This window comes from Nocardia tengchongensis (genome assembly GCF_054781395.1).
Genome location: NZ_BAAGUM010000017.1, coordinates 1 through 230,686, shown reverse-complemented (window position 1 = coordinate 230,686; position 230,686 = coordinate 1). Strand labels below are relative to the sequence as shown.

Annotated in this window: 195 protein-coding genes and 1 pseudogene (1 of these 196 cut by a window edge); 87 read left to right on the top strand and 109 right to left on the bottom strand. The window is 68.6% G+C overall.

Features of this window, described 5'->3' with window-relative positions:
• Together xdhB and ACYVKL_RS32090 are read right to left on the bottom strand one after the other, a co-directional pair.
• Positions 1-415: the start of a xanthine dehydrogenase molybdopterin binding subunit gene (gene xdhB / locus ACYVKL_RS32095; protein WP_379167579.1), read on the bottom strand. The gene continues 1,967 nt to the left of window position 1, outside the view; 415 of the gene's 2,382 nt are visible here — the first part of the coding sequence; it begins with the start codon at positions 413-415; its stop codon lies off the left edge, out of view.
• Positions 412-1,845 (bottom strand): xanthine dehydrogenase small subunit, encoded by a 1,434-nt coding sequence (locus tag ACYVKL_RS32090; protein ID WP_379167582.1) that lies wholly within the window; start codon positions 1,843-1,845, stop codon positions 412-414. Before ACYVKL_RS32090 ends, xdhB begins: the two co-directional genes overlap by 4 nt.
• Before the next feature lie 396 nt (positions 1,846-2,241).
• Here ACYVKL_RS32090 and ACYVKL_RS32085 point away from each other — a divergent pair, with 396 nt between their 5' ends.
• Positions 2,242-3,696: a nucleobase:cation symporter-2 family protein gene (locus ACYVKL_RS32085; protein WP_379167585.1), complete on the top strand. Its 1,455-nt coding sequence runs from the start codon at positions 2,242-2,244 to the stop codon at positions 3,694-3,696.
• Here the strand turns inward: ACYVKL_RS32085 and ACYVKL_RS32080 are convergent.
• Positions 3,623-4,615 carry a bile acid:sodium symporter family protein gene (locus ACYVKL_RS32080; protein WP_379167588.1) on the bottom strand — a complete coding sequence of 331 codons (993 nt, stop codon included), beginning with the start codon at positions 4,613-4,615 and terminating at the stop codon, positions 3,623-3,625. The two genes, ACYVKL_RS32085 and ACYVKL_RS32080, sit on opposite strands and share 74 nt — an antisense overlap.
• Positions 4,616-4,697: 82 nt before the next feature.
• Between ACYVKL_RS32080 and ACYVKL_RS32075 the strand changes: the two genes are divergently transcribed.
• The 3 genes from ACYVKL_RS32075 (at position 4,698) to ACYVKL_RS32065 (ending at position 7,187) form a co-directional block, all read left to right on the top strand.
• Entirely contained in the window at positions 4,698-5,567 is an 870-nt protein-coding gene (locus tag ACYVKL_RS32075; RefSeq protein WP_379167590.1) for a LysR family transcriptional regulator, read from the top strand.
• A 127-nt stretch (positions 5,568-5,694) separates the two neighbouring features.
• Entirely contained in the window at positions 5,695-6,882 is a 1,188-nt protein-coding gene (locus tag ACYVKL_RS32070; RefSeq protein WP_379167592.1) for a glycosyltransferase 87 family protein, read from the top strand.
• Positions 6,883-7,010: 128 nt separating this feature from the next.
• Positions 7,011-7,187 (top strand): hypothetical protein, encoded by a 177-nt coding sequence (locus ACYVKL_RS32065; protein ID WP_379167594.1) that lies wholly within the window; start codon positions 7,011-7,013, stop codon positions 7,185-7,187.
• Between the two features lie 6 nt (positions 7,188-7,193).
• Here ACYVKL_RS32065 and ACYVKL_RS32060 read toward each other — a convergent pair whose 3' ends face one another.
• Entirely contained in the window at positions 7,194-7,532 is a 339-nt protein-coding gene (locus ACYVKL_RS32060) for a winged helix-turn-helix transcriptional regulator (RefSeq protein ID WP_213557581.1), read from the bottom strand.
• A 69-nt stretch (positions 7,533-7,601) separates the two neighbouring features.
• Here ACYVKL_RS32060 and ACYVKL_RS32055 point away from each other — a divergent pair, with 69 nt between their 5' ends.
• The 6 genes from ACYVKL_RS32055 to ACYVKL_RS32030 all read left to right on the top strand — a co-directional run bounded on the left by ACYVKL_RS32055 (position 7,602) and on the right by ACYVKL_RS32030 (position 13,849).
• Positions 7,602-7,928 carry a YciI family protein gene (locus ACYVKL_RS32055; RefSeq protein WP_379167596.1) on the top strand — a complete coding sequence of 109 codons (327 nt, stop codon included), beginning with the start codon at positions 7,602-7,604 and terminating at the stop codon, positions 7,926-7,928.
• Positions 7,929-7,935: 7 nt separating this feature from the next.
• Positions 7,936-8,577 carry a cysteine hydrolase family protein gene (locus tag ACYVKL_RS32050; RefSeq protein WP_379167598.1) on the top strand — a complete coding sequence of 214 codons (642 nt, stop codon included), beginning with the start codon at positions 7,936-7,938 and terminating at the stop codon, positions 8,575-8,577.
• 140 nt (positions 8,578-8,717) lie between these two features.
• Entirely contained in the window at positions 8,718-9,962 is a 1,245-nt protein-coding gene (locus ACYVKL_RS32045; RefSeq protein WP_379167600.1) for a GH25 family lysozyme, read from the top strand.
• Between the two features lie 187 nt (positions 9,963-10,149).
• Positions 10,150-11,682, top strand: a complete 1,533-nt coding sequence (locus ACYVKL_RS32040; RefSeq protein ID WP_379167945.1) for an AIM24 family protein — start codon at positions 10,150-10,152, stop codon at positions 11,680-11,682.
• 32 nt (positions 11,683-11,714) lie between these two features.
• Complete coding sequence (locus ACYVKL_RS32035; RefSeq protein ID WP_379167602.1) at positions 11,715-12,521, top strand: DUF1460 domain-containing protein; 807 nt, start codon at positions 11,715-11,717, stop codon at positions 12,519-12,521.
• 170 nt (positions 12,522-12,691) lie between these two features.
• Positions 12,692-13,849 carry an N-acetylglucosamine-6-phosphate deacetylase gene (locus tag ACYVKL_RS32030; RefSeq protein WP_379167604.1) on the top strand — a complete coding sequence of 386 codons (1,158 nt, stop codon included), beginning with the start codon at positions 12,692-12,694 and terminating at the stop codon, positions 13,847-13,849.
• Between the two features lie 51 nt (positions 13,850-13,900).
• Here ACYVKL_RS32030 and ACYVKL_RS32025 read toward each other — a convergent pair whose 3' ends face one another.
• The 5 genes from ACYVKL_RS32025 to ACYVKL_RS32005 all read right to left on the bottom strand — a co-directional run bounded on the left by ACYVKL_RS32025 (position 13,901) and on the right by ACYVKL_RS32005 (position 18,746).
• Positions 13,901-14,749: an NAD(P)H-binding protein gene (locus ACYVKL_RS32025; RefSeq protein ID WP_379167607.1), complete on the bottom strand. Its 849-nt coding sequence runs from the start codon at positions 14,747-14,749 to the stop codon at positions 13,901-13,903.
• An 11-nt stretch (positions 14,750-14,760) separates the two neighbouring features.
• Positions 14,761-15,765, bottom strand: a complete 1,005-nt coding sequence (locus tag ACYVKL_RS32020; protein ID WP_379167609.1) for a saccharopine dehydrogenase NADP-binding domain-containing protein — start codon at positions 15,763-15,765, stop codon at positions 14,761-14,763.
• Between the two features lie 64 nt (positions 15,766-15,829).
• Complete coding sequence (locus tag ACYVKL_RS32015) at positions 15,830-17,023, bottom strand: cytochrome P450 family protein (RefSeq protein WP_379167611.1); 1,194 nt, start codon at positions 17,021-17,023, stop codon at positions 15,830-15,832.
• A gap of 20 nt (positions 17,024-17,043) precedes the next feature.
• Positions 17,044-17,775, bottom strand: a complete 732-nt coding sequence (locus ACYVKL_RS32010; protein ID WP_379167613.1) for a DJ-1/PfpI family protein — start codon at positions 17,773-17,775, stop codon at positions 17,044-17,046.
• On the bottom strand, positions 17,772-18,746 hold the full coding sequence (locus tag ACYVKL_RS32005; protein ID WP_379167615.1) for a GlxA family transcriptional regulator: 975 nt from the start codon (positions 18,744-18,746) through the stop codon (positions 17,772-17,774). The genes ACYVKL_RS32010 and ACYVKL_RS32005 overlap by 4 nt, the downstream gene beginning before the upstream one ends.
• Before the next feature lie 114 nt (positions 18,747-18,860).
• On the opposite strand from ACYVKL_RS32005, the gene ACYVKL_RS32000 reads away from it, so the two are divergent.
• Genes ACYVKL_RS32000 through rplL form a run of 3 tightly spaced genes read left to right on the top strand, consistent with a single transcriptional unit; the run spans position 18,861 to position 20,059 of the window.
• On the top strand, positions 18,861-19,244 hold the full coding sequence (locus tag ACYVKL_RS32000; protein WP_213557588.1) for an acyl-CoA thioesterase: 384 nt from the start codon (positions 18,861-18,863) through the stop codon (positions 19,242-19,244).
• Positions 19,244-19,633: an acyl-CoA thioesterase gene (locus tag ACYVKL_RS31995; protein ID WP_379167617.1), complete on the top strand. Its 390-nt coding sequence runs from the start codon at positions 19,244-19,246 to the stop codon at positions 19,631-19,633. Before ACYVKL_RS32000 ends, ACYVKL_RS31995 begins: the two co-directional genes overlap by 1 nt.
• A 42-nt stretch (positions 19,634-19,675) precedes the next feature.
• On the top strand, positions 19,676-20,059 hold the full coding sequence (rplL, locus tag ACYVKL_RS31990; RefSeq protein ID WP_213557590.1) for a 50S ribosomal protein L7/L12: 384 nt from the start codon (positions 19,676-19,678) through the stop codon (positions 20,057-20,059).
• Between the two features lie 7 nt (positions 20,060-20,066).
• Here the strand turns inward: rplL and ACYVKL_RS31985 are convergent, their stop codons facing one another.
• The 7 genes from ACYVKL_RS31985 to ACYVKL_RS31955 form a co-directional block, all read right to left on the bottom strand.
• Positions 20,067-20,831 (bottom strand): MerR family transcriptional regulator, encoded by a 765-nt coding sequence (locus ACYVKL_RS31985; protein ID WP_379167619.1) that lies wholly within the window; start codon positions 20,829-20,831, stop codon positions 20,067-20,069.
• 71 nt (positions 20,832-20,902) lie between these two features.
• Positions 20,903-22,369, bottom strand: coding sequence for a flavin-containing monooxygenase (locus ACYVKL_RS31980; protein ID WP_379167621.1), 1,467 nt, complete (start codon positions 22,367-22,369; stop codon positions 20,903-20,905).
• A complete protein-coding gene (locus ACYVKL_RS31975) occupies positions 22,366-23,301 on the bottom strand; it encodes a ferritin-like domain-containing protein (protein ID WP_379167624.1) in 936 nt (311 codons plus the stop codon). The genes ACYVKL_RS31980 and ACYVKL_RS31975 overlap by 4 nt, the downstream gene beginning before the upstream one ends.
• 1 nt (position 23,302) lies before the next feature.
• Positions 23,303-24,202 carry an SDR family NAD(P)-dependent oxidoreductase gene (locus ACYVKL_RS31970; RefSeq protein ID WP_379167626.1) on the bottom strand — a complete coding sequence of 300 codons (900 nt, stop codon included), beginning with the start codon at positions 24,200-24,202 and terminating at the stop codon, positions 23,303-23,305.
• Between the two features lies 1 nt (position 24,203).
• Positions 24,204-25,202, bottom strand: a complete 999-nt coding sequence (locus ACYVKL_RS31965; protein WP_379167627.1) for an alpha/beta hydrolase — start codon at positions 25,200-25,202, stop codon at positions 24,204-24,206.
• 214 nt (positions 25,203-25,416) lie between these two features.
• Complete coding sequence (locus ACYVKL_RS31960; protein WP_379167629.1) at positions 25,417-31,218, bottom strand: non-ribosomal peptide synthetase; 5,802 nt, start codon at positions 31,216-31,218, stop codon at positions 25,417-25,419.
• Between the two features lie 145 nt (positions 31,219-31,363).
• Positions 31,364-32,236 (bottom strand): class I SAM-dependent methyltransferase, encoded by an 873-nt coding sequence (locus tag ACYVKL_RS31955; protein WP_379167631.1) that lies wholly within the window; start codon positions 32,234-32,236, stop codon positions 31,364-31,366.
• Positions 32,237-32,273: 37 nt separating this feature from the next.
• Between ACYVKL_RS31955 and ACYVKL_RS31950 the strand changes: the two genes are divergently transcribed.
• Positions 32,274-32,981 carry a haloacid dehalogenase type II gene (locus ACYVKL_RS31950; protein ID WP_379167633.1) on the top strand — a complete coding sequence of 236 codons (708 nt, stop codon included), beginning with the start codon at positions 32,274-32,276 and terminating at the stop codon, positions 32,979-32,981.
• 56 nt (positions 32,982-33,037) lie between these two features.
• A complete protein-coding gene (locus tag ACYVKL_RS31945; RefSeq protein ID WP_379167635.1) occupies positions 33,038-34,348 on the top strand; it encodes a TerD family protein in 1,311 nt (436 codons plus the stop codon).
• Between the two features lie 6 nt (positions 34,349-34,354).
• Here the strand turns inward: ACYVKL_RS31945 and ACYVKL_RS31940 are convergent, their stop codons facing one another.
• A complete protein-coding gene (locus ACYVKL_RS31940; RefSeq protein WP_379167638.1) occupies positions 34,355-35,449 on the bottom strand; it encodes a TerD family protein in 1,095 nt (364 codons plus the stop codon).
• A 259-nt stretch (positions 35,450-35,708) separates the two neighbouring features.
• Between ACYVKL_RS31940 and ACYVKL_RS31935 the strand changes: the two genes are divergently transcribed.
• From ACYVKL_RS31935 to ACYVKL_RS31925, 3 genes are all read left to right on the top strand, one after another.
• Positions 35,709-36,341 (top strand): GNAT family N-acetyltransferase, encoded by a 633-nt coding sequence (locus tag ACYVKL_RS31935; RefSeq protein ID WP_379167640.1) that lies wholly within the window; start codon positions 35,709-35,711, stop codon positions 36,339-36,341.
• A 105-nt stretch (positions 36,342-36,446) separates the two neighbouring features.
• On the top strand, positions 36,447-42,773 hold the full coding sequence (locus ACYVKL_RS31930; RefSeq protein WP_379167642.1) for a type I polyketide synthase: 6,327 nt from the start codon (positions 36,447-36,449) through the stop codon (positions 42,771-42,773).
• Positions 42,770-44,164, top strand: coding sequence for an aminotransferase class I/II-fold pyridoxal phosphate-dependent enzyme (locus tag ACYVKL_RS31925; protein ID WP_379167644.1), 1,395 nt, complete (start codon positions 42,770-42,772; stop codon positions 44,162-44,164). The genes ACYVKL_RS31930 and ACYVKL_RS31925 overlap by 4 nt, the downstream gene beginning before the upstream one ends.
• On the opposite strand, the gene ACYVKL_RS31920 is transcribed toward ACYVKL_RS31925, so the two are convergent.
• Positions 44,137-45,396, bottom strand: coding sequence for an MFS transporter (locus ACYVKL_RS31920; RefSeq protein ID WP_379167947.1), 1,260 nt, complete (start codon positions 45,394-45,396; stop codon positions 44,137-44,139). The two genes, ACYVKL_RS31925 and ACYVKL_RS31920, sit on opposite strands and share 28 nt — an antisense overlap.
• A 94-nt stretch (positions 45,397-45,490) precedes the next feature.
• Here ACYVKL_RS31920 and ACYVKL_RS31915 point away from each other — a divergent pair, with 94 nt between their 5' ends.
• Positions 45,491-46,357 carry a LysR family transcriptional regulator gene (locus ACYVKL_RS31915; RefSeq protein ID WP_379167646.1) on the top strand — a complete coding sequence of 289 codons (867 nt, stop codon included), beginning with the start codon at positions 45,491-45,493 and terminating at the stop codon, positions 46,355-46,357.
• Between the two features lie 141 nt (positions 46,358-46,498).
• On the opposite strand, the gene ACYVKL_RS31910 is transcribed toward ACYVKL_RS31915, so the two are convergent.
• A complete protein-coding gene (locus ACYVKL_RS31910) occupies positions 46,499-48,787 on the bottom strand; it encodes a molybdopterin guanine dinucleotide-containing S/N-oxide reductase (RefSeq protein ID WP_379167648.1) in 2,289 nt (762 codons plus the stop codon).
• A 110-nt stretch (positions 48,788-48,897) separates the two neighbouring features.
• Between ACYVKL_RS31910 and ACYVKL_RS31905 the strand changes: the two genes are divergently transcribed.
• From ACYVKL_RS31905 to ACYVKL_RS31880, 6 genes are all read left to right on the top strand, one after another.
• Positions 48,898-49,545, top strand: coding sequence for a TetR/AcrR family transcriptional regulator (locus ACYVKL_RS31905; RefSeq protein WP_357192580.1), 648 nt, complete (start codon positions 48,898-48,900; stop codon positions 49,543-49,545).
• A gap of 2 nt (positions 49,546-49,547) precedes the next feature.
• Positions 49,548-50,408 carry a 3-hydroxyacyl-CoA dehydrogenase gene (locus ACYVKL_RS31900; RefSeq protein WP_379167650.1) on the top strand — a complete coding sequence of 287 codons (861 nt, stop codon included), beginning with the start codon at positions 49,548-49,550 and terminating at the stop codon, positions 50,406-50,408.
• A 44-nt stretch (positions 50,409-50,452) separates the two neighbouring features.
• Positions 50,453-52,216 carry an oleate hydratase gene (locus tag ACYVKL_RS31895; RefSeq protein ID WP_379167652.1) on the top strand — a complete coding sequence of 588 codons (1,764 nt, stop codon included), beginning with the start codon at positions 50,453-50,455 and terminating at the stop codon, positions 52,214-52,216.
• A 162-nt stretch (positions 52,217-52,378) separates the two neighbouring features.
• Complete coding sequence (locus ACYVKL_RS31890; protein WP_379167950.1) at positions 52,379-52,801, top strand: nuclear transport factor 2 family protein; 423 nt, start codon at positions 52,379-52,381, stop codon at positions 52,799-52,801.
• 91 nt (positions 52,802-52,892) lie between these two features.
• Positions 52,893-53,687, top strand: coding sequence for an SGNH/GDSL hydrolase family protein (locus ACYVKL_RS31885; RefSeq protein WP_379167654.1), 795 nt, complete (start codon positions 52,893-52,895; stop codon positions 53,685-53,687).
• 84 nt (positions 53,688-53,771) lie between these two features.
• Positions 53,772-54,707 carry a PLP-dependent cysteine synthase family protein gene (locus tag ACYVKL_RS31880; protein WP_379167656.1) on the top strand — a complete coding sequence of 312 codons (936 nt, stop codon included), beginning with the start codon at positions 53,772-53,774 and terminating at the stop codon, positions 54,705-54,707.
• Here ACYVKL_RS31880 and ACYVKL_RS31875 read toward each other — a convergent pair.
• Complete coding sequence (locus ACYVKL_RS31875; RefSeq protein ID WP_213561455.1) at positions 54,697-55,272, bottom strand: TerD family protein; 576 nt, start codon at positions 55,270-55,272, stop codon at positions 54,697-54,699. The two genes, ACYVKL_RS31880 and ACYVKL_RS31875, sit on opposite strands and share 11 nt — an antisense overlap.
• Positions 55,273-55,619: 347 nt before the next feature.
• Here ACYVKL_RS31875 and ACYVKL_RS31870 point away from each other — a divergent pair, with 347 nt between their 5' ends.
• Together ACYVKL_RS31870 and ACYVKL_RS31865 are read left to right on the top strand one after the other, a co-directional pair.
• Positions 55,620-55,865 carry a hypothetical protein gene (locus tag ACYVKL_RS31870; RefSeq protein WP_379167658.1) on the top strand — a complete coding sequence of 82 codons (246 nt, stop codon included), beginning with the start codon at positions 55,620-55,622 and terminating at the stop codon, positions 55,863-55,865.
• The gene (locus ACYVKL_RS31865) at positions 55,862-56,341 is read left to right on the top strand and encodes a DUF6228 family protein (protein ID WP_379167660.1); all 480 of its coding nucleotides are present in this window, start codon (positions 55,862-55,864) and stop codon (positions 56,339-56,341) included. Before ACYVKL_RS31870 ends, ACYVKL_RS31865 begins: the two co-directional genes overlap by 4 nt.
• On the opposite strand, the gene ACYVKL_RS31860 is transcribed toward ACYVKL_RS31865, so the two are convergent.
• Positions 56,338-56,523, bottom strand: coding sequence for a hypothetical protein (locus ACYVKL_RS31860; protein WP_379167662.1), 186 nt, complete (start codon positions 56,521-56,523; stop codon positions 56,338-56,340). The two genes, ACYVKL_RS31865 and ACYVKL_RS31860, sit on opposite strands and share 4 nt — an antisense overlap.
• A 176-nt stretch (positions 56,524-56,699) precedes the next feature.
• On the opposite strand from ACYVKL_RS31860, the gene ACYVKL_RS31855 reads away from it, so the two are divergent.
• Entirely contained in the window at positions 56,700-57,170 is a 471-nt protein-coding gene (locus tag ACYVKL_RS31855; RefSeq protein ID WP_379167664.1) for an Ig-like domain-containing protein, read from the top strand.
• Positions 57,171-57,258: 88 nt separating this feature from the next.
• Here ACYVKL_RS31855 and ACYVKL_RS31850 read toward each other — a convergent pair whose 3' ends face one another.
• Positions 57,259-57,912 (bottom strand): hypothetical protein, encoded by a 654-nt coding sequence (locus ACYVKL_RS31850; protein WP_460773653.1) that lies wholly within the window; start codon positions 57,910-57,912, stop codon positions 57,259-57,261.
• A gap of 248 nt (positions 57,913-58,160) precedes the next feature.
• On the opposite strand from ACYVKL_RS31850, the gene ACYVKL_RS31845 reads away from it, so the two are divergent.
• Complete coding sequence (locus ACYVKL_RS31845; RefSeq protein ID WP_379167668.1) at positions 58,161-58,538, top strand: nitroreductase family deazaflavin-dependent oxidoreductase; 378 nt, start codon at positions 58,161-58,163, stop codon at positions 58,536-58,538.
• 208 nt (positions 58,539-58,746) lie between these two features.
• Here the strand turns inward: ACYVKL_RS31845 and ACYVKL_RS31840 are convergent, their stop codons facing one another.
• The gene (locus ACYVKL_RS31840) at positions 58,747-59,118 is read right to left on the bottom strand and encodes a winged helix-turn-helix transcriptional regulator (protein WP_246598087.1); all 372 of its coding nucleotides are present in this window, start codon (positions 59,116-59,118) and stop codon (positions 58,747-58,749) included.
• 49 nt (positions 59,119-59,167) lie between these two features.
• On the opposite strand from ACYVKL_RS31840, the gene ACYVKL_RS31835 reads away from it, so the two are divergent.
• Both ACYVKL_RS31835 and ACYVKL_RS31830 read left to right on the top strand, forming a co-directional pair.
• Entirely contained in the window at positions 59,168-59,524 is a 357-nt protein-coding gene (locus ACYVKL_RS31835; RefSeq protein WP_379167670.1) for a DoxX family protein, read from the top strand.
• Positions 59,525-59,745: 221 nt separating this feature from the next.
• The gene (locus ACYVKL_RS31830) at positions 59,746-61,665 is read left to right on the top strand and encodes a hypothetical protein (protein ID WP_379167673.1); all 1,920 of its coding nucleotides are present in this window, start codon (positions 59,746-59,748) and stop codon (positions 61,663-61,665) included.
• Between the two features lie 17 nt (positions 61,666-61,682).
• Here ACYVKL_RS31830 and ACYVKL_RS31825 read toward each other — a convergent pair.
• A pseudogene (locus tag ACYVKL_RS31825) lies at positions 61,683-61,922 on the bottom strand (hypothetical protein); the annotation flags it as partial.
• Between the two features lie 374 nt (positions 61,923-62,296).
• Positions 62,297-64,261 carry a glycoside hydrolase family 5 protein gene (locus ACYVKL_RS31820; RefSeq protein ID WP_379167675.1) on the bottom strand — a complete coding sequence of 655 codons (1,965 nt, stop codon included), beginning with the start codon at positions 64,259-64,261 and terminating at the stop codon, positions 62,297-62,299.
• A 245-nt stretch (positions 64,262-64,506) separates the two neighbouring features.
• On the opposite strand from ACYVKL_RS31820, the gene ACYVKL_RS31815 reads away from it, so the two are divergent.
• On the top strand, positions 64,507-65,718 hold the full coding sequence (locus ACYVKL_RS31815; RefSeq protein ID WP_379167677.1) for an alpha/beta hydrolase family protein: 1,212 nt from the start codon (positions 64,507-64,509) through the stop codon (positions 65,716-65,718).
• A gap of 3 nt (positions 65,719-65,721) precedes the next feature.
• Here ACYVKL_RS31815 and ACYVKL_RS31810 read toward each other — a convergent pair whose 3' ends face one another.
• Together ACYVKL_RS31810 and ACYVKL_RS31805 are read right to left on the bottom strand one after the other, a co-directional pair.
• Positions 65,722-65,913, bottom strand: a complete 192-nt coding sequence (locus ACYVKL_RS31810; RefSeq protein WP_379167680.1) for a DUF397 domain-containing protein — start codon at positions 65,911-65,913, stop codon at positions 65,722-65,724.
• Positions 65,910-66,710: a DUF5753 domain-containing protein gene (locus ACYVKL_RS31805; protein WP_379167682.1), complete on the bottom strand. Its 801-nt coding sequence runs from the start codon at positions 66,708-66,710 to the stop codon at positions 65,910-65,912. Before ACYVKL_RS31805 ends, ACYVKL_RS31810 begins: the two co-directional genes overlap by 4 nt.
• Positions 66,711-67,230: 520 nt before the next feature.
• Between ACYVKL_RS31805 and ACYVKL_RS31800 the strand changes: the two genes are divergently transcribed.
• Positions 67,231-67,479, top strand: coding sequence for a helix-turn-helix domain-containing protein (locus ACYVKL_RS31800; protein ID WP_379167684.1), 249 nt, complete (start codon positions 67,231-67,233; stop codon positions 67,477-67,479).
• 22 nt (positions 67,480-67,501) lie between these two features.
• Here ACYVKL_RS31800 and ACYVKL_RS31795 read toward each other — a convergent pair whose 3' ends face one another.
• Positions 67,502-69,097: a carboxylesterase/lipase family protein gene (locus ACYVKL_RS31795; protein WP_379167686.1), complete on the bottom strand. Its 1,596-nt coding sequence runs from the start codon at positions 69,095-69,097 to the stop codon at positions 67,502-67,504.
• Between the two features lie 185 nt (positions 69,098-69,282).
• Between ACYVKL_RS31795 and ACYVKL_RS31790 the strand changes: the two genes are divergently transcribed.
• Complete coding sequence (locus ACYVKL_RS31790; RefSeq protein ID WP_379167687.1) at positions 69,283-70,515, top strand: cytochrome P450; 1,233 nt, start codon at positions 69,283-69,285, stop codon at positions 70,513-70,515.
• A 137-nt stretch (positions 70,516-70,652) separates the two neighbouring features.
• Positions 70,653-71,048 carry a hypothetical protein gene (locus tag ACYVKL_RS31785; protein ID WP_379167688.1) on the top strand — a complete coding sequence of 132 codons (396 nt, stop codon included), beginning with the start codon at positions 70,653-70,655 and terminating at the stop codon, positions 71,046-71,048.
• Between the two features lie 59 nt (positions 71,049-71,107).
• Here ACYVKL_RS31785 and ACYVKL_RS31780 read toward each other — a convergent pair whose 3' ends face one another.
• A complete protein-coding gene (locus ACYVKL_RS31780) occupies positions 71,108-71,569 on the bottom strand; it encodes a PaaI family thioesterase (RefSeq protein ID WP_379167689.1) in 462 nt (153 codons plus the stop codon).
• A 148-nt stretch (positions 71,570-71,717) separates the two neighbouring features.
• Between ACYVKL_RS31780 and ACYVKL_RS31775 the strand changes: the two genes are divergently transcribed.
• Together ACYVKL_RS31775 and ACYVKL_RS31770 are read left to right on the top strand one after the other, a co-directional pair.
• Entirely contained in the window at positions 71,718-72,368 is a 651-nt protein-coding gene (locus ACYVKL_RS31775; RefSeq protein ID WP_379167690.1) for a GntR family transcriptional regulator, read from the top strand.
• Positions 72,368-73,594, top strand: a complete 1,227-nt coding sequence (locus tag ACYVKL_RS31770; protein ID WP_379167691.1) for an MFS transporter — start codon at positions 72,368-72,370, stop codon at positions 73,592-73,594. Before ACYVKL_RS31775 ends, ACYVKL_RS31770 begins: the two co-directional genes overlap by 1 nt.
• A 49-nt stretch (positions 73,595-73,643) precedes the next feature.
• Here ACYVKL_RS31770 and ACYVKL_RS31765 read toward each other — a convergent pair whose 3' ends face one another.
• A complete protein-coding gene (locus ACYVKL_RS31765) occupies positions 73,644-74,804 on the bottom strand; it encodes an acyl-CoA dehydrogenase family protein (protein WP_213557624.1) in 1,161 nt (386 codons plus the stop codon).
• Between the two features lie 193 nt (positions 74,805-74,997).
• Here ACYVKL_RS31765 and ACYVKL_RS31760 point away from each other — a divergent pair, with 193 nt between their 5' ends.
• Positions 74,998-75,582, top strand: a complete 585-nt coding sequence (locus ACYVKL_RS31760; RefSeq protein WP_357192549.1) for a TetR/AcrR family transcriptional regulator — start codon at positions 74,998-75,000, stop codon at positions 75,580-75,582.
• A 19-nt stretch (positions 75,583-75,601) separates the two neighbouring features.
• Here the strand turns inward: ACYVKL_RS31760 and ACYVKL_RS31755 are convergent, their stop codons facing one another.
• Positions 75,602-75,925: a rhodanese-like domain-containing protein gene (locus ACYVKL_RS31755; protein ID WP_379167692.1), complete on the bottom strand. Its 324-nt coding sequence runs from the start codon at positions 75,923-75,925 to the stop codon at positions 75,602-75,604.
• Between the two features lie 82 nt (positions 75,926-76,007).
• Between ACYVKL_RS31755 and ACYVKL_RS31750 the strand changes: the two genes are divergently transcribed.
• The gene (locus ACYVKL_RS31750) at positions 76,008-76,475 is read left to right on the top strand and encodes a MarR family winged helix-turn-helix transcriptional regulator (protein ID WP_379167693.1); all 468 of its coding nucleotides are present in this window, start codon (positions 76,008-76,010) and stop codon (positions 76,473-76,475) included.
• A gap of 114 nt (positions 76,476-76,589) precedes the next feature.
• Complete coding sequence (locus ACYVKL_RS31745; RefSeq protein WP_357192547.1) at positions 76,590-77,582, top strand: LLM class F420-dependent oxidoreductase; 993 nt, start codon at positions 76,590-76,592, stop codon at positions 77,580-77,582.
• A gap of 99 nt (positions 77,583-77,681) precedes the next feature.
• Here the strand turns inward: ACYVKL_RS31745 and ACYVKL_RS31740 are convergent, their stop codons facing one another.
• Positions 77,682-78,998 (bottom strand): family 1 glycosylhydrolase, encoded by a 1,317-nt coding sequence (locus tag ACYVKL_RS31740; RefSeq protein ID WP_379167697.1) that lies wholly within the window; start codon positions 78,996-78,998, stop codon positions 77,682-77,684.
• Positions 78,999-79,064: 66 nt separating this feature from the next.
• Between ACYVKL_RS31740 and ACYVKL_RS31735 the strand changes: the two genes are divergently transcribed.
• Positions 79,065-79,646 carry a TetR/AcrR family transcriptional regulator gene (locus ACYVKL_RS31735; protein ID WP_379167699.1) on the top strand — a complete coding sequence of 194 codons (582 nt, stop codon included), beginning with the start codon at positions 79,065-79,067 and terminating at the stop codon, positions 79,644-79,646.
• Here ACYVKL_RS31735 and ACYVKL_RS31730 read toward each other — a convergent pair.
• The 3 genes from ACYVKL_RS31730 to ACYVKL_RS31720 form a co-directional block, all read right to left on the bottom strand.
• Complete coding sequence (locus tag ACYVKL_RS31730) at positions 79,643-81,166, bottom strand: YfcC family protein (protein ID WP_379167701.1); 1,524 nt, start codon at positions 81,164-81,166, stop codon at positions 79,643-79,645. The genes ACYVKL_RS31735 and ACYVKL_RS31730 overlap by 4 nt on opposite strands.
• Positions 81,163-82,512, bottom strand: a complete 1,350-nt coding sequence (locus ACYVKL_RS31725) for a M20/M25/M40 family metallo-hydrolase (protein WP_379167703.1) — start codon at positions 82,510-82,512, stop codon at positions 81,163-81,165. The genes ACYVKL_RS31730 and ACYVKL_RS31725 overlap by 4 nt, the downstream gene beginning before the upstream one ends.
• A gap of 78 nt (positions 82,513-82,590) precedes the next feature.
• The gene (locus ACYVKL_RS31720) at positions 82,591-83,880 is read right to left on the bottom strand and encodes an ROK family transcriptional regulator (protein WP_379167705.1); all 1,290 of its coding nucleotides are present in this window, start codon (positions 83,878-83,880) and stop codon (positions 82,591-82,593) included.
• A 67-nt stretch (positions 83,881-83,947) separates the two neighbouring features.
• Here ACYVKL_RS31720 and ACYVKL_RS31715 point away from each other — a divergent pair, with 67 nt between their 5' ends.
• Positions 83,948-85,507: a carboxylesterase/lipase family protein gene (locus ACYVKL_RS31715; RefSeq protein ID WP_379167707.1), complete on the top strand. Its 1,560-nt coding sequence runs from the start codon at positions 83,948-83,950 to the stop codon at positions 85,505-85,507.
• A gap of 51 nt (positions 85,508-85,558) precedes the next feature.
• Positions 85,559-86,251 (top strand): chymotrypsin family serine protease, encoded by a 693-nt coding sequence (locus ACYVKL_RS31710; protein WP_379167708.1) that lies wholly within the window; start codon positions 85,559-85,561, stop codon positions 86,249-86,251.
• Positions 86,252-86,315: 64 nt separating this feature from the next.
• Here ACYVKL_RS31710 and ACYVKL_RS31705 read toward each other — a convergent pair whose 3' ends face one another.
• The 8 genes from ACYVKL_RS31705 to ACYVKL_RS31670 all read right to left on the bottom strand — a co-directional run bounded on the left by ACYVKL_RS31705 (position 86,316) and on the right by ACYVKL_RS31670 (position 95,830).
• Positions 86,316-87,818, bottom strand: a complete 1,503-nt coding sequence (locus tag ACYVKL_RS31705; RefSeq protein WP_379167710.1) for a flavin-containing monooxygenase — start codon at positions 87,816-87,818, stop codon at positions 86,316-86,318.
• A gap of 150 nt (positions 87,819-87,968) precedes the next feature.
• On the bottom strand, positions 87,969-88,976 hold the full coding sequence (locus ACYVKL_RS31700) for an AurF N-oxygenase family protein (RefSeq protein ID WP_379167712.1): 1,008 nt from the start codon (positions 88,974-88,976) through the stop codon (positions 87,969-87,971).
• Between the two features lie 93 nt (positions 88,977-89,069).
• Positions 89,070-90,422, bottom strand: coding sequence for a hypothetical protein (locus ACYVKL_RS31695; protein ID WP_379167714.1), 1,353 nt, complete (start codon positions 90,420-90,422; stop codon positions 89,070-89,072).
• 13 nt (positions 90,423-90,435) lie between these two features.
• The gene (locus tag ACYVKL_RS31690) at positions 90,436-91,269 is read right to left on the bottom strand and encodes an ABC transporter permease (protein WP_379167716.1); all 834 of its coding nucleotides are present in this window, start codon (positions 91,267-91,269) and stop codon (positions 90,436-90,438) included.
• The gene (locus ACYVKL_RS31685) at positions 91,266-92,240 is read right to left on the bottom strand and encodes an ATP-binding cassette domain-containing protein (protein WP_379167718.1); all 975 of its coding nucleotides are present in this window, start codon (positions 92,238-92,240) and stop codon (positions 91,266-91,268) included. The genes ACYVKL_RS31690 and ACYVKL_RS31685 overlap by 4 nt, the downstream gene beginning before the upstream one ends.
• Positions 92,240-93,637, bottom strand: a complete 1,398-nt coding sequence (locus tag ACYVKL_RS31680) for a glycosyltransferase (protein WP_379167720.1) — start codon at positions 93,635-93,637, stop codon at positions 92,240-92,242. Before ACYVKL_RS31680 ends, ACYVKL_RS31685 begins: the two co-directional genes overlap by 1 nt.
• Before the next feature lie 145 nt (positions 93,638-93,782).
• Entirely contained in the window at positions 93,783-95,237 is a 1,455-nt protein-coding gene (locus ACYVKL_RS31675; protein WP_379167722.1) for a condensation domain-containing protein, read from the bottom strand.
• Positions 95,238-95,431: 194 nt separating this feature from the next.
• Positions 95,432-95,830 (bottom strand): hypothetical protein, encoded by a 399-nt coding sequence (locus tag ACYVKL_RS31670; RefSeq protein ID WP_379167724.1) that lies wholly within the window; start codon positions 95,828-95,830, stop codon positions 95,432-95,434.
• A 332-nt stretch (positions 95,831-96,162) separates the two neighbouring features.
• Here ACYVKL_RS31670 and ACYVKL_RS31665 point away from each other — a divergent pair, with 332 nt between their 5' ends.
• Positions 96,163-96,873: a Mut7-C RNAse domain-containing protein gene (locus tag ACYVKL_RS31665; protein WP_379167726.1), complete on the top strand. Its 711-nt coding sequence runs from the start codon at positions 96,163-96,165 to the stop codon at positions 96,871-96,873.
• A gap of 25 nt (positions 96,874-96,898) precedes the next feature.
• Here ACYVKL_RS31665 and ACYVKL_RS31660 read toward each other — a convergent pair whose 3' ends face one another.
• The 6 genes from ACYVKL_RS31660 to ACYVKL_RS31635 all read right to left on the bottom strand — a co-directional run bounded on the left by ACYVKL_RS31660 (position 96,899) and on the right by ACYVKL_RS31635 (position 103,270).
• Entirely contained in the window at positions 96,899-97,405 is a 507-nt protein-coding gene (locus ACYVKL_RS31660; protein WP_357192528.1) for a MarR family winged helix-turn-helix transcriptional regulator, read from the bottom strand.
• Complete coding sequence (locus ACYVKL_RS31655) at positions 97,405-98,409, bottom strand: pyridoxal phosphate-dependent aminotransferase (RefSeq protein WP_379167728.1); 1,005 nt, start codon at positions 98,407-98,409, stop codon at positions 97,405-97,407. Before ACYVKL_RS31655 ends, ACYVKL_RS31660 begins: the two co-directional genes overlap by 1 nt.
• A gap of 13 nt (positions 98,410-98,422) precedes the next feature.
• A complete protein-coding gene (locus tag ACYVKL_RS31650) occupies positions 98,423-99,439 on the bottom strand; it encodes a 3-oxoacyl-ACP synthase III family protein (RefSeq protein ID WP_379167729.1) in 1,017 nt (338 codons plus the stop codon).
• A gap of 2 nt (positions 99,440-99,441) precedes the next feature.
• A complete protein-coding gene (locus ACYVKL_RS31645) occupies positions 99,442-100,101 on the bottom strand; it encodes an SRPBCC family protein (protein ID WP_379167731.1) in 660 nt (219 codons plus the stop codon).
• A complete protein-coding gene (locus ACYVKL_RS31640; protein ID WP_379167732.1) occupies positions 100,098-101,816 on the bottom strand; it encodes a thiamine pyrophosphate-binding protein in 1,719 nt (572 codons plus the stop codon). The genes ACYVKL_RS31645 and ACYVKL_RS31640 overlap by 4 nt, the downstream gene beginning before the upstream one ends.
• 233 nt (positions 101,817-102,049) lie before the next feature.
• Positions 102,050-103,270, bottom strand: a complete 1,221-nt coding sequence (locus ACYVKL_RS31635; RefSeq protein ID WP_379167734.1) for a serine hydrolase domain-containing protein — start codon at positions 103,268-103,270, stop codon at positions 102,050-102,052.
• 140 nt (positions 103,271-103,410) lie between these two features.
• Between ACYVKL_RS31635 and ACYVKL_RS31630 the strand changes: the two genes are divergently transcribed.
• Positions 103,411-104,649, top strand: coding sequence for an MFS transporter (locus tag ACYVKL_RS31630; protein WP_379167736.1), 1,239 nt, complete (start codon positions 103,411-103,413; stop codon positions 104,647-104,649).
• A complete protein-coding gene (locus ACYVKL_RS31625) occupies positions 104,646-105,848 on the top strand; it encodes an amidohydrolase (RefSeq protein WP_379167738.1) in 1,203 nt (400 codons plus the stop codon). The genes ACYVKL_RS31630 and ACYVKL_RS31625 overlap by 4 nt, the downstream gene beginning before the upstream one ends.
• Positions 105,849-105,851: 3 nt before the next feature.
• Here the strand turns inward: ACYVKL_RS31625 and ACYVKL_RS31620 are convergent, their stop codons facing one another.
• From ACYVKL_RS31620 to ACYVKL_RS31595, 6 genes are all read right to left on the bottom strand, one after another.
• A complete protein-coding gene (locus ACYVKL_RS31620; protein ID WP_379167739.1) occupies positions 105,852-106,895 on the bottom strand; it encodes a 2Fe-2S iron-sulfur cluster-binding protein in 1,044 nt (347 codons plus the stop codon).
• A complete protein-coding gene (locus ACYVKL_RS31615; RefSeq protein ID WP_379167741.1) occupies positions 106,892-107,782 on the bottom strand; it encodes an SDR family NAD(P)-dependent oxidoreductase in 891 nt (296 codons plus the stop codon). The genes ACYVKL_RS31620 and ACYVKL_RS31615 overlap by 4 nt, the downstream gene beginning before the upstream one ends.
• Positions 107,779-109,350 (bottom strand): flavin-containing monooxygenase, encoded by a 1,572-nt coding sequence (locus tag ACYVKL_RS31610; RefSeq protein ID WP_379167743.1) that lies wholly within the window; start codon positions 109,348-109,350, stop codon positions 107,779-107,781. Before ACYVKL_RS31610 ends, ACYVKL_RS31615 begins: the two co-directional genes overlap by 4 nt.
• A 16-nt stretch (positions 109,351-109,366) precedes the next feature.
• On the bottom strand, positions 109,367-110,248 hold the full coding sequence (locus ACYVKL_RS31605; protein WP_379167745.1) for a metal-dependent hydrolase: 882 nt from the start codon (positions 110,246-110,248) through the stop codon (positions 109,367-109,369).
• A gap of 31 nt (positions 110,249-110,279) precedes the next feature.
• On the bottom strand, positions 110,280-111,137 hold the full coding sequence (locus tag ACYVKL_RS31600; RefSeq protein ID WP_379167747.1) for a metal-dependent hydrolase: 858 nt from the start codon (positions 111,135-111,137) through the stop codon (positions 110,280-110,282).
• A 100-nt stretch (positions 111,138-111,237) separates the two neighbouring features.
• Positions 111,238-111,777: a TetR/AcrR family transcriptional regulator gene (locus tag ACYVKL_RS31595; RefSeq protein ID WP_357192515.1), complete on the bottom strand. Its 540-nt coding sequence runs from the start codon at positions 111,775-111,777 to the stop codon at positions 111,238-111,240.
• A gap of 209 nt (positions 111,778-111,986) precedes the next feature.
• On the opposite strand from ACYVKL_RS31595, the gene ACYVKL_RS31590 reads away from it, so the two are divergent.
• The 3 genes from ACYVKL_RS31590 to ACYVKL_RS31580 all read left to right on the top strand — a co-directional run bounded on the left by ACYVKL_RS31590 (position 111,987) and on the right by ACYVKL_RS31580 (position 116,258).
• A complete protein-coding gene (locus ACYVKL_RS31590) occupies positions 111,987-113,675 on the top strand; it encodes a SulP family inorganic anion transporter (RefSeq protein ID WP_379167749.1) in 1,689 nt (562 codons plus the stop codon).
• Between the two features lie 8 nt (positions 113,676-113,683).
• A complete protein-coding gene (locus ACYVKL_RS31585; protein WP_379167752.1) occupies positions 113,684-115,480 on the top strand; it encodes an alkyl/aryl-sulfatase in 1,797 nt (598 codons plus the stop codon).
• A 142-nt stretch (positions 115,481-115,622) separates the two neighbouring features.
• Entirely contained in the window at positions 115,623-116,258 is a 636-nt protein-coding gene (locus ACYVKL_RS31580; RefSeq protein ID WP_379167754.1) for a hypothetical protein, read from the top strand.
• Positions 116,259-116,265: 7 nt separating this feature from the next.
• Here the strand turns inward: ACYVKL_RS31580 and ACYVKL_RS31575 are convergent, their stop codons facing one another.
• A complete protein-coding gene (locus ACYVKL_RS31575; RefSeq protein WP_379167756.1) occupies positions 116,266-117,561 on the bottom strand; it encodes a cytochrome P450 in 1,296 nt (431 codons plus the stop codon).
• 62 nt (positions 117,562-117,623) lie between these two features.
• Between ACYVKL_RS31575 and ACYVKL_RS31570 the strand changes: the two genes are divergently transcribed.
• From ACYVKL_RS31570 to ACYVKL_RS31555, 4 genes are all read left to right on the top strand, one after another.
• The gene (locus tag ACYVKL_RS31570) at positions 117,624-119,288 is read left to right on the top strand and encodes a GMC oxidoreductase (protein WP_460773627.1); all 1,665 of its coding nucleotides are present in this window, start codon (positions 117,624-117,626) and stop codon (positions 119,286-119,288) included.
• Between the two features lie 23 nt (positions 119,289-119,311).
• Positions 119,312-120,181, top strand: coding sequence for an SDR family NAD(P)-dependent oxidoreductase (locus ACYVKL_RS31565; protein ID WP_379167758.1), 870 nt, complete (start codon positions 119,312-119,314; stop codon positions 120,179-120,181).
• A 208-nt stretch (positions 120,182-120,389) separates the two neighbouring features.
• The gene (locus ACYVKL_RS31560; RefSeq protein WP_379167761.1) at positions 120,390-137,441 is read left to right on the top strand and encodes an amino acid adenylation domain-containing protein; all 17,052 of its coding nucleotides are present in this window, start codon (positions 120,390-120,392) and stop codon (positions 137,439-137,441) included.
• Positions 137,438-138,106, top strand: a complete 669-nt coding sequence (locus ACYVKL_RS31555) for a DUF6875 domain-containing protein (RefSeq protein WP_379167763.1) — start codon at positions 137,438-137,440, stop codon at positions 138,104-138,106. Before ACYVKL_RS31560 ends, ACYVKL_RS31555 begins: the two co-directional genes overlap by 4 nt.
• A 3-nt stretch (positions 138,107-138,109) precedes the next feature.
• On the opposite strand, the gene ACYVKL_RS31550 is transcribed toward ACYVKL_RS31555, so the two are convergent.
• On the bottom strand, positions 138,110-139,015 hold the full coding sequence (locus ACYVKL_RS31550; protein ID WP_379167765.1) for a helix-turn-helix domain-containing protein: 906 nt from the start codon (positions 139,013-139,015) through the stop codon (positions 138,110-138,112).
• A gap of 266 nt (positions 139,016-139,281) precedes the next feature.
• On the opposite strand from ACYVKL_RS31550, the gene ACYVKL_RS31545 reads away from it, so the two are divergent.
• Positions 139,282-140,247 (top strand): helix-turn-helix transcriptional regulator, encoded by a 966-nt coding sequence (locus ACYVKL_RS31545; RefSeq protein WP_379167767.1) that lies wholly within the window; start codon positions 139,282-139,284, stop codon positions 140,245-140,247.
• A gap of 65 nt (positions 140,248-140,312) precedes the next feature.
• On the opposite strand, the gene ACYVKL_RS31540 is transcribed toward ACYVKL_RS31545, so the two are convergent.
• The 3 genes from ACYVKL_RS31540 to ACYVKL_RS31530 all read right to left on the bottom strand — a co-directional run bounded on the left by ACYVKL_RS31540 (position 140,313) and on the right by ACYVKL_RS31530 (position 144,621).
• On the bottom strand, positions 140,313-142,076 hold the full coding sequence (locus ACYVKL_RS31540; protein WP_379167769.1) for an acyl-CoA dehydrogenase family protein: 1,764 nt from the start codon (positions 142,074-142,076) through the stop codon (positions 140,313-140,315).
• Positions 142,077-142,569: 493 nt separating this feature from the next.
• Entirely contained in the window at positions 142,570-143,760 is a 1,191-nt protein-coding gene (locus tag ACYVKL_RS31535; RefSeq protein ID WP_379167771.1) for a cytochrome P450 family protein, read from the bottom strand.
• Between the two features lie 213 nt (positions 143,761-143,973).
• On the bottom strand, positions 143,974-144,621 hold the full coding sequence (locus ACYVKL_RS31530) for a TetR/AcrR family transcriptional regulator (protein ID WP_379167772.1): 648 nt from the start codon (positions 144,619-144,621) through the stop codon (positions 143,974-143,976).
• Between the two features lie 101 nt (positions 144,622-144,722).
• Here ACYVKL_RS31530 and ACYVKL_RS31525 point away from each other — a divergent pair, with 101 nt between their 5' ends.
• Together ACYVKL_RS31525 and ACYVKL_RS31520 are read left to right on the top strand one after the other, a co-directional pair.
• Positions 144,723-145,976, top strand: a complete 1,254-nt coding sequence (locus ACYVKL_RS31525; protein ID WP_379167774.1) for an oxygenase MpaB family protein — start codon at positions 144,723-144,725, stop codon at positions 145,974-145,976.
• A 57-nt stretch (positions 145,977-146,033) separates the two neighbouring features.
• A complete protein-coding gene (locus ACYVKL_RS31520) occupies positions 146,034-147,011 on the top strand; it encodes an NAD(P)H-dependent flavin oxidoreductase (protein WP_379167775.1) in 978 nt (325 codons plus the stop codon).
• Between the two features lie 81 nt (positions 147,012-147,092).
• Here ACYVKL_RS31520 and ACYVKL_RS31515 read toward each other — a convergent pair whose 3' ends face one another.
• Positions 147,093-148,820, bottom strand: coding sequence for a GMC oxidoreductase (locus ACYVKL_RS31515; RefSeq protein WP_379167777.1), 1,728 nt, complete (start codon positions 148,818-148,820; stop codon positions 147,093-147,095).
• A 150-nt stretch (positions 148,821-148,970) separates the two neighbouring features.
• On the opposite strand from ACYVKL_RS31515, the gene ACYVKL_RS31510 reads away from it, so the two are divergent.
• Both ACYVKL_RS31510 and ACYVKL_RS31505 read left to right on the top strand, forming a co-directional pair.
• A complete protein-coding gene (locus tag ACYVKL_RS31510) occupies positions 148,971-149,144 on the top strand; it encodes a hypothetical protein (RefSeq protein WP_379167779.1) in 174 nt (57 codons plus the stop codon).
• A gap of 4 nt (positions 149,145-149,148) precedes the next feature.
• Entirely contained in the window at positions 149,149-150,300 is a 1,152-nt protein-coding gene (locus ACYVKL_RS31505; protein WP_379167781.1) for a YeiH family protein, read from the top strand.
• Between the two features lie 59 nt (positions 150,301-150,359).
• Here ACYVKL_RS31505 and ACYVKL_RS31500 read toward each other — a convergent pair whose 3' ends face one another.
• A complete protein-coding gene (locus tag ACYVKL_RS31500) occupies positions 150,360-151,502 on the bottom strand; it encodes a lipase family protein (protein WP_379167783.1) in 1,143 nt (380 codons plus the stop codon).
• Between the two features lie 223 nt (positions 151,503-151,725).
• Here ACYVKL_RS31500 and ACYVKL_RS31495 point away from each other — a divergent pair, with 223 nt between their 5' ends.
• A complete protein-coding gene (locus tag ACYVKL_RS31495) occupies positions 151,726-152,295 on the top strand; it encodes an NADPH-dependent FMN reductase (RefSeq protein ID WP_379167785.1) in 570 nt (189 codons plus the stop codon).
• Between the two features lie 97 nt (positions 152,296-152,392).
• Here ACYVKL_RS31495 and fadD32 read toward each other — a convergent pair whose 3' ends face one another.
• On the bottom strand, positions 152,393-154,273 hold the full coding sequence (fadD32, locus tag ACYVKL_RS31490; RefSeq protein WP_379167787.1) for a long-chain-fatty-acid--AMP ligase FadD32: 1,881 nt from the start codon (positions 154,271-154,273) through the stop codon (positions 152,393-152,395).
• A 109-nt stretch (positions 154,274-154,382) separates the two neighbouring features.
• Entirely contained in the window at positions 154,383-155,627 is a 1,245-nt protein-coding gene (locus ACYVKL_RS31485; RefSeq protein ID WP_213557671.1) for a KasA/KasB family beta-ketoacyl-ACP synthase, read from the bottom strand.
• A 292-nt stretch (positions 155,628-155,919) separates the two neighbouring features.
• Here ACYVKL_RS31485 and ACYVKL_RS31480 point away from each other — a divergent pair, with 292 nt between their 5' ends.
• Positions 155,920-156,918 carry an acyl-ACP desaturase gene (locus ACYVKL_RS31480; RefSeq protein ID WP_379167789.1) on the top strand — a complete coding sequence of 333 codons (999 nt, stop codon included), beginning with the start codon at positions 155,920-155,922 and terminating at the stop codon, positions 156,916-156,918.
• A 58-nt stretch (positions 156,919-156,976) separates the two neighbouring features.
• Here ACYVKL_RS31480 and ACYVKL_RS31475 read toward each other — a convergent pair whose 3' ends face one another.
• Genes ACYVKL_RS31475 through ACYVKL_RS31465 form a run of 3 tightly spaced genes read right to left on the bottom strand, consistent with a single transcriptional unit; the run spans position 156,977 to position 160,125 of the window.
• Entirely contained in the window at positions 156,977-157,810 is an 834-nt protein-coding gene (locus ACYVKL_RS31475) for a DUF72 domain-containing protein (protein WP_213557673.1), read from the bottom strand.
• 10 nt (positions 157,811-157,820) lie between these two features.
• Complete coding sequence (glpK, locus tag ACYVKL_RS31470; protein ID WP_379167791.1) at positions 157,821-159,335, bottom strand: glycerol kinase GlpK; 1,515 nt, start codon at positions 159,333-159,335, stop codon at positions 157,821-157,823.
• Positions 159,336-159,360: 25 nt separating this feature from the next.
• Positions 159,361-160,125, bottom strand: coding sequence for an IclR family transcriptional regulator (locus ACYVKL_RS31465; RefSeq protein WP_379167793.1), 765 nt, complete (start codon positions 160,123-160,125; stop codon positions 159,361-159,363).
• Positions 160,126-160,284: 159 nt separating this feature from the next.
• Between ACYVKL_RS31465 and glpK (ACYVKL_RS31460) the strand changes: the two genes are divergently transcribed.
• From glpK (ACYVKL_RS31460) to ACYVKL_RS31445, 4 genes are all read left to right on the top strand, one after another.
• A complete protein-coding gene (glpK, locus tag ACYVKL_RS31460) occupies positions 160,285-161,814 on the top strand; it encodes a glycerol kinase GlpK (protein WP_379167795.1) in 1,530 nt (509 codons plus the stop codon).
• Positions 161,815-161,868: 54 nt separating this feature from the next.
• Entirely contained in the window at positions 161,869-163,545 is a 1,677-nt protein-coding gene (gene glpD / locus ACYVKL_RS31455) for a glycerol-3-phosphate dehydrogenase (protein ID WP_379167797.1), read from the top strand.
• Positions 163,546-163,635: 90 nt separating this feature from the next.
• Positions 163,636-164,469 (top strand): MIP/aquaporin family protein, encoded by an 834-nt coding sequence (locus tag ACYVKL_RS31450; RefSeq protein ID WP_379167799.1) that lies wholly within the window; start codon positions 163,636-163,638, stop codon positions 164,467-164,469.
• A gap of 106 nt (positions 164,470-164,575) precedes the next feature.
• The gene (locus tag ACYVKL_RS31445; RefSeq protein ID WP_379167801.1) at positions 164,576-166,000 is read left to right on the top strand and encodes a WGR domain-containing protein; all 1,425 of its coding nucleotides are present in this window, start codon (positions 164,576-164,578) and stop codon (positions 165,998-166,000) included.
• Position 166,001: 1 nt separating this feature from the next.
• Here the strand turns inward: ACYVKL_RS31445 and ACYVKL_RS31440 are convergent, their stop codons facing one another.
• The 6 genes from ACYVKL_RS31440 to ACYVKL_RS31415 all read right to left on the bottom strand — a co-directional run bounded on the left by ACYVKL_RS31440 (position 166,002) and on the right by ACYVKL_RS31415 (position 172,508).
• Positions 166,002-166,505: a PaaI family thioesterase gene (locus ACYVKL_RS31440; RefSeq protein WP_379167802.1), complete on the bottom strand. Its 504-nt coding sequence runs from the start codon at positions 166,503-166,505 to the stop codon at positions 166,002-166,004.
• A gap of 45 nt (positions 166,506-166,550) precedes the next feature.
• Positions 166,551-169,130, bottom strand: a complete 2,580-nt coding sequence (locus ACYVKL_RS31435) for an ATP-dependent Clp protease ATP-binding subunit (protein WP_379167805.1) — start codon at positions 169,128-169,130, stop codon at positions 166,551-166,553.
• Positions 169,131-169,283: 153 nt separating this feature from the next.
• Complete coding sequence (locus tag ACYVKL_RS31430; RefSeq protein WP_213557680.1) at positions 169,284-169,481, bottom strand: hypothetical protein; 198 nt, start codon at positions 169,479-169,481, stop codon at positions 169,284-169,286.
• Between the two features lie 428 nt (positions 169,482-169,909).
• Positions 169,910-170,251, bottom strand: coding sequence for a histone-like nucleoid-structuring protein Lsr2 (locus tag ACYVKL_RS31425; RefSeq protein ID WP_213561466.1), 342 nt, complete (start codon positions 170,249-170,251; stop codon positions 169,910-169,912).
• Positions 170,252-170,385: 134 nt separating this feature from the next.
• Positions 170,386-170,904, bottom strand: a complete 519-nt coding sequence (locus tag ACYVKL_RS31420; RefSeq protein WP_379167807.1) for an Rv3235 family protein — start codon at positions 170,902-170,904, stop codon at positions 170,386-170,388.
• 110 nt (positions 170,905-171,014) lie between these two features.
• The gene (locus ACYVKL_RS31415; protein ID WP_379167809.1) at positions 171,015-172,508 is read right to left on the bottom strand and encodes a flavin-containing monooxygenase; all 1,494 of its coding nucleotides are present in this window, start codon (positions 172,506-172,508) and stop codon (positions 171,015-171,017) included.
• A gap of 34 nt (positions 172,509-172,542) precedes the next feature.
• Here ACYVKL_RS31415 and ACYVKL_RS31410 point away from each other — a divergent pair, with 34 nt between their 5' ends.
• Positions 172,543-173,589: an AraC family transcriptional regulator gene (locus ACYVKL_RS31410; RefSeq protein ID WP_379167811.1), complete on the top strand. Its 1,047-nt coding sequence runs from the start codon at positions 172,543-172,545 to the stop codon at positions 173,587-173,589.
• A gap of 104 nt (positions 173,590-173,693) precedes the next feature.
• Positions 173,694-173,930 (top strand): hypothetical protein, encoded by a 237-nt coding sequence (locus ACYVKL_RS31405; RefSeq protein ID WP_379167813.1) that lies wholly within the window; start codon positions 173,694-173,696, stop codon positions 173,928-173,930.
• 21 nt (positions 173,931-173,951) lie between these two features.
• On the opposite strand, the gene ACYVKL_RS31400 is transcribed toward ACYVKL_RS31405, so the two are convergent.
• On the bottom strand, positions 173,952-174,758 hold the full coding sequence (locus tag ACYVKL_RS31400; protein ID WP_379167815.1) for a nuclear transport factor 2 family protein: 807 nt from the start codon (positions 174,756-174,758) through the stop codon (positions 173,952-173,954).
• A 56-nt stretch (positions 174,759-174,814) separates the two neighbouring features.
• Between ACYVKL_RS31400 and ACYVKL_RS31395 the strand changes: the two genes are divergently transcribed.
• Entirely contained in the window at positions 174,815-175,396 is a 582-nt protein-coding gene (locus tag ACYVKL_RS31395; RefSeq protein ID WP_379167954.1) for a YdcF family protein, read from the top strand.
• A gap of 99 nt (positions 175,397-175,495) precedes the next feature.
• Positions 175,496-177,091, top strand: coding sequence for an FAD-dependent oxidoreductase (locus ACYVKL_RS31390; protein ID WP_379167817.1), 1,596 nt, complete (start codon positions 175,496-175,498; stop codon positions 177,089-177,091).
• A gap of 6 nt (positions 177,092-177,097) precedes the next feature.
• Here the strand turns inward: ACYVKL_RS31390 and ACYVKL_RS31385 are convergent, their stop codons facing one another.
• From ACYVKL_RS31385 to ACYVKL_RS31345, 9 genes are read right to left on the bottom strand one after another with little or no spacing between them, the layout of a single operon-like run.
• The gene (locus ACYVKL_RS31385) at positions 177,098-177,700 is read right to left on the bottom strand and encodes a hypothetical protein (RefSeq protein ID WP_379167819.1); all 603 of its coding nucleotides are present in this window, start codon (positions 177,698-177,700) and stop codon (positions 177,098-177,100) included.
• 23 nt (positions 177,701-177,723) lie between these two features.
• On the bottom strand, positions 177,724-178,680 hold the full coding sequence (locus ACYVKL_RS31380; protein WP_379167821.1) for an MlaD family protein: 957 nt from the start codon (positions 178,678-178,680) through the stop codon (positions 177,724-177,726).
• Positions 178,677-179,810, bottom strand: coding sequence for an MlaD family protein (locus tag ACYVKL_RS31375; protein ID WP_379167823.1), 1,134 nt, complete (start codon positions 179,808-179,810; stop codon positions 178,677-178,679). The genes ACYVKL_RS31380 and ACYVKL_RS31375 overlap by 4 nt, the downstream gene beginning before the upstream one ends.
• Positions 179,807-180,889, bottom strand: a complete 1,083-nt coding sequence (locus ACYVKL_RS31370; protein ID WP_379167825.1) for an MlaD family protein — start codon at positions 180,887-180,889, stop codon at positions 179,807-179,809. Before ACYVKL_RS31370 ends, ACYVKL_RS31375 begins: the two co-directional genes overlap by 4 nt.
• Positions 180,889-181,923, bottom strand: a complete 1,035-nt coding sequence (locus ACYVKL_RS31365) for an MlaD family protein (RefSeq protein WP_379167827.1) — start codon at positions 181,921-181,923, stop codon at positions 180,889-180,891. Before ACYVKL_RS31365 ends, ACYVKL_RS31370 begins: the two co-directional genes overlap by 1 nt.
• On the bottom strand, positions 181,920-182,918 hold the full coding sequence (locus ACYVKL_RS31360) for an MlaD family protein (RefSeq protein ID WP_379167829.1): 999 nt from the start codon (positions 182,916-182,918) through the stop codon (positions 181,920-181,922). Before ACYVKL_RS31360 ends, ACYVKL_RS31365 begins: the two co-directional genes overlap by 4 nt.
• On the bottom strand, positions 182,915-183,943 hold the full coding sequence (locus ACYVKL_RS31355; protein WP_379167831.1) for an MlaD family protein: 1,029 nt from the start codon (positions 183,941-183,943) through the stop codon (positions 182,915-182,917). Before ACYVKL_RS31355 ends, ACYVKL_RS31360 begins: the two co-directional genes overlap by 4 nt.
• 3 nt (positions 183,944-183,946) lie before the next feature.
• On the bottom strand, positions 183,947-184,810 hold the full coding sequence (locus tag ACYVKL_RS31350; protein ID WP_379167832.1) for an ABC transporter permease: 864 nt from the start codon (positions 184,808-184,810) through the stop codon (positions 183,947-183,949).
• Positions 184,810-185,646 carry an ABC transporter permease gene (locus ACYVKL_RS31345; RefSeq protein WP_379167834.1) on the bottom strand — a complete coding sequence of 279 codons (837 nt, stop codon included), beginning with the start codon at positions 185,644-185,646 and terminating at the stop codon, positions 184,810-184,812. The genes ACYVKL_RS31350 and ACYVKL_RS31345 overlap by 1 nt, the downstream gene beginning before the upstream one ends.
• 441 nt (positions 185,647-186,087) lie before the next feature.
• Between ACYVKL_RS31345 and ACYVKL_RS31340 the strand changes: the two genes are divergently transcribed.
• On the top strand, positions 186,088-186,282 hold the full coding sequence (locus ACYVKL_RS31340; RefSeq protein WP_213557694.1) for a nuclear transport factor 2 family protein: 195 nt from the start codon (positions 186,088-186,090) through the stop codon (positions 186,280-186,282).
• A 6-nt stretch (positions 186,283-186,288) separates the two neighbouring features.
• Here the strand turns inward: ACYVKL_RS31340 and ACYVKL_RS31335 are convergent, their stop codons facing one another.
• Positions 186,289-187,377 (bottom strand): calcium:cation antiporter, encoded by a 1,089-nt coding sequence (locus ACYVKL_RS31335; RefSeq protein WP_379167836.1) that lies wholly within the window; start codon positions 187,375-187,377, stop codon positions 186,289-186,291.
• A 139-nt stretch (positions 187,378-187,516) separates the two neighbouring features.
• On the opposite strand from ACYVKL_RS31335, the gene ACYVKL_RS31330 reads away from it, so the two are divergent.
• Complete coding sequence (locus ACYVKL_RS31330; protein WP_379167956.1) at positions 187,517-188,224, top strand: VIT1/CCC1 transporter family protein; 708 nt, start codon at positions 187,517-187,519, stop codon at positions 188,222-188,224.
• 7 nt (positions 188,225-188,231) lie between these two features.
• Here the strand turns inward: ACYVKL_RS31330 and ACYVKL_RS31325 are convergent, their stop codons facing one another.
• The 3 genes from ACYVKL_RS31325 to ACYVKL_RS31315 all read right to left on the bottom strand — a co-directional run bounded on the left by ACYVKL_RS31325 (position 188,232) and on the right by ACYVKL_RS31315 (position 190,467).
• On the bottom strand, positions 188,232-188,669 hold the full coding sequence (locus ACYVKL_RS31325) for a hypothetical protein (RefSeq protein ID WP_379167838.1): 438 nt from the start codon (positions 188,667-188,669) through the stop codon (positions 188,232-188,234).
• Between the two features lie 33 nt (positions 188,670-188,702).
• Entirely contained in the window at positions 188,703-189,269 is a 567-nt protein-coding gene (locus ACYVKL_RS31320) for a hypothetical protein (protein ID WP_460773603.1), read from the bottom strand.
• Positions 189,270-189,423: 154 nt separating this feature from the next.
• The gene (locus ACYVKL_RS31315) at positions 189,424-190,467 is read right to left on the bottom strand and encodes a zinc-dependent alcohol dehydrogenase family protein (protein ID WP_379167842.1); all 1,044 of its coding nucleotides are present in this window, start codon (positions 190,465-190,467) and stop codon (positions 189,424-189,426) included.
• A gap of 85 nt (positions 190,468-190,552) precedes the next feature.
• On the opposite strand from ACYVKL_RS31315, the gene ACYVKL_RS31310 reads away from it, so the two are divergent.
• From ACYVKL_RS31310 to ACYVKL_RS31300, 3 genes are all read left to right on the top strand, one after another.
• A complete protein-coding gene (locus tag ACYVKL_RS31310) occupies positions 190,553-191,347 on the top strand; it encodes a helix-turn-helix domain-containing protein (protein WP_379167844.1) in 795 nt (264 codons plus the stop codon).
• A 60-nt stretch (positions 191,348-191,407) separates the two neighbouring features.
• Positions 191,408-192,073, top strand: coding sequence for a PadR family transcriptional regulator (locus ACYVKL_RS31305; RefSeq protein WP_379167846.1), 666 nt, complete (start codon positions 191,408-191,410; stop codon positions 192,071-192,073).
• Between the two features lie 187 nt (positions 192,074-192,260).
• Complete coding sequence (locus ACYVKL_RS31300) at positions 192,261-193,466, top strand: FAD-dependent oxidoreductase (RefSeq protein ID WP_379167847.1); 1,206 nt, start codon at positions 192,261-192,263, stop codon at positions 193,464-193,466.
• Positions 193,467-193,522: 56 nt separating this feature from the next.
• On the opposite strand, the gene ACYVKL_RS31295 is transcribed toward ACYVKL_RS31300, so the two are convergent.
• Positions 193,523-195,562 carry an MDR family MFS transporter gene (locus tag ACYVKL_RS31295; RefSeq protein ID WP_379167849.1) on the bottom strand — a complete coding sequence of 680 codons (2,040 nt, stop codon included), beginning with the start codon at positions 195,560-195,562 and terminating at the stop codon, positions 193,523-193,525.
• A 167-nt stretch (positions 195,563-195,729) separates the two neighbouring features.
• Here ACYVKL_RS31295 and ACYVKL_RS31290 point away from each other — a divergent pair, with 167 nt between their 5' ends.
• From ACYVKL_RS31290 to ACYVKL_RS31280, 3 genes are read left to right on the top strand one after another with little or no spacing between them, the layout of a single operon-like run.
• The gene (locus ACYVKL_RS31290) at positions 195,730-196,605 is read left to right on the top strand and encodes an oxidoreductase (RefSeq protein WP_379167851.1); all 876 of its coding nucleotides are present in this window, start codon (positions 195,730-195,732) and stop codon (positions 196,603-196,605) included.
• A 43-nt stretch (positions 196,606-196,648) separates the two neighbouring features.
• A complete protein-coding gene (locus tag ACYVKL_RS31285) occupies positions 196,649-197,110 on the top strand; it encodes a transcriptional regulator (protein ID WP_379167853.1) in 462 nt (153 codons plus the stop codon).
• Entirely contained in the window at positions 197,107-197,526 is a 420-nt protein-coding gene (locus ACYVKL_RS31280; RefSeq protein WP_379167854.1) for a DUF3817 domain-containing protein, read from the top strand. The genes ACYVKL_RS31285 and ACYVKL_RS31280 overlap by 4 nt, the downstream gene beginning before the upstream one ends.
• Before the next feature lie 190 nt (positions 197,527-197,716).
• Here the strand turns inward: ACYVKL_RS31280 and ACYVKL_RS31275 are convergent, their stop codons facing one another.
• The 10 genes from ACYVKL_RS31275 to clpS form a co-directional block, all read right to left on the bottom strand.
• Positions 197,717-198,325, bottom strand: coding sequence for a non-canonical purine NTP pyrophosphatase (locus ACYVKL_RS31275; RefSeq protein WP_379167857.1), 609 nt, complete (start codon positions 198,323-198,325; stop codon positions 197,717-197,719).
• Complete coding sequence (gene rph / locus ACYVKL_RS31270; protein WP_213557706.1) at positions 198,322-199,092, bottom strand: ribonuclease PH; 771 nt, start codon at positions 199,090-199,092, stop codon at positions 198,322-198,324. The genes ACYVKL_RS31275 and rph overlap by 4 nt, the downstream gene beginning before the upstream one ends.
• 204 nt (positions 199,093-199,296) lie before the next feature.
• Positions 199,297-200,061 (bottom strand): cyclic nucleotide-degrading phosphodiesterase, encoded by a 765-nt coding sequence (locus ACYVKL_RS31265; RefSeq protein ID WP_213557707.1) that lies wholly within the window; start codon positions 200,059-200,061, stop codon positions 199,297-199,299.
• Positions 200,062-200,136: 75 nt separating this feature from the next.
• On the bottom strand, positions 200,137-200,799 hold the full coding sequence (locus tag ACYVKL_RS31260) for a rhomboid family intramembrane serine protease (protein ID WP_379167957.1): 663 nt from the start codon (positions 200,797-200,799) through the stop codon (positions 200,137-200,139).
• A 99-nt stretch (positions 200,800-200,898) separates the two neighbouring features.
• A complete protein-coding gene (locus ACYVKL_RS31255) occupies positions 200,899-201,861 on the bottom strand; it encodes a PLP-dependent cysteine synthase family protein (protein WP_357192462.1) in 963 nt (320 codons plus the stop codon).
• Between the two features lie 2 nt (positions 201,862-201,863).
• Positions 201,864-202,142 (bottom strand): MoaD/ThiS family protein, encoded by a 279-nt coding sequence (locus tag ACYVKL_RS31250; protein ID WP_379167859.1) that lies wholly within the window; start codon positions 202,140-202,142, stop codon positions 201,864-201,866.
• Between the two features lie 30 nt (positions 202,143-202,172).
• On the bottom strand, positions 202,173-202,592 hold the full coding sequence (locus tag ACYVKL_RS31245) for a M67 family metallopeptidase (RefSeq protein WP_213557711.1): 420 nt from the start codon (positions 202,590-202,592) through the stop codon (positions 202,173-202,175).
• A 107-nt stretch (positions 202,593-202,699) separates the two neighbouring features.
• Positions 202,700-203,761, bottom strand: a complete 1,062-nt coding sequence (locus ACYVKL_RS31240; protein WP_379167861.1) for a P1 family peptidase — start codon at positions 203,759-203,761, stop codon at positions 202,700-202,702.
• 181 nt (positions 203,762-203,942) lie between these two features.
• Positions 203,943-204,512 carry an oxidative stress transcriptional regulator AosR gene (gene aosR, locus ACYVKL_RS31235; RefSeq protein ID WP_357195725.1) on the bottom strand — a complete coding sequence of 190 codons (570 nt, stop codon included), beginning with the start codon at positions 204,510-204,512 and terminating at the stop codon, positions 203,943-203,945.
• Between the two features lie 22 nt (positions 204,513-204,534).
• Entirely contained in the window at positions 204,535-204,861 is a 327-nt protein-coding gene (clpS, locus tag ACYVKL_RS31230) for an ATP-dependent Clp protease adapter ClpS (protein WP_213557713.1), read from the bottom strand.
• A gap of 268 nt (positions 204,862-205,129) precedes the next feature.
• Here clpS and ACYVKL_RS31225 point away from each other — a divergent pair, with 268 nt between their 5' ends.
• The 4 genes from ACYVKL_RS31225 to ACYVKL_RS31210 all read left to right on the top strand — a co-directional run bounded on the left by ACYVKL_RS31225 (position 205,130) and on the right by ACYVKL_RS31210 (position 209,561).
• Complete coding sequence (locus ACYVKL_RS31225) at positions 205,130-206,440, top strand: nicotinate phosphoribosyltransferase (protein ID WP_379167959.1); 1,311 nt, start codon at positions 205,130-205,132, stop codon at positions 206,438-206,440.
• 17 nt (positions 206,441-206,457) lie between these two features.
• The gene (locus tag ACYVKL_RS31220; protein WP_379167863.1) at positions 206,458-206,592 is read left to right on the top strand and encodes a hypothetical protein; all 135 of its coding nucleotides are present in this window, start codon (positions 206,458-206,460) and stop codon (positions 206,590-206,592) included.
• 147 nt (positions 206,593-206,739) lie between these two features.
• The gene (locus tag ACYVKL_RS31215) at positions 206,740-207,309 is read left to right on the top strand and encodes an isochorismatase family protein (RefSeq protein ID WP_379167865.1); all 570 of its coding nucleotides are present in this window, start codon (positions 206,740-206,742) and stop codon (positions 207,307-207,309) included.
• Between the two features lie 206 nt (positions 207,310-207,515).
• Entirely contained in the window at positions 207,516-209,561 is a 2,046-nt protein-coding gene (locus ACYVKL_RS31210) for an ATP-dependent DNA helicase (RefSeq protein ID WP_379167867.1), read from the top strand.
• 158 nt (positions 209,562-209,719) lie between these two features.
• Here ACYVKL_RS31210 and ACYVKL_RS31205 read toward each other — a convergent pair whose 3' ends face one another.
• Together ACYVKL_RS31205 and ACYVKL_RS31200 are read right to left on the bottom strand one after the other, a co-directional pair.
• A complete protein-coding gene (locus ACYVKL_RS31205) occupies positions 209,720-210,226 on the bottom strand; it encodes a DoxX family protein (protein ID WP_213557716.1) in 507 nt (168 codons plus the stop codon).
• 140 nt (positions 210,227-210,366) lie between these two features.
• On the bottom strand, positions 210,367-211,734 hold the full coding sequence (locus ACYVKL_RS31200; RefSeq protein ID WP_379167869.1) for an NCS2 family permease: 1,368 nt from the start codon (positions 211,732-211,734) through the stop codon (positions 210,367-210,369).
• A gap of 269 nt (positions 211,735-212,003) precedes the next feature.
• Between ACYVKL_RS31200 and ACYVKL_RS31195 the strand changes: the two genes are divergently transcribed.
• The gene (locus ACYVKL_RS31195; RefSeq protein WP_379167872.1) at positions 212,004-214,058 is read left to right on the top strand and encodes an AMP-binding protein; all 2,055 of its coding nucleotides are present in this window, start codon (positions 212,004-212,006) and stop codon (positions 214,056-214,058) included.
• A gap of 9 nt (positions 214,059-214,067) precedes the next feature.
• Here the strand turns inward: ACYVKL_RS31195 and glgP are convergent, their stop codons facing one another.
• Positions 214,068-216,641 carry an alpha-glucan family phosphorylase gene (gene glgP / locus ACYVKL_RS31190; protein WP_379167875.1) on the bottom strand — a complete coding sequence of 858 codons (2,574 nt, stop codon included), beginning with the start codon at positions 216,639-216,641 and terminating at the stop codon, positions 214,068-214,070.
• 135 nt (positions 216,642-216,776) lie between these two features.
• On the opposite strand from glgP, the gene ACYVKL_RS31185 reads away from it, so the two are divergent.
• From ACYVKL_RS31185 to glgB, 3 genes are read left to right on the top strand one after another with little or no spacing between them, the layout of a single operon-like run.
• Complete coding sequence (locus ACYVKL_RS31185; RefSeq protein WP_213557719.1) at positions 216,777-217,427, top strand: PaaI family thioesterase; 651 nt, start codon at positions 216,777-216,779, stop codon at positions 217,425-217,427.
• A gap of 22 nt (positions 217,428-217,449) precedes the next feature.
• A complete protein-coding gene (locus tag ACYVKL_RS31180; protein ID WP_379167877.1) occupies positions 217,450-219,453 on the top strand; it encodes an alpha-1,4-glucan--maltose-1-phosphate maltosyltransferase in 2,004 nt (667 codons plus the stop codon).
• Entirely contained in the window at positions 219,450-221,612 is a 2,163-nt protein-coding gene (gene glgB / locus ACYVKL_RS31175) for a 1,4-alpha-glucan branching protein GlgB (RefSeq protein ID WP_379167879.1), read from the top strand. The genes ACYVKL_RS31180 and glgB overlap by 4 nt, the downstream gene beginning before the upstream one ends.
• Positions 221,613-221,617: 5 nt before the next feature.
• On the opposite strand, the gene ACYVKL_RS31170 is transcribed toward glgB, so the two are convergent.
• Positions 221,618-222,238 carry a TIGR03086 family metal-binding protein gene (locus ACYVKL_RS31170; protein WP_379167880.1) on the bottom strand — a complete coding sequence of 207 codons (621 nt, stop codon included), beginning with the start codon at positions 222,236-222,238 and terminating at the stop codon, positions 221,618-221,620.
• Between the two features lie 120 nt (positions 222,239-222,358).
• Here ACYVKL_RS31170 and ACYVKL_RS31165 point away from each other — a divergent pair, with 120 nt between their 5' ends.
• Positions 222,359-223,720 (top strand): TrpB-like pyridoxal phosphate-dependent enzyme, encoded by a 1,362-nt coding sequence (locus ACYVKL_RS31165; protein ID WP_379167882.1) that lies wholly within the window; start codon positions 222,359-222,361, stop codon positions 223,718-223,720.
• 2 nt (positions 223,721-223,722) lie between these two features.
• On the opposite strand, the gene ACYVKL_RS31160 is transcribed toward ACYVKL_RS31165, so the two are convergent.
• From ACYVKL_RS31160 to ACYVKL_RS31150, 3 genes are all read right to left on the bottom strand, one after another.
• The gene (locus tag ACYVKL_RS31160; RefSeq protein ID WP_213561474.1) at positions 223,723-224,580 is read right to left on the bottom strand and encodes a tetratricopeptide repeat protein; all 858 of its coding nucleotides are present in this window, start codon (positions 224,578-224,580) and stop codon (positions 223,723-223,725) included.
• 58 nt (positions 224,581-224,638) lie between these two features.
• Positions 224,639-225,010: a DUF3817 domain-containing protein gene (locus tag ACYVKL_RS31155; RefSeq protein WP_213557724.1), complete on the bottom strand. Its 372-nt coding sequence runs from the start codon at positions 225,008-225,010 to the stop codon at positions 224,639-224,641.
• Between the two features lie 146 nt (positions 225,011-225,156).
• On the bottom strand, positions 225,157-226,338 hold the full coding sequence (locus tag ACYVKL_RS31150; protein WP_379167884.1) for an acetyl-CoA C-acetyltransferase: 1,182 nt from the start codon (positions 226,336-226,338) through the stop codon (positions 225,157-225,159).
• A gap of 116 nt (positions 226,339-226,454) precedes the next feature.
• Here ACYVKL_RS31150 and mce point away from each other — a divergent pair, with 116 nt between their 5' ends.
• Together mce and ACYVKL_RS31140 are read left to right on the top strand one after the other, a co-directional pair.
• A complete protein-coding gene (gene mce / locus ACYVKL_RS31145; protein WP_379345507.1) occupies positions 226,455-226,925 on the top strand; it encodes a methylmalonyl-CoA epimerase in 471 nt (156 codons plus the stop codon).
• A gap of 86 nt (positions 226,926-227,011) precedes the next feature.
• Positions 227,012-227,980: a coiled-coil domain-containing protein gene (locus tag ACYVKL_RS31140; protein WP_213557726.1), complete on the top strand. Its 969-nt coding sequence runs from the start codon at positions 227,012-227,014 to the stop codon at positions 227,978-227,980.
• 105 nt (positions 227,981-228,085) lie between these two features.
• On the opposite strand, the gene ACYVKL_RS31135 is transcribed toward ACYVKL_RS31140, so the two are convergent.
• From ACYVKL_RS31135 to ACYVKL_RS31120, 4 genes are all read right to left on the bottom strand, one after another.
• A complete protein-coding gene (locus ACYVKL_RS31135; protein WP_379167886.1) occupies positions 228,086-228,577 on the bottom strand; it encodes a hypothetical protein in 492 nt (163 codons plus the stop codon).
• Positions 228,578-228,763: 186 nt separating this feature from the next.
• A complete protein-coding gene (locus ACYVKL_RS31130; protein WP_213557728.1) occupies positions 228,764-229,069 on the bottom strand; it encodes an ATP/GTP-binding protein in 306 nt (101 codons plus the stop codon).
• A gap of 4 nt (positions 229,070-229,073) precedes the next feature.
• A complete protein-coding gene (gene nucS / locus ACYVKL_RS31125; protein ID WP_213557729.1) occupies positions 229,074-229,751 on the bottom strand; it encodes an endonuclease NucS in 678 nt (225 codons plus the stop codon).
• Positions 229,752-229,794: 43 nt separating this feature from the next.
• The gene (locus tag ACYVKL_RS31120; protein WP_379167888.1) at positions 229,795-230,526 is read right to left on the bottom strand and encodes a rhomboid-like protein; all 732 of its coding nucleotides are present in this window, start codon (positions 230,524-230,526) and stop codon (positions 229,795-229,797) included.
• Between the last annotated feature and the right edge of the window lie 160 nt (positions 230,527-230,686).

Below are 230,686 nucleotides of genomic sequence, written 5' to 3'. Positions count from 1 at the left end.
CGAGGGTGATGATCGACGGCAGCGGATCGACCTCCACTTCCACCGCCGCCGCGCCCAGCCGGGCGGCCTCGAGCGACTCGGCGAGCACCCAGCAGACGGCGTGCCCGTGGAAGCAGACCTCCGTGGGGAACAGCGGTTCGTCGTGTTTGACGCCCGCGTCGTTGATGCCGGAGACGTCCGCGGCGGTCAGCACCCGCACCACCCCGGGCACCCGCAGCGCGGGTTCGGTTCGCAGGGCGGTGATCCGGGCGTGCGCGTGCGGTACCTGCACCGGGTAGGCGTGCAGCACGTCCTTGGTGCGGTACACCAGGTCGTCGGTGTACAGCGCGGTGCCGGTGACATGCAGTGCGGCGCTCTCGTGCGGCAGCGCGAGCCCGACGACGGCGTGTTCGGGTCGTTGCGACAGGTGGCTCATCTCGGCGCCCCCGCGGTCTCGGTGGTCTCGGCGAACAGTTTCCGCAGGCTCTCCCCCAACATGGCGCTGCGATATCGGGCGCTGGCGCGATGATCGTCGAGCGGCGTGCCCTCACCCGACAGCACCCGCGCAGCTTCGGCCACGGTGGATTCGGTCCACGGCCGCTCCTCCAGGACGGCCTCGGTCGCATAGGCACGAACCGGGGTGGCGGCCACGCCGCCCACTCCGATGCGCGCCTTGCGCACCATCCCGCCCTCGATCTCGATAGCGAAAGCCACTGCCACACTGGAGATATCGTCGAAGCGCCGCTTGGCGATCTTGTGGAAGGCGGTGACCGGCGCGAGCGGCAACGGGATGCGTACGGACCGGATGAGCTCCCCCGGCCGCCGCACCGAACTCCGGTAACCGGTGAAGTAGTCGGCGAGCTCGACCTCCCGCGCGCCGTCGGCGGCGGCGAGCACCACCGACGCCTCCAGCGCCAGCAGCACCGGCGGCGCGTCACCGATGGGTGACCCGGTGCCGAGATTGCCGCCGAGGGTGGCGGCATTGCGAATGAGCCGGGATGCGAACTGCGGGAACAACTCCGACAGCAGCGGCACCCGCCCGGCGAGCCGGCGCTCGAGCTCGGTGAGGGTCAACGCCGCGCCGAGTTCGATCCCGTCCGCGTCGATGGTCAGTTCGCGCAGTTCTGGGAGCCGGTCCACGGCCAGGGTGCACTCGGCCCGCTGCCCCCGGAGGTTCGCCTCGACCCCCAGGTCGGTGCTGCCCGCGAGCACCGTGGCGTCGGGGTGGTCGCGCAGCAGCCGCAGCGCCTCGGCCAGCGTCGCGGGTCGCACGAAACGCCGCCCGCCGGAACTGAAGTCGGTCGCCGCCGGTTCCGGCGCGTCGGAGGCCAGCCGGCGGGCCAGCACGTCGTCGGCCGCCGGTTCGCCGACCGCGAAGGCGGCGTCGCGGATCGGCCGGTAGCCGGTGCAGCGGCACAGGTTCCCGCTCAGGGCGTGCAGATCGAAGCCATTGGGTCCGGTTTCCCCGTGCGCACAGGTCTCGTGGCGATCCGGCCGGTAGTACTCCGCCGCCATGCTGCACACGAATCCCGGTGTGCAATAACCGCACTGCGATCCCCCGCGCACCGCCATCTCACGCTGCACCGGATGCGGGGCGGCGGCCGTGCCCAGCCCCTCCGCGGTGACGACTTCCTGTCCGTCGAGCGCGAGGGCGGGCGTCAGGCAGGCGTTGATCGCCACCCATTCGGTGGGTTCGACCGTCCCGGGCCGCGCGACCAGAACCGAGCACGCGCCGCATTCGCCTTCCGCGCACCCTTCCTTGGCTCCGGTGAGTCCGTGTTCCCGGAGAAAATCCAGCAGGGTGGTGTGCGTCGCCGTGGGAGAAATCGGCGTCGCTTTCCCGTTCACCGTCATGAAAATTGCCATTGCCGGCTGCTTTCGTCGTCGAGTGCACTGTCCAGTGTCGGCGGATTAATTCCGCTCGTCGAGAAAGAGTGCTCAGCAGCCGTGCGCCACGCGCCCGGGCACCCACACCGTGCGGTGGGCGAGACGACGCAGGTCGGAGTTGTCGGCCATCCGGTCGCCTCCTGTCCGTGACCACGAAATATGTCGCCCGAACCTACGTCCGGGCGGGATATTCGGCAACACGGGATGCCGCCGACCGTGTGATTCTGTAGGAAAATACGAAGGCGGCCGGAAGCCACGCCGAACCGGCTGGACAATCGAACAATCCGCTGCGGAGCGGGCATTTCCTGCGCCATCATTCGGTTCGTGGTCGCGGCCTCTTCCGGCCCGCGGTCCACGCGTTCCAGGAGGCTTCTCATGCAAATGCGCTTTCTGCCGAAAGGCCCAGCGCGTCCCTCCCGTAAATCCGAAATCGATGCCGCCACCGACGGCGTAGTGGACAAGCCCCCCATTCCCCCGCATCCGGTCGACGAGATACCCAGGCCACCCCGCTTGCTGCTGCTGGGCCTGCAGCACCTGGCCATCATGTACGCGGGCGCGGTCGCGGTGCCGCTGCTGGTCGGCGGGGCGCTGAAACTGCCCGCGCACACCATCGGCCTGCTGGTGAACGCCGACCTGTTGGTCTCGGGCATCGTCACCATCATTCAGTCCGTCGGCGTCGGCCGCATTCTGGGTGTGCGGCTGCCGGTGGTCGCGGGCGCGACGTTCACGGTGGTCTCGCCGATGATCCTCATCGCGCAGCAGTTCGGCGGCGGCGAGGCCGGGCTCCCGACCGTGTACGGCGCGATCCTGGTGTCGGGCGTGTTCGGTTTGATCATCGCCCGCTTCTTCGCCATGGTGGTGCGCTTCTTCCCGCCGCTGGTGTCGGGGTGCGTGATCTGTGTGATCGGACTGTCGCTGATCGGTGCGGACGCCGGGCTGATCGCCGGCGACGACCCGAAAGCCGCCGACTACGGCCAGGTTTCGCACGTCGCGCTGGCCGGTCTGGTGATCGCGCTGATCGTGGTGATCCACCGCTTCGGGCGCGGGCTGGTGAGTCAGCTGGCGGTGCTGCTCAGCGTCGCGATCGGCACGCTGGTCGCGGTGCCCATGCATCTGGTCGACATGTCCGCCGTCGGTTCATCGGGCTGGTTCGCGGTGTCGAAGCCGTTCATCTTCGGTGCGCCCGAGTTCCATCTGGGCGCGATCATCTCCATGTGCGTGGTCATGTTAGTGACCTTCACGGAATCGACAGCCGACATAGTCGCCGTGGCCGAGATGGTCGATAAGGACCTCGAACCCGGCGATCTCGGTCGCGGTCTGGCCGCCGACGGCTTCTCCGCGGTGCTGGCCGGCTTCATGAACTCCTTCCCCGACACGGCCTTCGCCGAGAATGTCGGTCTGGTGGGCTTGACGGGGGTGCGCAGCCGCTGGGTGGTCGCGGCCTGCGGCGGCATGCTGGTGGCCCTGGGGCTGGTCCCCAAGGTGGGCAGTGTGGTGGCGGCGCTGCCGGGTCCGGTGGTCGGCGGCGCGGCGACGGTCATGTTCGCCATGGTGACCGCGGTCGGGCTGCGGGTATTGCACAAGGTTCAGTTCGAGGGCACCAGCAATATGCTGATCATCGCGGTCACCCTGTCGGTGGCACTGCTGCCGGCGGTCGCGCCGAACATCTACACCAAGTTCCCCACCGACTTCCAGATGATCGCGGGCAGCCCGATCACCTCCGCGGTGATCGTGGTCTTCGTGCTGAATCTGGTCTTCAACCACTGGGGAGCAGGTCGGCGACCGGCTCCGGAGACCGCGCATAGTGCTGAGCCAGCGCCGCGCACGTGAAGAGCTGGATCTGGTGGAAGAGCATGAGCGGCAGCACGATCAGGCCGACCGGGTGCCCGGCGAACAGCACCGACGCCATCGGCAGGCCCGTCGCCAGGCTCTTCTTGGATCCGCAGAAGGTCACCACGATGCGATCGTCGCGGGAGAACCCGAGCAACCGGCTGCTCACCGACGTGACGGTCAGCACCACCGCCAGTAGTCCCGCGCAGACCAGCCCCGTCGAGAGGAGCACTCCCGCGGACAGTCCGCGCCAGATGCCTTCTGTCACACCGGCACTGAACGCCGCGTAGACGACCAGGTACACCGAGCCGCGATCCACCGCCCTGGTGGCGGCTGGGTGGCCGAGCACCCAGCGCAAGCGGGGTCGCAACAGCTGCCCGGCCAGGAACGGCACCAGCAGCTGCACCACGATGGCGAGCACCGCCGAGGGCGAGACCCGCACGCCCGCAGTGGTGTTCAGCAATGTCACGACCAGCAGCGGGGTCACGAACACGCCGATCAGGTTGGACAGTGACGCGCTCACCACCGCGCCCGCCACATTGCCGCGCGCCATGGCGGTGAAGGCGATGGAGGACTGCACCGTCGAGGGCACCAGGCACAGGAACAGCACGCCGGTGTAGAGGTCGGGGGTGAGCACGCCCGGCACCAGCACCCGAAGACCCAGCCCGAGCAATGGGAACAGCACGAAGGTGGCGGCCAGCACGCAGGCGTGCAGTCGCCAGTGCCGCAGACCGTCGAGCGCCTCACGGGGTTCCAGGCGCGCGCCGTAGAGCAGGAACAGCACCGCGATCGCGACCTTGGTGGCCCAGCCCAGCAGCTCGGCGGCCTCGCCGCGGGCGGGCAGCAGGGCCGCGAGCGCCACGGTGGCGAGAATGCCGACCATGAAGGAGTCGATCCGGAGTTTGGCGAGGAGCTGCACGTTTCCGACGTTAGGAGTCGAGCACTGATCGCGAAAGTCGTTCGTTCCGATATCTATCATCGCGATCCGCGATAATTGACCGATGTTCGATCCCGAGCTCCTGCACACCTTCCTGGCCGTCGAGCGGACCGGCGGCTTCACCGCCGCGGGCCGCGAACTGGGCCTGCGGCAATCCACCGTGAGCGGCCACATCGCCCGGCTGGAACAGGCCGCCGGGCGTGAGTTGTTCCGCCGCGACACCCGCAATCTGGCCCTCACCGCCGACGGCGCCGCCATGATCGGCTTCGCCCGCGCCATCCTCGACGCGCAGGCCCAGGCGGCGGCCTACTTCTCCGAGTCCACCCTCACCGGCCTGGTCCGGCTCGGCGCGTCCGACGACGTGATGGCCCGCGCGCTGCCCGACATCCTGGTGGAGTTCCAGCGCACCCATCCGGGCGTGGATCTCGAGCTCACCGTCGGGTTGAGCGAGTCGCTCAAATCCCGGATGGCCGCGGGCGAACTCGACCTGGTCTTCGGCAAGCGGCTGCCGGGCGAGAAGCACGGCACGCTGCTGTGGCGGGATCGGCTGGTCTGGGCGGGCCCCTCGGCCGCAAGGGAATTCGACGATCCTGTGCCCTTCGTCACGTATCCGGAGCCGAGCCTGACCCGGCAACGCGCCCTGCGCGCACTGAAACACGCGGGCCGCGCCTGCCGGGTCACCTGTGTCAGCGACAGCCTGCTGGGCCTGCGGGCCGCGGCGCTGGCCGGACTCGGGATCATCGTGCACGCGGCGGGTGTGCTGCCCGATGGCCTGGTGCCGCTCACCGATCCCCGGCTCCCCGAATTGGGGGAGCTGGACTTCGTGCTCATGCAGCGCCGCACCCGGCTGCCGGACCCGGCGCAGGCCCTCGCGGACGCGATCGCCGCCGATGCCCGCCGCCTATCACTCCAGACCACGCGGGCCGTGCTGTGAGTACGCTGCACGGCGATAGCGGTATGGTCTGAAACACCGGGGGTATCGCACATCTGAGGTGGGTTGGGTGTTGATCGGTGCTAGGACGAATGACGGTGCGGCCATTGGTGATTCCGATGCGCCGCCAGTGGTGTGGAACCGGACCACGTGCTGGGTGCTGGCCTGCGGCGCGGTGTTGTCGCTGGTCCTGATCTTCACGACGGTGGATCCGTGGCTGGATCAGGTGGGTTTTCTGGCCGGCGGCTTCGATGTGCACGTCTACCGCGACGGCGCGTGGAAGATCTACAACCACCATCCGCTCTACACCGAGACCACGCACCGCGGCCTGTCCTACACCTATACGCCGTTCTCCACCCTGATCTTCCTGCCGATCCTGGGGATCCCCTGGGCCAATGTCACCAATACCTGGCTGGCCCTGAACATTTGCGTGCTCTACGTCTGTGTCCTGTTGTGCTGGAAGGTGCTCGGCTACCAGCTCACCTGGTCGCTGGTGGGGGTGAGCGCCCTGCTCACGGCCACCTGCATGTTCGTGGAACCGATCCGCACCACGCTCTACTACGGCCAGATCAATCTGGTGCTGATGGCCTTGATCCTGTGGGACTTCTCGCGGCCGGAGCACAGCCGGTTGCGCGGGATCGGGGTCGGCCTGGCCGCGGGGATCAAACTGGTGCCGCTGTATTTCGTGGCGCAGTTCCTGGTGCTGCGGCGGTGGCGGGCGGCGCTGACGGCCGCGGCGGCCTTCGTGGTGACCATCGCGCTGGCCGCCGCCGTGCTGCCGTCCGATTCCCGGGAGTACTGGACCCGGACGTTCTTCCAGTCCGATCGGATCGCCCCGGATACCCAGCCTGCCAATCAGTCCCTGCGTGGCGCGATCGCGCACCTCACGGATGCTCCGGTGCCGCAATGGCTGTGGCTGCTGGTCGCGGTTCCGGTGGCGATCGGCGGGCTGGTGCTCGCGGCGGTGCTCTACAACCGGGGCGAGCGGCTGCTCACCGCGACGGTCGCGGGCCTGACTTCTTGTGTGGTGTCCCCGTTCTCCTGGAATCACCACTGGGTGTGGTTCCTGCCGCTGTTCGTCTACCTGGTGCATCGGGCGCTGACCGACGTGCGCTGGTGGGCTGCGGCGGGATTGCTCTACGTGGCGACGGGCGCGTGGGCCTACCACTGGACTGACCGCTGGGTGGTGGTGGGCTGGTTCCTGTTTCCCCCGTCGTGGCCGGCCTACCAGGTGCTTTTGAACTGTTACGTGCTCGTCTACGCAGTCATCACAGCCTGTTTGATCATGTCGCTCCGACGCGGCCGCCGCACGGCCTAAGCAACCGACCGGTCGGCAAACCGGCCGCATCCGTTATGGAAGAGTGCCCGGACCTATATCCGAAACAGGCCGTGGATGGGAATCCCTCTCCCACAAACCCTTCGCGAGCGAGGACAGAGGAGGACGCCATGACTGACCTGGTGTGCATCGATTGCTGGCGGCGTGACAACCTCACCTTCACCCAGCGGCTGGACCCGGCCTACGTCAAGCCGGGCCCGAAATTCCGGTGCGCCCTGCACCGGGCCCAGTACGAGGCGGACATCCCGCACCCGGACCACACCGAGCGCACCGACCGCGCCGCCTGACCGCCACTACGGAGCCTCGATCACCAGACCCGCCCGTGCGCCGCGCTTCTCACCCCATTCGTAGAGCGCGGTCAGCACGGGAACCAGGCTCCAGCCCTCGTCGGTGAGGTCGTACTCCACCCGCGGCGGCACCGAGGGAAACACGGTGCGTCGCACCAGACCGTCCGACTCCAGTTCGCGCAACTGCTGGACCAGCATCTTCTCACTGGTATCCGGCATCAGCCGGCGCAGTTCGCCGTACCGGCGCACCCCTTCCTTGAGGTGGGCGAGGATCACCGGTTTCCACTTGCCGCCGATCAGGTCGACGGTCACCTCGACCGGGCAGTAGTAGCGCTTCACCGACACCTCGCCTCCGGTACTTACCGAAAAGTGCGTTCTTGTAACACTGTAATCATGCGACTTTCATGAATTCCCATGAAGGTCATCACATTCGATCGATTCAAACCCGGCGTCACCCTGGAGACCATCACCCCCTACCTGCCCGAGGAGGTCGCCAATGTGTGGCGGCTGTGGAAGGCGGGCATCGTGCGCGAGAACTACGCCCGCGCCGACGAACCCGGGGTGGTGATCGTGTTCGAGGTCGACAGCGTCGAGGAGGCGCGGCGGTACGTGAACGACTTCCCGCTGACCAAGAAGGGCTTCCTGGAGTGGACCTACGTGCCGGTCACCGCCCCGCTGCCGATCGAGGCGCTGATGGACGCCTCGGTGGATGTCGCCGAACCCTACGACCGCACCCGCTGAGGCAGCCATGCGACAAGCCTACGGCCTCACCATTCCGCAAACCGTCGCGGACGCCTGCCATCCGGACCGGATGGCGCTGCTGATCTACGACATGCAGGTCGGCATCGCCGGGCAGATTCCGGACGGCGACGCGATCGTGAAGTCCTGCGTGCAGTTGCGGGATGCGGCCCGCGCAAACGGTTTCCGCGTGTTCTATACCCGGCACATGTCCATTCCCCCTGCGGCCGCGGGGGTCTCGCAATTGCGCACGGCCATGGAATGGCAGCGCGTGGACGATCCGGCGGAGGTGCGCGCGGCCTTCCCCCAGGGTTCGCCGCAGTACCACCTGGTACCCGAGTTGACCCCCGGCCCGGACGAGGTGGTCTTCGACAAGATCACCATGTCGGCCTTCGCCGCGACGCCCCTGGATATCGCGCTGCGGGACTTGGGCATCGGCGCGTTCGCCGTGGCGGGCATCGCCCTGGAGGTCGGCATCGAACCCACCGTGCGCCACGCCACCGATCTCGGCTACCTGCCCATCGTAATCACCGATGCCTGCGGCGCGGGCCATCCCGGGGCGGCCGAACGCTCGCTGGCCGCACTGGCCTTCGCGGGCGGTTCCCGTACCACCGACGTGGCCGATCTGACCGCGCTCATGAATAGCCGCTAGTTAATCGGTCGACCGATAAAGAAAACCGGTCGACCGATTATTAGATTGGGGCAAATCAGGTTATTCCGTCATTTTCCAACTGGGCCTGCCGAGGCTGCGGATCGCCTACAATTGATCCACAGTCCCGAAGGAGGCTACGCATGACTATTGCGCGATGGCCGAACGTCGTCACCGGACCAGTGGGAAACCGGATGGCACAGTTTCTGGAGACCTACCCCAACGCCGACGATATCTATATAACCAGCGGAATGGACGGTGACCATGGAGCGGTTTCGCATCACTACGGTTTGACCTATGCCGAGTCACCGACCGCCGCATTGGATATCGGCGCGGGCGGAATGACACCGGAGGGCAATGTGAAGATGCGCGACTTCGCAAAATGGCTCTACGACAATTACGCCGATTTCACCGTCGAATTGATTCACTCCACACCGTTCGATGACGATGACGGCTTCTACGTCAAGAACCAGATCCGGAACCCGGGCGGCAGTGTCTACGGCGGTCCACAGACCATCGGACACTACGACCACATCCACTGGGCGACGTCCGCGGACCTGATGACCCGCATCGAACAGCGGGCCGGCGAATCCGCGCCCGACCGCGTCCACCCGTCGACCGCGGGAACGTCGACGCCGACCAGTGTTGCGAACACCTCCCCGGTCTGGGGATTCGATGCGTCCGACTACGACTGGGACCGCGGGCCCATGAATCTGCTCGCCGCTCAGCGCGACGGCATCTCGTTCTTCACCCATAAATCGACGGAAGGCAGCGATTGGCGGGCAGCGCACTTCCAGGAGGCGCTGGAAAGAGCACGCGGCGCCGAAATTCCGGTCCTCGGCGCGTATCACTTCCTGTGGCCCGACAATATCGAGCAGCAGGTGAATTTCTGGATGGACACCGTCGATCAGCAGGTCCCGTGGTGGAAAGACGTGCCGTGGATCTGGCAGATCGACGCCGAGGAATCCAATTCGATGCCGCGCCCGCCGAATCCTGACGAAATCTCCCTGGCGGTGGATCTGTTGTGCCAGCGAATGACGGAACAGAGCGCCTGCGGTTATGTGATCGCCTATGCGCCGAAGTGGCTCTACGGGGATACGCTCGACGGCAGTTACGACATCTGGAACAGCAATTACCAGGGTTCCGGAGCACCACGCGCCTTCAAGGAGCAATACCAGGGCGTGACCGATTTCCAGTCGGGCTGGAATCCCGTGTCGGGCCGCAAGCCGCGGATCTTGCAGTTCGCATCGGACGCGGTCATCGGCACGCAGAACACCTGCTGCGTCGACAAGTTCGATGGTGATCTGTACGAGCTCATTCGGCTGTGCGGGCGGGAACCCGCGCTCGTCAACGGCACGGTCTCGGCCACGGACATCGCTGCTGCGTAACGCGTCCCGGGTCGCGGGCGGCTGAGCCGGCGACAGCTGGGGGAAACCCCGGATGGCCATCGCCCGCGACTTTCGACAAACTAGGAGCTGTGAATCGTCTATCGCCCGAACGGGTAAGCGCCGATCGAGGGGGGCCGAGGTGACGGCGCTCGCCCGCGGCGAGAATCGGCCCGCGCCCGCCGACCGGATGACGGTCACCGTGACCTGTTCCGCCGCAGTGGATGTGTCCGCGCTGCTGCTCGGGGCGGACGGGCGGGTGCGGTCGGACGGTGACTTCATCTTCTTCAACCAACCGGTCGGCCCCGGCGTGGTGTATCGGCACGGCCGCGGGTCCGGCGACATGGTGGATGTCGCGACCGCCGCCCTGCCCGCCGACGTGGACAAGATCGCCATCACCGCCAGCCTCGACGGCAGCGGGCCCGCCACCTTCGCCGGGGCCGGCTCGCTGACCGCCACCATCGGATCCGACGCGGGCACACTGACATTCCCGATGAACGGCCTGACCAGCGAAGCCGCCGTGGTGTGCGTCGAGATCTACCGCCGCGGCGACGGCTGGAAGGTGCGCGCGGTCGGCCAGGGCTACGACGACGGACTGGCCGGGCTCGCCGCGGCTTTCGGCGTCAACATCGACGACGACCCCGAGCCGCCCGTCCAGACTCCGCCGCCTCCGGCGCGGGCGACGCCGCCGCAACCCACCGCACCGGCGCAGCCCTTCCCCATGCCGACCGCCCCACCGGCGCAGCCGTTTCCGCCGCAGCCGTCGCAGTACCTGCCGACGCTGCCCAACCCCGCGCCGCCGCAGCCCGCCATGCCCGCCCAGCCGCCGATGCCCGCGCAGCACATGCCGGCGCAACCCGGCTTTCCGGCGCCCACCATGCCCGCACAGGCCTTCCCGGCACCCGTGGCCCCGCAGTCTTTCCCGCCGCCGTATCCGCCCGCGGCCCCGCTACCGAATCACCCCGCATCACAAGGAGTTCCGCCCGTGCAGAGCGAGCTGTTCAATCCGCAACACGCCGAGGTCAGCGGTGCCGGCATTCAAAAGCAGGGCAGCAAGATGATTCGGGTCGCGGTCGACGGGGAGACCCTGGCCCGGGCCGGATCGATGGTGGCCTATCAGGGTGATCTGCGGTTCAAGGCGCTCGGGTCCGGTGGGATCGGGCGGGCCATCCAGCAGCGACTGACCGGCGAGGGCGTGCCGCTCATGCAGGTGACGGGCCGCGGGGATCTGTTCCTGGCCAATGCCGCCTCCGATGTGCACATCGTGGATCTGGACGGCACCGACGGGCTGACCATCAACGGCGCGAACGTACTGGCCTTCGATTCCTCGCTCTCCTACAACATCCAGCGGGTGCAGGGCGCGGCCGGTTACGCGAGCAACGCCGGCTTCTTCAACTGTGTGTTCACCGGTCGCGGCCGGATCGCCATCACCACGCACGGCCAGCCGGTGGTGCTGAACGTCGATCAGCCGACCTACGCGGATCCGCAGGCCGCGGTGGCGTGGTCGTCGAGTCTGCAGACCGGGATCAAGCGCAACGACTCCATGGGTTTCGCGCGTCTGATCGGCCGCAGTACCGGTGAGGGGCTGACGCTGTCGTTCTCCGGCCGCGGTTTCGTGATCGTGCAGCCCTCGGAGCTACCGCCGGGCGGATTCATCGGCGGCACCGGCGGCGGGCAGGAAGCCGGGCAGTCGGGCGGCCTGCTGGGCGGCTTGCTGGGGTAGCGTCGGGGCAGTCTCATTCCGATGGAGGGGTCTTGCGCGCACTCACCCGAGTACTGCTGATGCTGGTCACGCTCGTCTCGGCGCTGGTAGCGCTGCCTTCGCAGGCCATGGCGGCGCCCGCCGAGCCGGCGCTGGACGAGGCCACCTCGAGGCAGCTGGACGAGCTGCTCGCGCTGCGCAACTCGATCCCCGGCGACCGAACCGCGGCGATCGCGCAACTCTCCAGCCGCTTCCTCGGGACCCCCTACGGGGCGAACATGCTCATCGGCTCGGCCGCGCAGCCCGAGCAGCTGGTGGTCGACTTCCGCGCCGTCGACTGCTTCACCTATCTCGACTACGTGGACGCGCTGAGCCGCTCGGCCGACCGCGCGCAGTTCGTGCAGAACCTGGTCGCCACCCGCTACGCCGATTCCCGGGTCGAATTCACCAGCCGCAAGCACTTCTTCACCGATTGGGCGACGGTGAACCGCACCGCGGCCGCCGACATCACCCGCTCCCTCTCCCCCGGCGCGGTCACCGTCACCAAGCATCTCAACGCGAAAGCCGATGGCGGCAACTACCTTCCGGGTCTGCCGGTGGTCGATCGCGACATCACCTATGTGCCGGCCGCGGCCTTCGACAACGGCGTCATCGGGAATCTGCACACCGGTGACTTCCTGGGCGCGTACACCGACACGGCGGGCCTGGACGTCACCCACGTGGGCATCTTCGTCAGCACCCCGAACGGGCCGATGTTCCGCAACGCGTCCTCGCTGACCGCCGACGAGCAGGTGGTGGACACCCCGCTGACCCAGTACCTGACCACGGTCCCCGGCCTGGTGGTGCTGCGCCCCAACTGATCGACCCGGTATCGGCGAATCCGACGTGGCGGCCGCCCGAATGTGATTCGTTTGAGCAGGAAATCGACAGGACCGAACACCCGCGCTCCCGCTCGCGATCGGTCATGCTGAGCTGATGGGTTGGGCGTGATGGCTGACGCGGCAATGGATCCGGCCCGCGGGGCCCCGCGGTGAACGGGCGGCGGGGGCTGGAACTGCGCGGGCGGGTGGTGACCCGCGCGGGCGTACTGGAGGACGGCGTGATCACCGTCCAGGGTGAGCGGGTGGCCGCGGTCCGGCCCGCGACCGAATGGGCGACCACGCATCGGGAACTGCCGCCGGCGTACGCGGGCACCGTGGTGCCCGGCCTGGTGGACATCCACACCCACGGCGGCTTCGGGCACCGTTTCGACACCGAGGACGTGGCCGAAGCGCGCGACGCCGCGGCCTTCCACCATCGACGTGGTTCGACCAGCGTGCTCGCCAGCATCGTGACCGCCGCCCCGGACACCATGGTGGCGCAGGCGAGCATGCTGCGCGGTCTCGCCGACGACGGCGTGATCGCCGGAGTCCATGTCGAGGGCCCCTTCCTGTCCACGACCCGCTGCGGCGCACATGATCTCGGCTACCTGTCCGATCCCGACCCGGAGCTGATCGACCGCCTCCTGCAGGCCGCCGACGGACAGCTGCGGGTGATGACCCTCGCCCCCGAACGCGCCGGATTCGACACCGCCGCCAAGCAATTGGCCGACAGCGGTGTGGTGGTGGCTGTCGGGCACAGCGATTCGAGTTTCGACCGCTTCCGCTCCGCGCTGAGCCCGCAGGGCTGCGGCACCCTGGTCACCCATCTCGCCAACGGCATGCCGCCGCTGCACCATCGCGCGCCCGGACCGGTGGCGGCGGGACTGGTCGCGGCGGCCCAGCGGCAGGCTTTCGTGGAGGTGATCGGCGACGGGGTGCACGTCGACTCCGGTTTCGGCGCACTGGTTTTCGCCACCGCGCCCGACCGCGTGGTGCTGGTCACCGATGCCACCCAGGCGGCGGGCATGCCGGACGGGCAGTACCGGCTGGGCCCCTGCCCGGTGACCGTGACCGACGGTGTGGCCCGGGTGCCGGGCGGTTCGCTGGCGGGCGGCACCGCGACGCTGCTGCACTGCCTGCGCTGGGCGGTGCGCGAATGCCATGTCCCGCTCTACGACGCGGTCGCGGCCGTCACCTCGACGCCCGCGGACGCGGCGGGCCTGGACGAGGTCGGCGACCTGCGGCCCGGCATGTACGCCGACGCGGTGGTCCTCGACGACCAGCTGGGCCTGCGGCGGGTGCTGCGGCGCGGACGCTGGCTGGCGTGATCGGCAGCGCCGCACCCGGATCCGCGCCGCATCGAGCGGACCGTCCCGCCGTCACGCCCCGTCGACGAACTCCCGCAGGGTGATCGGCGGCCGGCCGGTGAACCGCTCGATGGATTCGGTGACCCGGAACAGTTCGTGCCCGGATCCGATGGCGGCGAACATGGTCCACAGGTGGGTCAGGTGTTCCACGGCCACCTCGTCGCGGTAGACCGTCATCGCCCACTCCGACCACTCGGCGGGATCGACGTTCCGGTAAGGGACGCCGAGTATTTCGGCGGCCTCGCCGACCGTCATGATCTCGCCGGCCAGCCACTGCACCGGATCCACCGGGCCCTCGGTGCGCAGCACCCCGGCCCCGACCCCGGCCACGTCCTCGCCCGCGATGAGCGGCAGCACGGTGTCGGGTGAGCCGAGCGGCAGCGCCAGTTCGCCCCGGTCCCCGATGGCGACGCGCAGGTTCTCGAAGAACACGGCGGCGCGCAGGTGGACCGCGCCGATCCCGGCGGTGTCGAGCACCTGCTCGGCGACCCAGTGCCGCCGCATGTGCGGGGTGCCGGCCTGCGGATCGGAGCCGAGCTGCGAGGTCGCGACCACCCGTTCGAGACCGGCCTGCCGGCCCACGGCGGCCAGAACCGCTGTGGCGTCGATCATTCCGGCGGTCACCGGGTATGTGAAGTACGCGCGGCGCACCCCGTGCAGCGCGGGCGTCACCGCCGTGATCTCCCGCAGGTCACCGGCCACCACCTCGGCGCCCAGGTCCTTCAGTTCGGCCGCGCGGCCGTCGTCGCGATGTACGAAGGCGCGCACCGGCAGGCCCGCGCGCAGCAGTGTCTCGGCGACCCGGCGGCCGGTGCCGCCCTGGCTGCCCCCGGCCGCGCCGGTGACGAGAATCGGTTCCATGGTCGTGCTCCTCACGCCTGTTCCGGCAACCGGAGTTCGAAGGCCCCGCGGGCGGCGAGGCTGTGCAGGAAGTCCACGGCGTCGAAAGCCTCGGCGGGGCTGGCGACTCCGCTCTTGGCCGTGCCCTCGGTGAGCCGCACCGCCGCTTCGACCGAGGCCAGCGCGGCGGTCGACCACAGATCCCGCCCGGTCAGCGTCCCGGACGCCGAACCGGTGGCGGCGAGCGCCTGGGCGGCGATCATGAATCGGCTGTCGGCGCGCGCGGCGGGCTCGACCTGTTCGCTGGCGAACGCCTGCTCCTCGGCGAAGGTGTGCGCGGTCAGCTGCGCCTCCACCGCGCGCGTGCGGGTGTGCCGGGGCACGGTGACCGCCTCGGGGAACGGCACCGGCGCGATCATGGGCCGCGGCCCGACCGGCGGCGGGAAGGCGAAGATGGCCTGCCGCGGTTCCACGAATCCGTATCGGGGCTGCCCGTCCTCGTAGCCGATGCGGTCGGTGTCGGCGAACAGCAGCCGTGCGGTCTCCACCGCGCCGTGGGTCATCATCCAGTTGGTGACGTGGTAGGCGACGGTGATCCGCTCGATGCCGGGAACCACACGCCCGACCGCACCGGCCAGCAGATCGCCCAGTCCCCCATAGAAACTCACGCTGGGCAGCATGGTGATTCCGGCTCGCTGGGCGGGTTCGGCGAAGTCGTCGAACAACCGCTTCACGTGGTGCACTTCCACCGCGTGATCGATGTAGTGGCAGCCGCCTTCGACGGCGGCGGTGGCCAGGGGTAGTCCGGTGGTGGCGAAGGGGCCCGCGCAGTGGATGATCACGTCGGCGGCCTCGGCCAGCGCCCGCAGGGCGGCGGGATCGTCCAGCGCCGCGGGCACGACCCGCGAGTATCCCAGGGCGGCGAGGGCATCCGGATCGCGGCCGGACACCACCACGTCCTTCCCCCGCGCGGTGAGATCGGCGGCGACGAGGCGGCCGGTGTGACCGGTGGCCCCGTAGATGGCGAAAACAGTCATGAGATATAGACCGCGCCGCCGGCGGAAATTCATCGCCGCGAGCCGAAAGATCGTGTACCGCGCGCTATTTCCGTAGCCGGACCGGCAGCCGTTTCAGAGCGCGGATCACCGGATTCGGATGCCAGCGCAGCTCGGACTCGTCCACGGCCAGCTCGAGGTCCGGAAACCGCTCCAGCAGGTGGGTGAAGGCCACCCGGGCCTCGAGCCGGGCCAGCGGCGCGCCGACGCAGTAGTGGACGCCGTGGCCGAAGCCCAGATGTGCGGGGTGCTCGGCGAGGGGGTCCAGGCGGTGCGGGTCGGCGAAGTGGCGGGGGTCCCGGTTCCCGGCGGCCAGGGCCACCAGGACCAGTTCGCCCGCGGGAATGTCGGTGCCGCCCACGGTGATCGGCTCGGCGGTGAAGCGCAGCGTGGCCATGTCCACGGGCCCGTCGAAGCGCAGGAATTCCTCGACGGCGGCCGGGATCAGCTCCGGCTCCGCGCGCAGCCGCTCCAGCCAGGGCCGGTCGCGCAGCAGCGCCAGCGTGCCGTTGCCGATCAGGTTCACCGTGGTCTCGTGCCCGGCGACCAGGAGCAGCAGCGCCATCCCGATCAGCTCGCCCTCGTCGAGCCCGGCTTCGGTGTCGGTGACCAGCGCCGACAGCAGGTCCGCGCCGGGCTCGGCCCGCTTGCGGCGCAGCATGTTCCGCAGGAACGCCACCATCTCGGCGTGCGCCCGCACCGGGTCGACGCCCGGTTCCAGGGTGCCGACCAGCGCCTTGGTCCATTCCCGGAAGGCGCCGCGGTCCTCGATGTCCACATCCAGCAGGTGGCAGATGATCGCGACCGGCAGCGGGGTCGCGAACGCCCGCAGCAGATCGACCTCGTCCCGATCGGCCATGACGTCGAGCAGTTCTCGCGAGGTCCGCTCGACGACCGGTTGCAGCGCCGCCACCCGTCGCGGCGTGAACGCCTGCGACACCGCCCTGCGCAGCCGGGTGTGGTCGGGCGGATCGGCGTTGAGCATGTGCCGCAGCCCGTCGTGGGTGCGCGGCCCCTCCCACGACCCGACATGTTTGCGCGCGATCACCGACTCCAGCAGGTCGATGTCCTTGCGCAGCCGCGGATCGGCCAGGGCGGCGCGGCCCTCCTCGTAGCCGATGATGAGCCAGCGGTCCACGCCGTCCCCGAACCGCACCCGCAGCACCGGTCCTTCGTCGCGCCAAAGCCGGTAGTACGCATGCGGATTGGCGAAGAAGTGATCGCCGAGCAGCTCGGTCACCCCTCCGACGGTACGGGAATTCAGCGGCGGGCGGCGGCCCGATCCCGCATGCGGTTGAGGGTCAGCCGCCACAGGGAGGTGGCCACGTCGAGCGGAACCCGGGGCTTGGCGGCACGTTTGGTCATCTCCAGGCGGGCCTTGCGCAGGATGGCGGACGGCGCCTTGTCCGGGTGTCCGGCGTCGAACGGCGGGTGCGGGTCGTATTCGATGTAGAGCTGCGTCATCTGCGCGACCTCTTCGCCCGCGATCTCGCCGACCAGCCACAGGCCGAGGTCGATGCCGGCGGAAACGCCTGCGGCGGTGACGATCTTGCCGCTGCGCACGATCCGGTCGTGCGGGCGCGACTCGGCCCCGAAGGTGGCGAGCGCGGGCTGGGCGGCCCAGTGGGTGGTGGCGGGATGCCCGCGCAGAATGTCGGCGGCGGCCAGGATCAGGGCGCCCGAGCAGACCGAGGTGGTCCACTGTGTGGTGGGGTGCACGGCGCGCAGCCACTCGATGAGTTCCCGGTTCGCCATCGCCTCGGTGGTCGCCGCCTCCGATCCGCCGACCAGCACCAGATCCGGCGACGGCGTCTCGGCGAAGGTGTGGGTCACGCCCAGCGCCAATACCCCGCTGTCGGAGACGACCGGCCCGACTTCGTTGGACACGAACCGCAATTCGCTGTCGGGGATCATCCGCAGCACCTCGTAGGGGCCGATCGCGTCCAGCACGGTCATGCCGGGATAGAGGACGATGGCGATCTGGAATGTCATGAGACACGCTCTCCTTCGGAATTCGTGAACCGGGCGCGGTACTCGCCCGGCGGGATGCCCAGGTGGCGGTGGAAGATTCGATACAGGGTCTCGGGACTGCCCAGTCCGACCGCGGCGGCGACCCGGTCCATGGGCTGGTCGGTGGTCTCCAGCAGCCGCCGGGCGGCAGCGATCCGGACCCGCTCCACGTAGCGGGCGGGCGTGGTGCCGGTCTCGCCGGTGAAGACGCGGGAGAAGTGCCGGGTGCTCATGCCGACCCGACCGGCCAGCGCGGGCAGCGACAGATCCGATTCCGGGTGCTCTTCCATCCAGACCTGAAGTTCCCGCAGTGGATCGCGTTTGGGCGGGTTGGCGGTGAGCGGTGCGCTGAACTGGCTCTGGCCGCCGGGGCGGTGCAGGTACACCACCATCCAGCGCGCCACCTCGCGGGCCAGGTCGGGTCCGTGGTCGGCGGCCACGATGGCCAGCGCCAGGTCGATGCCCGCGGTCACCCCGGCCGAGGTCCAGACCGGGCCGTCGCGCACGTAGATGCGGTCGGGTTCGGTGGTGAGGGCCGGGAACTGCTGAGCCAGCAGCTCGCCGCCCGCCCAGTGGGTGGTGACGCGGCGGCCGTCCAGCAGGCCGGCGCGGGCGAGCAGGAAGGTGCCCGAGCAGACCGAGCCGACCCGGTCGGCGACCGCGGCCACCCGGCGGATGCCGGACACCAGGTCGCTGTCGCCGGCCGCGGTCCAGAAGGTCAGGCCGCCCACCACCAGCAGCAGGTCCAGCGGTCCGGTCCAGGTGTCGAGCCCGTGCGCGGCGGTCACCTCGATACCGCACGAGGACCGCACCGGACCGGCCTGCGCCGCGGCCAGTTCGACCCGATAGCCGGGGACCGCCCCCAGCGCCGCGGCCCCGGCGAACACGTCGGCGGGTCCGGCCAGATCCGTCAACTGGAATCCGTCGAACACCACGATCAGCACCACCCGCATGCCTTCAGCCTGCGGGCCGCGGCCGACGGCGTCAACGACACGACTCTTGCAGATTCGGCCATGCCCGCGATGGCCCGCAGGTTGCCGCCGCTAGCCGCTTGATATGAATGCGGAGTGGCCCGACACCTTTTCCAGTGCCCGCTGCGGTGGTCCGACATGGACGCCGACGGGCACGTGCACAATGCCGCGCATTTGCGCTACCTCGAGGAATCCCGCATCGATCTGTTCTGGAAGCGGGGGTTCGGCGGCGCCAATGTGGTCGCGCAGATGGACATCGACTATCTGAAGCCGCTGCCCTATCGGATGGAGCCGGTGCGGATCGAGACCTGGGTGACCAAGATCGGCACCTCGTCGTTCGCGCTGCAGCAGGAGATCCGCGACGACGACGTGGTGTACTCGGCGGCCGTGTGCACGATGGTCGCCTTCGATCAGGCCACCCAGCGGTCGCGGCCACTGCCGGACGACCAGCGCCTGCTACTGAAGGATCTGGAAGCCTGATGCACACCTACGACATCCAATTGCGCCGCACCGATATGGACGCGCAGCAGCACCTCAACAATGTGGTGTTCGCCCAGTACCTCGACGAGGCGCGCGCGGATCTGCTCGACCGCTACGCATCCGACGGGGAACCGTGGCGGGTGGTGGTGGCCGGACAGCGGCTGAGCTACCACATGCCGCTGGTGTTCCGGGCCGCGCCGGTGACCGTCACCTCCGCGGTGGAGAAGCTCGGCACCACCTCGTTCACCCTGGCACACGAGGTCCGCGACGGCGAATATCGTTATCTCTCCGCGACTTCCACGCTGGTCGCCATCGCCGACGGCGCGCCACGCCCGCTGACACGCGGGGAGCGCGAATATCTGATGACCTTGGCGGTCCCCGGCGCATAGACTTACTTGTATCGCCTGGTCAGCGTTGCAAGGGGTTACATCATGGCCAAGATGACCGTCGTCGAGTTGCTCGACGTGTTCAAAGGTATGACGCTGCTGGAACTTTCGGAGTTCCTCAAGGCGTTCGAGGAAGAGTTCGGCGTCTCCGCCGCGCCACCGGTGGCCGTCCAAGTCGCGGCCGACACCGCTCCGGCCGACGCCGCCGACGAGCAGGACGAGTTCGATCTCGTGCTGGAATCCTTCGGGGACAAGAAGATTCAGGTCATCAAGGCCATGCGGGAGATCATCCCGGGGCTGGGCCTCAAGGAGGCCAAGGACCTGGTCGAGTCCGCGCCGAAGGCGGTGCTGGAGAAGGTCGACAAGGCCGCCGCCGAGACCGCGCGGATCAAACTCGAGGCCGCGGGAGCGCGCGCCGCGCTGCGCTGATCGCCGATCAGTCCTGCGCGCGGCGGCGGGCGGCCGCCTCCAGGTAGGCGCCGAGCTCCGAGCGCAGGACCTTGTCGAGCGCCTGGTCGAGGCTGTCCCGGACCGATCGGGTGCCGAGTTCGCGGAAATGGTTGATCATCTCGGCGGTTTCGGCGATCTCGGCATCGGACTCGGGGAGCCAGCCCACCCCGTGCCGGGCCACGATGTGGTCCTTGGCCGCCACCACCATCAGGCGGGCGATGGACTCGAGGCGGTCGGCCATCGCGGCCTGCAGGTCGATGAGCTCCGGCAGGCCGAACCCGTAGGCGCTGAGATCGGCGAAGATGCCCAGCAGTTCGGGCCGGGTGAGCTCGACCATGTCGTCGTGCAGGCGGACCATGCCGAGCTCTTCGAGCCGGGCCAGCTGGTCGCCGTCGACCTGGTGCTCGTCGGTGTCGCCGAAGAAGGTGTCCACGAGTTCGCGGGGAATCTCCACCGGCGCTTCGGATTTGCCCCAGGTGTCGGTGACCGCGCGCTGCAGGCCGAGGATCTCGGTGAGGTCCTTGCCGGTCTCCCAGCTGGTGATGAAGTCGGCGATGTGGGCGATGGTGAAGCCGCGCTGCAGCAGCTCGTCGATGATTCGCAGCCGGGCCAGGTGGGTGTCGTCGTAGAGCAGCGCGCGCCCGCTGCGCCGGGTGGGCGTGGGCAGCAGGCCCTTCTCCTGGTAGGCACGCACATTGCGGGTCGTGGTGCCGGCGGCCTGGGCGAGATCGTCGATGCGGTAGTCCGCCATCCGTACTGTTCCCGTCCCTTCCGCCGGCGACCCCCGTCTGCGCCAGAACACTAGCGCAGCTGCTCGGAACCCTAGCGCAGGTGGAAATCCGCCAGGTCGACCCTGGCCAGCTGCCGGGCGTACTGACTGCCGAAGCCGGGGTACATGGTGGCGTTGAACCCGTCCTCGGTGAGATACCAGCTGCTGCACCCGGAGTTCCAGGTGGTGGCGGTCAGCCGGCGCTGCAGGCCGCGGTTGTAGCGGTCCTGCCGATCCTGCCGGGCCTCGAGCGTACGCAGCCCGCGCTCCAGCACGATCTTGATGGCGTCGGTCAGGTAGTCGATCTGCGCCTCCATGTAGACCAGCGCGGAATTGTGTCCCGGCCCCGAGTTCGGCCCGAAGGTGAGGAACAGGTTGGGGTATCCGGCCACCGTCACGCTCTTGAACGCGTAAGCGCCGCCGCGCCATTCATCGCCCAGCACCCGGCCGCCGCGCCCGGTCACCGGAATCGGCGAGCCCTGCTTGGACACCTCGAAGCCGGTGGCGAACACGATGCAGTCGGCACGGTGCTCGATGCCCTCGGCGGTGCGGATGCCGTGCGGGGAGAGCTCGGCGATCGGCCAGGTGATCAGCTTGCAGTTGTCGGCCTGCAGGGCCGGGTAGTACTCGCTGCTCATCAGCAGCCGCTTGCAGCCCGCCCGGAAGTCCGGGGTGAGCTGGCGGCGCAGCCACGGATCGCGCACCTGCGAGCGCAGGTGCATGAGCGCGACCGATTCCACCACCCGGGTCAGCGGCGTATTCCACACCACGCCCAGCGCCACCGACTCGTGCCCCCAGAACCAGGCCTCTCGCGCCAGCGACTGGGTGACCGGCAGCTGCCGGTACACCTGCTTGGTGAGGCCGTTGGTGCGCCGGTTCACCCGGGGCAGCACCCACCCGGGCGTGCGCTGGAAGACCTTCACCGCGGCGGCCTTCTTCACCAGTTCCGGGATGATCTGCACGGCGCTGGCCCCGGTGCCGACCACGGCCACCTTCTTGCCGGTGAAGTCGTAGTCGTGATCCCAGCGGGCGCTGTGGATCTTGTGGCCCTCGTACGAGTCGATGCCCGCGATGTCCGGGAATCCGGCGTTGGACAGCGGCCCCGAGGCGAGAATCACGGTGCGCGCCCGTACTTTTCGCCGTCCGCCGGTGAACGACAGCGTCCACAGCCCGGCCTCCTCGTCGAACACGATCCCGGTGACGGTGTGGCCGAAGCGCAGGTGCGGCGCGATGCCGAACTCCGTCACCATGGAATCGATGTAGCCGAGGATCTCCGCGCTGCCGGAGTAGGTGGCCGACCAGTCCGGATTCGGCGCGAAGCTGTAGGAGTACAGCCGCGACGGGATGTCGCAGGCCGCGCCGGGATAGGTGTTGTCGCGCCAGGTGCCGCCGACCCGGTCGCCGCGTTCGAAGATCGCGAAGTCGCCGATCCCCTTCTGCCGCAGCCGGATGGCCGCGCCGATGCCCGCGAATCCGGCGCCGATGATCGCCACGTCCAGTGGCTTGCTCACGGCGCTCATGCGACCGGCTCGTAGGTGAGTTCCTTGGACCAGGTCGGCTGGGTGGGCAGCAGCCGGTCCGGGATGGCCCCGGTCACCTTGACCATGGCGTCCGCGAACAGGTGGTACGGGTTGTCGCGGTTGACGACCCAGTCCGAGTGCATCTTGACGATGCGGTACATGGGCAGCCGGTTCACGATCGGGGCGCGCTCACCGACCTGCTTGAACCGGGCCATGGCGGCGTAGAGCTTCTCCTCGCCGACCCCCATGTCGACGATGTTGTCGCGCATCTTGTTCAGCAGCGGGATGTAGCTGAGCAATCCGATGAACAGCGACGGCTTGATCCAGCCGCCCACCAGGTCGATGGCCAGCTTGCGCGCGCCGGCGTGCCCGAGCAGCTCCATGACCGCGTAATCGGTGGCCAGGTGCCGGGATTCGTCGTTGTTGATCTTCTTGAAGACCTCCTGCGCGACCGGGTCGGCGATCTCGTCGGTGACGAATTTGATCAGCGCGCCGTCGAGGGCCACCTCGAGCATGGGGATGACGGTGCCCAGGAACGACAGCGACATGCCGTCGGAGTACTTGTCGAGGAAGTCGATGACCAGCTTGACGTTGATGTTCGGCTCGGGGATCTCGTCACCGTCGAGCATGCCCCACCGGCGCATCAGGGCCAGTTCGGCATTGGCGTGCCGCTGTTCCTCGGCGTGGAAGTAACGGTAGATCTCGGCCAGCGCCGGGGTCGGGGCCTTCTTGGCCATGGCCGCGAAGCCGCGCGCGCCGACGTTCTCGATCCACATCAGATCGGCCATGAACGGCTTGAGCTTGGCGTGCAGGGCGCGGTCGATGAGCTCGGCTCCCGGTGCGTCCCACTCGATATCGGCCAGCGCCCACTGCTTGGACTTGATCTTGGCCAGCATGTTGTCGAAGTCGAAGGTGGTGGTTTTCGCAGACATGTCAGACTCCCGTCTTCTGGAGGTTCGGGCCGGCGGCCGCCGAATCCTGCTGGGGAAGCACCCGATTCAGGACGCCGAGGGCTTGGGTGTAGAGGGCCGGGAAGTGCCGCTTGAGATGCCAGACCACGCGGGCGTCCAGCTGCGGCAGCACGTAGAGCACGCCCCGGTCGTGCGCGTCGAGCGTGGTGCGGGCGACGGCCTCGGGCGAGAACCCGGTCCAGCGCATGAGCCCGTCCGCCAATCGGGAGGAGCCGGAGGTGATCCGGCCGTCGGCGACCACATTGGTGCGCACGAAGGTCGGGCACAGCGCGGTGACGGCCACCCCGCTGCCCGCCAGCTCGGCGGCCATGGTCTCCGACAGCGACACCACCGCCGCCTTGGACACGTTGTAGGCGGCCATGCCGGGCGCGGCGGCGAATCCGGCGGCCGAGGCCACATTGATGATGCCGCCGCGTCCGGCCGCCCGTAGCTGCGGGGCGAAGATCTCGCAGCCGTGCACCACGCCCCAGAGGTTGATCCCGAGCGCCCATTCCCAGTCGCCGAAGCCGATGTCCCCCACGGGCTTTCCACCGATGCCGACACCGGCGTTGTTGATCACCAGGGTGGGTGCGCCGCCGAACAGCAGTTCCGCGTGCAGGGCCAGGCTCTCCACGTCCGCGCGCCGGGAGACGTCGCAGAAGACGGCGTGCGCGGTGCGCCCGTGGGTGCGCTCGATCAGTCGCACGGTCTCGTCGGCGCGGTCCTTGTCGATGTCGGCGCACACCACCTCACCACCGCGCGCGGCGAGCTCGAGCGCGAAGGCGCGGCCGATGCCGCTGCCCGCGCCGGTCACCACGGCCTTGGCACGAAGGGAGCGGCGCTTGCCGCCGAGTGCGAACATCAGGTCGTCGATCGGCCACATGTCAGCCCACCCGCTTTCGTCGAGTCGAATCCGATTGCGCCAGCGCCGAGGTCACGAACCCGGCGGCGCGCCGCAGCGCGGGACCGGCCTCGGGAACCAGCAGCGGCAGCGCTTGGAAGACGTGAATCCGTCCGGGCCACAGCTCCAGCTCGCACGCCACGCCCGCGGCCGCGGCCATGTCGCGCAGGTGGCGGGCGTCGTCGGCGAGCATCTCCCCCGCGCTGGCCTGCACGAACAGCGGCGGCAGCGCGGTCCCGGCGGGAATGGTCAGCCGCAGTCGCGGCGAGTCCGCGGGTTCCGCCGCGGTGTAGAGCTCGATGAGCCGCCGTCCGGTCCGCGCCGGAGCCATGGGATCGGGCAGCACCCGGTCGCGGCGCTCGGCGAGGGTGAGGGTCGGATCCACCAGCGGCGAGAACAGGAACGCGCCCGCGGGCTGCTCGGTGCCGTCGATGGCGTTCTGCAACAGCAGGTCCAGGGTCAGGTGGCAGCCGGCGGAGTCGCCGCCGATCACCAGATCGCTTGCCCGATAACCGTGTTCGAGCAGCCACCGGTAGCCGGCGGCGGCATCGTCGGCGGCCGCGGGGAAGGGATGTTCGGGCGCGAGCCGGTAGTCCACGACGAACACCGGCAGCCCGGTCGCCTTGGACAGCCGCGCGGCCAGTCCCCGATGCGTTTTCGCCGAGCACACCACGTAGCCGCTGCCGTGCAGGTAGTAGATGGCGCGATCGCCGTGCCGGACGCCGGCGGCCCGGACCCATTCGCCGCGCACGCCGCCGGAGCGAACCGGCGTGACCGAGGTCCCCGCCGGGGTGGGCCCGCCCGCGGCCATGATCGCGGCGATGAGCGCGCGCCCGGCCTCGATTCCGATTCGATTGTTCGGCAACAACCCATTGACCTGGCGTATCCCCACCACCGACGCCGCGGCCGCGAGTCGCGTCCGCGTCGCCGCCCGGGTGGGGACCGCCGCCGGCGGGAAGGTCGCCGTTGACCTTGTCCTCATGTGGACAGCATCGCCATTCAATGTGCCAGTTGTCAATGGCACATTCATAACGCCCTAGTCACTTGTATTGCACACGCAGTTATGCACCGCGAAGTGAGTTCCCGCCCGGGACCAGCGGACGCTGACCCCGGCCGAAGCCTTCGCGCAATGGCGGGTGCAGACCCCCGGTGAGCTGTACACACGGCTCCACTGGATCGCCGAATAGCGGCCGAGGTCACGCGGGCGGCAGGAAGCCCGTCCGCACGTGGTAGTCGAGATAGCGGGACAGGATCGCGCGATCGACACCGGCGCAGGCCGAGTGCGGATCTCGCCCGGCCGTTCCGATGACCTCGGCCGAATAGTTGATGCTCAGCGCCGCCGCACGGACGAGCAGAGGGTCGGCATCGGGTCGTTCGGCGGCGGTGAGCAGAGCGGCCGCGAAGTCCGCCGGAGCGACCGGGGCGAGACGGTAACCGCGGGAGAGGATCTCGTCCCGGACCGCCGCGAGGGACACCGTACGGCTCGGGAGCAGCACGACCGGCGTGGCGTCACCGGATTCGGCCGGGCGGTGCCACGCCGCGCCCGACACCACCGCGGCGGCCACCTGATCGACGGGCAGCATCGCGACCTCGCCGTCCGGCAACTCCGGGGCGAGGCCCAGCACCAGCATGGCGCGCAGCATCGTCCACCAGGCGTCGTCGGAACCGGCCGCGCCGGTGTGGGAGTCGCCGGTGATGAGCCCGGGGCGATGGATGCGGACCGGCAGTCCGCGGGCGGCGGCGGTTCGGACCAGTTGTTCACCAACCCATTTCGTCCGGACGTAGCCGGGCAGGCCGTCCGGGAGCGGGCCGTCGGGGACCGAGGCCGTGGAGATGTACCGGACCGGTGTGCGGTGGTGTGTCGTGGCCAGGCGCAGGATCTCGGCGGTGCCGCCGACATTGGCCGCGCGCATGCGGGCATACGGTTCGAGGTGATTGACGTGCGCGGCATTGTGATAGATGGCGTCGAGGCGTTCGGCCAAGGCGGTGAAGTCAGCGGCGCTCAGGCCTAGTCGGGGCCGGGCGAGGTCACCCGGTACGGCGACTATTCGGTGCTGATACGCACACAGGTCGATGCCGTAGCGGTCCGCGTTCGCGTGGATGCGGTCCCGGGCGGCGGCCGCGTCGGCGGCCCGGGTCAGGCAGTACACGCCGGCGTCGGTGCGTTCGAGCAGCTCACGCAGGAGGAAGCCGCCGAGGAAACCCGTTGCGCCGGTGAGCAGTACCGCCGCGAGCGGGCCGGGTCTTCGTGGCGGGAGATCGCGGGCGGTGATCTCCGGGTCCAGCACCGCATCGGCCGCCCAGTCCGGCTCAGCCGTGTTCGCGACCGTTTCCGCCCGGAGCGCGGCGGCCAGTTCGCGCACCCGTGGATGTGCGAACAGCAGCGCCAAGGGCACCGGAAGGCCGAGGCTGTGGGCCAGGGCGGCGCGAACCCTGATGGCGGACAGCGAGTTTCCGCCCACGGCGAAGAAGTCGTCCTCACGACCGACCTTCTCGACACCGAGTTCGACGCTGAAGACATCCGCGACCGCCTGCTCGTCCGCGGTCTCCGGCGCGGCGTAGACCCGGCACACCGGCTCCGGATCGGGCAGCGCGGCCCGGTCCAGCTTGCCCGTCGCACCGAGCGGAAAGGTCTCGAGCAGGACCAGGTCGGCGGGAATCATGTATCCGGGCAACCGCTTTCGCGCCACGGCGAGGATGTCGTCCGGTTCCGGGGTGGCCCCGGCGACGGTGCGCAGATAGCCGACCAGCCGCTCCCGGCGGATCGCCACCACGGCTTCCACGACGTCCGGGTGGGCGCGCAGCGCGGACTCCACCTCTCCCGGTTCCAGCCGCTGCCCCCGCAACTTGAGCTGGAAGTCGGTGCGGCCCAGGTATTCCAGACCACCGTCGCGGGTGCGGCGGACCAGGTCACCGGTGCGGTACATGCGTTCACCCGCGGGCCCGAAGGGGTCGGCGGGAAAGCGTTCGGCGGTGGCGCCCGCGCGGCCCAGGTAGCCGCGGGCGAGCTGGGCTCCCGCGACGTAGAGCTCCCCGGGCGTGCCCGGCGGCACCGGATGCAGGCGGGCATCGAGCACATAGGCGCGGGAATTCCAGTGCGGCGCACCGATGGACACCGGACCGCCGTCGTGGCGGGTGACCTCGGCGCCGGTGATGGAGATCGTCGCCTCGGTGGGTCCGTACAGGTTGTGCAGCCGCGCGGAGCTGGTCGCGGTGAATCGCGCGATCAGCTCGGCGGGCAGCGCCTCGCCGCCCACCCACACCACCCGCAGGCCGGACAGGGCCGCGCCGGGCGCGTGCTCGAGCAGCGCGCGCAGGAGGGACGGAACGGCCAGGAAGGCCGATACCCGGTGGCGGGTCAGGAGATCGGCGAGGTGGTCGGGATCGGTGCGCCGGTCTCGCGACGGGACGACCACCTGTCCGCCCACGGCGAGCGGGGCCGTGTAGGCGATCAGTGAGGCGTCGAAACCGCTGGGCACCAGTTGCAGGTAGGTATCGGCTTCGGCCAGTTGATATTCGACGGCGAGGAAGGCGATGTGGTTGGCGATGGCCGCGTGTGGGATGCCGACGCCTTTCGGGCGTCCGGTGGATCCAGAGGTGAAGATCAGGTACGCGAGATCCTGCTCGTGCAGCGGGCGCAGGCGGTCGGCGTCGGTGATCGGCGCGGGCGAGAAGTCGTCCAGTTCCGGGGAGTTCACGAGATCCGCGGTCACGACACACACCGGTGCGGCCGTGGCGAGCAGGTCGGCGGTGCGGTCGGGAGGTTGATCGGGATCGAGCGGCAGGTACACGCCGCCCGCTTGCACGATGGCGTAGAGGCTGACCACGAGGTCGGGCCCGGGATGCAGGGCCGCGCCTACGATCGCGCCGGGACCCACTCCCATCCGGATCAGCCTGCGTGCCAGCCGGTTCGAGCGGTCGAAGAGTTCTCCGTAGGTCAGCGTGACGCCGCCTCCGGTCACGGCCGTCGCGTCCGGCCTGCGCAGCGCCCATTCACCGAAGGCGTCGAACAGGAACCGCCGCGGCACGACGTGAGACGGGCCTGCCACCGGGAAGGCCGCGAGTTCGTCGAGCTCGGTGCACGGCAGGTCCCCGACCGCGCGTCCCGGATCGGCGGCCATCGCGGCCAACACGGCCGTCATCCGCCGACCGAGCCGGACGATCGTGCTGTCGTCGAAGAGGTCGGTGGCGTATCGCCACGAACAGTGCAGTCCCGCAGCGTCTTCGGCACCCTGCTGCGGTACCACCGTCAGCTGGAGATCGAGCGGCGAGACCGTCTCGCCGAGGTCGATTCCGGTGACCGTCAGATCGGGCAGGCGTAGCACCTGGTCACCGAAATTGTGGAAGGACAAGGCCACCTGGAACACCGGGTGATGGGCCTGGGTGCGGGGCGGATCGAGTTCGGCCACCAGTCGCTCGAAGGGCAGTTCGGCGTGGGCGAAGGCGGCCAGGTCGGTGTCGCGGACCCGGTCGAGCAGGTCGGTCACGCTGTCGGCGGGATCGACGCGGGTGCGTAACACCAGGGTATTGACGAACATGCCGACGACTTCGTCGAGTTCGGGCGCACCGCGACCCGCCACGGGCGCGCCCACGGCCACATCGCCGACTCCGGCCAGTCGCGCCAGGACGACGGCGAGTGCCGCGTGCACGAGCATGAACAAGGAGACACCATGGGCCCGGGCCAGGTCCTCGAGCGCCCGATGCAGAGCTGCGTCCACCCGAAAGTGTTGCGCTGCACCGCGATGGGTGGCTACCGGCGGGCGCGGGCGATCGGTGGGCAGATCCAGCAGCGGCGGCAGTCCGGTCAGCACCGCGCGCCAGTACCCGAGTTGATCGGCGAGCAACGAGCCCGGGTCGTCCGCCGCGCCGAGTGATTCCCGTTGCCAGACAACATAGTCCGCGTATCGCGCGGGCAGCGGCGGCCAGTCCGGTGCTACGCCGCGCACCCGGGCCGCATAGGCGGTCATCAGGTCGCGGGTGAGGGGAGCCATCGAGAAGCCGTCCGCGGCCAGGTGATGGATCACGACCCCGAGCACGAAGTCGCGATCCGCGATCCGGAACAGCCGCAGCCGCAACGGAACCTCCGCGGTGACATCGAATCCCCGGCTCGCCATGGCGATCAGAGCCGACCGCGCCTCGGCCTCGGCCAGGTCGACCGGCGCCGGGTCGAAGGGGACCTCGGCCGCCGACCGAATGTCCTGGCAGCCGTTCCCGTCAGCCTCGGGGTAGACGGTCCGCAGGGTCTCGTGCCGTTCGAGCAGGTCCCGCAGCGCGAGCGCCAGCGCGGCCAGGTCGAGTGCGCCGGTGAGCCGCAGCCCGAACGGAATGTTGTAGGCCGCCGACTCCGGGTCCAGCCGGGCCAGGAACCACATGCGTTGCTGCGCAAGGGACAACGGCGCGCGCATCGAACGCGATGCCCGCGCGCTCAACGGCGGCCGGTCGCCGACCTCGAGGCGGTCGACGGCGGCCGCGAGCGCGGCGACCGTCGAATGCTCGAACACCAGCAGCCCGGGAACCCGCACCGCGCGCCCCACACCGATCCGTCCCGCCAATCGGGTAGCGAGCAGGGAGTTTCCGCCGAGTTCGAAAAAGTCGTCCGCAGCGCCGACCTGCCCCACGCCCAGCAGCTCCGAGAAGGCGGCGGCCACCACGCGCTCGGTGGCAGTCGAAATCCGGCGCCGCGGCCGCGCGGTGTCGATCGCATCCACTTCGACCCGAACCCCACGGGTCTGCTCCCGAGAGTCATTGCGCCCCAGGTATTGCAGGGTCGGCGCGTCGCCCGGCCCGAGCACCCATCGCACCGTGTCGCCGGTGCGATAGACGCGCTCCCCCGTGCCGTTCGGGTGCGGGACGAAACGCGCGGCGGTGAGCCCCGGCTGCCGGTGGTAGCCACGCGCGAGCCCCGGCCCGGCCAGGTAGAGCTCACCGGCCACGGCGCTGGGCACCGGCCGCAGCCGGGTATCGAGGACCAGGGCGCTCACGCCGGGGACGGGTCCGCCGATGGTGACGGTGTCGGCGGTGGTCAGCGCAGCGCTGATGGTCGCGGCGGCCGTGGTTTCGGTGGGTCCGTAGAGCGTGAAGAAGGCGCGGCCGGGAGACCACCGTGCGACCAGATCAGGTGGGCATTCCGCGCCGCCCGCGACCACCACCGCGAGGTCGGGCAAATTCGAGGCATCGACGGCGGCGAGGACGGCCGGGGCGAGGAAGGCGTGGGTCACCCGCTCGGTGCGCAGCAGCTCCGCGAGTTCGCCACCGCCATGGCAGTCGGCGGGCGCGAGGACCATGGTGGCCGCGGAGCCGACGGCCAGCAGCAGTTCGAGCACAGTCGCGTCGCAGCTCGCGGCGGCGAAGTGCAGGGTGCGGGCAGCAGGGGTGATACGGAAGCGGCGAGCGAATTCACCGCAGCGCCCGGCCAAGCCGGTGTGGGTGACAGCCACACCCGTCGGGGGTCCGGTCGAACCCGAGGTGTAGACGACGTACGCGACGTCGTCGCCGTACAGCCGGCGGGTGCGTTCGGTGAAATGCAGGGGTTCGGCCGAGGCGTCCGCCACGGCCTCGAGCCAGTCCGGGGCATCGAGTTCGAGCCACTCGAGGGCATCGCCCAGCTGGGAACGGGCCGCGGTGAGCGTGAGCCCGCAAGCCGCACCCGCGTCGGCGAGCAGGTGCGCCAGCCGTTCCGGCGGCGACGCCGGGTCGACGGGTACCAAGGCCGCGCCCGATTTCGCGATCGCCCAGAGGGCCACGACGGCCTCGGCCGAGCGTGGTAGGGCGAGTACGACGCGGTCACCGGGACCCAGCCCCCGGGCGATGAGCAGCCGGGCCAGCCGGGTGGAGTCGGCGTCGAGCTCGGCATAGCTCATCGACCATCCGCCCGCACGCAGAGCGATACCGTCCGGCCTGCTTTCGACCGCGGCGGCCAGCAGGCGCGGCAGCGTGCAGATCCCTCGCCGGCCGCCCGGCGCCCGCGCCCGGCGTACCGCGGGAAGATCGACGGTCACCGGTTCCTACCTTCAAACTCGACTCGCATACCCACCCGAGCGAACTGAATACCGTGTCCGAACAGGTAGGGCAACACCTCGGTCGAGCGCCCCGCAGCGGGGCTACCAGCGCAAACGCCGGGCTACCGGGTGAGTGCGGCGGATCTCAGGCGTCGGCGCGACCTCGGATCGCGTGCACCAGCGGCGCGGGCCGGGTGCGAGCGGGCAAGCCGGACAACGGCTCACCGAGGTACTCGGTGAACAGCTCCGCGAGCGGCCGGGCGGCGACGGTGTCGAAGCCACAGGACCGCAACAGCTCCGCCAGCTCCTCATGTTCGAAGTAGCTGAGCCAGGGTTCGTTGATCGCGGCGATCCGCTCGGCCCGCTCCCGGACGGAGGCGCGTTCCTCGTCGGTGGTGCCCGCGCTCAAGTAGTCGAGGACCAGGTGCACCGGTTGTCCTTGCCCGGCGATGAAGCGCAGGGTGTCCTCGATGGCGGGCCGGGTCAGGTACATGACCACGCCGAGCCAGACGAACGCCGCCGGCCGCTCGCGATCGAAGCCGGCGGCGGCCAAACCGGCTGCCAGCGTGTCGGTTTCGAAATCGACGGGCACGAAGGTGAGCGACTCGGGGATCTCTATCCCGGTCTGGGCGAGCATGTCGCGCTTCCAACCCTGCGTATCGGGGTGGTCTACCTCGAACACGTGGAGCCCGGCATGCGGATTCCGGTAGCCGAAGGTGTCGAGTCCCGCGCCCAGGATCACGACCTGCTCGATCCCCTCGGCGACCGCCAGCGCCACCACGTCTTCGGCGAATCGGGCACGGCCGGCCAGGAAGTACCGCCGGATCCGCTGCCGGGGGTCCTGTCCGCCCGGGCGGTCCAGGGTCGCGGTGTCGAGCTCGTCGATCCGTTCGCGGGTCACTCCGAGGATCCGGGCGGCCAGCGGGTCGGTGAATACCCGTGGTTCGCCCGAGAGCTGGTGGTAGGCGCGCGCGTACGCGGTCGCCAAGGCTGTCCTGCTGGCCCGGCCGGTCTCCATGGCTGCCAGCCTAGAACCGATCTCGTAGGCTGCGCCCGTGAACGTGTCGAGGCCGACAGCGCTGCTGTTCGATGTACAGGGAACCGCCACCGATTTCCATTCGACCATCCGGCGAGCCGCCCGCGCGGCCGCCGGTGACCTCGGTCCGGGGCAGGACTGGGTGAAGTTCGTGAACGACTGGCGCGCGGCCTATTTCGCGGAGACCTCGCAGCAGCCCGGGGACGGCGCCTGGGTGAGCGTGGCGTCGATCTACCGGAAGACCCTGGACCCCTTGCTCGATGCCGCGGGCATCGACCTGGCCCCGGCCGCCCGCGACGAGCTGGCCCGCGCCTGGTCGCGGCTGGACCCCTGGCCCGACACCGTCCCCGGCCTGCACCGCCTGCGCAAGCGATTCACCCTCGCGACGCTGTCGAACGCGGATGTCAGTGCCGTGGTCGAGATTACGCGGCACGGCGACCTGCCCTGGCACGCGATCTTCGCGGCCGAGATGGTGGGCGCGTTCAAGCCGGATCCGCGTACCTACGGGCTGGCGGCGCGGTACCTGGGGCTGGCGCCGTCCGAGATCATGATGGTGGCCAGCCACAAGTACGACATCCGGGCGGCCCGGGAGCTCGGTTTCCGCACGGCGTTCGTCGCGCGGCCGCTGGAGTACGGCGATCCCGCGCTCGGCGACGCGGAGTTCTCCGACGAGTTCGATATCAATGCCGTGGATTTCCTGGATCTCGCCGACCAGCTCGCCTGCTGAGCGCCGACCGGTCTCCTAGCATGGCAGGTGGGCGTTTCGATACGGGAGGATCGGTCTTGTCCACAACATTGGTGAAGGGTCAGAACGGACCATTGACCGCGGCGGAGGTGGTGGTCTCCATTCGCGTCGCGGCCACCGCCGAGCTGTCCGCGCTCTTGGTGACCGAGCAGGGAAAAGTGCGCTCGGACACCGATTTCGTGTTCTACAACCAACCGTCCGGTCCAGGGGTGCGACTGCGCAACGGCGTCGCCAGGCAGCCCGCCGAGCTGGCGGTGTCGCTGGCGCAGGTACCCGCGGAGATCACCCAGATCCGCGCGGTGATCACCCTCGACGAGACCGGCGCGACGTTCGGCCGGATCGCGCCGCCGATCGCGCTGGTCTCCGACTCGGGCGGGAATACGCTGTACGAGTACAAGATCGAGGATTTGCAGAGCGAGTCCATCGTGATCGCCGTCGAGCTGTACCGGCGCTTCGGCAATTGGAAGGTGCGGGCGGTCGGGCAGGGATACGCGGGCGGGTTCGCGGCCCTGGTGACCGACCACGGCGTCACCGTCGAGGACGCGCCGCGCCCGATGCCGGCCCCCGCCACTCCTCCACCGCCACCGCCACCGACCTCGACCTACCCACCGCCGCCGACCTCGGCCTACCCGCCGCCCATCCCGCCCTACCCCACTCCTGTTCAGCCGCAGCCGAATCCAACCCAGCAGCCGCCTCATCCGGCCCACCTGCCACAGCCGCCGACGCCCGCATCGCAGCCGACGGATGGCGAACTATCGCGCGGGCGGCCGGTGAATCTGGCCAAGGGCCAACGCGTCACGCTCCGCAAGGAGGGCGGGGTCGCGCTCACCCGGATCCGGATGGGCCTGGGCTGGGACCCGGCCAAGCAGGGCGGCCTGTTCGGCCGCCGCGCCGCCAATATCGACCTGGACGCCTGGGTGGCCATGTTCGCCGACCGGCATCTGGTGGACGTGGCCTATTACGGGCAGTTGATCTCGAAGGACGGTTCTATCCGGCATTCGGGCGACAATCTGACCGGCGAGGGCGCGGCCGGGGACGACGAGGTGATCCTGGTCGACCTGAGTCGTATTCCGCGCCGGGTGAATACGCTGCTGTTCATCGTGACCTCCTACCAGGGCCACACCTTCGAGCAGGTCAGCAATGCCTACTGCCGCCTGGTGGACGAGACCACGCAGGCGGAGCTGGCCCGCTACGCCCTGGCGGGCGGCATGCCGTTCACGGCCATCGCCATGGCGAAGGTGTTCCGCGCGGGCGCCGAATGGAAACTCCAGGCCATCGGCGAGGGCTTCCAGGCCAAGCACCCCGGCGAGGCGGTACCCCAGCTGGGCCGGTTCGTCACCGTCGACTGAGGGGCCTCAGATGAAGTTGACGACCTGGGCGGCCGCCTCCACCGGGTGACCGGCCTCGATCGGGTGGCCCAGGGCCGACACCTTCCAGATGCCGTCCTCGCGATGGACTTTCGCCACCACCATGCCGGTGTGCGCGCCGCCGGAGCTCAGGTTGGACCGGGTGAGCTCGGTGCTGGTGGTGCCGTCGAGCAAGCGCCAGAAGGCGTTCTTGACGCGTTCGAAGGTGTGGCCCGCGTAGGAGGTGATGACGAAGACGATGGTGGTGACGTGCGGGCCCATCCGGGTCAGATCGACAGTGATGGTCTCGTCGTCGCCCTTGCCCTCACCGGTCAGGTTGTCGCCGGAGTGCCGGATGGCGCCGTCCTTGGTGACCAGCTGGCCGTAGTAGGCGACATCGATCAGATCGTGCCCGGCGTACACCAGGGCCGAAGCGTCCAGATCGATCTCGACCGGGCGTGATCCCCATTTGTGCTGCACGTGCACCGGGTCCCAGCCCAGCCCCATCTTGACGAAGCTCAGGTCCGCGCCTTGCCGGCGCAGGGCCACGGTGTCGCCGGCTTTCAGCACGGGCGCGATGATCGGTGCGGCAGAGCTGGCCGCCTGCGGCGTGTTGCTGATCGACACGCCGTGATCGGCGACCAGCGCACCGAAGCCGCGGGGGTGGCCGAAGCCGACCGCGCGGGCGTACCAGCCGTCGTCGCCGCGGTCGAGGTCCACGGCCGCGACCGTGGTCTCGTTGCCGAGGCCGTCGATCACGTACTCGTACAACTGGATTCCGCGATCGTCGGAGATGCCGATGTGCGGGGCGGGATAGTCGCCGAAGCGCCCGTCGTTCTCGTCGAGGGTGGCGACGATGCGAATATGGGCCACGCCGGGCGGCACCGCGCTCAGATTCACCGCGACGGCGTGCTGCCCGGGTACCAGCTGGATGCCGGGCCCGGAAGGCTGGTTGTAGAAGATCAGGTCGGTATCGGCGCGTACCGCACCGCGATCGGTCAGAAGCAGCGCGGCGAGATCGATTCCCGCGCTGAAGTGCACCGTCACGGTGATATCCGAGACGCCCAGTTCACCGGTCTGCCCTTGGGTCAAGAGTGCGGCCACGCTCCCACTCTATGGGAGGCACCGGTCACCCGGGTGAAACGAACCGATATCTCTTTGCGCGCGCGAACCTTAGGGCATGGGTGGACGGGGCGCTATCCCCAGGCGAATCGTTTTATGCCACAAGGCGAATCGGTCGTATGTTCAGTAACTGGGGGGTACCCTACCGGTCAGTAGCTGTTTGGGTTACTTTCCAGTAGGACACAAGACTGTTCGTCATCGAAGTCGGGCGCTGACGGACACGAAAACGTAAGGGACAGTTTTGGTTCAGTCGGGTGCACCGATCATTCGCCGCGCCACCGAATCCGACATCGAGGACATGGTCCGGGTGATCGCCCTGGCCTTCGAGTCCGACGATCCGATCGAGGACTACGTCTTCCCCGATCCGGCTTTGCGCCGCCGGCGCACACCGGGCATGCTGCGCGTCCTGATCCGGCACCGCTATCTGCCCGCCGAGGGAGCCATCGTCGCGACCGTCGACGACACCGTCGTCGGCGCGTTGCTGTGGATCCCCCACGGATACCGCAATCCCGCATGGCGGGAAGCGATTTCGGGTCCGCTGCTGCTGTGGGCCATGGGTCCGGCCGCGACCCGGCGAGGCATCGAGGTCGATGCCGCCATCGCCGGATCCGCGCCCGCCGAGCCACACAACTACATGGTCTATCTGGGCGCGGACCCCACCGTCCCGCGCTCGGGCATCGGCCGTGCGCTGACGCAGTGGCTGATCGCGGAATCGGATGCGCACGGGCGCGCCCTGTGCGGCATCTGCAAGGACGGCAACGTCCGCTACTACCAGGCGTTCGACTTCGAACGGCTGGCCGGGACCCGCATCGGGAGTTCGGGTCCGGAATTGAATTTCATGCTTCACCCGGCATCCCGGGTGGACGCCGGCTGACGCCATCGGGAGGGGAGCCCGGCCGCGACGGACGGCCGGGCCGCCTCCGCATGCCCTCGGGGGGGGATATCACCAGGTTCGTTCTGCTTTTTCGGAGGAGACGCAGTGTCCGACCTTGCCATTGTCGGAATCGGTTGCCGCTATGCCGGCGGGATCGATTCTCCGGAGTCGTTCTGGGACTTCATCATCAACAAGGGCGACGGGGTCATGGAGATCCCGTCCGACCGGTGGGACTACCGCCGGTATTACGACCCGGACAAACGCACGCCGGGACGCATGTACACCAAGCGGGCCGCCTTCATGACCGGCGACCCGTGGGCCTTCGACCCCGACTTCTTCGGCATCTCGCCGCGCGAGGCCGCCGCCATGGACCCGCAGCAGCGGCTCGTGCTCGAGGTCGCCTGGGAGGCCCTGGACGACGCGGGCATCGCCGGGCGGACCGCGGGCGCGCCGTTCGGCGTGTACGTCGGAGCCTTCACCCTGGACCAGATGGCGGTGTCCACCACCAACGCCGCGCTGCCGTGGGTGGACATGCACACCGCCGTCGGCGCGTCGTACACGATGCTTTCCAATCGAATCGCCTACGCGCTCAACATGATCGGCCCCGCCCTCACCGTCGACACCGCCTGCTCGTCGTCGCTGGTGGCCTTTCACCTGGCCTGCCAGGCGCTGCTGAACGGCGACTGCGAGGTGGCCCTGGCCGGCGGCGTCACCATGCTGATGCAGCCCGAGGTGTTCGTCTCCATGTGCAAGGGCGGCTTCCTGGCCGCCGACGGCCGCAGCAAGCCCTTCGACGCCGCCGCCGACGGCTACGGCCGCGGTGAGGGCTCGGGCATGGTCGTGCTCAAGCGCCTGGAGGACGCCGAACGCGCCGGGGACCGGATCTACGCGGTGGTCAAGGCCACCGGGTCCAATCAGGACGGGCGCACCACCGCCATCACCGTCCCCAACGCGGATTCCCAGGAGGCCCTGGCCAAGTCGGTCACCGAGCGGGCGGGCATCGCGCCGCACGAGGTCACCTACGTCGAGGCGCACGGCACCGGCACCCCGGTCGGCGACCCGCTCGAACTGCGGGCCATCGGGCGCGCCTACGGGCAGGTCGAAGGCCGCACCGAGCCGTTGGGCGTGGGCTCGGTGAAGGGACAGCTCGGGCACACCGAGGCCGCCTCGGGCATCGCCAGCGTCATCAAATCGGCGCTGGCCCTCACCCACCGCACCATCGCGCCGCAGGGCTGGTTGAACGAGCCGAACCCGGACATCCCGTTCCAGGAGCTGGGGCTGGCGTTGCAGACCGAGGCGCAGCCGGTTCCACCGGAGACGCGAATGACCGTCGCGGTCAACGGTTTCGGCTACGGCGGCACCAACGCACACGCCATTCTCCAGGAGTACGCGCCCGCGGACGCGCCGGTGCGCGAGCCCAAGCACCATGGCGTGCTGCCGATCTCGGCGCGCACCGACACGGCCGCGCGGGAACTGGCGCGCGGCTTCGCCGAACTCGTCGCGGCCGGAGCCGAGCCCGCCCGGCTGGCCGAGGCGGCGTGGACGCGCCGTCACCACCACGGGGTGCGCGCGGGCCTGACCTTCGGTGACGACGCCGATCTGGTGCGGGCGCTGATCGATTTCGCGGGCGGCGAGGGCCGCACCGCCAAGGTGATCGCCCGCAAGGTCGCCGAACCGGTGTTCGTGTTCACCGGCATGGGTCCGCAGTGGTGGGCCATGGGCCGCCAACTGCTCACCGCCGGAGGCGCTTTCGCCACCGAGGCCGCTCGGATCGACGCGGTGTTCCGTGAGATCTCGGGCTGGTCCATCGTCGAGGAGCTGCTGCGCGACGAGGACGAGTCGCGGGTCACCTCGACCGCGGTCGCCCAGCCCGCCAACTTCCTGATTCAGGTCGCGCTGGTCGCCCAGCTCGACGAACTGGGCATCCGGCCCGCCGCCGTGGTCGGCCACAGCGTCGGCGAGGTGTCGGCGGCCTACGTCACCGGAATGCTCTCGCTGCGGGACGCCCTGCTGGTCAGCTTCCATCGCGCCCGCCTGCAGGCCACCACCGCCGGTTCCGGCGGCATGCTCGCGGTCGGGCTGGCGCCGGCCGCGGCGCTCGAGCTGATCGACGGCGACGAGCTGGTCAGCATCGCGGCGATCAACAGCCCCGGCGCGGTCACCCTCGCGGGCAATGAGCGACGCCTCGACGAGATCGCCGAATCCCTCACCGAGCAGGGCGTTTTCGCGCGCCGACTACAGGTCGAGGTGCCCTATCACAGCTATCTGATGGACCCCATCCTCGACGAGCTGACCGCGGCCCTGGCCGAGTTGACGCTCGCCGACCCGCGAATCCCGTTGTGGTCCACCGTCACCGGCGCCCAGGTCACCACCGGCGACTGGGACGCCGCCTACTGGTGCGCCAATGTGCGGCAGCCCGTGCGCTTCGCCGACGCCATCACCGCACTGGTGGGCGCGGGCAGCCGGGTGTTCCTGGAGGTCGGGCCGCATCCGGTGCTGGGCGCGAACATTCGCGAGATCCTGATCGGCGCGAACGAGACCGGCACCACCGTCGCCACCCTCAACCGCAAGCAGGCCGACGACGAGAGCATCCGTCAGACCGTCGCCGGGCTCTACACCGCGGGCGTGCTCGATATCGACGCGCTGTTCGGCGATCTCGTCACCGCGCACGTGGACCTGCCGCGCTACCCGTGGCAGCGCACCCGGCTGCGCGTCGAGCTGAGCGCCATGCAGCAGCTCAAGTACGGCACCCCCGGCACGTACCGCATGCTCGGCGATCCGGTGCCCGAGCACCCGAACACCGTGTGGCGCACCCAGCTGAGCGTGGGCGACATGCCGTGGCTGGCCGACCATGTGGTGAGCGGTTCCCGGATCCTGCCGGGTGCCGCCTATCTCGACGCGGCATTGAGCGCGGCGGCGCTGCGCACCGAGTCCGCCCGGGTGGCGGTCGAAGATGTCCGATTCCTCGCGCCGCTCGTGGTGGACGAGGGCATGGCCCCGGTGGTGGAACTGCAGGTGGAGGAATCCACGCGGCGCTTCACCATTCGCTCCCGGGAGCCCGCGGGCGACGCCTGGACGGTCAATGCCACCGGCCGTCTGGTCGAGGGCGTGTACGAACCGGCCAAGGCCGACCTGCCGGTGCTCGAGGAGATGGCGATCATCGACCCCGACGCCTATTACACGGCCTTCGCCGCCCGCGGACTCGACTACGGCCCGGACTTCCGCCGCGCCACGGCCTTGCGGGTCAGCGGCAATACCGTGGTCGCGACCCTGGACGGCAGCATCGCCCGCGACAGCGGACACCTGGCCCACCCGGCCGTGGTCGACGCCGCCGTGCAGTGCTTCGGAGCGGTCCTCGCCGCCACCCCGAATGCCGAACGGGGCGCGCTGGTTCCGGTCGCCGTGGCGGGGGTGCGGGTCTTCGCGCCGCTCCCGGAGCGGGTGACGGTGGTGGCGCGCCTGCACAGCGCCGACGACCTCACCTGCGACTACGACCTGCTCGACGACGAGGAGAACGTCGTCATGCAGATCCTCGGCCTGCGACTGGGCGACATCAACCCCGATCGCGGTGCGCTGCAACGGCTCACGGACTACTTCTACGAAGACCGTTGGGACATGCGGGATCCGGTGGACACCACCGCCCTGCCCTCCCCGCAGACCGCCTACACGCTGGCCGTCGACTTCGCGGCCGAGCCGGGTGCGCGGGCCACGTTCATCGCGGGCACGACGGGACAAGGCGAAGTCCTCGCGGTCGGCGATCCCGCCCGCGATGATCTGGAATCGGTTGTGCGCGAGCGGCTCCAGCGGATCGTCGACCTGGACGAGGTGGAGCGCACCCACATCGTGCTGGTGGCGGGCTCGGAGTACACCGATCTGGACGCGTTGTGGACGCTGCGCCGGATCGCGGTCACCATCGAGGGCTTCCTCGAGGACTGGCTCCAGCAGCGCGGCCACGAAATCCCCATGACCGGTGACGGTTCCGTGCACGTCACCCTGGTCACCGAGCGCGCCTTCGCGCACCCGGACGAGGACGCCGCGCCCGATCCGGCGCACGCGGCGCTGGCCGGCGCGCGCCGGGTGCTGCTCAACGAGCAGTCGCGGCTGCGCTGGCGGCTGGTCGACGTGGACCCGGAGGTCACCGAGGCGGAGCTGGCGGCCGAGCTGGCCGTGGCGGGCGCGTTCACCTACGACCACTCCGACGAAGTGGTGCTGCGCAACGGCCTGCGCTGGGTGACGGTGGTCGCGGCCACCCTGCCCGACCGGCTCGACGGCCTGGACCGGGCCGAGCCGCTCACCGATCCGGAGGCGAATTTCCGGCTGGAGCTGCCGAAGTCGCGGGTGCTGTCGCGGCTGGCATGGCGGCGCTGTGAGCGCCGGGCGCCCGGGGCGGGCGAGGTCGAGGTGCGGATCCTGGCGGTCGGCCTGGGCTACAAGGATCCGCTCAAGGTCATCGGAGTGCTCGGTGAGCGCGAGATGGCGGGCACCTTCTACGGCACCGAACCCGGTATGGAGGCCGACGCGGTCGTCGTCCGGACCGGTGCGGGGGTCGAGGATCTCGCGGTCGGCGACCGGGTGTTCCTGACCTCCAAGGGCATGATCTCCCGCTTCCACACCACCGACGCCGACCTGATCACCCGCGTCCCCGACGAGACCGTGCCGGGCGCCTGCACGAGCACCGTCGCCTTCGCCACCGCCGAGCATTCGCTGCTCGAACTCGCGCGGGTCCGCAAGGGTGACGTGGTGCTGGTGCACGGCGCGGCGGGCGGCGTCGGATCGGCCGCGGTGCAGGTCGCGAAGCTGTACGGGGCCACCGTGATCGGCACCGCGAGCAGTGACGAACGCCGGGCCTACGTGCTCGAGCAGGGCGCCGACCACGCGCTGGACTCGCGCTCGCTGAACTTCGCCGACGACGTCCTGGGTCTCACCGCGGGGCGCGGCGCGGACGTGGTGATCAGCACCGCGCCCGGGGAGATCCTGCGGCAGAACTTCAAGGCGGTGGCCGAGTTCGGGCGGATCGTGGAGATCGGCAAGGCCGACATCTACGGTGGCGGCGTGCTCGACCTGGGGTACTTCGACAAGAACCTCTCCTACCACTCCTTCGACCTGGACCGCATGCTGGCGATCAAGCGGTCGGCCACCAGCGATCTGGTGCGCGGCGTGCAGCAGAAGCTGGCGGCGGGGCACTACAGCTACCTGCCCTTCGAGGTGTACGACACCGCCGACGTCGCGCGGGCCTTCGAGGATGTGGCTCGTTCGGCGCAGCTCGGGCGGATCGCGGTCAGTTTGGAAGCCGAAGCGCCGCAGGTGCGTCCGCTGATTCCGGCGGTCACCGTGGATCCGGACGCGCAGTACCTGATCACCGGCGGCTTCGGTGCGTTCGGTCTGGCCGTCGGCCGGTGGCTGACCGGGCTGGGCGCACGCAAGCTCACCCTGCTGGGACGCGGCGGCGCGACCACCGAGGCCGCTCGCGCCCAGCTGGCGAGCTGGCGGGAGCAGGGCGTCGAGGTCACCGAGGAGTTGGTGGACGTCACCGATATCGCCGCGATGGACGTGGTGATCGCGCGGGCCCACAGCGCCGCGCATCCGCTGCGCGGCGTCTTCCACACCGCGGGCATGCTCGACGACAAGCGCGTGGCCGACATGGACCGGGACAGCCTGGCCACGGTGTACCGGCCCAAGGCCGAAGGCGTGATCGCGCTGCGGCACGGGCTGGCCGCCGCCGGGGCCGAACCGGACATGTTCGTGCTGTTCTCCTCCGGCAGCACGATCTTCGGCAGCATCGGCCAATACGCCTACACCGCCGCCAATCTCGCGCTCAACGCCACCGCCGACGCGGTGGTGCGCGATGGCGGCAAGGCGCTCGCGGTCGGCTGGGGTCACATGTCCGGCGGCGGCATGGCCGACGACGACTACGTGTCCCGCTATCTGCGCACGGCCGGCTTCGACCCGATCGACATGGACGAGGGCGTCGAATACCTGGAGAAAGCCCTGGAACTGGGCATCCATCACCAGGCGTCGATCATTCCGATCAACTGGTCGACGGTCGCCTCGACGGTGTCCTGGTACGGCATGACCGGCCGCACCGCCGAGCTGGTCGCGGCTGCGGCGCAGGACAATTCGGCCGCCTCGCAGTTGGTGTCGGCGCTGCGCGAGCTCGACGAGCAGAAGCGCGGTGAGGTGGTGGCGCACATGCTGGCCGAACAGCTGGCCGTGGTGATGGGCGTCGACGCCGATTCGATCGACCTCACGGTGCCGGTGCCCGAACTGGGCCTGGACTCGCTGATGGCGGTGGAATTCGGTGCGCTGGTGGGCAAGACGCTGGGCGTGGACCTGATGTCGATGAAGGTCGGACGGTCGTTCACGCTCCAGCACGCCGGGGCGCGCGCCGCCGAGATGCTGGTCGGCGAGACCACCGCGGTGGTGCCGGCATGAGCGAATCGGCACGGGACCTGGCCCGGAAACTACTGGCGGGCAGCGGAACCAAGGAATCCGCTGGAGCCGGGGCCGCGACCGCGGTCCGGCAGGCCGCAGCCCCCAACCCGGTGACCGGCAGGACCGTCCCCGCGCGCGCCACGCGCGGGCCCGGCCGCCAGTTCACCGATCATCCGGAGGTCGCGGCGGCGGTCGCCAAACGGGCGGCCATCGCGGCCATCAGTGAGCAGTCGGGCATGCCGAATCCGCTGTTCCTGCCGCGAAACAGCCCGAACGACACCGTCATCCGGGCCATGGACACCGACCTGGTGAACTTCAGCGCCTACAACTACCTGGGGCTGTCCAGCCACCCCCGGGTGGTGCGGGCGGGCCAGGCGGCGCTGGATCAGTACGGTGCGTCGGCCTCGGCCAGCCGCATCGTCTCCGGCGAGATCCCGCTCTACGGCGAACTGGAACAGCGGCTCGCCGGGATGTACGACGTGGGCGACGCCATGGTGACCACCAGCGGCTACCTCACCAATGCCGGGGTCATCGGCTTCCTGCTGCGCGAGGGCGATGTGGCGTTCTGCGACAGCCTGATCCACGGCAGCGTGGTGTCGGGCACGCAGTGGGCGGGCTGCCGCCGGATCAACTTCCGGCACAACGATCCGGACTCGCTGCGGTCGGTGCTGAAGATGTCGCGGTCCGGGTTCGATCGGGCGCTGGTGGTGCTGGAGGGCCACTACTCGATGGACGGGACCGTCGGCCGGGTGGCCGAATTAGCGGCCGTGGCACGTGAATTCGACTGCGCGGTCATGGTGGACGAGGCCCATTCGCTCGGTGTGTTCGGCGCGGCCGGGCACGGCATCCGGGAGCACTACGGGATGGCCGGGTCCGATGTCGACATCTGGATGGGCACGCTGTCCAAGGCCCTGGGCAGCGTCGGTGGCTTCATCGCCGCCGACGCCGACCTGATCGCGGCCATGAAATCCAGTGCGCCGGGCGTGGCCATGCTGACCGGGGCGCCCGCGCCGTCGGGCATCGCGGCGGCGATGGCCGGGCTCGACGTGCTGGCGGCCGAGCCGGAACGGGTCACCCGGCTGTGGCACAACGCGCGGCTGTTCGATGCCGCGTTGCGGGAGCGGGGACTGGATCTCGGTGAGTCGCAGGGCACCCCGATCGTGCCGGTGATCGTGCCGGGCGAGATCCGGGCCGGGTTCGTCTCGGCGCATCTGTTGCAGCAGGGCGTGTACGCCGGGGCCATCTCGGCCCCGGCGGTGCCGGTGGGCAAGGAGCGGCTGCGCTTCTTCATCACCTCCGAACACACGGAACAGCAGTTGCTGTCCACGGCCGACCTGCTGGCCACGGCCATCGCCCTGGCCGATCAGCTGCCCGAGGCCATGGCGGTCTGAGGTCGCGCGTGCTGTGGGCGGAGTGCGAACACCGCCCACAGCACCAGGCCCGCCACGGTCGCGGCCACGCCGATCCCGCACACCAGTGGCCACCCGCCGGCCTGGTAGGCGAGGCCGGCGGTCACCGAACCCGTCACGCCGCCGAGGAAATAGGTGACCATGTACGCCGTCGTCAGACGGCTGCGCGCCGCCGGATCCAGGGTGTAGATGGCGCTCTGATTGGTCAGATGCGCGCCCTGGATACCGAAGTCGAACACCACCAGCGCCGCGATCAGCGCCAACACGCTGTGCCCGCCCCACGCCACCAGGACCCAACTGGCCAGCAGCACCAGCCAGGTCAGCGAGGTGACGCGACGCAGGTGCCCGCGATCGGCCAGCCGCCCCACCACCGGTGCGCCCAGCGCCCCGACCACGCCCGCCAGACCGAACAGGCCGATCACGAATTCGCCGTAGTGATAGGTGCTTCCGCCCGAGCCGGACAGCAAGAACGCCAACGCCGTCCACACCAGCGAGAAGCACCCCATCAGAATGAAACCCAGCAGCATGCGCTGCCGCAGCACGGCGTGACGGCGGATCAAACCCAGGATCGAAGCCAGCACCTGTGGATAGCTTTCTCCCGTCGCGGCGCGCGGGGTGGCGGGCGCGAGCAGGTACACGCTGATCGCCATCACCACCTGCAATCCGGCCGCCACCAGCAGCACCGAGCGCCAGCCGCCCAGTTGCGCCACAGCCCCGGACAGCACCCGCGACAACAGGATTCCCAGCAGCAGCCCGCTCATCACGGTCCCTACCACCTGCCCGCGCCGGGCCGGATCGGCCAGCGCCGACGCCCACGGCACCACCACCTGCGCCGCCGACGCCGCCACACCGGTCGCCGCCACCCCCGCGAAGAGCACCGCGAAATTCGGTGCGACCGCCGAAACCAGCAGCGCCGCAACCGAGGCCAGCAGCAGCGCCGGGACCATCCGGTGCCGGCGCAGGAAGTCGCCCAGCGGGACCAGGAAGGCCAGGCCGCACAGGTAGCCGATCTGGGCGGCGCTGACCAGCAGGGCCGCGCTCGCGGTGGAGACGCTCAGGTCCGCGGCGACCTCGTGCAGCAGAGGTTGCAGGTAGTAGTTGCCGGCGGCCGAGGAACCCGCGGTCACCGCGAACACCAGCACGGTCATCCGGGTCAGGGCCGGGCTCGGGGACGTCTCGGGGGCGGGCGCATCGGTCCGGGTCAGGGAAACCATCACCGATCAATCGTGACCAGGGATTCGGATCAACAAAAGCGATGGTTTTAGATACTGCTATCTATCACAGAGATACCAGGGCTACGCTCGGCTGATGGAGTTGCGTCAGATCGAATGCTTCCTGGCCTGCTGCGACCATCGGTCCTTCACCGCCGCGGCCCGCGCCCTCAACCTGGTGCAGTCCGCGGTCTCCACCAGCGTCGCCAAACTCGAGCACGAACTCGGGACGAGATTGTTCGACCGCACGCCGCGCACCCTCGAACTGACCGTCGCGGGCCGGGCCATGGTCGCCCCCGCCCGCACCCTACTGCGCGCCCGCGGCGACATCGTGGACGCCATCGACGCCGCCCGTGGCGAGATCCGCGGCGAGGTGGTCGTCGGCAATCTGATGAACATCCACAACATCGACCTGGCCGGCATCATCGCCGAACTGCACCAGCGGTTTCCGGAAGTCACGCTCCAAATGCGCCAGAGCATCTCGGGCATGGCGGGCAATGTGGCCGGGCTGCGCGACAATTCGCTCGAACTGGCCCTGCTCGCGGGCATCAGCAGCGAATTCCCCGGCATCACCACCCACCTCATCGCCGAGGAGTCCCTGGTGCTGTGCACCGCGCCTGGACATCCCCTGGCCGGCCGCCCCTTCCGCGCCGCCGATCTACACGGCGTGCGCTTCATCGACTTCCCGCCCGGCTGGGGCATCCGCACCATCGCCGACGAACTGTTCCCGGGCCGCTACCCGGTCATCGAGGTGGCCGATCAGGCGTTCGCGCTGGAGTTGGCCGCCAAGGATTTCGGGGTGGCGCTCATCCCGCTGTCGGTCGCCCGGCTGTCCCCCGGCACCCCGTTCGCCGACTACCACCCGCATCCGCTGCCGTGGCGGCTGTGCGTCGGCCACGCGGCCGCGCGCACCCCGTCGAATGCGGCCCGCACGGTCATCGCGGCGCTCACCGCGCACGGCTAGCTCACCGACGGACAGGCACACGCAGGCCCGTGACCGTCAGCGGTGAACGGGCACACGCAGACCCGCCACCCCCGAGGGCAGGCGATCTCGGGCGGACACGCGATCGTCGCAAGCGGGCACTCGGGAGTGGACCCGTGATCGTCACAAGCGGGCGATCGCGGGTGGGCCGGTGACCGTCAGCGGCGGGAGCGGGTCGGTGTAGCGCTCGACCTCCACCAAGGCGAGCTGGCCGGTGCAGCCCTGGCTCAGGCGGGAGGTGCCGCGATCCTCGGTGACCGCGTTGGGGTTTCCGTGGCGGCAGTAGCTCGGGTCGGCCGGGTCGGGGTCGTACCAGGCGCCTGTGGACAGCTGGGCGACGCCGGGGCGCACCGAGTCGCTGATCTCCATACCGGCCAGGCAGCTGCCCCGGTCGTTGAAGATGCGGACGATGTCGCCCGCGCTCAGGCCGCGCGCGGCGGCATCGTCGGGATGCAGCCGGACCGGCTCGCGGCCCCGGATCTTGGTGGACTGGCTGTGCGCGCCGATGTCGAGCTGACTGTGCAGCTTGGTCCGAGGCTGGTTGGCCACCAACTGAATCGGAAAACGCGCCGCGCGGGGGCTGCCCAGCCACTCGTCGGGCTCGAGCCACATCGGGTGGCCCGGGCAGTCGTCGTAGCCGAAACCGGCGATGGTCTCGGAGAAGATCTCGATGCGCCCGCTCGGGGTGTGCAGCGGATGGGCCTGCGGGTCGGCGCGGAAGTCGGCGAACGCGACGTGCTCTTCGGCCTCGATGGGCAGCTCGATCGACTCGCCGGTCCAGAAGGTCTCGTAGTCGGGCACCTCGTAGCCGCGGCCGCGCAATCGCTCGCGCCATTCGTCGTAGAGGTGGCGCAGCCACTCCCGGGCGGTGCGCCCCTCGGTGAATTCCTTACCGATGCCGAGTCTTTCGGCCAGTTCGCCGAACATCCAGTAGTCGTCGCGGGCTTGGGCGTGCGGGCGGGTGAGCGCGGGCATCGGGAACAGGTAGCGGTCCCCCTCGCCGGAGCCGTAGTCGTCGCGTTCGATGGTCATGGTCGAGGGCAGCACGATGTCGGCGTGCCGGGCCGTGGCCGACCAGAACGGATCGTGCACCACCACGGTGTCCGGGCGGCCGAACGCGGTGCGCAGCCGGGCCAGGTTCTGGTGGTGGTGGAAGGGATTGCCGCCGGCCCAATAGACCAGGCGGATATCGGGATACGTGCGGTGCCGACCGTCGTATTCGTAGGGCGCGCCTGGGTTCAACAGCATGTCCGCGATCCGTGCGACGGGGATGAAGTCGTCGATGCCGTTGCGGCCCTGCGGCAGCTTCGGCGGCGAGGTGACCCGCACGGCCAGCCCGACGTTCCCGGCCGAACCGTAGCCGTGCCCGAATCCGCCTCCGGGCAAACCGATCTGACCGAGCATGGCGGCGAGCACCACCCCGAGCCACAGCGGCTGCTCCCCGTATCGGGCCCGTTGCAGCGACCAGCTCACGGTGACGAGCGTCCGGTTGGCGGCCATCTCCCGGGCCAGCGTGCGAATCCGCGCCGCGGCGACGCCGGTGATGGGTTCGGCCCATTCCGGATCCTTGACGATGCCGTCCTCGGCGCCGCGCACATAGGCCGCGAAGCGTTCGTATCCGACGGTGTACCGGTCGAGAAAAGCGTTGTCCGCCAGCCCTTCCGCGTCGAGCACCTGCCCCAGCGCCAGCATCAGGGCAGCGTCGCTGCCGGGCCGGGCCGCGATCCACTCGGCCTGCGATTCGGCCGGGCTGTCGTCGCGCAGCGGTCCGATCGTGACGAACCGGCACCCGTTGGCCTGCGCCTGCCGAATCCAGCCGCGCCCATTGTGTTTGGAGACGCCGCCCGGCGACACCACCACGTTCTTCGGGGACAGCCCGCCGAAGGACACGATCAGCTTCGAATGCTCGGCCAGCACCGACTTGGTGGTGGCCCGCGACATGATGGTGCCCATATCGGCGAGGATGTGCGGCAGCAGCACGGTCGAGGCGCCCAGGCTGTAGCTGTTGCGGTGCGAGACATAACCGCCGAGGCAGTTCAGGAAGCGGTGCACCTGGCTCTGCGCGTGGTGGAAACGCCCGGCGCTGGCCCAGCCGTAGGAGCCGCCGTACACCGCCGACGCCCCGAAATCCCGGTACACCCTGGACAATTCACCGGCCAGCAGATCCAGCGCGGTCTCCCACGACACCGGCACGAACTCCTCCGAGCCGCGCGGGCCGGGCCCGGGACCGTGCTCCAGCCACCCGCGGCGCACGTACGGCTGATCGATGCGGGCCGGATGATGCTGTGCCGAGGCCACATTCTCGATGAGCGGGGTGGGTTCGGGATCCGCATGCCAGGGGCGGACCGCTGTCAGCCGTTCGCCGTCGGAATCCGCGTCGAGGACGCCCCAATGGGTGAGGTGCGTGGCCATGCACCTCAACATACGCCCGCCCGGTCAGCCCAGGGGTTGCGGATTTAATAGCCTGGAGTACGCTCATTTCTGAGTCCACTCAGTTCCGCAGGCAGGGTTGGAGGTGTCCGATGGTCACAACGGCCACGTCATCGCACGTCGGACGACGGCAGCGCAAGATGCACGACAAGCAGTCCCGGATCTTCGAGGCGGCTGCGACCCTGTTTGCCGAGCAGGGCTTCGATCGGGTCACCACCCAGCAAATATCCGATCGCGCCGATATCGCGGCGGGCACGCTGTTCCGCTACGCGGCCACCAAAGGCGAACTGCTGCTGATGGTTTACAACGAGGAACTGCGTACCGCGCTCGAGGACGGCGCGGGAGAGGCTCGCGCACAGACCGATACGGTGGCGGCGGTATCGGGCATGCTGGGTCCGCTGCTGCGGGCGGCCGCGCAGCGCGCCGAGAACACCATCGTTTATCAGCGAGAGCTGCTGTTCGGCTCACCCACCGACAAGTACCGCTCCGAGGGCCTGGCCCTGGTGGCCCGGCTGGAGGCCATGATCGCCGAACGGCTCATCGCCGACGCCGGCGAATCCGGTTCCGCACGCGTGGAAGAGCAGGCCCGGCTGGCGGGCCGCAGCATCTTCGCGGTATTACATCTGGCGCTGGCGCGACCCGCTACCGGCGCACATCCCGGACACGACGCCATCGGCGATCTGCGGGCGCAGATCGCACAGATAGTCGCGGGTTTCTTCACATCCACAGGGAGGCAATGACAATGAGCATCGAGATCCGCAAGGTCACCGTGCTCGGCACCGGCGTACTGGGTTCCCAGATCGCGTTCCAGTCCGCGTTCCGCGGCTTCGACGTCACCGGTTACGACATCGACGACGCGGCCCTGACCGCGGCCCGCGGCCGCTTCGACCAGCTGGCGGCCACCTACCGCGACCAGGTGCCGGGCGCCGGCGACGGCAAGGCGGAGGCGACCGCGGCGGGCATCGCGCTCAGTTCCGATCTGGGAGCGGCGGTCTCGGACGCCGACCTGGTGATCGAGGCGGTGCCGGAGGTGCTCGCCATCAAGCAGGCGACCTACGAGCAGCTGGGCAAGCTCGCACCCGAGCGCACCATCTTCGCCACCAACTCCTCCACCCTGCTACCCAGTGCGATCAAGGATTTCACCGGCCGCCCGGACCGGTTCCTGGCACTGCACTTCGCGAACATGGTGTGGCACTTCAACACCGCCGAGATCATGGGCACCCCCGACACCGATCCGGCCGTCTATCAGGCGGTGGTCGACTTCGCGACCGCCATCGGCATGGTGCCCATCGAATTGCACAAGGAGAAGGCGGGTTACGTCCTCAACTCGCTGCTGGTGCCGTTGCTGGACGCGGCCATGCACCTGGCCGAGGGCGGCTACGCCGAACCGGAAGCGGTGGACAAGACCTGGCGGATCGGCACCGGCGCACCGGCCGGGCCGTTCCAGATCCTCGACATCATCGGCCTGACCACGCCGTACAACATCCTGTCGAACGGCGACGCCACCTCGCAGCGCATCGCGAAGTGGCTCAAGGACAACTACATCGACCAGGGCAAGCTCGGCCTCGCCACCGGAGAGGGGTTCTACAAGTACACGGCCTAGACACAGCGCGGCACCAGCAACCAATCCCAGGGACAGGAGATCTGATGGAATACACCAGCGGCAACTACGAAGCCTTCGCACGACCCCGCAAGCCCGCGGGCGTGGACGGCAAGACGGCCTGGTTCGTCGGGTCGGGTCTCGCGTCGATGTCCGGTGCGGCGTTCCTCATCCGCGACGGTCAGATGTCCGGTGACAAGATCACCATTCTGGAAGAGCTGAAGATCCCCGGCGGCGCGCTCGACGGCATCAAGGAACCGAAGAAGGGGTTCGTCATTCGCGGTGGCCGCGAGATGGAGAACCACTTCGAATGTCTGTGGGACCTGTTCCGGTCCATTCCGTCCATCGAGGTCGACAACGCCAGCGTGCTCGACGAGTTCTACTGGCTCAACAAGGACGACCCGAACTTCTCGCTCGAGCGCGCCACCGTCAATCGCGGGCAGAGCGCTCAGACCAAGAACCTCTTCACGCTCAACGACAAGGCGCAGAAGGACGTCACCAAGATCTTCCTCGCCACCCGTGAGGAGATGGAGGGCAAGCGCATCAACGAGGTGTTCTCGAAGGACTTCTTCGAGAGCAACTTCTGGATGTACTGGCGCACCATGTTCGCCTTCGAGGACTGGCACAGCGCGCTGGAGATGAAGCTGTACCTGCACCGCTTCGTCCACCACATCGGCGGGCTGCCGGACTTCTCGGCGCTGAAGTTCACCAAGTACAACCAGTACGAATCGCTGGTGCTGCCGCTGTACCGGTGGCTGCTGGATCAGGGCGTCACCTTCAAGTTCGACACCACCGTCACCGATGTCGATTTCGAGATCACCGCGGATCGCAAGCAGGCCACCAGGATTCACTGGGAGTCCGAAGGCGTCGCGGGCGGCGTGGACCTCGGCCCGAACGATCTGCTGATGATGACCATCGGCTCGCTGACCGAGAACTCCGACGAAGGCGATCAGCACACGCCCGCCATGCTCAACGAGGGACCGGCGCCGGCGTGGGATCTGTGGCGTCGAATCGCGGCCAAGGACAAGGCTTTCGGGCGACCGGACGTGTTCGGGTCGCACATTCCCGAGACCAAGTGGGAGTCGGCCACCGTCACCACGCTGGATCAGCGCATCCCCGAATACATTCAGAAGATCTGCAAGCGGGATCCCTTCAGCGGCAAGGTCGTCACCGGCGGCATCGTCACCGTGAAGGACTCCAGCTGGCTGATGAGCTGGACTGTCAACCGGCAGCCGCACTTCAAGCAGCAGCCCAAGGATCAGATCGTGGTCTGGGTGTACGCGCTGTTCGCCGACAAGCCCGGCGACTACGTGAAGAAGACCATGCAGGAGTGCACGGGCGAGGAGATCACCCAGGAATGGCTGTACCACCTGGGCGTTCCCGAAGCGGACATCCCTGAACTGGCCGCCGAGGCCGCCCGCTGTGTGCCGGTGATGATGCCGTACGTGACGGCGTTCTTCATGCCGCGCAAGGCCGGTGACCGTCCGGACGTGGTGCCCGCGGGCGCGGTGAACTTCGCCTTCATCGGGCAGTTCGCCGAGACCAGCCGGGACTGCATCTTCACCACGGAGTACTCGGTGCGCACCGGCATGGAGGCGGCGTATCAGCTGCTCGACATCGAGCGGGGCGTGCCGGAGGTGTTCAACTCCACCTACGACATCCGCACCCTGCTGACCGCCATGACCCGGCTGCGGGACGGCGATCCGATCGACCTGCCCGGGCCGGAGCTGCTGTGGCGCGGGCTGGCGAAGCGGCTGGGCAACAACGAGATCGGTGAGCTGCTCGCCCAGTACGGCGTCATCGCCAAATAAAGCCTCGGACGACGGCCCGGTTCCCCGCTGGGACCGGGTCATCGTCACCCCTCCCCGACATAGTGAATTAATTGCCTAGCCGAACCCTGGACATCGCGATCTACTACGCGCTACCGTTCGAATCCGATAGACAATGATTTGACTACCTGGATGCGAGGGATCATGCACCCGTTCCGCAAGGCCGTGGAGGCCCGCGACGCTGAGGCCATCGAAACGCTGCTCGCCGACGACGTGATTTTCACCAGTCCGGTCGCCTTCAAGCCCTATCCGGGCAGAGCCATCACCGCGGCCATTCTGCGCGGTGTCATGCGGGTGTTCGAGGACTTCACCTATGTCAAGGAGATCGGTGCGCCCGACGCCGCTGATCACGCGCTGGTGTTCGAGACCACGGTCGCCGGCAAGCGCATCACCGGCTGCGACTTCCTGCACCTCGACGCCGACGGCAAGATCGACGAGTTCACGGTGATGGTGCGGCCGCTGTCGGGTGCGCAGGCGCTGGCCGAGGCGATGGCCGCCCAGTTCGAGCAGATCCAGCGCGAGGCCGTCGCCCAAATCGAACGGGAGGCAGCAGCGGCCGAACAGTGAGCGGCGGGTGCGTGAACGTGTCCGTCGCGGGCGCCGGAGCCGCCGATTTCCTGGGATGATCCACGCACAGTCACCGAAAGGCCGATCCGCCATGACCGATGGCACCTACACCCGTTACGTCGCACTGGGCGACAGCCAGACCGAGGGCGTCGGCGACGGCGACGACCTGACCGGCCTGCGGGGCTGGGCGGACCGGCTGGCCGAGCGATTGGCCGCCACCAATCCCGGGTTGAGCTACGCCAACCTCGCGGTGCGCGGCAAGCTGGCCGGCCAGATCCGCGCCGACCAGCTCGACGCGGCCTTGTCGCTGCGCCCCGATCTGGCGACGGTGCTCGCGGGCATGAACGATCTGCTGCGCCCCAACTTCGACCCCGACGGCATCGTCGCCGAGGTCGAGGCGATGTTCGCCGCGCTCACCGCCACCGGCGCGGTGGTGGCGACGCTGACCTTTCCCGATGTCGCCGAGACGATTCCGCTGGCCCGGCCCCTGCGCGGCCGGGTGAGCGTGCTCAACGACCGGTTGCGCGCGGCGGCCCGCCGGCACGGCGTGCTGGTGGCCGAGACCGGGCATCACCGGGTCGTCACCGATCCACGACTGTGGAGCCCGGACCGGCTGCACGCCAGCCCGCTCGGGCATCAGCGCATCTCCGAGGCCATGGCCGAGACGCTGCGCCTGCCGGGCGCGGACGACGCGTGGACCCGGCCCATCACCCCCGCCCTGCCCGAGCACGGCCTGCTGCGGTCGATGGCCGCCGAATTCCAGTGGGCGGCAACCGCACTGGGGCCATGGGCGATGCGCCGGCTGCGCGGCATCTCCTCCGGGGACCAGCGGGTCGCCAAGCGGCCGCAGCCGCTACCGGTGTTCAGCACGCCGATCTCGCACTGAACCTGCGCCGATCCCGCCCATCGGTGAGCTCCGCTGCCGGACAATCGATCCCGGGACCGGTCGGGGGCGTGGGAAAGGTCGATCATGTTCATCGGCGACAACGTCTTGGCGGCGATCGGCGACACTCCGCTGGTGCGGTTGCACCGGGTGACACCGGAGGGTTGCGCGGAGATCCTGGTGAAAGCCGAGGGGCAGAATCCGACCGGGAGCATGAAGGATCGGGCGGCCCAGGCCATGATCGCCGTCGCCGAACGTGACGGACGCCTGAAACCCGGTGGCACGGTGGTCGAATGGACCAGCGGCAGCACCGGGGCGGCGCTGGGGCTGGTGTGCGCGGCCAAGGGTTACCGGTTGCGGCTGGTCAGCTCCACCGCGTTCAGCGCCGAGAAGCTCACGCAGATGGCGGCCTTCGGCGCGGAGCTGACCGTGGTGCCCAGCCCCGACGGGATGATCACCGAGCAGCTGTTCCACACCATGATCGCCACGGCCGAACGCCTCGGCCGTGAACCGGATACTTTCTGGACCGATCAGCTGCACAACGCCGACGCCATCACCGGCTATCACGCGCTGGGCCAGGAGATCTGGGCCCAGACCGACTGCCGGGTAGATGCGTTCGTGCAGGCCGTCGGCACCGCGGCCGCGCTGCGGGGGACGGCGTCCCTGCTGCGGTATCACAAGCAGCGGCGACTACAGGTGGTCGCTGTCGAGCCCGCCGAGTCGGCCGTGCTGTCCGGCGGGGCGCCCGGGGCGCATCGGATCGAGGGCATCGGCGTGGGTTATCGCCCGCCGCTGTGGGATCCGACCTTGGTCGACGAGGTGGTGGCGGTGTCCACCGCCGACGCCGAGGCCATGGCCCGTCGGCTGGCCCGCGAGGAGGGCCTGTGCGCGGGCACCTCGTCCGGCGCGAACGTAGTGGCGGCCATCCAGGTTGGCCTGCGGCTCGGTCCTCGAGCCCGCGTCGTCACCCTGTTGCCGGATTCGGGCCTGAAGTACCTGACCACACCGGTCTTCAGACGTTGACCCCGTAATCCCGTGCGATTCCGCCCAATCCGGACGCGTACCCCTGCCCGATGGCCCGGAACTTCCATTCCGGCCCGTGCCGATACAGCTCGCCGAACACCATGGCAGTCTCGGTGGACGCGTCTTCGGTCAGGTCGAATCGCGCAAGTTCGGTCCCGGTGACCGCGTCCACCACCCGGATGTACGCGTTGCGCACCTGCCCGAATGCCTGCCGCCGCGTCTCCGCCTCGTAGATCGATACGGGGAAGAAGATATTGGTGATCACCGGCGGCATGGCCGCCAGATCCACATTGATCACTTCGTCGTCCCCCTCCCCAGCCCCGGTCAGGTTGTCCCCCGTGTGCTCGATGGTCCCCTCCGGCGAGCGCAGGTTGTTGTAGAACACGAAGTGCTTGTCGGACACCACCCGCCCGTTGGTCCCGCAGGCGATCGCACTGGCATCCAGATCGAAGTCGGCCCCGGTGGTACTGCGCACATCCCACCCCAGCCCCACCGCGACCTTCATCAGATTCGGCGCCTGCTTCGACAGCGAGACGTTCCCACCCTTGGCCAAGCTGACACTCATCGAATTACCGTCCCTCCGAACTCGATCCCATCCCCCATCGTCCTCGCGCCACATCCGCAGAGCCACCGATTCGGCATCCAACTGATCCGCGATCACCGCGACCCGCCGCTGCAACGCCAGCAACTCGATCAAATCCCGCGGCACGGGTGGCTCCCCCGGCGCCGCCGCGGCCACCGCCCGCACGGCCTCGTCATGCGCATCCCGGATGGCGGCCCGCAACCGCCCGCCCGTCAACGGCTCCCCCATACCGAGCGTCACGTCTCGAATGTACCCGTCCGGCAGATCCTTCGAAACGCTGTCGAACGCCCGGTCCGATATCTGCAAGTTCGTCGCACAAGACTCGTGTCATGACGATCTTCGGAGTCCGTAAACCCTTGCTCCACTGTGGATTTCTGACCGTAGCGCTGGGCGCAGCCTTAACCGCGCCGCAGGCGTCCGCCGCTGCGGCCGGTGTCCACTACACCGCCGGCGTCGGCGCCACCCGCGCTTCCATCTGCCAATCCGACCCCGACATGGTGCCGCGCATGAACGGGCCGGACCTCGCGGTTCAATTACTGTCGATTCGGCGACCTGCGAATTCGACGAATCGATGATCGAATACGACGAAGCGATCCAACTGTCGAATCACAGCCTGGGCAGCCGCGTGCGACTATGGCATCGCACCATGCCCTACAGCGACGGCACGCCCCACGATGAAGCCTTCGTCGCGGCGTGTGCCGAACTGTCGGGCAACGGGATGACCGCCACCATCCGCGGAATCATGCTCGACACCGTCGGAGGCCGCTCGCTTCCGCACTTCCTGGACACCTTGGTCGCGGACTTCGCCGGCTGGGACGGGATCCGAACCTGGGAAAGCCTCAACCATGAGCTCCGAATCGATGCCGAGCACCTGCGACTGGGCCATGTCCAGCTGGACTGGTCACTGACGCAAGGTCCCGTCGCCGACCAGAACGCGTGGACAGCAACTACGACAACGGCATTGGAAGCCGGCGAACAGCTCCGCCAATTCGCTGCCGCGGTCCGCAAGTTCCTGCGGCCGGGTATTCCGGCGAATCAGGAGCTGGGCTAGTGGCCGGCTAGCTGCTCCTCGTCGTCGATGACATCCTGGATCGCGTCGATCTGGTCTTGAACCACCTCGGCGCGCGCCACCAACTCGATCCGGTCGGGCTCGGTGAGGCTTTCGGCACCGAGCTTCTCGAAAACGCAGGAGAGCACCGACCGTAAGTCCTCCAGCTTGTTGTCTGACTCCATGGGATCTCACCCTACGTCCGAACCCATCCGCTTCATCAGGAGACAGAACCTGGCGCGACGGCGTGTGCCCCGGGAAGTAGGGGCAACCCGATTTTTTGAAGTAAGATAATTTCACTTCCTGTGGACGATAGCGTTCTTCGACCTCGTCGTTCGAGGCCGAAGAACAGGAGACGCAGATGAGTGCACGTATCGGGCTGGACCGCCGGATCACCTGGGGCGTTCGGGCTTTGGTCGCGGTAGCGACCCCGGTATTGCTGTTCGGCGCTCCGGCCGCTGCCCAATCCACCATGGGGAACGTCGCCATGAAGGAGGCGAATCCACAGGTCGGGTGCGCCTACGAGGTGAACAGTGGTGCCCTGTACCGGTTGCGCGCCCGTGATGAGGCGAGAGACAACTTCGCGGGTAGCGGCATGCTGGTCACCTTCTTCGACGATGGGGCCACCATCGGCACCGGCAGGGTGGGTGGCGACCCGAACGGGTGGGGTCAGGCGAAGGTGTCGTGGACCCCGAAAACCGTTGGGCAGCACGTTCTTACCGCGAGTGTGCAGGGCAGCAACGGCCCGACTCCCCTGGACCCGTTGACCGTGCAGGTCCGCGCCGGCACGAATACGGGCAGCTTCGGCTGCTTGCCCGGCATCTTCGGCTAGCGCGAAACGAACTGGCTGGAGGCACAGCCGGATGGTGCAGTTCAGACGATCAGGCTTGCGGGTGGACAGCTAGGGAACGCTCCATCCGTCATCCTCCGCTGAGTCCCCATTCATCGAGACCGGCGTAGACGCGGGCGACACGGAGCCTTGGTGCGCCGAAGCATTCGGCCCCTCCCGTATAGATCGCGATCAACGAATCCGGGCCTCGCCACCAGGTGTCGGCCAGGCCGCGTACCTCGGTCACGGGTTCGAAGGCACTCAACGGCAGCTCGTCGATCGCATCACCGCGAATTGTGGTGATCTGCTGGGCGTAGCAGGACGCATGGTGAGCCAGCGCAACCGATTCGATCCATCCTTCGATGGTCGAATGCAGTGGCACCCACCGATCGCCGTCGATGCCGAATTCTCCCGATGGACCGATCATGAAAGCGATCGCTGTCGACACCCGCTGCCCACCTGCCTTGAACCACCCGCCCCGCTCGAGCGCCCCCCTCGGCATATCGGCGCACAGCATCTTGGGTCCGCCGTCGTATTCCATAGATGGCGGCAGGACCAGCCCGCCCCACCGTCGTTCGAACTCGGCGGCACGCTCGACCTGCATTGCGGGAATGCCGATTTCGAGCCACCGGTCCCGATGCTCCTCCACCCAGGTGGATTCGTCGCGAACACATTGCGTCGAAATGAACCACTTACCCCGACGCGTGAGCGGCTCGGTCGAATCGACGACTGGCTGCAAATCCACGCGGCCGACAGTACGCCGACTCGACGGTTCTCTCGAACGCACGCTTATGACCCGCATGGTTCAGAGCCGCCTCAGAACAGCCGATCACTCGAAGGCTCCGGCGAATGCCGAGTGACACAAAATGGAGGACAAACCAGGCGAAACCCTCCAGGGTGTGCCACTCGGCGACGAAATATATTCCGTTGGTGGCGATTACGGCGTCGCTGCCATCCCCGGCAGAGGTCCTTTGGCGGCGGTAGTGTCAGGTCATGCGGTTACGTCGTCCCATCGCGACCTTCAACAAGTACGTCACCAACCACATACAGGGTCTCTGGGCGTGGCTGCTCCCGCCGTGGGCGGTCGTGTATCACACGGGCCGGTCATCGGGCCGCGCGTTCAGGACGCCGGTCGTCGGCTTCAAGACTTCGGAGGGCTTCGCGATCCCGATTCTCTATGGGCCGCAGAGCCATTGGGTCAAGAACCTGCTGGCTGCGGGTGGCGGCGAGATCCAGCGGGTCGGCAAGCGTTACAAGCTCGTCGACCCGCGGGTCGTCCCGGCGTCGGAGATCACTGCGAAGGGTATCGCCGGCCTGTACACCCGGGCCGGAGACTCGACTCTGGTCGCCACGCTCGGCGAGCGCGTGTAGTCCTGGCCGCCGCGCATCCGAACGTCCCCAACGGCCATCCGACATCCTCCGCGACTCTCCCCATCGAGGAGCAGATCGGACTGCTCAGACATCCGATCCTGACACCAGTCTCTTACCAGCCGCCTACAGCGCGGCCGCACGCACTGTGTTGTCGATGATCGGAAGTCGGTTCCTTATCCTTTGGCGCCGGAGTCTCCGAAAATGTGGGCTAGTGCGTCTGGTTCGCGGCTGCCGATTCCTGGAAGTCGACGAGTTCTTCTCCGTGCGCCTGCGCCCATTCCGTCAGCATCGCTATCGGTTCCTGGAGCGTCCGACCGAGCGGGGTCAGGCTGTACTCCACCCGCGGGGGCGCTTCGGCGTAGCGCTGCCGGTCGATGAGGCCGTTGCCCTGCAGGCGGCGGAGGGTTTGGGTCAGCACTTTTCGGGAGATCCCCCCGGACAGGGCGACCAGTTCGCTGTGTCGTTTGGGACCGTCCTGGAGCGCGTACAGGGTGACTACCGACCACTTGTTCGCGATGACTTCGAGTGCGGTGCGCGCAGGACAGTCCGACATGAACATGATTCCTGCAGGGGCACTCACGATCCGAAGGTTACCAAAAGGTACCTATCGGATTCCTAGCGTTGCCGTCATGCACATCGCAGCCCTGATCCTGTCCGTCCTGCTCGCTGTGGCGATGCTCCAGTCCGGAGTGATGAAGTTCGTTCGCCCAGCATGGATCCGCGAATTCGCCGAAGCGGTCCACCTCACCACCTCGCAGCTCACCGCGCTCGGGAGCCTGCAAATCGCCGCGACAGCCGGTCTCATCTCGGGCATCTGGTTCCCGCCCTTCGCGATCGCCGCCGCGATCGGGCTGGTGCTCTACTTCGGCGGCGCGATCGTCGCCCACATCCGCAGCGGCGACCGAAACATGCTGGGAGCCACGGTCTTCCTGGCATTCTCGATCGCGACGTCAGTCGTGCTCGTTCTCGATATTCGCCCCGCCTGAGCTTGCGGCGACATACCGCTTACGCCCGGAACGCCCTGTAATGCCGCGGGTCGTGCCGGCCGAAGCGGCCAGCGCGGCATGGTGGAAGTTCAACTGGCCGTGGTCATCCGAGGCCGGGCCGAACGCACCATCATGCCGAATGCCGGACAAGCCACATCCCTACGCGGGGCGCCGGGGGCGTCTGGGCCGCGTGCCGGATCCCCTTGTCTACAGTTCCGGGAATGGGCGCCACCACAAACCGCATCGTCTGGTCTGGGCTGACACACAACTACGGTGACGCTTCGGACATCCCGGGCCTGCTGCGGGCGTGCGCCGACCCCGACGCCGACACGGCGTACGACGCGATCGCCGACCTGTCCAACAAGCTCTACCACCAGGGCGGCTGGGTCTGCTCCGCCGCGCCGGCCGCGCTTCCACTGCTGGCCGACCTAGCCTCCGACCGTGCTGTGCACCACCGGCACGAGGTGGTCGAGTTGATCGGTCTACTCGCCCGCGAGGCTGTCACCGTGTCCGGCAAGTTCGTGGACCGCGGGTGGCTGCCCGCGCTGGACGCCACCAGGCCGCGACTGCTCGCACTGCTGGACGATCCGGACGCGCTCGTACGTCGCGAAGCGACCTTGCTCGTGGCGGACGGCATCCGGCACCCGGACTCGGTGACAGCGCTGCGCCGTCGTTGGGCGGTAGAGGTCGACCGCGTCACCCGAGCCGACCTCGTGCTCGCGTTCGGCACCGTATGCACCTGGACGTCGGACGAGGCACTGCGCGCCGACCTGGTCGCGCTGCTGGCCGATGACGATCTCCAATTGCGCCTTGCCGCCGTGCACGCGTTGGGCGAGTCCGATCCGACCGTCGCGACACGCCAGGTCGACACGCTCGTGCGGGCCGTGCTGGACCCCGACGCCGCGCTGTGGCCGGACTCCGCGTGGATCGGCGGCACACCCGCCACGATCGTGCACGCTACCGGCGCCCTGCTTGCTGCCGATCCAGTCGCGGCCACCGTTTTCGCTGTCGGGACAGCCCGCGATGACAACCCGCAACGCCGCGTGGCCGCTCTCGGGCACGCCCAGCAGGTGCTCTCCCAGTGGCGCACCACTACCGACGGGCTCCTGCCGTTGCTGACCAGGAGTCTCGGCGACGAGGCGCCCGAGGTCCGCTACCGCGCGGCGGCCCTGCTCGCGTGCCTGGGCCTGGACGCCGCCGGACATGCTGACCGCCTGGTCGCCCGCACCACGGATTCGGCACTACGGGACGCTCGCGTTCGGACCACCGTCGGCGACGCGGCGGTGTGGGCGCTGGCCCGGCAAAGCCATCCGGGCTGTCTGCCCGGCCTGGTGGAACGACTGTCCGGCGGTCGGCTGGGTTTCGACACGACGCTCGTTCACTTCGGACGGGGCATGCCCCACCTGCGTCAGCCGGCCATCTGCGAGGTGCTGATCCCGCTGCGCCACCATGCCGACGTTCTGCTCGACTCGCTCGCTGCCCGACGGGACCTCGCCTCGAACCTGTGCCGGGTGGTCGAGGCCTGGGGCCCGGACGCTGTCTCCGCGCTACCCGCCGTGGTGGACGCGGCAGCCGACGAGAAGCTCCGCGCTGTGGCCGCGAAGGCGATGGGGGCCGTCGGCCCGGCGGCCGCAGACGCCGCGCGAACCTTGCTTCCTGACGTGGACATGCCGACCGTGGCGTGGGCGCTGTGGCGCACCGGCGGCGACCCCGACCTCGGTCTTACCGCGTTGACCCACCACCTGACCCGACCCGAGCCCCGGCACACCGTCATCGCGTTGGTCGCCGACCTGGGCCCTGACGCCGCCGCGTGTGCCGACACCCTGCGGACGTTGACCCGCTCCGCTGACGCATGGACGCGGGCCGGGGCCGCCCACGCCCTATGGCGGATCACCGGCGACCCAGTCGAAGCCGTGGCCGTTCTCACCGAGCTGTCGCAGCCTCTGGCGCAGGGCGACTGCCTGCCTGTCCGCATCGCCGCCCTGTCTCACCTGGCCGACATCGGCGTGGTCGACGATCGCATCCGTTCGGTGGCCCAGGCCATCATCGACAACCCACGGCGGATCGCCTACTCCGGAGGATGGCGCACCTTCACCGAGGACGAGCGGATCAGGACCGCCGCGTCCGCGCTGCTGAATTGACCGCCAGGTCGCCCCATTCACGAACCCGACAATCCCAACCTGAAGATCAACGCCCCGAGATCAGGCGGATTCCAGGGGTCGTCGCAACGCTGCTGGTGTTGGGCGGTTAGTAGATCACGCAGGCGCTCGGCTGGGGTATCCCAGTCGAGTGTCTTGCGTGGACGGTTGTTGAGTTGCTGGGCAACATATTCGAGTTCTTCGGGCCCGTGGACTGATAAGTCGGTGCCCTTCGGGAAGTATTGGCGCAGCAGGCCGTGAGGCCGCCGCTTGGCCTCGGGCTTACCCCGCTTGGCCTTGACCGCATCGACCAGACCCGCCGCGACCAGGACTCGGCGAGCCGTCGGATGCGAGACACCGACCGCTTTCGCGGCCTGATTCACCGACCCAGTCACGTTGAACACCAACCGGATACGCTCCCGATCCACCGAATCAGACCGCCGCCGACGTTCGGACCGATCACCGAACCGAGCAAGACCCTCCGAAAACGACACGGCCGCCACAACCTCTCAATCGAGAACGTTGCGACGACCGCGTGAACCCACATCATCTCGGGGCGTTCGTGTGTCCGCCAGCACCGGGAGTCCGGTGCGGGCCCAGCACCTACCTCACTGCCGTGGTCCGTGCACCGTGCTCATTTGAGCTTGCGGCAGTAGAGGGCGTCGGGGTGGCCGTAGCGGAGGTTGGACCAGGAGAAGGCGATGCCGTCGGCGTACTCGTCGGCGTTGCACTGCGCCTTGTACCAGCCGGGGGCGTAGTCGCCGCCCTCACCTGAGGCGGGACGGCTGTCACCGCGGTCGGCCCAGAGGGTTCGCCCGGCGCCTGCCAGCGGGATGCGGCCGGGGGCGCAGAGGATGCCTGACATACCGTCGCCGCGCAGGCTGTAGCCGATCATGAATTGTCCGGTGGGGCACTGGTATTTGGTGAAGCCTCCAGCCCAGTCGGTGTCGACCTTCTCATCGGAGATCTTGGTCGCTTGGGTGCCCGGCTTCCAGAGGTCGCCCTCGGTCGCGTCCGTGCACAAGCCGCCCTGCCCGCGGTCACTGATCCCGATCATGCGCTGGTCGTCGGGGCAGACCAGCTTGTGTGCGCCGCTGTCCCAGTCGCCGGCGGCGCGCAGGGAAGCGTTGTCGTCATCGTGAATCGCGTTGAGCATGGACCAATTCCGGACCGGGGCGACCTGGCCGGTCTTGCCGTCCGCGGCCAGCAGGCGGCGCATGTGCGCGCCGCGCCAGTCGTCGGTGTCCATGACGCTGCGCGAGGTGCCGTCGGTGTCGTAGCGCAGCAGGCCCCAGTCGTTGCCCTTGTCATTGTGCTGGAATCCGACGATCGGCCAGTAGGCGAAATCGAGGTCCCGATCGATCAGGTAGTCGACCATATTGCCGAACCACGCCTTGTCGGCGGCTTCGGAGTTCTTGCCGACACCGAACTCGCTGACCCAGACCGGGGCGGTGAAGTGCTGATCCGGGGTGGTCGCCACGGACCCCGCCCGCTCGTCCATCGATTTGAACAGGTCGGCGCGGGACATGTCCCGGAAGCGGGCGTCGTGGGTCTCGCCGCCGCCCAGGCCGGACCCGCCGGTGTGGTTCGGGCCGATGTAGCCGTAGAAGTGGGCGGCGTACACGACCTTGTGTGAACGCACCAGGGTTTCGGAGAGGTCGTGGACCGGCTTCAGCATCGGCCGCTCGTGCCACGTGAGGTCGGTGGGGATGCCCATCCAGTTGACGCCCTCGATCATGATGAGCAGATTCGGGTTGACGTCCTTCAGGATTCGATCGCCGGCCTGACGGGCGGCGGCCTCCCAGTCATGGCCGTCGCCCATGCCCCAGTTCGGGTTGTCCCAGGTGTCGCGGCGGACCTCATTGCGCAGGTCCGCACCGATGACGCCCGGATTGCCCTGGTAGCGGGCTGCCATGAACGCCCAGTCGCTCACCCATTTCTCGGTGTCCTGACCGGAGTTCCAGCGTTCGTTGCCGTCGACACCGCAGCACCAGCGGGTTGAGGTGGTGTGGTTGTTGAGGATGACGCCCAGCCCGGCGTCGGTCAGCGCCTTCACGGCCCGGTCGTACACCTCGAGCGGCTTCAGGCCGTTCAAGGAAGGATTGGCGGTCAGACCCTTGACCGGGCGGCTGTCGGTGAGCATCTCGTTGGAGAACGGCAGGCGGATGCTGTTGAGGCCCAACTTCTTGAAGTCCGTGACCAGCTTGTCCATCGGGACACGATCCAGACCCAGCGGTGCGCGGTGCCCGACCTCCTGGCCGGTGTTGTTGTTCGGGTCCTCGTCGTCGCCGTCACCGGTCCAGGTGCCGCTCGCACCGTGCCAGTTACCGGACTTCAGCTTCACCCGGTTCCCGCTCGCGTCGACGATGTAGCGTCCACGCGTGCTCAGCGGCCCCTTCAGCTGAGGAGATCCGGTTCCCGATCCGGATCCGGTTCCCGGGCAATCAGCCGATCCGGAGAACAGACAGAACGGCGCGGCCTGCGTCGACGACGCGAAATGCACCGCTAACGCCATCAACATCCCGGAAACCAGCGTGAACACGGTCAGCGCCGCCCACCACGGCCGCCGCTGTCGAACGCGGGGGTAGATCAACGTCATTCGAGTTCCTCATCCACCAGGCAATCGCCACACCAACGGAGGCGGCACCAGCGGGCGACGTGACACCGCTCGCTGATGCTCAGCGGCATGAACGTTAGAGAGCCCCCCAAAAGAACAGAAACAGCAATTTGCCGACTATCGATCAGGTTTCGTTGTCAATCACCTTGTGGCAAAGAGAGAGACCCTGTCATTCGCCGGCTCGGTAGGGTGGCTAACCGAGGCCACACATACTCGGGGGAATTGTCTTGGAACACAGAAGTTCATGGCGGCATGCTCTGGCCGTGGTCGCGGTGTCGATGGCGGCCACCGCTGCCGCCGGCGTCGCGGAAGCGAGTCCTGACGCACCGGCGGATCCGGCTGTCACGATCACGTTGCCCGCGCCAACCGGACCCGACCCGGTCGGCGTCACCGAATTACCTCTCGTCGATGCCAATCGCGCCGATCCATGGGATCCCAGTCGGAGACGCGAACTGATGGTTCAGATCTGGTATCCGGCCGATGGCGCCGACACCTCGCCCCTGGCGCCGTGGATGCCGCCTGGCGGACTGGCAGAACAGCGCTACGGCCTCACCCAGAGCGGCGTCGCTTCCGACAGTTGGGCGCTCGCGCCCAGCCACAGCCGCAGCAACGCGCAGGCCAGAGCGGGCAGCGGGAAATTTCCGATCCTGCTGAATTCTCCAGGACTCGATGACACCGCCGGGTTGAACACCGCCCAGGCCGAAGACCTTGCCAGCCACGGCTACATCGTGGTCGCGATCAATCACACCCACGAATCGTTCGCGGTGCAGTTCCCTGATGGGCGCGTCGAACGCAGTGTGGTGCCGATGGATTCGCCGCTGAACGTGCTGGCCGACGTCTTGGTCCCCACCCGCGTCGCCGATGCGCGGTTCGTCCTCGATCAACTCGTTGCCGCCGGGCACTCCACCCATGCGGGTCCCGCGCTGCCGCAACACCTCGCCGACGATCTGGATCTGACGAAGGTCGGTATGTTCGGACATTCGCTCGGCGGCGCGACCACCGCGCAAACCATGCACGACGACTCGAGGGTCGCCGCCGGCGTCAATCTGGACGGACCGATACTCGGCACCGTGGCCGCCGAAGGTCTCGACCGGCCACTGCTCATGCTCGCCAGCGACACCTCACCGTGGTTCGGAAACCCGGGCTGGGAAGCGCATTGGGCAACCAATACCGGAGTGAAGCTGCCCCTCCGGGTCGCGGGCACCCGGCACATGTCCTTCACCGACGAACAGGTGATCGTGCCCCAACTGGCCGCGGCGGGGTTGTTGAGCGCAGACCTGAAGACCGCCGCCATCGGCCCGATCGACGCGACCCGCTCGATCGACCTCCAACGCTCCTGCCTGCTGGCCTACTTCGACGCCGTCTTCGGCCGCAGCGACACGAACCCCGCCGAAACCATCAAACGACTCGCCCAGCCCGAGCTACTGCCGCATCTGTGACATTCACCGGTCCCAGACGCGGCTGTCGAGAAAGTCGGCCCATACGTCGGGAGCGAAGCGGAGGATCGGGCCGGTGCCGTTGTCCTTGCTGTCGCGGACCAGGGTGGCGTCGGGGTCGTGACGGACCTCGACGCACGCCTTCGCGCCTTCCGACTTGCTCGACTTGTGCCAGACGCCGAATGCCGGTCCCTTCACGCTTCAAACTCCTTCGCGCAGTGCAGCATCAGATCTCTCGTGCCTTCTTCTGACAACGCTACCGCCGCGAGGGCCGAAATGGTCCGGCCATATTTGGCCACGATGTCTGCTCGCTCGTGATAGACGCCCACGCTGTTACCGCCCTCGACGTAGACCACCGGGGGCTCGACCAGGCCACTGTCCAAACGGGGAAACTCCAGCAAGGTGAATGATTGAGTCGTCAAGCCGGGGTGCGGGCCTGCCTCGAACGGGATCACCCGGATGGTCACGTTCGGGCGCTCGGTCGCCTCGGCCAACGACCGGAGCTGTTCGGCGACCACGGCCCCGGCTGCGGGGCGGTGACGCAGGATGGCTTCCGACAAGAGGGCGTCGAGCCGAAAGCATGGGTCGTCCAGACGCTGCTGTCGACGAGCGGTCAACTCGATCCTGCGCTCGAGATCAACAGCTGAGATATCCGGCTCCTCGATATGAATCACCCCACGCCGATAATCCGGCGTTTGAAGCAATCCCGGCATCAAGACCAGTTGGTGGGTGACTACCCGGTCAGCGGCCGACTCCAGTCGCAGATAATGCGGGAAGTGCGCCTCGTACTGATCAGAATAGGGTCGCCAGAATCCCTTCGAATTGCCTTGCTGCTGTTGCGCTTTCGCCTGCTCCCGCACCTCCTCCCACAAGTTGAGCGCTTCCGCCTCGACCTGCGGTCCTACCTCGTAGAACGCCAGCAGGTCTCGCAGCTGGGAGGTGGCGATCTTGGTGGGGATGCCATCTTCGAGCCGCAACAAGGTTTGCTTGGACACCTCGATTCGTAGCCCGGCAGCCAAGGCAGCCTTCCCGGCATCGAGCCGGATCTGACGAAGGAACTTTCCAAATGCCCTACGGGACACCGTAGATCCAGTCATTTCCTTAGCCTCACTATTTCGGTTGCCACATTTTGAGCCAGGCCAATTTGGACCTCCAGCATATTTCAATGGCCCGGCCATTTTGGTCCTGTCAGTGCATGTTTCGAGTGTCTACTGGACAGGTACAGACCGGCACCTGAGATTGCTCGGTCGCCGCTCGGTACATCATCCGAAGCCCTTGCCATAAACATCACTTGGAGTCGTCATGACTTGGGAGACTTGGCTTTTGGTATCGATGCTCGCTATCGGAGTGGTGGTGATAGTCGGGGCGCTCGTCGAGGATTGGCGAGGGACACGCCGACTCGACCCGCCGTCGGACGGTCACGGGGTATTGACGTTGCGGACCGTCGATGGGGGCTACCTGGAGGTGCCGGTCAGGGCGGGCCGCGTTACCAGCCATCGGCGGGGGCGATGAGCGATGGCGTTCACACAGTCGGAGGCGAAAGTTCTTGGTGCACTGTCCGTTCTGGACGAGGTACAGGACATGACCGTGCGGCAGATATCGCGGGCAACCGGGCTGCCCGATACCTCGATTCATCGCGCGCTGCTGCGCTTGTCGCGCAGTGGGCTGGCAATGGGAACGCCGCGGGGTACTGCGCGATGGCGTTCGACCGAGCGAGGCCGTCTTGCCATCGCCCGGTCCGTCTATCGCGAGTTCACCGCGTGACATCCGGGCCGGCGATGTGCGGCTAGCCCGTCAGGTTGTTCCAGAACGCGCAGCGGTGGTCGGCGGCGAAGTTGTCGGAGAACTGGTTGCCTGCGGGGCGGAAGGACAGGAATGACGGTGTGGCTGAACTGTATTGGGGAATGGCCGGTAGGCCCTGCGGGTCTGCCGTGCCGGTGGCGATGAAGCGGGTCCAGTAGCGGCGCATTTCGGACTGGAGGCGGTGCTGGGCGGGGCTCATTACGGCGTCGAGGGCGAAGCCCGCCTGGGCTAGGTCGAAGAGGGAGGGGAGTTCGGCGGCGTGGTAGGCGCCCATGGGGAAGGTGCTGGGTGGGGACAGGGCGGCGCGGTCGTCGAATTCGTAGACGTAGGTGGGGTTTTGGCGGGCGAGGTCGGAAATCTGGCCGGTCAGTTTGCAGACGAGCTGGTCGGTCCAGGAGCGGGTGAGGGCCAGGGCCGGCTGGGGGTAGTCGGTCAGGGGGTACTCGCGGAGGACTTGGTCGATCTGCGGTGGGGTCAGGTCGGGGATCTTGGCGGCGAGCAGACGGGGGTAGTCGGCCGGGGTCATCTGGGGGCCGAGGGGGATGCCGTATTTGATCCAGACCCAGAGGGCTACCTCGTCGTGGTTGGAGCCGACGAACGTTGGGACATGGGCCATGCCACCGGATTTCAGCACGGTGAGTGGGTTTTCGGGGAGGAAGGCGTTACCGTACACCACATTGGTGTCGTCGGGGCCGCGATCGACCAGGACATCCGGGGGGAGGTTGCGGAGGCAGGTGGCGTCGTCGGTCGCGGGGCAACCGGCTGCGGCGGACCAGGTGTCGCCTTCGGCCTCCGCTTCGGGGAGGGATTGGCTCGCGCAGAGGCCGCTTTGGAGCATGGCAGCCTGGAACAAGCCCTTCGAGGAGGGGGTGGCCATGTGGGTGCAGATCGACAGGCCGCCTGCCGATTCACCATCCAGGGTGACGTGGGACGGGTCGCCACCGAAGGCGGCGATATTGCGATTGACCCAGCGCAGGGCCGCCTGTTGATCCATCAGGCCGTAGTCGCCGGAGCCGGAGCCGTCGTCGAGGGCGGAGGCGGCGAGAAAGCCGAACAGGCCGAGACGGTAGTTGACGGTGACGATGATGGCGTCGCCGTCGGGTTGGGAAACCAAAGGGGCTGCGCCGTACATGCTTCCGGAGCCGGTTTGCAGGCTGCCGCCGTGGATCCACACCATGACGGGCAGGGGGCGACCGTCGGCAGGCAGGGTGCGGGGTGTCCACACATTCAGATAGAGGCAGTCCTCGACCGTTGTGCGCAGGCCACCCAGTCCGGTGGGCTGCGCACAGTTCGGGCCGGAGTCGCGGGCCTCTCGGACGCCGGACCACGGGGCGACGGGAGCGGGCGGACGCCAGCGCAGATCCCCGACCGGGGGTGCGGCGTAAGGGATTCCATTGAACAGGCGGTAGGTCTGGGCCATCACGCCGTGCAATGCGCCGCTGTCGATGGTGACCGTGTCGGGAGCGGGTAGCGCTCGCGCCACCGGGCCGCTCATCGCGAAGGTGGCCACCAACAGCGCGACCGCCGCGAACACCACGCCGAATCCCCTACCGAACCACCCCTGGTCACGCACGATCACCCGAGCCTCCTGGGCCTGCAAGCGCTATCGCGTAGTTGTTCGATACTAGTCGGCCGGTTCGAACGGGGGTCCGGAGTCTCACGAAATCAGCAAAACCCCTGCGTGCGGCCTGGTATCCGGGCGGGGACCGTCTCACGGCGAGACGGTTGTTGACACTCGATTCAGGTCGGGGCGACCGTGGGCCCATGACCCGCACCTCCGCCGACGCGCTCGACGTCTTCGATCCCGCGCACATCGACGATCCGTACCCGCTGTACCGGCGGCTGCGCGAGCAGTCCCCTGTCTACCGCATCCCGGGCACCGACTTCTACCTGGTGACCTCGTGGGACCTGGTGACCGAGGCGGTGAGTCGCGGCGACGAGTTCTCCTCGCACCTGACGGGCGCGCTGCTGCGGCAGGAGGGACAGCCGCCGACGACCTTCGATATGGACGGCGGCGGCCAGGCCATCCACGTACTCGCCACCGCCGACGATCCCAGCCATCAAGCCCAGCGCAAGCTGGTGCAGCCCTTGCTGGCCAAGCGGATTCGCAGACTCGGACCGACCGTCACCGAACTGGTCGACCGGCTGTGGACCGAGGAACTCCACGCCGATCGCATGGAGTGGGCGGCGGGCATGGCCGACCGGCTGCCACTGTCCCTGGTCGCCGACATCATCGGACTGCCGGACGCCGCTGTGCCGCAACTGCTCACGTGGGCCTACGACAGCACCGAGATGCTGGGCGGGGTGGTCGACGCCGACCGTTTCATGCAGCTGGTCACCGCGGCCACCGAACTCACCGGCTACCTGCACACCGAATTCGCGGCCGCCCAGCGCAACCCGGGCGACGACCTGCTCGGCGTGCTGGCCCGCGCCTGCGCGGCCGGCGAGATCACCGACGTGGTGGCCGTGCTCATCCTGGTCCAACTCGTCGGCGCGGGCGGCGAATCCACCGCGGGACTCATCGCGAACGGCGCGCGCCTGCTCGCCACCCGCCCCGACCTCCAGGACGAGCTGCGCCGCGAACCCGCGCTCCTGCCCGCCTTCCTGGACGAGGCGCTGCGCCTGGAATCGCCGTTCCGAGGCCATCATCGGCACGTCACCACCGATACCGTGCTGGGCGGCATCGAGATTCCCGCGGGCAGCCACCTGCTGTTGCAGTGGGGCGCGGCCAACCGGGATCCGGCCCGCTTCGACGACCCGGACACCATCGACCTGGACCGGCGCAGCGGCGCCAACAATCTCGCCTTCGGGCGCGGCATCCACTTCTGCATCGGGTCGGCGCTGGCCAAGCTGGAAGCCACCGCCGCGTTGACCGCGCTACTCGAGCGCACGACCGACTTCGGTCTCGTCGAAGACGCCCCGCCGCAGTGGTTTCCGAGCATCTTCGTGCGCCGCCACCGCAGCCTGCCGCTGCGCCTGCGAATCCGAAGCACGTAAGCCCGTAGATTCGCCCGGTTCATTTGAAAACCTGCTGCTTCCGCGCGTCCGCCGGTGCCGGGGGTGCGGTCACGGCATGATCGTCGTCGATCGGGGGGAATTCACAGCTGTGACCACAGGAAGGGGTTCTTGTAGTTATGACCGTGTTCGTGAAGTCCGTGTACGTCCGCCGCATCACCCTGGCGGCAACCGCGTGTGCCCTGTCCGGAGTGCTGGCCGCGCCCGCCGCCGCCGATACCGCCCCGCAGCGGATCACCCTGGACTACACCAAGGGCAGGTGCGGCCAGACCACGCTGATGGCGCACTCGTTCACCCCCACCACGCTGGAGATCACCACCTCCAGCAACTTCACCGACGACGCCAAGATCGACATGGCCGGGCAGCGCACCCCGCTGCCCGACACCTACGGCGCGGTGACCACCGCCGTCGACCTCGGCACCCCGATGCCGGGCGTGATCCCGTTCGAGGTCTCCGGTTCGGAGTGGCCGGGCAGCATGGGCACCGGCTGCAAGGGCTGGATCATCGTCGCCTGATCGAGCGTGCGCACGGCTGAGCCCCGGGAGAGATCCCGGGGCTCAATCGTTTCCGCGGCCTACTTGCCGTGGGTGCGCAACTGGTAGAGACCCTCGGTCTCGGCGACGACCACACCGTTGGCGTCGGTCACCGTGGCCTTGAGCGTGAAGTCGGCCTTGCCCTTGGCATCGGCTTCCTCGGTGATCCGCTTGATCTCGTCGTCCGACAGCGACGCCTCGGCGCGCACATCGGTGGCGGCGGGACGGCGGAAGAACACGTGCAGGTCCTTCACGAGGGGGAAGTACTTGGCGGTGTCGAAGCTGGAGATGGCGATCGCGCCGCCCAGGATCTCCGCGACGGTGAACAGCACACCGGCGTACATGACGCCGAAGTGATTGCCGTTGCCCTCGATGGGGACCGTGGTGGCCGCGTAGCCGGGGCGCACCTCTTCGGCCTGCACACCCATCTTGTGCGCGATCGGAATCGTGAACTCCAGGGCGCTGTTCACGACCTCGTTCAACGCGGGGGCGTCGTTCGCCATGCGGACCTCCTCGTCCCAGAAAAAGGCAACTTACTGACGTAGTGCCAACAAGGTGAATCATTCCGCCTGAGAGGGTTTCGGCGCAACTCTTTCACCCAGACCGTGAAACCCGCCACATCCAGGCAAATCATCCCACGACACCTCTAGTATGCAAGTCGTGTCCAAGACTTTCTCCGCCGCCGAACGCGCCTACCGCGAAATCAAGGAACGCATTCTCACCGGCGACCTCCCCGGCGGCGAGCTGGTCAGCGAAAACGAGATGGCCGGCGAGCTCGGCACCTCCCGCACCCCGGTCCGCGAGGCCTTCCTGCGACTCGAGACCGAAGGCTGGATGCGCCTCTACCCCAAGCGCGGCGCGCTCGTGGTGCCCGTGCCCTCGCACGAAGCAGACCATGTGATCCACGCCCGCTACATCGTGGAAACCGGCGCGGTCGACGCGCTCACCCGAATCGCGCGGGCCGGCCTCATCCCCCGGCTGCGCGAATCCCTGGACCGCCAGCGCGAACTGGCCGACGCCGGCGACCTCGAGGAATTCGCCATCGCCGACGCCGACTTCCACCGCGAATACGTGGTGTCCGCCGACAACCCGCTGCTCATCGGTTTCTACGACTCCCTGCGCGAACGCCAGCGCCGGATGAACAGCGTCGCGCTGGAACGCGGCGAGACCAACCCGCACCGCATCATCGAACAGCACACCCGCCTCGCCGACCTGATCGAAGCCGCCGACGGCGCCGGGTTCGCCGAAGCCCTCGCCGAACACCTCACCGACGTGCACGGCGTCACCCCGCGAGGCCTGTGATGGCGACCCTGACCACCCTCGACACCCGCACCACCGGGATCGGCACCCACCCCAAGGCGTGGCTCGGCGTGGCGACCGCCATCTTCGCGATCGCCTGGGGCGGCAACGAATTCACGCCGCTGCTGGTCATGTACAAGCGCGACGGGCTGCCCGGCACCACCGTGGACCTGCTGCTGTTCGAATACGTGCTGGGCATCGTGCCCGCCCTGCTCATCGGCGGCCCGCTCTCGGACCGCTACGGCCGCCGCCCGCTCATGCGCCCCGCCCCATTCATCGCGGCCACCGGATCGACGCTGCTGGCCTTCGGATCGGCCACGGTCCCCATGCTTTCCGCGGGCCGCGTGCTCTGCGGCATCGCGCTGGGACTGGCCATGGCGGTGGGCAGCAGCTGGCTCAAGGAACTGTCGCAGCCGCCCTTCACCGCCGACACCGCCTCCGGCACCGGGGCTCGACGCTCGGCCATGAGCCTCACCGGCGGCTTCGGCGTCGGCGCGGGCGTGGCCGGGGTACTGGCGCAGTGGGGTCCATGGCCGGACTCGCTCGCCTACCTGATCAACGTGACGCTGTGTGGACTGGCGGCTGTCCTGCTGTTCCGCGCTCCGGAAACGATCGTGCCGCAGGCGAATCCGGGCCGGCTGCTCGACGATCTGAAGGTTCCCGTCGGCGCACATCACCGCTTCCGCACCATCGCGCTGCCGGTGTGCCTGTGGCTGTTCACCTCGTCGGCGGCGGCCTACGCCATCATGCCGACGCTGATGATGCCCAAGGTGCACGGCGCCCCGATCGCGTTCTCCGCCTTGATCACCGTCATCACCCTGGGCTGTGGTTTCGGCATCCAGTCGGTGGCGCGCAAGATCGACCGGCCCGGCTCGCTGCGGCTGCCGGTGCTGGCGCTGAGCCTGGTCATCCTCGGAATGCTGCTCGCCGCAGCCGCTTCCGCCACCCTCACCCTGTGGCTGACCGTGCTGACCGCCGTCGCGCTGGGCATGGGATTCGGCAGTGGCCTGGTCGCGGGCCTGCTCGAGATCGAGCGCATGGCGCGCCCCGACGACCTGGCCGGACTGACCGCGGTGTTCTACGCGGTCAGCTACCTCGGGTTCGGTGTCCCGGCCCTGATGGCGTTCTGCCACAACGGGATCGGCGTCGGCTACCCCGCCATGTTCGGCGTCCTCGCCGCCGCCTGCGCGGTCTGCCTGGCCATCGTGAGCCGCTCCCGCCCGGCCTGAGCTCGGACACCTGGCGGCGGCCCCCAACCGCCCGCCGCCGGGCCCCGCCTCACAGCGAGCGGGAGATGATCTCCTTCATGATCTCGCTGGTCCCGCCGTAGATCCGGTTCACGCGAGAACCCGTGTACATGTTCGCGATCGGGTACTCCATCATGTAGCCGTAGCCGCCGAACAGCTGCAGGCAGCGGTCCACCACCTTGTCGCAGGTCTCGGCCGCGAACAGCTTGGCCATGGACGCGGTGGACGGATCGTTCTTGCCGTCGATGTACTGCTGGATCGCGTAGTCCACCAAGGTCTTGATGGCCAGCGCCTCGGTCTTGACCTCCGCCAGGGTGAAGGCATTGTGCTGGAACTTGCCGATCGGACGGCCGAACGCCTCGCGCTCCTTGGAGTAGCGCAGCGCCTCCAGCACCGCCGCCTCGGCCAGCGCCGAGCACAGGCTGGCGATGATCAGCCGCTCCCGGGCCAGCTGCTCCATCAGCTGATAGAAGCCCAGACCCTCCTGCGCGCCCAGCAGATTCGCCACCGGCACCCGCATGTCGGAGAAGAACAGTTCGCGAGTGTCCTGGGCGTGCTGGCCCATCTTCTCCAGCACCCGGCCGCGCTCGAAGCCCGGCAGATCCTTGGTCTCGGCCACGATGAGCGAGACGCCCGCGGCGCCCTGGGACGGGTCGGTCTTGGCCACGATCACCAGCAGATCGCAGTGGGTGGCGTTGGAGATGAACGTCTTCGAACCGTTGACGACGTAGTGGTCGCCCTCGCGGATGGCGGTGGTGCGCACCGACTGCAGGTCCGATCCGGTGCCCGGCTCGGTCATGGCGATGGCCAGCACCAGCTCGCCGCTGATGATGCCCGGCAGCCACTTCGCGCGCTGCTCGTCATTGCCGTAGTTGTAGATGTAGTGCGACACGATCGGCGAGTGCACCGAGAAGCCGAAGCCGTTGTCGTGGGCGTAGACGAGCTCCTCCTGGACGATGGCCTGCATGCCGTAATCGCCGCCCGCGCCGCCGAATTCCTCCGGCAGGTCCAGGCCGAGCAGGCCCGCCGCGCCGGCCTTGTTCCAGAACTCGCGATCGACCATGTGCTGCGCGGTCCAGCGCTCGCGATTCGGCACGGCCTCCTTGCGGAAGAACTCCGCGGCGTGCTTGCGCAGCTCGCGGTGCTGATCGGTCTCCCAGGTGGGCCGGTAGTCGGGGAACAGTTCGGACATCGGTGTCACTCTCCGTGGTTGCGTCGAATGTTGCGGCTCCACCGCACCCGGGGCAACGCGGTGCGCTACCGGTTCCCCGGTCAGAGGCCGGATCTGGGGATCCTCCTTGCCGCGAACGATACAGTTGTATCGTGAGTCGGTCAATCATACCGAATGCCCAGCGTGCGGCCGATAACCACTAAGTTGAGGGGCGATGCTGAATCCACGAGCCACCAAAGACGACCTGACCGCCAAGGCCCGCATCCGCAATGCCGCGATGGATCTGTTCGCCCAGTACGGCGACTCGCGGGTCTCGCTGCGCGCGGTCGCCGCCGAAGCCGGCGTCACCCTCGGCCTCGTCCAGCACCACTTCAAGACCAAGGACGGCCTGCGCGACGCCACCGACCAACTCGTGGTCGACTACTTCGCACAGGCCGTCGCCTCGATCCCGCCGACCGGCACTCACGCCGAGGTCGCCTCCGCCCGCGACGAAGCGGTCCGGAACATGCTGCACGCCAACCCCGCCGTGGTGAACTACATTCGCCGGTCCCTGTTGGAGCCCTCCGAAACCCGCATCCATCTGCTGGACGCGGTGGTGGAACTGACCCGCAGCGAAGTCGCCGGACTACGCGCGGCCGGGCTGGCCTCCACCGACAAGCCCGAATCCGACCAGATCGTCGCGGTACTGCTGCGGCAGTTCGGCGAACTGCTGCTGGCCCCGATGCTGGACGCGGTGTGGGAGCGGGTCTCCCCCGGCAATGCCACCCGCCCCCGGTTGTCGATCACCGTCAAGGACTGAGCAAGCCCGCGACGGCCGATCAGCTTTCGATGGGCAGGCCCGCTTCGGTCCAGTCCTGGATGCCGTCGCGGTATTTGCGGACATTGGTGTAGCCGAGTCGTTCCAGCTCGGTCGCGACGTGCTGGCTGTTGGAGCAGGCCGCGTTGGAGCAGTAGGTGACGATGGCGGCGTCGCGGTCCGGAAGCAGCTGCGGCGCTCGGGTTTCCACGTCGGCCCCGACCAGGGCGACCGCACCCGGGAGATGAGCCTTGGCGTAGTACGCGCCGCCCAGGGTGTCGAGCACGGTGACCGTTCCGGCCTCGATCTCCTTCAGCAGTTCCTCGCGGGTGATGAGCGCGGTCATGAGAATTCCTTTCACCGAAAAGTATGTGCGTGTGCACGCTACTACGTATGTGCGGGTGCACGCAACCGGTTATGATGAGCTTGTGTCCGCCCCCCGATCCCATCCGGCCGTCCACGCCTGGGCCGCCCTGCTCCAGGTCCACGCCCGCCTCGTGCCCGAACTCGACGCCGAACTGCGCCACGCCACCGGACTGCCGCTGAGCTGGTACGACGTGCTGCTGGAACTCGATGGGCCGCACCGGCTCCGGATGAGCGACCTGGGCGAGCGCGTGGTGCTCAGCCGCACCCGGGTGAGCCGGCTGGTCACCGAGATGGAACTGAAGGGCCTGGTGCGGCGCGAATCCAACCCCGACGACGGGCGTTCGGCCTTCGTGGCCATCACCGACGAAGGACGCCGCCGCTTCCGCGAATCCGCACCGCACTACCTGGCCGGCATCGAGCGGCGACTCGGCGGCAAGCTCGACGCGGCCGAACTCGAAACCGTCGCATCCGCACTGCGAAAGGTGCTGGCACCCAGCGATGTCCCGACCCCGGAGGTCGGCGCGCCGTAGTTCGGCGCGGGCTGTGTCCAACGGTTGCCCGCCGGGCGGGGGACGGGAACAGTGGATGCCGGAATCGATCCCCACCGGATTCGATCGACCGGATTCGACCAGAGGAGAAATCTCGTGCGTTTCGGCATCTTCATCCCGCAGGGCTGGCGGCTCGACCTGGTCGGCATCGACCCCGCCGCGCAATGGGGAGTGATCCGGGACCTGGCCACCCGCGCGGATGCCGGGGACGCCTGGGAATCGCTGTGGGTCTACGACCACTTCCACACCGTCCCCGTGCCCACCGAGGAGGCCACCCACGAGGCGTGGTCGCTGATGTCCGCGCTGGCGGCCAGCACCTCACGAATCCGGCTGGGGCAGATGTGCACCGCCATCAGTTACCGCGATCCGGCCTACCTGGCCAAGGTGGCCGCCACCGTGGACCTCATCTCCGGCGGCCGCGTGGAGATGGGCATCGGCGGCGGCTGGTACGAGCACGAATGGCGCGCCTACGGATACGGATTCCCCTCCCCCGGTGTGCGATTGGGCCGCCTCGACGAAGGCGTGCAGATCTTCAAGCAGGCCTGGACCACCGGGAAGGCGACGCTCGACGGCAAGCACTACCAGGTGGACGGCGCGATCGTGCGGCCACTTCCCGTGCAGGAAGGCGGGATTCCGATCTGGGTCGCGGGCGGCGGCGAGAAGGTGACGCTGCGGATCGCGGCGAAGTACGCGCAGTACACCAACTTCGCGGGCGACCCGGAAACCTTCGCCCAGAAGTCGGAACTGCTGCGCGACCACTGCGCCGAGGTCGGCACGGATTTCGACGCCATCACCCGCAGCTCCAACTTCAACACGCTGGTCGGCGCGACCGAGGCGGAAGTGCAGGAACGGCTGACGCAGCTGGAAGCCCGCCTGACCCCGTTCGTCGGCGCGGAAGGCGCGGCCCAGCACGTCAAGGATCTGTTCCGCAACTCCCCCGCCGTGGGCACTCCCGAGCAGATCGTCGAAAGACTCTCGCAGGTCAAGGATCTCGGGTTGGGCTATTCGATCCACTACTTCCCCGAGACCGCCTACGACACCTCGGGCGTGGAACTGTTCGAGCGTGAGGTCATTCCCGCATTGCGCTGAGCGCGGGCGAGTTTTCGCTCGCCGGATCGGCCGCGATGGGTTGACATCCGATGCGCGGACACGGTTGTCCCGCAACCGATCCGGCGAGCCGCCGGGTGGTCAGTGCGGCAGCGTCACCGGATCGGTGCAGCTGGACGGGGCGTCGACGAGCGAGCAGGTCCTGGGGTCGCGGGTCGGGCGGTAGTCGGCGGGTACGCCGCCGGCGCCGGTGATCGCGGTGTAGGCCGGAACGGCGTCGGTCGGGCGGCGGGTGAGCGTGGGGTCGGTCTTCACGTCCACGGTGTAGAGGCCGAATCGCGGTGTGTAGGAGCCCCATTCGTAGTTGTCGGTGAGGCTCCAGTAGTTGTAGCCGATCACGTTCATGCCGTCGGCCTTGGCGCGCTGGACCCAGTAAACGGTGTCGCGCAGATCATCGGCGCGGGTGTAGCCGTCGTCGCGGGGCTTGCCGTTCTCGGTGGGCATGCCGTTCTCCACGATGTAGAGCGGCTTGCCCGGGTAGGCGCGAGAATAGTGGTCCAGCGCGTAGTAGATGCCGTCGGGCTGGAGCGGGTTCTTCCACAGCGCCGAGAGATCGGCCGAGTGCGCGGCATCCGGCGACGCCCCGTAGTAGTAGTCGATTCCGATGAAGTCGAGCTTGGCCGCGATCTTGCCGATGAGCGCGCCGTTCACCAGGTCCTCGGCGGTCGGCAGGTAGGCGACGTTGCTGGTGACCATCGCGCCCGGCTGCACCTGGTGGATGTGGTCGTAGATCGCGTTGTGCGCCTGCGCGATTCGATCCTGCATCACCGGAATCTCGGCTGCGGGCAGATTGCCCAGCCGGACCTCGTTGATCATGTACATGGCCGGTTCGTTGAACGTCACCCACAGCGGGTTGCCCGAGGCGTAGCGATCCACGATCGTGCGGGCATTGGCCAGCCAGTCGGTCACCATCTCGGGGTGATTCCAGCCGCCGCGATCGGCCTCCCAGCCCGGGTACACCCAGTGGTCGAGGGTCAGCATGGGCCGCATGCCCGCCGCCTCGATGGAACCGATCACCTTGTCGTAGAAGCGAAGTCCGTCCTCGTCCCACACGCCGGGCTGCGGCTGCACCCGGGCCCATTCGATGCCGATCCGATAGACCTTCACGCCCAGCTGCTTCGCCAGCTGGATGTCGGACTCGTACCGGTCGAAGAAGTCGATCGAGTCCAGGTACGGGTCCTCGGTCTTCCCGGAGGCGGCGTAGCGCGACCAATTGCTGTCCGGCGCATGCCCTTCGGACTGGAAGCCGGAGGCCGCCACACCCCACAGGAAGTCCGTTCCCAGCGGCGCGATCCGCGCGGGCGGCTCCGGCCGGGCCGAGGCGGGTGCGGTGGTCGCGACCAGGGCGGCGGAGGCGGCCAGAACGACCGTAGCGAGGGTGCGGCGGCGGAATCGCATGCGAAAACCGTACATCGTGCGGTTTTGATGGACAAGGAACTCTCAGAGGACGCTTAGACTCGACCGATGGCGAAACGCGGACCCTACGGGAAAGGCATCGAACGGCGGGAACAGATCCTGGAGGCCGCCCTGCACACCATCGCCGAACGCGGCTTCCTCGCCACCTCGGTGGCCGAGCTCGCCGAGGCGGTCGGGCTGAGCCAGAGCGGGCTGCTGCACTACTTCGGCTCCAAGGAAGAACTGTTCGTCGCGGTCCTGCGCAAGCGCGACGAGGTCGACACCGCCGCCATGGGCGAACCCACCCCCGAGGCCCTGATCCGGCTCATCCGCCACAACACCCAGGTGCCCGGACTCGTCGAACTGTTCACCCACATGCAGGCGGCCGCCGCCGACGCCGACCACCCCGCCCACGAATACATGCGCCTGCACTACGAACTCGGTACCCGCGGCCTCGCCTACGTGCTGAGCGACATGCAGCAGGCGGGCCAGATCCCGGCGACCGTCGACGTCGAGGTCATGGCCACCGCGTTCATGGCGCTGTCCGACGGATTGCAATCCCGTTGGCTCATCGACCCTTCCATCGACATGGAGTTCTACCTGCGGCAGTGCTGGGCCCAGTTCACCGGCGTGCACCCCCGCTCCGGCTAGCCGATCCACGCCGCGACGGCCAGGAACACGCAGATCAGTACGAACAGGATCACCATCAGCGGGACGATGAACTTCACGTACCGGTCGTAACGCACCTTCGCCAGCGCGATACCACCGGTCACCACCGCCGTCGTCGGGGTGACCAGATTGGCCCAGCCCGACGCCGACTGCCAGCCCGTCACCACCAGCGACCGCGGCACATGCGCGAAATCGGCCAGCGGGGCCATGATCGGCATGGCCAGTGTCGCATGGCCGGAGGTGGACGGAATCAGGAACGCCAGCGGCACATTCACCAGGAATACCGCCACCGCGAACGCCGCCGACGAGGTCCCCGACACCACGCCCTCCAGCGCGTGCAGCACCGTACTGGTGATCTGGGTGTTGTTCATGATGACCGTGACCCCGCGCGCCAGCACGATGACGAAGCCCGCGCCCACGAAATCGCTGAACCCCTTGCCGATGCTCTCCGACATCTTGGCCTCGCCCAGGCCGCCCACCAGGCCCACCACGATCGCGCCCACCAGGAACAGCGCGGTCAATTCCGGGAAGTACCAACCCAGTTCCCAGCTGAAGGGCTGCGCGTCGGGGCCCTCGATGACGGTGCCCCACGGAATGATCGAGAAGATCATGAACGCGAAGGTGAGCCCGACCAGCCACAGCACCGCCACCTGGCGGCGGGTCATCGGATCCGGTTCGTGCTCATCGGCTTTCACCTCGCGGTCACCGGGCTGCCAGCCCGACCAGGACTTGTCCGGGTCGGCCTTGACGCGGCGCGCGTACCAGATCACGTAGGCGACGGTGACCGCCGTCAGCACGATCAGCATGGCCAGGCGCAGCACGATGCCGTCACCGATGGCGATACCCGCCGCCGAGGAGGCGGTGCCGGTGGCGAACGGGTTCACCGTCGAACACAGCACGCCGATCCCCGCGCCGGCGATGATCGCGCCGACCGCGGTCATGCGGTCGTAGCCCAGCGCCAGCGTCAAAGGGACCAGCAGTGCGTAGAAGCCCAGCGTCTCTTCGGCGAAACCCTCGACCGTGCCGGCGATCGCGAACACCACCATGATGCCGACGATCAGCAGAATCGACCGGTTGCGCAGCTTGAACGCCAGCCGCCCGATACCGCTGTCCAGAGCTCCGGTGGCGAAGGCCACGGTGATGAACGCGCCCACCGCCAGCACGAACAGGAACACCGCGGCCGCGCCGTAGAGCGAGCCGTGCAGATCCGGCGCGACCTGCGAGGTCTTCTCGTCCTGAATGCCGTAGAGGCCGTTGATCGGAGCCAGGAACAGGTCCCGGATCCGGGCGGAGAAGTCCTGGGCGTCGGCGAGGCGGTGGTACGAGCCCGCGATCGGATGACCCTTGTCGTCGGTGTCGTAGGCGCCCGGCGGAATCACGAACGCCGCCAGCCACACCGCGAGGGTGACCCCGGCGAGAATGGTGTACGTGGACGGGAAGCCACGCTTCTTCTTGTGCCGCACCGGCTTCGGCGCGTCCTCGAGCGTCGCTGTGTCGCTCATCGGCGCATCCGGTCGGCGAAGAGCTGGAAGAACTCGGCCTCGGCCAGCGCCACGTTCCGCAGCTCACTCACCAGCACCCGCTCGTTGAAGCCGTGCATATTGCATTCGGAGTCCTCGACACCGAGCATGAGCACCTCGGAGCCGGGGTTGGCGGCGGCCATGGAATTGGTCAGCGGGATCGAGCCGCCCATGGCCGAGTCGACGGTGTCGACGCCCCAGGCCCTCGCCATGGCCGCCCCCATCGCCGCATACGCGGGACCGTCGGTGCGGGCGGCGAATCCGGCGCCGACGTCACCGCTGGTGACCTGGAGTTCGACGCCGAACGGCCGGGCCTTCTTCAGGTGCTCGATCACCGCGCGCTGCCCCTCGGCGGGATCCTGTTCCGGGTGCACCCGCACGTTCAGGTAGGCCTTCGCGTACGGAACCACCGCGGACGCGGCCGTTTTCGTGGGCGGTGCGTCCATGCCGATCACGGTGATCGCGGGCCCGTACCAGATCCGCTCCCCGATCGGCCCGGTCCCCAGCAGCGGCATGCCCGGCTCCATCCCGGTTACCCGGGCGAACTCGGCGTCGGTGTAGTTCGCACCCGTCCATGTGTCCCGTCGCAGCCCCGGCACCGCCACATTGCCGTCGGCGTCGTGCAGCGTGGACAGCGCGGCGATCAAGGCCAGCAACGCATCCGGCGCGGCCCCGCCGAACTGCCCCGAGTGCACCGGCGCGGCCAGCGTCCGCACCTCCACGAATACGTCCGCGACGCCGCGCAACGCGGTCACCAGCGTCGGCTGCCCCGCCCGGATATTGCCGGCATCGCAGATCAGCAGGGCGTCGGCCTGGAACAGCTCCGGATGCTCGGCCGGGTAGTCGTCGAAGACCGACCCGTACTCCTCCTGACCCTCGATCACCACCGTCACCCCCACCGGCGGCTTGCCCCCGAACGCCCGCAACGCCCCGATATGCGCCACCACGTTGGCCTTGCAGTCGGCGGCCCCGCGCCCGTAGATCGCCCCATCCTGCTCGGTGGGCGTGAACGGTGGTGTGTGCCAGAGGCTTTCGTCCCCCGAAGGCTGCACGTCGTAATGGCCGTACAGCAGCACGGTCGGCGCACCCTCCGGAGCCGGAATCCGCCCGTAGATCACCGGCGAGGTGTCGGGCAGATCCAGTACCCGGATCTCCCCCACCCCCGATTTCCGCAACTCCTCGGCGATCAGATCGTGCGCGCGCTGAACATTGTCCTTCGGATAGTCCGGGAACGCGATCGACGGGATGGCAACCAACTGCCCGAGCAGCGATTTCAATTCGGGCATGAGGCCGTCGACAGCAAAGCTCAGATCCTGGCGCAGGTCCATCCCAACATCGAACCATCCGTACCCTCGGTTCCACGGCGAATCTCGAGCGACACGCAGATTCACCGACCGCCGGCCAAGTCAGCGGGCAGGCAGCAGGGGGACGAGAGCTGGGTCGGAAAGGATTGCGCGGCGGGCGAAGCCGAGGGCGCCGGTGAGGATGGCTTCCTCGCCGAGGGTGGCGGGGGCGACCCGCAGGCCGAGGGCCGGAGCGAGGGCTCGGCGGCCGGCGAGGTGGGTTTCGATGGTGGGAGACAGCCAGGGGAACCATTCGGCGAGCAGCCCGCCCAGGACGACCTCGTCGGTGTCGAGGAGAGCGGTGATGGACAGGATCGCGGCGCTCAGGGCTCGGGCGGCGGTGGCCAGGGCGGTGACGGCGGCGGGGTCGGATCGGTGCAGGCGGGTCAGCAGGTCGGCTTCGGCGGCCTGAATGCCCCGGTGGTGCAGGACATCACCGAGACCCGCGGCGGCGAACACGGCTTCGGGGCCCGCATAGGAGACCAGGCAGCCGCGGGCGCCACAGACGCAGTCCGGGCCGTCCATGGCGACGGGGACGTGGCCGGGTTCACCCGCGATGCCGTGACTGCCGGTGTGGATGCGGCCGTCCAGGACCACGCCGCCGCCGATACCGGTGCCCGCCTCGATGAGCACCAGACCGCGCGAATCCCGGGGCAGGGCATGGAATTCCGCCAGGGCCGCCGCATTGGCGTCGTTGACCACGTCGATCACCATCGTGGGCGCGGGCAGGCGGGCGGCGACCAGGGCGCGCAAGGCTACCGGCTCCATCCAGCCGAAATCCGGTGCCACCACCACGGTTTGCGCCGCATCGTCGAGGACCGGGCCCGCCATGGCGATCACCGCGCGCGCCAGGACCGGGCGCGGCGCCGAATCCGTTTCGGCTCCGGCGAATCCGGGTAAGCGGGTGACGGTGTCCGCGAGGACGGCCGCGATGGCATCGGCCATCGCCTCGGGCGTTCCGGGCGCGAGGTCGTGCGGCACGGTGTCGTGGTGGAACACGATGCCCGCGAGGTCGGCAACCGCGACGCGGAGGTGTTCGGAGGTGACCTGGATGGCGGCCACGGCGGCCCGGGTGGGGTCCAGGCGCAGCGGGCGGCCGGGGCGGCCGCGGGCGCCGGACCGCTGGACGTCGTCCTCGGTGATCAGGCCGCGGTCGGCGAGATCGGCGACCAGGGCGGTGACCGAGCCGTGGGCCAGGCCGGTGGCGGCGGCCACCTCGGTGCGCGGGCAGGGGCCGTGGTCGGCGAGGTGACGCAGGACCAGGCCCAGGTTGCGGCGGCGGATGGCCGCGGCGTCGTTCGGCCAGGGACCCGGCGCGGCGGCGGCGCGACGGGTGGGCGGTGCGGGTTCCACGGAGTCGAGACTATGGTGTCAGGTAATTATTTCAAGTGTTGACATTAATCGTGGATCAGGGGTTGGCATGGCCGCGCAACAGATCGGACGACGGACTCTCCTGCTCGGAGCGGGGGTGCTGGCGTTGACCACGGCGTGTTCGAGCGGGAACTCGGGGCCCGAACGGTCGCGCGGGACCGCCACCGCGACGACCACCTCCGGACCGGTGCGCGGCGTGCGCCGCGAGACCGGTGTCGCCTTCCTCGGCATCCCGTTCGCCCAGCCGCCGGTGGGCGCGCTGCGGTTCGCCGCGCCCGCACTTCCGATCCCGTGGACGGACACCCGCGACTGCACCGCGTACGGGCCGACCGCACAGGTGAAGCAACTGTCCGAGGTCACCGCCATTCCGGAGCCGTCCATTCCCGGCGACGACATCCTCACCGTCAACGTGTTCACCCCGAATCCGGACCCGGACGCGAAACTGCCTGTGCTGGTGTGGATTCACGGCGGCGGCTTCGTGGCGGGCAGCCCGGCCAGCCCGTGGTACGACGGCGCGGCCTTCAATCGCGATGGCGTGGTGCTGGTGTCGGCCGGGTACCGCCTGGGCATCGAGGGCTTCCTGCATCTCGACGACGCCCCCGACAACCGCGGCGTCCTGGACTGGATCGCGGCACTGACCTGGGTGCGCGACAATATCGCGGCGTTCGGCGGCGATCCGGCCAAGGTGACCATCGCCGGCCAATCGGCGGGCGGCGGCGCGGTGTGGGCGCTGATGAACACCCCGTCCGCGAAAGGGCTGTTCCGCGCGGGCATTTCGGAGTCCGGCGCGCTCACCCAGCCGAACGACCGCGCCACCGCGCTGGCCATGTCGGCCCTGTTCACCAAGCGCACCGGCCGGCCCGCGACCGCCGCCGCGCTGCGGGACCTGAGCAAGACCGGATTGCAGGACCTCGAGGACAAGCTGCGCGCACTCGGACCCGACAGCAGCGCCGCCACCCTGCTCGGCCTGGCCCCGTGGGCGGACGGCACGCTCATCCCGGCCACCAGCGCCGAAGTCCTGAAATCCGGTGCGGACCAGGATGTTCCGCTCATGCTCGGCTTCACCGCGCACGAGTTCAATGCCGCGCCCCTGACCGGGAATCGACCGCCGGTCACCGACACCACCCTGCCCGCCGCCCTGGGCGCGCTCGGATTCGACCCGTCGACCGCAGCGACCTTCACCCTGGCCTATCCGGGCCTGACCGCGAATCAGATTGCGGGACAGGCGCAGAGCGACGCCGTCATCCGCATGCCGTCCTACCGGGTGGCCGAGATGCGGGCCGGCCGACAGCAGCCCACCTGGCTCTACGAGTTCACCTGGACCTCCACCGCGCCCGACTACCAAGGCATGTCGTTCCACTGCCTCGACGTCCCGTTCGCCTTCGACCTGTTGCGAGCGCAGGGCGTGACCGCGGTGACCGGAAACAACCCGCCGCAGGCGCTCGCCGACGCGATCCACCAGGCGTGGGTGTCGTTCGTCAGCAACGGCGACCCGGGCGACGCCTGGCCCCGCTACACTCTCGACCGGCGCGAGACCATGATCTGGTCGGATGCATCGCACGTCCAGTCCGATCCCTTCGCCGCGCAGCGGCCGATCTGGCTGCGTTGAACCCGCGGGCTACCGTGGAGCAATAGCCGTCTCGATCGGAGGACAATGCAGGTGAACCGCTGGATCGCACCGGCCGCCATGGTCGTCGCCTGCGGACTGTCCGCGGCCCCCGCCGCGCACGCCGCCCCGGGTGACCAGCAGGCAGCCCTCGGCGGCGGTTCCGGCCTGGTGCTGGGCCGGGCCACCAAATGCAGTCTGACCGCCATCGGGCACGACGCCGCCGGGCGGCTGGTCGGCTTCACCGCCGGGCACTGCGCCGAGGCCGGGACGCCGGTGCGCGGGGAGCAGTTCCCCGACGCCGGGGTGGTCGGGGTGGTTCGCGCCGCCGACGAGCAACTCGATTACGCCGTCATCGAATTCGATCCGGCCGTGGTCATTCCGCTGCGCTCGGTCAACGGCACCACCATCACCGGCTTCGCGCCGACGCCGCCCGCGTTCAGCGTGGTCTGCCAGAACGGCCGGACCAGCGGGTACGGCTGCGGCGTGGTGTGGACGTCGAGCCCGGTGGGGCTGCTGGAACAGGCCTGTTCGAGTTACGGCGATTCGGGTGCGCCGGTCACCTACGGGGACCAACTGGTGGGCATCGTCTCGGCGCCGCTGATCAGCGATACCCGGACCCTCCGCTTCAGCTGCACCGACGCCGCCAATCCGCTGCACTCCCCCGTCATCGCCGTCGCCTTCGACACCGTGCGCGCCGCCGTCGACGCGGGCAAGGGCGTGGGCAGCGGCTTCCAGCCGATCTAACGCCCCCCGGACAACACGAACCCGGCCGCACCCTGCACGGCCGGGTTCGAGATTCGGGATCCGGTCAGGCCGAACGGGTTTCGGCGGCCACCGGTTCGGCCTTGGCGGCGCCGCGGCGGAACCGCAGCACACCGTCCTCCAGCGGCGCCTTGCGCAGCATGGCGCGGTCGCGGAAGTAGTTGTTGATCACCAGCCACGGGCCCCGGGTGCCCTGGCGCGGCATGACACCGTCACCGCGCTGGATGTAGCCGGAGGTCAGCGCACCGCCCATGAGCGACGCCTCGGAACGGTCACCCTCCTGCGGGACGGCGACGACTTCGCTGAATCCGTTGTCGCGCATGTGGTTCAGCAGGCGGCAGAAGTACTCAGCGGCCAGATCCGCCTTGAGGGTCCAGGAGGCGTTGGTGTAGCCCAGGACGATCATCATGTTCGGGACCGTGCCGAGCAGCGCGCCCTTGTAGGCCACCAGATCCCGGGTGGCGAGCGTCCGCCCGTCCACCTCGAGCTCCGCGCCGCCGAGCATCTGCACCTTCAAACCCGTTGCGCTGATCACGATGTCGGCCTCGAGCTCCTCGCCCGAGGACAGCCGGATGCCCGTCTCGGTGAAGGTGTCGATGGTGTCGGTCGCGATCGAGGCCTCACCCTTGCGCAGCACCTTGAACAGGTCGCCGTTGGGCACCACGCACAGGCGCTGGTCCCACGGGTTGTAGCTGGGGGTGAAGTGCTTCATGTCGATGTTCGACCCGACCTGCGCGCGCACCGCGGCCAGCATGAGCTTGGCCGACAGCTTGGGGTTGGTGCGCGAGAGCTGGTAGCTGGCCCGCTGCAACGCGATATTGCGCGCCCGGCCCGCCTTGTAGGCGATGGCCGCGGGGACCTTGGCGAACTTGAAGCCGACCGCGACCGGGTCGTCGGCGGGCAGCGCGGCGATGTAGGTGGGCGAACGCTGCAGCATGGTGACGTGCGCGGCGTCCTTGCTCATGGCCGGGATCAGGGTGATGGCGGTCGCGCCACTGCCGATGACGACGACGCGCTTGCCCTTGTAGTCGAGGTCCTCGGGCCAGTGCTGCGGGTGCACGATCGTGCCGGCGAAGTTCTCCTCGCCGGGGAACGTGGGTCGGTGGCCCTGGTCGTAGTCGTAGTAGCCGGTGCAGCCGACCAGGAAGTCGCTGGTGTAGGTCTCGGTCTGGCCGGAGCGCTCGTCGAGCACCTCGACGGTCCAGACGCCCTGCTCACTGGACCAGCTGGTCTTGGTGACCTTGCGGCCGAAGCGGATGTGATCGGTGACGCCGTATTCGGCGGCGGTGTCCTCGATGTACTGGCGGATGTGCGGTCCGTCGGCGAGCACCTTGGTGCCGTGCCACGGCCGGAAGCCGAAACCGAAGGTGTACATGTCCGAGTCGGACCGGATGCCGGGGTACTTGAACAGGTCCCAGGTGCCGCCGATGGCGGTCCGGCGCTCCAGGATCAGGTAGCTGCGCCCGGTCTTCTCCCTGGTCAGGTGGCAGGCCATGCCGATACCGGACAGGCCCGCGCCGATGATCAGTACGTCGACATGCCGCGTCATGGGGAACTCGCTTCCGGTCGGTCGCGCCCGGACACCGGCGTCCGGGCGCTCCGAGTATTACATGTTATTCATAGTAACGTCTACTGCCTGACGGTCAGGGAAGCCCAACCCTCGGGACTCTCAGGGACTTCGCCCCCGAACCCCGAGAAGTCAGGCCGCGCGGACTTGCCCTGGCCGATCCGGTTCCGACCGATAGCGGGTCGTGGCACCACCGATACCCAGCGCCTTCCACACCCGCTTGGACACCGGGTTCATCAGCCCGATCCGATGCGCCAGCGAGCGCACGTCTCCGAAGAAGCCGGCGAACGCCTCCTTCGACTCGGGCAGCCCGAAGAAGACCTCCTTGCGGACCGACCGCGGGATGTCGAACTCCTCGAAGAACGCGCGCGGCGGAATCAGGATGGCCCGGCCGCCGATCCACATGACGATCGGGAAGGCCAGCGACAGCACGAACTTGTCGAACGGGTTGGCCTGCGGCACATGGTGTTCCAGGAACTCGTGAGCGAAGGAGATGTGACGGGCCTCCTCGGCGATGTGAATCGCCATGACGCCGCGCATGATCGGATGGATGTCCTCGCCGGCGCGCAGGATCGCCTTCTGGATGTGGTCGATCGGCTCCTCACCCGACAGCACGGCCATGAAGAACAGATTCGGGAAGACCGAGGCCAACGGCGGCACCAGGTAGGTGAGCTGCTTGAGGATCGTGCTCATGCCGGGCACGTCGATCCCGATGCGGTTCACCATCTCCTGGAACATCAGGGTGTGATTGCACTCCTCGATGACCTCGTGGGTGCAGTAGCGGAACTCCGGCGAGCCATTGGGCAGCTTGAAGGTGTGCTGCACCATCCCGCCGATGAGCAGGGTCTCGAACTGCAGGCCGACCTTGGCGATATTGGCCTGCCGCCACAGCCCGATGGCGATCTTGCGAGCCTCGGACTGGGCCTGATACCAGGGATGCCGCGCGAACATATCGCCGGAGACGGGCAGAATCCACCGCTTGTCATCCTGCTCGACCGCGAAATCGGGGTGATCCCAATCGATATCGGTGAACGGATCGAAATTCTTGTCGACGGACCCCTGCGAGAGCAGCATGAGCTTCTCGGCATACTGCCGGGCAAGCGCGACCGCGGGGTCGTCCGTCGCATGTGCTGACGTCATTGTCAGAGCCTCTTTCGGAAATGGACCTAAGTATCTGTAATCCATGGTTACGCGTACATTGGCGCCGCGTCAACAGGTACCGACCAGTAGGGTTCAGCTCCAGCAGAGAGGCCGCAGTCCCCAGGCCTCGAATTCGTCCCCCACCAGGTCGCGAAGGGCTTCCCGAGTAGGGAAACGATCCGGATCCGCACCCGTGATCGCGAGGGTGACCGTGTCGCCGTCGCTCGACCAGGACAGGTTCAGGCCGACCTCCACGCGACGGAACAGATCGGTGTCGGCGGTGCAGACCACCGGGCGCATGAGCACCGAGCGGGCGCGCACCCCCGCGACAGTCGCCACGCCCTGACCGGTCTCACCGAGATTCGTGCACAGGCATTCCGGGGCCTTGGCCGTGCGGGAGAAGAAGCCCAGGACGAACTTCGGCAGCATCATCTGGACCGGCTGGAGGTGTTGTAGCGCGGGGGTGGTGGCCGGATCGGAGTAGGCGCGGGCCGCCTGTTTGATGGCAGTCCGCACCTGGCGCAGGTCGGTGCGCTCGCCCTTGCGGTAGGGCACCGCGATGGGTAGGCCGGTGGTGGCGTTGGCGCGGGGATCGTCGATTCCGCGCAGGGAATGCGGGATGTCGACGCGGACCTCGGCTCCGTCCTCGATGCGGCCGCTGCGGCCGAGCAGGCCGACGGCTACACCGACCATGAGGCCGTTGTCGGTGCCGTCGTGGGCGGCGGCGACGGAGTTCCATTCGGCCGCATCGACTTCCACCACCAGGTCGGCGGGGGAATGGCGATCCGGCAGTGGGCGTCGCGGTTCGTCGGGCCGCGGGTTGCGGACGGGCTCTCGGACTTCGCGGGCTTTCGCCGCGGCACGGATGCTCCGAGCGGCGGCGCGCAGCTGACCGATGGCGTCGGCGAGGTGGGCGCGCGACAGGCCGCCGACGGGGATCGGGCCCACCAGGCGGCCCGAACTCGTCGCGATGTCGGGTGATTCACCGGCATCGAGTCGGCGCAGGGCATCACCCAGGGCGAAGAGCACCGCTCCGCCGTCCGCGCCCACATGCGAGGTGATCAGGGACAGCAGGGTTCCGCCCGACGTCGTGGGTGCGGCCGACAATCGCCACACGCGGCCGGTGATCGGGTCGAATTCCACCTTGCTCTGTTCGAAAAGCCAATCCAGAACGCCGGTTTCGGGTACCGGGTGCTGCTGCACGGCCAGCGGCTCGGCGGTGGTGGCCGGTGCCCACCACGGCCGGGCGAAGGGCACCGCGGTGGTCATCACCCGGCGGGCCAGGAACCCGTGCGCGAGGTGGGCGTGCAGGCGTTCCAGCACAGCGGGATCCAGCGCTTCGTCGAAGCGCCAGGCCAGCTGATTGACCAGGGCGGTGCCGTACAGGTCGTGCAGTTTCAGGAACAGGTCGTCGTCGGCGGTGAGCCGGTTGGGGGCGGTGGGCATCACGGGCTCCGGATCACTGGGCACGCAGGGTGCGAACGGTCAAGGGCGCGAATACGATCGCGACGACCAGTGCGGAGCCCACCGACCAGGCGAAGTCGGAGCCGATCGAACCGGAATCGGCGAGGGTGCGCACGGCCGCCACCAGATGCGAGACGGGGTTGTAGTCGGAGACGTGGCGCAGCCAGGCGGGCATGGCGGCCACCGGGACCAGGGCGTTGGAGGCGAAACTGGCGAAGGTCAGCACCAGCATCGACATACCCTGCACCGCAGCGGGTTTGGCCACCGTCACGCCGATGAAGGCGAACAGCCAGCTCATGGCGGTCGTGGCGAACACCACCAGCACCGCGCCCAGCACCAGGCCCAGCGGATGATCCGGGCGGTAACCCATGCCGAATCCGACCAGCAACACCATGAGCGCGGCGATCACATAGCGGGTCGCGCCCGCCAGCAGGCCACCGGCCACCGGGGCGAAACGGGCGATCGGCATGGAAACGAAGCGGTCGAAGACACCGGAGCGGATGTCCTCGGAGAGCTGGACTCCCATGGCGACCGAGGAGGTGAGCACGATCTGCACCAGCACGCCGGGGATCAGCGTGGGCAGGTAGGCGTCCAGGCTGCCCGCGATCGCCTTGCCGAACACGCTGCCGAACAGCAGCGGTCCCACGATCGGCAGCAGCACGGCGTCGTAGAGCAGTTGCGGGCTGTGCCGGAAGGTCAGCAGGCCGCGCTGGGCCATGAACAGCGACTGCGCCAGGCCGGCGCGCAGGCCGACGTGGGTGATGCGCGGCTGCCGGGCGATCCGCGCGGTGGGGTGCACGAGCACCGGGGTGTCGGAGAGGACGGTCATGCGGTCCGCCTTTCGGCCGGAGGCGAGGTGCGGGCCGGGCGCCGGGTGAGCGCCAGGAACACCGAATTCAGGTCGGGGCGTTCGACCCCGAAGCCGCGCAGGCGGATTCCGCCGGCGCGGCAGGCGGCGACGATGTCGGCGGCGGTGCCGACATCGGTGAGCGGCACGGCCAGGGTGGCCGGGTTGTCGCCGTGCAACGGCGTTGCGCCGGTGATCCTTTCGACGGCGGCATCGGCCAGCGAGCGCTGCGCCGGATCGGCCAGATCGAGCCGCAGCATCTCCTCGCCGATGGAGGACTTCAACTCCCCCGCCGTGCCCTCGGCCACCACCGTGCCGTGGTCGATGACGGCGATCCGGTCGGCGAGGGCGTCGGCCTCCTCGAGGTACTGCGTGGTGAGCAGGATCGTCGCGCCGCGCCCGACCAGCCCGCGCACCACCGACCACATGCGCTCGCGGGTGTGCGGGTCCAGCCCGGTGGTCGGCTCGTCCAGGAAGATCAAGGGCGGCACCGTGATCAGCGTCGCCGCCAGATCCAGCCGCCGCCGCATGCCGCCGGAGAACGACCCCACCCGCCGCTGCGCGGCCTCGGTCAGCTCGAAGTCGTCCAGCAGTTCGGCCGCCCGATCCTGCGCCGCCCGCCGGCCGAGACCGAGCAGCCGCCCGAACAGCCGCAGGTTCTCCCAGGCGGTCAGGTTCTCGTCCACCGCCGCGTACTGCCCGGTGAGCCCGATCATCGAGCGCACCGCGGTGGCCTGGCCGACGATGTCGTAGCCGAACACCGTCGCCGTGCCCCGCGACGGCCGCGACAGGGTGGCCAGCATGCGCACGGTGGTCGTCTTGCCCGCGCCGTTGGGGCCGAGCAGCGCGAACACCGTGCCCGCCGCGACGTCCAGGTCGACGGCATCGACGGCCGTCATGGTTCCGAAACTCTTGCCGAGCCCTCGTGTTTCGATGGCGAGCTCACCGCTCATCACACACCTCCGATCGTCGCAGCCGAAAGTTCCGCAGCGTCGCGCGCCACCGTGTCCGGTGCCAGCGATTCGACGACATCCGCCGCCCGCCGCACCCCGTCGTCCCGGAATCGCGCCCCGTAGGCCGCCGCCCGCAGCCGCACGTCCGGCTCGGTCGCCCGAATCAGCAACCGCTCCAGCCGATTCGCGGTCAAGCCCGCGAAGGGGGCGGTCGCACCCAAACCGAGCGATTCCACCTGCCTGCCCCAATAGGGCTGATCAGCCTGCACCGAGCAGATCACCGACGGCACACCCGCGCGCAGCGCGGCGGCCGTGGTTCCCGCACCACCGTGATGCACAGCCGCGGCGCACAGCGGCAGCACCGCCCGGTGATCGACCTGATCGACCACCGCGAGCTCCGCACCGATCCGCCCCCGAAACATCGGCCCCACCAACAGCACCCGGAGCCCGAGCCGGCGGCCGGCCTCACGCACCATGGCCTCGACGGCAACCGGATCTGCCACCGGCATCGACCCGAATCCCGCATAGACGGGAGCCGGACCCGCGATCAGCCACTCGAACAGCTCGCTGTCGTAGGCCTGAATCGCCGGGTACGCCACGCCGTTTCGGTGGCGCCCGGCCGAGACGCCGGTCGACGTGCCAGGTGCCGCGCCGATCACCGCCGTGCGCCGGAAGGCCACCGGCTCGGGCTCGACGTCTGGGTATTGCGTGGTATCGGGCACCGGGAAGCCGGTGAACGGCGAGTCGCGCAGCTCGTTCGCGAGCCCTGGGAACAGCTCCGGGTCATAGGCCTGAATCGCGGTGTAGCCCTGCGCTCCCGGAACACCGACGGGGTCGAAGGATGCCGGTGCCGCAGGTAGGGCCGCGACTTCGGAGGCGAGTGCGCGAGCGCGGGCCGCCGTGAGGGCCCGCCAGCCCAGGCGATTCAGCGGGCCCGGAATGCGCTGTCCCCAGCCGGTGGCCACCACCGGAACGGACCGGTTGGGCCGGATGGGGAAGAAGTGCACCGCCGCGACCGGAATGTGGTGGTGGCGGGCGACTTCGACCGCCACTTCCTCGCACGCCATCCCAGTCACGACGATGTCGTGACCCCTGGTGGCAGCCACCAGATCGCGCGCACTCTCCCCGAATCCGCGCCGTTGCAGGTCGACGATGGCGCGGAGGCGCTGGAACGGGTTCAGGTGCCGGAAGCGCCGATCGTCACGCTGGGCGCGCAGCAATTCGTCGCTGTCGAGCCCGAAGGGCACGGCCGGAACACCGTGGCGCGAAGCGAATTCGACCAAGTTCGGGGAGACCGCCACGGTGACGTCATGACCGCGGCCCTGCAGCTCCCGGCCGAGCAGCACACCCGGCTGCGCGTCACCCCGGCTACCGGCGAAGGCGAGTAGCACTTTCATCGTGTGCCCCCGATCGTGAAGGCGTGGCCGGATCCCATCGATGCGGAAACGGGCGCAGTGGATACCCGCTGGACGTCCGCATCCGGTCGGCCGCATGCGTTATCGCGGCGTCCGTGCGAAGACTCCGATCGCGCGTGCACAGCGGTCACGCCCGAGCCGCGGCGGGAACCCGCAGTGGCGCGGGTTCGGTGGTGGTCGCACGGACCGGCGCGGCCTGGTGGATCGCGAATTCGCGCATGGCGCGGGTGAATTCGGCGAGGAAGCGGTCCATGTCGGCCTCCGGGAAGGTGGCGGGGAAGCGGGTGGACAGGCGCAGGCCGTCGGTGGCGCGGACGATCCAGAAGAAGACCTCGTCGGTGGAGTAGGACTCGGCGCGCAGGGTGTGGCCGCGCAGGGATTCGACGAGTTGGTGGTCGGGGAGCGCGCGGATGTCGAGGAAGGAGATGCCGAAGCGAGGGTGGTCGGTGCAGTTCAGGAGTTCGAGGACGCGGGTCCAGGTGGCGTCGTTGGCGGTGCGGGTGCGACGCAGGGCGGTGCGGGTGGACTCCAGTGCGCTGTCGATATCCAGGTCGGGGGCGAGGGTGAGGTCGAGGGGGACGACGTTCACGAACCAGCCCATGGATTCGAGCCACCGCAGGTCGGGGCGGGTGGCGATGGGCATGATGGCCCGCAGCGAGAGGTAGCCGAAGGCGCGGCGGTAGGCGATCGCGAGCGCGGTGAACACCGCCACCGACAGGCGGTGGCCGCGCTCGGTGACGGCGCGTTCCACCTGTTCGAGATCGCTGAGCAACAACAGCTTCCGCGAGACGGAGGTCTGCGGCAGCGGCGCACTGTCCGTGGTCGCCCGGCCGCGCGCGGTGATAGCCGGTTCGAAGCGGGGCAGCATGCCGCCGGAGCCGTCGAGGAAGCGGCGCCAGTGGCGGACCGCGTCGCACTCGGGGGTGAGGGCGGCGGCGGTGTCGCGTTCCCACTGCGCGAAATCCGCGGCGCTGCCGAAGGTCGGTGATTCGCGCGCCGGCTCGCCCCGGGTGACTTCCGCGTAGAGGGTGCGTAGTTCCAGGATGACGATGGCCTGCGAGTAGGCGTCCATGACGGAGTGATCGGCGGCCACCAGGACGGTGAAGTCACCGGTGTCGGCGTGCTCGACGGTGGCGAGCAGGCAGTGCGGCCACCGCAGCGGGGACAGCTGCGATTCCAATGTGCCGGTGAGGTATTCGTTGATCTCGCGGGATCCGGTGATGCCGGGGATCGGCTCTGCGGTGACGCCGAGGTCGGCGGCCGCGCAGATCAGTCGTTCCGGCTCGGGGCCGTCGTGGCGGGTCAGAGTGGTGCGCAGCCCTTCGTGGCGGGCGTGCCAGCGACGCGCGGTCTCGCGCCAGTGCTCGGGATGGAAGGGCGCGTCCATTTCGAAGATGGTGCCGATCCAGCGACCCCGGCCCGGGCGTGGATCGGTGGCGTCGGTCGCGCGGCAGTGGTGGACGTGCACGCTGGCCAGGGGCCGCTCGTCGGCGGTCCAGCCCGCTCCCGGGGCCAGCTCGGCCCGCCACAGGGTGAGCGCGCCGGGGCGCACCGCGAATTCGGATAGGTGGGTGTAATCCATGACCGTCTCCCTCATCGAGACCTCGCCGGAGGCGGTGCGGCCGTTCGATTTCCGTAATAACTCACGGTGCGCGAAACCAGCGCGTTCGAAACGGTTTATCTGCTAACCGGCGAATTGGAAGCTATTGAAATGTGATGTGCCACTCGACGGTGATGCAGCACACCGAAAGCCCCCGCCCACTGGGTCGGCGGGCACTATTTTCCGGCGGAGCCGGCCCCGGCCGCGGCACTACCCGAGCCCAGCGCCTGGGCGGCGGTGCCACCGGCCTGCGCGGAACCGCTAGCCGCGCCGCTGCCGGTGCCCAGCAGCCCGAGCACCGAGCCCGGTCCGGGCACCAGCCCGGCCAGGCTGCCCGCGGCGGAACTGCCGGTGCCGAGCGCCCCGGCCAGGCCGGCGACGGTGGCCGAGCCGGTCCCGGCGGCCGCACTACCCGTTCCGAGCTGCGGCAATATCGATTGTTCGGGAGCCGGGCTCACACCGGCGGGCGTGTCGCCACCCGCCGGCGCGGCGGTAGCCAGGACGGGCGCGAACAGCGGTACGGCGATTCCTGCCAGCAGGACGGTGGCCGCACGAGCCGATCGGATTGCAAACATGGCCCGATTTCCTTTCCCCTTCATCAGGACAAGCGCGCCGAGAGCGGCGACTTGGAGGCAGCAGGTCCGAATTGTGATTGTGGCGACGCTGCCGAGGATTCACCCGATGGGTAGACGACCTGCGCACCAAGACAAACATCTACCGATCGAGTCCGCAACAGGCATACGTGCAAACAATTGGTTAACGGATTGTTCTCGCGCCCTTCTCCTGTGCTTCAGGCCACTGCACGGGTGAAATTCGCCTGCACTTCACATTCACCCCCGGCGGCCGCGGCCCGTGACCGCGGAAAACGAGTTGCTCGCGAGTACCCGATTTCTGGGATCCTGGGCTGGTGAACGCAGGGGAAATCACCGTCGAGGTCGCGCCCGAACTGCACGTCTTCGTCGGTCAGCGCGACCGGGGTCCGATCCGGGTGGACGGCACCTCCACGCTGGGGCATGTGGTGGAGTCGCTGGGCATCCCGCTCACCGAGGTGGGCACGGTGCTGGTGAATGGTGAATCGGTTGCCACCGGACATATTCCGCGCGGCGGCGAGACCGTCACCGTCGCGGCGGTGGTCCGCCCGCAACCCAGCGACGAGCCGCTGCGCTTCCTGCTCGACATCCACCTGGGCACCCTGGCCCGGCGGCTGCGACTGCTGGGAATCGATGCCGCCTACGAGAATCCGGATATCGGCGACGCCGCCCTGGCCTCCCGCTCCGCCGCCGAGCACCGAGTCCTGCTCTCCCGCGACCGCGGCCTGCTGCGCCGTCGCGAAATCTATTCCGGCGCCTACGTTTACAGCCACCACCCGGCCGAGCAACTGGACGACGTGCTGTCCCGCTTCGCGCCGCGCCTGGCCCCCTGGACCCGCTGCACCTCCTGCAACGGCGCGCTACAGGCCGCCGACCGCGACACCGTGCGCGACCGGCTGCCGGACAACACCGGTCAGAGCTACGACTCCTTCGCGGAATGCGTCGACTGCGGCCAGACCTACTGGAAGGGCGCGCACCACGCGCGGCTGGACGCCATCGTGGCCGGAGCTTTGGCCAAATTCGCCTGAGCGCAACGCGCTCGCCGCCGGTCGGTCAGCGGGCGCGGGCGGCGAGCGCGGCGGCGTCCAGGCGCGCGCCCAGGGCCTTGACCTGATCGCGCAGGGCCTCGATGTCCTCCACGGGGACGCCGACCAGATCCAGCACGGTGCGGATCATGCTCTGCGCTCCCCGCTGGAGTTCGCGACTGGCCTCGGTGGCGTGCAGGACCACCGCGCGGCCGTCGGTGACGCTGCGCACACTCTCCACCAGGCCGCGCGACTGTAGTCGCTGCACCAGGGGCGAGAGGGTGCCGTAGTCGAGGTGCACCTGCTCGCCCAGGTCCTTCATGGCGATACCGGGACGCTCCCACAGGGCCAGCAGCACCAGGTACTGCGGGTAGGTCAGGTTCATGTCGTCCAGGAAGGGCCGGTAGGCGGCCGTCATGGATCGCGACGTGGAGTACAGGGCGAAGCAGAGCTGAGCGTTGAGCGAGAGCAGCTCGTAGTCGATCTCCTCGTCCGCTCCGGCCCCGGCGGGTGCGGAATGCGGATGTTCTTGCATTACTGCACTGTACTGCGGACCGTGGCGAGCACCGCGTCCGTGGCCGCCCGGTCGCCGACGGTGATCCGGATTCCGGTGGGATAGGACTTGACGTGAATGTCCGCGCCGGCCAGCGCGGTCGCCACCCGATCGGCCTCGGGGCCGGGCAGGGTGAGGTAGGAGAAATTGGCGTAGCTGTCGGGGACGCACAGGCCGAGAGTGCGTAATCCGGTGGTGAGCCGCCGCCGGTGTTCGCCGAGCAGCGCCACCCGCGCCTCGATCTCGGCTTCGGCCTCGTAGCAGGCCCGCACCGCCACCTCGGCCAGGGCGGTCATCCCGAAGGGCAACTGCCAGTGCGCGATTCGCTTGACGATGTGCGGGGCCCCGAGCGCGTAGCCGACGCGCAGCGCGGCCAAGCCGTACGCCTTGGAGAAGGTGCGCAGGACGAGCAGGTTCGGATGGCGGTCCAGCAGCGCGAACACGTCGATGCGATCGGACTCGGCGACGAAGTCCACATACGCCTCGTCCAGCACCACGGTGACGGACTCGGGCACCTCGCGCAGCAGCGCCTCGAATTCGGCTGCGGGAACCAGGGTTCCGGTGGGGTTGTGCGGGCTGCACACCACCAGCAGCCGGGTCCGTTCGGTCACCGCGGCCGCCAGCGCCGCCAGGTCCTGGCGACCGGAACCGGTGAGCGGCACCGCGACCGGCCGTCCGCCCGCCATGCTGGTCAGGATGGGGAACCCGTCGAAGGTGGGCGTCGCCATCACGACCTCCGCCCCGCCCGCCCCGAATTCCTGGACGATGTGCATGATCACACCGGTGGCGCCGGCGCCCACCACGACGTGATCGGGTGCGCAGCCGAGCCGTTCGGCGATCAGCCGGGGCAGCCGCCGCGGCAGGAATTCCGGATAGCGATTGGCCGAGGCCAGCGCCGCGCTCAGGGCGGCCTGCACCGAGGGCGGCGGTCCGTAGGGAATCTCGTTGAGCTGCAGCCGATGTCCGGCCGTCACCAGCGGGCTCACGGTGCCGCTCCCTTCAGCGTCCGCCCCAGCGAACGGCGGCGGCCCCGGCGAAGTCGCCCGCGTGCGCGAACCCCGCGAACATCACCAGCGACCCGGCCGGGACCCGGCCCTCGTCCACCGCGCGGTCGAAGGTGACGGGAATGCCCGCGCCGAACAGGTTTCCGCAGTCGTCGAAGGTGTCGGGGTGCCGTTCCGGCGGCAGTTGCAGCGCGTCGCGCCAGTTGCGCAGGAAGGCCCGGTTGGGCTGATTGGTGACCAGCAGGTCCAGGTCCTGCGCGGGCACCCCGATCCGCCCGCACACGGTGTTGGCCACCTCGGGCACCAGCCGGTTGCCGCGCTGCAGCACCTTCGCGATCTTGGATTCGGTGAAGCCCACGTGCATTTCGCCGCTGCCGGCCTCCCAGTAGCGGCGCGGCGGGTCGGCGATCACCGTCATCTGCCCGGCGAATTCGGGCAGGTGGCGGGTCTCGATGTCGAGGATCGGCGAATCACCGGATTTCACCAGCAGTCCCGCGCCCGCACCGTCGCCGGGGATGGCGGCCTGTGCCTTGCCGCGCACCTGCTCCTGGGTGAAGACCTGACCCGCCACGTTCTGGATGGTCACGATGAGCGCGGATCGGGCGTCGGAGGACAACAGGATCTGGCGGGCCAGCTTCATGCCGTACACGAACGACGCGCAACCGCCGTTGTGCAGATCGATCAGCCACTCCGGCGCGATGCCCAGCCGCTTGGCCACATCGCCGCCGCTGCCGACGATGCCGATGTCGGGCAGCTGGGTGTGCACGATGAGAACGTCGATGTCGCGCAGCACATCCCGGCCGTGCCGGGCGAGGATCGGCGCGACGGCGCGCTCGGCCATGTCGGCCGGGGTCTCGCCGGGCGCCACGTGTCTGCGGAACTTGGGGGCCTTGAACATCAGGTTCGAGGTGACCTCGTCCGGGTCGGCGAACTGCGCGAAATAGTCGGCGGAGACGATGTTCTCGGGCAGGTACCCGGACACGTCGAGCAGGCTGACGGTGTCGGTGCTCATGGTCAGTCCATCCATTCCGGCTTGATCGGCTGCCCGGCGGCGTGCCGGTGTTCGCAGATGGCTTTGAGATTGCGCAGTTCCAGCAGGTGCCCGGCGGCGAAGAGATGCCAGAAGTCGCCGACCCACACCGGGCGGCCCGCGGGCTCGGTGTCCGGGTAGCCGTTCTCCTCGTAGAAGGGGTGGTGGCAGTTGGTCCAGGTGACCACCGAGCCCGGCTTGTTCAGCACCACCTGCGCGTCGACCACCCGCATCAGGTAGACCATCCACAGGTGGTCGGCCTGGTCCCAAGCGCAGTGGTAGTCCACGGTGCGCGCCTCGGGATTCGCGACGGTGCGGGTGTAGATGCGGGTGTGCGAGCCGATGCGGTCGTCGGAGACCCACACCTCGGGATCCTCGGTGCGCTCGAAACCCCGCATGCTGTAGGTCCATTCGCACAGGCTGCGGGTGTCGGCCAGATAGCCGTACACCTCGTCCGGCGGCGCGGCGACGAATTCGGTGACGGTGCAGTACTGCCCGTAGATCTCGTCGTGCGGGTACACGGCGCGGGTCATGTCCAGCACCAGCGGCATGCCCTCGTTGAGGGCCATGGTCTCGATGCGGTACACGCCCGGCACGTCCAGCTCCGGGACTTCGATCGGCTCGTCTGTGACGGTCTCGGTCATGCGAAAGACTCCTTCAGGAACGGTGCGAAGGGTGGGATCTCGTCCGGGTCACACTGCAGTTCGATGAACGCGGGTCCCGGTATCGCCCGCGTCTTGTCCAAGGCGTTCTCGAATTCGGTGAGGGTGCGCGCGGTCCAGACGGGCAGCTCCGGGAACAGGGCGGCGACACCCGCGCCGATCTCCGCCGCGCGGAAACGGTTGAAGCTGTAGGCGCCGGAGTAGAAGACCTGCTCGCGGGTCACGCACATGGCGTGCGCGTTGTTGTTGAACACGATGAAGGTGACCGGCACCTGATATTCCACGGCCGTGTGCACCTCGTGCCCGTGCATGAAATATGCGCCGTCCCCGGCGATCACCACGGTCCGCCGGCCCCGGCCCAGCGCACACCCGATGCCCGCCCCGAACGAGTAGCCCATGCCGCCCATGCCGAGCGCGATGAGAAACCGTCCGTCCGCGGGGATTCCCAGGTGGTGTACGACGGCCGCCCCGGTGTTCCCCGCGTCGGCGACCACATCGGTGCCCGGCTCCAGCGCCGCCTCGATGGCCGCCACCGCGGGCCGGTACCGCACGCCAGGACCGGACGCGGGCGGCACCGTCAGCTCGGGCAGCGGGAGCCGATCCGGTTGCGCATCGGCGGATCCCGGTTCGAGGTGTGCGCCCGGGGTCCCGCCGATCGAGCTCGCGACCTCGCGCAGTGCGGCGGCCAGCGGGCTCCGCGCCTCGGCGTGCACCGGGACGTACGGCGGCTCCGAGCCCAGCGACAGCACCCGCGGGCAGGCGGCCAGCGCGGTGTCCAGCCCGGCCCGGGCGGTGAGCGAGAGCGGCGCTCCGGCCAGCAGGCAAAGTTCGGCTTCGGCGACCAGGCGGGCCGCGTTCGGATGCCCCATCACCCCGACCACCCCGGCGAACCGCGGATCCGAATTCGGGTACGCGTCCTTGGCGTCGGGGGTGACCAGCACCGTCGCGTCCAGCGCCCGCACCGCGGCCAGCAGCTCGGCGCGCGCGTCGGCGGCGGCGATCCCGGGTCCGGCGATGACCACCGCCGCGCCGCCGCGAGGCATCCCGGCCAGCAACGCCGCGACCTCGTCGGGCAGCGGCCGGTGATCATCGGATCTTCCTGCGGTAGAGACGCTTTCCCGAGCCGCCGACGCCTCGTCCTCGAGGGCCGGTGCGGCCTGAATGTCCTTGGGGAGCAGCAGGATCGCGGGTCCGCCGGTCAGTGCCGCGGCGATCGCGCGGTCGAGGGCGACGGTGATGTCCTGGGGGCGGCGCACTTTGACGCAGTAGCGGGAGACCTGCGCGAACAGCTGCTCGGCGTCGATGCGGCCGGGCGCTCCGCTGGTGTCCTGGAACGCGCCGCGTCCCTCGAGAACGGTCGGGGGCTGGCCCACCAGGGCCAGCACCGGGACTCGCGAGTCGAAGGATTCCGCGAGGGCGGCAAGGAGATTCATGGCGCCACCGCCGGAGGTCGCCGCCACCACGCCGAGGCGGCCGGCGGCGCGGGCGTAGCCGTCGGCCATGGTGGCCGCGCCGAATTCGTGTTTGGCGACGATGCCGGTGACGCCGGGGTGGCGGTGCAGGGCGTCGTAGAGGTCCTCGATATTCGCGCCGCCGACGCCGAAGACGTGGCCGGTGTGCGCCGCGAGCCGTTCGACGACGAGGTCGGCGACGGTGCGAATGCCGGGTTCTTCGTTCGGCTCGGTGCCCTGGTTCACGATCCCCCCTTCGTATTGCCTTGTCCGCGATGCATCGCACACAAGGTATCCAGACGGAGTGAGTTCGATCAATGTGTCGCGGGTCACACCACTGCCTGAAAGATGTTGCTGTACAGGCACTTTGGGTACGCGAAGACCCCACCGGAGAAATCCCGGCGGGGCCCCGGTCCGGGTACAGGGGGAGCTCCGGACCGCATCTGGACGCTACCGGCGTGGACGCCGGTACAACCTGATCAACGAGCTGGGGCCCGAAGTGGTTCAGTGTGAGTCCCCGATCGGCGTGTCGGGATTTCGAATACCGCGCGGACCAGGCGTAGGCAGCGGCGGTCGGCATTGAGGGTGAGCCCGAGCCGGTTGGGGACGTAGGCGAAGGAGAGGCCGGTGGCCGGGTCGGCGAAACCGAGCGAACCACCCATACCGGGCGTTCCGTAGGCGCGGTGATCGGGCGAACCGAACGGGAAGGCCGGACCCGACTTCCGGAAGCCGAGATGGAATCGGGTCGGGGTCTTCAAGACCGCGTCCGGCGCGGGCACCGGGCCCGGGTCGGCGATCCGGGCCCGCACCTCCGCCGTGATCGGCAGCTCCCCGGTCAGGCCCGCCGCGTAGATCCGGGCCAGGCCGCGCGCCGACCCGACGCCATTGCTGCCGGGCAGCTCCACCGACATGATCTCGGGGCGCACGAAATCCTCGGGCATGCCCAGATCCGGCACCGCCAGGGCACGGAAGAGCGGACCGCGGCGCAGCAGCGCCGGCACCGCCTGATTCCAGGGCAGATTCCGCTCGTGCCGCAGATCCAGCCCCATGGTGCGGGTCAGATGGGCGATCCGGTCACCGCCCAGATCCGCGTCCAGCCCCAGGGTGAAATCGACGCCCAGCGGTCCGGAGATCTCCTCGGCGATGAACTGCCGGATGCTGCGGCCGGTCGGGTCGGCGCGGCGCACCAATTCGTTGACGTAAAGCCCGATGCTGACCGGGTGATATCCCTGCCGGGTACCCGGCGTCCACCCCGGGCGCTGCGCCGCCAGCACCTCGGCCACCCGATCCAGATCGTGCAGATCGGCCAAGGTCATCCGGGTGTCGCGCAGGATGTGCAGACCCACCTGATGATCGATGAGCTGACGGACGGTGACCTCGGCCTTGCCGCGGGCGGCGAATTCCGGCCAGTAGCGGGCCACCGGCTCGTCGTATGCCAGCCGATCGCGCGAGACCAGGACGGCGAGGATCAGCGCGGCAACGCCTTTGGTGGAGGAGAAGACAGGCGCGATGGTGTCGCGCTCCCAGGCCAGCCTGCGGACCGGGTCGCGCCAGCCACCCCAGAGATCGACGACCGGGGTGTCGCCGTCGAAGACCGCGACGGCCGCGCCGATCTCCCCGTGCCGGAAATTGCGCCGGAAAGCGTCGGCGACCCGGCCGTATCCCTCGGCGACATACCCGTGCGTCATCGTGTCGATCATCGGAACCGAGCCTACGGGGGCCCGCCGGCCCGCCCCCGGGTGCTCCGGTTTCGAATGGCAAAATCGGGCAAATCGCCCCTATTCTCGAATTCGGGGGCCAAGGTGGCAGGCAGCCACTCCTCGCGCTGTGAAGGGGCCGGATGCCACGCACCACGCGAATAACCGTCATGCTGCTGTTCGCGGCCTGGGTTGTCGACTACATCGATCGGACCGTGATCAATTTCGCGCTGCCGTCGATCGGCGAGGATCTGGGACTCGATCACACGCAGCAGGGGCTGTTGGTGTCGGTGTTCTTCGTCGCGTACGCGCTGGTCCAGGTGCCCGGGGGTCTGCTCGCGGATCGATACGGGGCATTGCGGGTCGGGATCATCGGTCTGACCGCCTGGTCGGTCTTCACCGGGTTGACCGCACTGGCCTGGTCGTTCAGCGTGCTGCTGGCCACCCGGTTCCTGTTCGGGCTGGTGCAGGGCGTCTTCCCGGCCGCGGCGATCAAGGCGCTGGCCGAACGCAGCCGGCCCGAGCAGCGCACCACCGCGGCGGGCTGGACGAACTCCTCGAATGCGGCGGGCCTGCTGCTGGCGGCGGTGATCGCCGGCGTCCTGCTGCCCACGGTGGGGTGGCGGGTGATGTTCGCGGTCATCTCGGTGCTCGGGGTGGCGGTGATCCTGGCCTGGCGGCGATGGATGCCGGAGCCGCTGGTGCAGGACGAGCCGCCGATGGCGGACGCCGCGCCGAGCGCGGAACGCCGCATGGTGTTGTTCTCCCCCGCGCTGCTCGGCTTCGCGGTCATGTTCTTCGGCTACGACGTGCTGGTGTGGGGTGTCACCGCGTGGACGCCGACCTTCCTGCACGAACAGCGCGGAATCTCCATGGCGGGCATCGCTTTCGCGGCGGTGCCGTCCACGCTGGCCGCGGCGGCCGGGGTGGTGCTCGGGGCGCGGCTGTCGGACCGGATCGGCGGGCGGCCCCGGGTGATCGTGGTGCCGGCCATGGCCTTCACCGCCGCCATGCTCTTCGTACTGCCACGCGCCGAGGCGTTTCCGCTGTTCGTGCTCGTGGGCACGGTGATGAGCCTGGTCGCGGGCCTGGCCTACATGCCCGCGTTCTCGGTGCCGCTACGCGCGCTGCCGAGCAGCTATATCGGCGCGGCCACCGGGGTGATCATTTTCGGCGGGCAGTTGGCGGGCGTGGCGAGCCCGCTGGCTTTCGGATTCATCACCGATCATGTTTCCTACACAACGGCTTTCGAAACCATGGCCATCGGGCCGCTGCTGGCGCTGCTGGCGGCGACCGTGGTCCCGCAAACCGCCGACGCGTTCCGGGCGATGCTGGCCCGGCGCGCCGCGGCGGCCGTCCCGCCGAAGGAGCGTCTCCCATGATCGAGCACTGGCAGCAGGTCTACCGCCATCTGCACGCCCACCCGGAACTCTCGGGTGAGGAGCACGCGACGGCGCGGCTGGTGGCCGACGAGCTGCGCGCGATGCCCGGCTGGGAGGTGACCGAGAACGTCGGCGGCACCGGCGTTGTCGGCGTGCTGAGCAGTGGGCCGGGACCGGTGGTGTGGCTGCGCGCGGACATGGACGCCCTGCCGGTGCAGGAGGTGACCGGCCTCGACTACGCCTCCACCGTCCCCGGCGTCATGCACGCGTGCGGACACGACGTGCACGTCACCGCCCTGCTGGGCGCGTGCGCGGAACTGTCCAAGCATCCGGTGCCCGGCACCGTGGTGGCCCTGTTCCAGCCCGCCGAGGAGACCGGCTCGGGCGCGCAACAGATGATCAACGACGGTCTGCTGGACCGTTTCCCGCGGCCGCGCATCGTGCTCGGTCAGCATGTGAGCCCGCTGCCCGCGGGTCTGATCCTGAGCCGCCCCGGCACCCTGATGGCCGCCTCCGATTCGGTGCGCATCACCTTCCTCGGCAAGGGCGGCCACGCCTCCCAGCCGCACACCGCCATCGACCCGCTGCTGATGGCGGCCTCCCTGGTGGTGAGCCTGCAGTCGCTGACCGCGCGGCAGACCGCGACCGCGGCGCCCCCGGTCCTGACCGCGGGCGCCCTGCACGCGGGCACCCGCCCCAACATCATCGCCGACACCTCCGAGGTGCTGCTGAGCCTGCGCACCTTCACCGACGGCTCCCGCGAGCGCATGATCGAGGGCATCCAGCGCCTGGCCGCGGCCGAAGCCGCCGCGGCCGGCGCCGACCAGGACCCGAAAGTCGAGTTCTACGACCACTTCCCGGTCACCGAGAACACCCCCGGCGACACCGAACGCGTGCTGGCCGCCCTCACCACCGCCGGCCTCCCCGTCATGCCCATGGACAACCCGATCACCGGCAGCGAGGACTTCGGCGCCTTCGGCACCGCGGCGGGCGTCCCCTCGGTCTTCTGGCACATCGGCGGCATCGACCCCGCCCGCTTCACCGACGAGGACGGCCACTACATGCTCGCCGAAGGCGCCCTCCCACCCCGCTTCCCCTCCAACCACTCCCCCCACTTCGCCCCCGACCCCACCCAGGCCCTCCCCGCCGCCATCACCACCATGCTGACGGCCACCCGCGCCGAACTCACCCGCCCCTGAGCGCTATTGGTCGAAGGCGATGTGCACGTCGTCGGATTCGGGCAGGGTTTGGCAGGCGAGAGTCAAGCCCTGCGCGAGCTCCTCTTCGATGAGGGATTCGTTCTGGAGCATGCGGGTGCGGCCGTGTTTGACCGCGCAGACGCAAGTGGCGCAGGCGGATTCGCGGCAGACGTAGGGGGCGTCTATGCCGTGGGCGAGGAGGACGTCGAGGAGTTTCTCGGTGCGGGGCCACGGGAGGGTGTGGGTTTCGCCGTCTATGTCGACTCGGACGGTGGCGGCTCCGGCGGGTGGCGTTTCATTGGGTGTGGTGACGGGCGTGTGGTGTTCGAAGGGGTTGTCGGTCAGGGAGCGGTACTGCTCTTGATGGATGGCTCGGTCGGGGACGCGTAGTTGGTTCAGTCCCTGTTTGACGGTGGTGGCGAATCCTGCTGGGCCGCAGAGGTACACGTCGTGGCGTCGGTAGGGGCGAGCCCAGGTCGCGATGGCGCGGGGGGCGGGGAGGCCGCGGTCGGATTCGAGCCAGTGGGTCACGGTGAGGCGGCGGGGGTGGCGGCGGATCAGTTGGTGGAGTTGGGGCGCGAAGATCACCGAGGCGCGGTCGCGGTTGGCGTAGAGCAGGACGACGTTCGCGCGGCCCAGGGTCAGGGCGGATTTGAGGATGGAGATGATCGGGGTGATGCCGCTGCCCGCAGCGCAGAGCAGCAGATCATTGGTCCAGGTGCGGGGGGTGAAGTTGCCGGCAGGTTCCAGGACGGTGAGGACGTCGCCGGGAGAGACGTTGTCGCAGAGCCAGTTTGAAGCGTAGCCGCCAGGGGTGCGTTTGACTGTGACAGCGGGGCGGTCGTCGCAGTGGGGGCTACTGGACAGCGAGTAGCAGCGGGCCACGGAGGTGGTGCGGTCGCTGGGCACCCGGAGGGTGAGGTATTGGCCGGGGCTGTAGCCGAAGCGAGGGGTGAGGTCGGTGGGGATATCGAAGATCAGCGAGACCGCGTCGGCGGTCTCGCTGATGACTTCACGCACCTTCAGCTGGTGGGCGCGTGCGTTCACGGGGCCCTCCTGCCGAACACCAGTTCACCGACGGCCTGGATGCGGTCCATCGACAACGGCTGGGCCATGCGGCGATTCACGCCCGGCGCCAGCCGCAGCATGAAATAGCCCAGCCACGCCTCGGTGCGGACCGGCACCACCGCCAGGTCGTAGCGGATGGCGCGCACCACGGCCCGCGCCACCAGGTCGGGACTCATCGGCGAGAACGGCAGCCGCTCGGCCAGGGCCTGGATCTGCTCGGTGAGCTGCTGACCGCGTTCCACCAGCCGCGGATCGACACCGACCGCGACCGCGTGCCGGGCGATATTCGTATTGATCACGCCGGGGCAGATCGCGCTCACCCCGACACCTTTCGGAGCCAGTTCCAGGCGCAGGCATTCGCTGAGCATCTTCACCCCGGCCTTGGACACCGAGTACGCCGACATGACCGGCGTCGGGGTGAACGCGGCCGCGGAGGCGATGTTCACGATGTGCCCGCGCTTGCCCTCGTCGATCATCAGCCGCCCGAACGACCGGCAGCCGTGCACCACCCCGAGCAGGTTCACGTCCAGCTGCCGCGCCCAGTCCTCGGGCTCCAGATCCAGAAACGCTCCGCTGACCAGGATTCCGGCATTGTTGACCAGCACCTCGGGCACCCCGTGGTCGGCGTGCACGTCCCGGGCGAAGCCGGCCCAGGCGTGCGGATCGGTGACGTCGAGCTGGGTGGCCACCGCGCGCCGCCCCTCGGCCTGGATCAGCGCCACGGTCGAGAGCGCCGCGTCCTTGTCGATATCGGTGACGATCACCTGGGATCCCATGCGCGCGAACCGCAGTGCCGTCGCCCGCCCGATGCCGCTGCCCGCGCCGGTGACGACCACCAGCCGCGGGTCGATGGTGTTGAGTTTCACGAGACCTCCTCCGAGAGCGCGACCGGCTCCGCCACGACCGGCGCGCCCACCGTGTAGCGGTACACGTCGAGATCGAAATGACGGTTCTGCCAATACATCTCGCCGTGCGTGGACGGCCGGAACGGCGAATCGCCGTGATTGTCGATGTAATAGGTGTTCGAGCCTTCGCAGACCGGCGTGAACAGGAAGTTCTTCTGCTGCCGCCGCAGGCACCGCTGGAAGTACTCGTCGTGCACTTCCTGCCGGATCTCGACGTCGGTCGCCCCGCGCGCCTTCGACTCGGCGATGACCCGCGCCAGATGCGCCGAGGTGGCCTCGATCATCCAGATGTAGGAGCCCAGCACGAATCCGTACGGACCGGTAATGGTGAACGAGTTCGGGAATCCCGGCACCGAAACACCCTGGTAGGACTGGTAGCGATGCTCGTCCCAGAACTCCTCGAGGTCCAGGCCGCCGCGCCCGCGCACCGGGAACGGCGGAATCGAGCCCTTGTCCCAGAGTTTGAAGCCGGTGGCGCAGATGAGCACGTCGATCTCGTGCTCGGCCCCGTCGACGGTGACCACCCCGTGCTCGCTGATCCGGGCGATGGAATCGGAGACCAGGGTGACGTCGGACCGGTTGAAGGTCTTCAGATAGTCGTTGGACATGGAAGGGCGCTTGCAGCCCAATCCATAACGGGGCGTGAGCTTTTCCCGCAGTTCCGGATCGTGGACCTGGGATCGCATCCAGCGCCGGATCGGCACCTCGGCCAGCTGCCGCACCGCACCGGTCAGCCAGGCGGGCCCGGCCACCATGCCGCTCATGGCCACCTCGGTGCCGAGATTGCCGACCAGCCGCAGCGCGGAGCGAATACCCGTGCTGCCCAGCACTCGACGCCCCAGCCATCCGACCTCGGCGTCGTTCTTGGGGAACACCCAGATCGGCGTCCGCTGGAACACCGTCAGGTGCTCGGTCTCGTCCACGATCGCCGGAATCAACTGCAACGCGGTGGCTCCGGTGCCGATCACGGCCACCCGCTTCCCGGCCAGAGACACGTCGTGGTCCCACAGCGCCGTGTGCACGAGCGTCCCGCCGAAGTCGTCGAGCCCCGGGATGTCCGGCATCTTGGGCCGTTCCAGCCCGCCGATGGCCAGCACCACGTACCGCGCCGTCAACCACTCCCCGCCGTCGGTGGTCAACCGCCACAGGCTGTTCCGCTCGTCGAACTCGGCGGCCACGATGCTGGTGTTCAACCGCAGTTTGTCCCGCAGCCCGTATTTGTCGACCATGCTCTCGGCGTAGTTTCGTAGTTCGGTGCCGGGCGCGAAAATCCGCGACCAGTCCCCGCGCTGCTCGTAGGAGAAGCTGTAGATGAACGACGGAATGTCCACCGCGACACCGGGATAGGTGTTGGCGTGCCAGGTGCCGCCGACCCGATCCCACTTGTCCACGATCACGAAATCGTGAATCCCGTGCCGCTGCAGGGCGATCCCGCTGCCGATGCCACCGAATCCGGCGCCGATCACGATGACCTCGTGATCGGGCCGGACGGCGGCCGGCGCACCCGTGCCACCGCGCTGTGTTGCCATATCGGTCTCCTCCGGTTCAGCCGATGCGATCCGACAGTTCGCCGTCCGCGCCGAACAGCTCCCGCTGCCATTGCGCGAGCAGCCCATCGGTGTCGATGTCGTCGGGATGGAAGCCCGGCCGCATGTAGGGCCGCATTTCGGTGAGCAGGCCCTTCACGATCGGGCCGCGAGCGAGCCGCACCGTCTGCCGCGCCACCTTGAAGGGCCGCCAGCTGCGCGGATCGCTGAGGATCGAGGCGAACACGCCGACCGAGACCAGTGGAATAGTGAGCACGTACAGCCCCGCCATCACCCCGATCCGCACCACTTCGGTCCCGCCGGTGGTCCGGAAGACATCGAAGGCCACGGACTTGTGCTCGAGTTCCTCGTAGGCATGCCAGTTCAGCAGCCGCCATACTTCCGGATCACCCGGAATGTCCTGGATCTCCTGGCTGCTGAGAATGCGTTTGGCGAGGGTGGCCGTGTAGTGCTCGGCCGCCGCGGTGAACGCCAGGTGCACCTCGGGCGGCACCGCGTTCTCGACCGCGATCACCCCGCGCTCGCGCAGCGCGCCGTGGGCGAAGGTGAACAGCCGCACGATCGGGAAGCCGTTCTCGATGAGCTGCTCGTTCAACCGTCGATGCTGCTGCCCGTGCACCGCTTCCTGCCCGATGAATCCGGCCACTCGTTTCTTGAGCACGGGGTCGGTGACCTGGCCGGAGAATTTGCGCACCGAGCGGATGAACGATTCCTCGCCGGGCGGGAAGGCGCCGGAGAGGACGGCGATCAGATGCGTCAAAGGGATGTCGCCGCGCACGAATTGGTGCGCCATCGGCTCGGGTTCACCGAACCGGAATCGCATGCGCCGCACCTTCGGGTAGGGCATGAGGGACATGGAGTCCTGCCGACCGATCGTCATTGGCCGGTCCTTTCTGGCAATGGAGTTGTGGTTACTTCAAGTGGTCGAGGAGTTGGCCGTCGGCGCCGAAAAGCTCACGCTGCCAACGCGACAGCAGGGCGGCGGTGTCGATGTCGTCGGGGTGGAACCCCGGCCGCAGGTACTTGCCCAGTTCCGGCATGAGGCCGCGGAAGACGGGCCCGGTGAGCAGCCGGTAGGCCTCGCGCGCGACCCGGACCGGCTGCCGGCGCGCGACCGGGTCCCGCCCGACGGCCAGCGCCAGGCTGAGATAGGTCAGGGGCAGCGTCAGCGAGTACATGGCGAGCATGACCCCGATGCGGGTGCGCTCGGTGCCGCCGACCGCGCGGAACACGTCGAACGCCACCGATTTGTGCTCGAGTTCTTCCAGCGCATGCCAATTCAGCAGATTCCACACTTCCGGATCGCCCGGAATGGCTTGGATCTCGTCGCTGGCCAGCACCCGCTGTGCGAGTACCGCGGTGTAGTGCTCGGCCGCCGCGGTCATGGCCAGGTGCACTTCGGGCGGCACCCGCTCCTCGATCCACAGCATGCGTTCTTTGGCGGCCTCGGAGTCCAGCCAGGCGATGGGATAGCCCAGCTCGACCAGCTTTTCGTTGAGTCTGCGGTGTTCGAGGCCGTGCATGGCCTCCTGCCCGACGAAGCCGGTCACCCGCTTCTTCAGCACCGGATCGGTGACGCGGTCGGCCACCCGGCGCACCGAGCGGATGAAGGATTCCTCCCCCGCCGGGAAGCCGCCGGACATGCCGGCCACGAAATGGCTGTAGACCATGTCGTTTTCGACGAAGTACTTGTCGTTCGAAGCACGATCGAATCGGAATTTGATGCGGCGGGCCCGGGGATAGGTCTGCGCCGGAAGGGTATTCGCCATCTGGACCATCCTTGATGCACGCAGTACCTGGTACCGCGTGTTCGATATACCCAGTGTAGGACTGTCCCAGACAGTAGACAAGGCCTGCCGAGCCCCGGATTCAGCGAATGAAGCGCTCCACCATCCGCCGTTCGCTCGCGGCGTCGGCCAGCGGCCAGGTCAGCAGCGAGAGCACGATCCGCACGATCCATTGCACCGCTTCGTCATCCGGCGCGATACCGGTGAGCAGGGTCGCGATCCGCCCGAGCTCCGGCGAGCTCGCGAACGCCCCGTCACTGCCGCCCGCGCGGGTGCCCGCGAAGCCCTTGGCCAGCACCGGATCCGAGCGCACCGCCGCGACCGAGGCCAGGATCGCCTCCACGATCCGCCGCGAGCCCTCGTAGCGCCGCACGGTCGCGGCCACCCGTTCGGCGACCCCGACCGCCGACTTCGCCATGACCGCGTCGAACAGCGCCGCCTTGCCCGGGAAGTGGCGGTAGAGGGTGGCGCGGGAGCAACCGACCGCTCCGGCCACGTCGTCCATGCCGACCCGGTCGAAGCCCCGAGTCTGGAACAGGTCCGAGGCGACCGCGACGATCCGGTCCGAGGCGGCAGACCGTCGTACCCCACCCGTCAGCCAGTCCACGCGTTGCTCGGCCACCATGCCACTCCTCACCGATGAAGATCAGGTCTCATCCTGAGACGTAGGCACGGCTTCGTCCAGGGTCAATTCCCGGCAACAGACCCATATCAATTTGCCGGAAGTTCGCCCGCTCCATGTAAGGCTGTCTTGAGGCGCGGTGTGGCGCGTTCGACTTGAACAGGTCTTGAGCCTTTCGCCGAGGGATCGGCGAGCGAGGAGACAAACGCGTGGACACCGGCCTGGCACGACTAGGGCAACGTCTCGGCAAACCAACAGCCAAGGACCTCACCGCCGGAATGGCGACCGGTCTGTTCAGCATCCCCGAAGGCATGGCCTACGCCTCCATCGCCGGATTCAATCCGGTCGCCGGACTCTACGCGGGCGTAGTGCCGCCGATCCTGGGTTCGCTCACCGCTTCCACCGTCCTCATGGTCACCACTCTGACCAGCGCCATCGCCCTCACCGGCCAATCCGCCATCGCCACCGCCGGACTCGATCCGCACGACGCGGGGAATCTGGCCGCGCTCACCCTGCTCGTCGGTGTCGTCATGGTGCTCATGGGCGTGCTGCGGCTCGGCGTGGTCATGAGCTTCGTGTCCAACGCGGTCATGGTCGGCTTCTCCACCGGCATCGCGCTGCAGATCATGACCGGCGTCTTCAAGGACGCCACCGGGTACAAGCCGCCGGGGCACAACAAGCTTGTGCAGGTATGGAATTGGCTGACCGGGATCGGCCACTGGCAGTCCGCGGCCACCTGGGTCGCCGTCGCAACCATCGCGGTGTGGGCGCTGGCGCGGCTGATCCCCAAGATCGAGGCGCTGGCGCTGCTGGTCGCCATGGTCGTGGTGAGCGTCGTCGTGGCGATCCTCGGCACCGACGTCGAGCTGGTCTCCGACATCGCCCGCATCCCGGGCGCGCTGCCGGGCCTGTCGCTGCCGAACTGGGATGCCATGCCGCACTTGGCCGCCGGGGCGCTGTCGGTGGCGCTGGTCGCGCTGGCCCAGGCCGCCAGCGTCGCGCCCTCCATGCCCAATCCCGACGGCAGCCGCTCCAGCGTCAACGCCGACTTCACCGCGCAGGGCGTCGCGAATCTCGGCGGCGGCCTGTTCTCGGCGCTGCCCTCGGGCGGCTCGCTGTCCCGGACCGGCGTCGCGGCCGGGGTGGGCGCTCGAACCCGCTGGGCCGGTGTGATTTCCGGTGTCTTCCTGGCGCTGGTCGTGGTGACCTGCGGCAGTCTGGCCGAACGCATCCCGATGCCGGTGATCGGCGGTCTCATCCTGGTCGTCGGCGGTGAGCTGATCTGGGGCAAGGTCAAGGACATCGGCCTGGTGTGGCACACCTCGAAGCTGTCCACCGCCGCCATGATCGCCACCTTCGCCGCCACCACCCAGCTGCCGCTGCAGCAGGCCATCGTGATCGGCGCGGTGCTGTCGCTGCTGCTGTACTGCGTGCAGGCGGCGCGCCAGATCCAGCTGGTCGGGCTCACCCGCGACGCGGCCGGGCACTGGCGCACCACCGATGTCCCGCAACAGCTTCCGCCCGGCGAGGTCACCGTCCTCGACTACCGCGGCACCAGCTTCTTCGCCGAACTCCCCCGGCTCGAAGCGGCCCTGCCCGAGGTGTCCGCGGCCCGCAACGCCGTCCTCGTGCTGGTCCTGCGGGCCATGCCCGACATCCCCTCCTCGGCCATCCTGCGCCTGCTCGAACGCTACAACCGCCAATTGCGCGACGCCGGTGGGCGACTCGTGCTGGCGGGCGTCCAGCCGGAGCTGGCCGAGGTCATGAAGCACACCGGGCTCACCGACGAGCTCGGCGTCGACAGCATCGTGGAGTCCGAGCCCGAGATCTTCGGGCCGGTCACCAAAGCCGTCGAGCTCGGAACCGATTGGATCGACAGTCGCAGTACCCAACAGTGAGGTGGCACATGACAGCAGTGGACGACCGCGCCGATTTCGACAATGCCAACCGGGGCTTCCTCGCCCGCTTGGAACCGGGCGTCATTCCCGGAAGGAACGGCGGCGTGGCCTACGACGCGGACTCCTTCGATTTCCTCCGGGGCGAGGGCGCCGACACCGTCCTGCCGAGCCTGTGGCGGCAGTCCCAGCTCACCGCGATGCAGGGCCTGTACGAGGTGTGCGAGGGCATCTACCAGGTTCGCGGCCTGGACATTTCGAATATGACGCTGATCGAATCCGACAACGGCGTGATCGTGGTCGACCCCCTGGTCAGCGCCGAGACCGCGGCGGCCTCCCTGAAGTTGTACCGCGAAAGCCGCGGCGACCGGGCGGTGACCGCCGTGATCTACACCCACCCGCACGCCGACCACTTCGGTGGCGTACTCGGCGTCGTCGATCAGGACACCACCGTTCCGATCATCGCGCCCGAGCACTTCATGGAACACGCCATCTCCGAGAACGTCTACGCGGGTACGGCCATGCTGCGCCGCGGCATGTATTACGCGGGCGCGAATCTCCCGCGCGACCCGAAGGGTCTGGTCGGCATGGGTCTCGGCCCGGTCGCCTCGGCCGGTGAATTCGGTCTGCTCGCACCGACTCTCGACATCACCGAGACCGGGCAGGAGGAGGTCATCGACGGGGTGCGGTTCATCTTCCAGATGACCCCCGGCACCGAGGCACCCGCCGAGATGAACTTCCTGCTCCCCGACCGCAACGCGCTGTGCATGGCCGAGAACGCCTGCCACACCCTGCACAACATCCTCACCCTGCGCGGCGCGCAGGTCCGCGATGCCCGCATGTGGTCGCGCTACATCGCCGAGGCGATCGAGATGTTCATCGACCGCGCCGACGTCGTGTTCGCCTCGCACCACTGGCCGACCTGGGGCCGGGACAATATCGAGGAGTTCCTGACCCAGCAGCGCGACACCTACGCCTACCTGCACGACCAGACCGTGCGGCGGATGAACCAGGGCGAGCTGGGCACCGAGATCGCCGAGGACTTCCCGCTCGCGCCGGAGTTGGCCGCGCAGTGGAACAACCGGGGCTACTACGGCTCGATCAGCCATGACGTCAAGGCCGTCTACCAGCGGTATGTCGGCTGGTATGACGCCAACCCGGCGCACCTGTGGCTGCACCCGCCGACCGAGCAGGCCACCCGATACGTGCAACTGCTCGGCGGCGTGGACGCGACCGTGGCCAAGGTGAAGGAATTCGCGGACCAGGGCGACCTGCGCTTCGCGGCCGAACTCGGCAGCCACGCCGTCTTCGCCGACCCGTCCCACGCCGGGGCCAAGGAAGCCCTGGCCACGGTCTTCGACCGGCTCGGCTTCGGTTCCGAGAATGCCACCTGGCGCAACTGTTTCCTCACCGGCGCACAGGAACTGCGCCAGGGCATCACCCCGACCGTGCTGACCGCCAGCCAGGCGGTGGCCCTGGCCATGAGCGTCACCCAGCTGTTCGACACCCTGTCGCTGAACATCGTCGGATCCAAGGCGTGGGCCGAGAAGTTCAGCATCGATTGGCATTTCACCGACAGCGGCGAGGACTACCGGATGGAGCTGAGCAACGGCGCGCTCGTGCACTACCCCGCCACCCGCAAGCGCGACGCCGATCTCGACGTCACCCTCACCAAGCTCGGCCTGCTGCAGCTGATGGCCACCGGCAAGTTCGACGGCCTGCAGGCCAAGGGCGACACCGGGGTGTGGCAGCGGCTCGGCGGCCTGATGGACAAGGCCGACCCGAACTTCGCGATCGTCACGCCCTGATCTGCTGGAACCCACGGTGTCCGGACCGCCTCGGCACGCGTCGAGGCGGTCCGGACATCACTCGCCCCCACCGAATCCACCCGAGCAGACAAGGAACGAGGACATGAACGCGACGGCGCCAAGCCCGCGGGGAACCGGCCGCATGGCCTCGATCGAAGCCATGGGCTTCACCGGAATCGTCTTCGCAATACTCACCCTGATCGGGGTGGAGATGCTGCGCGGCATGCCCGGCTGGAGCGCGGATCACGCGGCCGTGGAGCAGTGGTTCGCCCAGTCCGGCAACCGCACCCGGCTCACCAGCGTGGTGCTGATCATGGTGGTGGCCTCGATCGCGCTGCTGTGGTTCATCGGCACCCTGCGCCGCCGCCTGGGGCAGCGCGAGGATCAGCTGTTCGCCACCGTATTCCTCGGCAGCGGAGTGATTCTCATCGGCCTGCTGCTCACCTCCGTGGCCGCCTTCGCGGTGCCGGCCACCCTCGCCCAGCAGGTGAGCCCGGCGGCCGCCGCGGACGCCTACCCGGCCGCTCACGGCCTGGGCATGATCCTGATCACTGTCATCGCGCCCCGCTTGAGCGCGGTCTTCATGCTCTCCCTGGCGAATCTCGGCCGCGTCACCCGCGCACTCCCGCGCTGGCTGACCCTGATGTCGACGGCGGCAGCGCTTTTCATGCTGATCGCGGTGACCACCGAAATTCGCATCGCATGGGTCCTGCCCATGTGGGCCCTGGTCGTCGGCATCTACATCGTCTCGCGGCGAAAGCACCTGGCCCCCGAGTGAAAGAGCCTCAGCCCGGGGTCCTCGCCGCGCCCAGTTCGGCGGGCATGGACGCGTAGGCGTGCAGGTTGCGCAGCGGATGCGGGATCGGCGGGCCGTCCAGGCGCAGGTCCGGGTACCGATCGAACAGGGCGCGCAGCGCGACGCTGCCCTCCAGCCGGGCGAGCCGGGCGCCCAGGCAGCCATGGATCCCACTGCCGAACGAAAGATGTTCCGCGGCATTGTCTCTGGTCACATCGAAGCGGTCCGGGTCAGGGAAGACGTCGGGATCGTGGTTGGCCCCGGCCAGGGACAGCAGGACGAGGGAACCCGATGGGATGCGCTCATCGTCCAAGTCGACGTCGCAGTTCGCGACCCGGCCGGTCATCCGGACGGGACCGTCGTAGCGCAGCACTTCCTCGACCGCGTTCCGCCACAGCCACGGCTGGTCGGCCAGTAGTTCCAGCTGGTCCGGATGGCTTGTCAGCAGGGCGATTCCGTTCCCGAGCATGTTCACCGTCGTCAAGAATCCGGCATCCAGCAGCAGGGCCGCGTTGGCGATCTGCTCGCGGCGGGTGAGTACGTCATCGGCCACCAGCATGCTGAGCACGTCGTCGCGCGGCGCGACGGTGAGCTCATCGAAGTGCTGATCGAAGTACTCTTTGACCTCGGCCAGATCTTTGACCGCGTCGCGGTAGACGGCCCAGGACAAACCTCGTTCGAGCAGCGGCGCCCCGGAGTCTCCCCACTTCAGCAGCGTCGAATGCATGTCGGCCGGCAGCCCGAGGATTTCGGCGATGATCGTGACGGGCATCTGCGCGGAGAAGTCGGTGATCAGATCGGGGCGAGGCTTCGATTCCAGGCGGTCGATCAGGTCATCGGCCACTTCGGCGATGCGCTCCTCCAGCGTGGCGATCGACTTCGGGCCGAAGACGTTCCCGACCATGCGCCGGTACCGGGTGTGATCCGGCGGATCGGTCACCAGCATCGAGGGCGGTTCCCCGAGGTTGGGCAGTCCCAGATCGGTCTTGGCCAGCAGCCAGCGGACCGGCTTCGGCAAAGCCGGGTGATTGGGCGACACCACGCCGAAACGCCGGTCGCGCAGGATGAGGCGGCACACTTCGAAATCCGCGGTGATGTGCACACCCGACATCTTGGGAATCCGGCCGCGTCGCCGGATCTCCTCGATAGCCGGCGATGAACCGAGCAGGCCCTCCGAGCCGCGGGCCAGGTTCCCCAGGGGCGAACCCCGGCGCGCCGACGCCTGGACATAAGTCCGCGCGAGACCGTGCATGAGCAGCCATCGCGTCCACGTGCGAGTCAACATTGTCACCTCCGACCCACTTTTTATGATAGTGATTCGCTATGGGATGGCCCAGGCACCGTGGCGTGACCTCCGGATCAGGCGCCCGGCCCGCCATGGGCAGGCGCGATTTCGTCACCGGTGTGATCGGATCGGCGGCGATGCTGGGTCTCGCGGGCATCGGCGCGGCCACGCCTGCCGCACGGGCGGACAGTCCCGGCCAGAGCCCGCTTACGCCGATCTACCGCGCGCTGGTGCCGGAGATCTTCGCGCCGCTGCCGGATCCGGCCGATCACGTCCCCGCGATCGTCGTCGGATCAGGGTTCGGAGCGGCGGTCGCAGCACTGCGCCTGGCGCAGGCCGGGGTCGACGTCGCGGTACTCGAGCGCGGATCGCGCTGGCCCAACGATCCGTGGCGCGACATCTTCGCCGTCGACACGATTCCGGACGGCCGTGGCTTCTGGCATCGCACCACCTTCACCGGGGCGAACCGGATCCCGGTGGCCGTCGATTCGTTCGGCGGGGTTCTCGACGTGTCCACCTACCCGGGCATCGATGTGTGGCGTGCCGCGTGCGTCGGCGGCGGCTCGGTCGTGTTCACCGGAGTGACGATCGAGCCGGAGCAGCGGTTCTTCGATCAGGTGTTCCGCGGCGTGGTCGACTATCGCGAGATGCACGACGTCTACTACCCCAGGGCTCGAAAGATGTTGCAGCCCAGCACGATACCGGAAGATATCTACAACTCCCCCGCGTTCGCGCACTCCCGCGCCTGGGAGGCGCAGGCCCGCGCGGCCGGATATGCGCCGCAGCGCATCGACGGCACCTGGCGGTGGGACGTCATCCGCGACGAGCTGGCCGGGCGATCGCTGCCGTCGGCGACGGTGGGCTGTTCGGACCTCGGCAACTCCAACGGCGCGAAGTTCGATCTGAACCAGAACTACCTGCGCGCTGCCGAGGACACCGGCCGCGCGCGGATCTACCCGGGCCATCGCGTGGACACCATCGCCGCGGAACCGGGATCGCCCGGTCGCTATGCCGTCGCCGTGACCAAACTGGCCCCGACCGGCGAGGTGCTCCGCACCCGGACGCTGACCTGCGACATGCTGTTCCTGGCCGCGGGCTCCGTCGGCACTTCCGAGCTTCTGGTGCGCGCACAGGCGACCGGCGCGCTGCCGAACCTCAACGAGCACATCGGCGAAGGCTGGGGCGGCAACGGCGATGTCGCCTTGGCGCGACCGCTCACCACGCTCGAGGTGGGCACACAGGGCACGCCCTCCACGAGCCGAATCCTGGACGAGACGGGCGCACCCGTGTCACTGGAGAGCTGGTTCGTCCCCGGTACATCACCCTTCGACACCGGTCTGGTCGCATCGCTGGGCATCGTGCTCGACGACACCCGGGGCCGGTTCGTCTGCGACCCGGACAACGGGCGGGTGGACCTGCTGTGGCCACCCGACGGCGCCGCGGGCTATCTCGCCCGAGCCCGCGAGTTCAACGACACCATGAGCTGTCACTGCGAACCGATCTCCCGACCCGAACTGGAGGCCGACGCCTCGATCACCGCACACCCGTTGGGCGGCGCGGTAATCGGGCGCGCGACAGACGAATACGGCCGGGTGCGCGGATACCGGAACCTCTACGTGATGGATGGGGCGTCGGTGCCCGGCAGCACCGGAACGGTCAATCCCTCATTGACGATCAGCGCGCTGGCGGAGCGCAATATCGAACAGATCATCGGTTCCGGAGGGTAGTCGCCGAGCGCTACAGTCGATTGGTGGACGAGACTCCGGTCGCACACGGTCGGCGCTCACGCGCCGAGCGGGTGGCGATCCGGCTGTTCTACCCGACATTCCGGCCCTCCGCGGAGTCGTTGCGGACGGCCGTCACCGGCCAGGTAGTGCTGGTGACCGGGGCCTCATATGGCATCGGCAAGGCCAGTGCAAGCAAGCTCGCCGCGGCGGGGGCGGTGGTGCTGCTGGTGGCGCGTTCCCGGCCCGAATTGGAACGGCTGGCCGCCGAGATCACGGCCGCCGGGGGCGTGGCCCACATCTACCCGACCGACCTGACCGACATGGATGCCGTGGGCCTGCTCGCCCGGACGCTACTGGCCGAGCACTCGCACATCGATGTGGTGATCAGCAACGCGGGCAAGTCGATTCGGCGCCCCATCGCCGAGTCCTACGACCGTTTCCACGACTTCACCCGCACCATCGACATCAACTACCTCGGCCCGGTACGGCTGCTGCTGACCCTGTTGCCCGCCATGCGCGAACGCGGGCAGGGGCACATCGTCAATGTCTCGACCTGGGGCGTGCTGATGCCGCCGAGTCCGCGCTGGTCGGCCTACGGCGCCTCGAAGGCGGCCTTCGACGTCTGGCTGCGCAGCGTCGCCACCGAGATCGCGGGCGACGGCGTCACCACCACCTCGGTCTACATGCCACTGGTCCACACCAGAATGAGCGCCCCCACCGACTTCCGCCGGATCCCCGGCCTGACCGTCGACGAAGCCTCCGACCTGATCGCGCACGCCGTCAGCGCCAAACCCCGCGAGGTGGCCCCCTGGTGGGCGGTCCGGGTCCAGGCCTGGTCCGCCGTGCACCGCTACCAGGTCCAGCGCTTCATGGAACATCGGTTCCGAAACTGAATAGAGAAATGGAAATTGATTCGGTGGTCCGATCGAAGAGCAAATGTCGCCGAATCGTTGCCATAGACCATATCGACGCCCGTAGAGACCGAACCGACTGCGACGTCGCACCGTATACACCATGTACCGGTGGGCATATACTGTCGCCGGTCGGGGTTTTGCAGGAAAGAATGCGCAAATAATGCGCGGTCAGAGCTGAAGGAAATCCATGACTGCACCGCGACCACAGCCGATACCGCTGTCAGCCGGGCAGCAAGGATTGTGGCTGGCACAAAAATTGAGTCCGGATGTTCCGATATCCGAGGCGCAATATGTAGAGTTCCATGGCGACCTCGACATCGAATTACTGTCCAGGGCGGCCATTCAAGCCGGTCACGAGTTCCAATCCGGGTATCTGAGAGTGGTCGAGACCGACGGTGTGCCGTACCAGGTGTACGACCCGGCACTCGGCCTGGGGGCCTCGATGATCGATGTCCGCAGTTCGCCGGATCCCATTGCGGCAGGCCTGGACTGGATGCGCCGGGAGTACACGGCCCCCTTGGAGATGACCCGGGATCCGCTGGTCGCGACGGCGATCGTGCGGGTGGGGGACCAGGATTACCTGCTGTACTCCCGATGTCATCACGTCGCACTCGACGGCTACGGCGCGATGGTGATCGTGAACCGGATCGCGGCGCTGTACACGGCGGCCGTGCAGGGCAGTGCGGCCGAGCCCAACCGGGCGGCCGATATCCAGGCCCTGTACGAGGCCGACCGCAGCTACCGCGAGTCGAAGCGGTTCACCGACGACCAGGCCTACTGGGTGGACCGACTCGCCGGTGTCCGCGAGGAGTCCAGCCTGGCCGCCGGACCGGCACCCGCGTGCGCCGACAGTGTCGTGGTGATCGCCGAACTGCCGGCGGCGACGGTGGGGCGGATCGACCGGTCGGCGGAAGCGGTGGGGGCGAGCCCGGCCGCGGTGGTGATCGCCGCGTTCGGCTGTTACCTGGCCCGCAAGACCGGCCGCGACGAGGTCCTGGTCAACATTCCGGTATCGGGTCGCACGAACGCCGTCCTGCGGCGATCCGCGGGGGTGTTCGTCAACGTGGTGCCGCTGCCGATCGTCCTCGAGCCGGCCGATACCGTCGCGACGCTGGCGCTGCGGGTGCAGTCCGATCTGGTGGGCGCGCTACGGCACCAGCGGTGCGGCCTCACCGATATTCGCGTCGCCACCGGGAAGCGGGGCGAGCAGTGCCGCTTCGCGGGTCCGGTCGTGAACGTCATGCTGTTCGACCACAAGCTCCAGTTCGGTCCGGTGACCGGGGAGTTCCATCTCCTCAGCTCCGGCCCGGTCGAGGATGTGCTGGTCGACGTGTATCGGGTCGGGGATCCGCCGCGGACGCTCCTCCACTTCCTGGCGAATCCCAACCTCTACACCGACCGCGAACTGTCTGCGCACTGCGCCGGATTCGCGGAGTTCCTCGACGAGTTCGCGGCCGCCGGCTCGGACACCGAGCTGGAACAGGTCGACCCCCGAAGCGTCGCCGAAGGCGCCGGGATTCGCCGCCGCCGTGAGAATCTGGCGTTCTGGCGGGATGCCCTCGCGGACCTTCCCGAAGACCTTCCGCTGCCGTTCGATCGGCCACGGCCGGCGGTGCTGTCGAATCGGAGTGCGACAGCGGATTTTTCGTTGAGCGCGGCCTTGGTTCAAGGATTGGATAATTGCGCACGACAGCACGATTCTTCGTTGTTCACGGTGGTTCACGGTGCGTTGGCGGTATTGCTGGCGCGGATGAGCGGTGGCACCGATATTCCGGTCGGCACACCGGTCGACGATGTGAGCGGGACACTCGCCAATACCGTGCTATTGCGAACCGAGGTCGACCCACGGGAGTCGTTCGCCGATTTGCTCGATCGGGTTCGGCAGGTCGATCTGAATGCGTTCGACCATGCCGATATTCCGTTCGAGCAAGTGGCGGAGCAGCTATCGCGACAACCCTGGTGCCAAGTGATGCTGGCGATCGGCCAGGTCGGTGAAATATCGCGCTCCGACCTGCAATTCACCCTGTCGGTACCCCACGGTGAGGATCAGCTGACCGGCGCGGTCGCCTTCGCCACGGATGTGTTCGATGCCACGACGATCGATTCCCTTGTCCGTCGGTGGATCCGGATCCTGGAGTCGGTGGTCGCCGATCCGACGGTCCCGGTCGGGGCGATCGACGTGCTCGACCCCGCCGAGCGAGCCGATCTGCTGACCCGTCACGGTGCAGCCCCGGTGGCCCCGGTCACCCTGCCCGAGCTGCTGGCCAACGCGGTCGCGGTGGATCCCGAGGCGGTGGCGATCGTCGCCGGAGGGCGGGAGTCGAGCTACCGCGAGATGGACGAGCGTTCGAATCGATGGGCTCGGCAACTGATCGAGCGGGGCATCGGTCCCGAGGATGTCGTCGCGATCGCGGTGCCGCGTTCCGCGGACTCGGTGCTTGCGGTGTGGGCGGTGGCCAAGACGGGGGCCGCCTTCCTGCCGATCGATCCGGCCCATCCGGCCGATCGGGTCGCCCACATGCTGGCCGATTCGAGGGCGGCGGTCGGCCTGACCGTGCCATCCGTGCGCTCCCGGCTACCCGACGACATCGATTGGCTGACAGCGGATTACCTCGACAATGGCGACGATCGGCCGGTCACCGACGGTGATCGGGTGCGGCCGTCGCGGGTCGACGATATCGCGTATGTCATCTACACCTCCGGATCGACCGGGCTGCCCAAGGGCGTTGCCGTAACCCATCGCGGACTGCACACCTGCGCCGTCGAACACCGCGACGCCCTGAGCATCGGACCCGCCTCCCGCACAATGCATCTGGCTTCACCGAGCTTCGACGTCTCGGTGCTGGAGCTGCTGTTCGCGCTGTGCGCGGGCGCGACGATGGTCGTCGCACCCGGCGACAGCTTCGGCGGCGACGAACTGGCCGAGCTGCTGGACCGCGAACACGTCAGCCATGCGTGTATGACGCCCTCGACCCTCTCGACAATCGACCACACCCGGTGGCCCCTACCGGATCTGGGTCATCTGGTGGTCGGCGGCGAGGACTACGGCACCGAGTTCGTCGAACGGTGGGGTGGGAATCGGGAACTGTTCAACGAATACGGGCCCACCGAGACCACGATCGCCGTCACGCTGACCGCTTTGGCGGCGCGGGAGCTGGTCACGATCGGCCGTCCCCTCCTTGGCGTCTCGGCCTGGATACTCGATCAGCGATTGCAGCCGGTGCCGGTGGGTGTGGCCGGTGAGTTGTACATCGCCGGTGGTCTCCTGGCTCGGGGGTACCACCGGCGGGCGGGGCTGACGGCGGAGCGGTTCGTGGCTTGCCCGTGGCTGCCAGGTGCGCGCATGTACCGGACCGGTGATGTGGTCCGCTGGTCGCCCGACGGTGCGATCCAGCATCTCGGGCGGTCCGACTTCCAGGTCAAGATCCGAGGGCTCCGGATCGAGCTCGGCGAGATCGATGCCGTGCTGACGGGTCACGAGAGTGTCGGTTTCGCCGCCACGATCGGCCATCGCGCAGAATCGGGCGCCCAGTCGCTGGTCTCGTACGTCGTTGCCGCGCCGGGACATTCGATCGACACCGCACTGTTGGCGGAACATCTCGCCGATCGTGTTCCGCCCTACATGGTCCCGTCCTCGATCATGGCGCTGGACCGGATCCCCTTGACCCCGACCGGCAAGCTCGATCGAAAAGCCCTGCCCGAACCGGTGTTCGCCGCCGACAAGCCCTACCGGGCGCCCCGAACGCCGATCGAGCAACTCATCGTCGAGACCCTCGCCGATGTACTCCATCTCGACACCGTCGGCATCGACGATTCCTTCTTCGCGCTCGGCGCGGACAGTCTGGTCGCGACCCGCGTCGCGGCGCGTCTCGGGGCCGTGCTCGGTCTCGAAATCCCGGTGCGGCTGTTGTTCGATGCGACCACGACCGCGGAATTGGCCGCCCGGATGGAGCAGGACGCGATGACGGGGCGGCGGCCCCGACCGCCGCTGACCGCCGGCCCGCGCCCCGACCTGGTGCCGTTGGCGCCGGCGCAGCAACGCATGTGGTTCTTCAACCAGTACGACACCGGCTCCGGGGCGTACAACATGCCGATCGCCCTGCGGCTGCGCGGCGAGCTGAACGTCGAGGCCCTGCGATTGGCGCTGATCGACGTCCTGACCCGACACGAATCACTGCGAACGCGGTACCCGGATCACGACGGGATGCTGATCCAGGTGATCGAATCCGTCGACCACGTTGACCCGGAACCCACGCTGACCGCGGTCCCGCACAGCCAATTGGTCTCGGCGATCACCGAATTCGTGACCGAGGGCTTCGACGTGAGCACCCGGGTACCGGTGCGGGCCCGGCTGTTCCGGGTCGCCGATGCCGAGGAACCGGAACATGTGCTGGCCGTCGTGGTGCATCACATCGCCGCGGACGGCTTCTCGATGGCGCCGTTGGCACGTGACGTGGCGACCGCGTACGCCTCCCGGATCCGCGGTGAGGTCCCGTGGTGGACACCGCTGCCCATCCAGTACGCCGACTACGCCCTGTGGCAGCGGGACACCATGGGTTCGCCGGACGACCCGGAATCGCTGAGCGCCCGCCAGATTCGCTATTGGACACAAGCTTTGGAAGGAGTGCCCGAGGAGCTCGAGCTGCCGTTCGATCGGCCGCGGCCGGCGGTGATGTCGAATCGGGGCGCGACGGCGAGCTTCTCGGTGGGTGCGAGGTTGGTCCGAGCCTTGGACCAGGTCGCGCGGCAGCACAATTCGTCGCTGTTCATGGTGATTCACAGCGCCTTGGCGGTGCTGCTCGCACGGATGAGCGGGTCCGCCGATATTCCGGTCGGCACGCCGGTCGCGGGGCGCGGGGTGGCGGAGCTCGACGAGATGGTCGGGATGTTCGTCAATACGCTGGTGTTGCGGACCGAGATCGATCCGGACGAGTCCTTCACCGATCTGCTGGGCCGGGTGCGGCGGACCGATCTGGATGCCTTCGATCACGCCGATGTCCCGTTCGAGCAAATCGTGGACCGGCTGGTCACACGCCGGTCCCAGGCTCGCCATCCGGTGTTCCAGGTGATGCTGGCGTTCCAGAATCTGGAGCCGGTGCGGCTGGAGCTGCCCGATCTCGAACTGTCGATGGTGGACCTCCCCACCAGCGTGTCCCGCTTCGATCTGCAATTCATCCTCGCGCAGGACCACGACAGCGGTGACATCACGGTGACGGTCACCTACGCCACGGATCTGTTCGACGCCGCGACGGTGGATTCCATCGACCGACGATGGATTCGCATACTCGAGTCGGTGGCTGCCGATCCGGCGGTACCGGTCGGGACGATCGAGGTCCTCGACCCCGTCGAACGAGCCGACCTGCTCACCCGCCACGGTCCACCCCCCGTCGCGCCGGTCACGATGCCCGATCTGTTCGCGGCCGCGGTCGGGTTGGATCCCGATGCCGTGGCGATCGTGGCCGGGGGACGGCAGTGGAGCTACCGGGAGGTGGACGAGCGTTCGAATCGGTGGGCTCGGCAGCTCATTCGGCGCGGGATAGGTCCGGAAGATGTCGTCGCCATCGCTGTGCCGCGTTCCGTGGATTCGGTGCTGGCGGTGTGGGCGGTGGCCAAAACCGGAGCCGCGTTCCTGCCGATCGATCCGAGCAGCCCGGTCGAACGCATCGGTCACATCGTGGCCGACGCGGGAGCGGTTGCCGGTCTGACGGTGGCATCGACACGTTCTCGGCTGCCCGATGCCGATATCGGTTGGCTGACCCCGGATTACCTCGATGCGGGCGACGATCGCCCCGTCACCGACAGTGATCGGGTCCGTCCGCTGCGGGTCGACGACATCGCCTACGTCATCTACACCTCCGGATCGACCGGACTACCCAAGGGCGTCGCGGTCACCCATCGCGGATTGAACAACGGCACCACCGAACGTCGCACCGCACTGAGCATCGAACCCCACAGCCGCACATTGCATCTGGCCGCACCGAGCTTCGATGTCGCGGTGATGGAGATGCTGCTGCCGTTGAGTTCGGGCGCGACGATGATCGTCGTGCCCGCAGATGCCGCGGGCGGCGACGCCCTCGCCGAACTCCTCGACCGTGAACACGTCACCCACGCCTTGATCACCCCGTCCGTCCTGTCCACGATCGACGACACTCGCTGGCCGTTGCCGGATTTGGGGCATCTGGTCGTCGGTGGCGAAAACTGTGGCACCGAACTGGTCGAGCGCTGGGGTGGGAATCGCCGGCTGGTGAACGACTACGGACCCACCGAGACCACCATCGCCGCGATCGTGAGTTCCCCGCTGGTAGCCGGTGAATCGGTCACGATCGGTCGCCCGATGCCGGGCGCCTCGGCGTGGGTGCTGGATCGGCGGTTGCAGCCGGTGCCGGTGGGTGTGGCCGGTGAGTTGTACATCGCCGGTGGTCTCCTGGCTCGGGGCTACCACCGGCGGGCGGGGCTGACGGCGGAGCGGTTCGTGGCATGCCCGTGGCTGCCGGGTGCGCGCATGTACCGGACCGGTGATGTGGTCCGCTGGTCGCCCGACGGTGCGATCCAGCATCTCGGTCGATCCGACTTCCAGGTCAAGATCCGAGGGCTCCGAATCGAACTGGGTGAGATCGATTCCGTGCTCGCGGCGCACGCGAGTATCGGTCATGCCGTCACGATCGGTCATCGCGCCGAATCGGGCGCCCAGTCCCTGATCTCGTATGTCGTTGCCACGCCCGGGCATTCGATCGACACCGCGCTGGTGACGCAGTATCTCGCCGATCACGTGCCCTCGTACATGGTTCCGGCCTCGATCATGGTGCTGGACCGGATCCCCTTGACCCCGACCGGCAAGCTCGATCGAAAAGCGTTGCCGGAACCGGTGTTCGCCGCCGACAAGCCCTACCGGGCGCCTCGAACGCCGCTCGAGCACCTCATCGCCGAGGCCTTCGCCGACGTGCTCCACTGCGACACCATCGGCATCGACGATTCCTTCTTCGCGCTCGGCGGCGACAGCATCATGTCGATCCAGCTGGTGACCCGGGCTCGAGCAGCAGGCGTGGTGTTCTCCCCCCGCGACGTGTTCGAGCGCACGACGGTCGCCGGACTCGCCGAGGTCGCCGTCGTCGAGAATGTCTCGGCGACAGCGCTCCCGGCGGAGCCGGCCGGAGCGGGCGTAGGCCCGCTGCCGCTGACGCCGATCATGCGCGAGTTGCTGGAGCGGGCCGGGCCGGCGACCGGCCGGTACGCGCAGGCGATGATGCTGGGTCTGCCGCCGGGGGTCGACCGGCGGCAGCTCACCGACGCCGTGCAGGCGGTCCTCGATCGACACGACATGCTGCGTGCGCGCCTGACCCCGGACACCGACGGACAGTGGGCGTGGGAGGTGTTGCCCGCCGGAGCGATTCGCGCCGACGACGTTCTGATGCGTGTGCCCGGGCCGGCGGGGCTGGGGCCCGACGAGTTCCGTGCGCTGGCATCGGCCGAGCTGGATGCCGCCGCGGACCGGCTCGATCCCGGAGCCGGGATCGTGACGCAGGTGGTCTGGTTCGACCCGGTGGACACCGCGGAGCCGGGCACGGTGCTCGTGGTCGTGCATCGTTCGGCGATCGATCGCGTCTCCTGGCAGGCGCTGGCGCCTGATCTCACGGCCGTGTGGGCGCAGGCCGGCGGCCGGGAGCCGCTCGATTCGGCCCCGACCGGGACGTCCATGCGCCGGTGGGCGCACGGTCTGGTCGAGGCGGCCCGACGTCCGGAGCGCACCGCCGAGCTCGAACTCTGGCAGGCGATGACCGCCGGAGACGACCCGGCGATCGGGTCACGGCCGCTCGACCCCGCGATCGACGTGATCGCCACCGCCCATACGGTCCGGGTCGAGGTGGACCCCGAGGTGACCGATGCGCTGCTGACCACCGTGCCCGCGGCCTTCCACGGCAGTGTGCACGACGGGCTGCTGGCCACCTTGGCGGTAACGATCGCGCGATGGCGACGTGCGACAGCCGGGAGCCCATCCGCGGACGTGACGATCCGCCTCGAAGGCGACGGCCGCGCGGAAGGCGTTGTCCCGGACTCGGATCCGACGCGGACGGTCGGCTGGTTCGCCACAAGCTTCCCGATGCGCCTGGATCTTTCGGACATCGATCTCGACGACGCGTACACGGGCGGACCCGCGCTCGGGTCAGCGGTCAAGGCCGTCAAGGAACAGCTCCGCGCCGTCCCGGACCACGGCGTGGGCTACGGCCTGCTCCGGTATCTCGACGAGGACACCGGGCCGATCCTCGCGGCCGTGCCGCCGCCGCAGATCGCGTTCACCTACCTCGGCCGCGGCGACACGGGGACCGCCGAGGCGATACCGGCGGCCGGATGGGTACCGGTGGACATCGGCGATGCCGCGGCACAGCTGGCCGGTACCCGGGATCCGGATATGCCGGTGCCGGCGGTGCTCGACATCAATGCCTTCGTCGTGGACGAGGCGAGCGGGCCACGGCTGCGGATGATCTGGTCGTATCCCGCGGAGCTCCTCACCGCCGACGCGGTGCGTGAGGTCGCGCAGTCGTGGCGCTCGGCACTGACAGCGTTGGCCAGGCACGTCCGCCACGCCGGGGCCGGGGGACGAACACCGTCGGATGTGACGCTGGCCGGGATCGGGCAATCCGCGATCGAGCGGCTCGAGGACCGGTATCCGGCCCTGAGCGACGTCTGGCCACTGGCCCCGCTGCAGCAGGGGCTGCTGTTCCACGCGCTGGTGTCGGAGCAGTCGGTGGATGCCTACATCACGCAGCTGGTGCTGGAGCTGCGCGGCCGGGTCGATGCGGGGCGGCTGCACCGAGCCGTCCGGGTGCTGCTCGCCCGGCACGCGAATCTGCGCGCCGCGTTCGTCACCGACGCCGACGCCGGACCGGTCCAGGTGGTCGACGACGCCGCCGAGGCGCCATGGACGGAGCGGGACCTGTCCGGGCTGGATGACGGTGCGCGCGAACACGAGTGGGCGCTGCTCATGGCCGAGGACCGCACCACCCGGTTCGACCCGGCTCATGCCCCGCTGCTCCGCTGGACGCTGGTGACCACCGGACCCGGACAGTTCCGGCTGATGCTGACCAATCATCACCTGCTGCTCGACGGCTGGTCGACACCGCTGCTGCTGCAGGAGCTGCTGGTGCTCTACGCCGGCGACTGCGATGCCACGCTGCTGCCGCCGGTCCAGCCTTACCGGGATTTCCTGACCTGGGTCGCCCGGCAGGACCCGGCCGCCTCGCTCGACGCGTGGGCCCGTGCCTTCGACGGCGCCGACGAGCCGACCCTGCTGGCCGCGGCCGATCCGCGCCGCCGCTACACCGAATCCCGTGAGGTGCTGGGCGAACTCACCGAGGCGCAGACCGCGGCGCTCACCGGTCGCGCCCGGTCCCGCGGCATCACGCTCAACACCATGATCGAGGCGGCGTGGGCGATCGTGCTGGGCGCGTCGACATCCCGCGCCGACGTGACCTTCGGCGCCGTGGTCTCGGGACGGACCCCGCAGGTCGCGGGTATCGAATCGATGGTCGGACTGTTCATCAACACGGTGCCGGTGCGCGTCCGGCTCGACGCCACCGAGACCCTCGGGCAGTTGCTCGACCGCATCCAGGCCGAGCAGGCCGCCCTGCTCGATCACCAGTTCGTCGGCCTGGCCGACATCGAGCGAGCGGCCGGGCCGGGAGCGGCGTTCGACACGATGACGGTGTTCGAGTCCTTCCCCGTCGACCGGCACGGGTTGACCGCGGACACCGACATCGCCGGCCTGCGGCTGGTCGACGTGACCGGCGCCGACGCCGCCCACTATCCGCTGGGCGTGGTCGGGCGGATCGACTCGCGACTGCACCTTTCGATCAAGTACCTGCCGGAGCTCTTCGACCACGAAACCATCGCGGCGACCCTGCGGCGGATCCTGGACGTGCTGGGCGACATCGCCGCCGACCCGGAGCTGCCGGTGGCCCGGCTGCAGCTGCTCTCCGCGGAGGAATACGGCGAACTGGCGCCGGTGGCAGGCGATCCCGCGATACCGGAGCGGGTGCTGCCGGAGCTCTTCGCGGCGACGGTGGCCCGGGATCCGGGTGCCGTGGCGGTGATGTCCGAAGACCGGCAATGGACCTACGGCGAGCTGGACGCGGAGTCGAATCGGCTGGCGCGCTTGCTGATCGGTCGAGGGGCCGGGCCGGAGACGAGTGTCGCGATCGGGTTGCCGCGCTGCTACGAGTCGGTGCTCGCGGTGTGGGCGGTGGCGCAGTCGGGGGCGGCATTCGTCCCGGTGGATCCCCGCAATCCGGGCAGCCGGATCCAGCACATGCTCGATGATTCGGGTGTCCGGACCGGAATCACGCTGTCGCAGTGGCGGAATCAGCTACCCGATTCGGTGCGCTGGCTGGTCCTCGACGAGCCTGCGGTCACGGCGGAGCTGGCGGGGTTGCCGGCCACGCCGATCACCGACGCCGAGCGAATCCGGCCGGTCCGGGTCGATCAGCCCGCGTACGTGATCTACACGTCCGGGTCGACGGGCGTGCCGAAGGGCGTGGTGGTCTCGCATCGGGGGCTGGCGAACCTGGCGGCCGAGCAGTGCTCGCGATTCGACCTCGGGCCGGGCGCGCGGGTGTTGCATGCCGCATCGCCCAGTTTCGACGCGGCGGTCCTGGAACAGCTCTGGGCGTTCGCGTCGGGCGGGCGGCTGGTGATCGCGCCGCCGACCGTCCTCGGCGGAATCGAACTGGCGCAGCTCATATCGCAGCACTCGGTGACCCACGCGGCGCTGACTCCCACCGCCCTGGGCACGGTCGACCCGGCCGGGCTGGGAACCCTCGCGACCGTCGTGATCGGTGGCGAGGCGCCCCCGCCGCGGCTGGTGTCGCAGTGGGCGCCGGGCCGGAAACTGATCAACACCTACGGGCCGGCGGAGGCCACCATCCAGACCGATGCCGGTGCGCCGATGGTGCCGGGTGAGCCGCCGACGATCGGCGGGCCGATCCGCGGCGTCGGCGAGCTCGTGCTCGACGCGTGGCTGCGTCCGGTGCCGCTCGGAGTCGTCGGCGAGTTGTACCTCACCGGTCCGGGACTGGCTCGCGGCTACCGCAACCGGATGGATCTGACCGCGTCGCGGTTCGTCGCCGACCCGTTCTCGAACCGCGGGCAGCGCATGTACCGGACCGGGGATCTGGTGCGGTGGCTGCGGCGACCGGACGGCGAGCTGACCCTCGACTACGTCGGGCGGACGGACTTCCAGGTCAAGATTCGCGGCTTCCGCATCGAACTCGGCGATGTCGAGACCGGTCTGCTGGCCTGCCCCGGCGTGGCTCGCGCGGTCGCGACCGTCCATCACGGCTCCACCACCGGCGATCGGTTGATCGGGTACGTGGTGCCCGAGCCCGGCGCCGCCCTGGACCCGGGCGCGGTTCTCGCGTTCGCCGAGGAACGATTGGCCCCGCACCTGGTGCCGGCAACCGTGATGGTGCTCGACACGCTGCCGACGACCGAGACCGGCAAGACCGACCGCTTGGCCCTGCCCGCGCCCGACTTCGGCACGGGCCGAACCGAATTCAGGGCCCCGGTCACCGAGACGGAGACGACGCTCGCGGGACTGTTCGCCGAGATCCTGGGGATCGACAGGATCGGGCTCGACGACTCGTTCTTCGCCCTCGGCGGCGACAGCATCATGTCGATCCAGTTGGTGACGCGGGCCAAGGCGGCGGGGCTGGTGCTGTCCGTGCGCGAGGTGTTCGAGCAGAAAACCGTTGCCGCACTGGCCCGGATCGCCGTCCGCGACAGCGCCGCGGCGGCCGCCCTGCCGGCCGAACTGCCCGGCGGCGGCGTGGGTTCGATGCCGACGACACCGATCATGGGCTGGATGTTCGAGCGCGGCGAGTTCGACAGCTTCTGCCAGTGGGTGACGCTCACACTGCCGACCGGCATCGACCGCACCGCCATCGCGGCGACCGTGCAAGCCGTGATCGATCATCACGACATGCTGCGGGCCCGGCTCCAGCCCGACCCCGCACACCCGTCGGGCTGGGCGGTGCAGACGCAGCCGGCCGAGGTATCCGCCGACGGACTCATCCGGCAGGTGCGGGTGGACGCCGCGCCGGGCAGCAGTACGTTCGACGCGATCGCCGACGCCGAGGCACGCGCGGCCGCCGACCGCCTCGACCCCGCCGCGGGAATCGTGCTGCAGTTGGTCTGGTTCGACTGCGCAGCCGAACCGGGCAGGCTCCTGGTCGTCGCGCACCACCTGGTGGTGGACGGAGTCTCCTGGCGAATCCTCGTTCCCGACCTGGTGGTGGCCGGGGCCCAGGTGAGTGCCGGGCAACCGCCGCGGCTCGAGCCGGTCGGAACGTCGATGCGGCGCTGGGCGCACGCGCTCGACGCCGCTGCCGCCGACCTCGACGAACTCGACTGGTGGCGTGGCACTCTCGCCGAACCGGATCCGCCGATCGGGACGCGCCCGCTCGATCCGGTCGTGGACGTGCAGTCCACCGTCGCCACCGTTCGGGTGACGCTGCCCGTCGACGTGACCCGTGCCGTACTGACCACGCTGCCCCGCGCGTTCCGCGGCAGTGTGGACGACGCCCTCGTCGCCGGGCTCGCACTGGCGTTGACTCGATGGCGAAACCGGCACGGCGACACCGGCACCCACGCGCTGCTCACGCTCGAAAGCCACGGCCGCGACGACACGGTTCTGCCCGGCGCCGACCTCACCCGCACCGTCGGCTGGTTCACCACCACCTACCCGGTACGGCTCGACCTGTCCGATATCGACATCGATGACGCGTTCGCCGCGGGCCCCGCCGCCGGGGCGGTCGTCAAATCGGTCAAGGAACAACTCCGGCGCGTTCCCGGCCACGGGATCGGCTACGGGCTGCTGCGCTACCTCGACGCCGACACCGCCCGCATCCTGGGCGCGATGCCCGACCCGCAGGTGAGTTTCAACTATCTCGGCCGGTTCGACACCATTCCGGACTCGTTGCGCGACACCGGGTGGATGCCCGCCGGCGGCGATACCGCGGGCGGCGTGCAGCCTCCCGGCGCGGCCGCGGCCGCCCTGCTGGCCGTCAACGCCGTCACCGAGAACACGCCGGACGGACCCGCCCTGACCGCGGCCTGGGACTACCCGGCCGGACCGATCTCCGCCGCCGAGGTCACCGAGCTCGCGGAACTGTGGCGCGACGCGGTGGCCGCGCTCGCGGACCACGCGTCCCGGCCCGGCGCCGGCGGGCTGACGCCCAGCGATATCGAACTCGCCGACCTGGACCAGGCCGCGATCGAACGGCTCGAGGCCGAATACCCGGAGCTGGAGGACATCTGGTCGCTGACGCCGCTGCAGGCGGGGCTGTTGTTCCACGCCCAGCTCGCCGCGGGCGCCCGCGACGACTACATCGTCCAACTCCGGATGGATCTCGGTGGGCGCGTCGACGCGGACCGGTTACACCGCGCCGCACAGACTCTGCTCGGACGGCACCCGAACCTGCGCACCTCGTTCGTTCAGGACAGCGCCGGCGAACCGGTCCAGGTCGTGCACCGCCGGGTCGAGACGCCGTTCACTCATCTCGACATCACCGAGAACGCCGACGCCGCAGCCGAACTCGATCGGCTCATGAACGCCGACCGCCACTTCGACATGACCGCGGCGCCGCTGCTGCGCCTGACCCTGATCGACACCGCCCCGCAGCGGTACACGCTGCTGCTGAGCATGCACCACATCCTGATCGACGGCTGGTCCACCCCACTGCTGATCCGGGAACTGCTGATCCTCTACGCCGGCGACAGCGACCCCGGCGCGCTGGCCCCGGTGCCGCCCTACCGCGACTACCTGGGGTGGCTGCGGGCCCAGGATCAGCGGGCGGCGGAAGCGGCGTGGACCCGGGCACTCGAAGGCCTCACCGAGCCGACCCGGCTGGCGCGCACGGACCACCGCCGCGGCACCGACGCCGCGCGGGAAGTCCGGGTTCGGCTGAGCGAGAACCGCACCGCGGAGCTGGTCGCGGCGGCCCAACGGCAGGAGAGCACCCTCAACACCGTCGTCCAGGCCGCCTGGGCGATCGTGCTCGCGAACGCGACCGCGCGCGACGATGTCGTGTTCGGCGCCACCGTCTCCGGCCGCCCGCCGCAGCTGCCCGGCATCGAATCGATGATCGGCCTGTTCGTCAACACGGTGCCCGTCCGGGTCCGGCTCGACGACGGCGAGAGCCTGGCCCAACTGCTGCGGCGAGTCCAGGCCGAACAGGCCGCACTGCTCGACCACGACCATCTCGGACTCGCCCGGATCCAGCGGGCGACCGGGTTCGGCGCGATGTTCGACACCGTGACCGTCTTCGAGTCCTACCCGGTCGACTCGGCCGGGCTGTCCGCGGACACCGACATCGCCGGGATGCACGTCCTCGACGTGCGGGGACGGGACGCAGCGCACTACCCGCTCGGCCTGATCGTCCATCTCGGCGCCCGGCTGGAGCTGATCTTCGAATACCTGCCCGAACTGTTCACCGGGGACGAGATCGACGCCCTGGCCGGGCGGATGGTGCGCGTGCTCGACGCCGTCATCGACGACATCGATCGCTCACCCCTGCGCGTCCAGTTGCTGACGCCGGAGGAGCTGACCGGGTTCGTACCCGTTCGGGGTGCGGCCGACGTGGCGACATCGACACTGCCGCAGGTGTTGTCGGACGCGGCGAGGTCCGAGTCCGACGCGTTGGTCTGCGATGGGGAACGGTTGTCCTATCGCGAACTCGACGAAGTCTCGAACCGGTGGGCGCGGATCCTGATCGACGCGGGCGCGGGACCGGAATCGTTCGTGGCCGTGGCATTGCCGCGCTCCATCGACGCCATGATCGCCGTGTGGGCGGTCGCCAAGACCGGCGCCGCATTCGTGCAGATCGACCCGGCCCAGCCCGAGGAACGGATCAGCGGCATTCTCGCCGACGCGGGTGCCGTCGTGGGGCTGACCGCCGAGACCTATCGAGAGCGGCTGCCGGAGCACATCTCCTGGTTCATCCTCGACGGTCCCGAGTTCGCGGCGAAGGCGATATCGGTGCCCACCAACGCAATCGACGACGGTGAGCGCACCGCCGCGCTGCGGCCGGAGCATCCGGCCTACCTGATCTACACCTCGGGCTCGACCGGGATCCCCAAGGGCGTCGTGGTCACCCACACCGGGCTCGCGAATCTCGCCGCCGAGGCGCGGGAGCAGGTCGGCCTCACCGCGTCCTCGCGCATGCTGGCCGCGGCCTCGCCGAGCTTCGACGTGTCGATCCTCGAATGGCTCAGCGCCGCGGCCGCCGGAGCCACGCTGGTGCTCGCGCCGGAGCACGTGGTCGCGGGCGACGAACTGGCCGAACGGATCTCGGCCGCGGGCGTCACCCATGCGGCCTGCACCCCGACCGTGCTCGCGTCATTGCGACCCGACGGACTCGACACCCTCCACACCCTGCTCCTCGGTGGCGAGACCTGCTCACCTGATCTGGCGGCCCGATGGGCCGAGGGCCGCACGCTGATCAACGCCTATGGCACCACCGAGACCACCATCCAATGCTGCACCGGCGTCCTCGAGACCTCGACCGCGGACGGGCCGCCGCCGATCGGCGGGCCGGCCCGCGGGTTCTCCGCCGTCGTGCTCGACCGCAGACTGCGTCCGGTCCCGCCCGGAGTGCCCGGCGAACTGTATCTGTCCGGACCGGGCATCGCCCGCGGCTATCACGGGCAATTCGCGCTCACGGCAACACGATTCATCCCCGACCCGTACGGGCCGGCCGGGTCCCGCATGTACCGCACCGGCGATCTGGCCGCCTGGACGGCCGACCGGAGGCTGCGCTACTTGGGCCGCAGCGATCTGCAGATCAAGGTCAACGGCCATCGCATCGAACCCGGCGACATCGAAACCGCGTTGTGCGGCCACCCCGATGTCGCCCGGGCGGCGGTCGCGGTCCATGCCCGGCCCGACGGAATCGACCAGCTAACCGGATACGTGGTGCCCGCCCCGGACACGACACCGGATGTGGTGACGCTGACCAGGCACCTCGCCGGCCGACTGCCCACCCATATGATCCCGACCGCCATCATGACGCTCGACCGGATTCCGCTCACGGACACCGGCAAACTCGATCGCAATGCCCTGCCCGTACCCGACCTGCGCGGCCGGTCCCGGTTCCGGGCGCCGTCCACGCCGCTCGAGGCCACCGTGTGCGAAGCCTTCGGCCGCACCCTGGATCTCGAACGCATCGGGGTCGACGACGGCTTCTTCGCCCTCGGCGGCAACTCGCTGGCAGCCACCCAGCTGGTGGCTGGGCTCGCGGAATCCACCGGTGTCACCGTGCCGCTGCAGTGGCTGTTCACCGATCCGACGCCCGAAGCCCTGGCCCGCCGCATCGAGGACCGTCGCGACGCCGGGCCGGAGGTCGACGGACAGGATCTCGCGGGCGCGCTCGCGGTGATGCTGCCGCTGCGCGCCGCCGGCACCGAGCCGCCACTGTTCTGCATTCACCCGGCGATCGGATTGGCTTGGGGTTTCAGCGGATTGGTGCAGCACCTCGATCCCGACCAGCCCGTCCGAGGGCTGCAATCCCCCGCGCTGACCGACCCCACCGTGCGGTTCGACACCCTCGACGAGCTCGCCGCCCGCTACGTGCAGGAACTCCGGACCGTCCAACCGCACGGTCCCTACCATCTGCTCGGCTATTCGCTCGGCGGCACCATCGCGCACGCCATGGCCGTCCGACTCCGCCGCGACGGCGACTCAGTGGACACCCTGGCCATGATGGACACCCGCGTCGTCACCTCCGACAGCGTGCGGGCTCCGACCCCCTCGGTGGCGACGATGCTCGCCGAGTTCGGCGGTATCGCGGTTCCGGACGGCCCCGCTGAACTGACCGTCGAGGCCGCGACCGAGTTGCTGCACCGGCAAGGCGGACTGTTCACCGAGGTGACCGCCGAGCATGTGGTGCGCCTGCAAGCCGACTACACCCGACTGATCGATCTCACCTTCGAGCACCGTCCCGGACAGTTCGACGGTGACCTGCTCTACTTCAGCGCCGCCGACGACCCCGTCGGCGGAGCTTCTCCCGCTCGCGCCTGGCACACCTATGTCACCGGGCGAATCACCGAGCACCGGGTTCCCGTCCGCCACGAACGGATGACCGATCGAGATGCGCTGCGCGCCATCGGCGTCGTTCTCACCGAGCACTTCCGATCCACCCGCACTGCCCCCACGGAGTCACAAACACCAGCAAGGACAAGCCGATCATGAACAGCGACCGAATCGTCGGAACACGTTCCGGCGTCGAACCAGTCAACCTGTTCGACCCCGATATCGCAGCCGCTGACGGCGTGTACCCGCGTGCTGACGAACTGCGCCGGTGGATGGTCGAATACTTGTGCCGAACACACCCCGACCTGGGCAGGCCCGGCGCCGTCTGCCCCTACACCAGTCACGCCATCACCCTGCGATCACTGTGGGCGGTGTTCATCAAGGGGCGCGATATCGACCGCGCGCACATCGCCGCGATAGTCGCCGACCTGTACGACCTGTTTCCCAGCCTGCCACCCCGGAACGAACCCGATTCCAAACTCAAAGCCGTCCTCGCGGTCTTCCCGGACCTCACCGAGTACGCCGACATCGAAGCCGTTCAGCGCGAACAGAAGACCACATTCGTCGAACAGGGTCTGATGCTCGGACAGTTCTACCCCGGCTGCACCGTCGCGGGCCTGCACAACCCGTCCTTCCACGCCCTCGACGCCCCCCTGCCCATGCTCGCCATCCGCTACATGGCCCCCACCGACTTCCCATTCCTCAGCTCACGCCACGAATGGATGGACTTCTACCTCCACAACTTCGCCCCCGAGATCCCCAAGTTCATCGCCACCACCATGTCCGACATGCTCGTCCAGGACCCCGACGCGCCGCCCGAATAACCCTCAGCCTTGGAGTCGGGTGAGAGTAACCAGGTCGAATGCTGTTGGGTCCGGCAAAGCCTGGTTGAGCGTCTTCAGGACGTACGGGCGACGCTGCCCGTCCTGGCACAACACGGTGAGAACCGTTGCTGGAAAGTCCACCTCGCACGATGCCTGCTCCATATTGCGATCGAACTGCGGATTCTTTCGGCACGCCTCGAACAGTTGCCCCATGCGCTCGGCCGGAACGACTCCGGCGCAGAAGACCTGCAGTGTCCTTGCGATGTGGGCCGCGATGTCCGGCCAGGATGCCCCGAAGGATTCCTTGGCGCCAGGATTGGTGAATATCTCCACCGCGAAATTGACAGGGCGGTCCAGAGTCGGTTCCGGCAACCAGGGGAAGAGATCCAGAAACGGTTGGTTCACTGCCATGATGCGGTGGTCCGGACCAGCATTGAGCATGCCCGGGCAACTGAGCGAGTTCAGTAGATCGAGGTCGCCCACACCGTATTGCGGTGGAAACGATCCAGTTTCGATGGTGTAGAAGCCCGGCAGGAGTGCGGCAGCGACCTTCGGTGCGACAGCCCTGGGGATGTTCAGCTTTCGAGACAGCCTCACCGTCGCAGGGTTCGGAATCTCACGCTCCCCCCGCAGATACTTGATGATTGCTGACGGACTGACCTTGAGCTCGTCAGCGAGGTCCGCACGAGTGAACCGGGCAGATCGGCGCGCCACCCTGTCGAAGAACGACATCAGATGCACGAGGGTGTCGTCGTAGACCTCGTACTTGTCGAACCAGGGCAAATGCTGACGGGCCCGCGGAGAGAGGGACTTTCGCCGATGCGAGGCCGTTCGGATATGCGAGCGCGGCTGCATGGCGCGCGGAGTCACAGTGGTCATCGCCGGTGAGCAGTGATTGTTCGCCTGCACGGTGAGCCGACCTCCTTCCCAAACCTTCTCGAGATGGCCTATGGCCAGGTGGAGGCAGGCAATCCAGTCACAGGCTAAGTGCGTGTACATGCCGAGGTCGACCGGATCTGCGACGATCCGATTCCCGATTCACGACACGGAGAGGCTCCGGGTCGATCGATCCGCCGCTGCTCGTCCGGTGAAAGGTCAACTCCACGGATAGATTCGGGTCGACCGGATGCGCGACCGGATCAGCTTCGGGTTCTCGGAAAGGGTAGGAGGCGCTGGTGCCTGAGTTGGAGGTGGCAAGCGACACCACATCCGAGCTGTCGAGGGACGACAGACCGGCGTATTGGCGGGAGCAGGTTTCTGCCAATCAAGGCGGTGCGCGGGTCAACTTCGGCAACTGGCCGAAATTCCATGGCGCACTGAAGGTGCAACGGTTGGCAGGCTATCAGCTGGGCGACTTTCAGAATGTGCAGTTCGAATCCACCGCGATCTCCTACGAGCGCACGCGCGCCGAGATCGAAGCCGACGGCGACCGCAGCGCCCGATTGCTCATTCCACGCCGCGGGGCCCTCGGGATCGAGCAAAACGGCAGCAGAGTGCTGCTGAAGCGTGGCCGGCTGGGCGTCGTCGACTGGGGTGAGCGGATGGTGCTCTCCCACGAAGACGACGTGCGGGGCTGGATCCTCAACGTACCCACCAGCTCACTGCGCCTGTCACCGAAGGGGCCACCGCATCTGGAGCTGGACGCGCACGATCCTCTGCTAGGGTCCGTTCTCGCTCTGGCCGAGCAGCTTTCCCGCCACAGTGACGCGATGACATCCAGCCAGTTCTTGCAAATCAGCACTCATTGGGCCGGGCTGCTCGCCGCCGCGCTCGATGAACGTAGGGCTCCGGAAGCAACCAGATTCGCCGCCATCTCCAGAGATGCCCGCATGCATATCCAGCGCTACAGCGACGACCCCCGGCTCACGGTGAAGGCGGTCGCCGAGCATCTGGGGGTGTCCCGCCGCCAACTCGAGCGTGCGATGCAGGATTCCGGCATGTCCCCGCACAGCTGCCTACTCGCCACCCGCACCGAACGGGCTGTGCAGCGGCTGACCGATCCGCGGTACACCGGTCGCACGATCGCCGATGTCGCCTACGACAGCGGATTTGTGTCCCTGTCCACCTTCAACAACGCCTGCCGTGACAAGTACGGCGCTTCGCCCGGTCAGCTACGACATCAGAGTCTGCAGTCGGTATGACCCTGGATGGGACCAGCTGGAACGCCACCGGACAGGCGGGCCGGCCTGTCCGGTGGCAGCGCGACTCAGCGTCGTCGCGGATCGCTGCAGCGGGATTCCCAGGCGGCCGGCAGATCGTCGGAAAGCACCGGCGCCGCAAGCGTTTCATCGTCGAGACCGAAAGCGTCCAGCAACGACGGCAGGTGCTCGGCGAGGTTGTCGAGCGCCAGGCGCAGGTGCCGTTTGGTGGTGTTCACCGCTGCGACGTCGAGCAGCCCGTGGGTGAGGTACCACACCGCGTGCTGGTCGAGGTAGCTCAGCGCGAATACGTCTCGCACGGCGGCGATCTCGGGGTGATCGGAGTATCGGTGCAGCACCTGGAAGGCTTCCTCGGCCGAGTAGGCCTCGGCGAGGGTGAGCGCTTCGGGAATGACCGCCAAGCGACCCTCGAGACCGGGAGTGGTCAGGTACTGCTGGGTCTCCTCCACGATCGTCAAGGTACGAGTGCTGAACAGGCTCAGGCGATCGGCTTGATCGGTGGGATCGTGCAGAACGACTTCGGGTACCGGCTTTCCTGCCAGATATTTGGCCAGGACGCGACCGGCCACGGACCCGAGGACGTGGCAATCGCCCTCGCCGGTGATGGCCGCGTGGCAAACCCCGAGGTAGTCGGCCACGCGATTGGCGCTGAACATGCCCTGGGCGCCCATCCGAATTCTGGCGTGGGTCACCGTGTCCAGGGCGTGCAGCTGGATGTAGTGCTTGGCCAGCATCACCGACACGACCGTGTCCCGGCTGGTGAGGTCGCCGCCCGCCAGTGATGTTTTCACCGAGTTGCCGTAGAGCGTTCGGGCGATGGTGCCGGCCAGGTCGGTGAGCAGGGTGTCGCGCACGTGCGGCAGCTCGACCATGTACGGGGTGTCCGAGGGGGTCAGGGGCACCACCCGCTTGGCGGCGTAGCGCAGCGCGATGTACAGCGAAGCCCGGGCGGAAGCGTTGAGGCAGGATGCGAGCGCGAGGCGCCCGACCGTGAGCTGACTGATCGCCGAGGCGAACGACCTGCTGCGGCTTTCCTCGTCGCGCCAGGTCAGCACACCGTCGTCGTCGATGGTCGCCAGGTCGTTGCTCAACCAGGCGCTGCGGTCGACCTTCAGTTTGTCGAAGCTGATCACGGAGTTGTCCATGATGACCAGCGGCTGATGATCGAGCTGCGTGATCGTCACGCCGGGTGCGGGTGCGCCGTCGGGTCCGCGTAGTCGGGCCGCGAACAGGTGCACGCCGTGATCGACACCCGCGGCGTCGACGAAGCGGGCGCCGACCACGCAGACGCGTGCCACGGGAATGCCGACGCTGGGCATGAATTTACGGGCCCGCGGGTTCGGGGTGTCGATGACGAAACCGTCGCCGTCCCAGCTCGCGCGGGTCTGCATGAACTGGATGTTGGACCCGCACCCGTACTCGGTCAGCAGCATCACCCCGACGCTGGAGCCGTCGTCGAGGTCCGCGAGATATGGTGCGGCCGAATCGGTATCGGTGAGGGTCGACAAGCTGCCCGAGGCCAGGTTGTAGTGTCCGGAGATCAGCGGAATCAGATCCGTTGCCAGTACGGCGGACCAGTCGAACACCGCGAACAGTCGTGGCAGGTCGGTGGCGATGTCGCGGGTGCTGCCGACTTTCGCGACCAGGTTGTGCAGCTGGTCGTAGGCGTTCTGGCGGCGTTGCTCCTGGCTTTGGGCCTCGGTGACGAAGTAAGCCGGGTTGCTCAGGATCTTCTGCAAGTGCTGGTCGAATTCGAGGCTGCCGTGGCGGAGGACCTCGGCCAATGAGGTCCGCTCCTGATGCTCGTGCATGATCCGTCTCCTAACTCATTCAATCGATCCCATCGGCTACTTGGTCCGCCGGGGGCATAGGAGGTCATCGCCGCCCCTGGACGCACCCGGTCCCGGCGTTGCTGAATGCTTACGCGGACGCCGTGGCGGGACCGGGACAGAGGGCCGGACGATTACCTGTCAGAAGTTCGACGCACCACTCACCTTCACGCGACATGCGGTCACGAGGGCCGGGGAAGGTTCGGGGAAGCCACGCACGCCCGACCGGATCACGGTGGTCGGCGGGAGATCGATTGGAGTGAGCAGGCCGGAAGCAGGATGCCACTGCCGAACCACGGTCGCGGTCGTATCCGCTCGCGTGATTCGTTGCCGCAGTGTCGCGTTCGGCCTGAAGGTCACGAATTGTAGTGTTGCACACATTGTCTGAATGTTCGCGGTGAACCTTCACAGTGCGCGCCGACGGGTACGCCGGATCTATGCTTCGGCCCGCCGATGAGCAGCGGGGACACCGGGACTACGGCGTGGGGAACGGGTGGCGCACGGCCGGGAAAACCACGGGCAGCTCGGTCAGTGCGCGATGGAACGGGCCCGGCCGCCACACCAGATCCTGTTGCGGGACCGCGAGAGTGACTTCGGGGAGATAGTCGAAGAGTTGGTCGATCACTTCCTGCGCGAGCAGCCGCCCGTAGGGGCGGGCGGCCGCGGGGCAGGCGTGATCACCCGAGCTGAATGCGAGGTTCCAGCCGTTGTCGATACTGGCGCCGCCGGTCAGTGCCGGGTCGGTGTTGCACGCGGCCATGCTGATGATGACCGGCTCGTGTGAGGGCAGCCACTCGCCGTCGATCAGAACCGGCTGCGGCGGATAGGTGATGCAGTAGTTCGCCATGGGCGGGTCCGTCGCCAGGCGCTCGTCGATGGCAATGCCGGTCGACAGGGGAGGCGCGTCGGCGGCGGAGATGAAGCGGCCGTCGGTCATCATCAGCAGCAGCGTGTTGGCGATGAGATTGAGTGGGGGTTCGACGCCGGCGGCGAAGAGCAACACCAGCTGATGGACCATCTCCTCGTCCGACAGCATGGCGTGGTGCTGGACCAGCCTCGTGGTGACGTCGTCACCCGGATAGGCGCGCTTGAGCGCGGTGAGGTCGAGTAGAGCCTCACCCATCTGCAAGTTGACCGTCGCGGTGTCCACCCCGTCGAACATGGCGGCGCTGGCGGCCGCGACCCGCTGACCGATGTCCGGTGGGCAGCCGAGGATTTCGCAAAAGACGGAGAAAACCATCGGGAGCGCGTATTGGCTGAGGATGTCGGCGCGGCCCTTGGTGGCGAATCCGTTGATGATGGGAACCGCGGAGTGTTCGACGATGGCCCGCACCGCGTGCAGGTCGATGCCGGCCAGAGCGTCCGACAGGGCTTGCCGGTAGCGCGCGTGCTCGTGTCCGCTGGTGCGGATGGCGTTGGGCCGGTACTCGACCATCGGCATGATGGGGATATCGGAGGGCACGGTCTTCTGCCACTGTCGCGGGTCGGCCGGAAAGTGGTAGGGATCGTTGAGGATTCGCACCGCGGTCGAATAGTTGATGACCAACGTGGCGGGCACGCCCGGCCACATCTCGACGGGCACCAGCGCCCCGTACTCGCTGCGCATTCGCCGGTAGTGCCAGTGCGGGTCGGCTGCGAATTCCGGACTGTAGATGGGGATTCGCACGCCTTCACGCGACCTCACGCCGGGGGTCGCGCCCTGATGCGTGTGCTGCGGATCCACATAGTCTCCCAGTGTGTGCCGTGAAAGCGGTTGCGGCAAAATATAACCCAGGTCAGCAACGGGCACCTCGACGGCGGATCGACTTGGAGATGAACGAATTGCTGGTGGCCGACCTGGATGCCGTCCCCAGGACCGCGGAGGCCCGCCGAATAGTCCTCAGCCGGTAGCCATCTCGCGCTGCACGGTGGTGGTGATCTCGGCGGCGGTCAGGATCATGGCGACCAGGAAGTCGACGAGTTGGGCGCGGTCGATGTCCAGTTCGCCGCGCAGCCATTCGGTGAGGATCTCCAGGCCGCCGTGGGCGACGGTGCGGGCGGCCAGAGCGGCGTGCACGCCGCGGACGGCCTCCTCGCCCAGCAGTTCCCGGCCCTGGTCCAGCATGACGTTGGCGACCAGGTCCACGAGTTCGGTTCTGCGGTGGCGTAAGTCGTCGGTGGCCTGCATATCGATGGTCAACCGGCGGCGGGCGGGGTGGTCGGCGATGGCCGCTACTCCGGCCTCGACCACCGCGCGCAGGCGGACGCGGGTGTCGGCGGGGGCGGTGGCGATGACGCTCATGAGGGTGGCGATCACCGCGGCCAACTGCTCCTCGACCAGTTCGTAGAGCAGGCGGTCGGTGTGGGAGTACGCCTCGTAGAAGTAGCGGTCGTTGAGGCCGGCGCGAGTGCACAGCGCGCGCACCTTCAACCCGCCGATGCCCTCCTCGGCGATCACGTCCAGTGCGACCTCGCGCAGCCGTTCCCGCCGCTGGGCCCGGCGCTCGTCGGCGCTGAGTCCGGCGTATCGGCCACGGGGTGCGTCCACTGTTCCGCCTGTCTGTTGCCACGCCGCGAAGTTTGGTGAAGACTATCACCAAAGTTCTGGTGACGTCCTTCACCAGACCTCCGCACAACAGGAGGCACGCAATGGCGCGTTCCGAGCAGTTGCCCGATCCGGTGATCTTCCGGGAGTTCCCCTTCAATATCGGGGTCAAGATGCTGGCCCCCGGCGATATCCGGCCCACCCCCGAACAGCAGGCGGCCTACCGCCGGTTCGCGAAGATGGGCGATCCGCTCGCCGACGCCCTGATCGAGATGTTCCGGCGACTGCCCACCGGACAGGTACGCGCCCTGTTCGAGACCGCGCTGGAACACGGCATCGAGACCGTGCCGGACGCGCCCGCCGAGCTGAAAGCCTTTTTCGCGCACCTGGATTCGGAGCCCTTCTGGCTGGATCGGGAGAAGCTGGACCGGGCCGCGGGCGTCAGCGGGCGGGTCGGGCCGTGGGCCACCAATCTGGCGCTGTCGATGTTCTCGCTCAACGGCGGCTACCTGGCCTCGCGCGCGGGCAAGGTGCTGGTCGGCACCGGCGGGCTGGCCGCGGAGGCGATGGCCCCGCGGCGGGTGGTCGAGACCGCGACCTGGTGGGTGGACGTGACCGGGCGCGGCGGCCTGGAACGGTTCGGTCCCGGCTTCAAGAACACCGTGCGGGTCCGCGTCATGCACGCGCAGGTGCGGGCGGGCATGAACCGGCGGCCGGACTGGGATCACGAGCAGTGGGACCACCCGATCAACCAGTCCCTGACCGCGGGCACGCTGATGTTGTTCTCGCTGGCCACGATCGCGGGATGCAATGCCGTCGGACTGACCTTCTCCAAGAAGGAGAAGGCGGCCGTCTATCACCAGTGGCGCTACGTCGGCCATCTGATGGGACTGGATCCGGAGATCCTGCCCGCCGACGAGACCGACACCTGGCGGCTGCTGTGGTTGCAGGCCGACTACGAATTCCTGCCCGACGAGGACTCGCGGCGACTGTCCAAGGCACTGGTGTCCGCGCTCGGCCCGATCTACGGCTTCGACGGCCCCGGCCTGCGCTCGCGCCTGCTGCGGCGCGCGTTCACCCTCTACTCGGTGTCCTACAGCCGAATCCTGCTGGGCAAGACCAACTCCGACTTCCTGGAGATGCCCTACAGCCGGATCTTCCTGGTGGCGGTGCTGGCCACGGCGGCGATCAACGGTGTGCTCGAGGTGCCGCGCCGGCTCATTCCGGGCGCGACCGGGCTCAGCGAGCGGGTCGGCCGTCGGCTGACCGAACGCATGATGGCGCGGGCGGCCCGGGTGAACCGCCCGGATCGCAGCTACGCCCGCCATGATCGGCTGGCCGAAACCCGCGCGGCCTGATCTTCTTACCGGCGAGTAACCTACGCCGGGTAACCCCTTGATGAAGGAATCTGGTCAATGAGCCTGCCGCCCATCCTGTCCGAGCGCCTGCGTCTGCCCGCGGTCGCCTCCCCCATGTTCATCGTGTCCGGACCCGAGCTGGTGATCGCCCAGTCCAAGGCCGGCATCGTGGGTTCGTTCCCGTCGCTGAACGCGCGGCCGCAGTCACTGTTCAAAGAGTGGCTGGTGCGGATCAACGAGGAGCTCGCCAAGCACGACGCCGACAATCCGGACCAGCCGTCCGCGCCCTACGCGGTGAACCTGATCGTGCACAAGAGCAATGACCGGCTCGAGGAAGACCTCGCGACCGTGGTCGAGCATCAGGTGCCGATCGTCATCACCTCGCTGGGTGCGCGACCCGACGTGAACGAGGCCGTGCACTCCTACGGCGGCATCGTGCTGCACGACATCATCAACAATGTGTTCGCGCACAAGGCCGTCGAGCGCGGCGCCGACGGCCTCATCGCGGTGGCCGCGGGCGCGGGCGGGCACGCCGGACCGCAGTCCCCGTTCGCGCTGGTCCAGGAGATCCGCGAGTGGTTCGACGGGCCGCTGCTGCTGTCCGGCTCCATCGCGCACGGCCGGTCCGTGCTGGCCGCGCAGGCCGCGGGCGCGGACCTGGCCTACATCGGCTCGGCCTTCATCGCCACCGACGAGGCCAACGCGGTGCCCGGCTACAAGCAGATGATCGTCGACTCCGCCGCGAGCGACATCGTCTACTCGAACCTGTTCACCGGCGTGCACGGCAACTACCTGCGCGGCAGCATCACCGCCGCCGGCATGGACCCCGACAACCTGGGCCAGTCCGACCCGTCGGCCATGGATTTCGGCACCGGCGAATCGGATGCCGGCACGCCCGGCGCCAAGCCGTGGAAGGACATCTGGGGCTCGGGCCAGGGCATCGGCTCGGTCGACGCGGTCCTCCCGGCCGCCGATCTGGTCGAGCGCCTCATCCGCGAGTACGACGAGGCCAAGGCCCGCCTGCTGGCGCTCTGACCGTCTCCACCGAAAACCGCGGGGCGGGCGCATGTTTCGCGCCCGCCCCGCGGCATTCCGGAGCCTCTCGCGCCCCGGAAGCTATGCCTCCGACGTTTCGACCCGCGGTGTCCTGATCTCCACGATCGGCAGGCGCAGCGCCGCCGGTGCGGTCGGCGGCACCACCGGGCTGCGCGGCGCGACCGGCGCGATGCGACGGTAGGCCGAGCCCGGGTACGGCCGGGTGTCGGTCTCACCCTTGTTGGGCCACAACGAGATCGCGCGTTCGGCCTGGGCGGTGATGGTCAGCGACGGGTTCACGCCGAGGTTGGCCGAGATGGTGGAGCCGTCGATGACGTGCAGGCCGGGGTGGCCGAAGAGACGATGGTAGGGGTCCACGACGCCGGTGGCGGGGGAAGCGCCGATGACGCAGCCGCCGATGAAATGGCCGGTCATGGGGATCTTCAAGATGCTGGAGCTCGCGCCGATGGGGATGCCGTCGATGGCGTCCGCCACCCGGCGGGCGACCTCGTGCCCGGCCGGAACCCACGTCGGATTGGGTTGACCATCACCCTGTTTGGTGGTCATGCGGCGGCCGAACGGCCCCCGCTTGGTGTAGGTCGTGATGGAATTGTCCACCGACTGCATGACCAGCAGGCCGATGGTGCGCTCGGACCAGTGGCGCGCATCGTGCACCCGGACCACGTCGCGCGGCCGCCGGCGGGCCGTCCGCAGCCAGAGCCGCCAGCGCGCGGTGTCGCCCTCATCGTCGACCATCAAGGTGCTCATCATGCCGAACGCATTGCTGCCCTTGCCGTAGCGAACCGGCTCCACGTGGGTGTCGTGATCGGGGTGGATCGAGGACGTGATCGCCACGCCCTTGGTGTAATCCGCGTTCCGGTCACGGCTGCGCACGCCGAGCAGTTCCTCGGAGTTGGTGCGCGACAGGTGACCGAGCCGGTCGGAGATCCCCGTGAGCGAGCCCCGGTCCCGCAGCCGGTGCAGCAGCCGCTGGGTCCCGAGCGAGGCGGCGGCGAAAATGACGTGCTCGGCGGTGAATTCGCGGCGCTGCTTGCGGATCACCCGCCCGGTGCGGGCCGTCTCCACCGCGTAGCCGCCGCCGTTCAGCGGTCGCACATCGGTGACGGTGGCGAGCGGATGCACTGCGGCGCCGGCCTTTTCGGCCAGGTACAGATAGTTCTTGACCAGCGTGTTCTTGGCATTGTGGCGGCAACCGGTCATGCATTCACCGCAGTGGGTGCAGGCGCGCCGGTCCGGTCCGGCGCCGCCGAAGAACGGATCGGGGACATCCTCCCCCGGGCGGCGACCGGGCCCGCCGAAGAAGACCCCGACCGGGGTGGGCCGGTAGGTGTCGCCGATTCCCATGCCCTCGGCCACGTCTCGCAAGACGCGGTCCGTCGGCGTGGTGGCCGGATTGGCGGTCACCCCCAGCATGCGTTTGGCCTGGTCGTAGTGCGGAGCGAGTTCGTCCTTCCAGTCCGTGATGTGACCCCACTGCCGGTCGGCGTAGAACTTGTCCGGCGGCTCGTAGAGGGTGTTGGCGTAGACCAGTGAACCGCCGCCGACCCCGGCGCCCGCCATCACGAAGGTGTCGTTCAACAGCGCCAGCCGCTGAATTCCGAAGCAGCCCAACGCCGGCGCCCACAGGTACCTGCGCAGCCGCCAAGACGTCTGCGCGAACTCGTGGTCCTCGAACCGCCGCCCGGCCTCCAGCACGCCGACGCGATAGCCCTTCTCGGTCAGCCGCAGTGCGCTCACGCTGCCGCCGAAGCCAGAGCCGATCACGATGACGTCATAGTCGAATCGCATGGGTCGACGCTACGACCTGCGGTTATGACGGCATGACAGAGTGTCGGCCAGAAAATCCGCACTTTCGGCCACGCGAGCTGGAATCAGGCCGAGCGCAACGGTGTCCGAAAACCTCCGGCGGCCCCATAGTCCATGACGCTGTACCGCGTTATGACCTGGAGGTTCCTGGTGAACAGTCCCACTCCCCCGCCGGCGACGACCGCCGCCCGATCAGCCCGGCTCGACGCCCTCGGGCGGCTCGGGGCCGACTGGTGGTCGGTGATCGTGTCGGGCGTCGTGGTCGTGCTCGCCGTGCTCGGCGCGCTGCCGAAGATTCCGTGGTGACGACATGAGCGACACCACCCTGAATCCCGGCACGAGCACCGAAGCCGACACCGCCGCAACCGAATTCGACGAAACTCCGGGACCGCTCACGGTGGCGCGGCTGCTCGGCTATCTGCCGGGCATCGCGCTGCTGGTCGCGGTCGGCGTGCTCGGCAAGTACTCGCAGATCTGGTGGAACAGTGCGGCCAAGCACAACCACTGGACCGTGCCCGACATCGAATACGTGTTGTGGGCCATCGTCATCGGCCTGCTCATCACCAATACCGTCGGCCTGCACCCGATCTTCCGGCCCGGCGTCGGCACCTACGAGTTCTGGCTCAAGATCGGCATCGTGGCGCTCGGGTCGCGGTTCGTGCTCGGGGACGTCGCGAAGCTGGGCGGCACCAGCTTCCTGCAGATCCTGATCGACATGACGGTGTCGGGCGCGATCATCCTCGCGGTGTCGCGGTGGCTCGGACTGTCCGGCAAGCTCGGATCGCTGCTGGCCATCGGCACTTCGATCTGCGGGGTGTCGGCCATCATCGCGGGCAAGGGCGCGATCCGGGCCCGCAACTCCGATGTCGGGTATGCCATCGCGGCGATTCTGGCGCTGGGCGCGGTCGCCCTGTTCGCGCTGCCGTCACTGGGGCACGCGATCGGGCTGAGCGATCACGAGTTCGGGCTCTGGGCCGGTCTGGCCGTGGACAATACGGCCGAGACCACGGCCACCGGCTACCTGTTCTCCGACGAGGCGGGCAAGGTGGCGGTGCTGGTCAAGTCCACCCGCAACGCGCTGATCGGATTCGTGGTGCTGGGCTTCGCGGCCTACTGGGCGTCGCGCGGCGAGGCCGATGCCATCGCGCCGGGCCTGCGCGCCAAGGCGGCATTCGTGTGGTCCAAGTTCCCGAAGTTCGTGCTGGGCTTCCTGGCGGTGTCGGCGGTCGCGACCTTCCACTGGCTGTCCAAGCAGCAGACCACCAACCTGGCCAACGTGTCCCGGTGGGCGTTCCTGCTCACCTTCGCGGGCGTGGGGCTCAACACCAATATTCGTGAGCTGGCGCGCACCGGCTGGCGGCCGCTCGTGGTGGCGGTGGTCGGGCTGGTGACCGTCGCGGTGGTGTCGCTGGGGCTGGTGCTGTTCACCTCGCGCGTCCTGCACTGGGGTGTCGCGGGCTGAGGCCACACGCGAAAGGGCCGGGATCCGATCAGGATCCCGGCCCTTCTTCTGCTCGAGGGCTATGCGCCGCGCTGCAGAGCGGGCGCGTCGGCCTGCTCGGCGAGCCGCTCGGACAGGAACCGCATGGCGGGTCCGGCGAAGGCCATCGCGCCGCCGATGTGCTCGCGACCCTTCAGGGTGCGCATGGTGACGTCCGCGCCGAGCGCCTTCCACTCCTCCGCCAGCCGCACGGCCTGCGGATACGGGATGACCTGTTCGGCGGTGCCGCCCGCGACCAGAACCGGTGCGGCGGGCGCGATCCCGCCGAGCCGGTTCTCCAGCAGCCGCGCCTTCACCTCGGGCACCTCGAACGGCAGCCGGTGGCAGTAGGTCGAGACCCGGGTGGGCACCAGCAGGCCCGCGCCGACTCCGAGCAGCCCGGCCGCCGCGATGTGGGTGCGGCGGAACAGCGCGGCCAGCACCCGCCCCTGCGGGTTGAGGTGCTGCAGCACATTCAGTTCGGGGTAGGCGGCCTCGATGCCGAGCACGCCGTAGAACAGCAGGAACGCCGCGGGCGTGCCGTCGAGGAACTTCACCATGTCGAGCATGTCGGCCGGGGCGGAACCGACCGCGCCGCCGGCCAGCTCGAGGTCGGGGGCGTAGGTGGGCTGCAGCTGCAGCGCCCAGCCCGCCGCGTTGCCGCCCTCGGAGTAGCCGTAGATGCCCAGCGGGCCGTCGGGATCCAGGTCCGCGCCGGGCAGTCGCCGCGCGGCCCGCATGCTGTCGAGCACGGCCGGGCCCAGGGCACGGCCCATGACGTAGGGGTGCAGGCCGGGACTGCCCAGCCCCGGGTAGTCGGTGACGGCCAGCGCCCAGCCGCGGTTCAGGGCCGCGCGCAGGAAGACCGACTCGTATTCGAGGCCGAAGCGCAGCTGCCAGGAGGCGGCGGCGACCGTGCTCGCCAGGCCCTGGGTGCCGACCGCGTAGCCGACCAGCGGCCGCGAGCCGGGTCCGCGCCACGGCGTGTTCGGCACCAGGACAGTACCGGTGACCTGCGTCGGAGCTCCGGTGACGGTGGTGGAGGTGTAGCTGATGCGCCAGGCGCGCGCGGGCAGCTTCAGGCCGGGCAGCATCCGGGCCGTCATCGGTTCGGCGGCCAGCAATCGGCCGGGTCCGAACGCACCGACCGCCGCCTCATCGAGGCGGTTGGTGTCCGCAGTCATCGTTGCCTGCCCTTCTCGCACTAACTCTCGTTATGCAGTTGTCGCGCAACCTGATCCGAGGGGCATCAGCTGTCCCGGACAGTCCGGCTGTTCGAAACCATACCCAGTCTGCGAGATGCCGACACCTGTTGTCACAACAACTCCCACACGCTGGGACGGCGCATTCGAGACAACAGCCTCGTCGAGGCGAAATACTCCCGGCCCCGGCCGGGTTGCCGCAGGGGTGACGACTCCCCGCATCCTGCTGATCTCGGGCAGCACCCGTGAGGCCTCCACCAATACCGCCGCGCTGCGCACCGTGGCCGCCGACGCCGGGTCCGACTTCGTGGCCGTCCGGTATCAGGGCCTGCTCGACCTGCCCGCCTTCGTCCCCGGCACGGATCCCGAGCCGCCCGCGGTGCTGGCCCTGCATCGGCAGCTCGCCGAGGTCGACGCCGTGCTGTTCTGCACCCCCGAATACGCGGGCATGATCCCCGGCAGCCTCAAGAACCTGCTGGAGTGGACGGTCGGCAACGCCGACCTCAGCGACAAGCCGGTCGCCTACGTGAATGTCGCCTACGAAGGTCGCGGCGAGGCCGCGGTGGCGACGCTGCGCACGGTGCTCGGCTATGTCGGGGCCGAACTGGTCGAGGCGGCGTGCGGCCGAATCACCGTTCTACAGAGCTCCGTCGGACCTGACGGACTGGTTGCCGACGCCGATGCCCGCACCCGATTGAACGCTGCCGCCCGCGCCCTGGCCGCCCACGCGGCCCGCCAGGTCGAGCCCGCTACCACGGTCCGGCTCGAGAATTGACGCATCACGCGATTCGGAAAGCGGCCGAGCCGAAAGGTTGCTGACTATTTGCAAACGCCGAGTGGCACGCCCCGGCGTGTCACTCGGCGAAGCCGGGTCAGTCGATGTGGTCGGGGAAGGCCTGCTGGCGGTGACCACCCCGGAGGGTGCCCTCCAGATAGGCCGCCTTGCAGGCGCGGCGGGCGATCTTGCCGCTGGAGGTGCGGGGAATCGACCCGGCGGGGACCAGCAGCAGGTCCCGGACGGTGACGCCGTGGCGCTTGGCGATGGCGGCCCGGACGGTCTCGGTGATCGGGTCCGGGTCGAGTTTGGCCGCGCCGGTACCGCGTTCGGCCACGATGACCAGTTGCTCGGCTCCGGTGGCGGGGGTCGCGCCGTTGACCGTGACGACCTCGTCGGGGAGTTGATCGCCCGCGACGGAGAAGGCTGCCACGAAACCGGGGCGCAGCGCGGTGCTGGACTCCTGGGCGGAGTACTCCAGATCCTGCGGATAGTGGTTGCGCCCGTCCACGATCACCAGATCCTTGACGCGGCCGGTGATGAACAGCTCGCCCTCGTAGTACGCGCCGAAATCGCCGGTGCGCATCCAGTTCGCCTCCGGCTCGGTGCCTTCCGCGTGGCTCGCGGACTGCCGGACGGTGATCCGGTTGTGGAAGGTGGCCTCACTCTCCTGGGGGCGACCCCAGTAGCCGCGACCGATGTTGGCGCCGTGCAACCAGATCTCGCCGACCTCGCCCTCGGGCTTCTCCGCGCCGGTCTCGGGATCCACGATGGCCGCCCATTGCGACAGCGCCACATACCCGCAGGACACCTGGGACACAGCGTTGTCCGCATGCTCGTCGACCTCGACCATGCGCCCGGCATTGAGCCTGGTGCGGTCCACCCAGACCGTGCGGGCCTGGTCCTCGCGCTTGGTGGCGGAGACGAACAGGGTGGCCTCGGCCATGCCGTAGCAGGGCTTGATCGCGGTCTTGGGCAGCCCGTAGGGGGCGAAGGCCTCGTTGAACTTCCGCATGGAGGTCACCGACACCGGCTCGCTGCCGTTGATCAGGCCGATCACATTGGACAGGTCCAATTCCTCACCGGCCTTGGGCAATCCCCGCGCCGCCGCGTGCTCGAAGGCGAAATTGGGTGCGGCGGCGAAGATCTCGGCGCCGTCCTCCTGGGCGGCCAGTTCCTTGATCCAGCGGTGCGGCCGGCGCACGAAGGCGCTGGGCGACATGATGGTGATGTACTTGCCGCCCAGGGTGGGCAGGATGACGGTCAGCAGTCCCATGTCGTGGAACAGCGGCAGCCAGGTGACGCCGCGCGCCTTCTCGGTGATGCCGATGGCGTCGATCATCTGCAGCAGGTTGGTGCCGACCGCCCGGTGGGTGATCTCCACACCGGCCGGGATGCGGGTCGAGCCCGAGGTGTACTGCAGGTAGGCGACATCGTCCATCTGCAGGCGGGGACGCACCCAGCTCTCGCCCACACCGTCCGGGATGGCCTCGACCGCGATGATGCGCGGACGTTGCGGCGCGGGCAGGTGTTTGAAGATCTCGCGCACGCCGGCCGCCGCCGAGCCGACCGTCAGGATGGCCGACGGTGTGCAGTCCTCGAGCACCGCGTGCAGCCGGTCGGTGTGACCCTGCTCGTCCGGATCGAACAGCGGCACCGCGATATTGCCCGCGTACACCGAGGCGTACATGGCCACGATGTAGTCCAGGCCCTGCGGGGCGAGGATGGCGACGCGGTCGCCCGGCTGCGTGACCTGTTGCAGCCGGGCGGCTACCGCACGCAGCCGGACACCGAAGCGGTTCCACGTGATGTCGTGGTACTCACCGTCGCGTTCACGCGAATAGTCGATATAGCGGTAGGCGAGCTCGTCCCCGTTGGCCGCGACATGCTTGTCGACCAGGTCGACCATGGTCTGGTTGTCAGGGATCTTGATGTTGCCGTGCTCGTCCAGATAGTCATCGAAGGTCTCGCCGATCATTCCCTATCCTTTTTCAGCTCGCGGTCCGTCAGAACCGCGCAGTGACACCGAACAAAGATCGACACGAAAGCCCGAATGTAGCTGGGGGCTTGGGGACTCTAGCAGAGGGTCAGTACCTGCCGAAAGCGATAGCGACATTGTGCCCGCCGAAACCGAACGAGTTGTTCAGCGCGTAGTCGTAGCGGCCCGGGCGGGCTTGGCCTTTCACCACGTCGAGGTCGATCTCGGGGTCCTGGTTCTCCAAATTCAGTGTGGCAGGGATGATTCCGTCCCGGACGCTGAGCACGGTGATGACGGACTCCAGGGCGCCGACGGCACCGATGGAATGCCCGAGGGCGGACTTGGGCGCATACACCGCGGCATGGTTGCCAACAGCTTGCTGGATGGCGTTCGCCTCCGCGGTGTCGCCGATCGGGGTGGCGGTGGCGTGTGCATTGATATGGGTGACATCGGATTTGGACAGGCCCGCGAACTCCATCGCGCGGCTCATGGCGCGGGCCGCGCCGGTGCCCTCGGGATCCGGTGCGACCAGGTGGAATCCGTCGGAGGTGACGCCCGCGCCCATGATCCGGGCGTGGATGGTGGCGCCGCGCGCCTTCGCGTGCTCCTCGGTCTCGATGACCATGAGCGCGCCCGCCTCACCGAAGACGAAGCCGTCGCGGTCCAGATCGAAGGGCCGCGACGCGCCCTTGGGGTCGTGATTGCGGGTGCTCATGGCCCGCATCATGGAGAACCCGGCGATGGGCAGGGCCTGGATGGAGCCCTCCACGCCGCCGGTGACCACGATGTCGGCGTCGCCCATGACGACCGTGCGCCAGGCGTTCGCGATCGCCTCGGAACCGGATGAACAAGCCGAAACAGGCGTGGACACACCGGCCCTCGCGCCCAGCTCGACCCCGACGCAGGCGGCCGCGCCGTTCGGCATCACGGCCTGCACGGTATTCGGGAGCACCTTCCGGTAGCCGCCGTTGATCAGCTTGTCGCGCGTGGTGATCAGCATTTCCGCACCGCCCAGACCGGTGCCGATGGAGACGGCCAGTCGGTCCTTGTCCACCTCCGGCGCCCCGGCGTTGCCCCAGACCTCGCGGCTCAGCACCACCGCCATCTGCTCGACGTAGGACAGGCGGCGCGCCTCGCCCTTGGACAACTGATCGGTGGGCGACACCTTGAGGTGTCCGCCGATGCGGACCGGGAGGCCGAAGTCGTCGAGGAAGCTGTCCTCGAGCACGTCGATTCCGCTCTCGCCGTTGAGTAGACCCTTCCACGTCGAGTCGACGTCTCCCGCGATCGAGGTGGTCGCGGCGAGCGCGGTGACAACGACATTGGGGTATTGCCGGCGGTTGGGCGTCTGCATGTTCACTCTCTCCGTAGCAATGCTTCGGCGAATCGATCTTGGATTCGCGTGGGCTGTCAAGGGCGGGTGGAAACCAGCGAGCGGGCCCGGCCGTCGATACTCCGGCGGGGGATGAGGCCAATCTTCGGCGAACTGAGTTAGATTATCCGAGGCGAAGCCGACCAGTCCCATTAAGCGACACGCGGGCATCCCTTTTCAATCGCCAGGGCGCCTCTCGCCGCGGCGGCGATCGCCGGATCTCCCGAGCATCATTCCCGCAGTGCCGAGCCATTTCAAGGGAGGGCATACGATCGTGGCCAGGAGTCTCACGCAGTTGGAGCTGCTCATCGAGCTGGAACCGATTGCCGAGCAGAACGTGAACCGCCATCTATCGATGGCCAAGGACTGGCATCCGCACGACTACGTCCCGTGGGACCAAGGTCGCAACTTCGCAGCAATGGAGGGCGCCGACTGGGATCCCACGCAGTCGGCGCTCAGCGAGGTCGCCAAGGCGGCCATGATCACCAATCTGCTGACCGAGGACAACCTTCCCAGCTACCATCGGGAGATCGCGGAGAACTTCTCCCAGGACGGGCCGTGGGGCACCTGGGTGGGCCGCTGGACCGCCGAGGAGAACCGGCACGGAATCGTGATCCGGGACTACCTGGTGGTCACCCGCGGCGTGGATCCGGTGGCGCTGGAACAGGCGCGCATGACGCACATGACGAACGGATACAACCCAGCGCATTTGATCAGAAAGCATTCCGATACCAAGTTCATTGCCGCCGATGCCGGATTCATGCATTCCGTCGCTTATGTCACCTTTCAGGAATTGGCGACTCGCGTGTCGCACCGCAATACCGGCAAAGCGTGCCATGACCCCATAGCGGACCGCATGTTGCAGCGCATCGCCGCCGACGAGAACCTCCACATGATCTTCTATCGCGATATGTGCGGTGCGGCCCTGGACCTCTCACCCGACCAGGCCATGGACGCCATCGCCAATGTCGTGCTGGCCTTCCAGATGCCCGGCATGGGCATGCCCAACTTCCGCCGCAACGGCGTCCTGATGGCCAAACACGGCATCTACGACCTGCGCCAGCACCTGGAGGAAGTGCTGCTGCCCAATCTCAAGAAGTGGAACATCTTCGAGCGCACCGACTTCGGGTCCGCCGGCGAACGCCGCCGCAACGAGGTCGGCGAGTACCTGGACAAGCTCGAGAAGGACGTCGTCCGTTTCGAGGAACAGCGCGACAAGGCGCTGGCCCGCGACGCGCGGCGCGACCTCACCCCGCCGGTACTCATCGGCTGAATCACCCGGCGGCGCACGGTGGCGGGGAGCGCCCCTCCACCGTGCGCCATCCGGCGAACTAGAACAGCGTCATCGGGTCGGTGGGCTCCGGGGTGGGCAGGGGTTCCAGGGCCGGCAGACGGGCGGCCACTTCCGCGTGGAAGCGGCGGGCCAGGGTGCGGGAAGCCGCATTGTCGGGGGTGTGGATGAAGACCGTGGGGGAACGGCCCTCCCGCAGCCAGGCGACAGTGGTGTCGATCCAGGGCTGCCAGCCGGCGACGGTGGTCGCCACATCATCGCGACCGTGGTAGCGGACGATGGGGAATTCGGTCAGGGCGCGCGTGCGCCGGGGGTTGTTGGGCTTCTTGGAGCAGGCCTCGTATTCGGCGGCGCTGCCGGGCGGGGCGGAGAACAGGACCGTGGTGTCGAAGGGAATCCACTCCGCGCCGGCCGCGGTCAAGACCGCTTCGAGTTGCGTTATGGCGCGCTCGTTTTCGAAGAACGCCGGGTGCCGGACCTCGACGGCGCAGCGGTGGTGAGAGGGAATGGCATCGAGCAGATCGGCCAGGGCGGTCAGGTTGGTGAAGGAACCGGGCAGTTGGATCCACAGCGAGTGCAGGCGGCGGCCCAGCGGCTCGATGGCGTCCAGGAACGCCGACATGTCGGCGTCGACACCGGTGAGGCGGCGGTCGTGGGTGATGGTGCGGGGCAGCTTCATCACGAACCGGAAGTCGGGATCGGTTTGGCGGGCCCAGGATTGGACGGTCCGGCGTTGCGGGACGGCGTAGAAGGTGGTGTTGCCCTCCACCGCGTTGCACCAGGAGGAGTAGGCGCGCAGGCGTTCGGCCGGGGGTATCGGCTTCTCCTGCCAGTCCGGGTGTGTCCACATTGCGCAACCGACGTAGAGCCGCATACCTGCCACGTTAGGTCAAGGGCTTCTCGGGCCGCAGCCAACCGAAGGTAAGCCGGACCGCCCGCTGCCAGTTGTCGTATTCCGCCGCACGCAGGGCCGGGTCCATGCGCGGCAGCCATTGGGCCGCCACGCGCCAATTGTGGCGCAGGCCCTCGAGATCCGGCCAGAAACCGACCGCCAGGCCCGCCGCGTAGGCCGCGCCCAGCGACACCGTCTCGGCCACGATCGGCCGCATCACCGGGATGTCGAGGACATCGGCGACGATCTGCATGAGCAGGTTGTCCGAGGTCATGCCGCCCGCCACCCGCAGCGCCCCGGCGCGCAGGCCGGAGTCGGCGTTCATCGCCTCGACCACGTCGCGGGTCTGCCACGCCGTCGCCTCCAGTACCGCACGGGCGATGTGCCCCTTGGTGATATACGAGGTGAGGCCGATGAGCAGACCGCGCGCGTCACTGCGCCAGTGCGGCGCGTACAGCCCGGAGAAGGCGGGCACCAGATAGCAGCCGCCATTGTCTTCCACTGTGCCGGCGAGGGTTTCGATCTCCGGCGCGCTCGCGATCAGGCCAATGTTGTCGCGCAGCCACTGCACCAGCGACCCGGTCACCGCGATCGGCCCCTCCAGCGCGTACACCGGCTCCGGCCCGACCTGATAGCCCATGGTGGTGAGCAGCCCGTGCTCGGACCGCACCAGCTCCTTGCCGGTGTTCATGAGCAGGAATCCGCCGGTGCCGTAGGTGCATTCGGTCTCGCCGGGCGCGAAGCAGGTCTGCCCGAACAGCGCCGCGTGCTGATCCCCCAGCGCCGCGGCGATGCGCACCCCGGGCAGCACCGCGGCGGCGGTGCCGAAGTCACCGGTGGAGGGCTCGATCCGGGGCAGCATGGCCGCCGGAATGTCGAAGAACCGCAACAGTTCCGCGTCCCACTGCAGGGTGGAGAGGTTCATCAGCAGGGTGCGCCCGGCATTGGTGACGTCGGTGACGTGCACTCCGCCGTGGACGCCTCCGGTCAGATTCCAGATCAGCCAGGTCTCCATGGTGCCGAACAGCACCTCACCACGCTCGGCCCGTTCCCGCAGGCCGGGGGTGCGGTCCAGCAGCCAGCGCAGCCGGGGCGCGGCGAAGTAGGTGGCCAGCGGCAGGCCGCACAGTTCGCGAATGCGTTCCGCCCCTGCGGTTTCCCGCATCCGCGCCACGAGTTCCTCGGTGCGCACGTCCTGCCAGACGATGGCGCGCGCGACGGGAATACCGGTGGCGCGGTCCCACACCACGGTGGTCTCGCGCTGATTCGCGATGCCCACCGCCGCCACCTGATCGACGGTGATTCCCGAATCCCGCAGGGCCGCAGGCACGATGCGCTCCACATTGCGCCAGATCTGCACGGCGTCCTGTTCCATCCAGCCCGGCCGCGGGTAGTGCTGTCGGTGTTCGCGCTGCGCCACTCCGCTCAGCCGCGCCCGCTGGTCGAAGAGGATGGCCCGGGTGGAGGTGGTGCCCTGGTCGATGGCGAGCACATACCGTTGCGTCATCCGAACCTGCCCCTCTCCGGGAAAATCATTGCGCGCCACCGAGATCCCGCGATACCGCGGCCGCCGCGTCGCGGACCTGACCGATCGGGGCGGGCCGGAATCGCAGCTGCCCGTCGCAGAGCCGGTCGATCGGCCCGGTGACGCCGATGGCACCGACCACCAAACCACCCCGGGAGCGAATCGGCGCGGCGACACTCGCCTCACCGGAACGGTATTCGCCGATATCGCCGGCCCAGCCCGCCCGCCGGACGTCGGCGATCGCGCGCCGCACCGACCCCGGATCGATGATCGTCCGGTGCGTGAGGGCGGGCAGGGCGCCTTCGAGCAGGCCGTCGGCGAGGTCGTTGTCGTAGGCCAGCAGCACCTTGCCCAGCGCGGTGGCGTGCGGGGGCAGTTCCTCGCCGACCGCCAGCGCCTGCTCGGTGTTGTCGGGCCGGAAGACGTGGTGGATGACCACGATCGCACCCTCCACCGGCGCGGCGATCCGCACCGATTCGCCGCTGCGCGCGGCCAGGGCGTCGGCGCGGTTGATGGCCCGCGACCGCAGTTCGTTGGCGTCCAGGTGCCCGGCGCCGAGGTCCTGGAGCGCGGGGCTGAGCAGATACTTGCCGCTCACCGGGTCCTGATCGACGAACCCGACGCCCTGCAAGGTGCGCAGGATGCCGTGCGCGGTCGGCTTGGCCAGCCCCAGGGCCGCGGCGATCTCCCCGACCGCCATCCGCCCGGACCCGCGCGCGAGCAGCCGCAGAATGGCCGCGGCACGCTCGATCGACTGAATCGGACCCGGCATGCCCGAAACCTACCAGCAAACCGTTCGGCATTGTCGAACGCGCCCTCTGTGCGGACGACGTCCCGCTTCGTAGCGTGGACCTCGGGCCCGGCAAGGACCGGCAACCCCCGCTCGACCTGGGCATACGGACTCAATGACGAGCCTCCGGAAAGGACCGCGATGACGCAGTATGTCGGAGCCATCGACCAAGGCACGACCTCCACGCGATTCATGGTGTTCGACCACAGCGGCAATGTGATTGCCCGTCATCAGCTCGAACACGAGCAGATCCTTCCGCAGGCCGGCTGGGTGGAACACAATCCGGACGAGATCTGGGAGCGGGCCCGCACCGTCATCAAGAGCGCCCTGGCCGGAGCCGGACTCACCGCGAGCGACCTGGCCGCGGTCGGCGTCACCAATCAGCGCGAGACCACCATCGTGTGGAACCGCCGCACCGGACGCCCCTACTACAACGCCATCGTCTGGCAGGACACCCGCACCGACCGCATCGTGGCCGAGGTGGAGAAGGCCGGCCACGGCGATCTGATTCGGGAACGCGCCGGACTGCCGCCCGCGCCGTACTTCTCCGGCGGCAAGCTGCGCTGGATCCTCGACAACGTCCCCGGCGTTCGCGCAGACGCCGAGCGGGGCGACGCGCTCTTCGGCACCCCCGACACCTGGATCATCTGGAACCTCACCGGCGGCGTCCACGGCGGCGTGCACGTCACCGACCCGACCAACGCCTCGCGCACCATGCTCATGGATCTCGAAACCCTGGACTGGGACGAGGAATTGCTCGCGGTGTTCGACGTGCCGCGCAGCATGCTGCCGCGCATCGCGCCCTCGTCGAATCCGGAAGGCTTCGGCACCACCTACCCGGGCGGCCCGTTCAAGGGCACCGTGACGATCGCCGGTGTGCTCGGCGACCAGCAGGCCGCCACCGTCGGCCAGGTCTGCTTCCGGCCCGGCGAGGCCAAGAACACCTACGGCACCGGCAATTTCCTCATGCTCAACACCGGCACCGAGATCGTGCGCTCCAAGCACGGCCTGCTCACCACCGTCGCCTACCGGTTCGGCGACGACAAGCCGGTGTACGCGCTCGAGGGCTCGATCGCCGTCACCGGGTCGGCCGTGCAGTGGCTGCGCGACCAGCTCGGCATCATCTCCGGCGCGGGGCGGGTCGAGGCGCTGGCGCGGCAGGTCTCCGACAACGGCGGCGTCTACTTCGTGCCCGCCTTCTCCGGCCTGTTCGCGCCCTACTGGCGCGCGGACGCCCGCGGCGTCATCGTGGGCCTGTCCCGCTACAGCAACAATGCCCACATCGCCAGGGCCACACTGGAATCCATCTGCTACCAGACCCGCGACGTGGTCGAGGCGATGCAGCAGGACTCCGGGGTCGCCCTCGACACGTTGCGCGTGGACGGCGGTGTCACCTCCAACGAACTCGCCATGCAGATCCAGGCCGACTTCCTCGGCGTCCCGGTCTCCCGGCCGGTCGTCGCCGAGACCACCGCGCTCGGCGCCGCCTACGCCGCCGGGCTCGCGGTCGGATTCTGGAGCAGCACAGACGAACTCGTCGCCAACTGGCACGAGGACAAGAACTGGCAACCCACCATGACCGACCAGCAGCGGCAGCGTGGCTACGCCCGCTGGCGCAAGGCCGTGTCCCGCACCCTCGACTGGGTCGATCTCGACGACGACGAGGACTGAGCGGTGACCGGCACTCATCTCGAGCCTGAAAATACCGATAACAAGGAGCATTTCGTGTCCGCACAGCTGGATCCCGCCTACCGCGCCCGGGCCATCGCAGGCCTCGGCGACACCGAAATCGATGTGCTCGTGATCGGTGGTGGAGTGACCGGGGCGGGCGCGGCCCTCGACGCGGCGTCGCGCGGGCTGTCCGTCACCCTGGTCGAGGCGCGCGACTTCGCCGCCGGCACCTCGAGCCGGTCCTCCAAACTTATCCACGGCGGCCTGCGCTACCTGGAGCAGTACGACTTCGCCTTGGTCCGTGAGGCTTTGAAGGAACGCGGCCTGCTGCTCAACAAGCTGGCCCCGCACCTGGTGCACCCGGTGTCGTTCCTGTTCCCGCTGCAGAAGCACTACGAGCGCTTCTACATCGGCGCGGGCATCGCCCTCTACGACACCATGGGCGGCGCGCGCTCGGTGCCCATGCACAAGCACCTGAGCCGTTCCAAGGCACTGGAATTGGCCCCGGCGCTCAAGGCGGACGCCATGACCGGCGCCATCCGCTACTACGACGCCCAGGTCGACGACGCCCGCCACACCATGATGATCGCGCGCACCGCCGCCCAGCACGGCGCCACCGTACTGACCCGCACCAAGGTCACCGGGCTGCTGCGCGACGGCGAACAGGTGGTGGGCGCGCGGGTGCTGGATCTGGAAACCGGTCTGGAGCACAGCATCCGGGCCAAGACCGTGATCTCGGCGACCGGCGTGTGGACCGACGACATGATCAAGATGACCGGCGTGGAATTCCCGTTCCACGTGCGCATGTCCAAGGGCGTGCACATCATGGTGCCGCGCGAGAAGCTCGACATGGGCACCGGCATCGCCATGAAGACCGAGAAGTCGGTGCTGTTCGTCATCCCGTGGGCCGAGCACTGGATCATCGGCACCACCGACACCGACTGGTCGCTGGACAAGAACCACCCGACCGCCACCGCCGGGGACGTCCAGTACATCCTCGACCACGTCAATTCGCTGCTGCGCGAACCGCTCACCCGCGCCGACATCGTCGGCACCTACGCGGGGCTGCGGCCGCTGATGACCGGCGCGTCCAAGGAGACCTCGAAGCTCTCGCGCGAACACGCGGTCGCCGAACCGGCCCCGGGCCTGTTCGTCATCGCGGGCGGCAAGTACACCACCTACCGGGTGATGGCCGCCGACGTGGTGAACGCCGCCGCCGAGCGCCTGGGCGGCGACGTCGCGCCGTCGGTCACCGCGAACCTGCCGATCCTGGGCGCGACCGGCTACCAGGACCTGCTCGACCGCGTCGCCGAGGTGGCCGCGGCGGCCGGGCTGCCGGAGCAGACCGTGACCCACCTGCTGGGCCGCTACGGCTCGCTCACCGAGGAGATCTTCGACCTCATCGCCGCGGATCCCGCACTGGGCGAACCGATTCCGGGAGCCGAGGACTACGTGGGGGCCGAGGCCGTCTACGCCGCCACCCACGAGGGCGCGCTGCACCTGGACGACCTGCTCACCCGCCGCACCCGCATCTCCATCGAGGTGCCCGACCGCGGACTGAAGGCGGCTCCCGAGATCGCCAAGCTGATCGCTCCGCACCTGGGCTGGGACGACGAGCGCACCAATGCCGAGATCAACCGCTACTTCGACCGTGTGCACGCCGAATTGGCCGCCAACGAGGAGAAGGACGACGAGGCGGCCAACGCGGCCCGCATGATCGCCGTCGGCTGACCCGTGGCCGAGTGTTTCCAGACGTTTGCTGAATAGGAGACCGTAAAGTCTGATCGGGAGTTGCACGGGCCGCCGACCGAGAGGCGAACAATGGACTTCAGCTCTATCTTTGTCAGCGAGGCACTGGGCACCGGGATCTTGATCCTGCTCGGAGCCGGCGTGGTTGCCAATGTGGTGCTGGGTAAGTCGAAGGGCTTCGACGGCGGCTGGCTCCTGATCAGTTTCGGCTGGGGCATAGGCGTCTTCGCGGGCGTCTATGTCGCCTACAAGACCGGTGGGCACCTCAATCCCGCGGTCACCATCGGCAACCTCTTCGCGTGCGCGGACGAGTACGCGCCCGGCGTTCCGGTGAACGTCACCACGACACTCGCCTACCTGAGCGGGCAGCTGTCCGGCGCGTTCGTGGGCGCGTGCGCCGCCTACGTCGCCTACAAGCGGCACTTCGACGAAGAGCCCGACGAGGGCCGGAAGCTGGGCGTGTTCTCGACCGGTCCGGCCATCCGCTCCTACACCTGGAACTTCCTCACCGAGGTGATCGCCACCTTCGTGCTGGTCTTCGTGATCCTCGCCTTCGGCAAGACCCCCAGCGGCCTGGGCCCGCTGGCCGCCGCCCTGCTGGTGGTCGGCATCGGCGCGTCCCTCGGCGGCCCGACCGGCTACGCCATCAACCCCGCCCGCGACCTCGGGCCGCGTATCGCCTACGCGCTGCTGCCCACCCGCCGCCGGGCGGACCACGCGCTGCCGGAACGGATTCCGGCCGGCGTCGGCGCGAGCGGCACGGACCGTCGGGTCGTCGCGGAGAGCCCCGGCGACCCCGTCAGCTCCAGCGTCAAGAGCGCCGACTGGAGCTACGCCTGGGTGCCCGTGCTGGGTCCCCTCGTCGGCGGCGCGCTCGCGGGCCTGATCGCCCAGCTCTACCTGTAGCCGCCCGCTCCCCCGCAGGCCCATCGACCTCGGCAGACGCCGAATGTCGGTGGGCCTTGTTAGTTTTCGCGGCACATCGAGTTGAACGTGAAGCTTGGAGCAAGGCATGAGCGGCGGGGAGAACACGTACCTGGAGCTGTCCCAGGACAGCGGTACGGCACACAAGTTCTACGAGGTCATCGTGACCGGGACGCAGGTGACGATCCGGTACGGACGCATCGGGGACGCCGGGCAGCGGCAGGTGAGTTCGTTTGCGACCGTGGAGAAGGCGCGGGCGGCGGCGGCCAAGAAGGTCGGCGAGAAGATGCGCAAGGGCTACGCGCCCGCGGTCATGGGAGCGCGCGGACGGCGGCCGGTCACCCGGCGCGCCATCGTCAGCCAGCGCTCGACCGCCAAGAGGGCGCCCGTGCTGTGGAGCTTCGACTCCGGCGCGGCGGCGTTCGGCATCTTCGTCGACGAAGAGCGCTGCTGGGTCGGCAACGAGCACGGCGACGTCTTCACCCTCACCCCCGAGGGCGAGGTGACCGGACGGTTCCGGCTGCCCGATGCGGTGAAATGCATTGTCGCCGATGATTTCTGGATCTACGCGGGCTGCGACGACGGTCGCGTCTACGACCTGTCCGGCAAGGTGCCGCGCGCGGCCTACGACATCGCGGCCAATGTCGACATCTACTGGCTCGACATCCACGACGGCATCCTCGGCGTCTCCGACCGGCAGGGCGGACTGACCGTCATCGACCACGAAGAGGAATCGCTGTGGACCCGGCGCAGCAACGGCGACTCCGGCTGGATGGTGCGCATCGACGAAGCCGGTGTGTACCACGGGCATTCGGGCGGCGTCACCAAATACGACCTGGCCACCGGTGACAGCCGCTGGCAGGTCGGCACCGGCGGCTCGGTGCTGTTCGGCTGGCAGGAGAGCGACGCCGTCTACGCCGGCACCGGCACCCGCCAGGTGCGCATGGTGGCCAAGGACGGGCAGGCCGAACGCACCTACCAGTGCGACGCGTCCGTATTCTCCTGCGCCACTTCACCGGACGGGCGCTACGTCTTCGCCGGCGACAACTGCTCGTCGGTGTACTGCTTCGACTCCGCGGGCACCCGCCTGTGGAAGCTGGCCACCGGCTGCGGTTCGGCCTATTCCATGCAGTACCACGACGAGAAGCTCTACCTGGTCACCACCAACGGCACCCTGGCCTGCCTGGATGTCAGCGAGCCCGCCATCCGCGACGCCGAACAGGGCGTGCTGCCGCAGACGCTGTCGATCAAGGCGCCGGAGATCTCGGCCGTGACGCCCAGCGCCAGCGTGGAGGTGATCACCGACGCGGGCGACGGCATCGTCGTGGAATGCGTGCAGGAGAACGGCAGCCTGCGGGTCCACGTCCTCTCCTCCGGCTACCAGCGGGACTGGAATGTGCAGTTCCCCAGGGAGATTCGCGAGGTCGGGGCACGCTACGTGGTCGACGCCGTCACCGAATCGGCGCGCGGCGGGTTCTACCGCGTCCGCGGCGACATCCGCCGGCTGCGCTGAATCACGCTCCGATGCTGGACAGTTCGCCGGGCGTCGCGCCGAAGCGCTGGAAGTGGGCGGCGGTCACCTCGACGAAGATCGCGCGGCCGGTGGCGACCACGGTGTCGCCGTCGGTCAGCGCGGTGTGGATGAACAGCTTGCGGCCCTCCCGGCCGACGAGCTTGGAGGTGACCGTCAATTCTCGGTGCAGCTGGACCGGGGCCAGGAAGTCGACCTCGAGTTTCACGGTCACGGCGGGCAGCCGCAGCGGCATCAGCACCGAGCCGGAAGCCTCGTCCAGGGCGGCCGAGACGATGCCGCCGTGGGCCACACCCGGTGCGCCCTGATGCCGCTCGTCCAGCACGAAAGTGCTGCGCACCAGGTCACCGTGCCGCTCGAAGGCCATGTGCGGGGAAGCCGGGTTGGCCGGGCCACAGCCGTAACAGCCCGGGTGGTGCGGCGGGAAAGGCCCCTCGGCGAAGAGCTCGCCGAGGGGCAACGGCGCGGCATCGCGATCGTGGTCCATACCTAGAAGTTAACCCAGATTCGAATCCGATCCACAAGCCCCGGGTCAGTTCTTGCCCGAGGCCGACTTTCCGCGCGACTCCTTCCCGCCGTGCTTGCCGTGGCCGTTGACACTCTTCTTGTCGCCCTTGCCGACGGTCATGACCGATTCCTCGGTGATCGTGGCATCGGTCTTCTGACCGCCACCGTGATGCAGCGCCTCGATCAACAGCCCGTCGTCGTCGGCGTCGATGCGGACGGTGTCGCCGGGGGCCAGCGCGCCTTCGAGGAGCTTCTTCGCCAGCGCGTTGTCCAGCTGCTTCTGCACCGTCCGGCGCAGCGGCCGGGCGCCGAACTCGGGCTGATAGCCGGTGTCCGCCAGCCAGTCCATCGCCTTGTCGGACACGTCCAGCTCGATGTCCTGGGCGCGCAGCCGGCGGCGGGTGCCGTCCAGCACCAGCCCGACGATGGTGCGCAGCTGCTCCTTGTCGAGCCGATGGAAGATGATCTGCTCGTCGAGCCGGTTGAGGAACTCGGGCCGGAACTGCTTGCGCAGCCGCTCCTCCAGCTGCGGGGTGATCGAACCCAGATCGCCGTCCTTCGCGGACAGGATCAGATCGGACCCGATATTGCTGGTGAGGATCACGATGGTGTTCTTGAAATCGACGGTGCGGCCCTTGGAATCGGTGACCCGGCCGTCGTCGAGCAGCTGCAGCAGCACGTTGAACACGTCCGGATGCGCCTTCTCGACCTCGTCGAACAGGATCACCGAATACGGCTGGCGGCGCACCTTGTCGGTGAGCTGGGCGGCATCGTCGTAGCCGACGTATCCGGGCGGGGCGCCGACCAGCCGCGCCACCGTGTGCTTCTCCTGGAACTCGCTCATGTCGAAGCGGATGAGCCGGTCCTCGTCGCCGAACACCGCGGCCGCCAAGGCTTTCGCGAGTTCGGTCTTGCCGACGCCGGTGGGGCCCAGGAACAGGAACGAGCCGATCGGCCGGTTGGGATCCTTGAGTCCGGCGCGGGCGCGGCGCACCGCCTCGGCCACCGCGATGATGGCCTCGTCCTGACCGATCACCCGCTGGTGCAGATCATGTTCCAGCTTCAGCAGTTTCGCGCGTTCCTCGGTGGTGAGGTCGGCGACCGGAATCCCGGTGCGACGCGAGATCACCTCGGCGATATCGGTGATGGTGACCGTGGGAACCTCGGTGCGGTCCGCCTCGTCGACGGCCTTCGCCTCGGTCTTCGCGATCTCGGCCTTGATCTTGGTGGCCTTCTCGTAGTCCTCGCCCGCGACCGCGGCGTCCTTCTCCCGATTCAGGTGCGCCAGTTTCTCTTCCAGCTCCCGCACCTTGGGATCCGGTGTGCGCGTGCGCAATCGGACCCGGGCGCCGGCCTGGTCCACCAGATCGATGGCCTTGTCCGGCATGAACCGGTCGGTGAGGTAGCGATCCGACAGCTCCGCCGCCGCGATCAGCGCCTCGTCCAGGTACCGCACCTGGTGATGCTCCTCGTACACGTCGGCCAGGCCGCGCAGGATCTCGATGGTGTCGGTCACCGACGGCTCGGACACCATCACCGGCTGGAAGCGGCGTTCCAGGGCCGCGTCCTTCTCGATGTACTTGCGGTACTCGTCGATGGTGGTCGCGCCGATCGCGTGCAATTCACCGCGGGCCAGAGCCGGCTTGAGCATATTGCCCGCGTCCATGGAGCCCTCGCCACCGCCGCCGGCACCCACGATGGTGTGCAGTTCGTCGATGAAGACCACCAATTCCTCGGAGTGCGCACGCACTTCGTCGAGCACCTTGGTGAGCCGCTCCTCGAATTCGCCACGGTATTTACTGCCCGCCACCATGGAACTCACGTCCAGGGCGATGACCCGGCGGTCGGCCAGCGTCGCGGGCACGTCACCATTGACGATGCGCTGGGCCAGGCCCTCCACGATGGCGGTCTTGCCGACGCCCGGGTCGCCGATCAGCACCGGGTTGTTCTTGCGCCGCCGCGACAGGATCTCCACGGTCTGCTCGATCTCCTCGGCGCGCCCGACCACCGGGTCCACCTTGCCGGCGCGGGCCTCCGCGGTGAGGTCGCGGCCGTACTCGTCGAGGGTCGGGGTGTCGGAGGGCTCCTTGGCCGTGCCGGCGGCGGGCATCTTCGCGCCCGCCAGCGCCTGGGCGGCCGGAGTGTCGTGCAGGCCCGCGATGCCGAGCAGGATGTGCTCGGGCCCGATGTAGCTGCTGCCCGCCTCGGCGGCGCTGCGTTGCGCGTTGCGCAGGGCCAGCTTGGCCGCCGGGCTCAGAGCCAGGGCGTGTTCGTCGCCGTGCGCGCCGACGGCACTGCCCGCGGCGGTGCGCATCTGCTCGCGCAGTTGTTCGGGTTCGCGGCCGATCTCGGCGATGATGCTGCGGGCGGGCTCGATGGCCGCGGCCGCGTAGAGCAGGTGCTCGGGTGTGATCTCGGCGCCGCCCCAGTCGCGGGCGGCCTGCCGGGCCGAGTCGACCACGGATTTGGCGCTCTCGCTCAGCAATCGGGTCAGGTCGATGCGCTGCACCGGCGGCTGGCGCGACATTCCGGATCCGAAGAAGCGGTCGAAGATATCGTCGAAGGAATCGAAGGAACCCATCGAACTGGGCCAACCCTGGGTCATGCGGTCACCTCGCGGCTCGGGTGACGCCCGGCAGGACTGCGTGAATACGGGTGGAACGACGATAGGGAACAAGCCTGCCGACGCGTCAGCTAACGAATGGCGAACTCGATCACCACAGTAGTAGCCCCGATGCCGATCAGCACCTGTTTGCGGTCAGCGGCCTGCCAGCACGGGCAGGAACGGTGCGTAGTCCCGCACATGACCCTCGGTCCAGTCCCACAGGGAAGCCGGGTCCACGGCCACGCCACGCTGCAGGATCAGGTGCCAGCCGTCCTCGCGCTTTTCCCACATGTCGCCGTCACGATCGACGTACGTGCCGGTGCCTTCGGGCTCGATACCTGTCTCACCCACAACAATCACCCCTAGAAATCAAGGTTACTTCCATCTGGAAACATCTTCCCCGACTCTAGCCGTTAACCGGCGACCAGGGGATGCCCGCGCAGGATCATATCGTTAGCGCTGGAAACAACTTTCGCGGCGCGACCACCCTGATCCAGACGGAAGACGTTGCAGGGGGCGATGATTCGAACGAGCGGCCAGATACCGACCGGCCGGGCTTTGACGTGCGCGGTGTTCGATGTCACGAACCGGAGTGCGGGCCCGGAATAGCGATGCCGGGCGCCGCGGCAGCGGTCGCCACGCATAGCGACTGCGCCGAATGTCGCGAGAAATCCAGGGAGCTTTTGGCCTGATTTGTCAGCTTTGGCCCGATATGTCAGCGATCGCCGCCGACCGGCCTCCGCACCCCGCCGAATTTCCCGCGCTCGGATTTGCGCTGGCTAATTCTTGGCGCGCTGGTAAGCTTCGACGATCTCGGCCGGGATACGACCGCGCGAGGAAACCTGGTGCCCCTGGGCCCGAGCCCATTCGCGGATCGCGGTGCTCTCCTCGCGGTCCACAGCCGGACGGGTGCGGCCGCCGGCGGCCACCTTACGCTTGGAACGACCCACCTTGCGGGCCTTTTCCGACCACGGTTCCAGGGCTTCCCGCAGCTTGCCGGCGTTCTTGTTCGACAGGTCGATCTCGAAGTCGTTGCCGTCGATCGAGAAAAAGACGGTCTCGTCGGCCTTCGATTCGCCGTCGTAGTCGTCAACCAGAGTTACGGTGACTTTCTTAGCCATGGACTGCCCTTCCACGTGTAGGTGCCGCTATTCGCCGAAATGCTAATCCCGCGGGATGCAGGATTCAAACCAGGCGCGAATCGAATTCAGCGCCACCAGACAATTCAGCTATTACCGCAGAGACCCTCCGGTCTTCAGCACACCCGGAATGCGGCCAGCCGCCACCCGGAACGACCGCGGACAATGCGTGCCGCGAGCGCGAAATGCCGCCCGCCGCGATCGTAGCCCGCGCAAACCTCGGCCGCGGCGGCCTCGACCATGATCACATCCACCCTGGTGAGAGTGGCGGTCCCGAGCTCGCGCCCCGACGAGCGGCGCACGCTCGCCAGGGTGCGCACCGCGGCCACCACCGCGGGCTCGGCAAACGGGCCCAAATGCCCCGCCGGGCGGCGGCCGTCCACCACCTCCAGCGCCATCCGCAGGGCGCCACGAGCGAATTGTCCTGCGGCAGTGTTGCGTTCGTCACCCTGCCCGTTCTTCGCAGCGTGCGAAGAACGCAGAACCCGTTGCAGGCCGGGCGAACCCGTGGAACGCGGCGCCGATCCGCGGTCCACCCGCGGACGGCAACCGGGCGGCCCGGTTTCCGGGCGGCATCGTTGCAGCGGCGGCTCGAACCGCGGTGCGGGCAGCAGGAATCCACCCTCCGACGCCACGACCACTCCCCTCGCCTCCGATGCTCCGATACCGCTCAGCGTCGCACGCGAGTGCGGGGCGCGGGGCCCCGTAACGAAGTTCGCACCCCGCAGCACCGGTGAGACCAGCGTCACACTCGCTGGAGCGATTTCGCGGCGCCCACCGGCCGCAGGGTCTTGCTCAGATCGGTGCGCATGACGGTCGCGGTGTCGAGCAGATAGTTCTGGCGGACCTGCCACGGGTTGTGGTCGCCCTGGCGCGGGAAGTCGGCGATCGAGCGCTGGACGTAGCCGGAGGCGAGATCCAGCAGCGGGCGCTCGCACAGGGCGCGCTGCGGCTCGGGGACCACGGCGGTGTAGCCGTTGCGTTCCATGTAGCCGAGCACCTTGCAGACCAGCCGGGACGTGAGGTCGGCGCGCAGCGTCCAGGAGGCGTTGGTGTAGCCGATGCAGACCGCGAAGTTGGGGACGCCGGTGAGCATGGTGCCCTGCCAGACGAACTGGTCGGACAGGTTGACCGGGGCGCCGTCCACGACCAGGTCGATGCCGCCGAAGGCGAGCAGCTGCAGACCGGTGGCGGTGACCACCACGTCGGCCTCGACCACCCGGCCGGACTTCAGCCGGATGCCCTCGGGCACAAAGGTTTCGATGTGGTCGGTGATCACCTCGGCCTTGCCCTTGCGCATGGCCTTGAAGAAGTCGGCGTTGGGCACCGCGCACAGCCGCTGGTCCCACGGGTTGTAGTCCGGCGTGAAGTGCTCGGCCACCAGGCTCTCGTCCTTCAGGATCCGGGTGGTGAGGCCGGTGAGCAGCTTCTTCGCGGCCTCGGGCCGGCGGCGGCAGTACTGGTAGAAGCCGATGTTGAAGAGGATGTTCTTGGTCCGGATGAGCCGGTGCGCCAGATCCGCGGGCAGCAGGTCCCGGATCCGGTCGGCGATCTTGTCGCGGCCGGGGACCGCGGAGATCCAGGTGGGGCTGCGCTGCAGCATGGTCACCAGTTCGGCCTGCTCGGCCATGGCCGGGACCAGGGTGACCGCGGTCGCGCCGCTGCCGATGACCACCACGCGCTTGCCCGCGTAGTCCAGGTCCTCGGGCCAGAACTGGGGGTGCACCACGGTGCCGGCGAAGTCGGCGATGCCGGGGAACTCGGGCTCGTGGCCCTGGTCGTAGTTGTAGTACCCCGAGCAGGAGTACAGGAAGCCGCAGGTGAGCGTGCGGCGCTCGACGCCCTCGCCGGTCCGCCGCTCCACCGTCAGGGTCCACCGGGATTCGCCGCTGTTCCATTCGGCGGCAACGATTTTGGAGCCGTAGCGAATGTGCCGGTCGATGCCGTTCTCGGTGGCCGTCTCGGTGATGTAGCGCAGGATGGACGGCCCGTCGGCGATGGACTGGGCGTCACGCCACGGCTTGAACGGGTAGCCGAGGGTGAACATGTCGCTGTCGGAGCGGATGCCCGGGTAACGGAACAGGTCCCAGGTGCCGCCGAGCGCGTCGCGCGCCTCGAGAATGGCGTAGCTGCGGCCGGGCTGCTCGGTCTGGAGACGATACGCCGCGCCGATGCCGGAGAGCCCGGCTCCGACGATGACGACGTCGAGGTGTTCGGCGGTGGTCTGCGCGGCGTTCATGACTTCCAGTCTGTTGGGCTCGGGATGCGGTTTCTTGACACTACGCGACAACTATTTGATCCTGGACGACATGTCGGTGATCAGATCCGCGGGCCTGCGCGGATTCCGCGCCACTGTGGCCGAACTGGGCGGCGACGCCGAGGAAATGGCCACCGCCTGCGGCCTGCCCATCGCCGCCCTCGACACCGACGATCTGCTCGTCCCCGACCAGGCCGTGGCCGCGGTGCTCGAACTCGCCGCCCACCGGCTGGACTGCCCGGACCTGGGCCTGCGCATGGCCCGGCGCCAGGACCTCGACATGCTGGGCCCGCTGGCCCTGGCCATCCGCAATGCCACCAGCCTGGCCGCGGTGCTGGAGTGCACCTCGCGCTACCTGTTCGTGCACGCCCGCTCGCTGAGCCTGACCATGGAACCCGACCCGTACTGCGACCGCGGCGTCATCGCCCTGCGCTACGGCGCCAACGCGCCGGGCCTGCCCACCCCGGTCCAGGGCACCGATCTCGGATTGGCCTTCGTGCACCGCACGATTCAGCGGCTGGTGGAGGATCGCTACGGGCTGCGCTCGGTGGAACTGCCCTACCGGCCCGCGGCCCCGATCCGGATCTACGAGGAATTCTTCGGCGCGCCGGTGCGCATCGAGCGTCCGGCCGCGTTGCTGCGGGGACCCGCCGCCCTGGGCGACCGGACGCTCGCCGGCGGCGACGAGAACCTGCACCGGCTGGCCATGGCGTTCCTGGCCGAGCAGTCCGGCGACGCGGCCGCGGCCGTCGCCCTGCGGGTGCGCACCACGCTGCAGAAGCTGCTGGGCACCGCCGCGCCCGAAATCGAGGTCGTGGCACGGCTGCTCACCATTCATCCGCGCACGCTGCAGCGGCGGCTGACCGCGGAAGGCACCACCTTCGCCGCGATTCTCGACGAGGTGCGGCGCGACGAGGCGCGCCGGTATCTGACCACCACGGACATGCCGATGAGTCAGGTGGCCTCGCTGCTCGGGCTGGCCGAGCAGTCGGTTTTCACCCGCTGCTGTCAGCGCTGGTGGGGGGCAACGCCGACCACGGTGCGCCGGAGCAAAACGGTCTGACCACAGCGCTTGTCAGACGGACCGCCTCGAGTTCCGATGCGCCCATTGGCAAATCATGCACGGCGAGTCGTGCAGGAAACGCCATCGATTTGCCGAATTGGGGCGTGTCGATCATGGTCATGTGGCGCTCCCACCCGCAGGATGTGCAGATGATCGCCGAATGCCCGTCCTGCGCTTGGCCCTCCCCCGCGGCCGTCTCCTCCCACCGGGGTGTGCAGTACCACCGCTGCCCGTGCGGCCAGTGGCTGATCAGCGTGCACGGGAAGGTGGTCGGCGCGGCCGGGGGCACCACGTTCAGCGGGCGGAACCCGCTGGCGGAGATCGCCGGAATCAGCGACTAGCCGGACCCGGAAGATCCGGGATCAGTCCGCCTGCACGAAGATTCGCGCGGACTCGATCCGCAGGCCGCGCTCGGTGAAGTCGAATTCGGCGATGCCGCGGCCCTCGCGGGTGTCCACCGACACCGTCACCGAATGCCCGGCCGCGATGGTCTTGTCCCAGCGCAGGCCCTTCACCCGGGTGGCGAAGTCCTCCAGCGACATGGCGCCGTCGACACCCCACTCCAGGCGCGGCACCGGCGCCAGAACCGCACGGGCACTGGCGGAATCGCCGCGCGAGACCGCGTCCAGCAGCCGCTCGGCCGCCTGCTTGCCCGCCGCGCCCACGCCGCGCAGCCCGGACATGAAGCCCACCGCGCCGCCCAGCCCCTGGTTGCCCAGCAGCTGCGGACCCAGTTTGGCCCCCGCCAGCAGACCCTTCGTGCCCGAGCCCATGAGCTGGCCGATCATCCCCGCCAGTTCCCAATGTGCGCGCAGGCGACGAATTTTCAGCGCGCCGTCCACGTCCTCGAGGTCGTAGCGCAGGTGCATGGGCACGTGCAGGGTGACCCCGGTCGACATGGTGGTGGCGATGCTGAGATCGCGGAAGACCGTCATGCCGCACACCACGTCGTTGGTGACGTCGAAGGCGATGCCGTTGGGCGCGATGAAGGTCTCGTAGAAGCGCTCGATGGCCGCGCGGCCCACGTGCGCCCGCGAGCCGACCGGGTCCTCGACGCTGCCGTCATCGGCGAAAAGGCCCACCCAGGCGGCCTTGTCGTGCGCGCCGACGGCCCGCGGTGAGGCTTCGACGGTCGCCAGCAGTTCGGCGGCGGTGGGGTTCGCGGGCACGTGTCCTCCAAGTGGTAAAGCCAAGCGCGCGCGATGATACCGAACGCCCGGCCGTCCTGATTGTCAGGTTCGGAATCGGTACCGTCGAGGGCGTGCCAACTCCGCGGAGGATCGCCCTGTCCGTCGCCCTGGTGGCGGCGCTGATCACCGGTCTCGCGTTCGCGGGTCTGCCGGTGTTCGTGCATCCACAGGTCGATCCGCTGCGCCGGGCCGACGCCATCGTGGTGCTGGGCGGAACCGCCTACGCCCGCTACGACCTGGGATTGCGGCTGGCGCAGGAGGGGTACGCGCCCGAACTGCTGATCTCGCGCTCCACCGGGCAGGACGACGTGATGATGGACCGCTACTGCGACGGCGGGTTCGCGTTCCGGGTCTCCTGCTTCGTGCCGGACCCGTGGACCACCCAGGGCGAGGCGCGCGAGATCCGCCGGCGGGCCCAGGCCGGGCACTGGCAGCACATCATCGTGGTGACCTACACACCGCACGTCTCGCGGGCGCGGTACATCGTGGAAAAGTGCTTTTCCGGACAGATCACCATGGTGGCGAGCCCCAGCGATTCGGGGCTGTTGTTCTGGTCCTGGATGTATGTCCGCCAGTCGGCCGGTTATGTGCGCGCGTTTCTGCAGCACGGTTGCTGAAAGATGAGCCACGGCCACGCAATTGAGCGGTTACGATGAGGTCCGGGCAAAGGAAAGCGCGTCCTCTCGGGGGTGGATGCGGGTGCGGGAGGATTTCCGGTGCATATCGACGACCTCAGTACCGTGCGGGACAGCGAGCTGACGGCGGATCTGTGCATTATCGGGTCCGGACCGGCCGGTCTGACCCTGGCCGCCGAACTCGCGGGAAGTTCGCTACGGGTGCTGGTTCTCGAAAGCGGTGGCCGGGAACTCACACCGGATGGCGACGCGCTCAATGACATCGAGAATGTCGGGGCCGCGCGGGCGCAGCCCTATCGCAATGCCCGAAATCGCATTCTCGGCGGCAGTTCACATACCTGGAGCGGGCGCTGCGCACCCCTGGACGAGCTGGATTTCGTGCGCCGGTCCTGGGTCCCGTTCTCGGGCTGGCCGATCGGATCGTCCGAGGTGGAGCCCTATCTGGACCGGGCCGCGGCGCATCTGGGCCTGGGCTACGGGGCCGGGTTCACCGGCGACCGGTTCTGGGAGCTGGCCGATCGGAATCCGCCGGCGCAGGAGGTGGACCGGCGCTGGGTGCGGCCGTACTTCTGGCAGATCAGCAAGGATCCCGCGGATCCCTTCGACTCCAAGCGATTCGGCCCGCACGCTGCGGAAATTACCGCCGCAGCTAATGTTCGAATTCTGTTGAATGCCACCGTAACCCACATCGATACCGATCCCGATGGCGTGCGCGTCGAGGCATTGCGGGTCGCGGATTCCGCCGGGAATGAACGCGTCGTACGCGCGACGCGCATTGTGCTGGCCACCGGCGGAATCGAAAACGCCCGCCTGCTGCTGGCCTCGAATCGTATTGCGCCCGCCGGTGTCGGCAATCGGCACGATGTGGTGGGCCGGTATCTGCTCGATCATCGCTGCGGCGTGGTCGGCATGCTCGATCCGCGCAGCTCCGCCGCCGCACGGGATCGTTTCGGCAAATACGTCGTGAAAACCCGCGGCGGCAAGCACACGTTTCTGCACGGACTCGCGCTGTCCCCCGACCTCCAGGCCGACGAGGGACTGCTCAACTGCGCCTTGTGGATTCAGGAGGTGCCCGCCGAGGACGACCCCTGGGAGTCGGTGAAGAACCTGCTGCGCGGTCACATGAACCTGCACGACGCGCGCACCGTCGCCAGCAATCCCGGGCTGCTGCTCTCCGGGGCCAAACGCCGGCTCATCGATCACACCGGCCTGCCCCGCAAGCTCGAACAGGTGGAGCTGCGCTGCATGGTCGAACAGGCGCCGAACCCGGACAGCCGAATCAGCCTGGGCGACACCGTCGATCGACTCGGGCTACCGCATCCGCGGATCGACTGGAAGACCAGCGCCCAGGAGGACACCACGGTCCGCCGCGCCGCCGCCCTGGTCGCCGGCGAGTTCGCCCGCCTCGGCTACACCCCGCCCGCCCTGGACGAATGGGTCCGCGAGGCCAGCAGCCTCCCGCCCCGGCTCACCGACTGGGCCCACCCCACCGGCGCCACCCGCATGTCCGCCGACCCGCGCACCGGCGTGGTGGACCGCGACTGCCGGGTGCACGGCATGGAGAACCTCTACATCGCGGGCAGTTCGGTGTTCCCCACCAACGGCCACGCCAATCCGACGCTCACCATCGTCGCCCTCGCGGTGCGGCTGGCCGAACGGCTCCGCCGCACCGCGTGAGGCGGCCTACTGCTTGGGCAGCGGCAGGTCGATACCGCCGACCTCGGTGACCTTCCAGTCGCCCGGGTCGACATCGACCGTGTAGTAGACGGTGGTGAGGACGCCGTCGGGGTTCTGGGCGTTGGTGGAGTTCACGTTCAGATAGACGTTCACCTTGTACAGGCCATTGTCGCGGTTGATCACCTGGGAGCTGAGCAGGGTGGGGCTCGAGGTCCACTTCAGCGGAACCAGGATCTCCTGCAGCTTGGAGGAGGTCGCGTCGAACTTGCCCGCCAGCGACGGGGTGGTGTTGGCCTTGAGGCGCGCGGTCCAGGCGTTGAAGTCCGCGTAGTTGAGATTGGCCGCGCCCATGGCGTATTCGGAGGCGACCTGCTCGGCGTGCTTGTCGTCGGCCGCGCGGGTGGCGTGCGCGTCGACGTCGCCGCGGGCGGACTGCCACAGCACGGTGACCGTCACCAGCGCGGCGATCAGCAAGGCGGCCGCGGCCGCGGTCACCAGCGTCGAGACCCGCAGCGACACCGTCTTACCCGGGGCGTGCGCCGGGTCCACGGGGGTGGCGAACGGGTCGGGGTGGGCGGTGGTCTCGGTCTGCTCGGTGTCCTTGGACATGGGTTATCTCCTTGCTGGAACTGCTACTTCACTTCGACCTGCACGCGCACGGCACCGTCACCGGTGGACGCGAGCGCCTGCGAGATCAAGCTGCTGATATCGATGTGCGGCCCGGCCGTGCGCGCGGCGTCGGCGAGCGGCTGCAATTGGGGTGCGAGAGTCTTCAATTCGGGTCCGGCCTGCTGCAACCAGTCGGTCAGCCGGGACAGGAAGGGTGCCAGCCCGTTGCCATCCACATATGCCTGGGGCCCGGGGGCGCGCTCGACGAGTCTACCGACAGCATTGATGAGCTGCTCGAGCGACTGCTCGAACTGCACGAATGCCGGTGCCGCGGCGGCCGTCGCGGCTCCCATACCCGCCATATCCGAGGCCGCTACCTGGAAGCTGTTGAGTAGCTGAGCAATCTTGGGTTCGCGACTCAGAATGGCCGCCGCCAGCAGGTCACCCGCACGGGTCAGGTTCGGCATGGCCGAATCCGTGTCGTGGAAGGCCGCTCCCAGCGTGCTCGCCAGCGAGGCGGCCACCTTGGGATCGAGCTGGTTCATGACCTTGTTCAGCTGCCGCGACACCTCGGGAATGGACAGCGGCGACCTCACCGCGGCGGCGTCGAGGCGCTGGCCGTCCCTGATGAAGGGCCCACCGGCGGTGCGCGGCCGGAACTCCACGAACGGCTCGCCCAGCGCGGACAGCTGCTCGATGGTGATGTCGCTGTCGGTGGGCAGCCTCCGGTCGCCGTCGATGCGGAAGCCCACCTCGACCCCGCGCGCGGTGGAGTCCACCGAGGTGATCTTGCCGACCCGCAGACCCGTGAGCAGAATCGGCGAACCCACGCTCAGGCCACCGGAATTCGCCATCACCAGCGACGCGTCGGTGTGATGCGCGAACGGATCCGCCCGTACCACCCCGAAGGTCAGATAGCTCGCGCCCACCACGGTCACCACCGCGATGCCGCCCAGCGACGCCACCGAGCCCCACCTCATCGCACCGCTCCGATCATGCGCAGCCCGGCCAGCATGGTGCCGACCTGATCATCGCGCGACACCGAATCTGCCTGGACGCCGGTGACATTCACCTTCGGACCGTTCTCCACGAACGGAATCAGCTTGTCCCGCAACAGCGAGACCAGCAGCGACAGGTTCGACGGCACCGACAGATCCAGCGGCTTGCCCGACAGCGCCAGCGGCGCGAACGACTGCGTCACCGGATCCAGCGCGGTCGCCAGCGGAGCCAGCCACACCAGCGATTGCCCCAATTGCCCCAGCACCGCGAAGATCTGGGTGACACCCTTGATGGAGTTGGTGATGCCGGTCATCGCGTCCACCGACTCCTGGCTGAGCTGATGGTCCAGAAAGTCCGCGCGATCGTGCAGCACCTGGGCGTTCACGCCCAGGCCGTTGAGCAGCTTGTCGACCTGATCCAGATTCGCCGCCAGATCCACCGCGTTACCGGCCGCGTTCTGCGCGATGCGCTTGGTCTCGTTCGGGTCCCGCGGCAGCACCGCGTTGAAATGATTGATGATGTCCTGCAACTGGTTCACCGCCCCGCCCTGAGTGAAGGCGGCCAGCGCGGCCATGGTGTCCTCGAGCTGCACCGGCGGGCGGGTGTGATCCTGACCGATGGTGCCGCCGTCCCGCAGCAGCGAACCGAAACCGTCCGGCGGCGTGCTCAAGGCCAGGTGGATGTCACCGAGCACGGTGTTCTGCCGCAGTTCGGCCACCGTGGTCGTCGGCAGCTGCGCCTTCGACGAGATGTCAGCGTCCACCACGACATAACCGCCGCGCCCGCCGGCCTGCGCCGACTCCACCACGTGCACGCCCTCGACCGTGCCGACCTGCGCGCCATTGGCGATGACCTTCGCCTTCGCGGGCAGATTCAGCACATTGCCGAACTCGATGTGGATGCGATACGTCGATCCCGAGATGGTGGTCCCGGGCACCGGCACCGCGGCCGGGTCGAAGGCGCAGCCACCGGCTCCGGCCAGCAGCCCCGCCGCCAGCACCGCCGCGCCGATGCGCTCGGGCCGACGCCGCGCCGGGGCCGCCCCCACCGCGGTCCCGGCGCGACCGGCGGCCGCGGTATCGAGCTGGAAGTTCCAGCGTCCGATTCTCATCGCGCACCTGCCATTCCGAGCACCAACGGCACCAGCGGAACGTTCACCATGCCGTCGGCGGCATCGGTGCAGCTGCCCGGGGTGACGGCATTGACGGCGGCGCACACCTGCTCGGCCTGCGGGGCCGGAAGGGCCGCCCGCGGCGAACCGTAGGAAATGCCGTTGCCCATCACGTTCTGGGCGGCATTGGTCAGCACCGGCATCCTCCGCACCACCTCCGAGAGCGAGCCGACATTGGCGCGCAGCAGGCGCACCAGCGGCAGCGTGTCGTCGAGCGCGCGCATGATCGGGTCACCGGCGATGGTGGCCAGATCGTTGAGCATGGGCAGCACCGCACCGAGTCGATCGATGAGTTGCGCACCGGGACCGAGCAATTCGGTACTGGCGTTGTTCAGCGCCGGGCCCAGCCGCAGCAGCATCGAGCGCAGATCGCCCCAGTGCTGCTCGACCTTCTCGCCCACCGAGGCGAAGGCGTCGAAGATACCCGCCAGATGCCCGATATCGGCATCGGGTTGCGCCAGCGCCGAACCCAATTTCTTGACGATCTCGTTGATCTGCGGGCCCGCGCCCTGGGTGGCCGCGTCCAGCCCGGACAGGCCGTGCGCCAGCGCATCCGGGGCCTGCGCCTGCTGCAGCTGCGACGACAGGTCGGCCAGCGCGGTCAGCGTCTCGGTGATGCTCTTGGGCGTCAGGGATTTGGTGATGCAGCGCGAGGAATCCCAGTGCGCCAGGTTCTTGCCGCCGTTGAGCACCGCCAGATTGCGATCGGCCACAATGGAATCCGAGACCGTGGTGGCGGCGGCGTCCGCGTAGACCGGGTACTCCGCGTCGACGGAGAACCTCACCTTCACCTTGGTGCCGTCGGAATCGACGGAATCGACCGTGCCGACCGGGATTCCGCGCATGGTCACCTTGTTGCCCGCGTACAGGCCGACCGCGTCGGGCATGACCGCGCAGTAGGCGACGGTCTTCTTCATCGGGTCGAACCAGACGAAGTAGCCGACCACCGCCAGCACCACCACCAGCAGCGCGCCCGCGACCGACATGAACGCCTGCGAGCCGAGCATCCGCTTGAACATCAGCAGTCCTTCCCGGGCACCGGCACGCACACCTTCGGCGCCGCGGGCAGCGTCACCGTCTGCCGCGACCGGTCCACCGCGATACCGCCGTCGGGAATCACCAAGTCCGACAACTTCTTCTGCAGTCCCTGCGCCGCGGTCAGCGTCGGCTCGAACTTCTGGCCGAGCTGCTCGAGCTGGGTGACGGCCTCGGTCAGCTTGGGCTTCAGATCCGTCCAGGTCGGCTGCGCGCCGCCGAGGCGGCCGAGCACGTCACTGAGCAGGCGGATCGCCTCGGCCATTTCCGAATGCTTGTCGTCGAGCACGGTGACCAGCAGATTCGCATTGTCCATCAGCCGGCCCAGATCGGTCTTGGCGCCGTCGTACATGCGCACGTACTCGTCGGCCACCGCCACCGCGTTCGATACCTGGGTGCGCTGCTTGTCCAGCGCGTCCACGTAGGTGCGCACCGTCTGCAGCGTGGTGCGCAGCGTGTCCGGCGCGCCGTCGATCGAATTGCCCAGCGCGGCCAGGTTCTTGTTGAGCGTCGAGCCGTCGATCTTGCCCAGCGGGTCGGCCGCGTCCTGGAAGGTCTCGATCAGGCTGTACGGCAGGCGCACCCGGTCCGCCGGAATCGCCGCCGCACCCAGGGGCTTGCTGCCCGCCGGGAACACCGCGACGTAGTGGCCGCCGACGATGGTCAGCATGCGGATGTCCAGGGAGGTCTGATCACCCAGGAACACATCGGATTTCACCGTGAAGCGCATGACGACCTTGTCCGGCTTCAACTCCAGGGACTTGACCTCGCCGACCGAGATGCCGGCGACGCGCACGTCGTCGCCCGCCTTCACCGACTGCGCCTCGGACAGTTCCGCGGTGTAGGTGTGCTTGCCGAACGGGATCACGTACAGCGCACCGGCGGCGGTCAGGCCCAGCACCAGCACGATCGCGCCGATGATGCCCTGACGCAGATGCCGCTTCTGCTTGGTCGCGTCGTCCACGACCCGGTCGTCCCGCTTCAAACGGAGTCCCCGCAGCGCACGGGGCAAGGTCATCCGTTGCATATCGCCACCTGCTGTCCCGAAACGAGCACCTTGACCACCGGCGGCAGTTCCGCGGTTCCCTTGCTGCACACCGGCTTCCAGCCACTCGGACCGGTCGGCAGCGCCGCGTCGGCCGCGCTCAGCACGGCGGGCAGGCGGCCGAGGGCGGCCACCGCCTCCTCGGCGTCGGGGAAGATCCGGCGGATCAGCGCGTCCACATCGGACCCGCTGTCGATCCCCAGCGTGCGCAGCAGATTGTCGATCGGCCGCAGCACCGACGGCGCGGTGATCGCGAATTGCGCCAGGCCGCCGATGTTCTGCTGCAACGCCTCGAAGATGTCGGAGAGCTGCTTCAGCAACGGCACCAGGTAGTGCACGCGCCCGCCCAGCCGGTCCGACAGATCCGACATGTTGTGGATCAGCGTCGAGATGACCTGCTGCCGATTGTCCACGTACGACGCCAGTTTCCCGATCGCGTCCATGGCCGGGCCGAGACCGCTGCCGTCCCCCTCGATCAGCGCCACCATGCTCGCGCTGAACTGGTTGATGGCCTCCGGAGAGATGGTCTGCAGCACCGGCTTCAGGCCGTTGAACAGCTGCGTCACATCGAACGACGGCACCGTGTGGTCCTCGCCGATGCGCGCGCCCGCCGCCAGCCGGGCGCCCGGCTGCGGCTGCTGCTGCAGATCGATGTACCGCTGCCCGGTCAGATTCTGGTAGCGGATGGCCAGTTTCGAGTTGTCGTAGACCGGCGAATCGGTCTTGACCGACACCTGCACCCGCGCCTTCGCGCCCTCCAGGCTGACGTTCTTCACCTTGCCGACCTGCACGCCGAACATGCGCACGTCGTCGCCGACCTTGAGGCCGTTGGCATCGGTGAAGATCGCGTCATGGGTCTCGGTCTTTCCCGACACGGGGCGTTGAATCGCGGTGAGCACCAACATGAGCACCACACCGATGACGCCCGCGAACAGCGCCAGCCGCCACGCGGCCTGCTTCACGTTCATCGGGCACCGCCCAGCAGCGGCACCGCGATCGCCGGCACACCCTTCAGCTCGACCTGCACGTTCAGCACCGGCCCCTGCCCGTTGTCGGGCATGGCGGCGCGCAAACGCTCCAACAGCAACCGCAATTCGGCGGAGGACTGCTGCGGCTGCGGCACCATCTGCGCAAGCGCGGTCAGCACCGGCACCAGCATGTCGGTGGCGCCGGAGAGCTGGGTTCCGGCCTGCGAGAAGGTGGATGCCAGCGCGGGCAGCAGCGTGCCGGTGACGGTCGCGACACCCTTGTCATAGGCGGCCCGATCGGACTGCAAGCGCTGCATGCTGCGGATCAGATCCACCACCTGCACCGTCGCGCCCGCGAACCGGCCACCGCCGTCGAAGGCCGGGCCCAGCTCACCGAACAGCTGCGACATCGGCATCTTCTGGTTGTCGGCGATGGTGCGCTGCGCGGTGATCAGGGCCTGCGCCAGCGGCGTGAACGCCTGGGTGTCGGCCGCGGCCTGCGCGATGACCGAGGCCATCTGCGGCGTCAGCACCGAACCGCCCACCTGCGCGGCACTGCGCAGAATCGACCCCATGGTGGCGTCGTAGACCTCGCTCGCGCGGCGGCCGGTGAAGTCCAGCACCGTGCCCGAACGCAGCGGGGAACCGCCGTCGCCCTTGCGCAATTCGATCTCGCTGATGCCGAACAGGTTCGCGGGCGCGTAATCCACCCGCAGGCTGTCGTCGAAGCCGAACAGCTTCGAATCGTCCAGGCGCAGCGAGATCTGCTGCGTTCCATGCTGGTCCGGGGCGATGTCGGTGACCTTGCCGACCACGACGCCATTCGCCCGCACCTCGGTGCCGACCAGCACGCCGTCACCGATCTGCTCGGTGCGCAACGAGATCGGCATCCCCGGCTCGTCCTGCTGTGAGCGGTACAGCGCCCAGCCGGCGACCACCGTCACCACCAGCGCCAACGCGACCGTGCCGACCGTCATCGCGCGCTTGCGATCGACGGCCACACCCGGCATTCCGTAATTCGGCATCCCCTACCCCGTGAACGTAATCGCCGAGTTGAAGCCCCACAGGGACAGCGACATCACCATGTCCATGGCCACGATGGCCACCGACGACGCGCGGACCGCCTTACCCGAGGCAATGCCCACGCCCTCCGGACCGCCGGTCGCGAAAAAGCCGAAGTAGCAGTGGATCAGGATCACCACCACCGCGAACACGGCCACCTTCACCACCGCCGCGATCACGTCGAATCCGGAGACGAACTGGAAGAAATAGTGGTCGTACACACCGGCCGAGGCCCCATGCACCAAGGTGATCAATCCCCGGCAGGCCGCGTACGACAGGATCAGCGCGATCAGGAAGGTCGGCACGATCGCGACCGCGCCCGCCAGCACGCGGGTGGTCACCACGAAGGGAACCGAACGCAGACCGAGGGATTCGATGGCGTCGATCTCCTCGGAGATGCGCATCGAGCCGATCTCGGCGGTCATGCGGCAGCCCGCCTGCGCGGCGAAACCGATGGCCGCCACGATCGGGGCCAGCTCACGGGTGGTGGCGTAGGCCGACACCAGACCCGACACCGGGCCCATGCCCAGCATGTCGAGTGTGGTGAAGGATTCGACCGCCACCGAAGCGCCCATGACCAGACCGAGCACGATCATCATCGGCACCGTGCCGCCGCCCACGATCACCGAGCCGCGACCCCAGGTCATGTCCGAGATCGCGCGCATGGTCTCCGCGCGATACCGCTTCAGCGTCAACGGAATCGACGACAGCACCTGCCAGACGAAGGCCAGCGTGAAGCCCAGGTTCTCCGCCCGGCGCAGGACCAGGCCCCGCTTGCGATAGGCGCGCGCGGCCCAGCCCAGCCCCTTGGGCACGTAGGTAGCCGACATCAGGCCAGCCTGGTGGGCAGGAACAGATCGGTGATCTGCGTGGCGACCAGGTTCACCGTCACGATCGACACCACCGACAACACCACCGCGGCGTTCACGGCGTCGGCGACACCCCGCGGGCCGCCCTTCGCCTCGAGCCCGCGCTGGCAGGCGATGATCACCACGAGGAAACCGAAGATGACGGCCTTCAACAGCGACACCCACACATCGGCGGTGGTGGTGAAGGACCCGAAAGTGGACCAGTACGAGCCCGGCGTCACGCCCTGCCCGCCGATGGCGACGCCGTAGCCGGCCAGCACGCCCACGAAGATGATGAGCACGTTCAGCAGCGGCGCCACGAAGACCATCGCCACCAGCCGCGGGATCACCAGGCGGTGAATCGGGCTGATGCCCATGGTGTTCAGCGCGTCGATCTCCTCGCGGATGGTGCGCGCGCCCAGATCCGCGGCCAGCGCCGCCGCGCCCGCGCCGCCCAGCAGGAAGCCGGTGGCCAGGGGCGCGCCCTGCTTGATCACACCCAGGCCGCCGGTCGCGCCGAGCAGCGAATCCGCGCCGAGGGTGTGGATCAGATTGCCCACCTGCACCGAGACGATGACGCCGAACGGAATCGCGATGAGGATGGCCGGAATCGCGGTGACGGTGATGAGCCGCCACGCCTGCAGGATCGCCTCTTTCCACTGGAACTGGCGACGCGCGATATCGGTGACGGTCCCGACCACGGCTTCCTCGGCGATCCCGACCGCGCGGCCGAAGGTGCGCAGCGACGCCACCGAGGTGCTGGAGAAGTTGTCCCGCACGATGCGCACCGCGGACCGGCTCTGGACGGCCCGGGTCATCGGGGGACTGCTTCTTCGAGACGGCGGAACCGACGCGGGGTGACGAGCTTCAAATTTCTTCTCCGTGATCGGCAACACTGCCTGCCATCAAAGCTAATGGTTACCCAGAGTTACAACAAATCGGGATCAAGTGTGACTGGAGCCTCTGAGTTACCGATCGTTACCCCGATCGTCAGTCCCGGTCAGCGGGACGAAGTGCCATGTGACCTGGGATTCTAGAACGTGTTATCAGAGCGGAACGGCTATAACCATGATCTCCGGCACCCGGCGAGCAGACCCCCGCGGAGGCGACTTCCGGAGCCTCGGCGATACCCGAAGCCGCATCGAGTGATCTCTCAGCAACCCCAGGTTTCCCCGCGAACCTCTGCACAACCCGCACCTGGCGTGTTCACTGTCGCTGTGGATAACTCACACTCGCGTGTGGATAACACGGTCTCGGCCGTGCTGCACACGATCGAGGCCGGCGACTGGGCCGAGTTCGCGAAACTCGTGCACCCCTATGTGCACTGGACCGAGAACGGCCACACCACCCGCGGGCGCACCCGGGTCATGGCGCTGCTGTCGCAGCACCACACCACCGCGCCCGCCACCTCCTACGAACTACGCGACGGCCAGGTCTACCGCTGGGACTCGTGACCGCCGCTACGGGCTGACCGCGAGAAAAACGAAGGCCGAGAACAACACCAGGTGCACACAGCCCTGGAGCAGGGTCGCGCGACCCGGCACCACGGTCAGCGCGCCGACCACCACGGTCAGCGCCAGCAGCACCATCTGGGTCGCCCCCAGACCGAGCATGAGCGGGCCCTCGATCCAGATCGAGGCCAGCGCGATGGCCGGAATGGTCAGGCCGATGCTGGCCATGGCCGAACCCAGCGCCAGGTTCAGCGAGATCTGCACCCGGTCCCGGCGCGCGGTCCGCACGGCCGCGATGGTCTCGGGCAGCAGCACCAGCATCGCGATCACCACACCGACCGCGGACGGCGGCAGCCCGGCGGCCGCCACCCCGGATTCGATATTGGGCGACTCCACCTTCGCCAGACCGACCACTCCGATCAGGGCAACCAGCAGCAAACCCAAGCTGCGCAACGATTCCCGTCTGGTCGGCGGATCCGCGTGCTCGTCCTCGGCCGCCGCGGCCGAACCCTCGACCGGCAGGAAGTCATCCGGATGCCGGACCGTCTGCACCATCACGAAGACTCCGTAGAGCACCAGCGAGGCCACCGCGGCGAAGATCAGCTGCGAGGCCGAGAAGACCGGGCCCGGCTCACTGGTGGTGAAGGTCGGCAGCACCAGACTCAGCGTGGCCAGCGTCGCGACCGTGGCCAGCGCCCCGCCCGTGCCCTCGGCATTGAAGACGGCCACCCGCCGCCGCAACGCTCCCACCAGCAGGGACAGCCCGAAAATGCCATTGCACGTGATCATTACGGCGGCGAAGACGGTGTCCCGGGCCAGCGAGGCGGCCTTGTCACCGCTGGACAGCATGAGCGTGACGATCAGGCCGACCTCGATGATGGTCACCGCCACCGCCAGGATGAGCGACCCGAATGGCTCCCCCACCCGGTGCGCGACCGTCTCCGCGTGATGCACCGACGAGAGCACCGCGCCGATCAGCCAGACCCCGACCAGCACCGCCACGGTCGGGTTCAGTGCCTGGCCCCACGTCACCGTCAGCACCAGCGCCGCCGCCAACGGGAGAAAGATCGACCAGTACCTCCTGAAGAAACCCACCATGGCCCCTATCGTTCCAGCAAACCGCCCGCTTCCACCGGAAGTGGGAGCCATGCCTCGCCCGGTCACGCTCCCGCATCAGTCGCGGAATGTGAATTAGGCTGCTCAGGTGGACGACAACGGAGCGGGAACCACCGACGCAATGACGCCGCACCCGCATGAGCCGCACGATGCCGGACTCTCGGCCAAACTCAACTGGCTGCGAGCCGGTGTGCTCGGCGCCAACGACGGCATCGTCTCCACCGCCGGGCTGGTGGTCGGCGTCGCCGCCGCCTCCACCGACTCCAGCGCCATCCTTACCGCGGGCATCGCGGGACTCGCCGCGGGCGCGATCTCCATGGCGGTGGGTGAATACGTCTCGGTCAGCACCCAGCGCGATTCCGAACGCGCCCTGCTGTCCAAGGAGAAGCGCGAGCTCACCGAAGAGCCGGACTACGAGCTGGCCGAGCTGACCGGCATCTACCGCGCCAAGGGCCTGAGCGCCGAGACCGCGCGCCAGGTGGCCGAGGAACTCACCGCCCACGACGCCTTCGCCGCGCACGCCGAGGCCGAATTGGGTTTGGACCCACACGAACTCACCAATCCGTGGCATGCCGCGTTGTCCTCGGCGATCTCCTTCACCATCGGCGCGATCCTCCCGCTGATCGCCATCCTGGTGCCACCGACCCAGTGGCGCATCCCCGTCTGTTTCGCCGCGGTGCTGGTGGCGCTCGCCCTGACCGGATCGGTCAGCGCCCGCATGGGCGGCAGCAACCCGCGCCGCGCCGTGCTGCGCGTGGTCCTCGGCGGCGCGCTGGCCATGGCCGTCACTTACGGTATCGGCCAGCTCGCGGGCGTCGCCGGAATCTGACCCCGGCTCAGTCCGCGGGCGGCCCCGGATCGAGCGGCGGCGCGGGCACATTCGGCGGAGGGGCCCCGGGGTTCACCAGCACCGGAATATCCACGGGACGTGGCGCGGCGGGCGGAAGCGGAGCCGGGCGGGCGGCCGGAGCCGGAAGCGGCACGGGTGGAACCGGATTCAAGGGCACGGCCCCGCCGTGCGGTGCGGGCGCGAACGGAACCTGGCCCGCCGGAGCGATATTCGGCGGATGCTGGGCCGGGGCGTGGCGATCGTGGCGCAGCCGGGGCACATTCACGATCGAGGTATCGGCGACCGGGCTCGACGCGGCCGACGTGAGCAGCATCCCCGCCCCGACACCCCCGGCCATGAGCAGGGCGGCCAGCAGCACCTGTCCCAGCCGGCGCGGGTCGAGATCGCCCGCGTCACGCTGGATTTCGTCGGCGGTTCCGAGCATGGCGGTCCTCCTTCGGATTCCGCGTCGCGCGGGTCAGGGCGCGGGCGGCGGCGGGGGCGGGGGCACCAGGAACGGGAGGATCGGGGCGAGAATGTCGGGCAGCGCGGGCGGCGGGGGCGGGGCGGGCGCGGGGGCCGGCGCGGGAGCCGGGGCCGGAGCGGGCGCGGGAGCGGGTGCGACCTCGACCGGAGCCGGGGCCGGAGGCACGTACTGCTCGGTTTGTGGTGCGGGAGCGGGGTTCTGCGCCACCGGGGCGGGCGGCGGAGGCGGCGGGGCCGCCGGACCGGGCGAGGGGGCAGGACCGGGCGGCGGAGCGGGTGCGGGGGAATGAGCCGGGGACGGCGATGTGGCGTCGACCGGTTGGTGGGTGGTGCTGGGTGCCGGACCGGCCGGCGCGTCGGGTCCACCCCGGCTGTTCCACCCCTCACGCAGGGTGCCGCCGATCAGCGCGACGACCATGCCCACCGAGACCACGATCAGTGCGGCCAGCATTTTCGGCGACATCGCCCCCGGCGCGCTCAGTCCCGGGGTGCCCTCGGACCCGGCGGCGGATCCCTCGTCCGCCACCTCGGGTCTGTCCTGCACCGCACCCATGCTCACCGGGAACTCCTTCGGTCGGACGCCGACGCCGTAGATCCGAAAAGCTTCTCCTTCAGGCACGCTACACAGATTTGCCGAAAGGCAGAAGATTTCGGATGATAAGGAAATCGTTCCAGGTGGGTATCGTTTCCAACTGGTTGCCGCCAGATAGCGGTCAATCCATCGTGATGACCACCTTGCCGAACGGGTCCCCCTCCATGAAGTAGCGGTAGGCCTCGATCGACTGCTCGAACGGGTACACCCGGTCGATGACCGGCCGGACCTGGTGGGCGGTCAGCGCGGCGTTCATCGCCTCGAAATCGGCCCGGCTGCCCACCGCGATGCGGCGAATCGACACGAACTTGCCACCGAACAAGCTGGGCGGCTGCGGCTGCCCCGGCGCCGGCGGAAACGCTCCGATCAGCGTCACCTGCGCGTTGTACGCCGCGGCGGCAACCGATTTGGGCAGCGTGGGCATGCCGACGGCCTCCACCGCATGCTGGACGCCCTCACCGCCGGTGAGCTCGAGCACCACCCGCTCCCAGTCGGGCACCTCGACGCGATCGATCACCTCGTCGGCGCCGAGTTTGCGCAACCGCTCCGCCTTCTCGGCGGAGGAGGTGATCGAAATGACCCGCGCACCCAGCATTTTGGCGTGCTGGATCGCGGCCAGTGCCACCGTGCCGGTGCCGGTGGTCAGCACCGTCTCACCCGGCCCCGCCGGGATCGGCTTGGTCAGCGCGGCCCACGCGACCAGACCCGCGCAGGCCAGCGACGCGGCCTCCGCGTCGGAGAGGTACGCGGGCACATGAACCACCGAATCCTCCTCCAGCAGTGCGTAAGTGGCGAGCCATCCGTCGTGATTCGCGCCGTACTGCTGGGCGGAGGTCGCTTGCAGCTGGGGGCCGTCGTTCCAGGCGACGAAGTAGGTGCCGGCCACGCGATCACCGATCGCCGCGCGGGTCACCCCGCTCCCCACCGCGATCACGTCGCCGACGCCGTCGACCAGCGGCACCACGCCGGGCGTGGCGGGCAGCACGTAGCTGCCGTCCATCAACATGATGTCGCGCCGATTCAGCGCGGTGGCGCGCACCCGCACCACGACCTGGCCCGGGCCCGGCTCCGGAATCTGCTGCACCGCCGTGGTGAGGCCGGTCAGGCCGCGCCGCGGTTCCAGGTGGTAGGCAACACCATTCGCGTTCTGCTTCTGTTCGCTCATGTCACCGAGTCTGTCCCGGCCGCGGCCGTGTGACGATTCCCTGCAGGGAATGGCAGCGCGGCCCGGCCGCGCACAGAGTGGAGGTATGACAACCATGGCTGTGGCAGTGACCAGTCCGTTCGCACAGGAATTGCGCGGGTGGCGCACGCGCCGGCGGTTGAGCCAGCTCGACCTCGCCATCGCCGCGGAGACCAGCCAGCGGTATCTGAGCTTCCTGGAGCAGGGCCGCTCGCATCCGGGACGCACCATGGTGGTGCGGCTGGCGGAGGTGCTCGGGCTGTCCCTGCGGGAACGCAACGCGCTGCTGCTGACGGCCGGCTACGCCCCGCTCTTCCCCGAATCATCTTTGGACGCACCGGAACTCGATGCGGTACGGCACGCGCTGGAAACCATCCTGCGCGGGCATCTGCCCTATCCGGCCGTGGTCACCCGGCCCTTCGGCGTGCTGGTGGCGGCGAATCCGGCGTTCGAGCTGCTGACCGAGGGCTGCGCGCCGGAGCTGCTGACCGGAACGGTCAATGTGCTGCGGCTGGCCCTGCATCCGGAGGGGCTGGCGCGGCGGGTGGTGAACCTGCCGGAGTGGGGGCGGCACATCACCGACAGCCTGCGCAATCGCTCGAACCACAGCCCCGATCCGGCCTTGGACGCGCTGATCGCCGAGTTGGACGGCTACCTGCCGCCGGTCGAGCCCGGGCCCGGACACCTGGGTTTCGCGGTGCCGCTGCGGCTCCGTTCCGAGGGCGGTGAGCTGCGGCTCATCACCACCCTCACCTCGTTCGCGACGGCCACCGACATCACCCTGTCGGAGCTGCATCTCGAGGCCTTCCTGCCCGCCGACCAGGCCACTTCCGATCTGCTGCGGGCCCGTTTCGGCGCCTGAGCACCGCTTGCGGGCCATTACTCGTCGACGTATATTCGTAGACGAGTAAGGAGGTGCCGGATGGCCCGCAAGCGCAAGGTCGCCAATCTGATGGGTCTGGCGGTGCTGTCCGCCGTCGTGCTGCAACCCATGCACCGGTACGAGATCGCCGCGCGGTTGCGGGCGTGGGGCAAAGACAGCGACATGGGCATCAAATGGGGATCGCTCTACACCGTCGTGGACAACCTCACCAAGCACGGTTTCCTCGAGATCACCGGCAGCGAGCGCGACGGCGCGCGGCCCGAACGCACCATCTACCGCATCACCGACGCCGGCCGGGCCGAACTCACCGACTGGACAAGGGAACTCGTCGCCGACCCGGAACCCGAGCAGCGCCGCTTCATGGCCGGACTCTCGGTGCTGTCGGTGCTGCCCCCGGACGAGGTCGTCGAGCTGCTCACCCAGCGAATCACCAAGCTGGACACCGTCATCGCCGAATCCCGGGCCCGCTTGGCCGCCCTGGCGGACACGGTGCCGCGGCTGTTCCTGATCGAGGACGATTACGAGCTGACCATGCTCGCGGCCGAGGCCACTTGGTCACGCGCGCTGCGTGATTCGCTCGCCGACGGCAGCTTCCCCGACACGGAGGGCTGGCGGGCCTGGCACCGCGACGGCACTCTCCCCCCAGACCTGGCCGAGCTCGCGGCGGAAGGGGGCGCGAACACACCGCACACGCAGCACGACTGACAACGGACCGGGCCCCGGCGGGGGTGCTGCAACACCGCCACCGAAGCCCGGGAACACACCGTCTCGAACCGCGTCCGTGCAGGCGAACCCGGCACCGAGTTTGGCAACTACAGGATAACTGGGTTCTCCACGCGCGGGACGGATCGGGGCTTTCGGCAAGTCTTCGAACACTTCTCGGGAGAGACCCATGTCAAAATCCATCAGTTCCGCGATCATCATCGGCGGCGGCATATCCGGCCCCGTCACCGCCACCGCCCTGCGCCGGGCCGGTCTCGACGTCACCGTCTTCGAGGCCTACCCCGGTCCCGCCTACGGCATCGGCTCGAATCTGGCGCTCGCCCCCAACGGCGTCGCCGCCCTCGACATCATCGGCGCCGGGGACGCGGTGCGCGCCCGGGCCGTGCCGGTCCGCCGGTCCATGATGTCGGTCAACGGCAAGCGCTTCGAACTGCCCGGCCTGCGCGATATCGAACCGCTGCGCGTGATCGACCGCGCCGACCTGCACGAGACCCTGCACGACACCGCCGTCGCGGCCGGGGTGCGCTTCGAATACGACAAGCGGCTGACCGAGGTCGAGGAGCACGCGGGCGGCGTGACCGCCATCTTCGCCGACGGCAGCAGCGCCACCGCGGATGTGCTCATCGGGGCGGACGGCATCCGCTCCACCGTGCGCGGCCTTGTCGATCCGAAGGCCCCCGGGCCCACCTACCTGCGCATGCTCAGCTTCGGCGCGTACACCGAATGCCCGATCGACCTGGAGCCGGAGACCATGACCTTCGCCTTCGGCCGGCGGGCCTACTACCTGTACTGGCCGATGCCCGACGGCCGGGTGTCGTGGGGCGCGAATCTGCCCAGCGAGCAGTACTACTCGCTGACCCAGGCCCGCTCGGTGTCCGCCGAGCAGTGGCTGCGCACCCTGCGCGAGACCTACGCCGGAGAGGCGCCCGGCGCGCAGCTCGCCGAGGCGACCACCGCAGCCCAGCTGGCCGTGGTCGGCGCGCTGCACATCATGCCGCCGGTCCGGCACTGGTACCGGGGCCGCATGGTGCTCACCGGCGACGCCATCCACGCGCCCAGCAACACCTCCGGGCAGGGCGCGTCGATGGCCATCGAGAGCGGTATCGAGCTGGCCCGGTGCCTGCGCGACATCGATGATCCGGCACGGGCTTTCGCCACCTACGAGGCGCTGCGGCGGCCCCGGGTGGAGGCGGTCGCGGCACGGGTGGCGCGGATGAACAGGACCAAGGCGGCCGGTCCCGTCGCGCGCAAGGCCATGCAGGTGATGATGCCGATCATGTTCAAGCGGATGGACCCGGAGCAGATGCTCGGCGTCGAGCAGCGCTTCCGGATCGACTGGGAGCAGCCGGTGAGACCTGTCCCGGTGCGCGCCTGAGGCTCGACATGCCGACGCCTCGCTGCGATTTCCGCAGCGGGGCGTCGGTTTTCGGGTCAGCGGCCGACCGGCAGCACGTCGGGCCGATCGGCCTCGTCGAGCAGTTTGGTGGCGATGTTGTCGATGGCCTGATCCAGCAGCACGCGATCGACCGGATCGGTGGAATCCCAATCGGTGAGCTGACTTTCGAGCCAGCGCTTCCACGCAACGCGCACCCGATCCACTTCCCGGATCCCCTTGTCGGTGAGGGCGAGCACGTCGCCGTCCCGGTGCAGCAGCCCCTCACGCTCCGCCTTGACGTAGACCGGATCGATCAATTCCGCCGGGATCCAATGGGTTCGGGCGATGTCGTCGAGCGTCGCGACGCCGCGCAACCGGTTGTACATCTGCACCTGCCCCAGCGCCCACGCCTCGTCCCGACCGAGCGAACTGCCCGCCGCCGCAAGGATTCCCGGGTCCGGCACGGTATTGTCACGCAGCTTGCCCAGCACCCGGGCGACGCAGCGCTCCAGCTGCACCAGCCGGTCGGCGGAGTCCGGCACCGAGAACTGCTCCCCCACGTCGGTGGCCTCGGCGCGGGCGCTGTCGCGCAGCGTGACCTGCTTCAGGAACCAGGCCACCACGAAACCGAGCAGCGCCACCGGCACCACCCAGCGGAAGACGAAGTCGATGGAATCGGCGTACGCCTGAATGATCGGCGCGGCCTGCTGCGCCGGCAACTCCCGCAGCAGCGCCGGATTCTGCGCGGCCTGCGGCAGCACCCGCGTTTCGCGCAGCGCCGCTTCCAGATCGGGCCGCAGCTGATTCGTGTACAGGGTGCCGAACACGGTGGTCCCGAACGCGCTGCCGATGGTCCGGAAGAAGGTGACGCCGGAGGTGGCGGTCCCCAGGTCCGAGTACGGGACGCTGTTCTGCACCGCGATGGTCAGCACCTGCATGGCCAGACCGACGCCCAGACCCAGGATCAGCATGTACAGCGACATCTGCCAGACGCCGGTGTCGGGTCCCATGGTCGACATCAGATACAGGCCCACCGCCATCACCGCGCACCCGATGATCGGGAACGCCTTGTAGTGCCCGGTCTTCCCGACGATATTGCCGGACAGGATGGAGGTGAAGAACAGCCCGACCACCAGCGGCAGCGTGCGGATGCCGGACGCGGTCGCCGAAACGCCCTCCACGTATTGCAGATACGCGGGCAGGTAGGTCATCGCGCCCAGCAGCGCGAAGCCGACGATGAAGCTCAGGATCGAGCACACCGTGAAGACGTTGCTGCGGAACAGGTGCATGGGCAGCATGGGTTCCCGCGCCCGGAACTCCGCGGCCACGAACAGCGCCAGCAGCACCGCGGCCGCCGCGAACAGACCGATGATGGTGGGCGAGGTCCACGCGTATTCCTGTCCGCCCCACTCCAATCCGAGGATCAGGCAGGTGACGCCGACCGCGACCAGCGCGATGCCCAGGTAGTCCACGATCGGCTTCACCACCGCCCGGGTCATGGGGATGGTGCGGGCCGCGGCCACGATCATGACGATGGCGACCGGCACGTTCACGTAGAAGCACCAGCGCCAGCTCAGATGGTCGGTGAACAGTCCGCCCAGCGTCGGCCCGAGGACGGTGGTGATGCCGAAGACCGCGCCCAGCGCGCCTTGATACTTGCCGCGTTCGCGCAACGGGATCACGTCGGCGATCAGGGCCATGGAGGTGACCATGAGCCCGCCCGCGCCGAGGCCCTGGATGGCGCGCGCGACGATGAGCAGCGTCATGCCGTGCGAGAGGCCGGCGATCATCGAGCCGACGATGAAGATGCCGCCGCTGATCTGGAACACCAGTTTGCGGCCGAAGAGGTCACCGAATTTTCCGGACAGGGCCGTCGCGATGGCCTCGGCCACCAGGTACGAGGTGACCACCCAGGCCATGTGGCCGGCCCCGCCCAGGTCCGCCACGATGGTGGGCAGGGCGGTGGAGACGATGGTGGAGTCCAGCGCGGCCATCAGCATGCCGAGCGCGACGGTTCCGAAGACGACGTTCCTTCGGCTCCGGCTCAGCGGGGGCGGCGGGACGGGCTTGTCGGCGGTGACGCTGACACCGGTCATCGGCCCAGTATGTGGCGCTCACCAGCGAAGATGTGGCAACGACACGGCAAACCGGGCAGCGGGCGACACATTCGGCGAGTTCGGCCTACCGCCTGAACTTACTCTGGAGTAAGGTCAGCAACGAGTGCGACGCCGCACATCGAACGCCGAACCTGCGAGGTCAAAACATGGCATGGAAGCCCAGTGACGTCCGCGACCAGACCGGGCGCACCTTCGTCATCACCGGAGCCAACGGCGGCCTCGGCGAACAGACCACCAAGGTGCTCGCGGGCAAGGGCGCGACCGTGATCATGGCCTGCCGCAATGCCGCCAAGGCCCAGGCCGTGGCCGACCGCATCGAGGGCGACGTGCGGGTCGCGAGCCTGGACCTGGCCAGCCTGGACTCGGTGCGCGCCTTCGCCGAGAACACCGGCGAATTCGACGTACTGATCAACAACGCGGGCCTGATGAACATACCGTTCTCGCGAACCGAAGACGGCTTCGAAACCCAGTGGGGCGTCAACCATCTCGGCCACTTCGCGCTGACCGGGCTGCTGCTGGACAAGATCGGCGACCGGGTCGTCAGCCTGGCCTCGATCGCGCACAAGCAGACCCCCAAGCTGTGGATCGACGACCTCAATTACGAGCACCGCCGCTACCAGCGCAACCTCGCCTACGCGCAGGCCAAGCTGTCCAACCTGATGTTCGCGCGGGAGCTGCAGCATCGGCTCGCGGCCGCGGGCTCGACCAAGCGCTCCTACGTCGTGCACCCGGGCGTGTCGGCCACCGACCTCTTCGCGCACACCGAAACCCCCCTCGACAAGATCTCCAAGCCGTTCATCCGGATCGTGGGCCAGTCCCCCTTCCACGCGGCCTACTCCTCGATCTTCGCGGCCACCGAGACCGACGCCGATCCGAACACCTACTGGGGTCCGACCCGCTTCTTCGGCAGCCAGGGCCCGGTCGAGGCATCGCCGTCGAGCAAGATTTCCCGGGATCCGGAACTGCAGCGCCGGCTGTGGGAAGAATCCGAGCGTTTGACCGAGGTCACATTCAAGTTCTGATCAGCAGACCTGCCTACTACGCGACCCGTAGTAGGCAGGTACCGTGGAGTGCGTGTCCGCTCCCCCACGCCGCCCGGCCCTGATCGTGTTCGTGGTCGTGGCGTTCACGGCGTGCCTGGGACTGGGGTACTGGCAGTGGACCCGGTTCGAATCGGGCGGCGGCACCTATCAGAATCTCGGCTACGCGCTGCAATGGCCGCTCTTCGCCGGCTTCGTGGTCTGGGCCTATCTGCGATTCGTGCGGCTGGAGCAGGAAGTCGGGCAGGACGAACTCCCGGTTCCCGACAGCGCCGACGAAGCCCCGACCACCCGCCCGCGGCGGCCCAAACCGGCCGCGCCGCGCGAGATCCCGGCGGGCCTGCTGCCGGAACGCCCCACAGCCGCCCGGGACGACGATCCCGAGCTCGCCGAATACAACAGGTATCTGGCCGATCTGCACGCCCGCGACATGGACGACAAGGTCCGTGACGCCGGTCTGCACCACATCGAGAGGAGCGCCGGATGAGCGCCAGCGACAACTCCGCTGCATCCCCCGTCGCCGGTGAGACCACCACGCTGGCGCCCCGCCCGCTCGGGTCCGCCGCGCCCGAGAAGATCCGCGGCGCGCTGACCCGCTACCGCGCCCTCGCCTACATCACCGGCGTCTGGCTGCTGGTGCTGTGCGGCGAGATGGTCTACAAGTACCTGCTCCTCGACGACAGCAGCACCGCCCCGCACTGGCTGTTCTACATCGGCCAGGTGCACGGCATCTTCTACATGCTCTACCTGGTCTTCACCATCGACCTGGGCATCAAGGCGCGCTGGCAGCCGATGACCACGTTCCTGACCTGCCTGGCGGGCACCATCCCGTTCTTGTCCTTCGTGTTCGAGCACAACCGGACCCGGGAAGTGAAGGCCATTACCGCCTCCCCGGGACTTTAGCGGGCGGCTTGGGAGCCGCCGACCATCGCGCATCCGTGCCGGCTGTCGGGTGCCGAAACAATCTTGGGCGTACCCGGGGAGTTACCGCGGTCGGCACGAGATCAGTTGCCGCCTCCTCGATCGAGCAGAACATGAACAGCAGAAAGGGGTTCGGAGACGTGGTCTCTGAACCCCTTTCTCGTCCGTGGATTCAGCTGCCGGCCAGCGCCGCCAAGGCGGGAAGCAGCTGACGCAGGGCGCGGCCGCGGTGCGAGGCGGCGTCCTTCTCGGCCGGGGTGAGCTGGGCCGAGGAGACGTCGCCGCCGTCCGGGTAGAACAGCGGGTCGTAACCGAAACCGCCGTCGCCCTGCGGCTTCCGGCCGATCACGCCCGGCCATTCGCCGCGCACGACCGCTTCGACACCGTCGCCGACCACGGCGCAGGCGGAAACGAAGCGGGCGCCGCGACGCTCGTCGGGGACATCGCCGAGCTGGGCCAGGAGCAGGGTGTTGTTGGCCTCGTCATTGCCGTGGGTGCCGGACCAGCGAGCCGAAAGCACGCCGGGCATGCCGTTGAGCGCGTCCACCTCCAGCCCGGAATCGTCTGCGACGCAGGCCAATCCGGTGGCGGCGAAACCGTCGCGGGCCTTGGCCAGGGCATTGCCCTCGAAGGTCGGGGCGGTCTCGGGGGCCTCGTCGTAGGGCTCGACATCGTTCAGGCCGACGATCTCGATGCCCGCGATACCCGCCTCATCCAGGATGCGGCGCAGCTCGTTCAGCTTCTTGGCATTGCGGCTGGCGACCAGAACGCGACGGGTCATCGCTTCTTGGACTCCTCGGGCTCGGGCAGCACGCCCGGGTACGGCAGCGCCAGGGCTTCCTTCTGCACCACGAACAGCTGCTCACAGCCCGCCAGCGCGGAATCGAGCAGCTTGTCGAGGGTGGAGCGCGGGAAGGTGGCGCCCTCGCCGGTGCCCTGGATCTCGACCAGGGTGCCGGTGTCGGTGGCGACCACGTTCATGTCGACCTCGGCGCGCGAATCCTCCTCGTAAGGCAGATCCAGGCGCACCCGGCCGTCGACCACGCCGACGCTCACCGCGGCGATGGCGCAGGAGATCGGTTGCGGGTCGGCCAGTTTCCCGGCCGCGCCCAGGTAGGTGATGGCGTCCGAGAGCGCCACGTACGCGCCGGTGATGGCGGCGGTGCGGGTGCCGCCGTCGGCCTGCAGCACGTCACAGTCCAGGGCGATGGTGTTCTCGCCGATGGCGGCCAGGTCGATGCAGGCGCGCAGCGAGCGGCCGATCAGCCGGGAGATCTCCTGGGTACGGCCACCGACCTTGCCCTTCACCGACTCTCGGCCCGAGCGGGTGTGGGTGGCAGCGGGCAGCATGGCGTATTCGGCCGTCAGCCAGCCCAATCCGGAATCGCGCCGCCACGGCGGCACGCCGTCGTTCACGCTGGCGGTGCACATCACCCGCGTCTGCCCGAACTCCACCAGCACCGAACCCGCCGGGTGCGAGGTGAACCCCCGGGTGATCTTCACGTCGCGGAGTTCGTCATCCGCCCTGCCATCGGCTCGTTTCGACACGCGCACAGCCTAGTGGCCCTGGATGCAGGGTCGTCCACAGACTCCCCGCCGTTCCGAAATCAGGCAACAACTGATTTCGGAAGGGTCGGGGTAACTCACCGGGTACGGCCTGAATCGGTTCGGCACCCGACCGCCGGCACGGGTGCAGAACCGTCGACGGAACGTCAGCCGCCCGCTGAAGTCCCGGGGAGGCGGGGAAGCGCGTCAGATATCGAAAGCTTCGCCGGGGGACACGGCGTGGACGGGGCCCGAGAAGACTGCCTTCGCCTCGGCGATGACGTCCTCGCGGGACGTCCACGGCGGGATGTGGGTGAGCAGCAGTTCGCCGACGCCCGCGCGGGCGGCGATCAGGCCCGCCTCGTGGCCGGAGAGGTGGATGCCCGGCGGGCGGTTGGCCGGGTCGTGGGTCCAGGACGCCTCGGAGAGCAGAACGTCTGCGCCGCTGGCCAACTCGAAGACCTCGTCACACAGGGCGGTGTCGCCGGTGTAGACCAGGGTCTTGCCGGCCGCGGTGGTGATGCGCAGGCCGTAGGACTCCGGCGGGTGGAACATGCGCCGGGCCTCGACAGTGTGGCCGGTGCCGAACGGGATCGGCGTGCTCGCCTGCCAGGGCCGCATGTCGATGACATCGGACCAGTCGTCGGTCTCGCCGCCGATCTCGGCGGAGGCGTTGCCGATCCGCAGCGAGGTGTCGGCCGGGCCGTAGACGACGGCCTTCCCCGAGGGCGGGTTCGGGTGGTAGCGACGCCACACCAGCAGACCCGGCAAATCCAGGCAGTGATCGGCGTGCAGATGGGTGAGGAAGATGTCGACCTCACCCGGATCCAGGTGCCGCTGCAGCGCACCGAGCACGCCGGGTCCGAAATCGATGACGGTCGGTGTCATATCCGGGCCGGTCAGCAAGTAACCCGACGCCGGGGAATCCGGGCCGGACACGCTGCCCGAGCACCCGAGGACGGTGAGGCGCATTCCCCCATGCTGCCACGCTGCATTCTCACTCAAAGGAGGGATCCCCCAAATCGCCGACCGCGACCAGCGTCACCCCTACGACGCGAGACGGCCGGCGTCAGCCCCGCGACGATGACGACGTTCATGAGCAGAGAGTACCCACCCGGCAACCACTCCACCTATCGCCCCGAAAAGATGTCCTTGCCAAGAGATTTCCGGGTTGGTCGGCAGCACGCCCCACAAGATCGACCCGTAGACCACCAGCACCCCCAGACCGACCGCGATCTGCACCACATTTCGCGCGAACCAGCCCCAGCAGATCAGATAGGTGAGCCAGCCGAACACCAGCCCCGACGCACCCACCGACACCGTGTGCGGCGCCGCCGTCAACCACACCCCGAGCCCGCCGATCACCCAGATCAACGCCGTGGCCGCCAGCCCGCGCCCGATCCCGGTCAGCAGCGTGAGCAGGCCGAGCACGATCACCGGCAGCGTGTTCGCGAACAGGTGACCCCAATTGGCATGCAACACAGGCGCGAACAGGATGCCGGTCAGACCCTCACCGCTGCGCGGCCTCACACCGGCCTGCTCGAGCCGGCCGCCGCTGAGGCTGTCCACCCCTTCCACGCCGTACAGCAATGCCGTGAAACCCAGCGTCATCGCAATGGCACGCTGCCACAGCAACTTCAGAGCACCCGGACCGCCCGGGCGGGAATCGCCGCCGTTCGAGACGATCCCACCACCCGCGGGCTTGGCCATCTGCTCCCGCAGCCGTGCGATCCGATCCGGATCGAACGACGCGCCCATGCCGCCACCAGTGCTCATGGCAAGACCTCCTGCCCCGAGCGTACCGCCGGATCAGGCCCAGAGCTGGCCGTCGAGCCGCTCCTCCGCCTCTTCGAGAGTGCCGTCGTAGGCGCCGGTGGACAGGTACTTCCAGCCGCCGTCGGCGACCACGAACGCGATATCGGCACGCTGCCCGGCCTTCTGGGCCTTCTTGGCGACACCGAGCGCGGCATGCAGGATCGCGCCCGACGAGATGCCCGCGAAAATGCCCTCCTCCAGCACCAATTCGCGGGTGCGGCGGACCGCATCGTACGGGCCGACCGAGAAACGGGAGGTCAGCACCGACTCGTCGTACAGCTCGGGCACGAAGCCCTCGTCCAGATTGCGCAGCCCGTAGACCAGTTCGCCGTAGCGGGGCTCGGCGGCGACGATATCGATGCCGGGCACCTTCTCGCGCAGGAAACGGCCGGTGCCCATGAGCGTGCCCGTAGTGCCCAGCCCCGCCACGAAATGCGTGATCTCGGGCAGATCGGCGAGGATCTCCGGGCCGGTGGTCTCGTAGTGCGCGAGCGCGTTGGCCGGATTGCCGTACTGGTAGAGCATCACCCAGTCCGGATTCTCGGCCGCGATCTGCTTGGCCAGCGCCACGGCCTGATTCGAGCCGCCCGCGGCCGGGGAGTCGATGATCTCCGCGCCGAACATGGTGAGCAACTGCCGCCGCTCCACCGAGGTGTTCTCCGGCATCACACACACCAGGCGATAGCCCTTGAGCTTGGCCGCCATGGCCAGCGAGATGCCGGTATTGCCGCTGGTGGGCTCGAGGATCGTGCAGCCGGGCGTGAGCCGCCCGTCGGCCTCGGCCTGCTCGATCATGCGCAGGGCCGGGCGATCCTTGATGGAACCGGTCGGATTGCGGTCCTCCAGCTTGGCCCACAGCCGTACATGGTCGTCGCCGTCCCACTTCGGAGACAGGTTCTGCAGACCCACCAGCGGAGTGTTGCCCAGTGTCGCGATCAGCGACTCGTAGCGCGCCACGGCTAGCGCGCGCCGCCGGCGACCGCCGGAAGGATGGTGACGGTGCCGTCGGCCGACACTTCGGCCTCCAAGCCGCCGGTGAAACGCACGTCCTCGTCGTCGACGTAGATATTGACGTAGCGCTTGAGCTTGCCGTCCTCGAGCAACTTGCCCGCCAGGCCCGGGTAATTGGCGTCCAGGTCGGCGATGACCGCCGCCAGGGTCGCACCCTGGGCCTGAACTCGCTTCTCGCCCTTGGTGATCGGGCGCATGATGGTCGGAATGGACACGGTGACCGGCATCGGGGGGACTCCTCTTTCTCGGGTGGGCGGCTAGGCGGGGTAGGCGGCGACGATCTCGACCGGCTCCTCGGTGACGACACCGTCGAGGATCCGGTAGCTGCGCAGGTCGTGCACCTGTGGATCGCGGGTGGAGATCAGCACGTAGTGGGCGTTCGGTTCGGACGCGAAGGACACGTCGGTGCGGCTCGGGTAGGCCTCGGTCGCGGTGTGCGAGTGGTAGATCACCACCGGCTCCTCGTCGGCCGCGTCCAGCTCCCGCCACAACCGCAGGTGCTCGTCGGAATCGAACTCGTAGAAGGTGGGCGAGCGCGCGGCATTGACCATGGGCACGAAACGCTCCGGCCGATCCGCGCCCTCGGGGCCCGCGAGAATGCCGCAGGCCTCGTCGGGGTGGTCGGCGCGCGCATGGGCGACCATCGCCTCCACCAGGTCGGCCCTGATCACCAGCACGATCGCGTCCTTCCGTCCACGCCGAAGCCCCGGCCGAACGGCCGAAACGCTCCCGTCAACAGGTGAGAATATGCGGGTATTCCCGCACCGCCCACGCAACCCGAGCGCTACCCGCCGAACAGGTCGCGGTAGGACGGGATGCCCGCCACCGCCGTCGCGGACAGGATGGCGTCCACGATCGCCCGCTCCACACAGACCGCGGCCGCCGTGCACAACTGGTCCAGGATCAGCAGATCCGCGGGAAACGCCGGAGGCAGCGGGAAATTCGGCTGCTGCTCGGCGGTACCGGTGGCCAGCGCGAACAGGGTGTCGCCGTCCAGCGGGGAATGCGCGGGCCGGATCGCCCGGGCCAGGCCGTCGTGCGCGGTGGCGGCCAAGCGGCGGCAGGCCGCCGGATCCAGGGCGGCGTCGGTGGCGACCACGCCGATCGTTGTGTTGAGCACGGTGCCCTTCACCGCCAGCGCGTTCGCGGCCGTCAACTGCGCCTCCGTGGGGGCGCGCAGGCCGAAGAATTCGGGGCCGTCGGTGCCCGCGCCCCACGGGAACCCGGTGCGCGGATCGAAGACCGAGCCGACCGGATTGGCCACGATCACCGCGCCCACCGTGATGCCCGCGGCCGGGCCGTCGGCGAAACGCACACTGGCGGTACCGATTCCGCCCTTGATCGAGCCCGCCCGGGCGCCCACGCCCGCACCGGCGCTGCCCCGCGCGAACTCCGGGCCCGCGGCGTCGGCGGCCAGGAATCCGGCGTCCGCACCGGGCCGAATGTCCCACGCGCCCACCGGCAGATCGAAGATCACCGCGCCCGGCACGATCGGCACCACCCGCGACGGGTCGGCCGGATCCATCGGAATCCCCTCCCGATGCTCCTCCAGCCAGCGCATGACGCCATCCGCCGCGGCCAGCCCGTAGGCGCTGCCGCCGGTCAGCAGGATCGCGTTCGCCTGCCGCACGGTGTTTCCCGGATCCAGCAGGTCGGTCTCCCGGGTGCCCGGCCCGCCGCCGCGCACATCCACCGAGGCGACCGCGCCGCCCGGCACGCGCACCACCGTGCAGCCGGTCGCCGCGCCCGCGCCGAGGGTGGCGTTCGGGTCCAGGACGTGGTGGTGGCCGACCAGCACCCCGCCGACGTCAGTGATCGAATTACGTGGTCCCGCAGTACTGTTCACGACAGCTCCTCCAATGTGCCCTGCGCTTCGCTCCGGGCGGGTTCGGGGCGCTGGAGGTCTCGTTCTTCCCTCCCTCCGCTCCCCCGCTTCGCTCCCCCGCTCCACTCAGTCCAGAACGAGACGCGCCCCGAACCACACTGTGCTCAATTACTTTCGCTTGTTCGACGTGTTCGGGGTGCCGCTAGGGCGCGAGCGCCTGGATCAGCGAGTCCTGCATCCAGGTGAGCCAGTGGTAGACCTCCAGGCTCGGGCCGCGCGGGTCGTCATCCGGGAAATGCTCGGGCGTGTCGGCGTCGATGTCGAGGGCCGTGCCCAGTGCCAGCCGGACGTCGTTGAGCGCGTTGAGCCAGGCGTCGGCCTGCTCCGGGTTGATCACGATGCGGCCGCCGTGCGGCGGCAGGGTGTCCAGGATCACCCGGCCGGCCGCCACCTTGGATTCGATGATCTCCGGCTCGTGCAGGCTGCGCAGGGCGCTGTTGAGGTCGGCGCGCTCGGCGTCGGGGGAACCGGGTTCCGGCCGGTGGAAATCGGGCAGCAGCCGGGCGAGTCGCGGGTCGGCCGGCGGGGTGGAGTTGCCCAGCTGTAACCCGGTCAGGGCCGCCAGCTCGTCCTCGGGCGCCGAACCGGCCCGATCGGTCAGCAATCCGGTCACCGCCCCGACCAGGGAACGCAGCACGTCCGCCTCGTGGGCGTCCATTTCCGAACGCAGCTTCAGCCCGCCCAGGGAGTTCTTTCTGCTCCACTTCCGCACGGGATCACCGTAGTCGCCTTGTTCAGTCGTCACGTTGCATGGTGGCCCACAGCCCGGCGGCGTGTAGCCGTTGGACGTCGTGCTCCATCTTGTCGCGCGAGCCGGCGGACACCACGGCCTTGCCGTCGTTGTGAACCTTCAGCATCAGCTCGGTTGCCTTACCTTTGCTGTAGCCGAAGAGCTTCTGGAAAATGTAGGTCACGTAGTGCATGAGGTTGACCGGATCGTCCCACACGACTGTGACCCACGGCCGATCCTCTGCTTCCAGAATCTCGGTGTATTCAACGGCCTCCGGTGTCGCCTGTGTCGCCGACAGTGTCGCGCCGACGCCCGCCGTACCGGCAGTCATCTCGACAACGTCTTGTTCACACAGACCCATAACAACCAGGGTACGACTCGACGCCGACGAAACAACAGCGGTGTCCGATGCCCTCCGCTTCGCTCCGGGCGGGTTCGCGGCCCTGTTACCTCGTTCTTCCCTCCTCCGCTCCTCCGCTTCGCTCCCCCGCTCCAAGGCGGAGGTCTATCAAGCCGCAGTCCAGAACGAGGCGGGCCGCGAACTGCGAGGTGGTCAGACAATCGCTGGGCAGCTTCTGCGCCCTAGAGTGGGCCAGGTGATGATCGCTGACGGACTGACCAGTACGGCCTTGCTGACCGACCAGTACGAACTCACCATGCTGGCCGCGGCGCTGGCCGACGATTCGGCACAGCGGCAGTGCACGTTCGAAGTGTTCGCCCGCAGGTTGCCCAACGGTCGCCGATACGGCGTTGTCGCGGGGACCGGGCGTTTGCTGGCGGCGCTGAACGAATTCCGTTTCGGCGAGCCCGAACTCGCGGTCGCCGCGAAATTCCTCGACGACCGCACCCTGAACTGGTTGCGCGACTACCGCTTCGGCGGCCGCATCGACGGGTACCGCGAGGGCGAGCTCTACTTCCCCGGCTCCCCCATCCTCACCGTGCGCGGCACCTTCGCCGAATGCGTCCTGCTGGAAACCCTCATCCTGTCCATCTACAACCACGACAGCGCCATCGCCGCCGCGGCCGCCCGCATGGTGAGCGCCGCCGGCGGCCGCCGCATGATCGAAATGGGTTCCCGCCGCACCCACGAACTCGCCGCCCCCGCCAGCGCCCGCGCCGCCTACCTGGCCGGCTTCGACGCCACTTCCAACCTGGAAGCGGCCCGCAGCTTCGGGGTGCCCAGCGCCGGCACCAGCGCGCACGCCTTCACCCTGCTGCACAGCGGCAGCGACGGCGCCCACGAGGCCGCGGCCTTCCGCAGCCAGGTCGAGGCCCTCGGCGTGGGCACCACGCTGCTGGTCGACACCTTCGACATCACCCGCGGCGTGGCCACCGCGATCGAGGTGGCCGGGCCCGAATTGGGCGGGGTGCGCATCGATTCCGGTGACCTGGGCGTGCTGGCCCGGCAGGTGCGCGAGCAGCTCGACGCCCTGGGCGCGGTCCGCACCCGCATCGTGGTGTCCGGTGACCTGGACGAATACGCCATCGCCTCGCTGCGCGCCGAACCCGTCGACGTGTACGGCGTCGGCACCTCGCTGGTCACCGGTTCCGGAGCGCCGACCGCGGGCATGGTCTACAAGCTGGTCGAGGTGGAGCGCGTGCCGGTGGCGAAACGCAGCTCCCACAAGGAGTCTCGCGGCGGCACCAAGAGCGCCGTGCGGCTCTCCCGCAGCACCGGCACCGTGGTCGAGGAAATCGTCTACCCGGCTGCCGCGGACCGCCCCGAGTCCGACCGCTTCGAAGTCCGCGACCTCCAGGTCCCGCTGGTTCGCGACGGCAAGGTGCTGGACGATCAGCCGACCCTGACGCAGAGCCGGGAGCTGGTGGCGAAGGGCCTGATCAGTCTTCCGTGGGAGGGTCTGAAGCTGTCGGCGGGCGAACCGGCGATTCCGACGACCTTCCAGAGCTGACCCGCCGTCTGCGCTGGATGTCGAGCAGCACCGCGATGGCCACCGCCGCCGCGACCGCGAACGGCGCCGAGTGCAACGCCGGATACAGCACCCCGTGCGCCCGCACCGTGCCGTCGACCAGCCCCAGCCCGACCGAGGCGAGCACGAAATAGCAGAACAGCAGTACCGCGGTGACAACAGCGCGTCTCATAGAATTTCCCGACTCGACCCGGACCGCGTGGACCGGCCGACGACCGAGCGGCACAATGCAATACGAGACCCGAACCGCTGTGGTTCACCCAGGCCCCCGGAGGCAGTCCATGAGCCGAGCCCTGATCGTCGTCGACGTCCAGAACGACTTCTGCGAGGGCGGTTCGCTGGCCGTGGCCGGCGGCGCGGCCGTGGCCGAACGCATCACCGAATACCTGGGCGTCTCCGACTACGACGCGATCGTCGCCACCCGCGACTTCCACATCGACCCGGGCGCGCACTTCTCCGCGCAGCCCGACTACGTCGACACCTGGCCCCCGCACTGCCGCGTCGGCACCCCGGGCGCGGACTTCCACCCCGCCCTCGACACCGCTTCGGTCCAGGAGATCTTCTCCAAGGGCGCCTACACCGCCGCGTACTCCGGCTTCGAGGGCGCCGCGACCGACGGCGCCACCACCCTGACCACCTGGCTGCGCGACCGCGGCATCGCCGCCGTCGACGTCTGCGGCATCGCCACCGACCACTGCGTCCGCGCCACCGCCCTGGACGCCCGCGCCGCGGGCTTCGACACCCGCGTCCTCCTCGGCCTCACCGCCGCCGTCTCCCCCACCACCCTGGCCACCGCCCTCGACACGCTCCGCGCCGCGGGCGTCGAGCTCGCGGGAACCATGGAGAGCTGACTTCGCGCGCCCGGCGGCCTCACGCTCCGCCCCGATCGGGCCGCCATCGGGGCGCGAGGGCCGATAGCCGCCACGACCGCAGCTGAGCCTTACCGCCCGGCGACGCGCGCTCGATCCCCAGCTGGATCGGCGGAAATCGGTCCTCGGGAAGTGGCACGGCGAGGTTTGCGCGAGGGTTGTCGGCCGGGCGCAGTAATCTGGCCGCCGTGCCCGAACTGCCTGCTGTTCCGAAACTATTGGCCACCGCTGTGCAGGCGTTGGGGGGTAAGGAACGTAAGGGGCAGCAGACGATGGCCGCGGCCGTCGCGCATGCCATCGATACCGGCGAGCATCTGGCGGTGCAGGCGGGGACGGGTACCGGGAAGTCGCTCGCGTATCTGGTGCCGAGTCTGCGGCATGCGGTGCGGACCGGGCGGACCGTGGTGGTGTCCACCGCGACCATCGCGTTGCAACGGCAGCTGGTGGATCGGGATCTGCCGCGGCTGGCCGATGCGCTGGCGAGCGATCTGGGGCGGGTGCCGCAGTTCGCGATTCTCAAGGGGCGCAACAACTATCTGTGCCTGAACAAGATCAATAGCGCGATTCCGGAGGAGCCGGAGGCGGAGCTGTTCGACGCGTTCGCCATCTCCAAGCTCGGCCGCGAGGTGCAGCGGCTCAACGACTGGGTCTCCGATACCGAGAACGGCGACCGGGACGAACTGACCCCGGGCGTGACCGATCGCGCGTGGCGGCAGGTGAGCGTCAGTTCGCGCGAGTGCGTGGGCAAGTCGCGGTGCGCGTTCGGCCAGGACTGCTTCGCGGAGAAAGCGCGCGCCGAATCCGCGCAGGCCGACGTGGTGGTCACCAATCACGCCCTGCTGGCCATCGACGCCATCAGCGGCATCCAGGTGCTCCCCGAACACGACGTGGTCGTGATCGACGAGGCGCACGAACTGGTCGACCGGGTGACCGGCGTGGCCACCGCGGAACTGTCCACCGGCGGCATCAGCGCCGCGGCCAAGCGCTGCTCCAAGCTGATCGACGAGCAGGAGGTGGATCGCCTCGAAGGCGCGGCCGAGGCCTGGCACGGCCTGCTCGACGACCTGCAGCCCGGCCGCTGGGACCGGATGCCCGACGGCGCGGCCCCGGTGCTGGCGCTGATCCGCGACGCCGCCTGGAACGCGCGTACCGCGCTGGCCCCGCAGGGCGGCCAGGCCGCCGACCCGGAGTCGGCGGCGGCCCGCAATCAGGCGCTGGCCGCGGTGGAGGAGGTGCACGACGCGGCGGTCCGCGTGCTGACCACCTTCGAGGAGACCGATCCGGCCGCGCACCGCGATGTCATCTGGCTGTCGTCGGACGAGATCCGCGGGGTGGCGCGCCGCACCCTGCAGATGGCCCCGCTGTCGGTGGGCGGGCTGCTGCGCAGCCGCCTGTTCGGCACCGCCACCGTGGTGCTGGCCTCGGCGACCCTGCAGATCGGCGGCTCCTTCGACAATCTGGCGGTGACCTGGGGGCTGCCGCCGCAGTCGTCGGCCACCGTGGATCCGGCGCTGGCCAATGGCGCCGAGGCCCCGTCGGACGAGAAATCGCTGCGCTGGAATTCGGTGGACGTGGGTTCGCCCTTCGATCACGCCAAGGCCGGAATCCTGTATGTGGCAAAGCATCTGCCCGCGCCGGGCCGGGACGGGCTGCCGCAGTCGTATCTGGACGAGATCGAGCGGCTCATTCGCGCGGCGGGTGGTCGGACCCTCGGACTTTTCTCGTCCATGCGAGCGGCCAAGGCCGCCACCGAGATTCTGCGTGAGCGCCTCGATACCCCGGTGTTGTGTCAGGGCGACGACGCGACCGGCGCACTGGTCCGGAAATTCGCCGAGGACCCGGAAACCTCGCTCTTCGGGACCCTTTCGCTGTGGCAGGGCGTGGATGTCCCGGGGCCGTCACTGAGTCTGGTGATCCTGGACCGCATTCCGTTCCCGCGCCCGGACGACCCGCTGCTGGTGGCCCGCCAGCGCGCGGTGGAATCGCGTGGTGGCAATGGTTTTCTGTCGATCGCGGCCAATCACGCGGCGCTGCTGCTGGCGCAGGGCACCGGCCGGCTGCTGCGCAGTGTGGACGATCGCGGCGTAATCGCAATTCTCGATTCACGACTCGCGACAGCACGCTATGGCGGTTATCTGCGAGCATCTTTACCACCGTATTGGGAAACATCCGATCCCCAAGTTGTGACAAAAGCTCTCGAACGACTGACAAATAGTGTCGCACAATTGAAATGACCTGTGAGAACGCTCACAGGAGTAGCTCCTACTTCCGGTCAGAAGTAAATTGGATTTCGATACGCCGGTGAACCCCCAATTCCCACATCGGATGTGTCATAGTCCCCGCGCCAAGCCCTGCACGCGGCGCGGGGACCCGAAACTTCCTTTACCGGTCACTACTTCACCGCAAGGGTGACGAGTGCGGCCACCACGCCCAGCGCGATCGCGCCGGCGCTCCAGGCCAGCCCCTGACGCTGCCACGGACGGCCCGCGTCGAGCGAGAGGCGACCCGGCCCCGCGAAGGCGAAGGCGACCGCCACGAGCGCGTAGACCGCGGGCAGCTCCCACATCGCGAAGCCGCCGCTCCGGGCGACGTTCACCGCATTGATCATGGTGCCCAGCACGATGGCCGCGGCCAGCGGCGTCAGCAGGCCCAGCGCCAGCAGCAGACCACCGACCACCTCGCTCAGCCCGGCCAGGGTGGCGAAGAACTTGCCCGGGTCGTAGCCCATGTGCGCGAACGCGCCCGCGGTGGCGTCCAGGCCGTAGCCGTTGAACCAGCCGAACAGCTTCTGACTGCCGTGCACCGCCAGCAGGCCGCCGACGCTCACCCGCACGATGGCGAGGCCGATATCGGTGCCGGTCGGGGCCTTGGAGGTGGTGGCGTTCACGGTTGCGGTCATTGCGGGTCCTCGTCTTTCGGTTCTCTACGCTACTCCGGCATGCTATCCGGACCATGGTCCGTTTCGGAGCCTACAGCAGGTCCCCAACGAGAGCGGGCGCGAGGCTATTCCGCCTCGCGCCCGAAAATTTCGCTGTCGCCCTACTTGGCCAGGAACCAGAAGTAGTAGAGGAACACCGCCATCAGCACCCACATGATCGGATGCACCTCGCGCGCACGCCGTTTCGCCACCATGACGATCGGGTAGAACAGCAGGCCCATGGCGATGCCGTTGGCGATGGAGTAGGTCAGCGGCATCATGATCACGGTGATGAAGGCCGGGACCGCGTATTCCAGCTTGTTCCACTCGATCTCGCCCAGCGCCCGGGCCATCAGCACGCCGACCACGATCAGCGCCGGCGCGGTCACCGCCGAGACGTCGGCGAACACGGCGAAGATCGGGAAGAAGAACAGCGCGATCAGGAACCAGCCGGCGGTGGCGACCGCGGTCAGGCCGGTGCGCCCGCCCGCCGAGACGCCCGCTGTGGATTCGACGTAGGCGGTGGTGCTCGAGGTGCCGATCACCGCGCCCGCGGCGGTGCCGACCGAGTCGGCGGCCAGCGCCTGCCCGGCGCGTTCCAGCTTGCCGTCCTTGCCGAGCAGCCCGGCCTGGTTGGCCACGCCGATCAAAGTGCCGGAGGCGTCGAAGAAGTCGACGAACAGCATGGTCAGCACGACCACCACCATCTGCCCGGTGAACGCGCCCGGCAGGTGGATGATGGCCTGGCCGAAGGTCTGATCGAGTCCGTGCGGCAGCGCGGCCACCGAGTCCGGCAGCTTCACCAGACCGGTCACCATACCGAGCACGGTGGTGGCGAGGATGCCGTACAGCACCGCGCCGTGCCAGCCGAGCACCAGGAAGACGACCGTCGCGACCAAGCCGAACAGCGCCAGCAGGGTGGTGCCGTGGTGGAAGTTGCCCAGGTGCACGAAGGTGTTCGGGTCGGAGGTGACGATCCCGGCGCTCTTGAGGCCCAGGAAGGCCACGAACATGCCGATGCCCGCGCCGACCGCGAGTTTCATCTGCATGGGGATGGCTTCGATGATCTTCTCGCGCACCTTGGTCACGGCCAGGATGAAGAAGATGACACCGGACAGGAAGGTGCCCGACAGGGCCTCCTGCCACGGGATGCCCATGTGCAGCACGACGGTGTAGGCGAAGAAGGCGTTGAGGCCCATGCCCGGCGCGAGCGCGACCGGATACTTGGCCCACAGGCCCATGACCAGGGTGCCGAAGATGGCGGCCACGGCGGTGGCGGTGAAGACGGCCTGGACGGGCATGCCCTTGTCGTGCAGATCGCCGCCGGGTCCGTCACCGAGGATGCGCGGGTTGACCGCGAGCACATAGGACATGGCCAGGAAGGTGACGGTGCCGGCCATCAGCTCGCGCTTGAGGGTGGAACCGTGTTCGCTGATGCCGAAGTACCGGTCGACGCGTCCCTTGGTGCGCGTGAGGACGTCGGTGGTCATAGGTGGGGATCTCCAGTCGGCCGGAAGACAGAGGCTGGCCGTCACGCTAGTTGGTCCGACAGGTCGGTTCCCTCACCGCCCCGGCGAATTGTGGGCAATCCCACCTGCCAGAGCGTTGGTTTCCGGTCGTCACCAGCGCAATTGATCCGCAAATAAACTAATTACCGGCCGGTAATTGGAGAACCTTGACCCCCATTGTCTGGGACGTTACAAATACGTAATCCGCCGGGGTTGATCAGGGGAACCGGCCAGGCAGAAGTTGTACGCCAGTGGTAACCGATGTCATCGACGCGGTCGCGGACTTCGCGATCGACCGCCAAGCAATCTGGGACGTCCTGATCGAGCCACAGACCTACCCCCGGCTATTTCCCGGAATCGGTCAGTGCGAGCCGCTCGACACCGTCGATGCGCACCCGACGCTGAATATGCGAGTCGGTGGCAATGGCGTCGAAACCCGGGTGGTCCGCGTCCAACTGCACATCACCCGCCCGGGTGAGGGATTCGAGCTGCACTGCCCCGAACACGGCAGCTTCGCGACGGTGCGGCTGCACGGCGACACCGAGCGCACCCGCGTCTACGTCACCTACTTCAAGGCCGCCCCGGTGCATCCGCTGCTGACGCGGCTGCCCAATTCGGCGGTGGTGGCCTGGACGCTGGACGGGCTGAGGCGGGTCGCCGACCTGATCCAGGGCGCGCCGACCGCGCTGATCGTCAATGCCGAGGATTCGCGAATGAAGCTGGGGGCCGGGGTGGTCCGGCAAATGGTGAGCTCCGGGGTGGTGCGCACCTACCGCCCCGATGTGGGTCTGCGCCAGATCGGCGGCCTGGCCAAGTGGGGTTTCAGCCTGGGCGGCGGCTACGCGGCGGCGGCCGCGCACTCGCCGCAGCGGGCGGCCGTGGTGGACGACCGGTATTCGAGCACCTTCGACCAATTGCACGCGCGCAGCAATGCTCTCGCGGGAGCCTTCACCGCCCTGGGTTTCGGTCCCGGGACCTCCGTGGGGCTGTTGTGCCGCAACCACACCGGCATGGTCGAGTGCATGGTGGCGGCCGGGAAGTCGGGCGCGGACGCGGTGCTGCTCAATACCGGCCTGCCCGCGTGCCAGATCGAGGAGATCGTGCAGCGGCACCGGCTCGCGGCGGTGTTCGCCGACAGCGAGTTCGAGCCGCTGCTGCATCATCTGCCCGCCGGCGTGGCCCGCTTCACCAGTGACGACGCCCCACCGGATCCGGGCCGCACCACCATCGAGGACCTGATCGCGATGCGGCAGGATCCGCCGCGCAAGACGCCGCGGCCGGGCCGGCTGGTGGTGCTCACCTCCGGGACCAGCGGGACGCCCAAGGGCGCGCGGCGACCGCACCCCAAGGGTTTCGGGACGGTGGCCGCGCTGCTGTCGCGAATCCCGTTCGGCACCAACGAGACCATGTTCATACCGGCTCCGCTGTTCCACACCTGGGGGCTGGGGGCGTTGCAGATGTCCACGGCCGTGCGCGCGACAGTGCTGCTCGGCGACCATTTCGACGCCGAGGACTGCCTGCGCCGAGTAGCCGAGCACAAGGTGACCGCGCTGGTCGTGGTGCCGATCATGGTGAATCGAATCCTGGACCTGCCCAGCCATGTTCGCGACCGCTACGACCTGTCGAGCCTGCGCATCGTGGCCAGCTGCGGCGCCCCACTGGACGGTGCCACGGTGCTGCGGTTCCTCGAGACCTTCGGCGAGATCCTCTACAACGTGTACGGCTCCACCGAGGTGTCGTGGGCGTCCATCGCCGACTCCGCCGACCTGCGGGTATCCCCCACCACCGCGGGCCGGCCGCCGCTGGGCACGAAACTCGCTGTGCTGGGCCCGGATCGGCGGCCGGTGCCGGTGGGCGCGACCGGCCGCATCTTCGTCGGCAATCACATGCTCTTCGACGGCTACACCGATGCCACCCCGCCCGACGAGGCCGACGGCATGCTCGACACCGGCGATATCGGCTACCTCGACGCCTCGGGCAAGCTGTTCGTGGCCGGGCGCGACGACGAGATGATCATCTCCGGCGGCGAGAACGTCTTCCCCCGCGCGGTCGAGGAGGCGCTCTCGCACCTGCCGCAGGTGAGCGAGGTGGCGGTGGTGGGCGTGCCCGACCACGAATTCGGCCAGCGGCTGGCGGCTTTCGTGGTGCGGCGGCCCGGTTCGGGCCTGGACTCCGACATGGTCCGCAACTACATCCGGCACCGGGTCAGCCGCTTCTCGGTCCCGCGCGACGTCACCTTCCTGGAGGCGTTGCCGCGCAACCAGACCGGGAAGATCCTCAAGCGGACGCTGATCGCGCCCGCCTGATCACCGGCGTCACGGGCTGGGTGTGGCGATCAAACCCAGTTCCGCGTCGGAGGCCAGCAGCGGATGGTGCGGCAGGATGCGGATGGTGTAGCCGACCGCGCCCGAGATCGGCACCGGCGTGCGAATGGTGAAAACGTCCGCACCGGCGTCGTTTCCGTCATGCCGCATGGTGAAGGTGTGGACGTCGGTGAGGTCGTCGGTCGGTGAGACCCGCCCCAGCACCGCCTGCACGCTCACGTCCGTGGGCGCCAGGCCGCCGAGGTCGATGCGGGCCCGCAGGTCCAGTTCCGCGCCGATCACCGGGATGTCCGCCAGGCCGCCGCTGTCCACCTGCAGGACTTTCACGGTGGGCCAAGCGGATTCGACGCGGCGGCGGTAAAGCGACAGGTCCTGGGCGCCCTTGAAGTCGTCGGCCGACACCGCGCCGAAGGCCGCGGCGGCGGGCGCGTAGTAGTCGACCGCGTAGTCGCGGACCATGCGGGAGGCCAGCACCTTCGGGCCCAGCGTCCGCAGGGTGTGGCGGACCATCTCCATCCAGCGCACCGGCAGGTCGTCGTGGTCGCGGTCGTAGAAGCGCGGCAGCACCGCGCGTTCCAGCAGTTCGTAGAGCGCCGACGCCTCCAGGTCGTCGCGGCGGTGCTCGTCGCGGACGCCGTCGGCGGTGGGGATGGACCAGCCGTTCTCGCCGTCGCACATCTCGTCCCACCAGCCGTCCTTGATGGACAGGTTGAGGCCGCCGTTGAGGGCGGACTTCATGCCGGAGGTGCCGCACGCCTCGAGCGGGCGCAGCGGGTTGTTGAGCCAGACGTCGCAGCCCCAGTACAGGTAGCGGGCCATGGAGATGTCGTAGTCGGGCAGGAAGACGATGCGGTGGCGCACGGCCGGATCGTCGGCGAACCGGACGATCTGCTGGATGAGGGCCTTGCCGCCCTCGTCCGCGGGGTGGGATTTGCCGGCCACCACCAGCTGCACCGGACGCTCGGGGTCGAGCAGCATGGCGCGCAGCCGGTCCGGGTCGCGCAGCATCAGGGTGAGGCGCTTGTAGGTGGGGACGCGGCGGGCGAAGCCGACCGTCAGCACGCGCGGGTCGAAAGCCTCGTCGATCCAGCCGAGTTCGGCATTGGCGGCGCCGCGCTCCAGCCAGGAGGCCCGCAACCGGCGGCGCACCTCGTCGACCAGGACGCCGCGCAGCGTGTTCCGGGTGGACCACAGTTCCCGCAGGTCCACATCGCAGAGGCGTTCCCAGCCGCGGGCCTCCTCGACGAGTTCGTCGCCGATCAGCTCGCGGGCCTTGTCGATCCATTCGCGGGCGGCCCAGGTGGGGGCGTGCACGCCGTTGGTGATGGAGCCGATCGGCACCTCGGCGGTGTCGAAGCCCGGCCACAGCGGCGCGAACATGGCGCGGCTGACCTCGCCGTGCAATTTCGACACGCCGTTGGCGCGCTGGGCGAGTCGCAACCCCAGGTGAGCCATGTTGAACACCGACGGATCGGCTTCGCGGCCCATCGCCAGAATGCGGTCCACCGAAACACCGGGCAGCACCGGGGATTCCCGTTCGCCGTGCGCGCCGCCGAAGTAGCGGCGCACCAGCGCGCTCGCGAACCGGTCGATGCCGGCGGGGACCGGGGTGTGGGTGGTGAACACGGTGCCGGCCCGGACCGCGGTCAGCGCGGTGTCGAAATCCATTCCGGTGACCATGAATTCACGGATGCGCTCGATGCCGAGGAAACCGGCGTGGCCCTCGTTCATGTGGAAGACGTCGGGGTCGGGCAGGCCGTTGGCGCGGGTGTAGGCGCGCACGGCGCGCACCCCGCCGATCCCGGCCAGGATCTCCTGTTTGATGCGGTGGTCCTGGTCGCCGCCGTAGAGCCGGTCGGTGACCGCGCGCAGTTCGGGATCGTTCTCGGCGATGTCGGAGTCCAAGAGCAGCAGCGGAATCCGCCCCACCTGGGCGATCCACACCCGGGCGCGCAGCACCCGGCCCTCGGGCATGGCCACGTGGATGAGCACCGGCGCGCCCGAGTCGCCGTCGGTGAGCAGCCGCAGCGGCAGGCCCATCGGGTCCAGTGCCGGGTAGTGCTCGGCCTGCCAGCCGTCGGCGGTCAGCGACTGCCGGAAATAGCCGGAGCGGTACAGCAATCCGACGCCGATGAGGGGCAGGCCCAGATCGGAGGCGGCCTTGAGGTGGTCGCCCGCCAGGATCCCGAGCCCGCCCGAATAGTTGGGCAGCACCTCGGTGACGCCGAACTCCATGGAGAAGTAGGCGATCCCGCGCGGACCGCGCTGCTGCTTCTGGAACCAGCTGGGGCGGGCCAGGTAGTCGCGCAGGTCCGCGGCGGCCGCGTCCACGCGCCGGGTGTAAGCCTCGTCACTCGCCAGCTCGTCGAGCCGCGCGGCGGGCACCTCGCCCAGCATCCGCACCGGATCGTTCCCGACCTCCACCCACAGGCGGGGATCGAGCTCCGCGAACACATCCTGCGTGGGCCCATGCCATGACCAGCGCAGATTGGTCGCCAACTCGGTGAGAGCTGACAACCGTTCCGGCAAATGGGCGCGAACGGTGAATCGACGCAATGCCTTCACGGTGCTTATTCTGCCCTGCGCTTCGCCCCGGGCGGGTTCGCGGCCCCGAGGTCTCGATTCTTCGAGGTCATCGAGATGCTGGTCACCGGTGCCCCGACGCGGGCATCCGGTAAGCAACCGATAACGTGTTTCACCATGAGCGAGCAGCAGGTCGAAGCACTGGCCCCCGAGGAGCACCATGAGGGCGGGTTCCGGCCGATTCAGACTCTCGGCCGCGACGCGAGCCGGGGCGGGCCGCACTACGGGGAGTTCATCGAGCAGGTGCGCGGTCTCATGGACCGGGTCCGGCTGGCCTCCCCCACCGACGAGGTCGCGCTGGAGGCCATCGCCACGCTGAAGGAGCTCAACGCCAAGCTCGACTCCGCGGTCGGCGACGAGTGGGATGCGCCCGCCTGGCACCGCAATGACCTGCCCGCGCGCGGCAATATCACCCTGCCGCCGTTCCTGATCGACGCCGCGAGCGCGGAGGGCGTGCGGGCACGGATCACCTTCCGCACCTTCCACCTGGGCGGCAACAGCGCCGCGCACGGCGGCCACATCGCTCTGGGCTTCGACGACCTGCTCGGCATGACCGTGGCGCTCAACACCCGGGCGGTCACCCGCACCGCCTTCCTGCACGTCGACTACCGGTCCATCACGCCGCTCAACACCGAGCTGCAGGTGCACGGCTGGGTGGAGCGGCAGGAGGGCCGCAAGGTGTTCGTGCGCGCCACCCTGCACGACGGCGACCGGCTGTGTGCCGAGGCGCACGGCCTGTTCCTGCTCCTCAAGCCGGGCCAGCAGTAGTCCCTCCGGTAAGTTCGAAGGCGTGACCGGCCGCATCGCCATCGATGACACCGCCCCCGCGATACCCGGCGGCCGGCCGTCGAAGGCCGTGGTCGGCGAGGTCGTCCCGGTCCGCGCCGTGGTGTGGCGCGAGGGACACGAGGCGGTGGCCGCCACCCTGGCCGTGACCGGCCCGGATTCGACACGCACGCAACGCATTCGCATGAGTCCGGAGTATGAGCCGGACGTGTTCAACGCGGTCTTCACCCCCGGCACGCCGGGGCGCTGGACCTTCCGCATCGAGGGCTGGAGCGATCCGATCGCCACCTGGCGCTCCGGGGTCGAAGCCAAGCTGGCGGTCGGGCAGAGCGCCGTCGACCTGGCCAACGACCTCGAACTCGGGGCGCGCCTGCTGGACCGCGCCGCGCTGGCGGTGCCCAAACAACAATGGCAGGTGCTGCGCGCGGCGGCCGCCGCCCTGCGCAGCGACGCCCAGCTGCCCGCCCGGGTGGCCCCCGCGTTCAGCACCGAGGTCGGCGAGATCCTGCGGGCGAACCCGTTGCGGGAGTTCGTGACCAACGGGCCCCTGCACACCGTGCAGGTGGATCGGCAGCGCGCGCTGTACGGGTCCTGGTACGAATTCTTCCCGCGCTCGACCGGCGGCCGGGACACCGCGGGCAACCCGGTGCACGGCACCTTCGCCACCGCCGCCGCCGACCTGCCGCGCATCGCGGCCATGGGCTTCGACGTGGTGTACCTGCCGCCGATCCACCCGATCGGCAAGGTGAATCGCAAGGGACCCAACAACTCCCTGACCGCCGGCCCCGAGGATGTGGGTTCGCCGTGGGCGATCGGCTCCGACGAGGGCGGCCACGACGCCATCCACCCGCAGCTCGGCACCGAGGCCGACTTCCTCGACTTCGTGACCGCCGCACGGGAATTGGGCCTGGAGGTGGCGCTGGACCTGGCGTTGCAGTGCGCGCCCGACCATCCCTGGGTGACGGCGCATCCGGAATGGTTCATCACGCTGCCCGACGGCACCATCGCCTACGCGGAGAATCCGCCGAAGAAGTACCAGGACATCTACCCGCTCAACTTCGACGACGATCCCGACGGGCTCTACGCCGAGGTGCTGCGGGTGGTGCGGCACTGGATCACGCTGGGCGTCACCATCTTCCGGGTCGACAATCCGCACACCAAGCCCGCCGACTTCTGGGAATGGCTGATCGCCGCCGTGCACCGCAAGCACCCGGAGATCATCTTCCTGTCCGAGGCGTTCACCCGCCCGGCTCGCATGTACGGTCTGGCCCGGCGCGGATTCAGCCAGTCCTACACCTATTTCACCTGGCGCACCCACAAACACGAGCTGGAGGAGTTCGGCCGCGAACTGGCCGCCAAGGCCGACGAGGCGCGCGCCAACCTGTTCGTCAACACCCCGGACATCCTGCACGAGAGCCTGCAATACGGCGGGCCGGGCATGTTCGCGATCCGCGCGGTGCTGGCCGCGACGCTCGGCGCGACCTGGGGCGTGTACTCCGGCTTCGAACTGTACGAGCACCAGGCGCTGCGCCCCGGCAGCGAGGAGTACCTCGACACCGAGAAATTCCAGCTGCGCCCCCGCGATTTCGCCGGGGCGGCCGCGCGCGGCGAATCCCTGGAGCCATGGCTGACCCGGCTCAACGAGATCCGGCGCGCGCATCCGGCGCTGCGGCAGGTGCGGTGCATCCACTTCCACCACGTGGACAACGATGCGCTGCTGGCCTTCTCGAAAATGGACCCGACCACCGGTGACGCCGTCCTGGTCGTGGTGAACCTGAACCCGTTCGGCGCCGAGCACGGCATGGTGTCGCTCGACCTGCCCGCCATCGGCCGCGAATGGCACGACCGGCCGCTCGTCACCGACGACGTCACCGGCGAGGAATACCACTGGGGCCAGAGCAATTACGTGCGCCTGGACCCGAACCGCGCGGCCGCCCACATCCTCACCCTGCCGCCGGTGCCCGCCGCCGCGCGCAACGAACTCGCCTATCGCAGATCGTTCCGATGAATCGGCGTGACCTCCTGCTGCTGGCGGCAGGCACGCACCCCGATCCGCACACCGTGCTGGGCGCGCACCCGCATGCCGACGGGACGATCGTCCGGGTGCTGCGGCCGTACGCCGACGCCGTCGCGGTCCGCGTCGACGGTGTGGATCATCCACTGACACATCGTGATCACGGCGTGTTCGAGGCGGTCCTGCCGTTCGCGGAGCTGTGGGACTACCGCATCGTCAGCTCGTACCCGGGCGGGCGCACCGTCGTGGACGCGGACGGGTACCGCTTCCTGCCCACCCTCGGCGACGTCGACCTGCACCTGCTCGGAGAGGGCCGGCACGAACGGCTGTGGGAGGTGCTCGGCGCGCACCCGAAGCGCTACCCCAGCCTCGACGGCGAGGTGACCGGCACCGCGTTCGCGGTGTGGGCGCCCAACGCGCGCGGCGTCGCCGTCATCGGGGACTTCGACGGCTGGACCGGAAAGACCGCGCCCATGCGCAAACTCGGCGATTCCGGGGTATGGGAACTGTTCCTGCCCGGCATCGGTCCGGGAGCGCTGTACAAGTACCGCGTGCACGGGGCGGACGGGCGGGTCGTCGACCACGCCGACCCCATGGCCTACGCCACCGAGACGCCGCCCGCGACCGCCTCGGTCATCACCGAGAGCGAATTCGCCTGGAGCGACGCGGAATGGCTGCGGACACGGACCCGCACCGATCCCCTGCGCGCACCGGTCAGCATCTACGAGGTGCACCTCGGTTCCTGGCGGCCCGGGCTCGGCTACCGCGAGATCGCCGAACAACTCGCCGAATACGTGCTCGCCCAAGGCTTCACGCACGTGGAGCTGCTACCGGTGGCCGAGCATCCCTTCGGCGGCTCCTGGGGCTACCAGGTCACCTCCTACTTCGCGCCCACCGCCCGCTTCGGCTCCCCCGACGACTTCCGCTATCTCGTGGATCACCTGCACCGCAAGGGCATCGGCGTGATCCTGGACTGGGTGCCCGCGCACTTCCCGCGCGACGAATGGGCGCTGGCCAGATTCGACGGCACCGCCCTCTACGAGCACGCCGACCCGCGCCGCGGCGAGCAACTCGACTGGGGCACCTACGTTTTCAACTTCGGCCGCCACGAGGTCCGCAACTTCCTGGTCGCCAACGCGCTCTACTGGATCGAGGAGTTCCATCTCGACGGGCTGCGCGTGGACGCCGTCGCCTCGATGCTCTACCTGGACTATTCGCGCCCGGACTGGGAGCCCAACATCCACGGCGGCCGCGAGAACCTGGAGGCGGTCGCCTTCCTGCAGGAGATGAACGCGACCGTCCACAAACATCATCCGGGCGTGCTGACCATCGCCGAGGAATCCACCACCTGGCCCGGCGTCACCCGCGCCACCGAGGTCGGCGGACTCGGGTTCACCATGAAATGGAACATGGGCTGGATGCACGACACCCTCGGCTACCTGGCCCGCGATCCGGTGCACCGCAGCTGGCACCACAACGAGGTCACCTTCTCGCTCACCTACGCCTGGAGCGAGAACTATCTGCTCCCGATCAGCCACGACGAGGTCGTGCACGGCAAGGGGACGCTGTGGACCCGCATGCCCGGCGACGACTACGCCAAGGCGGGCGGGGTGCGCGCGCTGCTCGCCTACATGTGGGCGCATCCGGGCAAGCAGCTGCTGTTCATGGGCCAGGACTTCGGCCAGTTCCGGGAATGGGACCACGATCGCGGACTGGACTGGCACGAGCTGGACAACCCGCTGCACCGCGGCATCCAAACCCTGGTCGGCGACCTCAACCGGCTCTACGCCGCACAGCCGGCGCTGTGGAGCCAGGACACCTCGCCGGGCGGCTACGCCTGGATCGACGCCGACGACCGCGACAACAATGTGCTGTCGTTCCTGCGGTACGGCGCCGACGGCGCCATCCTGGCCTGCGTGTACAACTTCTCCGGGCAGCACCTCACCGGGTACCGCGTCGGACTGCCGGAGTCCGAACAGGTTTCGTGGTTCGAGGTGCTCAATACCGACGCCGTCGCCTACGGCGGCAGTGGCGCGGGCACGACCGGCGCCATCCCGGCCGAGCCCCGGCCCTGGCACGGGCGGCCGGTCTCGGCGGCGCTGACGCTGGCGCCGCACAGCGCCGTGTGGCTGTCGACCGCGCCACGCGACTGACACCGCTACTCGGGCCAGCGTGGGGACCGGCCGAGCACGGCCAGAATCCGATCCAGTCCCGGGGTCTGTGCCACCGCCAGCTCGGGGGCGAACGACGAGCCCGGCCGCTCCCGGGCCGGGCCGCGCGGGACCGCCTCGGCCACCGGCCAGGCGGCGGCGAGCACGTCGTCGTCGAACGCGACGGTCGTCCTGAGCGCGCGCGCCACGTCCCAGGCGTGCACGACGTAGTCGATGAAATGGAAGCTGACCGCCAGCGACCCCGGGATCACGATGCCGTCGCGGATCTCCGGCAGCGGGAACTGCCGTTCCAGCACGCCCGGCTCGGCGAAGGTGGCCAGCACGTGCTCGGCGGCCGCCCGGTATTCACCGATCGGATCCTCCCCCAGCGGCTGCGGCTTCCACCGCGACAGATCATTTTCGCCGCGGGCCGCCGCCGCGAAGCCATAGTGCTGAACGATCATGTGCTCCAGCAGATCTCGCAGTGTCCAGCCGGCGCACGGGCTGGGCGCGTCCAGGTCCGCCGGGGTCAGGCTCGCCACCACGTCGATGCTCGTCCGCACCGCGCGGGCGTCGAGTGCGAGCAGTTCGGTTCCCGAGGCCAGTAATTCTTCGTAGGTGCTTATCATACGCACCAGCTTACTAATTTCCCTCGATCGGCGACAGGGAAATTCCGGCGAATTCCACACCAACAGGTTCGCTTCGGGAGCACCCTGGACAGACAGTCGTTTCAAGCCGGGGAGGGCCCCGTGGACGAGCGCACCAAGATCACACTGGACGAATCGGAGATCCCGAGGCGTTGGTACAACGTCATCCCGGACCTGCCCGAGCCCCCACCACCCCCGCTGCATCCCGGTACCGGGCAGCCGGTCGGACCCGAGGACCTGGCCCCGCTCTTCCCGATGGAACTCATCCGGCAGGAAGTCAGCGGCGACCGCTACCTCGACATCCCCGACGAGGTCATCGATGTGTACCGGCTCTGGCGGCCGACCCCGCTGTTCCGGGCGCGACGCCTGGAAAAGGCGCTCGGCACCCCGGCGCGCATCTATTACAAGTACGAAGGCGTGTCGCCTGCGGGCTCACACAAGCCGAATACCGCTGTGCCGCAGGCGTTCTACAACGCCGCCGAAGGCACGCGGCGGCTGACCACCGAGACCGGCGCCGGCCAGTGGGGCAGCGCGCTCGCCTTCGCCTGCGCCCAGTACGGCATCGACTGCGAGGTGTGGATGGTCCGCGCCTCCTACGACCAGAAGCCGCACCGGCGCACCCTCATGCGCACCTGGGGCGCTACCGTGCACGCCAGCCCCTCCCCCATCACCGCGGCGGGCGCGAAAATCCTTGCCGACCACCCGGATTCCCCGGGCAGCCTGGGCATCGCCATCAGTGAGGCGGTGGAGGTGGCCGCGGCCGACCCGTTCACCCGCTACGCGCTGGGCAGCGTGCTCAATCACGTGCTGCTGCACCAGACCGTGATCGGCGAGGAGGCGTTGAAACAGTTCGCCGCGGCGGGCGAGCGGCCCCCGGACGTGATCGTCGGCTGCACCGGCGGCGGCTCCAACTTCGCGGGCCTGTTCCTGCCGTTCCTGCGCGAAAAGCTCGCGGGCCGAGCCGATCCCGTCATCCGCGCCGTCGAACCGGCCGCCTGCCCGTCGTTCACCCGCGGCATCTACGCATACGACTTCGGCGACACCGCGGGCTTCACCCCGCTGATGAAGATGCACACCCTCGGCCACGACTTCATCCCCGACCCCGTGCACGCGGGCGGGCTGCGCTACCACGGAATGTCGCCGCTGCTGTCGCACATGTACGAGCTCGGGCTGTTCGAGGCCGTGGCCAAACAACAGCGCGAATGCTTCGCCGCGGCGGTCACTTTCGCGAAGGCCGAAGGCATTCTCCCGGCCCCCGAACCGTCACACGCGCTGGCGGCGGTCATCGAGGAAGCCAACCGCTGCACCGCCTCCGGCGAGGAGAAAGTGCTGCTCACCGCACTGTGCGGACACGGCCACTTCGACATGACCGCCTACGAGCGCTACCTGGCGGGCGACATCCCCGACTTCGAGCTGTCCCAGCCCCGAATCGATGCCGCCCTCGCCTCGCTCCCCAGGATCTGAGGTCAGTACAGCGCGGCGGCCAGCTTGCGGCGGGAGGCGACGACCAGCGGCTCGGCCGGGTCGAAGAGCTCGAACAGCTCCAGCAGGTGGGTGCGGACCCGGGTGCGGTCATCGCCCGCGGTCCGCTTGACCTGGGCGATCAGGCGGTCGAAGGCGGCCTCGGGCTGCTGGTTGAACATCTCGAGATCGGCGGCGGCGATCGCGGCGTCCAGGTCGGCCGGGTCGGCGTCGGCCTTGGCGAGCGCGGCCGGGTCGAGATCCTGCACGCGGGAAAGGAATTGGACCTGCCGCAGCGCGGCCTTGGCCTCGGCGTTGTTCGGCTCGGCGGCCAGGATGTCCTGGTAGACGGCGATCGCGGCGTCGAATTCGCCGCGCTCCAAAGCCTCTTCGGCCGCGACGAAACGCGGATCCTCGGGGACCTCGGGCTCGGCGGCCTCGCCCTCGCCGACACCGGGCAGCTTGCCGCGCACGGCATCCACCACGGCGGCCAGCCACTGGGTGACCTGCTCCTCGGGCTGATTGCCGGTGAAGTCGGCCAGCGGCTGACCCGCGGCCACCGCGACCACGGTCGGAATGCCCTGGACACCGAAGGCCTGCGCGATGCGCATGTTCGCCTCGGCCTCCACGGTGGCCAGATCCCAGTCGCCACCGCTGCGGGTGACCAGCTGCTCGAGCAGCTTCACCAGCTCGATGCTGCCCGGGCTGCGCTGCGAGTACAGCGCCACCACCACCGGCACCTGGGTGGAGCGCCGCAGCACTCGATCCTCGAAATTGGTCTCGGTGACGGCGTGGTCACCCGGGACATCCGCCGCGGCGGCGGCCGGCTGCTTGAGAGCGGACAGGTCCACCGCGCCCGACATGGCGGCGGCTGCGGCGGCGGAGGGACGGCGTGCAGGTCGAGTCACGACATCCAGTTTGTCACGAACGGGCGGCGGCGGGTGCCGCGGCTCCGCTCAGTTCGCCCAGCTGACCGGAGGAGATCGCCCAACGCTCGAAGAACACGGACGTGAACGGCACCACCGACGACGCCAGCGCGAGAAGCGTGGTCTTGCCGGGCCATTCGAACTCACGCGAGGCCAGCAGGCAGTTGATGGCGTAGGCCAGGAACACGACGCCGTGCAGCATGCCGAACACCATCACCGGCCACTTGATCGGCTGATCGGCGATGCCCAGCGCGTCGGCGCGCTTCAGGGCAGAGCCGATGAACAGCAGCACCCAGGACGGCACCTCGAGCAGGCCGAAGAAACGCACACGCTTCGCGACCGTGGACAGGTCGAACAGATCACCCATGCCCTCCATTCTGCCCGACGACTACGACACCCTGTAGTGGAGCTGGTCACATCCGGGACGGCCGCGCCGGATTCCTGGTAGCGGAACACCCCGCCGACGAGAACGGCCCCGGCTCGGGAGCCGGGGCCGTTCTCTACCTCACCGAATTACTTCACGCGGATGATCAGAGCGTCACCCTGACCGCCACCACCACACAGGGCGGCCGCGCCGGTGCCGCCGCCGCGGCGCTTCAGCTCATTGGCCAGGTGCAGCACGATCCGAGCGCCGGACATGCCCAGCGGGTGACCGATGGAGATGGCGCCACCGTTGACGTTCACCTTCTCCGGGTCGATGCCCAGCTTGCGGGTGGACGCGATGCCGACCGCGGCGAACGCCTCGTTGATCTCGACCAGGTCCAGCTCGGCGGGCGAAATGCCTTCCTTGGCACAGGCTTTCGCGATCGCGTTGGCGGGCTGGTCCTGCAGGGTGGAGTCGGGGCCGGCGACGACACCGGCCGCGCCGATCTCGGCGATCCAGGACAGGCCCAGCGCCTCGGCCTTCGCCTTGGACATGACGATCACGGCGGCCGCGCCGTCGGAGATCTGGGAGGCCGAACCGGCGGTGATGCTGCCGTCCTTGCGGAAGGCCGGACGCAGCTTGCCCAGCGACTCCACCGTGGTGTCGGCGCGGATGCCCTCGTCCTCGGCGAACACGATCGGGTCGCCCTTGCGCTGCGGGATCGACACCGGGGCGACCTCGTCGGCGAACAGGCCGTTCTTCCACGCGGTGGCGGCCTTCTGGTGCGAGGCGGCGGCGAACGCGTCCTGCTCCTCGCGGCTGATCTTGTCGGCGTCGTTGCGCTGCTCGGTGAGCGCGCCCATCGCCTGGTCGGTGAAGATGTCGTACAGACCGTCGTAGGCCATGCTGTCGCGCAGGTTCACGTCGCCGTACTTGAAGCCCTCACGGCTCTTCTCGAGCAGGTGCGGGGCGTTGGTCATGGACTCCTGGCCGCCGGCCACCACGATCTCGTACTCGCCGGCGCGAATCAGCTGATCCGCCATGGCAATTGCGTTGATGCCGGACAGGCACACCTTGTTGATGGTGAGCGCCGGGACGTCCATCGGAATCCCCGCGGCGACCGCGGCCTGACGGGCCGGGATCTGGCCCGCGCCCGCGGTGAGCACCTGACCCATGATCACGTAGTCGACCTGCTCGGGCGCGACCCCGCCCTTCTCCAGCGCCGCCTTGATGGCGATCCCGCCCAGATCCGAGCCGCTGAAGTCCTTCAGCGATCCGAGCAGCCGGCCGACCGGGGTACGAGCGCCGGAGACGATCACGGAGGTTGTCACGATGGGGGCCTCACTTACTGTGTGTTGTCACGGCTCCGCCAACCATCGGAGCCGTACTCCACGGTAACTCCATGCACTTCGGCGGGGGTATGCGGGTGCGCGCTACCGTTCCAGGTGTGAGCACTACCGAGAACACCGAATTCATCCCGTCGGAATACATCACCGCCGTCGATCACGTGGGCATCGCCGTACCGGACCTCGATGCCGCCGTCGCTTGGTACCGCGACAATCTGGGCATGGTGGAGACCCACCGCGAGATCAACGAGTCCCAGGGCGTCCACGAGGCCATGCTGTCGGTCCCCGGCACGCCCGAGGGCTCGGTCGCTCTTCAGTTGCTGGCTCCGCTCAACGAGGAGTCCACCATCGCCAAGTTCATCGACCGAAACGGGCCTGGCCTGCAGCAGCTCGCCTACCGGGTCACCGATGTCGAGGCGGTTTCCGAGCAACTTCGTGAACGAGGCTTGCGTTTGCTGTACGCAGAGCCGCGTGGTGGAACCGCTGGTTCCCGCATCAACTTCATCCACCCCAAGGATGCTGGCGGTGTGCTGGTCGAACTCGTCGAACCGGCCGCGAAAACTACTCACTAGTACCGGGTTCCGCCCTCCTAAAGAGGGCGTAACAACATTTGCGGTCGACTCACCATCACCGGCGGTCACGCTGTAGTTTGTGGGGCATGTCGTCCACTGAGCCCGATCGTAATCGCTTCGTCGCGCTGCCCTTTACCGTTGTGCGGAAGGGCTATGACCGTGACGAGGTGCGTAACTACTTCGACCGTTTCGATGCCGAGCTAAGGGTCACCGCCACCGACCGCGATGCGGCCGCTGCCCAGGCCCGCAACCTGGCGGCCCAGCTCGAGGATGCCCGGGACGAGATCGACGAGCTCCGTAAGGAAGTCGACCGGCTCTCGGTGCCGCCGACGACCGCCGAAGGCATGTCCGATCGCATCTCCCGCATGCTGCGCCTGGCCTCCGACGAGGCCTCCGAGGTCCGCGCCCAGGCTCAGGCCGAGGCCGCCGAGATGATCTCGATCGCCGAGCAGCAGGCCACCGAAATGCGTGGGAAGTACGAATCGCTCCTCTCCGAGACCAAGGAGAAGCGCGAAGCTCTCGAAATCGAATTCGAGCAGACTCTCGCCAACGCCCGCTCCGAGTCCGCCAAGATCGTCGAAGCCGCCAACGCCGAGGCCGACCGCCTCACCAAGGAGTCCGACGCCAAGCGCAAGGCGACGCAGCAGGACTTCGAGGTCACCATGGCGGAGCGGCGCACCAAGCTGACCCGCGCCATGGAGGAGCTGGAAGCCACCTCCCGCGCCGAGGCCGCCCAGCGCATCAAGGACGCCACCGACGAGGCCAACCGCCTCATCACCTCGGCGACCAACACCGCGGATCGAAAGATCGCGCACGCCAAGGAACTTGCCGAGGAAATGCGTGTCCTCCGCGGCCGCGTCCTGGCTCAGCTGCTCGGCATCCGCGGCCAGCTCGACTCGGTCCCGGCCATGCTCGCCGCCGTCAACCGCGAAAGCGAACTCCTCGACGGCGCACCGGAACAGCGCTCCCTCAAGGGCGGCCGCAAGGCCATCTCCGAAGCCCACGACGACGAGGATCTCGTCGACGACCGCGAGAACGCCGACATCTCGGGCTAATCCACTCACCGGGCGACAACCCGAAGCCGTACGAAGGCCGCTTCCCTACCGGGAGGCGGCCTTCCTTATGTGCGCCCGTCGATGATCAGGACGCGGACCCACCGGTCAGTTGCATGGAATGGGATACGCGACACTGCCGATGACCGTGCAGGGCGACTCGGTGACGTTCACGTCCTGCGCCATTGTGCTCAGGACCGATCCATCCGGCTTGTACTGCGTCGCAACGATATGATGCGCGCCCAGGGTTCTCGGCATGTAGGTAATTTGCGCGAAGGACTGGTAGCCACCACCCGGGTTGTCACAGTAAGGCGGTCTCCTGAACATCCTGAGACTGTCTCCGGTGGCGGCAGCCACCGGGCTCCCGTACAGGGCTCTCCCGTTGTCGGTGAAATAGACCGGCGGAGCAACAGGCGTGCCGGCAGGGTCACACGAGATCACGACACTGATGGACCATGGAGTCGGGCCTTCCTCGTGGCTCCAGCCACTGGCGTACACCGACATCGACAGCACATCCGCTGATGCGTGCGGGCTCCCCGCGAGACTCATGGCGACCGCCGCAAACACGCTCAGCGCCAACCCGATTCGACCTTTTCTCATCCCCAACTCCTTGTGAAATACACACACTTCAGCTCGGGAAGGGTATCGATCTCGCAACCGTCCGCAGGCGTGAACGACGTCCCCCAATTACAGGGGCTCACGACCGAGCCGTCCGCGTTCTGCTGTTGCGCGACAATGTGATGCGTCCCGAGCGTGGTCGGGTCGAAGCACCCGAATTCTCGGGGCTCAGGACCAGCGGCGGGTGATGGTGCGGGTGTTGCGGCCCTTCCAGCACCCGGTGTGCCAGTGGCGGCGGTCGTCCTCGCCGTCGTGGGCGGCCCAGGCGACGATGTGCGGGGTGCCGGGCGGGATCACCTGATCGCAGCCGGGGCAGCGGTAGGGCTTGGTGGCGCGGGTGCCGGGGACGGTGCGGACGATGAAGGTGTCGTCGGTGCCGGGGCCGGGTTCGGTGCGGCCGAAGACGTCGCCCAGGGGGCGCGGATCCCGCTGGGATCGCGCCGAATCCTTGGGCCGGGGCTTGCGGCGGGGCATGGCCTCAGAAGAGCCGGAATTCGCTGGAATCGGTGCCGCGCAGGGCATCGTAATCCAGGGTCAGGCAACGGATACCGCGGTCGGCGGCAAGGGTTTTCGCCTGCGGCTTGATCTGCTGGGCGGCGAACACGCCGGCCACGGGAGCCAGCAGGGGATCGCGGTTGAGCAGCTCCAGATAGCGGGTGAGCTGTTCGACGCCGTCGATCTCACCGCGGCGCTTGATCTCCACCGCCACCGTCGCGCCGTCGGCGTCCCGGCACAGAATGTCGACCGGGCCGATGGCCGTCATGTACTCGCGGCGGATCAAGGTGTAACCGGGGCCGAGGGTTTCGATGTGCTCGGCCAGCAACTCCTGCAGGTGCGCCTCGACACCGTCCTTCACCAGACCGGGATCGACGCCCAGCTCGTGCTTGGAATCCAGTTCGATGTCCTCGACCGTGATGCGCAGTTCCTCGCCGGCCTTGTTCGACACCACCCACAGTTGGCTTGTCTCGGAATCGGTTTCCCGCTCCTCCAGCCAGCACGGCGGGCTCATCCAGTTCAACGGCTTGTAGGAGCCGCCATCGGAATGAACCAGCACCGAACCGTCGGCCTTCATCATCAGCAGACGACGGGCCATGGGCAGATGGGCGGTCAGCCGACCCACGTAATCGACCTGGCAACGAGCAATCACAAGGCGCACCGGTCGAGTCTAGTGACCGGGCAACGGCTCCGGTGACGCGGCCTCAGCCCAGCAACATCAGGCAGGCGAACAGCGAGCCGCACGCCAGCAAGACATACTCCGGAAGGTTCAGCGGCCGCTCCGCCCCGCCCTGCCGGCGAATCGTCAACCGCCCGATCCCCAGACCCAGGCACAGCGCCAGGAAATGACCCACATTCGTGAAGGTGTGCCACAGCACCACCCCGCCCAGCGCGAACGACAGCCAGGTGCCCGCCCACACCCAGCGCCGATGCGACGGCAATACCGCCACCAGCGCACCGACCACGGCCATCGCGCCGTAGCTGACGCCCACATCCTCCGCCATCGCGATGCTGCCGGGCACCAGCTGCGACTGCACCGCCACCCACAGGCCCAGCGCCACCAGCACGGTGGCGCCCACATGGCCGACGAAGAAGGTGTGCACCAGCTTCACCGCCCCGAAGCGCCGTTCCGCCAGCGCGAGCAGGCAGGCCAGCATGGGGACGATCAGGAAGACCGTGGCCGCGCCCTCACCCACCAGGAAGGCACTGGAGAACAAGGTGCCCAGATGGCCCTTGGTCAGATTGTGGAGGTTGGTGCTGGCGTGCAGCACGATTCGCGACTCACGCGAGGCGCTCACCATGGTGAGACCCACAGCGACTGCCAGCAGCACGCTCACGTAGCTGTAGGTGGCTGGCAGCCAGAGCGCCGACCACCGGAAGCGGCGGGCGGTCACGGGCTGCTGTGGGGCGAGCGCGAGGGCCATGCTGTCGATCATTGTCTTTCTCATCCAACCGAAACTGGTTTTCGGCTGGGAACTGTCTGTGGGTAGGTAGCTACCCGGGTTACACCTGAATACGCAGAAGGCCCCCAGCATAGCTGGGGGCCTTCGCGAATGATGTTCCGGCGGTGTCCTACTCTCCCACACCCTGTCGAGT

Excerpts from the sequence above, each read along its gene's own strand:
- ACYVKL_RS32090 (WP_379167582.1), bottom strand. The coding sequence starts at position 1,845 with ATGGCAATTTTCATGACGGTGAACGGGAAAGCGACGCCGATTTCTCCC.
- ACYVKL_RS32085 (WP_379167585.1), top strand. The coding sequence starts at position 2,242 with ATGCAAATGCGCTTTCTGCCGAAAGGCCCAGCGCGTCCCTCCCGTAAA.
- ACYVKL_RS32075 (WP_379167590.1), top strand. The coding sequence starts at position 4,698 with ATGTTCGATCCCGAGCTCCTGCACACCTTCCTGGCCGTCGAGCGGACC.
- ACYVKL_RS32065 (WP_379167594.1), top strand. The coding sequence starts at position 7,011 with ATGACTGACCTGGTGTGCATCGATTGCTGGCGGCGTGACAACCTCACC.
- ACYVKL_RS32055 (WP_379167596.1), top strand. The coding sequence starts at position 7,602 with ATGAAGGTCATCACATTCGATCGATTCAAACCCGGCGTCACCCTGGAG.
- ACYVKL_RS32050 (WP_379167598.1), top strand. The coding sequence starts at position 7,936 with ATGCGACAAGCCTACGGCCTCACCATTCCGCAAACCGTCGCGGACGCC.
- ACYVKL_RS32045 (WP_379167600.1), top strand. The coding sequence starts at position 8,718 with ATGACTATTGCGCGATGGCCGAACGTCGTCACCGGACCAGTGGGAAAC.
- ACYVKL_RS32040 (WP_379167945.1), top strand. The coding sequence starts at position 10,150 with ATGACGGTCACCGTGACCTGTTCCGCCGCAGTGGATGTGTCCGCGCTG.
- ACYVKL_RS32025 (WP_379167607.1), bottom strand. The coding sequence starts at position 14,749 with ATGGAACCGATTCTCGTCACCGGCGCGGCCGGGGGCAGCCAGGGCGGC.
- ACYVKL_RS32020 (WP_379167609.1), bottom strand. The coding sequence starts at position 15,765 with ATGACTGTTTTCGCCATCTACGGGGCCACCGGTCACACCGGCCGCCTC.
- ACYVKL_RS32010 (WP_379167613.1), bottom strand. The coding sequence starts at position 17,775 with ATGACATTCCAGATCGCCATCGTCCTCTATCCCGGCATGACCGTGCTG.
- ACYVKL_RS32005 (WP_379167615.1), bottom strand. The coding sequence starts at position 18,746 with ATGCGGGTGGTGCTGATCGTGGTGTTCGACGGATTCCAGTTGACGGAT.
- ACYVKL_RS31995 (WP_379167617.1), top strand. The coding sequence starts at position 19,244 with ATGCACACCTACGACATCCAATTGCGCCGCACCGATATGGACGCGCAG.
- rplL (WP_213557590.1), top strand. The coding sequence starts at position 19,676 with ATGGCCAAGATGACCGTCGTCGAGTTGCTCGACGTGTTCAAAGGTATG.
- ACYVKL_RS31985 (WP_379167619.1), bottom strand. The coding sequence starts at position 20,831 with ATGGCGGACTACCGCATCGACGATCTCGCCCAGGCCGCCGGCACCACG.
- ACYVKL_RS31980 (WP_379167621.1), bottom strand. The coding sequence starts at position 22,369 with ATGAGCGCCGTGAGCAAGCCACTGGACGTGGCGATCATCGGCGCCGGA.
- ACYVKL_RS31975 (WP_379167624.1), bottom strand. The coding sequence starts at position 23,301 with ATGTCTGCGAAAACCACCACCTTCGACTTCGACAACATGCTGGCCAAG.
- ACYVKL_RS31970 (WP_379167626.1), bottom strand. The coding sequence starts at position 24,202 with ATGTGGCCGATCGACGACCTGATGTTCGCACTCGGCGGCAAGCGCCGC.
- ACYVKL_RS31965 (WP_379167627.1), bottom strand. The coding sequence starts at position 25,202 with ATGAGGACAAGGTCAACGGCGACCTTCCCGCCGGCGGCGGTCCCCACC.
- ACYVKL_RS31955 (WP_379167631.1), bottom strand. The coding sequence starts at position 32,236 with ATGGAGACCGGCCGGGCCAGCAGGACAGCCTTGGCGACCGCGTACGCG.
- ACYVKL_RS31925 (WP_379167644.1), top strand. The coding sequence starts at position 42,770 with ATGAGCGAATCGGCACGGGACCTGGCCCGGAAACTACTGGCGGGCAGC.
- ACYVKL_RS31920 (WP_379167947.1), bottom strand. The coding sequence starts at position 45,396 with ATGGTTTCCCTGACCCGGACCGATGCGCCCGCCCCCGAGACGTCCCCG.
- ACYVKL_RS31915 (WP_379167646.1), top strand. The coding sequence starts at position 45,491 with ATGGAGTTGCGTCAGATCGAATGCTTCCTGGCCTGCTGCGACCATCGG.
- ACYVKL_RS31910 (WP_379167648.1), bottom strand. The coding sequence starts at position 48,787 with ATGGCCACGCACCTCACCCATTGGGGCGTCCTCGACGCGGATTCCGAC.
- ACYVKL_RS31905 (WP_357192580.1), top strand. The coding sequence starts at position 48,898 with ATGGTCACAACGGCCACGTCATCGCACGTCGGACGACGGCAGCGCAAG.
- ACYVKL_RS31900 (WP_379167650.1), top strand. The coding sequence starts at position 49,548 with ATGAGCATCGAGATCCGCAAGGTCACCGTGCTCGGCACCGGCGTACTG.
- ACYVKL_RS31895 (WP_379167652.1), top strand. The coding sequence starts at position 50,453 with ATGGAATACACCAGCGGCAACTACGAAGCCTTCGCACGACCCCGCAAG.
- ACYVKL_RS31890 (WP_379167950.1), top strand. The coding sequence starts at position 52,379 with ATGCACCCGTTCCGCAAGGCCGTGGAGGCCCGCGACGCTGAGGCCATC.
- ACYVKL_RS31885 (WP_379167654.1), top strand. The coding sequence starts at position 52,893 with ATGACCGATGGCACCTACACCCGTTACGTCGCACTGGGCGACAGCCAG.
- ACYVKL_RS31880 (WP_379167656.1), top strand. The coding sequence starts at position 53,772 with ATGTTCATCGGCGACAACGTCTTGGCGGCGATCGGCGACACTCCGCTG.
- ACYVKL_RS31875 (WP_213561455.1), bottom strand. The coding sequence starts at position 55,272 with ATGAGTGTCAGCTTGGCCAAGGGTGGGAACGTCTCGCTGTCGAAGCAG.
- ACYVKL_RS31870 (WP_379167658.1), top strand. The coding sequence starts at position 55,620 with ATGACGATCTTCGGAGTCCGTAAACCCTTGCTCCACTGTGGATTTCTG.
- ACYVKL_RS31865 (WP_379167660.1), top strand. The coding sequence starts at position 55,862 with ATGATCGAATACGACGAAGCGATCCAACTGTCGAATCACAGCCTGGGC.
- ACYVKL_RS31860 (WP_379167662.1), bottom strand. The coding sequence starts at position 56,523 with ATGGAGTCAGACAACAAGCTGGAGGACTTACGGTCGGTGCTCTCCTGC.
- ACYVKL_RS31855 (WP_379167664.1), top strand. The coding sequence starts at position 56,700 with ATGAGTGCACGTATCGGGCTGGACCGCCGGATCACCTGGGGCGTTCGG.
- ACYVKL_RS31845 (WP_379167668.1), top strand. The coding sequence starts at position 58,161 with ATGCGGTTACGTCGTCCCATCGCGACCTTCAACAAGTACGTCACCAAC.
- ACYVKL_RS31835 (WP_379167670.1), top strand. The coding sequence starts at position 59,168 with ATGCACATCGCAGCCCTGATCCTGTCCGTCCTGCTCGCTGTGGCGATG.
- ACYVKL_RS31830 (WP_379167673.1), top strand. The coding sequence starts at position 59,746 with ATGGGCGCCACCACAAACCGCATCGTCTGGTCTGGGCTGACACACAAC.
- ACYVKL_RS31820 (WP_379167675.1), bottom strand. The coding sequence starts at position 64,261 with ATGACGTTGATCTACCCCCGCGTTCGACAGCGGCGGCCGTGGTGGGCG.
- ACYVKL_RS31800 (WP_379167684.1), top strand. The coding sequence starts at position 67,231 with ATGGCGTTCACACAGTCGGAGGCGAAAGTTCTTGGTGCACTGTCCGTT.
- ACYVKL_RS31790 (WP_379167687.1), top strand. The coding sequence starts at position 69,283 with ATGACCCGCACCTCCGCCGACGCGCTCGACGTCTTCGATCCCGCGCAC.
- ACYVKL_RS31785 (WP_379167688.1), top strand. The coding sequence starts at position 70,653 with ATGACCGTGTTCGTGAAGTCCGTGTACGTCCGCCGCATCACCCTGGCG.
- ACYVKL_RS31780 (WP_379167689.1), bottom strand. The coding sequence starts at position 71,569 with ATGGCGAACGACGCCCCCGCGTTGAACGAGGTCGTGAACAGCGCCCTG.
- ACYVKL_RS31775 (WP_379167690.1), top strand. The coding sequence starts at position 71,718 with ATGCAAGTCGTGTCCAAGACTTTCTCCGCCGCCGAACGCGCCTACCGC.
- ACYVKL_RS31770 (WP_379167691.1), top strand. The coding sequence starts at position 72,368 with ATGGCGACCCTGACCACCCTCGACACCCGCACCACCGGGATCGGCACC.
- ACYVKL_RS31765 (WP_213557624.1), bottom strand. The coding sequence starts at position 74,804 with ATGTCCGAACTGTTCCCCGACTACCGGCCCACCTGGGAGACCGATCAG.
- ACYVKL_RS31760 (WP_357192549.1), top strand. The coding sequence starts at position 74,998 with ATGCTGAATCCACGAGCCACCAAAGACGACCTGACCGCCAAGGCCCGC.
- ACYVKL_RS31755 (WP_379167692.1), bottom strand. The coding sequence starts at position 75,925 with ATGACCGCGCTCATCACCCGCGAGGAACTGCTGAAGGAGATCGAGGCC.
- ACYVKL_RS31740 (WP_379167697.1), bottom strand. The coding sequence starts at position 78,998 with ATGCGATTCCGCCGCCGCACCCTCGCTACGGTCGTTCTGGCCGCCTCC.
- ACYVKL_RS31735 (WP_379167699.1), top strand. The coding sequence starts at position 79,065 with ATGGCGAAACGCGGACCCTACGGGAAAGGCATCGAACGGCGGGAACAG.
- ACYVKL_RS31730 (WP_379167701.1), bottom strand. The coding sequence starts at position 81,166 with ATGAGCGACACAGCGACGCTCGAGGACGCGCCGAAGCCGGTGCGGCAC.
- ACYVKL_RS31725 (WP_379167703.1), bottom strand. The coding sequence starts at position 82,512 with ATGGACCTGCGCCAGGATCTGAGCTTTGCTGTCGACGGCCTCATGCCC.
- ACYVKL_RS31715 (WP_379167707.1), top strand. The coding sequence starts at position 83,948 with ATGGCCGCGCAACAGATCGGACGACGGACTCTCCTGCTCGGAGCGGGG.
- ACYVKL_RS31705 (WP_379167710.1), bottom strand. The coding sequence starts at position 87,818 with ATGACGCGGCATGTCGACGTACTGATCATCGGCGCGGGCCTGTCCGGT.
- ACYVKL_RS31700 (WP_379167712.1), bottom strand. The coding sequence starts at position 88,976 with ATGACGTCAGCACATGCGACGGACGACCCCGCGGTCGCGCTTGCCCGG.
- ACYVKL_RS31695 (WP_379167714.1), bottom strand. The coding sequence starts at position 90,422 with ATGCCCACCGCCCCCAACCGGCTCACCGCCGACGACGACCTGTTCCTG.
- ACYVKL_RS31690 (WP_379167716.1), bottom strand. The coding sequence starts at position 91,269 with ATGACCGTCCTCTCCGACACCCCGGTGCTCGTGCACCCCACCGCGCGG.
- ACYVKL_RS31685 (WP_379167718.1), bottom strand. The coding sequence starts at position 92,240 with ATGAGCGGTGAGCTCGCCATCGAAACACGAGGGCTCGGCAAGAGTTTC.
- ACYVKL_RS31680 (WP_379167720.1), bottom strand. The coding sequence starts at position 93,637 with ATGAAAGTGCTACTCGCCTTCGCCGGTAGCCGGGGTGACGCGCAGCCG.
- ACYVKL_RS31675 (WP_379167722.1), bottom strand. The coding sequence starts at position 95,237 with ATGGATTACACCCACCTATCCGAATTCGCGGTGCGCCCCGGCGCGCTC.
- ACYVKL_RS31670 (WP_379167724.1), bottom strand. The coding sequence starts at position 95,830 with ATGTTTGCAATCCGATCGGCTCGTGCGGCCACCGTCCTGCTGGCAGGA.
- ACYVKL_RS31660 (WP_357192528.1), bottom strand. The coding sequence starts at position 97,405 with ATGCAAGAACATCCGCATTCCGCACCCGCCGGGGCCGGAGCGGACGAG.
- ACYVKL_RS31650 (WP_379167729.1), bottom strand. The coding sequence starts at position 99,439 with ATGAGCACCGACACCGTCAGCCTGCTCGACGTGTCCGGGTACCTGCCC.
- ACYVKL_RS31645 (WP_379167731.1), bottom strand. The coding sequence starts at position 100,101 with ATGACCGAGACCGTCACAGACGAGCCGATCGAAGTCCCGGAGCTGGAC.
- ACYVKL_RS31635 (WP_379167734.1), bottom strand. The coding sequence starts at position 103,270 with ATGATCGACACGATGACGCACGGGTATGTCGCCGAGGGATACGGCCGG.
- ACYVKL_RS31630 (WP_379167736.1), top strand. The coding sequence starts at position 103,411 with ATGCCACGCACCACGCGAATAACCGTCATGCTGCTGTTCGCGGCCTGG.
- ACYVKL_RS31625 (WP_379167738.1), top strand. The coding sequence starts at position 104,646 with ATGATCGAGCACTGGCAGCAGGTCTACCGCCATCTGCACGCCCACCCG.
- ACYVKL_RS31610 (WP_379167743.1), bottom strand. The coding sequence starts at position 109,350 with ATGGCAACACAGCGCGGTGGCACGGGTGCGCCGGCCGCCGTCCGGCCC.
- ACYVKL_RS31605 (WP_379167745.1), bottom strand. The coding sequence starts at position 110,248 with ATGACGATCGGTCGGCAGGACTCCATGTCCCTCATGCCCTACCCGAAG.
- ACYVKL_RS31600 (WP_379167747.1), bottom strand. The coding sequence starts at position 111,137 with ATGGCGAATACCCTTCCGGCGCAGACCTATCCCCGGGCCCGCCGCATC.
- ACYVKL_RS31585 (WP_379167752.1), top strand. The coding sequence starts at position 113,684 with ATGACAGCAGTGGACGACCGCGCCGATTTCGACAATGCCAACCGGGGC.
- ACYVKL_RS31580 (WP_379167754.1), top strand. The coding sequence starts at position 115,623 with ATGGCCTCGATCGAAGCCATGGGCTTCACCGGAATCGTCTTCGCAATA.
- ACYVKL_RS31575 (WP_379167756.1), bottom strand. The coding sequence starts at position 117,561 with ATGTTGACTCGCACGTGGACGCGATGGCTGCTCATGCACGGTCTCGCG.
- ACYVKL_RS31560 (WP_379167761.1), top strand. The coding sequence starts at position 120,390 with ATGACTGCACCGCGACCACAGCCGATACCGCTGTCAGCCGGGCAGCAA.
- ACYVKL_RS31555 (WP_379167763.1), top strand. The coding sequence starts at position 137,438 with ATGAACAGCGACCGAATCGTCGGAACACGTTCCGGCGTCGAACCAGTC.
- ACYVKL_RS31540 (WP_379167769.1), bottom strand. The coding sequence starts at position 142,076 with ATGCACGAGCATCAGGAGCGGACCTCATTGGCCGAGGTCCTCCGCCAC.
- ACYVKL_RS31525 (WP_379167774.1), top strand. The coding sequence starts at position 144,723 with ATGGCGCGTTCCGAGCAGTTGCCCGATCCGGTGATCTTCCGGGAGTTC.
- ACYVKL_RS31520 (WP_379167775.1), top strand. The coding sequence starts at position 146,034 with ATGAGCCTGCCGCCCATCCTGTCCGAGCGCCTGCGTCTGCCCGCGGTC.
- ACYVKL_RS31515 (WP_379167777.1), bottom strand. The coding sequence starts at position 148,820 with ATGCGATTCGACTATGACGTCATCGTGATCGGCTCTGGCTTCGGCGGC.
- ACYVKL_RS31510 (WP_379167779.1), top strand. The coding sequence starts at position 148,971 with ATGACCTGGAGGTTCCTGGTGAACAGTCCCACTCCCCCGCCGGCGACG.
- ACYVKL_RS31505 (WP_379167781.1), top strand. The coding sequence starts at position 149,149 with ATGAGCGACACCACCCTGAATCCCGGCACGAGCACCGAAGCCGACACC.
- ACYVKL_RS31500 (WP_379167783.1), bottom strand. The coding sequence starts at position 151,502 with ATGACTGCGGACACCAACCGCCTCGATGAGGCGGCGGTCGGTGCGTTC.
- fadD32 (WP_379167787.1), bottom strand. The coding sequence starts at position 154,273 with ATGATCGGCGAGACCTTCGATGACTATCTGGACGAGCACGGCAACATC.
- ACYVKL_RS31485 (WP_213557671.1), bottom strand. The coding sequence starts at position 155,627 with ATGCAGACGCCCAACCGCCGGCAATACCCCAATGTCGTTGTCACCGCG.
- ACYVKL_RS31475 (WP_213557673.1), bottom strand. The coding sequence starts at position 157,810 with ATGCGGCTCTACGTCGGTTGCGCAATGTGGACACACCCGGACTGGCAG.
- glpK (WP_379167791.1), bottom strand. The coding sequence starts at position 159,335 with ATGACGCAACGGTATGTGCTCGCCATCGACCAGGGCACCACCTCCACC.
- ACYVKL_RS31465 (WP_379167793.1), bottom strand. The coding sequence starts at position 160,125 with ATGCCGGGTCCGATTCAGTCGATCGAGCGTGCCGCGGCCATTCTGCGG.
- glpK (WP_379167795.1), top strand. The coding sequence starts at position 160,285 with ATGACGCAGTATGTCGGAGCCATCGACCAAGGCACGACCTCCACGCGA.
- ACYVKL_RS31450 (WP_379167799.1), top strand. The coding sequence starts at position 163,636 with ATGGACTTCAGCTCTATCTTTGTCAGCGAGGCACTGGGCACCGGGATC.
- ACYVKL_RS31445 (WP_379167801.1), top strand. The coding sequence starts at position 164,576 with ATGAGCGGCGGGGAGAACACGTACCTGGAGCTGTCCCAGGACAGCGGT.
- ACYVKL_RS31440 (WP_379167802.1), bottom strand. The coding sequence starts at position 166,505 with ATGGACCACGATCGCGATGCCGCGCCGTTGCCCCTCGGCGAGCTCTTC.
- ACYVKL_RS31435 (WP_379167805.1), bottom strand. The coding sequence starts at position 169,130 with ATGACCCAGGGTTGGCCCAGTTCGATGGGTTCCTTCGATTCCTTCGAC.
- ACYVKL_RS31425 (WP_213561466.1), bottom strand. The coding sequence starts at position 170,251 with ATGGCTAAGAAAGTCACCGTAACTCTGGTTGACGACTACGACGGCGAA.
- ACYVKL_RS31415 (WP_379167809.1), bottom strand. The coding sequence starts at position 172,508 with ATGAACGCCGCGCAGACCACCGCCGAACACCTCGACGTCGTCATCGTC.
- ACYVKL_RS31385 (WP_379167819.1), bottom strand. The coding sequence starts at position 177,700 with ATGTCCAAGGACACCGAGCAGACCGAGACCACCGCCCACCCCGACCCG.
- ACYVKL_RS31380 (WP_379167821.1), bottom strand. The coding sequence starts at position 178,680 with ATGAGGTGGGGCTCGGTGGCGTCGCTGGGCGGCATCGCGGTGGTGACC.
- ACYVKL_RS31375 (WP_379167823.1), bottom strand. The coding sequence starts at position 179,810 with ATGAGAATCGGACGCTGGAACTTCCAGCTCGATACCGCGGCCGCCGGT.
- ACYVKL_RS31370 (WP_379167825.1), bottom strand. The coding sequence starts at position 180,889 with ATGTTCAAGCGGATGCTCGGCTCGCAGGCGTTCATGTCGGTCGCGGGC.
- ACYVKL_RS31365 (WP_379167827.1), bottom strand. The coding sequence starts at position 181,923 with ATGACCTTGCCCCGTGCGCTGCGGGGACTCCGTTTGAAGCGGGACGAC.
- ACYVKL_RS31360 (WP_379167829.1), bottom strand. The coding sequence starts at position 182,918 with ATGAACGTGAAGCAGGCCGCGTGGCGGCTGGCGCTGTTCGCGGGCGTC.
- ACYVKL_RS31355 (WP_379167831.1), bottom strand. The coding sequence starts at position 183,943 with ATGCCGAATTACGGAATGCCGGGTGTGGCCGTCGATCGCAAGCGCGCG.
- ACYVKL_RS31350 (WP_379167832.1), bottom strand. The coding sequence starts at position 184,810 with ATGTCGGCTACCTACGTGCCCAAGGGGCTGGGCTGGGCCGCGCGCGCC.
- ACYVKL_RS31345 (WP_379167834.1), bottom strand. The coding sequence starts at position 185,646 with ATGACCCGGGCCGTCCAGAGCCGGTCCGCGGTGCGCATCGTGCGGGAC.
- ACYVKL_RS31335 (WP_379167836.1), bottom strand. The coding sequence starts at position 187,377 with ATGGTGGGTTTCTTCAGGAGGTACTGGTCGATCTTTCTCCCGTTGGCG.
- ACYVKL_RS31330 (WP_379167956.1), top strand. The coding sequence starts at position 187,517 with ATGACGCCGCACCCGCATGAGCCGCACGATGCCGGACTCTCGGCCAAA.
- ACYVKL_RS31325 (WP_379167838.1), bottom strand. The coding sequence starts at position 188,669 with ATGCTCGGAACCGCCGACGAAATCCAGCGTGACGCGGGCGATCTCGAC.
- ACYVKL_RS31315 (WP_379167842.1), bottom strand. The coding sequence starts at position 190,467 with ATGAGCGAACAGAAGCAGAACGCGAATGGTGTTGCCTACCACCTGGAA.
- ACYVKL_RS31310 (WP_379167844.1), top strand. The coding sequence starts at position 190,553 with ATGACAACCATGGCTGTGGCAGTGACCAGTCCGTTCGCACAGGAATTG.
- ACYVKL_RS31305 (WP_379167846.1), top strand. The coding sequence starts at position 191,408 with ATGGCCCGCAAGCGCAAGGTCGCCAATCTGATGGGTCTGGCGGTGCTG.
- ACYVKL_RS31300 (WP_379167847.1), top strand. The coding sequence starts at position 192,261 with ATGTCAAAATCCATCAGTTCCGCGATCATCATCGGCGGCGGCATATCC.
- ACYVKL_RS31295 (WP_379167849.1), bottom strand. The coding sequence starts at position 195,562 with ATGACCGGTGTCAGCGTCACCGCCGACAAGCCCGTCCCGCCGCCCCCG.
- ACYVKL_RS31290 (WP_379167851.1), top strand. The coding sequence starts at position 195,730 with ATGGCATGGAAGCCCAGTGACGTCCGCGACCAGACCGGGCGCACCTTC.
- ACYVKL_RS31280 (WP_379167854.1), top strand. The coding sequence starts at position 197,107 with ATGAGCGCCAGCGACAACTCCGCTGCATCCCCCGTCGCCGGTGAGACC.
- ACYVKL_RS31275 (WP_379167857.1), bottom strand. The coding sequence starts at position 198,325 with ATGACCCGTCGCGTTCTGGTCGCCAGCCGCAATGCCAAGAAGCTGAAC.
- ACYVKL_RS31265 (WP_213557707.1), bottom strand. The coding sequence starts at position 200,061 with ATGCGCCTCACCGTCCTCGGGTGCTCGGGCAGCGTGTCCGGCCCGGAT.
- ACYVKL_RS31260 (WP_379167957.1), bottom strand. The coding sequence starts at position 200,799 with ATGGCCAAGCCCGCGGGTGGTGGGATCGTCTCGAACGGCGGCGATTCC.
- ACYVKL_RS31250 (WP_379167859.1), bottom strand. The coding sequence starts at position 202,142 with ATGCCGGTCACCGTGTCCATTCCGACCATCATGCGCCCGATCACCAAG.
- clpS (WP_213557713.1), bottom strand. The coding sequence starts at position 204,861 with ATGACTGCCGGTACGGCGGGCGTCGGCGCGACACTGTCGGCGACACAG.
- ACYVKL_RS31225 (WP_379167959.1), top strand. The coding sequence starts at position 205,130 with ATGATCGCTGACGGACTGACCAGTACGGCCTTGCTGACCGACCAGTAC.
- ACYVKL_RS31220 (WP_379167863.1), top strand. The coding sequence starts at position 206,458 with ATGTCGAGCAGCACCGCGATGGCCACCGCCGCCGCGACCGCGAACGGC.
- ACYVKL_RS31215 (WP_379167865.1), top strand. The coding sequence starts at position 206,740 with ATGAGCCGAGCCCTGATCGTCGTCGACGTCCAGAACGACTTCTGCGAG.
- ACYVKL_RS31205 (WP_213557716.1), bottom strand. The coding sequence starts at position 210,226 with ATGACCGCAACCGTGAACGCCACCACCTCCAAGGCCCCGACCGGCACC.
- ACYVKL_RS31200 (WP_379167869.1), bottom strand. The coding sequence starts at position 211,734 with ATGACCACCGACGTCCTCACGCGCACCAAGGGACGCGTCGACCGGTAC.
- ACYVKL_RS31185 (WP_213557719.1), top strand. The coding sequence starts at position 216,777 with ATGAGCGAGCAGCAGGTCGAAGCACTGGCCCCCGAGGAGCACCATGAG.
- glgB (WP_379167879.1), top strand. The coding sequence starts at position 219,450 with ATGAATCGGCGTGACCTCCTGCTGCTGGCGGCAGGCACGCACCCCGAT.
- ACYVKL_RS31170 (WP_379167880.1), bottom strand. The coding sequence starts at position 222,238 with ATGATAAGCACCTACGAAGAATTACTGGCCTCGGGAACCGAACTGCTC.
- ACYVKL_RS31160 (WP_213561474.1), bottom strand. The coding sequence starts at position 224,580 with ATGTCGGGCGCGGTGGACCTGTCCGCTCTCAAGCAGCCGGCCGCCGCC.
- ACYVKL_RS31155 (WP_213557724.1), bottom strand. The coding sequence starts at position 225,010 with ATGGGTGATCTGTTCGACCTGTCCACGGTCGCGAAGCGTGTGCGTTTC.
- ACYVKL_RS31140 (WP_213557726.1), top strand. The coding sequence starts at position 227,012 with ATGTCGTCCACTGAGCCCGATCGTAATCGCTTCGTCGCGCTGCCCTTT.
- ACYVKL_RS31135 (WP_379167886.1), bottom strand. The coding sequence starts at position 228,577 with ATGAGAAAAGGTCGAATCGGGTTGGCGCTGAGCGTGTTTGCGGCGGTC.
- ACYVKL_RS31130 (WP_213557728.1), bottom strand. The coding sequence starts at position 229,069 with ATGCCCCGCCGCAAGCCCCGGCCCAAGGATTCGGCGCGATCCCAGCGG.
- ACYVKL_RS31120 (WP_379167888.1), bottom strand. The coding sequence starts at position 230,526 with ATGATCGACAGCATGGCCCTCGCGCTCGCCCCACAGCAGCCCGTGACC.